General features: G+C 47.4%; 155 protein-coding genes and 1 pseudogene (1 of these 156 cut by a window edge). 124 read left to right on the top strand and 32 right to left on the bottom strand.

The genetic code is table 11. The annotated features are described in order from the left end of the window. The 14 genes from J2Z65_RS10080 to J2Z65_RS10015 all read left to right on the top strand — a co-directional run. Positions 1-361 carry the final stretch of a glycoside hydrolase family 127 protein gene (locus J2Z65_RS10080; protein WP_240159945.1) on the top strand. It extends 1,373 nt beyond the left edge of the window, so only the last 361 of its 1,734 coding nucleotides appear in the window; its start codon lies beyond the left edge, outside the window; it ends in the stop codon at positions 359-361. Positions 362-374: 13 nt separating this feature from the next. After that, on the top strand, positions 375-1,358 hold the full coding sequence (locus J2Z65_RS10075) for an aldose 1-epimerase (RefSeq protein ID WP_167065087.1): 984 nt from the start codon (positions 375-377) through the stop codon (positions 1,356-1,358). A gap of 13 nt (positions 1,359-1,371) precedes the next feature. Then, positions 1,372-2,478, top strand: a complete 1,107-nt coding sequence (locus tag J2Z65_RS10070; RefSeq protein ID WP_167065084.1) for a Gfo/Idh/MocA family protein — start codon at positions 1,372-1,374, stop codon at positions 2,476-2,478. A 26-nt stretch (positions 2,479-2,504) separates the two neighbouring features. Then, positions 2,505-3,407 carry a sugar phosphate isomerase/epimerase family protein gene (locus J2Z65_RS10065; protein WP_167065081.1) on the top strand — a complete coding sequence of 301 codons (903 nt, stop codon included), beginning with the start codon at positions 2,505-2,507 and terminating at the stop codon, positions 3,405-3,407. Positions 3,408-3,440: 33 nt separating this feature from the next. Continuing rightward, positions 3,441-4,535 (top strand): fatty acid desaturase family protein, encoded by a 1,095-nt coding sequence (locus J2Z65_RS10060; RefSeq protein WP_167065078.1) that lies wholly within the window; start codon positions 3,441-3,443, stop codon positions 4,533-4,535. Further along, a complete protein-coding gene (locus J2Z65_RS10055) occupies positions 4,532-4,849 on the top strand; it encodes a MocE family 2Fe-2S type ferredoxin (RefSeq protein ID WP_167065075.1) in 318 nt (105 codons plus the stop codon). Before J2Z65_RS10060 ends, J2Z65_RS10055 begins: the two co-directional genes overlap by 4 nt. 330 nt (positions 4,850-5,179) lie before the next feature. Beyond that, positions 5,180-8,437, top strand: coding sequence for an S-layer homology domain-containing protein (locus J2Z65_RS10050; protein WP_167065072.1), 3,258 nt, complete (start codon positions 5,180-5,182; stop codon positions 8,435-8,437). A gap of 156 nt (positions 8,438-8,593) precedes the next feature. Beyond that, positions 8,594-9,916 (top strand): Gfo/Idh/MocA family oxidoreductase, encoded by a 1,323-nt coding sequence (locus J2Z65_RS10045; RefSeq protein ID WP_167065069.1) that lies wholly within the window; start codon positions 8,594-8,596, stop codon positions 9,914-9,916. Further along, positions 9,909-11,900 (top strand): alpha/beta hydrolase family protein, encoded by a 1,992-nt coding sequence (locus J2Z65_RS10040; RefSeq protein ID WP_167065066.1) that lies wholly within the window; start codon positions 9,909-9,911, stop codon positions 11,898-11,900. The genes J2Z65_RS10045 and J2Z65_RS10040 overlap by 8 nt, the downstream gene beginning before the upstream one ends. 13 nt (positions 11,901-11,913) lie before the next feature. Next, positions 11,914-12,588 (top strand): aspartate/glutamate racemase family protein, encoded by a 675-nt coding sequence (locus J2Z65_RS10035; protein ID WP_167065063.1) that lies wholly within the window; start codon positions 11,914-11,916, stop codon positions 12,586-12,588. Beyond that, a complete protein-coding gene (locus tag J2Z65_RS10030; RefSeq protein ID WP_205301064.1) occupies positions 12,582-13,841 on the top strand; it encodes a ribulose-bisphosphate carboxylase large subunit family protein in 1,260 nt (419 codons plus the stop codon). The genes J2Z65_RS10035 and J2Z65_RS10030 overlap by 7 nt, the downstream gene beginning before the upstream one ends. A gap of 29 nt (positions 13,842-13,870) precedes the next feature. Continuing rightward, complete coding sequence (locus J2Z65_RS10025) at positions 13,871-15,223, top strand: four-carbon acid sugar kinase family protein (RefSeq protein WP_167065060.1); 1,353 nt, start codon at positions 13,871-13,873, stop codon at positions 15,221-15,223. A gap of 25 nt (positions 15,224-15,248) precedes the next feature. Then, positions 15,249-17,192, top strand: coding sequence for an ABC transporter ATP-binding protein (locus J2Z65_RS10020; protein ID WP_240159944.1), 1,944 nt, complete (start codon positions 15,249-15,251; stop codon positions 17,190-17,192). A gap of 49 nt (positions 17,193-17,241) precedes the next feature. Then, positions 17,242-19,401, top strand: coding sequence for a hypothetical protein (locus tag J2Z65_RS10015; protein WP_167065057.1), 2,160 nt, complete (start codon positions 17,242-17,244; stop codon positions 19,399-19,401). Positions 19,402-19,498: 97 nt separating this feature from the next. Here J2Z65_RS10015 and J2Z65_RS10010 read toward each other — a convergent pair whose 3' ends face one another. Genes J2Z65_RS10010 through J2Z65_RS10000 form a run of 3 tightly spaced genes read right to left on the bottom strand, consistent with a single transcriptional unit; the run spans position 19,499 to position 25,050 of the window. Then, positions 19,499-22,111, bottom strand: a complete 2,613-nt coding sequence (locus J2Z65_RS10010) for an Ig-like domain-containing protein (protein WP_167065054.1) — start codon at positions 22,109-22,111, stop codon at positions 19,499-19,501. A 17-nt stretch (positions 22,112-22,128) separates the two neighbouring features. Continuing rightward, the gene (locus J2Z65_RS10005; protein WP_167065051.1) at positions 22,129-24,069 is read right to left on the bottom strand and encodes a hypothetical protein; all 1,941 of its coding nucleotides are present in this window, start codon (positions 24,067-24,069) and stop codon (positions 22,129-22,131) included. 21 nt (positions 24,070-24,090) lie between these two features. Continuing rightward, a complete protein-coding gene (locus J2Z65_RS10000) occupies positions 24,091-25,050 on the bottom strand; it encodes a DUF5011 domain-containing protein (protein WP_167065048.1) in 960 nt (319 codons plus the stop codon). 352 nt (positions 25,051-25,402) lie between these two features. Between J2Z65_RS10000 and J2Z65_RS09995 the strand changes: the two genes are divergently transcribed. Both J2Z65_RS09995 and J2Z65_RS09990 read left to right on the top strand, forming a co-directional pair. Then, on the top strand, positions 25,403-28,090 hold the full coding sequence (locus J2Z65_RS09995) for a family 78 glycoside hydrolase catalytic domain (RefSeq protein ID WP_338111779.1): 2,688 nt from the start codon (positions 25,403-25,405) through the stop codon (positions 28,088-28,090). A gap of 36 nt (positions 28,091-28,126) precedes the next feature. After that, positions 28,127-29,416, top strand: coding sequence for a Gfo/Idh/MocA family protein (locus J2Z65_RS09990; protein ID WP_167065047.1), 1,290 nt, complete (start codon positions 28,127-28,129; stop codon positions 29,414-29,416). Between the two features lie 317 nt (positions 29,417-29,733). On the opposite strand, the gene J2Z65_RS09985 is transcribed toward J2Z65_RS09990, so the two are convergent. Continuing rightward, positions 29,734-29,958, bottom strand: coding sequence for a hypothetical protein (locus tag J2Z65_RS09985; RefSeq protein ID WP_167065045.1), 225 nt, complete (start codon positions 29,956-29,958; stop codon positions 29,734-29,736). A gap of 106 nt (positions 29,959-30,064) precedes the next feature. Continuing rightward, complete coding sequence (locus tag J2Z65_RS09980; RefSeq protein WP_167065042.1) at positions 30,065-30,934, bottom strand: AraC family transcriptional regulator; 870 nt, start codon at positions 30,932-30,934, stop codon at positions 30,065-30,067. Between the two features lie 117 nt (positions 30,935-31,051). On the opposite strand from J2Z65_RS09980, the gene J2Z65_RS09975 reads away from it, so the two are divergent. The 5 genes from J2Z65_RS09975 to J2Z65_RS09955 all read left to right on the top strand — a co-directional run bounded on the left by J2Z65_RS09975 (position 31,052) and on the right by J2Z65_RS09955 (position 35,895). Beyond that, the gene (locus tag J2Z65_RS09975) at positions 31,052-32,158 is read left to right on the top strand and encodes a glycoside hydrolase family 172 protein (protein ID WP_205301062.1); all 1,107 of its coding nucleotides are present in this window, start codon (positions 31,052-31,054) and stop codon (positions 32,156-32,158) included. A 203-nt stretch (positions 32,159-32,361) separates the two neighbouring features. Beyond that, positions 32,362-33,954, top strand: coding sequence for an ATP-binding protein (locus J2Z65_RS09970; protein ID WP_167065039.1), 1,593 nt, complete (start codon positions 32,362-32,364; stop codon positions 33,952-33,954). 186 nt (positions 33,955-34,140) lie between these two features. Continuing rightward, on the top strand, positions 34,141-34,728 hold the full coding sequence (locus tag J2Z65_RS09965; protein WP_167065036.1) for a TetR/AcrR family transcriptional regulator: 588 nt from the start codon (positions 34,141-34,143) through the stop codon (positions 34,726-34,728). Between the two features lie 27 nt (positions 34,729-34,755). Then, positions 34,756-35,367 carry a VC0807 family protein gene (locus J2Z65_RS09960; RefSeq protein WP_167065033.1) on the top strand — a complete coding sequence of 204 codons (612 nt, stop codon included), beginning with the start codon at positions 34,756-34,758 and terminating at the stop codon, positions 35,365-35,367. Positions 35,368-35,385: 18 nt separating this feature from the next. Beyond that, positions 35,386-35,895 (top strand): GNAT family N-acetyltransferase, encoded by a 510-nt coding sequence (locus J2Z65_RS09955; protein ID WP_167065030.1) that lies wholly within the window; start codon positions 35,386-35,388, stop codon positions 35,893-35,895. 413 nt (positions 35,896-36,308) lie between these two features. Here the strand turns inward: J2Z65_RS09955 and J2Z65_RS09950 are convergent, their stop codons facing one another. Beyond that, complete coding sequence (locus J2Z65_RS09950) at positions 36,309-37,247, bottom strand: AraC family transcriptional regulator (RefSeq protein ID WP_167065027.1); 939 nt, start codon at positions 37,245-37,247, stop codon at positions 36,309-36,311. Positions 37,248-37,368: 121 nt separating this feature from the next. On the opposite strand from J2Z65_RS09950, the gene J2Z65_RS09945 reads away from it, so the two are divergent. The 6 genes and pseudogenes from J2Z65_RS09945 (at position 37,369) to J2Z65_RS09920 (ending at position 45,531) form a co-directional block, all read left to right on the top strand. Further along, positions 37,369-39,882, top strand: a complete 2,514-nt coding sequence (locus J2Z65_RS09945; protein ID WP_167065024.1) for a glycoside hydrolase family 2 TIM barrel-domain containing protein — start codon at positions 37,369-37,371, stop codon at positions 39,880-39,882. Positions 39,883-39,907: 25 nt separating this feature from the next. Then, positions 39,908-41,059 (top strand): glycoside hydrolase family 88 protein, encoded by a 1,152-nt coding sequence (locus tag J2Z65_RS09940; protein ID WP_240159943.1) that lies wholly within the window; start codon positions 39,908-39,910, stop codon positions 41,057-41,059. Between the two features lie 138 nt (positions 41,060-41,197). After that, positions 41,198-41,743 carry a GNAT family N-acetyltransferase gene (locus J2Z65_RS09935; RefSeq protein ID WP_167065021.1) on the top strand — a complete coding sequence of 182 codons (546 nt, stop codon included), beginning with the start codon at positions 41,198-41,200 and terminating at the stop codon, positions 41,741-41,743. Between the two features lie 496 nt (positions 41,744-42,239). Next, positions 42,240-42,530, top strand: coding sequence for a hypothetical protein (locus J2Z65_RS09930; RefSeq protein ID WP_167065018.1), 291 nt, complete (start codon positions 42,240-42,242; stop codon positions 42,528-42,530). 49 nt (positions 42,531-42,579) lie between these two features. Continuing rightward, the gene (locus J2Z65_RS09925; protein ID WP_167065015.1) at positions 42,580-44,316 is read left to right on the top strand and encodes an AAA family ATPase; all 1,737 of its coding nucleotides are present in this window, start codon (positions 42,580-42,582) and stop codon (positions 44,314-44,316) included. Positions 44,317-44,608: 292 nt separating this feature from the next. Further along, positions 44,609-45,531, top strand: a pseudogene (locus tag J2Z65_RS09920) (alpha/beta hydrolase). Here J2Z65_RS09920 and J2Z65_RS09915 read toward each other — a convergent pair. Beyond that, positions 45,528-45,899, bottom strand: a complete 372-nt coding sequence (locus J2Z65_RS09915) for a winged helix-turn-helix transcriptional regulator (protein ID WP_167065012.1) — start codon at positions 45,897-45,899, stop codon at positions 45,528-45,530. The pseudogene J2Z65_RS09920 and the gene J2Z65_RS09915 sit on opposite strands and share 4 nt — an antisense overlap. A 77-nt stretch (positions 45,900-45,976) precedes the next feature. Between J2Z65_RS09915 and J2Z65_RS09910 the strand changes: the two genes are divergently transcribed. From J2Z65_RS09910 to J2Z65_RS09900, 3 genes are all read left to right on the top strand, one after another. After that, positions 45,977-46,441: an SRPBCC family protein gene (locus J2Z65_RS09910; protein ID WP_167065009.1), complete on the top strand. Its 465-nt coding sequence runs from the start codon at positions 45,977-45,979 to the stop codon at positions 46,439-46,441. A gap of 183 nt (positions 46,442-46,624) precedes the next feature. Further along, positions 46,625-47,326 (top strand): hypothetical protein, encoded by a 702-nt coding sequence (locus J2Z65_RS09905; RefSeq protein ID WP_167065006.1) that lies wholly within the window; start codon positions 46,625-46,627, stop codon positions 47,324-47,326. A 15-nt stretch (positions 47,327-47,341) separates the two neighbouring features. Next, the gene (locus J2Z65_RS09900) at positions 47,342-48,175 is read left to right on the top strand and encodes a beta propeller repeat protein (RefSeq protein WP_167065003.1); all 834 of its coding nucleotides are present in this window, start codon (positions 47,342-47,344) and stop codon (positions 48,173-48,175) included. Positions 48,176-48,267: 92 nt separating this feature from the next. On the opposite strand, the gene J2Z65_RS09895 is transcribed toward J2Z65_RS09900, so the two are convergent. Together J2Z65_RS09895 and J2Z65_RS09890 are read right to left on the bottom strand one after the other, a co-directional pair. After that, on the bottom strand, positions 48,268-48,723 hold the full coding sequence (locus tag J2Z65_RS09895; protein ID WP_167065000.1) for a helix-turn-helix domain-containing protein: 456 nt from the start codon (positions 48,721-48,723) through the stop codon (positions 48,268-48,270). Beyond that, positions 48,714-49,211: an AraC family ligand binding domain-containing protein gene (locus J2Z65_RS09890; protein WP_167064997.1), complete on the bottom strand. Its 498-nt coding sequence runs from the start codon at positions 49,209-49,211 to the stop codon at positions 48,714-48,716. Before J2Z65_RS09890 ends, J2Z65_RS09895 begins: the two co-directional genes overlap by 10 nt. Before the next feature lie 138 nt (positions 49,212-49,349). Here J2Z65_RS09890 and J2Z65_RS09885 point away from each other — a divergent pair, with 138 nt between their 5' ends. The 40 genes from J2Z65_RS09885 to J2Z65_RS09690 all read left to right on the top strand — a co-directional run bounded on the left by J2Z65_RS09885 (position 49,350) and on the right by J2Z65_RS09690 (position 139,075). Next, the gene (locus J2Z65_RS09885) at positions 49,350-50,495 is read left to right on the top strand and encodes a glycosyltransferase WbsX family protein (protein WP_167064994.1); all 1,146 of its coding nucleotides are present in this window, start codon (positions 49,350-49,352) and stop codon (positions 50,493-50,495) included. Positions 50,496-50,564: 69 nt separating this feature from the next. Beyond that, positions 50,565-51,779, top strand: coding sequence for an MFS transporter (locus J2Z65_RS09880; protein ID WP_420850867.1), 1,215 nt, complete (start codon positions 50,565-50,567; stop codon positions 51,777-51,779). Positions 51,780-52,407: 628 nt separating this feature from the next. Next, positions 52,408-57,723, top strand: a complete 5,316-nt coding sequence (locus J2Z65_RS09875) for a GH116 family glycosyl-hydrolase (protein ID WP_167064988.1) — start codon at positions 52,408-52,410, stop codon at positions 57,721-57,723. 524 nt (positions 57,724-58,247) lie between these two features. Further along, positions 58,248-59,777 (top strand): sugar ABC transporter ATP-binding protein, encoded by a 1,530-nt coding sequence (locus tag J2Z65_RS09870; RefSeq protein ID WP_167064985.1) that lies wholly within the window; start codon positions 58,248-58,250, stop codon positions 59,775-59,777. After that, on the top strand, positions 59,752-60,774 hold the full coding sequence (locus tag J2Z65_RS09865) for an ABC transporter permease (RefSeq protein WP_167064981.1): 1,023 nt from the start codon (positions 59,752-59,754) through the stop codon (positions 60,772-60,774). Before J2Z65_RS09870 ends, J2Z65_RS09865 begins: the two co-directional genes overlap by 26 nt. Positions 60,775-60,806: 32 nt before the next feature. Beyond that, positions 60,807-61,859, top strand: a complete 1,053-nt coding sequence (locus J2Z65_RS09860) for a substrate-binding domain-containing protein (RefSeq protein ID WP_167064977.1) — start codon at positions 60,807-60,809, stop codon at positions 61,857-61,859. Positions 61,860-61,966: 107 nt separating this feature from the next. Then, positions 61,967-63,754 carry a sensor histidine kinase gene (locus J2Z65_RS09855; RefSeq protein ID WP_240159942.1) on the top strand — a complete coding sequence of 596 codons (1,788 nt, stop codon included), beginning with the start codon at positions 61,967-61,969 and terminating at the stop codon, positions 63,752-63,754. Beyond that, positions 63,751-64,974, top strand: a complete 1,224-nt coding sequence (locus J2Z65_RS09850; protein WP_167064971.1) for a response regulator transcription factor — start codon at positions 63,751-63,753, stop codon at positions 64,972-64,974. Before J2Z65_RS09855 ends, J2Z65_RS09850 begins: the two co-directional genes overlap by 4 nt. Then, the gene (locus tag J2Z65_RS09845; protein ID WP_240159941.1) at positions 64,961-65,896 is read left to right on the top strand and encodes a substrate-binding domain-containing protein; all 936 of its coding nucleotides are present in this window, start codon (positions 64,961-64,963) and stop codon (positions 65,894-65,896) included. The genes J2Z65_RS09850 and J2Z65_RS09845 overlap by 14 nt, the downstream gene beginning before the upstream one ends. A 229-nt stretch (positions 65,897-66,125) precedes the next feature. After that, complete coding sequence (locus J2Z65_RS09840; RefSeq protein ID WP_167064968.1) at positions 66,126-67,742, top strand: response regulator; 1,617 nt, start codon at positions 66,126-66,128, stop codon at positions 67,740-67,742. Further along, a complete protein-coding gene (locus J2Z65_RS09835; RefSeq protein WP_244999145.1) occupies positions 67,742-69,541 on the top strand; it encodes a cache domain-containing sensor histidine kinase in 1,800 nt (599 codons plus the stop codon). The genes J2Z65_RS09840 and J2Z65_RS09835 overlap by 1 nt, the downstream gene beginning before the upstream one ends. Further along, positions 69,531-70,520, top strand: a complete 990-nt coding sequence (locus tag J2Z65_RS09830; RefSeq protein ID WP_167064962.1) for a substrate-binding domain-containing protein — start codon at positions 69,531-69,533, stop codon at positions 70,518-70,520. Before J2Z65_RS09835 ends, J2Z65_RS09830 begins: the two co-directional genes overlap by 11 nt. Before the next feature lie 26 nt (positions 70,521-70,546). Beyond that, complete coding sequence (locus J2Z65_RS09825; RefSeq protein WP_167064959.1) at positions 70,547-71,821, top strand: ABC transporter substrate-binding protein; 1,275 nt, start codon at positions 70,547-70,549, stop codon at positions 71,819-71,821. Positions 71,822-72,041: 220 nt separating this feature from the next. Beyond that, the gene (locus tag J2Z65_RS09820; protein WP_338111777.1) at positions 72,042-73,433 is read left to right on the top strand and encodes an ABC transporter substrate-binding protein; all 1,392 of its coding nucleotides are present in this window, start codon (positions 72,042-72,044) and stop codon (positions 73,431-73,433) included. Positions 73,434-73,514: 81 nt separating this feature from the next. Further along, positions 73,515-74,468, top strand: a complete 954-nt coding sequence (locus tag J2Z65_RS09815) for a carbohydrate ABC transporter permease (protein ID WP_167064956.1) — start codon at positions 73,515-73,517, stop codon at positions 74,466-74,468. Positions 74,469-74,481: 13 nt separating this feature from the next. Beyond that, a complete protein-coding gene (locus J2Z65_RS09810) occupies positions 74,482-75,330 on the top strand; it encodes a carbohydrate ABC transporter permease (protein WP_167064953.1) in 849 nt (282 codons plus the stop codon). A 32-nt stretch (positions 75,331-75,362) separates the two neighbouring features. After that, on the top strand, positions 75,363-80,522 hold the full coding sequence (locus J2Z65_RS09805; RefSeq protein WP_167064950.1) for a discoidin domain-containing protein: 5,160 nt from the start codon (positions 75,363-75,365) through the stop codon (positions 80,520-80,522). Between the two features lie 91 nt (positions 80,523-80,613). Further along, positions 80,614-83,766, top strand: coding sequence for a LamG-like jellyroll fold domain-containing protein (locus J2Z65_RS09800; RefSeq protein ID WP_209855839.1), 3,153 nt, complete (start codon positions 80,614-80,616; stop codon positions 83,764-83,766). 19 nt (positions 83,767-83,785) lie between these two features. Continuing rightward, positions 83,786-87,745 (top strand): family 20 glycosylhydrolase, encoded by a 3,960-nt coding sequence (locus tag J2Z65_RS09795; RefSeq protein WP_209855836.1) that lies wholly within the window; start codon positions 83,786-83,788, stop codon positions 87,743-87,745. Between the two features lie 69 nt (positions 87,746-87,814). After that, positions 87,815-92,719, top strand: a complete 4,905-nt coding sequence (locus J2Z65_RS09790; protein WP_209855833.1) for an alpha-N-acetylglucosaminidase TIM-barrel domain-containing protein — start codon at positions 87,815-87,817, stop codon at positions 92,717-92,719. Between the two features lie 93 nt (positions 92,720-92,812). Next, positions 92,813-96,076 (top strand): family 20 glycosylhydrolase, encoded by a 3,264-nt coding sequence (locus J2Z65_RS09785; RefSeq protein WP_167053204.1) that lies wholly within the window; start codon positions 92,813-92,815, stop codon positions 96,074-96,076. A 62-nt stretch (positions 96,077-96,138) separates the two neighbouring features. Next, entirely contained in the window at positions 96,139-99,699 is a 3,561-nt protein-coding gene (locus J2Z65_RS09780; protein WP_167053206.1) for a cohesin domain-containing protein, read from the top strand. A gap of 262 nt (positions 99,700-99,961) precedes the next feature. Then, a complete protein-coding gene (locus tag J2Z65_RS09775; RefSeq protein WP_167053208.1) occupies positions 99,962-104,026 on the top strand; it encodes an alpha-L-fucosidase in 4,065 nt (1,354 codons plus the stop codon). A 115-nt stretch (positions 104,027-104,141) separates the two neighbouring features. Continuing rightward, the gene (locus tag J2Z65_RS09770; RefSeq protein WP_167053210.1) at positions 104,142-107,321 is read left to right on the top strand and encodes a beta-N-acetylglucosaminidase domain-containing protein; all 3,180 of its coding nucleotides are present in this window, start codon (positions 104,142-104,144) and stop codon (positions 107,319-107,321) included. Between the two features lie 623 nt (positions 107,322-107,944). Then, a complete protein-coding gene (locus J2Z65_RS09765) occupies positions 107,945-111,460 on the top strand; it encodes an Ig-like domain-containing protein (protein ID WP_167053212.1) in 3,516 nt (1,171 codons plus the stop codon). Positions 111,461-111,773: 313 nt separating this feature from the next. After that, positions 111,774-116,804 carry an Ig-like domain-containing protein gene (locus J2Z65_RS09760; protein ID WP_167053214.1) on the top strand — a complete coding sequence of 1,677 codons (5,031 nt, stop codon included), beginning with the start codon at positions 111,774-111,776 and terminating at the stop codon, positions 116,802-116,804. 104 nt (positions 116,805-116,908) lie between these two features. Then, positions 116,909-121,042 carry a polysaccharide lyase family 8 super-sandwich domain-containing protein gene (locus J2Z65_RS09755; protein WP_167053216.1) on the top strand — a complete coding sequence of 1,378 codons (4,134 nt, stop codon included), beginning with the start codon at positions 116,909-116,911 and terminating at the stop codon, positions 121,040-121,042. Between the two features lie 20 nt (positions 121,043-121,062). Continuing rightward, positions 121,063-122,085 (top strand): S-layer homology domain-containing protein, encoded by a 1,023-nt coding sequence (locus tag J2Z65_RS09750; RefSeq protein WP_167053217.1) that lies wholly within the window; start codon positions 121,063-121,065, stop codon positions 122,083-122,085. 187 nt (positions 122,086-122,272) lie between these two features. Next, positions 122,273-123,214, top strand: a complete 942-nt coding sequence (locus J2Z65_RS09745; protein ID WP_167054345.1) for an ABC transporter permease subunit — start codon at positions 122,273-122,275, stop codon at positions 123,212-123,214. A 64-nt stretch (positions 123,215-123,278) separates the two neighbouring features. Further along, positions 123,279-124,073, top strand: coding sequence for a carbohydrate ABC transporter permease (locus J2Z65_RS09740; RefSeq protein ID WP_240159534.1), 795 nt, complete (start codon positions 123,279-123,281; stop codon positions 124,071-124,073). Between the two features lie 26 nt (positions 124,074-124,099). Further along, positions 124,100-125,473 (top strand): ABC transporter substrate-binding protein, encoded by a 1,374-nt coding sequence (locus J2Z65_RS09735; protein WP_167053221.1) that lies wholly within the window; start codon positions 124,100-124,102, stop codon positions 125,471-125,473. Between the two features lie 76 nt (positions 125,474-125,549). Then, a complete protein-coding gene (locus J2Z65_RS09730) occupies positions 125,550-127,301 on the top strand; it encodes a sensor histidine kinase (protein WP_167053223.1) in 1,752 nt (583 codons plus the stop codon). Next, on the top strand, positions 127,295-128,860 hold the full coding sequence (locus J2Z65_RS09725; protein WP_167053225.1) for a response regulator transcription factor: 1,566 nt from the start codon (positions 127,295-127,297) through the stop codon (positions 128,858-128,860). Before J2Z65_RS09730 ends, J2Z65_RS09725 begins: the two co-directional genes overlap by 7 nt. 153 nt (positions 128,861-129,013) lie before the next feature. Further along, on the top strand, positions 129,014-131,236 hold the full coding sequence (locus J2Z65_RS09720) for a helix-turn-helix domain-containing protein (RefSeq protein WP_209855830.1): 2,223 nt from the start codon (positions 129,014-129,016) through the stop codon (positions 131,234-131,236). Positions 131,237-131,457: 221 nt separating this feature from the next. Then, positions 131,458-132,384 (top strand): ABC transporter permease, encoded by a 927-nt coding sequence (locus J2Z65_RS09715; protein ID WP_167053227.1) that lies wholly within the window; start codon positions 131,458-131,460, stop codon positions 132,382-132,384. 34 nt (positions 132,385-132,418) lie between these two features. Beyond that, positions 132,419-133,318: a carbohydrate ABC transporter permease gene (locus J2Z65_RS09710; RefSeq protein WP_167053229.1), complete on the top strand. Its 900-nt coding sequence runs from the start codon at positions 132,419-132,421 to the stop codon at positions 133,316-133,318. 34 nt (positions 133,319-133,352) lie between these two features. Continuing rightward, a complete protein-coding gene (locus tag J2Z65_RS09705; RefSeq protein WP_240159507.1) occupies positions 133,353-135,050 on the top strand; it encodes an ABC transporter substrate-binding protein in 1,698 nt (565 codons plus the stop codon). Between the two features lie 61 nt (positions 135,051-135,111). Beyond that, the gene (locus tag J2Z65_RS09700) at positions 135,112-136,887 is read left to right on the top strand and encodes a DUF4091 domain-containing protein (protein ID WP_338111556.1); all 1,776 of its coding nucleotides are present in this window, start codon (positions 135,112-135,114) and stop codon (positions 136,885-136,887) included. Positions 136,888-136,926: 39 nt separating this feature from the next. After that, on the top strand, positions 136,927-138,198 hold the full coding sequence (locus tag J2Z65_RS09695) for an alpha-L-fucosidase (protein ID WP_167053231.1): 1,272 nt from the start codon (positions 136,927-136,929) through the stop codon (positions 138,196-138,198). Positions 138,199-138,202: 4 nt separating this feature from the next. Then, the gene (locus J2Z65_RS09690) at positions 138,203-139,075 is read left to right on the top strand and encodes a sugar phosphate isomerase/epimerase family protein (protein WP_167053233.1); all 873 of its coding nucleotides are present in this window, start codon (positions 138,203-138,205) and stop codon (positions 139,073-139,075) included. A gap of 436 nt (positions 139,076-139,511) precedes the next feature. Here J2Z65_RS09690 and J2Z65_RS09685 read toward each other — a convergent pair whose 3' ends face one another. Next, positions 139,512-141,023: a sulfatase family protein gene (locus J2Z65_RS09685; protein WP_167053235.1), complete on the bottom strand. Its 1,512-nt coding sequence runs from the start codon at positions 141,021-141,023 to the stop codon at positions 139,512-139,514. A 143-nt stretch (positions 141,024-141,166) separates the two neighbouring features. On the opposite strand from J2Z65_RS09685, the gene J2Z65_RS09680 reads away from it, so the two are divergent. Further along, the gene (locus tag J2Z65_RS09680) at positions 141,167-142,027 is read left to right on the top strand and encodes an AraC family transcriptional regulator (RefSeq protein ID WP_167053237.1); all 861 of its coding nucleotides are present in this window, start codon (positions 141,167-141,169) and stop codon (positions 142,025-142,027) included. A gap of 34 nt (positions 142,028-142,061) precedes the next feature. Here J2Z65_RS09680 and J2Z65_RS09675 read toward each other — a convergent pair whose 3' ends face one another. Beyond that, positions 142,062-142,868: an AraC family transcriptional regulator gene (locus J2Z65_RS09675; protein ID WP_167053240.1), complete on the bottom strand. Its 807-nt coding sequence runs from the start codon at positions 142,866-142,868 to the stop codon at positions 142,062-142,064. 175 nt (positions 142,869-143,043) lie between these two features. On the opposite strand from J2Z65_RS09675, the gene J2Z65_RS09670 reads away from it, so the two are divergent. Continuing rightward, the gene (locus J2Z65_RS09670; RefSeq protein ID WP_167053242.1) at positions 143,044-143,868 is read left to right on the top strand and encodes a phytanoyl-CoA dioxygenase family protein; all 825 of its coding nucleotides are present in this window, start codon (positions 143,044-143,046) and stop codon (positions 143,866-143,868) included. 71 nt (positions 143,869-143,939) lie between these two features. On the opposite strand, the gene J2Z65_RS09665 is transcribed toward J2Z65_RS09670, so the two are convergent. Then, positions 143,940-144,782 (bottom strand): GNAT family N-acetyltransferase, encoded by an 843-nt coding sequence (locus tag J2Z65_RS09665; protein WP_167053244.1) that lies wholly within the window; start codon positions 144,780-144,782, stop codon positions 143,940-143,942. A 143-nt stretch (positions 144,783-144,925) separates the two neighbouring features. Between J2Z65_RS09665 and J2Z65_RS09660 the strand changes: the two genes are divergently transcribed. Together J2Z65_RS09660 and J2Z65_RS09655 are read left to right on the top strand one after the other, a co-directional pair. Continuing rightward, a complete protein-coding gene (locus J2Z65_RS09660) occupies positions 144,926-145,147 on the top strand; it encodes a hypothetical protein (protein ID WP_167053246.1) in 222 nt (73 codons plus the stop codon). A gap of 77 nt (positions 145,148-145,224) precedes the next feature. After that, complete coding sequence (locus tag J2Z65_RS09655) at positions 145,225-146,364, top strand: stalk domain-containing protein (RefSeq protein ID WP_205300892.1); 1,140 nt, start codon at positions 145,225-145,227, stop codon at positions 146,362-146,364. Positions 146,365-146,424: 60 nt separating this feature from the next. Here the strand turns inward: J2Z65_RS09655 and J2Z65_RS09650 are convergent, their stop codons facing one another. Then, positions 146,425-146,880 carry a DinB family protein gene (locus J2Z65_RS09650; protein WP_167053248.1) on the bottom strand — a complete coding sequence of 152 codons (456 nt, stop codon included), beginning with the start codon at positions 146,878-146,880 and terminating at the stop codon, positions 146,425-146,427. A gap of 115 nt (positions 146,881-146,995) precedes the next feature. Then, the gene (locus J2Z65_RS09645) at positions 146,996-147,871 is read right to left on the bottom strand and encodes an AraC family transcriptional regulator (RefSeq protein ID WP_167053250.1); all 876 of its coding nucleotides are present in this window, start codon (positions 147,869-147,871) and stop codon (positions 146,996-146,998) included. Between the two features lie 129 nt (positions 147,872-148,000). Between J2Z65_RS09645 and J2Z65_RS09640 the strand changes: the two genes are divergently transcribed. The 12 genes from J2Z65_RS09640 to ppdK all read left to right on the top strand — a co-directional run bounded on the left by J2Z65_RS09640 (position 148,001) and on the right by ppdK (position 178,623). Beyond that, positions 148,001-148,978: a Gfo/Idh/MocA family protein gene (locus J2Z65_RS09640; protein ID WP_167053252.1), complete on the top strand. Its 978-nt coding sequence runs from the start codon at positions 148,001-148,003 to the stop codon at positions 148,976-148,978. 32 nt (positions 148,979-149,010) lie between these two features. Continuing rightward, positions 149,011-149,997, top strand: coding sequence for a Gfo/Idh/MocA family protein (locus J2Z65_RS09635; protein WP_167053254.1), 987 nt, complete (start codon positions 149,011-149,013; stop codon positions 149,995-149,997). 1,040 nt (positions 149,998-151,037) lie between these two features. Then, on the top strand, positions 151,038-152,816 hold the full coding sequence (locus J2Z65_RS09630) for a sensor histidine kinase (RefSeq protein ID WP_167053256.1): 1,779 nt from the start codon (positions 151,038-151,040) through the stop codon (positions 152,814-152,816). 113 nt (positions 152,817-152,929) lie between these two features. Continuing rightward, the gene (locus J2Z65_RS09625) at positions 152,930-154,249 is read left to right on the top strand and encodes an ABC transporter substrate-binding protein (RefSeq protein ID WP_167053258.1); all 1,320 of its coding nucleotides are present in this window, start codon (positions 152,930-152,932) and stop codon (positions 154,247-154,249) included. A gap of 67 nt (positions 154,250-154,316) precedes the next feature. Next, positions 154,317-155,198 carry a carbohydrate ABC transporter permease gene (locus tag J2Z65_RS09620; protein ID WP_167053261.1) on the top strand — a complete coding sequence of 294 codons (882 nt, stop codon included), beginning with the start codon at positions 154,317-154,319 and terminating at the stop codon, positions 155,196-155,198. Between the two features lies 1 nt (position 155,199). Then, a complete protein-coding gene (locus J2Z65_RS09615; RefSeq protein ID WP_240159508.1) occupies positions 155,200-156,096 on the top strand; it encodes a carbohydrate ABC transporter permease in 897 nt (298 codons plus the stop codon). Positions 156,097-156,144: 48 nt separating this feature from the next. Beyond that, the gene (locus J2Z65_RS09610; RefSeq protein ID WP_240159535.1) at positions 156,145-157,809 is read left to right on the top strand and encodes a response regulator transcription factor; all 1,665 of its coding nucleotides are present in this window, start codon (positions 156,145-156,147) and stop codon (positions 157,807-157,809) included. A gap of 463 nt (positions 157,810-158,272) precedes the next feature. Continuing rightward, the gene (locus tag J2Z65_RS09605) at positions 158,273-163,297 is read left to right on the top strand and encodes a DUF4073 domain-containing protein (protein ID WP_167053266.1); all 5,025 of its coding nucleotides are present in this window, start codon (positions 158,273-158,275) and stop codon (positions 163,295-163,297) included. 229 nt (positions 163,298-163,526) lie between these two features. Continuing rightward, positions 163,527-167,978, top strand: coding sequence for an endo-alpha-N-acetylgalactosaminidase family protein (locus J2Z65_RS09600; RefSeq protein ID WP_167053268.1), 4,452 nt, complete (start codon positions 163,527-163,529; stop codon positions 167,976-167,978). 88 nt (positions 167,979-168,066) lie between these two features. Next, positions 168,067-174,270 carry an endo-alpha-N-acetylgalactosaminidase family protein gene (locus tag J2Z65_RS09595; protein ID WP_167053271.1) on the top strand — a complete coding sequence of 2,068 codons (6,204 nt, stop codon included), beginning with the start codon at positions 168,067-168,069 and terminating at the stop codon, positions 174,268-174,270. 452 nt (positions 174,271-174,722) lie between these two features. Then, complete coding sequence (gene gap, locus J2Z65_RS09590; RefSeq protein WP_167053273.1) at positions 174,723-175,772, top strand: type I glyceraldehyde-3-phosphate dehydrogenase; 1,050 nt, start codon at positions 174,723-174,725, stop codon at positions 175,770-175,772. A 157-nt stretch (positions 175,773-175,929) separates the two neighbouring features. Beyond that, positions 175,930-178,623: a pyruvate, phosphate dikinase gene (gene ppdK / locus J2Z65_RS09580; RefSeq protein WP_167053277.1), complete on the top strand. Its 2,694-nt coding sequence runs from the start codon at positions 175,930-175,932 to the stop codon at positions 178,621-178,623. Between the two features lie 77 nt (positions 178,624-178,700). On the opposite strand, the gene J2Z65_RS09575 is transcribed toward ppdK, so the two are convergent. Further along, entirely contained in the window at positions 178,701-179,069 is a 369-nt protein-coding gene (locus tag J2Z65_RS09575; RefSeq protein WP_167053279.1) for a hypothetical protein, read from the bottom strand. Between the two features lie 210 nt (positions 179,070-179,279). Here J2Z65_RS09575 and rfbG point away from each other — a divergent pair, with 210 nt between their 5' ends. From rfbG to J2Z65_RS09550, 5 genes are read left to right on the top strand one after another with little or no spacing between them, the layout of a single operon-like run. Continuing rightward, complete coding sequence (gene rfbG, locus J2Z65_RS09570) at positions 179,280-180,395, top strand: CDP-glucose 4,6-dehydratase (RefSeq protein WP_167053281.1); 1,116 nt, start codon at positions 179,280-179,282, stop codon at positions 180,393-180,395. Then, entirely contained in the window at positions 180,385-180,930 is a 546-nt protein-coding gene (rfbC, locus tag J2Z65_RS09565) for a dTDP-4-dehydrorhamnose 3,5-epimerase (RefSeq protein ID WP_193580777.1), read from the top strand. The genes rfbG and rfbC overlap by 11 nt, the downstream gene beginning before the upstream one ends. A gap of 11 nt (positions 180,931-180,941) precedes the next feature. Then, positions 180,942-181,829, top strand: coding sequence for a glycosyltransferase family 2 protein (locus J2Z65_RS09560; protein WP_167053284.1), 888 nt, complete (start codon positions 180,942-180,944; stop codon positions 181,827-181,829). 3 nt (positions 181,830-181,832) lie between these two features. Further along, positions 181,833-182,537, top strand: a complete 705-nt coding sequence (locus J2Z65_RS09555) for a GNAT family N-acetyltransferase (RefSeq protein ID WP_167053286.1) — start codon at positions 181,833-181,835, stop codon at positions 182,535-182,537. Beyond that, complete coding sequence (locus J2Z65_RS09550) at positions 182,528-183,658, top strand: aminotransferase class I/II-fold pyridoxal phosphate-dependent enzyme (protein WP_167053288.1); 1,131 nt, start codon at positions 182,528-182,530, stop codon at positions 183,656-183,658. Before J2Z65_RS09555 ends, J2Z65_RS09550 begins: the two co-directional genes overlap by 10 nt. A gap of 82 nt (positions 183,659-183,740) precedes the next feature. On the opposite strand, the gene J2Z65_RS09545 is transcribed toward J2Z65_RS09550, so the two are convergent. Continuing rightward, entirely contained in the window at positions 183,741-184,736 is a 996-nt protein-coding gene (locus J2Z65_RS09545) for a glycosyltransferase family 2 protein (protein WP_167053290.1), read from the bottom strand. A 42-nt stretch (positions 184,737-184,778) separates the two neighbouring features. Next, the gene (gene rfbF, locus J2Z65_RS09540; protein WP_167053292.1) at positions 184,779-185,549 is read right to left on the bottom strand and encodes a glucose-1-phosphate cytidylyltransferase; all 771 of its coding nucleotides are present in this window, start codon (positions 185,547-185,549) and stop codon (positions 184,779-184,781) included. A gap of 226 nt (positions 185,550-185,775) precedes the next feature. Here rfbF and J2Z65_RS09535 point away from each other — a divergent pair, with 226 nt between their 5' ends. From J2Z65_RS09535 to J2Z65_RS09495, 9 genes are all read left to right on the top strand, one after another. Continuing rightward, entirely contained in the window at positions 185,776-185,994 is a 219-nt protein-coding gene (locus tag J2Z65_RS09535) for a hypothetical protein (RefSeq protein WP_167053294.1), read from the top strand. Positions 185,995-186,222: 228 nt separating this feature from the next. Continuing rightward, the gene (locus J2Z65_RS09530) at positions 186,223-186,891 is read left to right on the top strand and encodes a GntR family transcriptional regulator (protein WP_167054357.1); all 669 of its coding nucleotides are present in this window, start codon (positions 186,223-186,225) and stop codon (positions 186,889-186,891) included. Positions 186,892-186,914: 23 nt separating this feature from the next. Then, complete coding sequence (gene uxuA / locus J2Z65_RS09525) at positions 186,915-187,997, top strand: mannonate dehydratase (protein ID WP_167053296.1); 1,083 nt, start codon at positions 186,915-186,917, stop codon at positions 187,995-187,997. A gap of 2 nt (positions 187,998-187,999) precedes the next feature. Continuing rightward, positions 188,000-188,854, top strand: a complete 855-nt coding sequence (locus J2Z65_RS09520) for an SDR family oxidoreductase (RefSeq protein WP_167053298.1) — start codon at positions 188,000-188,002, stop codon at positions 188,852-188,854. A 125-nt stretch (positions 188,855-188,979) separates the two neighbouring features. Beyond that, positions 188,980-189,609, top strand: a complete 630-nt coding sequence (locus J2Z65_RS09515) for a YhbD family protein (RefSeq protein WP_167053300.1) — start codon at positions 188,980-188,982, stop codon at positions 189,607-189,609. 14 nt (positions 189,610-189,623) lie between these two features. After that, positions 189,624-190,301: a polymer-forming cytoskeletal protein gene (locus J2Z65_RS09510; protein WP_167053302.1), complete on the top strand. Its 678-nt coding sequence runs from the start codon at positions 189,624-189,626 to the stop codon at positions 190,299-190,301. A gap of 29 nt (positions 190,302-190,330) precedes the next feature. Next, positions 190,331-191,044 carry a hypothetical protein gene (locus J2Z65_RS09505; protein ID WP_167053304.1) on the top strand — a complete coding sequence of 238 codons (714 nt, stop codon included), beginning with the start codon at positions 190,331-190,333 and terminating at the stop codon, positions 191,042-191,044. Between the two features lie 26 nt (positions 191,045-191,070). Then, positions 191,071-191,712 (top strand): pyridoxamine 5'-phosphate oxidase family protein, encoded by a 642-nt coding sequence (locus J2Z65_RS09500; RefSeq protein WP_167053306.1) that lies wholly within the window; start codon positions 191,071-191,073, stop codon positions 191,710-191,712. Positions 191,713-191,828: 116 nt separating this feature from the next. After that, positions 191,829-192,734 carry an S-layer homology domain-containing protein gene (locus J2Z65_RS09495; protein WP_167053308.1) on the top strand — a complete coding sequence of 302 codons (906 nt, stop codon included), beginning with the start codon at positions 191,829-191,831 and terminating at the stop codon, positions 192,732-192,734. A gap of 275 nt (positions 192,735-193,009) precedes the next feature. Here the strand turns inward: J2Z65_RS09495 and J2Z65_RS09490 are convergent, their stop codons facing one another. Further along, a complete protein-coding gene (locus J2Z65_RS09490; protein WP_127449393.1) occupies positions 193,010-193,168 on the bottom strand; it encodes an asparagine synthase in 159 nt (52 codons plus the stop codon). 229 nt (positions 193,169-193,397) lie between these two features. Between J2Z65_RS09490 and J2Z65_RS09485 the strand changes: the two genes are divergently transcribed. Both J2Z65_RS09485 and J2Z65_RS09480 read left to right on the top strand, forming a co-directional pair. Continuing rightward, complete coding sequence (locus J2Z65_RS09485; protein ID WP_167053309.1) at positions 193,398-194,891, top strand: alpha-L-arabinofuranosidase C-terminal domain-containing protein; 1,494 nt, start codon at positions 193,398-193,400, stop codon at positions 194,889-194,891. Between the two features lie 5 nt (positions 194,892-194,896). Continuing rightward, positions 194,897-195,205: a DUF6171 family protein gene (locus J2Z65_RS09480; RefSeq protein ID WP_167053311.1), complete on the top strand. Its 309-nt coding sequence runs from the start codon at positions 194,897-194,899 to the stop codon at positions 195,203-195,205. A 232-nt stretch (positions 195,206-195,437) separates the two neighbouring features. Here the strand turns inward: J2Z65_RS09480 and J2Z65_RS09475 are convergent, their stop codons facing one another. Together J2Z65_RS09475 and J2Z65_RS09470 are read right to left on the bottom strand one after the other, a co-directional pair. Then, on the bottom strand, positions 195,438-195,596 hold the full coding sequence (locus tag J2Z65_RS09475) for a hypothetical protein (RefSeq protein ID WP_167053313.1): 159 nt from the start codon (positions 195,594-195,596) through the stop codon (positions 195,438-195,440). Positions 195,597-195,632: 36 nt separating this feature from the next. Beyond that, positions 195,633-195,944 (bottom strand): winged helix-turn-helix transcriptional regulator, encoded by a 312-nt coding sequence (locus J2Z65_RS09470; RefSeq protein ID WP_167053316.1) that lies wholly within the window; start codon positions 195,942-195,944, stop codon positions 195,633-195,635. 170 nt (positions 195,945-196,114) lie between these two features. Here J2Z65_RS09470 and J2Z65_RS09465 point away from each other — a divergent pair, with 170 nt between their 5' ends. Together J2Z65_RS09465 and J2Z65_RS09460 are read left to right on the top strand one after the other, a co-directional pair. After that, entirely contained in the window at positions 196,115-197,323 is a 1,209-nt protein-coding gene (locus tag J2Z65_RS09465) for an MFS transporter (RefSeq protein WP_167053318.1), read from the top strand. Positions 197,324-197,456: 133 nt separating this feature from the next. Continuing rightward, positions 197,457-197,810 carry a group I truncated hemoglobin gene (locus J2Z65_RS09460; protein ID WP_425326207.1) on the top strand — a complete coding sequence of 118 codons (354 nt, stop codon included), beginning with the start codon at positions 197,457-197,459 and terminating at the stop codon, positions 197,808-197,810. A gap of 80 nt (positions 197,811-197,890) precedes the next feature. Here J2Z65_RS09460 and J2Z65_RS09455 read toward each other — a convergent pair whose 3' ends face one another. Next, positions 197,891-200,269: an immune inhibitor A domain-containing protein gene (locus J2Z65_RS09455; protein WP_167053321.1), complete on the bottom strand. Its 2,379-nt coding sequence runs from the start codon at positions 200,267-200,269 to the stop codon at positions 197,891-197,893. 219 nt (positions 200,270-200,488) lie between these two features. On the opposite strand from J2Z65_RS09455, the gene J2Z65_RS09450 reads away from it, so the two are divergent. The 6 genes from J2Z65_RS09450 to J2Z65_RS09425 all read left to right on the top strand — a co-directional run bounded on the left by J2Z65_RS09450 (position 200,489) and on the right by J2Z65_RS09425 (position 206,699). Continuing rightward, positions 200,489-202,036 carry an FAD-dependent oxidoreductase gene (locus J2Z65_RS09450; protein ID WP_167053323.1) on the top strand — a complete coding sequence of 516 codons (1,548 nt, stop codon included), beginning with the start codon at positions 200,489-200,491 and terminating at the stop codon, positions 202,034-202,036. Positions 202,037-202,110: 74 nt separating this feature from the next. Further along, the gene (locus J2Z65_RS09445) at positions 202,111-203,205 is read left to right on the top strand and encodes a low temperature requirement protein A (RefSeq protein WP_167053325.1); all 1,095 of its coding nucleotides are present in this window, start codon (positions 202,111-202,113) and stop codon (positions 203,203-203,205) included. A 39-nt stretch (positions 203,206-203,244) separates the two neighbouring features. Continuing rightward, positions 203,245-204,162, top strand: a complete 918-nt coding sequence (locus tag J2Z65_RS09440; RefSeq protein WP_167053327.1) for a nucleoside hydrolase — start codon at positions 203,245-203,247, stop codon at positions 204,160-204,162. Positions 204,163-204,337: 175 nt separating this feature from the next. Continuing rightward, entirely contained in the window at positions 204,338-205,069 is a 732-nt protein-coding gene (locus J2Z65_RS09435; protein ID WP_167053329.1) for a phytanoyl-CoA dioxygenase family protein, read from the top strand. A 30-nt stretch (positions 205,070-205,099) separates the two neighbouring features. Further along, positions 205,100-205,948 (top strand): AraC family transcriptional regulator, encoded by an 849-nt coding sequence (locus J2Z65_RS09430; RefSeq protein WP_167053331.1) that lies wholly within the window; start codon positions 205,100-205,102, stop codon positions 205,946-205,948. A 118-nt stretch (positions 205,949-206,066) separates the two neighbouring features. Beyond that, a complete protein-coding gene (locus J2Z65_RS09425) occupies positions 206,067-206,699 on the top strand; it encodes an SGNH/GDSL hydrolase family protein (RefSeq protein WP_167053333.1) in 633 nt (210 codons plus the stop codon). A gap of 8 nt (positions 206,700-206,707) precedes the next feature. On the opposite strand, the gene J2Z65_RS09420 is transcribed toward J2Z65_RS09425, so the two are convergent. Both J2Z65_RS09420 and J2Z65_RS09415 read right to left on the bottom strand, forming a co-directional pair. Continuing rightward, a complete protein-coding gene (locus J2Z65_RS09420; RefSeq protein ID WP_167053335.1) occupies positions 206,708-207,538 on the bottom strand; it encodes a helix-turn-helix domain-containing protein in 831 nt (276 codons plus the stop codon). Between the two features lie 84 nt (positions 207,539-207,622). Continuing rightward, a complete protein-coding gene (locus J2Z65_RS09415) occupies positions 207,623-208,387 on the bottom strand; it encodes a phytanoyl-CoA dioxygenase family protein (RefSeq protein ID WP_167053336.1) in 765 nt (254 codons plus the stop codon). Between the two features lie 169 nt (positions 208,388-208,556). Between J2Z65_RS09415 and J2Z65_RS09410 the strand changes: the two genes are divergently transcribed. The 3 genes from J2Z65_RS09410 (at position 208,557) to J2Z65_RS09400 (ending at position 210,872) form a co-directional block, all read left to right on the top strand. Then, positions 208,557-209,243, top strand: a complete 687-nt coding sequence (locus tag J2Z65_RS09410; RefSeq protein ID WP_167053338.1) for an EAL domain-containing protein — start codon at positions 208,557-208,559, stop codon at positions 209,241-209,243. Between the two features lie 111 nt (positions 209,244-209,354). Continuing rightward, positions 209,355-209,777 carry a VOC family protein gene (locus J2Z65_RS09405; protein WP_338111558.1) on the top strand — a complete coding sequence of 141 codons (423 nt, stop codon included), beginning with the start codon at positions 209,355-209,357 and terminating at the stop codon, positions 209,775-209,777. 126 nt (positions 209,778-209,903) lie between these two features. After that, entirely contained in the window at positions 209,904-210,872 is a 969-nt protein-coding gene (locus J2Z65_RS09400; RefSeq protein ID WP_167053342.1) for a quinone oxidoreductase family protein, read from the top strand. Positions 210,873-210,967: 95 nt separating this feature from the next. Here J2Z65_RS09400 and J2Z65_RS09395 read toward each other — a convergent pair whose 3' ends face one another. Together J2Z65_RS09395 and J2Z65_RS36085 are read right to left on the bottom strand one after the other, a co-directional pair. Further along, a complete protein-coding gene (locus tag J2Z65_RS09395) occupies positions 210,968-211,579 on the bottom strand; it encodes a DeoR/GlpR family DNA-binding transcription regulator (RefSeq protein WP_167053344.1) in 612 nt (203 codons plus the stop codon). Beyond that, positions 211,527-211,736: a DeoR family transcriptional regulator gene (locus J2Z65_RS36085; RefSeq protein ID WP_425326206.1), complete on the bottom strand. Its 210-nt coding sequence runs from the start codon at positions 211,734-211,736 to the stop codon at positions 211,527-211,529. The genes J2Z65_RS09395 and J2Z65_RS36085 overlap by 53 nt, the downstream gene beginning before the upstream one ends. A gap of 206 nt (positions 211,737-211,942) precedes the next feature. Between J2Z65_RS36085 and J2Z65_RS09385 the strand changes: the two genes are divergently transcribed. The 5 genes from J2Z65_RS09385 (at position 211,943) to J2Z65_RS09365 (ending at position 217,659) form a co-directional block, all read left to right on the top strand. After that, entirely contained in the window at positions 211,943-213,163 is a 1,221-nt protein-coding gene (locus J2Z65_RS09385; protein ID WP_167053348.1) for an MFS transporter, read from the top strand. 148 nt (positions 213,164-213,311) lie between these two features. Further along, entirely contained in the window at positions 213,312-214,376 is a 1,065-nt protein-coding gene (locus J2Z65_RS09380; RefSeq protein ID WP_420850765.1) for a Gfo/Idh/MocA family protein, read from the top strand. A 30-nt stretch (positions 214,377-214,406) separates the two neighbouring features. After that, the gene (locus J2Z65_RS09375) at positions 214,407-215,267 is read left to right on the top strand and encodes a sugar phosphate isomerase/epimerase family protein (protein ID WP_167053350.1); all 861 of its coding nucleotides are present in this window, start codon (positions 214,407-214,409) and stop codon (positions 215,265-215,267) included. Between the two features lie 38 nt (positions 215,268-215,305). Beyond that, positions 215,306-216,172, top strand: coding sequence for a sugar phosphate isomerase/epimerase family protein (locus J2Z65_RS09370; RefSeq protein WP_167053352.1), 867 nt, complete (start codon positions 215,306-215,308; stop codon positions 216,170-216,172). A 443-nt stretch (positions 216,173-216,615) separates the two neighbouring features. Then, on the top strand, positions 216,616-217,659 hold the full coding sequence (locus tag J2Z65_RS09365; protein WP_167053354.1) for a glycoside hydrolase family 88/105 protein: 1,044 nt from the start codon (positions 216,616-216,618) through the stop codon (positions 217,657-217,659). 150 nt (positions 217,660-217,809) lie between these two features. Here J2Z65_RS09365 and J2Z65_RS09360 read toward each other — a convergent pair whose 3' ends face one another. Together J2Z65_RS09360 and J2Z65_RS09355 are read right to left on the bottom strand one after the other, a co-directional pair. After that, the gene (locus J2Z65_RS09360) at positions 217,810-218,718 is read right to left on the bottom strand and encodes a helix-turn-helix domain-containing protein (protein ID WP_167053356.1); all 909 of its coding nucleotides are present in this window, start codon (positions 218,716-218,718) and stop codon (positions 217,810-217,812) included. Positions 218,719-218,780: 62 nt separating this feature from the next. Then, positions 218,781-219,215, bottom strand: coding sequence for a DoxX family protein (locus J2Z65_RS09355; protein WP_167053358.1), 435 nt, complete (start codon positions 219,213-219,215; stop codon positions 218,781-218,783). A gap of 224 nt (positions 219,216-219,439) precedes the next feature. On the opposite strand from J2Z65_RS09355, the gene J2Z65_RS09350 reads away from it, so the two are divergent. Then, the gene (locus tag J2Z65_RS09350) at positions 219,440-219,634 is read left to right on the top strand and encodes a hypothetical protein (protein ID WP_167053360.1); all 195 of its coding nucleotides are present in this window, start codon (positions 219,440-219,442) and stop codon (positions 219,632-219,634) included. Positions 219,635-219,803: 169 nt separating this feature from the next. Continuing rightward, a complete protein-coding gene (locus tag J2Z65_RS09345; protein ID WP_167053362.1) occupies positions 219,804-219,998 on the top strand; it encodes a hypothetical protein in 195 nt (64 codons plus the stop codon). A gap of 78 nt (positions 219,999-220,076) precedes the next feature. Here the strand turns inward: J2Z65_RS09345 and J2Z65_RS09340 are convergent, their stop codons facing one another. Next, positions 220,077-220,664, bottom strand: coding sequence for a 50S ribosomal protein L25 (locus J2Z65_RS09340; RefSeq protein WP_167053364.1), 588 nt, complete (start codon positions 220,662-220,664; stop codon positions 220,077-220,079). Between the two features lie 168 nt (positions 220,665-220,832). Between J2Z65_RS09340 and J2Z65_RS09335 the strand changes: the two genes are divergently transcribed. Then, positions 220,833-221,123, top strand: a complete 291-nt coding sequence (locus J2Z65_RS09335; RefSeq protein ID WP_167053366.1) for a hypothetical protein — start codon at positions 220,833-220,835, stop codon at positions 221,121-221,123. A gap of 48 nt (positions 221,124-221,171) precedes the next feature. Here J2Z65_RS09335 and J2Z65_RS09330 read toward each other — a convergent pair whose 3' ends face one another. Beyond that, positions 221,172-222,023 (bottom strand): AraC family transcriptional regulator, encoded by an 852-nt coding sequence (locus J2Z65_RS09330; RefSeq protein ID WP_167053368.1) that lies wholly within the window; start codon positions 222,021-222,023, stop codon positions 221,172-221,174. A 137-nt stretch (positions 222,024-222,160) separates the two neighbouring features. On the opposite strand from J2Z65_RS09330, the gene lacZ reads away from it, so the two are divergent. Beyond that, on the top strand, positions 222,161-225,304 hold the full coding sequence (gene lacZ, locus J2Z65_RS09325) for a beta-galactosidase, LacZ type (protein ID WP_167053370.1): 3,144 nt from the start codon (positions 222,161-222,163) through the stop codon (positions 225,302-225,304). 102 nt (positions 225,305-225,406) lie between these two features. Here lacZ and J2Z65_RS09320 read toward each other — a convergent pair whose 3' ends face one another. Genes J2Z65_RS09320 through J2Z65_RS09310 form a run of 3 tightly spaced genes read right to left on the bottom strand, consistent with a single transcriptional unit; the run spans position 225,407 to position 228,021 of the window. After that, positions 225,407-226,933: an MDR family MFS transporter gene (locus J2Z65_RS09320; RefSeq protein ID WP_167053372.1), complete on the bottom strand. Its 1,527-nt coding sequence runs from the start codon at positions 226,931-226,933 to the stop codon at positions 225,407-225,409. Positions 226,934-226,958: 25 nt separating this feature from the next. Beyond that, the gene (locus J2Z65_RS09315) at positions 226,959-227,675 is read right to left on the bottom strand and encodes a pentapeptide repeat-containing protein (RefSeq protein ID WP_167053374.1); all 717 of its coding nucleotides are present in this window, start codon (positions 227,673-227,675) and stop codon (positions 226,959-226,961) included. A gap of 16 nt (positions 227,676-227,691) precedes the next feature. Next, positions 227,692-228,021 (bottom strand): helix-turn-helix transcriptional regulator, encoded by a 330-nt coding sequence (locus tag J2Z65_RS09310; RefSeq protein WP_167054361.1) that lies wholly within the window; start codon positions 228,019-228,021, stop codon positions 227,692-227,694. 188 nt (positions 228,022-228,209) lie between these two features. Between J2Z65_RS09310 and J2Z65_RS09305 the strand changes: the two genes are divergently transcribed. Beyond that, the gene (locus tag J2Z65_RS09305) at positions 228,210-229,088 is read left to right on the top strand and encodes an NAD(P)-dependent oxidoreductase (RefSeq protein WP_167054364.1); all 879 of its coding nucleotides are present in this window, start codon (positions 228,210-228,212) and stop codon (positions 229,086-229,088) included. 29 nt (positions 229,089-229,117) lie between these two features. After that, positions 229,118-230,257 carry a glycerate kinase gene (locus J2Z65_RS09300; protein ID WP_167054366.1) on the top strand — a complete coding sequence of 380 codons (1,140 nt, stop codon included), beginning with the start codon at positions 229,118-229,120 and terminating at the stop codon, positions 230,255-230,257. Positions 230,258-230,686 lie beyond the last annotated feature (429 nt).

Here is a 230,686-nt window from a genome sequence, read left to right as displayed (position 1 = left end):
ACTGCAAGTACGCATTCCGGATTGGGCTGGCTATGCGAAGGTAGCCGTTCACCGGGAGCTGGGCAATGCGGTGCGAACACAGTCCGGCGGTGATCCGAGCATGTGGGTAAATCAGCGTTTTCTTATGTTGGGTCAAGTTCAAGAGGGAGAGAAGATTACAATCACGTTTCCGCTTAGCGAGCGCCAGACGGTGGAAAAGGCAGTTGGACAGGAATTTATTACGCGTTGGCGCGGTGATGATGTCATTCATTTAAGCCCGGCTGGGACACATCATCCGTTCTATAACAACCGGAAAATTTATGAGACGGCACCTCTGCGTCCTGGGCAGTATCGCAGGCTGGAAGAGGAACTGTATTGGTAAAAGGAGGGCGCATATGAGCAGATATTGGGCGGGCTCTGTGTTCCAAGAGGGATTCTCGGTCATCCAGTTAACCGATACGGAGAGCAGTTCCACGGCGGAACTGATTCCGGCCATCGGCAATAATCTCTTTCGATTCGAATGCGGCGGACATGAGATCATTCTACCGCCGGCTAGCTTAGATTCCTTACGGCGCGAACCGCTCGCCGCATTCCAATATGGCATACCCCTATTATTTCCGCCGAACAGGGTGCGTAACGGACGTTTTTCCTTCAGGGGACGTGAATACAAACTGCCTTTGAACGAGCCTCCTGACCATCACCTGCATGGAGAAATTTGTTCCAAAGCATGGGAGATTGCGGGTTATGGCGCGTCGCAGGAGGAAGGGGCCTGGGTAACAAGCCGCTTTCGGTATGCGGATCATCCGGAGATCATGGCGTATTTCCCCCATCTGTTGACCTTTGCGATGACGTACCGGCTGAAGGAGGGACGTCTTTATCTGGAAGGTATGATCGAAAATGAAGGCGTATATGAAGCGCCGTTTGCATTTGGGCTTCATCCTTACTTTCCACTGCCATTCGCGAGCGGGAAACAGATTGTCCTTCAGATCCCTGCGGCTGCGGAATGGCCCGTTACGAATCAAGCGTTCGTGACCGGGAGGCCGGAGGGATCTGCCTTCAGCCAAAGGCTGCGTGAAGGCGTCCCGATTGAGGACTATCCGGTTGCCGGCTGTTCTCTGCTATCCATGGACCAGGAGATGGATCGTACCTGCCGTATCCAAATGAAGGATCGAGGTTATACGATTGCCTATCAGTTGGATCACATCTTTCCTTTTCTTGTCTTGTTTCGCCCGGAATGGGCATCGGCTTATTCGCTAGAACCTTACACATATGTAACTGATGCATTCAATCTTCCTTACGAGCACGAACTTACAGGAGCCAGGGGGATACGGGCAGGTGAACAGATCCGATTCATGAACGGTTTGTGGATAGAAACATAAGGAGGGATAACGGATGGTTAAGATGGATTTGAACTTGAATATCGCGCCCGAAATGCCGGCACGCAAAGATTTTCGCATCGGCTGCATCGGTTCCGGGTTTATCATGCGGGACTGCCATCTTGTGGCATATCGGGATGCGGGCTTTAATCCGGTAGCCATTGCATCGCGGACTTACGAGAATGCCAAGGCGGTTGCCGAATTGCGAAGCATTCCAAATGTGTACAGGTCGTGGGAAGAGCTGGTCCAGTCTCCGGAAATCGAGATCTTGGACATCGCGTTTCCTCCGGACAGGCAGCTCGAAGTCGTTCGTCTTGCTGTGAAGATGAAGCATATCAAGGGCATTTTGTGCCAGAAGCCGCTTGCTATGAATTCACGCGATGCACGCCAAATTGTGGAGTTGTGCGAGAAAGCGGGGATCAAAATCGCCGTCAATTCCAATATGCGCTACGACCAATCGATGCGCGCTCTGAAGACGATTCTTGACCGCGGATATCTTGGGCGGCCTGTGCTGGCAACGATTGAAATGCGTGCGATTCCCCATTGGCAGGACTTCTTGCATAAGTATGAGCATCTTGAGATTTTGAATATGGGCATACATCATATTGATGTGTTCCGTTATTTGTTTGGCGATCCGGAGAAGATCACGGCTGTCACGAGGAGTGATCCCCGCACGAAATTCGCGCATATCGATGGAATTTCGCAATATACGTTTCAGTATGCGAACGAGTTGATGGCGACCAGTCTGGATGACGTCTGGGCATGGCCAGGAGAAGGGACAGAGAAGGACATTTTTATCAAATGGCGGGTTGAAGGACTGGAAGGCATGGCTCAGGGGACGATCGGTTGGCCGGTTTATCCGGAGAGATCGCCAAGTACGTTGGAATTTACGACTAGGCAAGCACCGAATGAGTGGTTTCGCCCGAAGTGGGATGAAGTCTGGTTTCCGGATGCTTTCCAAGGGACGATGGCGCAGCTGCTGCGCGCAGTAGAGACAGACAGCGAGCCGGAAATTGGCGGCCGGGACAACTTGAAATCTATGGCGGCGGTAGATGCCTGCTACAAGTCCATTGCCGAAGGCAGGACGGTTAAGATCTCCGAAGTAACAAACTCATTTGAATAAACCTATTCTCAAGGAGGAATTCACGTATGATCTCAGTCGGTATTTTTAACGGGTACTATCCTTATTCTCTAGAAGAATCCATTTCCCGCATGAAAAGGGACGGATTTTCCTGCGTTCAACTGGATCTGTCTTTCAAAGGAATGGACCTTGCGTTCGAGTCGCTTACTACGGAGAAATGCCACACCATTCGCGATGCCTTCCGTGAAGCCAATTTGCCGATCGTCTGCATATCCGGCTATACGAATATCATTCATCCGGACCCTAAGAAGCGAGAACAGAATTTATTTGGTTTGCAAACCTTGCTGAAGTTCGCCCGCGATTTGGGAAGCCCGTACGTCATCAGTGAGACGGGGACTTTCAATACGGAAAGCGATTGGGTATGGGATTCGAAGAATGGCACGGAAGAAGCATACGAGATGACATGCAGGCAAATTGAAGAACTTGCCAAATTCGCTTATGACCATGGATCAGTATTCCTGGTGGAAAATTACGTAAATAACGTGATTGGCTCAGTCGACGCGCTGGCCCGCTTATTTTCCGATGTGAATCATCCGGGGCTCGGGCTGTTGATGGATCCGACCAACTACTTCACGGACAGCAACATCGGCCATGTCGACGAAACGCTGAACCGCATTTTCAACACACTCGGCGACAAAATTAAAATTGCGCATGCCAAAGACTGCAAGCCTGCTGAGGATATGTCAGAGAAGCATGCTGAAATCGACGCGGTCGAATCGCACACTTTTCGTGGAGCTGGCGCTGTGGAGCTTCCAGCTCCAGGCCTCGGGATCCTGAACTATGAGTTATATTTGCAAAAGCTGTCCAAGCTGCATCCGAATATCCCGATAATTATCGAGCACCTGGATGAGCAGGATATCCCGCGAGCGAAAAAATTCCTTGACGACAAGCTGAAGAAAATCGGCGTTTAATGGTATAGGTTAATGGACGAGGAGGTGCTTGGCATGACAGCCAAAATGAAGAAAAGGGACTATAGCATTACAGGCGCTGAGAATAAACGGGCAGTTGAGCTCGGGCTGGCGGAAGCCGAGTGGTACACATGCCCAATTCCCCGTCAGCGGATGAAAGAATTGATGAAACGGAAAGACGGTCCAGCCATTCGTGACACGATCATCTGGTTTGGCGGTCTTCTCGTATTGGGGTATCTTGCCTACCTCTCTTGGGGAAGCTGGTGGGCAATTCCTGCCTTTTTGGCGTATGGCATTCTCTACGCGACGCCGGGCGATTCCAGATGGCACGAGTGCGGGCACGGTACGGCTTTCAAAACTCCTTGGATGAACGAGGTCGTCTATCAAATTGCCTCATTCCTAGTCCTGCGGTCCGCTACTCCGTGGCGTTGGAGTCATGCCCGTCATCACACGGATACGATCATTGTAGGGCGAGATCCCGAAATTATCACAGAAAGGCCTCCTATTTGGAAAATCCTCATTATGCAAATTTTTCATTTGTATGGCGGGCCGATTGAAATTAAACGTTTCCTTCTGCATACGTTCGGCAAGCTGGACACCCAGGAGAATGAGTATATTCCCTCATCGCAGCACCGAAAAACGTTTCGGGAAGCGCGGATTTACATGATCATTATCCTTGCAGTTCTTGCGGCTTGCCTATATACAGGAAGCTTATTACCTGCGATGTTCGTGTTCTTACCCTCTTTTTACGGCGGCATCGTTGTGCTCCTGTTCGGTATTACGCAGCATCTGGGTCTCTACGAAGATGTGCTCGACCACCGGTTGAACACTCGAACGGTTTATATGAATCCGATTTTTCGGTTTCTTTATTGGAATATGAACTATCACACGGAGCATCATATGTTTCCGATGGTTCCCTACCACGCGCTGCCAAAGCTGCATGAAGAGATGAAAGCCGATTGTCCGGCAGCGAGACCGAGTTTATGGGCAGCACTGAAAGAGGTCATCGGCGCTCTAAGGAAGCAAAAGCTAGACCCTGCATACGTGGTAGTAAAACCATTGCCTAAAACGGCACGCCCCTATATGTACGGGCCAGCGCACGAATTAAAAGAGAGGAGCGAGTTGGGATGAGTCTCGGAGAATGGATCGAAGCTTGCCGTGCAGATGAGGTGGAAGTCGAAGATGTGATCCGGTTTGATCACGGTGACTGGACTTTTGCGATCTATCGCACGGAGAATGGCGACTACTACGCATCGGACGGATTCTGCACCCATGGGAGGTTTCATTTATCGGGCGGTCTAGTCATGGGCAATCAGATCGAATGCCCTAAGCATAATGGCCGTTTCGACATACCCACTGGTGTTGCGAAGCGTGTGCCTGCCTGTGTGGATTTAAAGACGTATCCGTTAAAAATAGAAGCAGGCAAAGTATTTATTCAGCTTTGAGAGAGGGAGACTCTGTATGAAATACACAACGTTTAGAAAATTGGGGGATACCGTTTCCCGGCTCGGCATCCGTGGGCAGATCAAGACGAAGTGTCCCCGAATTCGCGATGGAAGCCATATGAGCGGTATAGAAGCCCAGCAACGATGAATAAAACAACCTATAAACATGCACAAAAGAGCCTATAAAATGTTTGCTTTTTTGTAATAAAGTTAGTCTATGCAAAAAAATGATTGATGGAGAGCGGGGCTGATCGGGTTGGAGAAATAGAAGCATTCGCTTAAAATGTAAGCGTTTTATCGTAATTGATATCCTTTAGGGAGGTGCATGAAATGAGGAAGGAAATTGCATTAATTTTATCATTTATGCTGTTGTGTTACTGTTTAACCCCATTTGTTTATGCGGAAGAAGACGTTTCACAAACGACGCAAACGACATCGGCGACGCCTTCGACGAAACCAGTTGCGAAGCCTTCAGCGAAACCGGTTGCGAAGCCTGCGGCTTCCTCGACAGTAACTGCTGACACATATTTGGCTGATCAACTCAGCGATTTAAAGGGCCTTTCCAAGGACGATAAGAAGAAAATTAATCAAATGCTAAAAATGGGCGTTATTGAGAATGGGACGGCTGGCACTTTCGGTGTGAACGAAGTCATCACACGCGCTCAATTGGCGAAACCTGCAGTACTAGTGTTGGGATTAACGCTTGCTCCGACAGTAAAGTACTCGACCTTTGTCGATGTCAAACAAGATGATCCTTCCATGCCGTATATTGAAGCGTTAAAGGCAGCCTCACTCGCCTACGACGCCGTTGACAACAAGTATGATCCAGACGGAGGCGTTACCCGCCAAGAACTAGCCATGCTGCTGATTAAAGGGCTTGGTTTGGATGAGAAGGCAAAAGCAACAGCACCCACAAAGGATGAGACGGTAGACGATACATATAAAAGTTACGTGGCTTATGCCCTTCAGCAAAAGCTTATGACCAATCTGACCGGTGGGAAATTTGGCGGTAAAAATGCAGTGACTAGAAAAGTGCTGGCACTGACTGCTTATGAAGCATGGAGGCTGCATACATCAACGGCTAAGCCTGCCAAAGCATCCATCGCTGAACTGAAAGTGATCGGCAAGAACAAATTATCGGTGAGGCTGAATCGCGACGTCGACTCCAATAAAGCTGTTTTGAATATTACAAAAGCAAGTTTCCTCGATTCCGATAACAAGCCTGTTAAATTTGAGCCCATCACGACGTGGTCTGACGATGAGACGACCGCTACGCTCGAAATGGGTGATAATTTTGAGTTTAGTCAATACCAGGTCATCCTAAGTGGTGTGGATGTTGCTGACGGAACGATGGCTTTTATGCCTGAGAATGAACGTGCTGCGAAAATTGAATTCGCTGGCGGTGACAAACTCCCTTGGTCCAAGGCGGTTATCGAATACAAGGCCGTTAACCAATATGGCGAGCCTATGAAATTATCAGCAGGTAATATGAGCATTTATGTAAGCTCGCTAAAACGTGTGACATCGACCATTCTGGCCGACAGTAATGCAATTGTTCTCGATTTAACCGAATTAACACCCGAGAGTACGTTTACAGTCAATTTGCTTGAGAGAAGCGGTTACATCAATGTCAGCAAAACGTTTACAGTTGGCGATTTGCCGCAGGTGAAGAAAGTCGACTTGGGAGATGCGAAAAGCAATATCAAGCTTCCAGTCGGACAGCTGGTGTTCCAAGCTGGAGGAAGAGCATACCTCAGCTTCAAAGCATATGACCAGTATGGTACTCGAATTGTAGATCCTAAAATTTTGAACATGGGCATATTCAAGAACTATACCGGGGCATGGGGGAATGTATTTAAAACAGATGTACCCAACGATTTCGTTGATTTTGACAACGATGGCTATCCGGAATTACAATTGGTGGCTTATCCGGATTTAGACAGCAACAAGGACGTAACCGTGAATTTAATGTTTAACGACGAACAGGTGTCTCAGACAATCACAGTAGCTGCTCCTAAATCGGCCTATACTGTCGTCATCGGGCCGGTAACAATTGCGCTAACTGAAGGTGATCTCAATAAAGAGATTGGTTTGAAAGTTATCGATTCGGCGAATCAGGAATTGACTTCAACGGAGATAGCGGCCCTTGAAACGGCAGGGAAAATTTCCGTATTTGCTACAGGAGGTCTTGTGCTGGAAGCAGATCCTGCGACTCGTAAAGACCCGAAAACCGGTATAGAGCGACCGGTCAAAATCAATCTTAACGGAGCCATTCGCATTAAACAGGTTACTGCCCCAGGGCCAGCGACCATTAATGTGCGAGTGAACGGTCTAAATCAAACAGTGACCTATCCATTAATGGTCGACTCGGCTCGCAAACCAAATTCGATTAAGTTGGATGAGGGTAATTCCGCGAGAAACATATTGCTGATCAACACCCTTGAAAAGGCAAAGACCAGTGGCGTATTCAAAATCTATGATCAATTCGACGAGGCGTATTTTACAAAAAGAAGCGATTACAAGGTTGAGATGAAACTTGAAAAGCTCAGCGGCGTTACAGGAGCTGTCTACACGACAGGTGCCGTGACGCTCAACGATGCGAATCCTGTCTTATTGAGAGAAATTACAGATATCGTTACGAATAAAGGCGAGGGTCAATCGATTACTTTTAAAACGGATCCCACAAAAAAGGGCAGCTACAAATTGACCGCAACGCTAGTTCACTTAGATGCGAACGGACAAATCCAAGAAAGACTGAGCACCGATTCGCTTGTCGTTGACGTTGATGACGTGAATAGTCCGTATCTGACATACTCCTTAAACTTAGGCTCAAGCAGCGACCTCTTAGCTGTCGGAAGAATATTGTACGATGCCGGAAAGATCAACAGTGTTACGAACGCGACTTACTTGTTCAATAACTATTCGCAGTTAGCGAGAGAAGTTACTATTTTAACGAAAGATTCCGGTGGACTTGAAACAGGACTTACCGTTAAGGTCAGAGCGATTACTTCCGATAATCCGAAGGCAATGGCTTACAGTAACGGAAAAATCATCGGTCTCGACAGTGGAAAGTTCAATCTTACCGTCTTCTTCGATACTCCGAACGGAGTGAAGTCGCTCACACAAAGTTTGGGATCCGGTATTGATTCCATGGCTCCAACGGGTCTAAAAGTATCGGGCTCTCCGAAAACGGTTACCGGCGGTTTGAAAATGAATTTAAACGGTCTTTACCTATGGGATGGTACACTAATGGGTCAATTGCAAGCTACGACGAATTACGGTTCTTTCACAAATTTTTGTAAGGACAGTAAAAATAACGTAACATCTTGTGCTAGCGCTACTTCAATCCAGGATCAAATTATGCCTGCCAATGATTTTATCGGGTTGCAGGCGTTTATCGGCGACATTGTTTATACAGAGCTCGATGCTTCCAAACAAGACTCGATCTCTGTCAATCCGAATTTTACGTTAGCCTATACACGCAATCCAAAGAGCAGCGATCCTACACAGAATAATATTCAACAATTCAACATTTATGTTGTCGGAGGAACTTCGTTGGCGAAGTACACAATTATTCTGAATCCTTAGAAAACATTTCCTCATCCCTGTCGGTTATCCGGCAGGGTGTTTTTTTTGCCCATCCATGCCCAGACAGGATTGACCTATAATGACAGTCGTTTTCACTAATGGTTTGCGATGCGCTACTTTGTATACTTATCAGTAGAAGCGAGGAGGGAGAACAACGTGGCGAAAAAAAGATACGTCATTTGCGGCGTCAGCACTAGGGCGAACGGCATGTTTATTCGTCCTATGCTGGAAACTTTCCAGCAGCATTGCGAAATTGTCGGATTGCTTGATGCGGACCCTGGCCGCTTTACGAATTGTTTTAAGAAATTCCCGGCGCTGACCGGAACTCCTGTGTATGCTCCGGCTCAATTCGAGCAGATGATTCAGGAAACGAAACCGGACGCTGTCATCGTCGCAGGCGTAGATTATACCCATGCCGACTATATAGTAGGGGGCTTACAGCATCATCTTGACGTCATCTCGGAGAAACCGATGGTGACAAGCGGGGCGGATTGCAAACGCGTTCTGGATGCGCAGAGCAACAGCAGAGGCAAGCTGCATGTCACCTTCAATTACCGGTATTCACCGATTCATACCAAAATTAAGGAACTGATTCTGGAAGGCAGGATTGGCCGGGTAACTTCCGTTGATTTGAATTGGTACCTCGATACTTATCATGGAGCAAGCTATTTTAAAAGGTGGAACCGCAAACGCAACAACTCCGGCGGACTATCTGTGCACAAAAGCACACATCACTTTGATCTTGTGAATTGGTGGATCGGACAAAAACCGTTGGAAGCGTTCGCATACGGTGCGCTTCACTATTTTGGTCCTGACGGAGAGTTTAATCCCGTGAGGGAGGATGGCAGACATTGCGGCACATGCCAAGTCAAACCATCTTGCACGTATTTTATGCGATGGTCATCAAGGAGCAAAGAGATTGTGCCGCCTGACGATCACGTTACAGCGCTGGAGATGAAGCCGGCCAGTTTCACGGGATATCGTCCTGATGGGTGCATTTTCGATTCCGAAATCGATATCGAGGATACGTATGCAGCGGTTGTAAAGTATGACAAAGGTGCGATGCTAAGCTACTCCGTCAATTTCTCGCTGCCATACGAAGGCTACCGGCTAGCCATTAACGGAACAAAAGGCAGGATTGAAACGAAGGAGATTATGTCCGGGCGAGCTTCTTTCCATGTTCCTGAGCAAACGATCGATTACTTCCCGTTGTTTGGCGGCAAAGAAACGATCCATGTCGTACCTCGTTCCGGAGGGCATGGAGGGGGCGATCCGCTCATTTTGGAAGACTTGTTTCTAGGTCCTGATCCGCTTCGTCCTTACGAAATCATGGCTGGTGCTGAAGCCGGCGCTTTGGCGGTGCTTACTGGGGAAGCCGTATGGAAATCGGCGCATGCGAATCTACCTATACGTTTATCTGATCTGCTGGTCGAGCCTGACCTTGCAGAAGTGTTGAAAGGGGGACCTCATCATGTTTGATAAATTCGAAAATGTGCAAATTGCCCATTTTGATGTAAAAAGCCAGCTGCCAAGATGGATCTACGAATCCGCCATGCGTGCGGCTGAGAAGGGTGAACAGGCAAGAGCTTCTATTGAAAATAAAGATGATCTTGTGCGGAGGCAGAAGAAGATCCGTGAGGAAATCAGCAACTGCCTCGGCGGTATGCCGGATTTGGATACTCCGCTGAATCCGCAAATAACCGGCAAAGTTTCGGGCCATGGTTTTCAGGTAGAAAAAGTAATTTTTGAATCCAGACCGCTCGTGTATGCCACGGCGAACCTTTATCTGCCTGATGGGTTAACGGAACCCCGTGGCGCTGTACTGCTGCTGTGCGGACACCGCGAGCAGGCGAAGCATTGCGACGAATATCAGACTGTTTGCCACTATCTGGTACATGCCGGTCTCATTGTTATGTCGCTTGATCCGTTAGGTCAAGGAGAGCGGTTTGGCTTCTACGACCCGCAAACAGGGCAAGCTCCGATGACGAGTGTGACGGAGCATGAGAATGTCGGCCGGCAATGTTTGCCGCTTGGCGACAGTTTCGCGCGTTATATGCTGCACGATACCGTTCGAGCCATCGATTATTTATGCACGAGGCCGGAAGTTGATCCCAAACGGATCGGGGTTACAGGCCATTCCGGCGGCGGCACGCAAACATCACTGCTTATGATGTATGACGAGCGTATCGCTGCTGCCGCACCAGGCGGATTCATCATGAACAGGCCGTACTTCCTTTTAACCGGCAAAGCGCAGGATGCCGAACAAAAATGGCCAGGTTTCTCAGCGTTAGGCTTCGATCATGAAGACATTGTACTCGCGATGGCGCCTCGACCGGTACGAGTGCTCGCTACAACCTATGATTCCGTGCCGATCGAGGCGCCACGCCATACCGTAGCCGTTAACCGTAGATTTTGGGAGATGTACGGCAAAGGGGATCTGCTGGATATTTTCGAGGATGAAAATGCCCACCGCTTTTCGATTCCGCTAGCCCGTGCGGCAGCCGAGTTCTTCTCTGAACATCTGCTGGGCCGTAAGGTTACCCCGCCTGATGAAATCATTCAACTGCTGCCTGCGGAGCAGCTTCGGTGCACGCAGAGCGGACAGGTGATTGGCGAATGTCCGAATGCTCGAAGCATACACACGGAAACGGTGGAACGTCTTGCTGAGTTTGAAAAAGCTCGCTTAGCGCTGCCGGAGGATAAGCGCAAACGTCAAGCGCTGTCGTGGCTGCGTAATGCCGTATACTTCAACCGCAAGCCATGCGATCTGAACCCGCGTCTTTCCGGAGGCGGAGAGGTGGAGAATCTGTGGGCGCTGAGGACTGTATGGTGGAGCCAGAAAGGCTTGCTCAATAACGCGCTGCAATTTTTTCCAGCGGAACTGGTGGGCCGCAGGCTACCAGTAACGATTGCGATCTGGGACGGAGGCACGAAACAAATCGGCGCGCATGCCAAATGGATTGAAGAAACCTGCGCTTCCGGACGGATAGCCATGGTTCTGAACCCGCTGGGCATCGGTTCGCTTTTGCCATACTTGAATTCTCCTGAGGAAAGGCCTTTTAAACGCTTCGGCATGATGGATCGTTATACCGATGAGTTAATGTGGCTTGGCGACAGTATGGCAGCCGTACGAACATACGATGTATTGCGTGCGGTAGAATTGGCAACAACGTTGAGAAATATCGATTCGGAAAATATCGAGCTTTACGGCAGCGGCAAGTATGCATTATACGCAGAGTTAGCGGCGCTGCTCGATCCCCGCATCCTGAGCGTTCGTCTGGATAACCGCATGAACAGTCTGGCTGAGTGGATTAGGGCACCATTTTATGATGAGAATGATTCATTAAGTTATATATTGCCAGGAATGCTCCGCTATTTCGATATTCCTGATGCGGACAATTGGCTCGCGCAAGACGGCCGATTAGGCAATGCTTTACCGCTTATGAATCATTCTGCAAGTTAAAGGGGGAGAAGACATGGTTACAGTTGTTGCTGTTTACACCGGACAGGGTCTCTCGGAACGGATCGGACCGCTGTTTCGGGAGGAACTGCCTGGCTGCCGTCTCGTCAATATTATCGACGACAGTTTAATTGCCGATGTGATTCAAGCGGGTGAAGTGACGACAGCGGTCATTCGCCGCTTGGTACAGTATTATAGACACGCGGAAGATATCGGGGCCGATCTCATTCTCAATACTTGCTCATCCGTAGGTGAAGTTGCAGACCGTGTGCGGCCTTTATTCAATATTCCGATTGTTAAAATCGACGATGATATGGCTCGTCAGGCCACGATGAATTTTAATCATATCGGCGTGCTGGCAACGCTGCCGACTACGCTCGAGCCGACGAGGCAGCTGCTGCAAAGAGAGGCTGTGCTTCAAAACAGGAAAGTGCATGTGGTTGACGCCTTGGCGGAAGGGGCCTATCAAGCTTTAGTCTCTGGCCAACCAGAAGAGCACGACCGGCTTATATTTGAAGCGGCAAAGTCTGTAGCGAGCAAGGCGGATGTACTCGTATTGGCGCAAGGCTCAATGGCGAGAATGGAGAAAGCATTAAGCCAGGAGACGGGACTTCCTGTGTATGCCAGCCCGCGACTTGGTCTAATGGCTGTCCGTGCCGAATTGGAAAGACAGGGGAAATATCCATGTTAATGAATGACACTATTATTGCCACGTATTGGCTGGAAACCGCTTTGCCGCTCGAGCAGGCTTGTGAAATTATCGTGAGCGAGCAATCCACCGGGACGTTTCTCCCGCTGCCAAACGAATCCGACAGCTTGAAAGAGCGGCATCGCGCCCGGATTTTATCGCTGAAAGAGTTGGATATATCGCCATTCCCTTCGCTCCCGGGGGCTAAGGTGCCTTCGGGCAGCAAGGGCGAATTCCGACGAGGCATTGTGAAGATTGCATTCCCGTATACCAACATCGGACCTTCGATTCCGAATGTGCTGGCGACAGTTGCGGGCAATCTCTATGAGCTAGAAGAGTTATCGGGACTTCGGCTACTTGATCTCGAACTGCCCCAGCAGTTCCAGGAGCGTTATGAGGGTCCGCGGTACGGCATCTCCGGCACACGAGAGCTGACCGGCGTTCATGGCCGGCCCATCATCGGCACGATTATCAAGCCAAACATCGGATTGACGACTGAACAGCTGCGGCTAATCGTACGCGAACTCGCTTTATCCGGCATTGATTTTATTAAAGACGACGAGGTACACGCGAACCCACCGTATGCTCCGATTGCCGAACGCGTAAAGGTTGTCATGGAAGAAATTGAAAGAGCAGCGGACCAAACGGGCAAAAAAACCATGTACGCCTTTAATATTACCGATGATATCGATCCGATGATGCGCCATCTCGAAACGGTTGTGAAATCCGGTGGTAACTGCGTTATGGTCAGTATGAACAGCATCGGGTTTGCGGGTCTCGCGCACCTGAGAAAGCATGCCCCCGTTTGTATTCACGGTCACCGGAACCAATGGGGCATGTTGTCGCGCTACCCGTATCTCGGCATGTCCTTTGCCGCTTACCAGAAATTGTGCCGTCTGGCTGGAGTAGATCATCTGCATGTCAACGGGCTCAACAACAAGTTCTATGAAGGCAATGCATCCGTCATTGATAGCGTGCGCGATTGTTTAACGCCAATGTTCGATCCATCCGATACGGTTCTTCCCGTATTGTCATCGAAACAGTGGGCGGGAGCGGCGCCCGAAACGTTCAGAACGCTTGGTTCTGTCGATCTGATGAATATCGCCGGCGGCGGCATACACGGACATCCGGGCGGAGCGGGCGCAGGGTTTCGCAGTCTTGTGCAGGGTTGGGAAGCGGCGCTTGCCGGAATTCCTTTGGCCGATTACGCCGAGCAACATCCTGAATTAAAGATGGCTTTAGCCGCTTTCGGCTAAAGCGAGTGGAAGGCGGGGGACGATAGCGAATGCGGATCTGTTATTACGGGGATGATTTCACGGGTTCCACGGACGTGTTAGAGGCGCTAACGATCGGCGGTCTTCGCGTCATTTTGTTTATGGATATCCCGAGTTTGGCATTATGGGAAGAGCAATTTAGCCATTATGACGGCTTCGGGGTGGCTGGAGTTAGCCGGACGATGAATCCGGAGGAAATGGAGCAGACGCTTCGTCCGGCACTTACTGCTTTAAAGGCATTTCAGGCGCCAATCATACACTACAAAATTTGTTCCACATTCGATTCATCTCCCGTAACGGGCAGTATCGGAAAAGTTATCGATCTTGGACGTGAGGTGTTTCCGGAACAAAGGTTTACTCCCCTGTTGGCAGGCTCGCCTGTATTAAATCGGTATACAATTTTTGGTAACCATTTTACAAGTCAGGGTACACATATTTTGCGTCTGGATCGGCATCCGAATATGATACAGCACCCGGTTACGCCGATGAATGAAGCGGATCTTCGGGTTCATTTGGCTGAGCAGACGTCCTGTTCGATCGCTCTTTTGAATGTACTCGACTTGGAATTGAAGGGATCGATGTTGAAAGATCGCTTAAATGAAAGGCTTCATGCTGCCCCTGATATCTTGTTATTTGATGTACTGACGGAAGAACACCTTGCCAAAATCGGTGGCTTGCTTGCGGAGGAAAACGATAAATCGCCGTTTTTCGTGGTTGGTTCCTCAGGGGTGGAGTACGCGTTAGTCTCCTACTTGCGACAGCACGGTATGCTGCCAATGTCGTCCGAATCCATGGTGGCAAATGCCACAGATCGGCTCCTGGTCGTGTCAGGCAGTTGTTCCCCTGCGACTTGTGCACAAATCGAATGGGCATTGGCGCACGGATATGCGGGTATTCGAGTGCCAGCGCCTCTTTTTTTCGAGGAAGATGCGGCAAAGAAGATGTCTAATCTGTTGAGTGAGGCTGAGAGGTTCTTACGGGATGGCAAGAACGTTATTCTGTACACCGCGCTAGGACCGAATGACAGCTCTATTGAAGAAACGCAAAATCTGTTGAGAATGAGCGGTAAGAGCTTGGCTGCAAGCGGAGAGCGAATTGGCGGGCTATTGGGTGATATGGCGAGAGAACTTGTTCAGTCTCTAGGACTCAAAAGAGTTGTCTTTGCCGGAGGGGATACTTCAGGCTTTGCGGTAAAGCGGATGAACATGTATGCCCTAGAAATGATTGCACCTATTGTTTCCGGAGGACCGTTATGTCGGGCCTATTCGCATGATGAACGGATAGACGGCTTGGAAGTTGTATTAAAAGGCGGGCAAGTTGGACCGCCGGACTTTTTCGGACGGGTGCAAAGGGGTCAATCGTGACATCTGGACAGTTGGATGACATCCAATGATGGAAAGAAGGTTTGATATGCAGAAGGATATAAGATCGAATCTTATACGGCGTTATTTTAAATTTTTAAAGCCGTACCGGTACATGATCGTCACCATTGTTGGGCTTGGCATTTTGCAATTTGCCGTTCCCATGACAGTACCTTGGATGACCAAAGTATTGATTGACGAAGTACTTCCTCTAAAAACCAGTTCGTGGACGTTGTCTAAGGTGATTGGCGTTCTGGGAGGGGTATACGTTTTCGGAACTGCGGTAAATTATGTGCGTCAATGGGTTATGGCCAAAATGGGAAATTCGATGGTGATTGATATCCGATTTCAGCTGTATGAACATATGCAAAAGCTGTCTCAACGGTTTTATGACAGCCGTCAGGTCGGGAGCATCGTTTCGAGAATTTTGAACGATGTGAATGGCGCGCAAAATTTGGTCGGGGCCGGAGTCATTAATCTGGCGATTGATTTCTTTCTTGTGCTGTTCGCCGGGTTTATGCTGTTTCATATGGAATGGGAGCTGGCATTGTTGTCTTTATGGCTGCTTCCCGTCTATTATTTAACGTTTACGAACATAAACGTGCATATTCGCTATGCTTGGCGTTCTGTTCATCGGCAGATGGAGCGCATGACCGGTGTGCTTGTCGAGCGTATTGCCGGTATGAAAGTGGTGCAGGCATTTAATCGGGAGCGCATGGAGTTGAACCGGTTCAAGAAGCAAGCTTCAGCTCATTATACGTATGCGATGACTGCGCAATTTCTATCGAACACGCTGGGCCGAATCAGTCAAACGTTTCAAGATTTTGGCGGACTGATCATTTGGTTCGTTGGAGGTACGATGGTCATCCGGGGCAGGATGTCGGTAGGCGAGTTGATTGCATTCCAAGCGTATTTAGGCCAAATGTACGGCCCTATTCAGCGTTTTTCCGATGTCAACGTTACAATTCAAAACTCGCTAGCTAACGTGGAAAGAATTTTTGAAGTGTTCGATATCGAACCTGAAATCCAGAATAAAGACAATCCCATACCGCTCAAAACGTGTAAAGGTGACATACAATTCGACCAAGTCGGGTTCGATTATGTCATTGAAAGACCAGAAAAGCAGCAGGTTGAAGCGGATCAGAAGGATAAAGATCTGGTCGAACGCCAAAAACCTGCCAAACGATTTTATTGGATTCCACCGAAAATGAGACCGGAACCACCTCCTATGATCTTGGAGACTAGGGCAGCTCTTAAAGGAATCAGCTTCAAAGCCAACAGCGGTGATGTTATAGCGCTTGTCGGTCCTAGTGGCGCAGGAAAGTCCACGATTATTAATTTGCTGCTTCGTTTCTATGATCCGGATGAAGGAGCCGTTATGTTAGACGGGGTTGATTTGCGAAATTATGATTTACATGACCTGCGAAGCCACATGGCGCTTGTACTGCAGGATAATATTCTGTTCTCAGGAACCGTGTTTGAGAATATCGCTTACGGCAATCCCCAAGCTACACGGGAACAAATCCTTGCTGCAGCCCAAGCGGCGAATGCTCATGATTTCATAGAAGAGTGGGATCTTGGTTATGAGACTATGATCGGTGAACGCGGTGTACGGCTTTCGGGAGGACAAAAACAACGGATTGCTATTGCGCGAGCACTGCTCAAAAGTCCGCGCATATTAATTCTAGATGAAGCTACATCAGCCTTAGATGCAGAATCCGAACACTTGGTGACAGAAGCGCTGGAGCGGTTGATGCAAGGACGTACGACGTTCGTTATTGCGCATCGACTGGCTACGGTTGTCCGAGCCGATCAGATTCTTGTCATCGATCGAGGTCGAATTGCGGAGCGCGGCAAACATCAAGTGTTGCTCGCACAAAACGGGTTATATCGTGAATTGTACGAAAAGCAGCTAAAGGCCATGCGGCCGGAAGAGCTGGTCGGTTTAGAACCGTTAAGACACCAAGCTTAATGTGGTTTTGGTTTTAACATAACGACTTCTGTCGGAAAGGAAACTACCAATGGCTAAAATTTGCAAACGTTTCCCAATCCTTATGTCCGTTGCTATCGTTATCCTAATCAGCTCGCTCATGCCCATTTCTGTTTTCGCAGACGGGAGCAAGGTCGAGACAGCCACGGCGTTCGAGCGTATCCAGCTTGGCGACAACAGCTATGCTGAGATTAAGCGGTTAGGATTTCTTTCAGATCTTAATGGCAATATCGTTACGTTCAGCTTGAACATCTCCAACAATGGTACAGAGAGCTTATCCCTCTTTGATTACTGGGTACGTTTGCTTGGCAAGAACGGTGACCCGCACACGGCCAAAATGATGCCGCAGGACAAAGAAAGAACGAAAATTGCTGCGGGTTCCTCGCAAGAATTTTCCTATTACGCCATACTGGATGAAGCAACGTCCTTGCACGACTTAAAGTTTAGTTTTGGGAAGTGGGATTTCTCTGTCGATCCGTTTGAGCGTAAGCTCGGCGAAATTCCAGTTCCTGATGATTTTACACAAGTGACACCAGCAGGGCATTCACAAGAGGTTAAAATGTCAGGAACAGTCATGGACCTGGCGCTCTCCTCTTTTAGACTCGGCCATAATGAAAAAAACAGCTTGCCTAACGTCACATTACAATTGAGAAATTCGGGGAAAAACAGCATAACCGTACCGGATTACCAGTTCACTGTTCGCACCCCGGAAGGTTACAGGTATCCTCTTCTGGCAAAAGAGTTAACAGACACTGTCATCCATTCTCAGGAGACAAAGGAGGTTAATCTTACGGGAACCGTTCCCGCATCGGTCTCAACCGAAGACTGGCAGCTCGTTATTACACAGTACTTGCCAGATTTGAAGTTGAACGTGCCGATTGCCGACTTGGAGATACCGAAGGAAACGGAGTCAGGTGTGAAGGGCACCGGCGAGGAAGTGGCTTTTACGGACGAGAATGGCATGTATACGGCTAGGATGAGCGGCATGTATCGGCTGCCATGGGAAGACGAAGACATTTTGACCGCTGACTTATCGCTGATGAATAAAGGCTCTGATTCACTGCCAATTCCAGATATGACCGGATACTTCATGTTAGACGGAAAGGTGAAGGTAAAGGCGAAGGTCATCATCCCGGCCAAAGTGCTGGGACTTCCGGAAGGCAGTTCTGTCGGTTTGCAAATGGCGGCTAAAGTTCCGTATACGTACCAATTCACGAATCTAAAGCTTGTACTCCAGGAAGTAACGTCCGATGGTAAAACAGAAGATGTGTTGGACTTCGAGTCTCAGGCTGATATGTTGAATGTGCCCGTGGACTCTTCTTCATCTTCGCTCGAGCTGACGGATCCTGGGTATCATACCAAATTCTCGATTCAAGACGTCAAGACCTATCAAGGTCAAACGTCTAAGCAGTTTACGGTGCAGGTGCTCGCCCAGAATATGGAGAAGCGATTTATGAACCAGGCGAAACTGGTTGCCAACCTTCGCTCTGCAAACGGTACCGTGTACCCGGCAAACGTGTTGGATGTCAAGGAGAAGGTGGGTCCTGAAGGTAAAGCCTTAATTATTGTCTCCAGCATGCTGCCCAAAGGTGTCGATACAAGTGGTATGAATATACTGCTCGGTGAGGCTGTTGCAAAAGAGGGCAAGATTATTTCAGCGGAAGCTTCGGACGAAGAGGACGATTCGGAGGATACCTCTACTGATGCAGACCTGTATGTGAAGCCATTCGCATTCTGGCTGCCGGAAGAAAAGAACGAGGTGAAGACACCTCTGAAGGGCATATCGCTTGCGCCGTATACAATATCCATCGACCATTTCGGTACCGCACTGGATAATAAGGAACTATCGCTGAAGTTTAACTATGAGATTGTTAAAGATATGAGCACGAGTGTAAACACCGAAGGACGTAAAATTGTTTTTCAGATCAATGACTCGAATGGTTTGAGGACATTTGAATGGTCAGCTGATTTGAGCAGTTTCGAACCCCAATCGAATGAAACGCCAGAGACGCCGCAATCGAAGCTGAAAGTCGGAATGCATAAGGATTTCAAAATTAGCTTGGATAATGGGGATTTACTCTACAAGCTGTCATTTCTTAAATCGTATGATTTCAACATTTATGAGGAGTTTCAAGGTCATCGGCGCTTGGTAGGGACGATGAAGAATGACTGGTTTGCGAATTCAGATTAGTGTGGGATAAAGGCCGCCCGAGCACTCCCGCCGAGCCTGCATCCCGGCAAAATCAAACAAAACCCCTGAGGCGCCGCCTCAGGGGTTACTTGCTGCCTCAAGGCAGCTCAACAACATTGGAGATCACATTCTTGCTGTCAAGCTGATCCCAAACAAATGCTTTCAGCTTATAGGAAGCTGAGTCTTGGGGCAGCTGGAAGTTGGCGGTCAGCTCACGCGTCCCTTGACCTTCAACCAGATCGCTGGAATACGAGTAGTTCACGATATGATTGCTCGCATCATACAGCGCGATGACCAGTATCCCGTTTTTATCAAGCTGGGATTGATTCGTAAATTGCACGCTGACCGAAGTGTCGCCCTCATCATCGTTTACTTTCAAATCTCCGACAGAGAAGACATTGCCGGTGATGTTATTTGTTCGCAGCTTCGTGTTCTCAAATACGGAAGAGTTGTAGTAATCAAAATTGTTTGTACTCTTCGTTGCATCTACGGCCATCCCAATGTAAGCGTGACTCGGCAAATCGAGTGCGGTTGCTCCGACCAGCTCCCAGTTGGAACCGCCGTCAATGGAAATTAATCCTTTCACTTCATTCCCATACCTGGTGATTTTCAGCAATGCCGGCAATTCAACATTTGGCTTTGCAGTGGATACAACCAAATCTCCCCGGGCAGATCTGCTCATGAAATGGATGCGCACCCCATAGTATTCTTCCTTCTTCACGGTAATCATAGCAAAAGGTGAATCCGTAGTAAGATCCTGGCGAATCATGAGGCCAGATTTTACGCCATTATCGTACTCGGAAGGATTCTGGAAATTGATCGTTGAGATCAGCTCCATATCTCCCGCAACATCCTGGTACGTGTATTGAAATGCATCCGCAGATTTGATGCCGTCATCGGTTGCACCAATTTCACCGGATCCTTTTACGGTAAATGAGCTCCCTGTCCCGGACGCGCTTGCCGTTCCAGGTAGTTTCACGGTTCCGATATCTTTCGATGACCATGGATCGATAGGGGTTGTTCCGTTTACATGGATAACAACCATGCTCGAGAGCGTTTGAGTACCTGTGTTGTCAGTTGCTTTTGCATACAAATAATGAGTTCCTTCGGGAGCATTTGTCCATGTGTACGTATAGGGTGCAGATGTAATCGTTCCTAATGGGTTCAACTTCATCGCTTTCGTATCATAGTAGGAGAATTCAACCTTAGAGACAGCGCCGTCACTGTCAGCTGCCTGTGCCTCGATGATAATATCATGATTCGCTTGCAGCATCGCATTGGCAGAGGGGCTCGTGATCGCCACAGATGGATTGATAGATCCGATGCCGACAAGCGAGTTCATATATTTCTCGAGCTGCGTATATCCGTCACCGCTGTCCGCCTTACCATCGGAGGCGTTATTGGCATCAAGACCATGCGTCTCCTCCCAACTGTTAGGAAGTCCATCGTGGTCGCTGTCATAATCGGCCGGGAAAGTCGACTCAGCCAACACGGGAAAACCACCGTCTCCATCCGGCGTATTCGCGAATTTGCCCAATCCGTTTCTTACATCGTTTACGATACGAGCATCAAGAGAGTCTCTTTTTGGTAAAATGGCTCCGGCATGATCAAGAACTTTGCCGTATGCGTCAGTAGCTGAGTCTGTCGTAACGGAAGTATCGACAATGGTGCCATCGGTATTTTTGTAAGTAATGGGAACGGGATTCTCCAGCCGGTTGACGGTTCCTAAGCCATATTCCGGCTGAACGCCGCCGGCCCAGTTGTTCGCGCTGATATCCGGGTACCCGTCCACGTAGTTGCCTTGCACATAGTAGTTGCCTGGCTGCTCGGACCAAGGATTGAAAATTCTGTTCTTCACGTCGTCAAAAGTAGCAGGTCCCGATTTATAGTAGTTATTTACGACATTGACGCCTGTGGCATTTTCACCGCCATATCCGCTGTTGGCTCCCCAGTTGTATAAGACGTTGTTTCTCAAGTCGAACAGCAGGGGGGAGTCTTTTTCAAGTCTAAAATCACGGTCTAAACGGGGATTCCTGCTGTTGTTGCTCGCAATCAAATTGTGGTGGAACGTCATATTGGTGCCGCCCCAAATGCCGCCGTACCCATGCGCACCTTTATCATGGATCGACATATTTAATGAATCGCTGATGATTGACCATTGAACCGTGATGCTGCTCTTATCTTTGGTTGAGAGAACTTCATCGGTGCTCCAGCTGAAAGAGCAGTGATCGATCATCATTTTCGGAGCATTGGGCGAAAAGGTATCGTCCAGCTCGGCGAAGCCTCCGCGGAAGCGAATGTAACGGATGATAATATTGGATCCGCCTAAAGAGACCGAATAATTTCCGATCGCAATGCCGTCGCCAGGCGCAGTTTGCCCGGCAATCGTCAGATTGTAAACGTTCGTTTTAATTTTCTCCTTCAAATGAATCGTCCCGGAAACGCGAAAAACGATAACCGTCGATTTCGAATTGCTATTTGCGACTTTGGCTAGCCCATAACGCAGCGTTCCGGGAATAGGCGTTTCTGAGGCGGCGTAATCTTCAAGACTCGTTACCTCGTAAACCTCTCCACCCCGTCCCCCTGTAATATACATGGCGGCGCCTTCCGCACCCGGAAAGGCAGGAGTGAGTTCAGTCGCTGCAGCAAGCGAAGGGACTAAACCTGCCACAATAAACAGGAATAAAAACAGTGATATTGTTTTTTTCATTGTTGCCTCCTCGGTTGCTATTGAATCGATATACTATTCGATAATGGCTTCATGTTTTTAAAACTGTCCCATATAAAAGCCTTTGCTTGATATCCGGATATCGTTTGGGGAACCTTGAATCCGGTGTTTAGCGTTCTCTGTTCCCCAGAGCGGGTCTTAACGGATGCGGAAGTATAAGTAATCAAGTGGTTGCTAGTATCGTACAAAGCACAAATGACAACAAATGACTGATCTTCAGCAGTGTTATTCGTAACCTCAACCTTGGCTGTTGCGTTGATCCCAGGAGTTAAAGTAGAAAGTTTATGACCACTATCGTCCACAAACTCAAAAGAATTCAACTGTATGGAGCGGCTTCTTACGAGCACAAAATAGCCGTTGCAATCCGATTGTCCGATCTTGCTTAACGTAACCTGTGAATTCGCTGCAAAGCTTCTCTTATAAAGATGGAATACGGCTGTGCCGCCATCCAGTTCGATCGTATCTCCTGTTTTGGTCCATGATGACAGCCAAGAAATATTATCTTCCATGGCTTCACGGCTTACTGCAACAATAACGTCCGTATCATCCGTAACGGTAAAAGTGGTGAGCACGTCACTAGCCGTATAGGCGCCCGATGCATTCGACGTCCGTAACCAATCGGCTCCCAAATAGCTTGCAGGCATTTTGGTAATGGTGCTCTGCGAGTCGCCATAGGGCACACTGCCTTCCGAGAGACCGCTTTGCACCGACCAACCGGTCATGTTTTTGGTATCGTTCACGTAAACATTCTGAATGACGCTGGTTGGGGTGGAATCCAACGTTTTCCTTGGGCTGGGCGTAACGGCAACCGCTTGAGATAAGGAAAGAGGACTCTCAATTTCCGTGTCAGTGCCTTTAGACAGGAGTCTGGTATTTTGCGTGATTTTCACATAATACGTTTTCCCGTTCTCAAGCGGAGGACTGCCGGATGCAGTTCCAAGCTTTGTAATGGAAACGTAATCGCTCGGCACAAACTTTTTATTATATTTATCGATGACTTTTACATACTCCGAGTCTGCAGCGTCCGGTTTGGTAGCCACGTAGACGTTATTCGATCTAGCGCTTGCCGAAGGTGCCCATTCGACATAGATTTCCTTATCACGCGGATAAGCTGAAAGTCCTACAGGAGCTTCAGGAGATACGGCCGGGGGTTTGGCCGATACCTTGATATGCGAAATATAGAAGGCGTTGACCGGATTTGGCGATCCGCCTGCCGTAAGCATTTCCAGCTTCGCGACGTTTTGCTTGATTTTCTCGCTTGTTGTGGTGCCTGCGCTCCGAACTTCGACAGTCGGCTGCTTGGAGAAACTAAGGTTGCCGTCCACATAAACCATGACTTGATCATTGACGATGTCGACGACAAGTTTGATGTTATACCATCGATTCGGTTCGTACGGATACATATTGTCAGGACCTGTTTTGGCATCGAATACGAACTTTCCTTGTCCGGGATCAGCTGTTATTCTGGCGATGTAGTCGCCGCTGCTGCTTAACAGGTTCAAAACTTTCGTTCTTTCGCGCTGGGGCCCGGGCTGCATGAAAGAAACTTCAGCTACGACAACACCCTCTTGCTTCTCAAAAGTTTTGACTATTCGCGTATTATTGCGGTATGCGACGTTGCTGACTGAATTAAAGTCATCGTATACATATAGACTGTTGCCTGATTTACCGGGAGCTTTGGCCACATAAGCGTCACCTTTTAGGTTCCCGGCGTTCCCTTCCTCAAGCATGGGCTTGTCTACAACATAGCCATGATCTTCGGCATGTGTGCCGAGCGGATCATTCTCGAAATTGTCGTCAACGAGCACATTCCATCCGTCGCTAGCCGGCGGTTCAGCAGCCAATGCCCTTGTCTCAAAAGAATTACCTGCATAAACCGCACCGATCAACATAAAAACGAAAACGATCCGAATTATGCGCTGTATAGACTTCTTATCCAAAATAACACCTCCGAAGGATCATTACTTATTTTTACCGGATTGATCGTGAGGAACTTCCACCGTTGCAGTCGCCGCCCAGCGGTTTCCTGCTTTATCGGTTGCCGTGTAGGTGATGGTATATACCCGGTCGGAATGCTCTTTTGCTTTTTCTGCACGAAGAGCAAAGGTAGTATCGAACGTGCCGAACTGCGCACCTTGAATGTCATCCGGCTGAATCGGTTCATTGCAGGTAATGGAAGTAAGAATAATGGAGTCGATTTGTGAAATGGCATCGGATGCATAAACATCAGCTGTTACCGAAACCATTTTTTTATTTGGCGGCCATATAGTGCTCTTATCTAAAGCGACTCTTATGGAAGGCGCTTCTTTATCCAGTCGCAGTGTCAGCGATTTGACAGCTTCTTCGTTTCCGGCTTGATCGATACTTTTGTACTCCATTACATAAATGCCGCTGTATTCGGGTATAGTTACAGGCTGCGTGTAGGTACTCCAAGCGCCGCCGTTTAACCGGTAGGTTGTTTGGGTCACCGAAACGTTGTCTGAGGCGGAGAGTGTCACTGTCGGTGCGGAAACATACCATCCGTTGCTGCCGTTAATAGGACTTGCCAATGCAGTAGTAACAGGCGCCGTCGTATCCAATGGATTTACTGCAAACTCAGTCTTGGAGACAGAGACAGCGTCTTCACCGCCTACAGAAACGGAATACGTGCCGGATATGCTTAGGTTTACTGCAAAATTAAACAAATAGTCTCCATTGGCATTGCTTTTACCCTGATCCAAAAAGGCAAGGCGATTGTGCGGATCACGGATCTGCACGGTTATGAGATGCTCCCCCGTCAGGCCAGAGCTGCCGGATACGGTGACGATACCGGTCGCAGCATCTAAAGATGCCTTCACCTCGGCGGGGGATGCTAATGCAATCTTCCCCGTCAAACTGAAGTACATCAAGATCGACAGCATGAATAGTGTCCATTTTTTCAAGTTATTTCCTCCTTTGGTTCGTTAAAAGAGCGGGTTAAACGGAAATCCTCTTCCTCCTTTCAAACGTTTCGCAAAAAAAGTGAAATCGTTTTCAATAAACTAGTTGAACATATAGCTTGAGTAAAGCTATGTTTTCATAACTTTAATACATAATCACCTCAGGTTATTAGGGGATTAAGTTCATTTTTATAGGTTATTTATTTCATCTATTTATTAATGAAGCAAACGGTATTTCGACTTATGTAAGATTAATGTTTTTGCCCTATAAACTGTTATCGAACCCCCCATAACTGTGTAGGTATCTCCTTTTATAATACAAACTAGTAAGATCTAAATTTGTGGGGGGATAACTGTGAGCCTAACCATTGTTGAATGTTTAACGGAATATGCGAATAACCCGCTTGGAATCGATGTTAGGCGGCCGCGTTTGTTTTGGAAATTGGAGTCGAGCTTGCGGTCGGCTGTACAAGCTTTTTATCAAGTGATGGTCGCTTCGTCTCAGGAAAGGCTTGACCAAGATGAGGCCGATATGTGGGACAGCGGCCAGGTGGCGTCCGATCAATCCATCCATATTGAGTACGACGGAGTGACGTTGGACTCTGGGGAAACCTATTATTGGAAAGTCCGAGTCTGGGACGTTCATGGAGAAGCATCGCCCTGGAGTGAGACCGCTTACTGGTCCATGGGACTGCTGTCACGCGCGGATTGGAAAGCCCAATGGATCGGCCGCAAGCCGGAAATGGGGGCTGAGCTTCAACCTCCTCCATATTTGCGCAAAAGCTTCCAGCTTACGAAGAGCGTGAAGCGAGCCTTTGTTTACGCTACTGCGCTTGGTTTGTATGATCTTCGGCTTAACGGTAGCAGAATTGGGGCGCTTTTTGCTCCGGGATGGACGGATTATGAAACACGCGTACAAGTGCAAGCTTACGATATCACCAGCGAATTGAAAGCAGGCGAAAATGTCTTTGGCGTTATTCTGGGCGACGGCTGGTACGCGGGTACTGTCGGTTTTCTCGGTAAGCATGTATATGGGGAAAGACCCTTTTTGCTGCTCCAGGCACGGATTGAATACTTCGACGGTACGAGCGAGTTCGTCGTTTCTGATGCGTCTTGGCAGGCTGCCAAGGGAGCGATCCTTTATTCCGATCTTATTAAAGGTGAAGCCTACGATGCCCGTCTGGAACTGGCGGGGTGGGATGAAGCTAATTATAAGGCTGCAGCCCCTTGGGAAACGCCGGACGTTCGAACGGGTTACAATGGTTTACTCGTAGGAACTGTAGAACCGCCGGTTCGCATTATGCAAGTACGCAAGCCTGTCTCTTTCCGACGCACAGAAGAAGGGACATTCATTTATGATATGGGACAAAATATGGTGGGCTGGACAGAATTGAAGGTTAGCGGGATGAAGGGGCACAAAGTGACCGTCAGCCATGCCGAAATGCTGAATCCAGACGGCAGCTTATATTTGGATAACTTACGGGTAGCTGTGCAGCAGGACCATTATATTTTAAACGGAACTGGGGAGGAACGGTACGAACCGCATTTTACCTTCCATGGTTTCCGCTACGTTGAACTGATTGGTTACCCTGGGGAACCAGACTTAGAGTCTATTATAGGCAAAGTCGTGCATTCCGAGATGGCAGAGACGGGACGCATAGAAACGAATAATGCGTTGGTTAATCGCCTGCATGCCAACATTACCTGGGGACAGAGGGGGAACTTCCTCTCTGTGCCGACGGACTGTCCGCAGCGCGATGAGCGGCTGGGTTGGACCGGGGATGCGCAAATTTTCGCCCGCACAGCAGCTTACAACATGAATGTATCGCGCTTCTTCTCAAAATACATGCAGGATATCATCGACTGCCAACAGCCGTCGGGCGCTTTCACCGATGTGGCGCCTGACGCAGGATGGATCCGGCACAAAATGTGGAATTCGAGCCTGAACTGGTTCGCCCCTGACAATGCCGGATGGGGAGATGCGGGCGTCATCATACCATGGACCTTGTATGTGATGTATGGGGATATTCGCATATTGGAAACTAATTATGAGGCGATGGCAAGTTGGGTGGCCTATCTCCGGGACAACAGTGATGATTATGTGCGCCCGGATTATGCCAACTACGGCGATTGGCTCTCGATCGATGCGGATACGCCGAAGGAAGTGCTAGCCACAGCGTATTTTGCTTACAGCACACAGTTATTGGCCAAGATTGCCGGCGTACTGGGACGCGGGCACGACCAGAACCAATATGAAGCCTTGTTTGCGGCGATTGCCAAAGCATTTCAGGATACGTTTGTGAGCGGCGACGGACGTATTCGCGGCGAAACGCAGGCTGTGTATGTTCTAGCACTGCAATTCAAGCTGTTGACGGAAGAGCAGAACAAGCTGGCGGCCAAGCATCTGACCGCAGATATCCGTGCACGGGGCGACCGTTTATCGACGGGATTTCTTGGAGTCGGATATTTACTGCCTGCTCTGACGGATCAACGTCAGCTAGATGTCGCCTATTCCCTGCTTACACAGGAGGAATTCCCCTCATGGATGTATTCCATTAAGCATGGAGCCACTACGATTTGGGAGAGATGGGACGGCTGGACAGATCATAACGGGTTCCAGACGCCGTCTATGAATTCATTTAATCACTATTCCCTTGGTTCAGTGGGAGAATGGATGTTCCGTTACATGGCCGGCATCGAGGCCGATCCTGCTGCGCCAGGTTTTAAACATACGATTATTCGGCCAAGGCCGGGAGGAAGCTTAGACAGAGTCAATGCAAGCTATGATTCGATGTATGGAACAATTGAAGTGGCGTGGAACCTGTCAACGTCAAAGAAATTCCGGATTGAGGTGGCGATTCCCGTTAATTCGACAGCTACAATTTATGTTCCTGGCCGCGTCTACGCTATTGATGGCGCCAGAAATCTGGAGGTAGAGGGTTGTCTGCCGCAAGAAAACACGGTTGAGGAGAGCTGTTTCAAACTTGGATCGGGTCGCTACATCTTTGAAAGCGATTTGATGGCTATCGAGGCTTCCGTTTAAGGTTACTTTTATAATTCTCATAAAAGGGTGAATGGCATGACGAACAAGAAAAAGTACGTATTAGTTGGAGCCGGCGGGCGAGCAAGGTTCTTTTATTCAGCCATTGCGACAGACTTTCGGGAAACGACAGAATTGTTAGCGTTATGTGACGTCAACCAGACTCGCATGGATTATGCGAAGCAGCAATTGGAACAAAAATACAATTACCCGGAAGTGCGCACGTATAAACCAGATGCATTCGACACTATGATCGCCATTGAGAAACCGGATGCTGTCATCGTCACGAGTATTGACCGCACACACCATACGTATATTATTCGTGCGATGGAGTTAGGCTGCGATGTGATTACTGAGAAGCCGATGACAATTGACGAGGAAAAATGCCGTCAAATTCTTGATGCGGTAGAAAAGACGGGACGCAACGTGCGCGTTACTTTCAACTACCGGTATGCACCTCACCATACGAAAGTCCGTGAGTTGATCGAAGGAGGCGCCATTGGCAAGGTGAACTCCGTACACTTCGAATGGCTATTGAATACGAAACACGGTGCTGATTACTTCCGGCGATGGCATCGTGATAAGAGAAACAGCGGAGGCCTGCTCGTACACAAATCGACGCATCATTTCGATCTCGTCAGCTTCTGGATCGGATCGGAACCGGAAACGGTGTTTGCACTTGGTGATTTACTCTTCTATGGACGGGAGAATGCGGAACAACGAGGCGTCACCCAATTCTACGACAGGGCGACGGGGAATCCGCTTGCGGAAGATGACCCGTTTGCACTGCATTTAGACCGAAATGGACGGTTGAAGGCTATGTATTTGGACGCTGAGCACGAAGACGGTTATCTTCGCGATCAACATGTTTTTGGCGACGGTATCAGCATTGAAGATACGATGGGGGTGCTTGTCCGCTATAAAAACAAAGCCATACTGACTTATTCATTGAATGCCTATTCGCCCTGGGAAGGTTACCGGATTTCTTTTAATGGGACGAAAGGTCGATTAGAAATGTCGATCATGGAGCAATCGTACGTCAATTCAGGTGGAGACAAAGCACTTGAAGGAGCGATAAAAAATAAAGAGATTCGGATGTTTCCAATGTTTGATAAGCCATATGAAGTTGAAGTGGTAAGCGGTGTTGGCGGTCACGGCGGCGGAGATCCAGTATTGCTCAGCGATATATTCGGGGAGCCGGCGGAGGACAAATTTAAGAGAGCGGCCAATCATTTGGATGGGGCCCGTTCCATTCTAGTTGGAATTGCAGCTAACCGTGCGATTCGTACGGGGCAGCCCGTTAAAATTGCTGATTTATTAAAAGGTTAGGCGAAAACCGATGTAAGCCCTGTTTGCAGAAAAGGTATCCACTTGGCGTCTTAATGGCCTAAGTGGATGCCTTTTTTTGTTCACATTAAAGAATTTCTATGTTTATAGGGGAACTACAGGGCGTTATTTTGTTAAAAAGAGCCCTTTGTGTGAGGGGGAGGGAACGAGGGTCCGCTATTTTGCCATGTTTGACACATATTTGGACGATGAGATTGAATAAGGGCCTGTAGTTCCCCTCCAACCCATGAAAATCCGCTATTTGCATAAATAGGGGAATGGAGTTCCCTTATTTATGGCGGCAGCTGCTTATCGCAGGGCTAGGCTTCGGATTTAATTAATTCTTTCTTCCAAAACTCAATCACGGTATGATCTGGCAGCTGCATAGAAGCCCAAGAATTTTTACCCTTAAAGCCAAGTCCATCCATCGTTTTTACAATTTTATCTACGTTGGAATTTTCTACTCTAAGTTCCATCGTGAGCGCATTTTCAATAAGGTATGCGTAGTCGTTCATGTTGTCTTCTTTTGTTTCTGAGTGAGCCAAGTTATTTCCTCCTGTGAATTCGAATGTCACTATAATTCCAAATTGATAAAGGTAATATAACAAATAAATGATTTAATCACAAAATCACGTCATCATCTTTTAGATGTTAACTTTTGCTGCGAAACTGTGAAGGGCTTTGGCCCAGCACTGTTTTAAACGCCCGACTGAACGTATGAATATTCGTAAATCCCAGTTGATCAGCGATCTGGCTTATGGGTGTGTTGGAAAATTGGATCATGTTTTTGGCTCTTTCCATGCGAATGTGCTGGTGGTACTGGATCGGCGTCATTTGAAACATGTTTTTGAATAAATGGATGAGATGAAATTTACTTACATGAAATTTGTTCGTTAACTCTTCAAGCGTTACAGGCTGGTTGACACGAATATCGATATAGGTTCGGATCTCAGAAAGAAACTCAAACTGCCCGTCCTTGTTAGTACGGCTGCCGTAATATTGTTCTCGCAACAGATGAGCTAATAGATCAAGCATACCGCTTTTGACACGGAACTCATAATAAGGAGGTTTTGTTTCATATTCGGTTATGACGTCGAAAAGCAGCTGTTCAAAGCGAGCGGGGTCCCGGGGACGAAAGTGATGGGGGATGACATACGGGTGCGAGGATAGCAGATCATCTCGAAACCATCCTTGTTCTTTCTCGCTCATCTGGTCGCGGGACTTAAAAGAGACCGTTACCTCTTGGCTATCGGGCTGCATATTTATATCGAAATGGATGTGAGGCTGCCGAATCGTTTGTGAACCTTTTGAACAGATGGTGTGCCGCTCGTTGGGCTTGAAAAAGAAAACATCTCCCGGACTGCCTTCGTAAGTTTGTCCTTCTACCGTTACCTCTAAATTTCCTTCCATCAAAAACAATAGTTCATAATCCCAAATGACCCGTTCCGTAATCGTCCAAGGCGTTTCGATAATACTATCCATCGCGACGCGAATAAAAGGCGATATTTGTTCCAAATTCATACTAACACCTCAGCAATATATGGTAAGTGAAAAAGCAATACATGCTAAAGAAATGCTCATTTAATATTTTATAATAAGAGTAAGTGACAACAATAAATGATACATGAGGTGATGGACATGCTGCAACAGTTTGGCTTAGGGAACGGCTTATTTACGGCTCCTCTTGTGACAAAAGGACGGACGCGTTCGATTACTGCGGAAAATCCGACGGGCGAGAAAGGGATAGGGGGCAAGGAAGCAAGCAACCTAGGCGTTGCCAGAAAAGGCCGTCCTTGCATTCATTTAAATAAAGGAGAGACGGTTACGCTGGCGGAAATTCAGGGAACGGGCATTCTTCAGCATTTTTGGATGACTGTTACCGATAAAACGGGTGCCAAAGGGCATGATGCACAGTTTGTACTTCGAGATCTCGTGCTTAGGATGTATTGGGACGGTGAAGAAACTCCTTCTGTTGAAGTTCCTCTAGGGGACTTCTTCTGCAACGGCTTCGCAAGGCGCAACAACGTCAATTCGCTTCCCATTACGGTTAATCCGACTGGCGGGATGAATTGTTATTTTCCAATGCCTTTTCGAACGTCTGCCAAAATCACCATTGAGAATCAGCACGCTCATGATATTGGCGGATTTTTCTATACTTTTAACTACACGCTTGTTGATGATCTTCCGGAAAATGCAGCTTACTTTCATGCTCAGTGGCGTAGAGAGCGCATGACAGAAATAGGGAAGGATTACACGATTCTAGACAATGTCAAAGGTGCCGGACAATATGTGGGAACATACCTGGCTTGGGCGGCGCTTGAACGGAATTGGTGGGGAGAGGGAGAGATCAAGTTCTTTATGGACGGTGATGTTGAATGGCCGACGATTTGCGGAACGGGGACAGAGGATTATGTGGGTGGTGCCTGGTGTTTCTCTAATTTGAACACCAATGAGCCGGAGTCCTATTCCACGCCATACTTAGGATATACCTACTACAAGGATGCTGCAGGTATTGACGCGTGGTATGGTCATCAAGTGCCTATGCATGGCATGTACCGCTGGCATCTGCCTGATCCGATTCGGTTTGAGCACGATTTGAAGGTGACAATTCAGCAAATTGGCCATGATCATTCTCACTTATTTGAACGATCCGATGATGTCTCATCTGTCGCATACTGGTATCAGAGGGAGCCGCATGCGGATTTCCCGATTTTGCTTTCGGTGAAACAAAGATGGCCTAGATAATGATCTAACTTCATAATGGGGTTGTCTCCATGGGCTGAACGGCCCTAAGAGACAGCCCCTTTGAATATTTCTTAAGAGGCGAATATTAGTACATTCGTGTCATATGTATTGGTTGAGTCCTATGGTATAATTTACTAAAATAGGGATGGATTCAAGAGCCTATGCCATTCCAAATGCTGAGCCAATAAATTGAGGAGAATCACATGGAGATATGGATTGAAGAATCCCGCCAAAGGTGTTTTCAACAAGGGCTGGATCCCAACAAGCTGCCTATGCCGGAACTTAAGCTGACAGCCAAACAACTTCAAGATGAGAAGCACAAATATACGAACATCCTAGTTGTAACGAATTATTTTGCAGAAAAAATACTGGCTTTCTTGTCCGGGACGCCTCATCTCATCGTCGTAACGAATGATACCGGTTATATTTTAGATAATTACGGTGATGAGACGATGAAGCACACCATAAGCAAACTGGGTATTCACGAAGGCATTAAGTGTGATGAAGAGTTTATGGGGACGAATGTGGTGGCGCTTGCACTGCGCGAACAAAAACCTATACAGATTATAGGTAAGGAACACTATCATACAATGCTGGCGGAAAGCGCTTGTTATTGCGTCCCCTTCCATTTCGCCAATTTTCACAACCTATCGGGTGCTATTTCAATCATGACTTCTGTGGAGCATCATCATCCTGCATATTTAGCGCTGCTTGCGAATATGGTTGACTCCATCGAGCGGGAATTGTCATTGCACATTACTAATCATAATCAAAATCTTGTCCAGCAGCTTGTTGTCAATAATATGCGCAATGGCATCATTATGACGGATGAACGAGGAATTATAACGGAATTTAATGCGTTTGCGGAAAAAATAACGGGAAGAAATCGGACGAGCGTGACGGGCACACCGGTATTTCCGTTTGAACATTTTGGCAGCTATTTTTACCAAGCGCTGAAATATCGCAAGCAGAGTGAAAACATCGAGCTCACGCTCCGTACGTCCCTTGATCAAGAAAATGTGTGTCTCTTTGATGTGCTGCCTATTTTAAATGAACAAGGTGAGCTGCTCGGCGCCTTTGCTCAGTTTCGTGACATCACTGATCGCGTAGTATTGGAGAGACAAGTGATTAACTCGGAAAAATTTTCGGCCATTGGGAAATTAGCCGCGGGTTTAGCACATGAGATCCGTAATCCGCTTACAGCCATCATCGGTTTTTTTCAGCTTAGCAGTCAGTCTAACGAGCCGCAAAAATTATGGAGCTACAAAGATTTGATTGATACAGAACTTCAGAGCATGAAGCAGCTTGTATCCGACTTTGTGTTAATGGCCAAGCCGAGCTCACCGGATCGAAAAGCCATTCACATTCAGGAATTTCTGAGAGACACCATTCGATTTATGGATAGTCAAGCTATCTTAAAAAATACAGCCATTCGAGCAAACATTGATAACACATTAACGGTTGCGATGATTGACCCTACACAAATTAAGCAGGTCCTCGTTAACCTCCTACAAAATGCAATCGAATCCATAGAAAAAAATGGGGTCATTCAGCTAAGCGCAGAATTAGATCTGGCCAATGACCGATTTAAGATCATGATCGAAGATAATGGGGGAGGCATGACCAAGGAAGAATTGGATCAGATCGTGAACCCATTTTTTACAACGAAAGAAAACGGCGTTGGGCTTGGTTTATCGATTTGTTACCGAATCATTGATAATCATCAGGGGACGATGACAGCGACCTCAACGAAAGGCTATGGGACGCGGTTTGAGGTTACACTGCCATTAGGATGACGGATTGTGGAAACTGCACGAGTTAATCGTGCGGTTTTTTTTGCGCGAAAAAGGCCGTCTCACGAAGCCAACGGAAGCTGGTTTTTTATCGATGCAGCAAAAACCCCTTTACAAACCGCTGGTCGGTATTGTAAGATAATCCCATAACAGACCGTCGGTCGGTACGCGCCAGGAGGAATGAGCAGGATGTCATCAGGATCAGCAAATGGAAGTTTTCAATCGATTATGGACGCCACGGAGGCGCTTATCCAGGAAAAGGGATGCAGGCAAACGACGTTGCAAGATATTATCCAACGTACTGGATTGTCCAAAGGGGCTATTTACCACTATGTAACAGGCAAAGATGAGCTGCTTGGCTTGCTTCTGAAATCCCGCGTGGAGCAAATCAACGCACGCTTCACAGAGGTGGTGAACAGCCCGCAAACCTCAGGGCTGGACAATCCGCTGCAGCTCATTGCGGAAGGGATGCTTCGCTCAGCAAGCCATAGCAATGTAACGAACAAAATTTTCATCTATCTGCTCAGTCAGATGGACAACGCGAAAGTTGCGCAGATTGTGCAAGAGGTGTATGGGTTCACGCTGCAGACATGTACCAAGTGGATTGAAGTCGGTAAACAGCACGGCGTCATTCCCGCAGAAGTGGACGAAACGAAGACGTCCGAGGGGCTGGTTACTTTTTTATATGGCATGCGGGTTCAAAATACAATTAATCAAGAGTTCAGCCGAATGACCGTAGAGGAATTAGTTGCTTTCATGACTCGCGCATTGCGCTAATTAATCCTATTGAAGGAGTGATATAACGTGTCAAAGCGAAATTATGTCATTTTTACACTGCTGGTTAATGGCCTTGTACCTTGGGGGTTATATGTTTGGTTAACCCACTACATGAGCAGCATCGCCGCTCTGTCGATAGCTACGATGGTACCGCTGCTTGATAATCTGGTTCATCTGGTCAAACACCGCAAACTGGATGCTTTCGGAGGATTGATGCTGTTTACATTCCTATTGACGTTAGTTCTCGTAGGCATGGGTGGCAGCGAAAAAATTCTGCTCGTCAGAGAATCGCTAATCACAGCTTCAGTCGGAGTGGTTTTCTTAGTCTCGTTGTTTTTTCGCCGTCCGATCATGTACTATTTGGCGCTTCGGTTCATTACTCAACCTAACTTTGCAGCGAACTGGGACTATGCTTACTTTCGTTTTGTCATGAGATTAATGACATTCGTATGGGGAATGATGCTGACGATGGAGGCTGCGGTTCGAGTGGTGATGGTCTATGAGCTTTCGACGGGAAGCTATTTGGCGCTTTCGAACTTTGTGCTGTATGGCTTCATCGGTGCCGCCGTGTTATGGACGGTTGTTTATCGCCGGCATTCTGCAGCTAAATTGAATCAGCTCAAGACGAACCGCGTATAGGTGGAGGGAGATGGCAATATGGAGATCACTCGGCTAACCAAAACGGATACGAAAAGTTTATTATCGCTGTACAGAACGGTTTCGGCAGATTTGAAGCAGCGGGGTGTACATCAGTGGGATTGGCTGTATCCCAATCGGTTCGTGATTCAAGGCGATTTGAAAAGAGGCACAGCCTTCGGTCTTCGAGACGGCGATGCCATGATTGGAGCCGTCGTGGTGGACTCCCGGCAAAGCTCGCGCTATGAAGGCTTGCCATGGATCGATCAAGAGGCAGGGCAGGCTCGCTGCATTCATCGGTTGGCGGTCGATCCCGCTTATCAAGGGCAAGGCTTAGGCAAGAAGCTGCTGCAATTCGCCGAGGAGCAAGCACGAATGGCAGGTGGCGTGAGCATACGGCTCGACGTTTTTTCGGGGAACCCGGGAGCGGCTCAGCTGTATGTGCGATCCGGGTATCAGAAGATTGGCACGATTCGGTTTCCGATACGGCGAGAGCCGTACTACTGCTTCGAGAAGCTGCTTGTCAGATAATCGATCGATTTAGCGGGAAGGGGCTGTCTGAAAAGGTCAGGTATGACCTAAGAGACAGTCACTTTTTATTCGATTGTTAGACGATTCCAATGTTAGTGGGAACAATAGTCCGTTATTTGCTCTTCAAGCAGCCATTTGGATATTTAGCTAGAGGGAACAATGGTCCGTTATTTTCTGATTTTCAGCTGAATGAAGGCTTCATGTGGAAAAATAAAAGCCTGTAGTTCCGCTAAGAATTTGAAAGCAGTCCATTTCGCACAAATAGCGCCCTGTAGTTCCCCATCCTATATGACAATTTGGAGGCTTGCCGGCTTCGGCGCAAGCAAGATCATCGAGCTGCGTTGTGAGCAGATCCCATAGATCCCACCCACATGCGCAATATTAGCATAGCCGTAAGGGGGCTATCCATCAGGTCATTCGCGGCCTTCTGGAACAGCCCCTTTGGCGTCGCTAGACGTGTAATCCCCATACGTATGCATGCTCTTAAATGTGTAAGGCGTATACCCGACATGCTTCTTGAATAGTTGGCAAAAGTATGAGAAATTGCCCAGTCCAACCGCCTCGCCGATGTCTTGAACGGACATATCGGTTGTTTTGAGCAGCCAGCACGCTTGACGGATCCGCCTGGCAGTTAAGTACTCTGTGATCGTACTGCCAATCGATTGCCGGAAGGTGGCAGACACATGATTCGGGGTGAGGTGCACCGCTTGCGCCAGCTCCTCCAGCTTAAAGGGATTGCTGTAGTTTTCCTCGATCCAAGAGAGCATCCGCTCCGCTGTTGTTGAGCTTTTTCGCGGATGGATGTGCGTCGGGTCCGTCTGCGAAGCGGGTGCCGTCTCTGCATCTGTGCGCAGTTGGTGCATGAACGCGGTCAGAAACAGCAGCTGCTCTTCAAGCAGCCTTTCTGCGCCCCGCTCGACAGCCGCCTCAATTCTGGGCGCATAGAGGCGAAATACATGTTCAAGTTCAGATAGATTTGAACTTTGGAACGATTGAGGCGATAAAGGGTCTTTCCACAGCTTCCGCAGAAATTCTTGGAGTGACGGAAATACGGCTAAAGCTGTCTCAAGGACAGCAGGTTCCAAAACGAAAAGCGAACGGACATAGCGCTCTTGCGGAAGGTTATATAGGCGAAGTCGATGCAGCTGAAAAGGGCGAAAGCAAAAAATCGCCCCTGGGGCCATTTCGACGATTTGTTGTTCAATTACGGCAATACCGTTGCCTTCATGCACAACGAGCAGCTCCATGCCCTGATGGGCGTGGAATATTTCTTCGAACTCATGCGTTCTATTTTTGAAAAACGAAAACTGCACGGGATGAACGTTTAAATTCATGTAATTCATCAGCTTCATGACGAAAACTCCTCATCGTAATCTAACAACATTTTATCATAAGAGGGCTAAACTTTATTAGCGTTTTTTTTGGTACGATGGTGGTAGGATATTTAGCAGCTAGAGGAGGAACAACTCGTTCATGATGAAATTTAGGTTAAACGAAAATTGGGAGCACTATCGCGGATCCTTGGGCGGTGCTTGGGAGGTTTGGCGTTCAGACAAGCTGCAAAATCATTACAACGTGCCGTGGGAGACGGTCACGCTCCCGCACACCTACAATGGGTACGATGTGATGGACCCGGACAGCAAATACTACCAAGGGCAAGGTTGGTACCGGAGTAAGCTGAAGGTCAATAATCCTTTTCCGAAGGGAAGGACCCTGCTGCATTTTGAAGGCGCAGGACAGCGAACGGATGTGTATGTGTACACGGAGAAAGTGGATTCGCATCTTGGCGGATACGATGAATTTACCGTTGATATCACGGAGGCGGCCGAGCGGGCAAAAGGGATCGAGCGCTATGGCGGGCAGATTCCGGTGGCAATTGCGTGCGACAACAGCAGGGAGCTTGAAACGATTCCATCAGATGCAAGCGATTTCAATCTTTATGGCGGGGTGTACCGCTATGTAAACCTTGTTTATGTGCCGCAAATCTCTTTATCGAGCGTGCATGTGCAAACTGATTTGGATGAAATTGCTGGAGGAAAAGCGGAGAGCGGGAACGTCAAAGTGCGTGCAAAGCTGTACAATCCGGATAATATCGCCGGGAACGTTACATTGACGATTGCGTTAAAGCAGCATGACGGGACGGTTATCGGGCAGTCGGAGATCTCGTTACCGGCATGGCAGGGTGAGACGGAGCTCGCCGCTTTCGAGGTGGCGCATCCGCAGCTATGGTCGGTTGCAGAGCCGAATTTATATCATTGTTCGGTGACGCTGGTTTGTGAAGACGGCGAAATGAAGCTTACCGAAAGATTTGGATTTCGGAGCTTCGAATTCGTCAAGCAAGGACCGTTTAAGTTAAACGGGGAACGTCTTCTGCTGCGCGGTACGCATCGTCATGAGGATCATGCCGGCGTAGGGGCGGCCATGAGCGAGGACTTGATTCGCGAAGAGATGCAGTTGATCAAAGACATGGGGGCTAATTTTATCCGTTTAGGCCATTACCAGCAATCACGTATCGTCCTTGACTTATGCGATGAGCTGGGGCTGCTGGTCTGGGAAGAGATTCCATGGTGCCGTGGCGGACTCGGCGGTCCGGAATACCGTCAGCAATGCATCGACATGCTGACGTCAATGATCGAACAGCATTACAATCATCCTTCCGTTATTCTATGGGGACTAGGCAATGAGAACGATTGGGAATGCGATTTTGATTACTTCGATCAGCAGGAAATTCGCACATTCATGAAACAACTTCATGAGCTGTCGCATCAGTTGGACCCGAGCCGATTGACTTCGATACGCCGCTGTGAGTTTTGCAAAGATATTGTAGATGTGTATTCGCCTTCGATCTGGGCTGGCTGGTATCGCGGCGTTTACACGGATTATGAGTCAAGCTGTCAAGCAGCGTTTGAAAATGTCGATTCCTTCTTCCACATGGAATGGGGAGCGGACAATTTGCCGACGCGGCATGTGGAGGAAACATACACAGGCTTCACGTTTATGAAAAAGTCCGAAAGTGCAACGGACGAGCGGGATGGCGATTATTTGTTGACCGGTGGCGAGCCTCGTGTGTCTCGCGATGGTGATTGGTCTGAGACATACTTCTGTGAAATGATCGACTGGTATTTAAAGTCACAGGAAAATATGAGCTGGCTGACCGGTGCGGCGCAGTGGTCGTTCAAGGATTTCTCAACGCCTGTGCGTCCGGATTCACCGATTCCTTATTTGAATATGAAAGGGATCGTCGAGCGTGATCTGACACCGAAAGAAGCTTTTTATGTTTTCCAATCGTATTGGTCGGACAAACCGATGGTGCGCATATATGGTCATACCATGCCTGTGCGCTGGGGAGCTGAGGGCGAGCGGAAAATAATCAAAGTGTATTCGAATGCCGAGGAAGTCGAATTGTTCCTCAATGGGGAGAGCCTCGGCGTGAAGCGCCGTGACTCGCAAGATTTCCCATGTGCCGGATTACGCTGGGAGACTGAGCTGTGTGCCGGAGAGAACCTGCTGCGCGCGGAAGCTGTTCGTAACGGCGTTGTCGTGAATGATGAGCTGAGCTTCCTTTATCAAACCGAGTCATGGGGAGAGCCGGCGCAGCTTAGGCTGACGACCAAATCTATGGAGGATGGCCGTGTTTATGCGGAAGTGCTCGCGTATGATGCTGATGGTGTTTTTTGCCCGGACGCGGCGGCTTTTGTCCGGTTTGGGTTAGCAGGCGACGGGAAACTGTTGGATAATTTGGGGACGATCCGCGGTTCAAGACTAACTCAGCTTGCTTCAGGCCGTGCGGGGATTTATTTAGATCCGTTTGGCGGCTTGCCGGCCGGAATTACGGTCAAAGACTTCGTGAGTGCGGGTGGTCCGGCATCTTCGCTAATTTCGAAGTCGGATGGCTCTATGGATGGACAGCGGAGCTACACATCCGTTGTTAGTGCAGCTTGTCAAGGCATGGCTACTATAACAGAGGTAGTCGTAGTAAAGGGTTGAAACGACAAATAGGAGGTTCAAAACGATGAGTGTTAATCAAATGGCGACGTGGAGCGGTGCTCAAAAGTTTGATGAAATTATGCCCCAAGTGTGGGAAGCTTTGCAGGTGAAGGTTGACCGTATGATCGCGCAGCTTGGAGATAAATCTCCTCATGTAGCGAAAGAGGACGGCGTGTACGACGACATGCGGATTGACTGGTGGACATCAGGCTTTTGGCCGGGGATTCTTTGGATTCTTTATGACATGACAGGTAAAGAGCACTACAAGGAGGCCGCTTGGCGCTGGGATGAAAAGCTGGAGCAGGCCAGTGTACGGAACAACAATTTTCATCATGATGTTGGCTTTCAATATTTGCCGACGGCTGTCATCAAGCATAAATTGACAGGGGACAGCGATGGACTGCGCCGCGGATTGCAGGCTGCTAATTTCTTGGCAGGCCGTTTTAATCTGGCAGGCAGCTTTCTTCGTGCATGGAATCAAGATAAAATCGGCTGGTCGATCGTCGACTCCACGATGAATCTGTCGATCCTGTTCTGGGCAGCGGAAATGACCGGCGATCCGCGTTTTGAACAAATCGGCAGGGCGCATGCGGATACGGTTGTTGACAAATTCATCCGTGAAGACGGATCGGTGAACCATATCCTGAGCTTCGATCCGAAGTCGGGCGAGCTCATTGAATCGCTGGGCGGTCAGGGTGCCGGACCGCTGTCTGCCTGGAGCCGCGGAGCTTCCTGGGCGCTGCATGGTTTGGCGAACGTCTACCGCTACACGGGAGAAGTGCGCTACTTGCGTGCGGCCCAGCGCGTGGCGAATTATTTCTTGGCGTGCCTGCCGGAGGATCACGTAGCGCACTGGGATTTCCGGGCGGCTGAATCGCTGGACGATGAGCCAAGAGACACTTCGGCAGCGACTTGCGCCGCATCCGGGTTGATTGAACTGGCGGAGTTCCTGCCAGCCGTTGAAGGCAACGTGTATCGCCGTGCGGCGGAGCGGATGCTGCTGTCTCTCACGCAGAAGTACGGCACGTGGGATCAACCGGAGCACCAAGCTATTTTGCTGGAAGGCACAGGAAATAAGCCGGCTGGGCAAAACGTGAACGTATCGCTCATCTACGGCGATTACTATTATGTGGAGTCTATTGCCAAACTGCTGGGTTGGAAGCAGCGAATTTTCTAGAAAGCTTTTGGGGAACGGAACGGACCGTGGTGAATTTGCAGTTTATTTCAACTGCTGCGCCTCGGTCTTTTTTTCGTATGACTCCTATTTGCTATAATGAAATGGCTGTTCGACCAATTGAGGAAAGGAAGTTGGAATATGCTTCTGCAAATCGATGATGAGCTTGTTTTAAAAGTGCTTGATGGTGACGATGCCGAGCGTTTGTATGCATTAACCGACGCTTCAAGGCATTATCTTCGGGAGTGGCTTCCATGGGTAGATGGAACGATCGATGTGGAGAATACGAAAGCTTTTATTGAATTTTGTCAAAATCAATCGGCTTCCAATAACGGATTTAATGCAGGAATATGGTTCAAGGGAGAAATCGCGGGCTGTATCGGGTATCATTCGATTGACTGGGCGAATAAGAAAACAAGTATAGGTTACTGGTTAGGTGAACCGTTTCAAGGCAATGGCATCATGACAAGGTCCTGCCATAAACTCGTTGATTACGCATTGGGCGAGTTAGGACTTAACCGAGTCGAGATCCGTTGCGGCTCAGGCAACTTAAGGAGCAGAGCCATTCCTGAAAAGTTAGGTTTTTTGAATGAAGGGCTCATCCGGCAAAACGAATGGATCTACGACCGTTTTATCGATCATTATGTCTATGGGATGCTAAAGGAAGATTGGAGCAGATCCTCTTAATCATGTGAGAGAGGGAACTACAGGGCGCTATTTGAGCGATTTGGGAGTTTTTCGGCTTTATATGGAACTACAAGCTCCTATTTCCCCAAAATGCTTTCATTTGATGATAATTTGGCGGAAATAGAGGAGCTTAGTTCCCACTCCGGTGAAAATACGCTGATTCCTTACAATATAGAGGACCATAGTTCCCATTGAACGGACGAAAAACACGTTCTTCAAAATGGAGATCCAAAACTCATATCGAACGCGAGTAATCACAGGAAAAAGGGTCCGACAGACGGTTATGAGATGTATTCTCATGGCCATATTTCCAACTTTTTGATCTATTTATCCATAAGTGGAGGCCTCTTAACATTATGCTTGATTTTAAACCGCACTCGGTCTTAATATGAAATAAATAGAATATATTGGTGTTAATCTAGTGTTGAACTGAATCTCACATCATCCTCACCTGTTAGTATTCCTAGCATACTATGTAGGAAGGTGGTGGTGAAAAGTGATATTAACAGTTACGGGCTGGATGATTTACACATTATGGGCTATTTTCGGATTAATGATTATTCATTTTCTAATTTCCTTTTTCAAAACATTCTGGGAAGGATCTTTCGATGTTACATTCGTATTAAATTATTTAAAAGATGTCCTCTATTATGTTCTGCCATTAAACGTAATTATTAACTTAGTTTCAATCGATCCTACAGGATGGATTCTTGTGATCTTTTATTTCATCTGCGGGATTGCTGTCATTCTCAAATATTTATTGGATATCAAAAAAATTTTCCAATAAATAACTAGTGGGCCTTCTTTAAGTTGGTCCCAGGAAAGGAAGTGAAGCCATGAGGAGATATCAATGGATTAAGTGGCGTACATTCATCCTCTGGCTAGCAGCCCTCGTTTTTGTCGGTGTGGTGTTGTGGGTAGGAGGGCCGACCTATTGGAATGCCGCGTTGACCATTGCCAGCTTGTTATTCCAGTTGTTATTCGCAGTATTGTTCATGATCATCCAATTCGTAGCCCTCTTCTGGTTTCTGGCCAGGGGGCGCACCTACTGGATATTGCCTGGTGAGACCGGCGCGACCTGGGACGATTATCGGGGGAACCCCGAAATTGTTGAGAATGCAAAGCGAATTGTGACCCTCCTCAAAGGGGTCAAGGAGTTTAAGGAGATGGGTGGTGAGGCGATCCGTGGATTGCTGCTATGCGGCCCGCCCGGCACCGGGAAATCTTACTTGGCTCAGGTTATTGCCAACGAAGCGCAAGTGCCTTTCGCTTACGCTTCGGCCCCAAGCTTTCAGAATATGTTCTTCGGCGTAGGTAATCTGAAGGTGATGGGCATATTCAAGAAGGCGCGGAAGCTCGCTAGAGTGTATGGCGCCTGCATTATCTTCATAGACGAGATCGATGCAATCGGCATGAGTCGTCAAGGCGGAGCAGGCGCAGGCATGATGGGAATGATGGGCATGGGCGGAGGCTCCGGTCTGCTCAACGAGCTGCTCTTGCAGATGGACCCGCCGAACATTGACAATTCCAAAATTGCCAAGATGCTCCGTTCCTTGGGGCTGCGGCGCAAAAAGGCGGAACGGCCGGCGGTATTGACCGTAGCGGCAACGAACTTGCCCGACGTCCTTGACTCAGCACTTCTGCGGCCAGGTCGATTTGACAGGCAGCTTTGGGTGGATGTCCCCGATTATGACGGGCGGGTAGACATCTTCCAGTATTACTTGAAAAAAGTGAAGCGGGACACTTCGCTGACGCCGGAGGCTGCCGGTCTCGATACCATCGGATACAGCCCCGCGCAAATCAAGCATATCGTCAACGAGGCTGTTGTGATCGCGCACCAGCGCGGAGCTCAGCTGGCAAGTTACGAAGACTTCCGAGCCGCAATGGAGACCTATGAATGGGGGCTCAAACAGCCGCTTCGCTCGATGAGAGACGATGAGAAGCGGAATGTGGCCTACCACGAAGCGGGCCATGCGGTTGCTCAGTTCTTGTTAAAGCCGCATGAACGCGTCTGGAAGGTGACGATTATTCGCCGGGGCGGCGCGCTCGGTCTCGCTGCGACCAAGCCGACGCACGAGCGGTACAACCGGAGCGACAGCGAGATTTTGGCGGAAATCCAAGTTTGTCTGGCAGCTCGCGCTGTGGAAGAGGAATTCCTGAACAAGAAATTAAATGGTGTAACCTCCGACCTCCAGCAGGCAACGATGTTGGCAGGAGCTTACTTGGGCATGGTCGGTATGGGGGATGAACTGTTCAGTTTTCTCGCTATCGGCTCCCAAGCAGAGGGTCTGAAGGCGCTCCGGCCTAAGATTAACGAGCTGTTGAATGTTCAGATGCTCGAAGTGAAGAAACTCGTCAAGGAATACGACGGTTTCGTTCACGCCATTGCGGAAGAACTTCTGCAGCGCGGTGATCTGACTGGAGATGAGATTGAAGAGATCTTCGTGAAATTGTATGGTCAGAGCCGGCCGGTGCTGCCTGAGGTGAAACCGCCCGTACTTAGTCAGCCGGCCAAAGAGACTTCGGCTCAACGGCTCGAAGGAATTGAGGAGGAATCTAAGGATTCCGAATAATAGGCATAAAGAGCTGTCCCAGTGGAGGATTGATACCGCTGGGGCTGTTTTTTATTCTTCTAATCGTGAAGGATGTCTCGTACACGAATATTAGTGAGAAACGCAAAAGAGAACTGGAGCAATACTTGTCGGCACGCCAATTCAAGCTTGGTTTCTCGCTTGTTGAACAAAGGCACTTTAGAGTGGTTAGACCACTTTAAAGTGCCTTCTTACATAAATTGGCAGTCTGTTTTATTCTTTAGTTACAGAGCAAAACAACTTCTGATAACAAAGAGGAAAGCTGGTGGCACTTATGAGTATGCCAATTCAAACAAAGAAATTTCTGGAAGATATTGCGGGATTCCCGGCGCTTCACCAATTGTCTCCGGAGGAAATTCGGAAGGTTGTGGTAGCCAATGCCATTTCGGACCACTATGATCACATTCGTACGGAAGATTATCAACTGGGCGGGCCGCATGGCGACTTTGCCGTGAGAATTTACAGACCGTCGCAAGAGAAGGAACTGCCGGTGATCGTCTTCTACCATGGCGGGGGCTTCGTTTTCAATCGCATGGCGCATTATGATCCCATGTGCAGCAAGTTGGCGGCAGCAACCGGCCACGCTGTTGTATCTGTGGACTATCATTTAGCTCCGGAGTACAAATTTCCAGTTCCGGTGGATGAAGCGATCTATGCCGTGCAGTGGGTATATGAACACGGAGCTTCGCTCGGCTTGGACCCGAATCGCATGGCTGTTGCCGGCGAGAGCGTCGGAGGGAACTTGGCTGCTGTGGTGGCGCAGCAAGCGAACAAGCAAGGTTCGCCTGCGATCTCTTTTCAAATCCTGCTGTGCCCACTGACAGATTGGTCCGGCGAGTATGCTTCCAAGTTGGCTTACGGTTCAGGATATTTCCTGGAAACCGCACTCCTTGACTACTGCGCCGATCATTATTTGAACCATGCAGCGGACAAAATAAATCCGCTCGCTTCGCCTCTGTTCGGGGATGCGGCCGGACTTCCTCCGGCCCTCATCGTGCCGCCGAGTACGACCCTTTGCGTGACGAAGGGGAACGTTACGGTCAAAAGCTGATCGAGAGCGGCGTCAAAGTAACGATGAAACGTTATAACGGCATGATTCACTTGTTTTATGCGATGACGGATATGTTTGAGGATGGGCATGAGGTGTATGAGTTGATTAATAGTGAGCTTCGGGCGTTGGAGCAGCGCACGGTTTAAGGGTTATCGCGGTCAAAAGCTTTACGTGCGAGCAGAACTTGATCATAATGAGCCTCTGTCCATCTATGCAGCGTTCTCATTGGCTCAATCAGCGACTCGCCTAGCGGGGTTAGCGAATACTCGACGGTTGGCGGCACTGTTGGGTAAACATGGCGCAGCACTAAGCCGTCTCTCTCCAGCTGGCGTAAAGTCTGGGTCAGCATTTTTTGTGTCACGCCTTCGACCCGCCTTTTCAGGTCGCTGTAGCGTTTTTTACCATCCTCCAATTCATAGAATACGAGGACTGTCCATTTGCTTGAAACCACTTCGAGTGCGCGCCGATAGTGGCAGGGGGACTCATTTTCATAGGGAAAGTCATGAATATCCATGGTCGTCATACTCCTTCCTTGATTTGTTATATGATAGTATGGAGAATACGATGAGAAGAAAAGGGTGTTGACTTCATATGCCGGTTATTCGGATTGAACTGCTAATTAACGCACCTGTTGAGATTGTTTTTGATTTGGCTAGAAGCATCGAGATCCATGCTAAGTCCACCGCACATACGAAGGAAAAACCAGTCGCGGGCGTGACAAGCGGTCTCATCGAATTGGGGCAAACCGTGACTTGGGAAGCGATCCATTTTGGCATCAAACAGAGGCTTACTGCGAAAATAACGATCATGGAACGTCCTTATCGATTTGTCGATGAACAAGTTCGCGGAGCTTTCAAACACTTCAAGCACACACATGAGTTTTCTGCTGTCCCGAACGGAACAAAGATGGTAGATATCTTTGAGTATACATCACCATTGGGCGTGTTGGGGAGATTAGCGGATAAATGGTTTCTGGAAGCATATATGCACGACTTTTTGCTGCAACGGAACCTTTATATCAAGGCTGCGGCAGAAGATGCGTTGAGAAATGGATAAACCTAAGAAGCAGACAGCCAACAAAAAGGGGATCCGAAAGCCATGTTAAGGGCTGGGGGATACCCTTTTTTCACAGATAACTTGACAGTTTAAATGAGAAACATTATCATTTGAATTAACAAATGAAATTGAAAATCATTATCAATTGTCTTGATGTCTACTTCTCGGGGGTGTCCCATACATATGATGAACGAAGATGAGATTGGCGTGGGCATGGGAACTATGCATGTCCTGACAGATTATCAACTTGAGCGTTGGATTCGGAGCAATTCTCAAAATGGCAGCAAAAGCAGCCCGGTTGAACCGGATTGGAGACAGCTTACACAATATGCGGCTTATCACGCGATCAACGATTGGTATTCGCTTCCGCCCAAATCCCGAACGCGACTTACTTTAACGAATCTTTTCGAGAGACGTTGGACGAATAAATTTCGCAAGTTTGAATCACTTGAATCTTATATGGAAGTTAAGCGAAATGTGCTTACGCATCTTTATTGGTCGCTTACCGGCAAGAATGCCATGGAATGTCCGCTTATGCTTTTTGAGAGCAGCCATGTTTGGGTTGAGGGGCTTAATCTAGGTTTGTCTCAAATCATGCAAGTCATGGAGCCAACGAACGATTCATTCATTATCCATAAATATATGATGGAAGAAAACGAGGCAGCGGTGCAGTTGTTTTTTCATATGAGCGTTGTCTTTTGTTATAAAGCATTTGGACAAATGCCGGTACGCTTGCAGCTGTGGAATATGATGAACGGGAAGCAATATCGGATTAACAGGGAGGAAATGGATGTAAACAAATCCATGGACTATTTGAAACTTGTGAAAGAAGTGTATTTGGAAAATGATGACTGTCCGTGTTGTTCCGGTCGAATAGTCATGTAAAAGTGGGGGAGCTTCATGGAAACAAATCGATTTTGGCAATCCAGCAATGACTTGCTGCCGCTGCGCTTTACAACGTTGACCGCTTCGAGTGAAGGCGTCCTGTACGCCGGAACACAAGGAAAGGGTGTATTTCAATTCACCCCGCTTCGTTCCTGGGAGGAAGCTTCCCAAGGGTTACCTGATCATTTGCATATTCACCGCTTGGATTGGGTGGATGCTCAATTATATGCCTCTACCAATTGTGGGTTATACGTGATGGAAGATGATGTGTGGCTGAAAACAACGGTCAGTGATCCGTGCTATCGGGTGATCGGTTGGGGAGATCGGTTCTTGCTGACCTCCAAGGGACTGCTTTGCGGCAGCGAAGGAGAGTGGCAGCCTCTTGCCTATCAGGGTAAAAAAACGTTTGATATGCTTGTCACTCCTCATTTCTTATTTCTTGGCTATGAAGACGGCGTCGCCTTCTATGATTTGTTGACAGGGGATTGGTCCAACCTTCCCCTCAATCAGGCGGTGACAAGCATGGCGGTATTCAACCAAATGCTGATAGGAACGACCTCACGCGGAGGACTGGTGATTGGCAATAAAATGGGAGGTTTTCATCAAATTCATTTTGAAGGGATGCATTTGAACCGGTTAATCTCGCATCACGGAGATGTGTATGTGTGCGCCAATACAGGGGTTTATAAGCTATTTGATTTGAACGGGCGAATGCTTCTCCATTCCTACAATGTGCAAGCTGAGGTGACCGATCTGCTGATTTGGAGAGATTTAATGCTGATCTCCACGCTGCAAGCAGGCATAAAATATAAGAACGAACACAAAACGGCATTTCAGACCATATTATAATTACGGTATCGTCATCTGGCGGCTGCGGCAGCAGCACAGCGAATACTTACCTAAAGTCCCCCTCTCAACGTTTCAGTTGGCAGGGGGATTCTTCATTGCTTGTTGATGAGGAGTTTGCGGTAGGCGCTTGGTGTCAGGCCTGTATGCCTTTTGAACAGCCGGTTAAAATAATCCGCACTTTGAAAGCCTGAAGCTTGCATCACTTCATAAATTTTTAATTGCGAGGAGGCGAGAAGGCGGCAGCTATGCGTAATTCTCTGTTTTTGTACGAAGCGCATATAGCTCGTGCCAAGGTGGCGGTGGCATAGGCGCAGAATTTGGCGCTCGCTAAGCTGGAACTTCTCTGATAGCGCAGTTAACGTAAAATCATCCGGCAGCGTATGTGTAAGATAGTCCAGAAGCTGTTCAACATTACTGCCAGAACTTCTTGTTGGAGGAATAGGCGGCAAGTCTCTGTCAATTTCGCTGGCATGCTCGAATGCCGGGACCGGTGATTCGGTGGATGGATTGAATAATTGGTTGAATAAAACGAGCAGTTCTAAGACCAAACCATGGCTTGCGTGAGATATGAAGCGTCCCTTTTTGCAAGAATGTTATGCATGCTTTCGCTGATTCTACGGATTGCGCCTAGGTGATCAGCTGCTTTGGACCAACGGCGCTGCGGGTCATCCCCCTTGCCCATCAACCAATCAGCAAATTGCTTCATGGCAAAGTCAGGAAGACAATGCTTTATCTGTTCCAGCCATTCCGCACGAATCATCAGATTGCGGACGATCAGAGGAGCAGCACTTTTGGCCGTCGAGGGACGGAAGACATGGGAAACACCGACGGGCAGGACGTACACATCTCCCTCTTGGACGCGCATGGGTGTCCCATCGATATATTGAAGCCCTTTGCCGTCAAGCACAAGGACAATTTCAATAAAATCATGGACATGTTCGAGCAGCCATTGCGTTTCTTTTACTTTATTTACATAAAGAAAATCGTTATCGTGCATGTATTCAGCGGCAGAGTAAAACCCTAGCTTTCTTAGCATGTCGCTAACTCTCCTCTTGGGATTATGTCCGAAATGGGGGGATTCATGTCTGTTTTGTAAGTGGTTACAAGGCTGTTCCAATTATACAATATAAGCAGGGTATGAAACTGTCGAACTGTATAAGAGGTGAAAAATGAGATGGCATTTTATGAAGCAGCAGCCTACTATTTCCCAAATTATCATCGAGATAAGCGAAATGATGCGTGGCATGGAGAAGGGTGGACGGAATGGGAGCTCGTGAGGCGTGCGGAACCTAAATTTCCTGGTCATCAGCAGCCAAAAGTTCCCTTATGGGGCTACGAAGACGAAGCCGATCCGGCAGTCATGGCCCGCAAAATTGCCGCCGCCGCCGATCATGGCTTAACTGCTTTCATATTTGACTGGTATTGGTACGAGGATGGTCCATTCTTGCAGCGCGCGCTGGAGGAGGGATTCCTGCAAGCCCCCAATCATGATCGGCTGAAATTTGCAATTATGTGGGCCAATCACGATTGGATCGACATTCATCCTGCTCAGCGCAGCAGACCTTATCATGTTCTGTCCGAGGGCAAGATCAGCGAGAAAGGCTTTATAGATGCAACTGAACATATGATCCGCAACTATTTCACACACGATTCCTATTGGCGCGTAAATGGAGGGCTATATGTCTCGTTTTACGAGATTCACAGCCTGATTCGCGGATTAGGCGGAATTGAAGAAACGGCACGTATCTTACAAGCATTCCGAGAGAGAGTGCGGGCCGCCGGACTAGGTGAGCTGCATTTAAATATTGTTGTATGGGGGCTGCAAATTCTCCCTACCGAGCAGAAGATTACAAATATCAATGAGGTGTTGGAGCAGCTTGGTCTGGACAGCATATCGTCGTATGTGTGGATTCATCACCAGCCTCTGGAGCAATTTCCGGAAACGGATTATGCGGCAATTCGGGAGCGCTCGCTGCTTGATTATGAGAAATTCACAGCCGAATATAAGCTGCCCTATTACCCGAATGTGACGATGGGATGGGATTCCTCACCGCGAACGGTGCAGTCGGAAACTTTCGAGGATTTGGGGTATCCCTACATAGCCACCCTTGCCGGAAATACACCGAAGGAGTTTAAACTTGCCTTGGAAGGGGTCAAAGAGTTTCTGGACCGCGGCATGACGAATCCTCCCATTTTTACAATCAATGCATGGAACGAGTGGACGGAGGGCAGCTATCTGGAGCCTGATACATGCAGCGGAACAGCCTATTTGGATGCGATTCGGGATGTGTTCGGCAGGAAGCCATCAGAGGAAGATTGAACATGTACGAAAAAAATGCTTGAACGCTAACGGTACTTGTCGTACATTTTTAATAACCTAAAGTCGGAGCTGGTCCTTCATCATGGGGACTGGCTTTTATCATTTCAAGAAGGAAAGAAGGGGCTGACAACGAGACTCTACGCATTTATGTTATTTTATGCCGTCATTTATATGGGGAATGCGGTGTATGGCACATTTTTACCGGTATACCTGTATAATATCAAGTTTTCCCAAGAGCAAATAGGAATGCTTCTAAGTCTTGGACCGCTCATTGCCATGCTGGGTCAACCGATCTGGGGAGCATTTGGCGATCGTGCAAAGACGAAAAATAGCGTGCTAAGCTTGCTTTTAATAGGCAGCGGAGTTTCGATTATGTTCTTCCCGGTATCGCATCAGTTCATTTACTTACTTGTGTTGATCTGTGTGTTTATGTTTTTTCAAACGTCCATATTTGCGCTCAGCGATGCGATAACATTGGAAGAGCTGGACAGGCGTCCCAAATGGAACTTTGGTTGGATTCGTCTTGGAGGCACGATAGGTTTCGCCACTATGTCGCTTGTTTTCGGCATCGTCGCCAAATCGCATATTAATTCTATGTTCCCCGTCTACGCAGGAACGATGGTTGCGGCACTGCTGCTCCTTTGGTGCTTTCCGCAAGCGGCTAGCCGGCCGTCTAACGTCACAGGGAAAAAATTCCGCGAGCTGTTCCGTAATGGGAAGCTGATGTTTTATCTGGGTATTAATTTTATTGTCCAAGTCACGTTAGGTTATTATTATGCTTTTTTCCCAATATTCTTCAAGGAAATGGGTGCCGACAGTTTGATGCTTGGCTGGTCCATGGTCATATCCTCGATGAGCGAGCTGCCGTTCCTGCTGTTTTCCGGCTGGATTTTCAAGCGCATTTCGATTTCGATGCTATTGATTATTGCAGCGCTCGGCTCTTCTATCCGTTGGTTCTTGTTTTCCGTCATTGACCAGCCTCATTGGATATTACCGGCACAGCTGCTGCACGGTGTCATTTTCATCGTATTATCCGTCACGCTGGCAACCTTCATCAATCGTGAAGTGCCTCCGGAATGGAAAGCGAGCGGGCAAACGCTGAATGGCTTGCTCAGTCTGGGAGCCGCCCGCATTATCGGCAGTTTCTTAGGTGGAATTATGAGTGCGGCTTACGGCATGAGACAAGTTTTTCTGTACAGCTCCTGGTTGTCGATGGCGACTGTCGTCGTGTTCGGACTCGTTGTTTGGCTCCGCAGGAAGCAGAATGAACCAAGCACATCGTAAATGAGAATAGGGATGAAAGCCGTTAGATGGCGTAATAGGGCTGCTGAACAGCAGCCTTATTTGGCATTTGTGAATGGAAATTCGTATCCCACGAGTTTGCGCGATAAAATATTTCAAATTTAACGTTTACAGAATTTAGGGCATTTGTTAAGATGATTACGTTCACGTGAACGTTGACGTTATTGGAGATCCGTGAACATGTGCCTGGTAGATGCAGGAACTGTGACAAGGGGGATGCCCGTAACCAAAAGTGGAGGCTGATTGATTTTTTTTGTTAAATTCGTGCACGTGAACGTAGGTGGTCTATCGACTTGTAAGTCAACCGTTTATTTTCTTTCGTATTTCCTATAACGAGTGTAGAAAATTGAAAGACAGTACGTGTTTTTGTAAATACATTGACAACGGATCTTACTACAATAGATACATAGTCCTTATCAAGGAGGGAGGCGGAAAACGCGCTATTTTTGCAGTTGAAGATTCAAGATGGCCCAAAGTAACAGATTGACCTCATCATTGGCTTTTAGCAGAGTGAACGGCATTGGAATAGGTTCTCAACCGAGATTGTACAGAACGTAATGCAACCGCTTACTTTTTATCTTTTGTCATTAAATCTGTAGGAGGAATTCCTTTGAGGCTCAGAAAGAAGTTTGTTAGTTTATGTTTATCTTGTTCCGTTATATTATCTACGATGAGTGCTGTTGTCCTTCCCCAAGGGTTGGTGCAAGCTGCTGCTGCAGCCGATTCGCCAAGTGCAATTTTTAGCGATGACTTTAACGCAGGTACGTTGACGAATTGGAGTACGGTCAAAGGAACATGGACGAATGCGGGAACGGCGGCACAAGGTGTTTCTACAGGAGATGGATTGACCCTGAGACAGGGGATTACAGGAACCGACTTCACCTATGAAGCGGATCTCAGGCTTGTTACAGCTAAATCGGCAGGACATTTGTATTTTAGAAGCAACAGCACGGGAACGAATACGTATGCGGTAACACTTGATTCAACGGGCACTACGAGCGTAGTTAAATTATTAAAATTCACGAATTCTGTGTATGCGCCTATACAGAGTGTCAATCAATCCTTGACCATGGGGCAGACCTATCATTTAAAAGTTGTAACTTCCGGCAGTAATATCAAAATATACTTCAACAATGCAGCAACACCAATCATTGATGTCAACGATACATCGTTCACATCCGGTCAGTTCGGACTTGGTACATTCGGGGGCACGGTTCAATTCGATAATGTAGCTGCTTATGATAATACCCCTCCTTCAACGAGAGTGAATTTCAGCTTGAATGGCAATGACACTGCCGTGCGAAGCGTTTCGACAGTTGCAACAGTGATCGGTGCGGATACATCGACCTTGAAATATCAATGGTCGAAGAACAGCACGACGCCTGATGGGGCGACTTGGACCTCTTTTGTTAACGGCGAACTGATCTCACAAAGCGGTGTTGACGGTGACTGGTACCTTTACATTAGGTTTAAGGATACAACAGGCGCAGAACAAACGATGAAATCCAACGTGTTTCATTTGGACAATTCGATCGTTACTGCCGGGGCCCAAGTCGGGCAAAATGGCACCCACTGGGGCTTCGAAAGCGGAACACTTGAAGGTTGGAATGCGGTATCCAACCCGTCGAATATCCCTATTCTTGCAAGCAATGTGTTTTTTCATAACGCCAAAGACACTCCGTATAATAAAGAAGGCAAGTTTTTCCTTTCTACTCTTGAAGGAAATGGTACGTACGGCGACTCCTATAATACGGTAGTCGTATCCCCACAGGTTACGCTCACGCGTCCGCAGGTTTCGATGCTTGTCGGGGGCGGGAACGGGGCTAACACTTACGTTGCGGCTTGCACCGTCGATACGTCGCAGTCCAACAGTTGCCGTGAAGTTGGCAAGTTGGCCGGCAGTAACGCTGAGACTATGCAACTGCGTACACTTGATTTGTCGGCGTTTATCGGTCAAAAGATTTTCTTCAAAATGGTTGATAGCGCCAATTCGAGCTGGGGTCATATTACGCTAGACGATGTATTCGTAAATGTACCAGCTGCGCCAAAAGATCTGAAATTTACACGGAACAGCAGTTCAGACTATGCTTTGGCTTGGCAGCCGGTTACGGAATCCCAAGTAACGGGTTACAACATCTACCGATCTACTGATTCCGATAAAAATTTCACCAAGCTGAATAATGCCGTGTTAACGGAAACTTCCTTCCACGATACGACAGTGCCAGCTGATGCGACTTATTACTATCGTGTTACAACCGTAGGAGCCGATGGGTCGGAGTCAAGTCCTGCCTCTGTTATCGCCTTTTACCGTCCTGCCCAAGATATTTACGCACGAGGAAATACAGTAACCTATTCGGGGACACAGCTTACGGCTATTGAATTCCCGGTTGGGCCGATCGGTGCGGGCGGTATCCGGCACTTCGGTACGGGCGAGCGCAGCGAAGCATGGATATTCAATAGTGACGATACGTTCCGTAGTCGCACAACAGGTATCGTACCGAACAGTTTCTTTGCTGTACGCGCCCAGTCGCAGGGAGGCCAGCCGATCGTGCGCGCTCTACAAACGACGGCAGTAGGAGCATTTAATGCGATGAAATCGCTTACGTTCCAAGGCGAATATCCGATGGGACGCTATAACTTTCAAGATGATCAGATGCCAATTGAAATCACGCAAGACGTGTTCAATCCAATGATTCCGGGGAACATGAAGGATTCGGCCATTCCAACAGCGATTTATACAATGACATTTAAGAATCCATCTTCAAGTGAAGTGAATGTATCGCTTCTGGCATCGCAGCAAAATGCCGTCGGTTTCGATGGCATAGGTTCGATCACGGGGACGAACAAACGTGACTTCAGCGGCTATGGCAGCAACAGCAATACGCTGCAAATCGGCAGCGAGGCGTCGCATCTGCAAATGACTGGCAGTAAAGGCAGTATGACATTGTCTGTCCTTGGGCCGCAAACCGGCGGCACGGCTTCCTGGAATACGCTTGACGCGCTGCAAACCGCGTTTGCAAGCGGCAGTGTAACAGGTGCTACCAGTGCCTCCAGTCCACAAGCTGGAACGACTGTCGATGGTGCTTTGACGTCCAGTTTAACGCTTGCACCGGGCGAAACCAAACAGGTGAAGGTCGTTCTAAGCTGGTACTTCCCTCAGAACCCAACGCGCGGTTTCGGTGGGGAAGGCATGCAGTATACGAATTGGTGGAGTAACGCGTCTGACGTCGATCAGTACGTAGCTGCCAATCTGACGAGTCTGCAATCACAGACAGAGCTTTACCACGATACGATGTACAGCTCGAACCTCCCGCAATACGTACTTGACCGCCTTACTTCCGCTACGGCTTTGCTTCACACGCCGACGGTGTTCTGGGCTAAAAACGGCTTCTTCGGCGGATGGGAAGGCTACGGCTGCTGCAGCAATATGCCAAATCACGTATGGCACTATGCACAGGCGCATGCCAGACTCTGGCCTCAGCTTGGACAAATGTTCGACCAACAATGGTTAGATGCGGAAAAACAGGATGGCTTGCTACCTTATCGCTACAATAACGATACGTTCGCTTTCGATGGCCAAACTGGCGTTATTCTTTCAGCTTACCGTGACTATCTGCAATCTCCGGATACAAGCTGGTTAAGCACTTATTGGCCAAAAATTAAGGGAGCTATGGATTATGTCATTACCCACCATGATCCTAACGGGAACGGAATCCTGAAAGGCGGAGCTTTGACTACGCTTGATGCGGGTTCGCCTACAATGAACTCTTGGCTTGGCTCGATGTACCTTGCTGCTGTGAATGCGTCGGCGCATTTGGCAAAAGCCGCAGGTGATACAGCTGCAGCAGACAAATACGACGCTATCTATAGCCAAGGAAAGACGAACCAAGAAAATATGCTGTGGAACGGTCAGTATTATGCTGAAAAAGCGCAAAGCGGAGGAGGAGCCACCAATTTTATCGGTAATGGCTCTGAAATCGACATGCTGCTGGGCCAATGGTGGTCCACGCAATTGGGGCTTGGCGACATTTATGATTCGGAGCATATGACACTAGCGCTCAAAAACCTCTTCAAGAATAATTACTATGATAATTTCATTAATTTTACCCACCAGTATCGCACTTACGTCGAGCCAACCGACGCTGGACTGGTGATGTCAACATGGCCTGGTAATGATAGACCGTCGAACAGCATCATGTACTTCGATGAGGTCATGTCTGGATTTGAGTACTCAGCAGCTGCAGCTATGATTCAGCGCGGACTGCTTAACGAGGGTCTTACTGTCGTAAACGCTGCTTCCAATCGTTACGATGGCCGACTCAGAAATCAGCCGTATATGAGTTTCGGCGGCTGCGGAATCGGCGACGGCAGCGGCAATCCATTCGGCGATGACGAATGCGGTCAATGGTACGGGCGTACATTGTCTTCATGGTCCTTGCTGCTCGCCCTGCAAGGTTTCAACTATGATGCTCCGCATCAAGCTATCGGCTTTGCTCCAACCTGGCAGCCGAACGATCACAAATCGTTCTTCACAGCTGCAAACGGATACGGCACATTTAGCCAGAAGAAGGATAATGGCGGACAGATTGATACCATCAATATCGCGTCCGGAACATTGGATTTGAAGACATTCTCGGTTTCTGTGCCTGCCGATACATCTACATCTGGTTGGTCAGTTATCGTTAACGGTCAACAAGTTGCAGATGCTGCTGTAACCTTGAGTGGGACTACGGCTACTGCGACCCTGCCTCAAACCGTGACCTTATCCGCAGGTGACCAGATCACGCTGCAGTCCGGCGCTGGAGTAACAGGAGTTACGGTCACTGGGGAAAATGGCGCAACAACGATTACAGCAGATGGTGGCACTTTGCAAATGCATGCTGCGGTCGAACCTGCTGATGCGGCTGACAAGTCCGTTACTTGGGCTGTTTACGGTATCGATAACGCGCCGACTGATTTGGCTGTCATTCGTGCTGACGGTGTATTGACGGCACAAAAGAACGGCTCTGTTAAAGTCGTGGCAACCGCAAATGGCGGCTCCGGGGTACATGGAGATGCTACGATTACGATTAGCGGACAAACAGAGGTACCTGCGGGTCCAGGGGCAACTCTGACTGGCACGAGTTCTGTGTTGGCTGGGCAATCTTTTACAGAGACTTATGGATTGAGAGGCTTGACGCAAAATGTGTTTGCTCAAGACCTTACGATAACCTATGATCCGGAAAAGCTGGAATTTGTTTCTGCTGAATCTTTGAAAGACGGATTCATGATTGTGAACAAAGCGGATAAGCCGGGTCAAGTTCGAATCGTTGCGGCAAGTGTAGGGCAAACCGCTGCAAATGCGAACGGTGAATTAATGGTCATTCACTGGAAAGCTAAACCGATGCTGCAGTCAACAACAGCGACTTTAACGTTGTCGAATGTAACCGTTGCTGACGGGCAGGGTACTGAAACACAATTGTCAGGTGACACCCGCAATATTCAAATTCAATTGGCAGTTTCTGTAGACAAAACAGCACTGAGCACCTTGATTGCAGATGCGCAAACGAAACATGATGCGGCTGTTGAAGGCACGAATGCCGGTCAATATCCAGTTGGATCCAAAGCAACGCTGCAGGCTGCAATCGACAAAGCCAAGGCCGTAGTTAACGACTCTGATGCTACACAACTGCAAGTAGATCAGGCAGCAGCAGATTTAGACGCAGCGATACAAGCATTCAACGCTTCGGCTGTTCTGCCAATGCAGGGAGACCTGAATGGCGACAACAAAGTAAGTATCGGCGATTTGGCAATGGTAGCTGCTAACTACGGTAAATCGAAGGATAGCAGTGCGGATTGGGATCAAATTAAAGCCGCAGACGTGAATGGCGATGGCAAAATTGATCTAACCGACCTCGCAGCAATTGCTTTGAGAATTTTAGAGTAAGGTATTCATTGGTAAACAGGACACGAGCTTAAATGAACTTTGTTTAAGTTCGTGTCTCTTTAAGTAGATAAGAAAGTATAAGTTTTTTACTTTTGTTCTGCTCTACCTTGACAAACGCGCTCGTACTAAAAGGACGACGAGGTCGTTTATCCTTGGTTGCTATATGGGGATGACGAGGCCGTTTATTTTTGACGGTGCTGCGCACGATGGAATAAAGGAACAAGAGGGCGCTATTTCAGCGAAAGGGGTCCCTTGTGCGAGTAATGGGGAACTAAGGGACGCTATTTCGTAAATTAAACGGGAAACTAGCCCATTTTGCTTAAATAAGGCCCTGTAGTTCCTCTCAATGAAGCGAATCGCCGTTTTTTGCCTAAATAGCGCCCTGACGTTCCCTCATAATAATTGTGTGTAAAATTGTAAACTATTACATTTTATTCTAAATACTTCATACCTCCCTGCATGGTATTTTTTTAATAGAACATGAGCGAGGGGGGAGTAACATACGAAGAGCAACCATTTTACAGATGAATCAAATTTCAAAAACGTTTGGCATGGTCAAAGCGCTTAAAGAGGTAGACTTGGAGCTTCACCATGGAGAAGTTATGGCCTTATTAGGCGAAAATGGTGCGGGGAAATCTACATTAATGAACATCTTATGCGGAGCAACATCCAACTACGAAGGTGAGATCCGGATAAACGGCCAACCCGTTCAAATCAGTTCGCCGACGGTTGCAAGCAAACACGGCGTTGTGAAAATTCACCAGGAACTACAGCTAGTGCCGGAATTAACCGTAGCTGAGAACATCTTCTTGGGCAGGGAAGAGCGAAATCACTTCGGCTTCATTGACTACAAGATGATGAATGCAAAAGCGCAAACCTACATGAAAATTCTAGATCTCACTGTCCCGCCGCAGCAGCAGGTCAAACGACTTCGAATTGGCGAGCAGCAGCTTGTGGAAATTGCTAAAGCTTTATCGCTTGATGCAAAAATTTTAATCATGGACGAACCGACAACAGCGCTTAGCAAGCATGAAACTGAGAAACTGTTTCAGGTTGTGAAGCAGCTGTCTGCCAAAGGGGTATCCATCATTTACATCACTCACCGAATGGAAGAAATTTTTGAGCTTTCTGATCGAGTGGTTGTGTTAAGAGACGGGAGTTTCGTAGGCGCGGTTGCTACGGTCGAAACGAATCACAATGAACTAGTGCGCATGATGGTAGGCAGATCGTTCGCTGAGCTTTTCCCGCACAGAGATTTTCGTAAGGGGAAAGAAGTACTCCGCGTAGAGAACCTATCTTTCCATCCACCTATTACAAATGGCAAAAGGAAGCTGAAAGAGGTATCCCTCACTTTACATCAAGGTGAAATATTAGGCATTTCCGGGTTGTTGGGAGCGGGTCGATCCGAACTGTTTGAATGCTTGTTCGGCCTGCATGTAAGGAGATGCACTGGCAATGTGTATATCCATCAACAACAAGTGATGATTAAAAATCCAAGGGATGCTATTGATAAAGGCCTGGCTTTCTTAACGGAAGATCGTAAAGGGCAGGGGCTGGTGCTAGGACGCTCGATTGGGGAAAATATGTCGCTACCTTTACTCGATAAATTTAGCCGGTTGACTTTTATGATGACGAAGCAAGAAAAAGTCGTCTGGGACGAGCAAATTCGTTCGTTAAGCATTAAAGCGCCCAGCTATGCGACACAGGCTAAACAGCTAAGCGGAGGAAATCAACAAAAAGTCATTATCGGTAAATGGCTGCTTTCGAAGCCGATGATACTGCTCCTGGATGAACCTACACGGGGAATAGATGTCAATGCAAAGGCAGAAATTTACGAAGTCATTCACCAATTGGCTCGCAGTGGGATGGGGATTCTGCTCATTTCCTCGGATATGCCGGAGATACTCGGATTATCGGATCGTATTCTCACGATTTGCGAAGGTAGAATCACTGGCGAATTCATGCGGGCGGAGGCAACGGAAGAGAAGTTGCTGAAAGCGGCAACGGAAAGGGAGGTAACGTCTTCACATGACAGCGCCCAAAACATTATTTAAATCACAGGCATTCAGGCAATCGGAATACTTGCAGAAAAATCAAATATTTAGCTTTCTCATTCGATTTCAAAGCTTATTCGGACTCCTATTAGTTCTTGGTGTAGCGTCAATCATCTGTACGAGAGATGGAGAGAATTTATTCCTTGCGCCAACGAATCTGGCTAATGTCGTTCGCTCGATTTCAGAGAATGGCATTATGGCTATCGGTATGACGCTGGTCATTCTGATAGGCGGTATTGATCTATCCGTTGGCGCGATTCTTGGTTTAACCGCAACAGCCGCCGCCGATCTGATGATGCATCGCTCTATGGGCATGCTGGAGACGATCGTCATTGTATTGGTGCTAGGCGCAGCTTTTGGAGCTTTTAACGGTATGGTGTCTACGAAGCTAGGTATCCAAGCGTTCATTGTTACGCTAGCTTCAATGAGTATCGCCCGCGGACTTGCACGATTCTGGTCAGGAGGTATCGGGATTCCAATTGCTTATGGCGATGGCGCAGAGTCAGCCCCCAGTACTTTCAGCGTCCTTGGAGAACGAATTGGAGGCATTCCGGTCCCTGCCGTTTGCTTCCTTCTCTTGGGCATCATTTTCATCATCATGCTGAAATTTACGAAATTCGGAAGGCATGTATACGCGATTGGCGGCAACGAAACGGCGGCACATCTTTCCGGGATTAAAATAAACCGTATCAAAATCCTGATTTATGTTCTAGCAGGCGTGCTGTCTGCAGTTGCTGGAACGATTCATGCAGCACAAGTCAGTCAAGGCAGCCCAAATGACGGGATTGGTTATGAACTCAATGCGATCGCTGCTGTTGCTATTGGCGGCACGAGTTTGGCCGGAGGGAAAGGAACCATCATTGGAACGATTATAGGCGCTTTGATCCTTGGTGTTCTCGATAACATGCTGGGACTTAAGAATGTGAACACGAATCTCCAACTCGTCGTGAAAGGACTTATTATCATTATTGCTGTGGTCCTACAGAAACAGAAATAATCTAAATACTATAAGAGGGAAGGTTATGTAAAATGAAAAAATTAGTTTTAGCTTCCGTTCTAACAATCATGATGACTTCGCTTTTCACGGCATGCGGCAGCAGCACGACGACTACGAGTACATCTAGTCCTATGGCTAAGGAAACAGCAGCAGCGTCTACAGCAGCTCCTAGCGCAGCGCCCGCAGCATCAGAAGCGTCTAAACCGAAGAAATCCAGCTACTTAATCGGGATGTCTCAAGCGAACCTGGGTGAACCATGGCGTGTAACGATGAACGCTCAAATAGCCGATGCGGCTAAGAAATACCCTGATTTCAAGGTTGTTTATGCCGATGCGGCGCAAGACAATTCCAAACAAATTGCCGACGTCGAAAATTTCATCCAACAAAAGGTTGATCTCTTGATCATCTCACCGAATGAGGCCAAGCCTTTAACGGCCGTTGTGAAAAAAGCCTACGATGCCGGCATTCCGGTTATCACACTCGACCGCCGTGTAGAAGGAGATTCCTTCACACAGCATATCGGAGCTGATAACGTTATCATCGGCAAAGGAATCGGCGAATGGGTAGCCAAAACGTTAGGCGATAAAGGCGGTAACGTCGTTGAAATCAAAGGTCTTGAAGGCACGTCAGGGCAAAAGGAAAGACATGATGGCTTCATGGAGGGCATCAAGAGCAATCCCAATATTAAAATTATCGCCGCTCAAAATGCGGATTGGCTAAGAGATAAAGCGATAAGTGTCATGGAAGGCATTCTGCAAGCGAACAAGAAGATCGATGTTGTTTTTGGACATAACGATCCGATGGCTGAAGGCGCTTACACCGCTGCGAAGAATGCAGGACGCGAGAAAGAAATGCTGTTCGTTGGAGCAGATGGATTACCGACACCGGACGGCAGTATCAAAAGTATTCTCGCTGGCCGCTTAAACGCTACTTACGTATATCCGACAGGCGGGCAGGAAGCGATCGATAACGCGCACAAGCTGCTGACAGAAGGAGCCAAACTTGAAAAGCAAGTTATTCTGGGCACGCAAGAAATTAATAAAGATAACGCGGCAGAAATGCTCAAAAAGTATGGCGGCCAATAAATAATTGCATAGCCTTTAGCCAGATCCTAACAGCTTCCTGCTGTTAGGATACTGTGTTTTCATTCAAACACGAATCTACTTAGAAAAAGAAGGTGGCTGGATTGGGATTGTGGCGCAGAGCTTTTCAACAGAAAGGAATACGCTTCAAATTATTAGTTTACTTCCTTTCTCTCATTTTGCTGCCTATTCTTACGATCGGCTTGATCAGCGACATTATTTATACCAGCTCCATCGAACGGGAAACGAATCTGCATGCGCAAGAAATTATCGAACAGATTCAGAAAAATGTAGAGTTTTATATTCAAGATATGGACCATATTGAGCACTATATTTCGCAAGATCCAAGTATGATGGCTTTTCTTCAAACCAGCAACACGCTCGAACCAAATCGAGTGAGTATTGAAACGGATGTGCGCAGGCTCCTAAGGACATATGCGGAGGTTCATCCGGAAATTGCCGGAATAGTCGTAGTGAATGACAGTGACCTGTATATAAGCAATGAGCAATACCGGATCTCGCGTGATCCGTTAACCCGGGAGGATTGGTATCAAAGAGCCATAGCATCCAAAGGTGAGCTGCTGCTGATCTCCAGGCCGATTGGCAGAAATTTGACATCGGGTAATCAAGTAAACGCGGAGGAAGTCCTATCCGTCGTCAAAGCCATTCAAAATCCAATGACGCAGAAGTTCGTAGGGGTAATCTCCATCGATTTCAAGCTCGATACGATTGAGAAAATGATTCAGAAAATCACGTTAGGCAAAACCGGCTTTGTTTATATGATGGATGCCGCAGGTGATGTCGTCTACTCGCCGGATAATCCGGTTGTCTATCGAATTAATGCAGAGTGGCTGGGAGACAGTTCAAACCGGCAATTTACGCAAACCATTAATCATAATCAGTACCAAATCATTTATACGAAATCGGATTTTACAAAGTGGAAAATAATTGGGGTGTTCTCTTTCAAAGAAACATTTAAAGAAGCATCGAGAATTCGGTTGTATACCCTTATTATTGCAATCCTGACCGTCATCCTCGCGGTGATACTAGCTTTTTTTTATACGTCATCCATCGCCAACCCGCTAAATAAATTGAAGAATTTGATGCGAAAAGTTCAAAATGGCGACTTGAATGTGCGCTTTGACAATCAATACCATGACGAAATTGGGCAGGTAGGCAACGGTTTCAATAGTATGCTGGAAGAGATTCGGAACTTAATCGAACTGGTGTATAAGGAGCAGCAAGGAAAACGGGAAGCGGAAATCAAGATTTTGCAAGCGCAGATTAAGCCGCATTTTCTGTACAACACCTTAGATGCTATTCAATGGATGGCGCATGAACGGGGGGCGACGGATTTGGTCGAGATGATCGACGCATTGACCCATTTCTTCCGTATCGGACTCAGCAAAGGAAAAGAAACGCTGACGGTGAGCGATGAAATTGCCCACGTGAGAAGCTACTTAATTATCCAGAAGATCAGATATGAGGAAAAGCTGGAGTTTGAAATTGAATGTGAAGAGGGGCTCGAACATTTACTCGTTTTGAAACTAACACTACAGCCTTTAGTAGAAAATGCCATTTATCACGGAATTAAAGCAAGGAGAGGCGTAGGCAAGGTGTCCGTGCAAGCCAAAGTTATAAAGGGAATGCTTTATTGCAGTGTCTCAGACAATGGCATTGGCATCCAGCCAGAGAAGCTTCAAGAGATTCGTCATATGCTTGAGAAATCGGGAAAAGATACGAGCGCACTGCAAGGCTTCGGCATCTATAACGTAAGCGAACGCATCAAGCTTAATTATGGAAATGAATATGGTCTGACGTTTCATAGTGAATATGGCGTAGGGACAACGGTTGAAGTGTGGCATCCACTTTTGGAAAAGTTGGTGGTTCTGAAATGATAAACGTATTCATTGTTGATGATGAGCCGAAAATCAGACGGAAAATACGTCAATTGCTCGATTGGGAATCACTTGGCATGGAGATTGTCGGGGAAGCCGAGGATGGCGAGATGGCGCTGGAATTAGCTCAAACGCTTCGCCCTGATCTTTTATTGGTCGATATCTGCATTCCGATAATGAATGGATTAGAGCTTGTAGAGAAAGTGAACCATATATTACCTCATAGTGTGGTGATATTAATTACCGGACATGATGAATTTACTTTTGCCCATCAAGCGGTGAAATTGAGCGTCTTTGATTATTTATTAAAGCCGGTCAGGCAGGAGGAGCTGGAGGAGGTCGTTCTGCGAGCTAAAAAGCAGCTGGAGCAGTTCAGCTTCCAGAATAAATACATGAATTGGGCGAATAACCATTTAACCAAAAATTTCACCTCGATTCGCGATCGCTTTCTGAATGAATGGGTGAATGGACAGCTTTCTGAGATTGAAGTGAGGGAACAGCTTGATTTCTTCAACATAAGAGTACCGGCTCAATTGGGCATGATGCTCATTAAAGTAACGGATCGCCTAATGATTGGTCAAGGATTCAAAGAATGGGATCGTCAATTGCTCTTGTTTGCCGTCCAGAATGTAGCGGAAGAGATTGTGTCAAGCAGAGGACAGTCCCTCTTATTTCGAGATGCGAAAGATCATGTTGTCGTCCTCATGCATGTAAATGATCAAACGAATTTTGAAACTTTAGCGGAGCAGGTGACGATGAGTATAGAGCAGTTCTTGAAGTGCAATGTTCATATTATTGCTCAGCAAAGAGAACAATGGTGCGGTATTCCGAACCTTTATGGGCAGCTTGTTCAGGAAATGATGGTCGAGGAGCATTGGTCTCCCATTGTGCTGTTAAGCAAGAAATATATCGATACCCACTATCACCTGGAGACCTTTTCTTTGCAGGATGTTGCGAAGCAGTTCCAGATTAGTCCAGCGTACATAAGCCGCCTGCTTCGCCAGGAGCTTGGTGCTACTTTTATTGATTACTTGACGAAAATAAGGATCAAGCGGGCAATTCAACTGATGAATGACCCTTCCTGCAAAATGTATGAAGTTGCTGAGAAGGTAGGGTATTCATCGCAGCACTATTTCAGCACGGCATTTAAGAAAATCGTCGGGATATCACCAACGGAATATCGGAGAAGCGGGGCGAATCCTATAGATGTTCTTATCTAATTGGAAAAGCCGGATCGTGTCCATTGTTTTTATTCTAGTTTGCACGTACAGTTTGACGGGTTGCCTAAGGCCGGCTGCACAAACACCGAAGTCAACCCAATTTTTGATTGGCATGTCACAAGCCAATTTAGTAGAGCCGTGGCGGATTGAAATGAATAAGGAAATTAAAGCCGAGATTCAGAATTATAGCGATGTGAAGGTTATTTTTGCGGATGCTGCCCAAAGCAGTGAAAAGCAAGTAAGCGATGTTGAGCGATTGGTGCGGCTTGGCATCGATTTATTAATCATTTCACCTAATGAGGTCACATTACTTGCGCCGATCGTAAACAAAGTGTACAAAACAATTCCCGTCATTGTACTGGACCGGGATGATCCGGATTTTAACCATACGCTCTATATTGGACCGGATAATGAGTTGATTGGCAGGCAAGCCGGACAATTCGTTGTCGATTTGCTAGCTGGCAAAGAAGGGAATGTCGTGCAAGTCGAAGGGCTTTCCGAATCTCCGCCTGTTATTGGCCGCAGCAGAGGCTTTCTCCAGGTTATTTCACAACATCCGAATATCCATGTCGTAGATACGATTGTCGCAGATTGGCTGCGGGATAAAGCAGAGGATCAACTCAAACAGCGATTCGTAACTTATCCGCAAATTGACGTCATCTTTGCTCATAATGATGACATGGCACTCGGAGCTTATCTGGCAGCTTCCAAATTGAGAATTAAAAATATTAAATTTATAGGGATTGATGGGCTCCCAGGCTCTGAGGGAGGGGTTCAATTGGTGAACAACGGAGTTTTGGCTGGTACCTTCACATATCCGACAGGAGGAAAAGATGCGATTCAATATGCAATGAAAATTTTGAATAAGGAAGACAAAATCCCGAAAAAGGTCACTCTCCAAAGCCGTATTATTACGAGGTAAAAATCGTATACAAATAAGTAAAATTAATGCTTGATTTTGTGCATTCTCTTGCTTCCGCTTGGAAATTCAGTGATTAAACGGGGTTTTTCGACAAAACCATACAAAATAGACTCCTTCCCGATGTTAATAAAGACTTGTATAATATTAGGAAATGAAACATCCAAGTTGTAACCGGATTCCTGAAATTATTGGAAATCCGTTTTTTTATGTAGAGACAGGGGTGTACACCATGTATAGAATCGTGATCGTTGATGATGAAATCGAAGTGAGAGAAGGCATCATAGAGAGCATCGAGTGGGAACGGCACGGATTTGAATGTATTGGAGATTACAGAAATGGCAGCGAAGCATTGGAAGCAATTTCAGAACTTAGGCCGGATCTTGTTTTGTCTGATATTTGCATGCCGTTTATGGACGGGATTGAATTGACCAGACAAATTCATTTGAACTATCCGTACATTAAGGTCATTATCCTGACCGGTCATGATGAGTTTGATTATGCCCAGAAAGCACTGCGCTTGAAAGTGCACGATTTTATTGTAAAACCGATTACGGCGAACGAACTTCGCAATCTGCTGGATAAAGTGAAATTAGAAATGGACAAGGAAGCTGAAAATCGCGAGAATCTCTCGCTTCTGAAGATGCAGCTTCATCAAAGCTTGCCGCTATTAAGAGAACGGTTTCTAGAACAATTAGTAGGCGGAACTTTAAGAGACGTCAGGGTTCAAGAAAGGTTCCAATATTTCAGTCTGCCGCAGATTGTCCCACCTTATCTTGTTGTAGCGATTGACATTGACGACTTCGACGATATTAAAAAAGAAAAATGGCAAAATGATCCGGAGCTATTCCGATCCGCAGCCTTTAATATTGTTCAAGAAGTGATGGAAGGAAAAGAGGCGATCGTTTTTCGAACGAGGGAGGAACGCATGATTGTCATCTTTTCCGGGGAAGCGGAAGAAGGGACCTATGAGGCTGCGCTCAACTTATCTGAGGTGATCCGCTTTTGCATGGAGAAATATTTGAAATTCACCGTTACCGTGGGGGTTGGTGTGCTCTGCCGTACGTTAAACGAGCTCCCTCTATCTTACAAAGGGGCAATTTCCGCACTGGATTACAGGTTTTTGCTTGGTAAAAATAAGGTCATTAGCATCAATGATATGGAAGGCACCAATAAACCCGTTCAGCAGTTGGACATTGAGTGGAATCGCAGGTTTTCTACCCTTATCAAAACGGGAACACAAGGTGAAGCGCAAGTTCTAATCAATCAACTGATAAGCAACTTAAAAGCCTCGCTCATGCCAATGGGGGCTTGTTATTTACAAATTCAGTCGATTATTATTGCCATCATGAATACGATTCACGAATTCGCAGGCAATGATGCTGTTCATTTCAAGGGACATGAAATCGTTCTCAAAGATATCAACCGCTTCAAAACGTTGGATGAAATTGAATTATGGCTCATAACGATTTGTAAAGAAGCGATTTTTTATATTTCAGAGCAAAGAAGCGACCAAACGAAAATGCAGGTTCTGAGTGTAATTGATTACATCGAAAAGCATTATTCGAACGAGAACCTTACGGTTGATGAACTTTGCCGCCATGTACATTTGAGTAAAAGCTATTTCAGTACCGTATTCAAGCAAAATAAAGAACAAACCATCATGGAATATGTTACACGAGTGCGGATTGATAAAGCAAAGGATTTACTGCAGCAGACTCCTTTGAAATCTTATGAAGTAGCGGCAAAAGTTGGTTATAGCGACCCTCAATACTTTAGTGTGTTATTTAAAAAACATACAGGGACAACCCCTACGGAATACCGAGAAAAGTTATTGAGGGAGAAATAATGATGAGAAAAGAATGGGATGTTGGGTCATTTCTTTTCAAATTTAGAAGCATTCAATCAAGTATTTCTGTCGTCTTCTCGTGCTTGATTTTATTTCTGATCGTGATCACAAGCTACATCTCTTATCATCTGTCGGCTCAAGCAGTGGAAATGAATTCAAAGCACTATATATCAGAAATTGTCCAACAGGTTAATATCAATATTCAATCGTACATAACCAATATGGAAGACATCTCCATGCTTGCATCGACGAACAAGGACGTGAAATACTACATTACAGAGACGAGCTTTATCAGTGATGAAGAACGTAGACCGTATGAGAAAAGAATATCCGATTTATTTCAGTCCATCTTGATTACCCGTAAAGACATTGCTTCAATTATGGTTTTTGGATACAATAACCGATTTGTCTCAGACCGTCGAATTACAAGTTTGAATATGAACGCCAACGTCCAGGAACAGCCTTGGTACAAAAATGCAAAGGCAGAAGGAGGGAAATCCGTTATTTCTGCTCCGCATGTCCAAAACATTATCCAGAATGAGTACCGTTGGGTCGTGTCCTTGAGCAGGGAACTGAAAAGTGCAGACGGCATTACGGGAGAAGGTATTTTCCTGGTCGATTTGAATTTAAATGTCCTTGGCGAAATCTGCAATCATATTAATCTGGGGAAAAGAGGGTATGTATTCATCCTCGACAAAGATGGAAGCATCGTTTATCACCCGCAGCAAAAGCTGATTAACAGCAATTTAAAGGAAGAGATGATCGATGAGGTCAAACAGTCCGGGAGCGGAAGCTTTATTACAGGGGATGGGAACAAGAAACGGATCTATACGATCCAAGAGACGCACTTTGGTTGGAAAATCGTCGGGGTTGCCTATGCCAATGAGCTCATTGCTAACCAGTATCAAATTAACATCTCGTATTTTTTATGGACGATTCTAGCTTTAGTCATCGCGTTGTACCTCTCATTTTTTATTTCCCGCCACCTATCAAGACCAATTAAACAACTGCAGAGCAATATGAAGCAAGTGGAAAAAGGAGACTTCAGCATTCGTTCGGACTTTCGCAGCGAGAATGAAATTGGACAATTGGGTCAAACCTTCAATATCATGGTCGGCCGAATCAAAGATTTAATGAATCAAATTATCCAGAACGAGGAAAGCAAGCGAAAGAGTGAAATGAAGCTGCTTCAAGCGCAAATTAATCCTCATTTTTTGTATAATACGTTGGATTCCATCATATGGATGGCGGAGCGTAAAAAGCATGATGAGGTGGTCCAGATGACTTCTTCGCTCGCCAAGCTGTTTCGCGCGATTATTAATAAAAATAATGAAACCGTTCCCGTTCGGGTGGAGATCGAGCATATCACCAACTATTTGCTCATTCAATCGATGAGATATAAGGATAAGCTTGATTTTCGAATTGACGTTGATCCTGGGATTCTAGAGTTCCATATTCCGAAAATTATTTTGCAGCCCATTGTTGAGAATGCGATTTATCATGGTATCAAAAATAGTCTGGAGCCCGGTGTAGTAAAAATAACGGGAAAAGAAGACGGAGATAACATTGTGTTTGTTGTCGCGGATAACGGAGTCGGCATGGAACCGGAGAAGCTGGATCAAATTTTGAAACTGAAAGATGGCATCATAAAGGGGATTGGGGTCAGCAATGTGAACGAACGCATCAAACTGTTCGGAAATGAATTTGGTCTTACTTTTAAAAGTGAAAAGTGGGAAGGAACGGAGGTTCGGATTGTACTCCCCAAAAGTGCCCAGAAAGGAGTCATCGATGGCCATTAAAAAGCCGGTTTTCTTGGCTGTACTGTTCGTGATTATAATTGGTTTTGTCGTAGTAACCAGCATGGAGATGCTGCGTATTACGAATCCAAGAAAGCTTGAAATCGCTGTTGTCTTAAAAACGAACAATATTCGCTCGGATTATTGGCAAATGGTTAGTACAGGCATAAAAGCGGCAGCAAAAGAGTTCGCTGTAAATATCGATATTACGGGACCCGTATCGGAGACGGATACCGCAGGACAAATTCGGAATGTGGATGAAGCGCTTGTGAAGAAGCCTGACGCTATCATTCTAGCAGCCACAGATTACGAGAAGCTTGGGCCTGCTGCCCTAAAAATAACGGAGTCCGGAACGAAACTCATTTTGATCGATTCGCCGATTCATACCCGTGCAGAAGCAAGTCTTATTGCAACCGACAATACCGAAGCGGGGAGAAAAGCCGGAATTATTTTGGCAGGCGGACAGAACGGCAAATTATTTCGTGTGATGACACTTAGCGGCAATAAACAGACGATCGCCGAGAAGGAGCGTGAGAGCGGGTTTAAGGAGGCCATAGCTAATTTTCCCGGTGTTGAATTCGCGGGGAGTTATGGGTTTGACGGTACAGAGGATGCGGCTTACGAACAGGTAAGACATCTGCTGGCTATGTATCCGAACATCCAGGGTATTGCAACATTGAATGAAACGGCTACGTTAGGGGCGGCGAGGGCAATCAAAGAGAAAAAATGGGAAGATCAAATTAAAATTGTCGGTTTTGATAGTTCCATTTATGAGATTAAGCTTCTGGAAGAAGGGGTTATTAAGGCCACAATCGTACAAAAGCCCTTCAATATGGGCTATTTATCCGTTGAAACAGCGGTGCAGGCTTTATCCGGTATTAAGGTGAACCCCAAAGTGAATATAGACGCCCATGTCATAACCAAAGAAAACATGTACACCCAAGAAAATCAGGAGCTTCTCTTCCCTTTGGTGGAAAAGTAGTGATATGACGGAAGGGGGATCAAAAAATGAGCAGAACAAGTAAAAGAAAAATAGGTTCGTCGCTTATGCTCCTGCAACTTACGGGCATTTTACTCACCGGATGCATCAACGAGGAAGTTCACCATCCGGCTTCTGCCGATCCTGATGCGAAAGCGACGATTACGTTTGTGGCTGCTGAGTACAGCACATCTACGAAGCCATATTTTGAAAATCTAGTGAAAGAATTCGAAACGAAGTATCCGAATATCAAGGTGGAACTGCAGGTCATTAACTGGGACATTCTGGATAGTGCATCCAATACCATGATCAGCCGCAATCAACCTCCGGACTTGCTGCTCACGAACATTTACGCGCATTTCGCAAAGGACGGACTGCTCAACAGCATGGAGGATCTTCTTTCCCCAGAACTGAAGGAAAAGTTTTACCCATATCTTCTGGAAAGCAGTAAAATGCATGACACGCAGTATACGATACCTTATGTAACGACCATCCGCGAATTGTATTATAACAAAGATATTTTCAATGAGGTTGGCCTTACAGAACCGCCAAAAACGTGGGAGGATCTAGAGGAGGATGCGCGCAAAATAAAAAATACCAAACAAGTGGACGGTTTCGGCGTCGATTTGACGGATAATGAGATTTGGGCGTATCTTTCGTATTTTTTCTATGGTGCCGGCGGTGGCTGGATGAAAGATGGCGAGTGGGCGATTAATTCACCTGAGAATGTGGAAGGCATCACCTTTCTAAAAAATCTGTATGAAGAAGGTTTAACGGATCCAGAACCAGCGGTGACAACACGCGATGAAAAACAGCGAATTCTAGGAAACGGCAAGTTAGGGATGCTGATCTCAGGCAACTATTTTGAGGCCGTCGTCCCACATGAGTACCCAGGGCTGAAATGGGGGAAAGGCCCAATCCCGGTTAAGGAGGGGCAGACGCCTTTGGTGCTGGGTGTGCAGGACGTTTGGATGTCTTTCAAAACGGACCATACCAACAAGGATGCGTTGTCCAAGTTTCTTGATTTTATCTATGAGGATGGACGTTACGAAGAATTCGTTCTTCGGGAAGGTTTTCTTCCAACCATTCGTACAGTAGGCAATAAATTGGCGGCTAATGATCCATCCATGAAGCAAAATTTGGACTCTATTAAAAATGCAAAGTTTTACCCCATCAATAATCCCGCATGGTCTGCCGTTCTGAACGCGACCAGAAATATGGGGCAAACTGTTTTGCTCGGCCAGATGACGCCTAAACAAGCGCTTGACCGGCTGCAGCAAATCGCTATCGACAAAAGTTACTAACCCCAATTTAGGCAAAGGTCAGGAATTAATTCCTGGCCTTGTTTCTTTTTACAACAACGTACAAAAAGACAATACTTTTTTAACTATTTACAGTTATTTTATCAATGGTTGAAAGCGGTGAAAATTACTATGATAAAGATGTACAAAGGAATTGGAAATTAGTAGAAGCGGATGCTTTCAAATCACGTTTGCTCCGCATAACTCTAGGGAGGTCTTTACGATGATGAAGCCAAGAAATGCAATGGCATGGGGTATGTTGGTATCGACTGTTGTACTTACGTTAACGGGCTGTGGAAGTAACAATGCGAATACGACCAGTGCGTCGGTAAAGCCGGCTGACAGTGTAAAACCGGTGGAGAGCGCCAAACCGGCTGCGAGCGCAAGTCCTGCGGGAACAAAGCTTACGGGTGACTTTGAGATTCAATACTTTGTCGGCGGATACGGCGACGCATGGTGGAAACAGGCAATCGCTGATTTCCAAAAGCAGAATCCGGATTTGAAGATCAAGGAATCCGCTGGAGCAAAAATTAATGATCAAATGAAACCACGTTGGATTCAAGGGAATCCGCCTGATTTTGTATACATCGACGGGGCTGGCTCCAATACACGACAGATGGTAACAGATGACCAACTGATGGATATTACGGACTGGCTGAAGGATGCCAAAAACGTAGATGGGAAGAAGATTCTCGATCTTCTGATCGCTCAGCCTGAGGAGTATAAACCCGGCAAAGAATTCGCTGTTCCGCTCGTTTTCGGCTCCTGGGGAACGTTCTACGATAAAGCATTATTCAAAAGCAAAGGTTGGGAAGCGCCTGTAGACTTCCAAAGTTTCATGGATTTAGGCGAGAAAATTAAAGCCGATGGTAAAATGAGCGATTATATCCATACAGGGGTTTATCCGTACTACATCAACGGCGGATTGTTAGACCCAACGATTATTGCAATGAACAACTATGATACATCTATTTTCAAGAAGATTAATTCCCTCGAAAAGGGTGTTTGGAAGAGCGAGCCTGTTATGAAATCTCTCGACAGAATTGTGCAGATGAGAGACAAAGGGCTCATCGACAAAGGATCACCGGCTCTGAATCACACGGATTCCCAAACACAATGGCTGCAGCACAAAGCGGCTTTCATACCGACAGGCATTTGGGTTGAAAGTGAAATGGCGAAAGATATTCCAGCTGGATTTGAATTTGGATTCTTGCCTTCCATCGGTCAAGACAAAGGCGGCAAATTCGTAGCGAATCCTTACACGTCCACAGTTGCCATCGCGAAGAAAGCGAAAAATCCTGAGGCAGCCAAAGCTTTCATGCAATTCATTTTCACAGAAAAAGAGAGTAAATTATGGGCTGAGCTTTCCAAAGCCCCTGCTAACATCAAGGCAGATCTTGAAGGAACAAATGCTCCAGCGCTTACGAAAGAAGCAGCTAAATTCTATAACTCACCAAACACGGTTGTTGCGCCTGAGATTGTTATCCCTGAGGAACTTGTAACAGCAAGAAACAACGCAACGCTAGCTCTTACGAAAGGTGAAATTACACCGCAGCAGTGGTCAGACCGTATGGAAGAGGCTACTGATAAAATTCGCGCTAAAGAAAAAAAATAAGCAATAGTAAGTTTGGAATGATAATAAGGGAATGCTTCGGATTCCCTTATTGTCATTCAGCAGCTTAGATTGGAGGAAAGTATGAAAGTGAGCAAGACAACCGCAACGGCCAAAATAGAGCGGAAAGCAAGTGAGAGAATCGGTACCGCAAAGATGAAGCGGAATATGTTCATTCTTTCCTTTATCCTTCCAACTTTGCTTCTATATCTCGTGTTTACCGTTTATCCGATGTTTAAAGGTATTTATCTTAGCTTATTTGATTGGTCGGGCGGATCCGAAACCTATAACTTTATCGGTCTTGGAAATTTCAAGGATATGATGGATGACAGTGTGATCCTAAAGACAATTCGAAACGATTATATTCTGGTCGTAGGTAAAGTCATTGGTTTTATGGTTTTGTCCATGTTATTCGCGCTAGCGCTAACTCGTTTCAACATCAGAGGCTCAGGTTTTTATCGTATCATTTTCTTTTTGCCTAACGTGCTTTCCGTTGTTGTCGTCGGGGTTCTCTGGCGCTATGTGTATAATCCGAACCTTGGATTTTTGAATTCTTTCATCTCCTTATTTACAGATAAGAAGTTTGATTTCGCCTGGTTAGGCGATAAATGGTCGATATTCGCGCTGCTGCCGCCTTCGATCTGGGCAGGTATTGGCTTCACGATTATTTTACTGGTCGCCGGTATTCTCAGCATTCCATCGTCATTATTTGAATCAGCTGACATTGACGGAGCGTCACAATGGGATCAATTTTGGTTGATTACGCTTCCCCTTTCGTGGGAGCAAATCAAGACTTCCGTGGTATGGATTGTTATGACGACACTCAACGGATCGTTCGTCATCGTAACGATTATGACCTTCGAAGGCGGAGTGGATAATGCCACACAGGTCATGGGCTCCTATTTGTATTTGAATGCATTCAAATTCGGCAAGTTCAGTTATGCGTCTGCGATTGGCGTCCTCATTTTGGTTCTCTCTTTAATAACGACAGCAACCCTTCAGAGGCTGATGAAGAGAGAAACAATTGAATTAACGTAGAGGAGTTTTTCATATGAGTCAAGGTATAGTCAATCCTGTATTCCGGCTGTTTTTCAAATTCATTCTCATAGCTTGGGCGATATGTGTCCTTTATCCACTCATCTGGACGATCCTTAGCGCCTTGAAAGATAATCAGCAGTTTTTCTTGGGAAGACCGTGGGATCTGCCGAAGTTACCTCTGCTCTGGTCCAATTTTTCGTACGTGTGGGGAAAGTATAACTTTGGTCATAATTTTATGAATTCACTGGTAGTAACTCTAGTAAGCACGATATTTGGAGTGTTCTTATCGGCTACAACGGCCTATGTGATTGCGCGTTTTACGTTCAGAGGAAACGGCTTATTGTACTATTCGTATCTTTCCTACATGATGATCCCAACATTTCTTGGCATCATCCCCCTATTTTTTTTACTGAATGATCTTCATCTAACGAACAATTTAATTGGCCTTATTTTAGTCTACATGGTCACAGCAGTGCCGTTTGCCGTATTCGTCTTGGTCAGCTTTTTCAAATCGCTGCCAAGCGAACTGGAAGAGGCCGCCTCCATGGATGGCGCTTCTCACTATGGCATCTTTTTTCGGATTATGCTTCCACTTGCCAAGCCGGGAATGATGTCTGTGGCAATCATTACCGTGCTGAATATTTGGAATGAATATGTGTTTGCGCTTGTGCTGATTAATGATCCATCCAAATATACGATACCGGTAGCCATTGCGGTTATGCAGGGTGAAATGCAGTACAGAACGGAATGGGGACCACTCTTCGCTGCCCTGATTATATCTATGGGTCCGACGATTGTGTTTTATAGTATTTTCCAAAAACAAATTACAGGAGGGATAACGGCTGGCGCATTAAAAGGGTAAAATGGTTGATTTTGAAGAGGAGAGTGTAAGAGGTGAAGACGCTTAAACATGCTTTTGGTTTTGTTTTTTGCCTGATGTTCGTAGTAGCGATCATATGTTTAGGTGGGACAACGACACATGCAGCAGCGGTTGGCGACATCACGAATTTCGAGAAAACAGATGCGAAGACGTTTACGATTACATCCGGCACCGATAAGGTAAAAGTTATTTTTAACCGCGATGATATGGTGCGGATCTGGCTTGGCGTAGGCGGTAATTTTCAAACGCTGGCTGGCAAAAGCTCGCAAACGCCTAAAGAGCCGATTGTCGTGAAGGACGATTTCGGTCCGGTAGCTGTGGATTGGTCAGATGAAGGCAGCTACTACAAAATGGTAACGGGCAAGTTCGTTTTACGAGCATACAAAAGCCCGTTCAAATTCGCGATGTACAAGAGCGACAATGCAACTGTCGTATGGCAAGAGGAGTCACCATTAAACTATAGCTCTTCCTCGACAACTCAGAAGCTTGTCAGAGGAGCCGATGAATATTACTACGGCGGAGGGATGCAAAATGGATTTTTCTCTCACCGTGACAAAACGATTAAGATCTCCAAAAACTTTGGCGACTGGGGCAGCGGCACGGTCTCCAATCCGTCTCCTTTTTATCTGAGCACGGCTGGTTATGGCGTTCTGCGGAACACGTTCCAAGACGGTACATACGATTTCGGCAGTCCTGCACAATTGACCCACAATGAGAACCGTTTTGACGCGTATTACTTTTACGGCGATACGATGAAGGATATTTTAAACGGCTATACAGATTTGACAGGCAAGCCTTCACTGATTCCCAGATGGGGGATGAGCATGGGGGATGCGGATTGTTATAACACAAGCAACACAGGCGCTAACAAGCCGAATAAGCTGACGACGCCGGATGTGTTGAAAGTGGCTCAAGGCTTCCGTGACAATGACATGCCGGGCGGATGGTTGCTGCCGAACGATGGATACGGCTGCGGGTATGTGCAGCTGCCAAACACGGTGCAGAAGCTTCATGATTTGGGCTTTTACACCGGCTTGTGGACTCAAAACGGACTTGCGAATATCGCAACGGAAGTTGGTGTAGCCGGTACTCGTCTGAATAAGCTGGATGTCGCTTGGGTAGGACCAGGCTATGATTTCGCTCTTGATGCAACAAGACAGGCTCATGATGGCGTTGAAAACAACTCGAACGATCGTGGTTTCGTATGGTCTGTCGGCGGATGGGCAGGTACGCAGCGTTACTCGACAGTTTGGTCGGGAGACCAATCCGGGAACTGGGAATATATCCGTTTCCATATCCCTTCGATGATTGGCGCCGGTCTGTCAGGTATGACATACGCTACCGGTGACGTAGATGGGATCTTCGGCGGCAGCGCCCAGACGTATGTTCGTGACCTACAATGGAAAGCGTTTACACCGATTCTTATGAGTATGTCCGGTTGGGCATCCGTAGATAAGCAGCCATGGCGCTATGGTGAGCCTTATACAAGTTACAACCGTGATATTTTGAAGCTGAGACAGCGTTTGACACCTTATTTCTATACCTATTTAAATGAAGCTTATGAGTCGGGAGCACCGTTTACCAGAGGCATGGTTTACGAATTCCCGAACGATCCGAATACGAAGAACACATTGACACAGTACCAATTCATGTCCGGGCAGTCATTGCTCGTTGCACCGGTTTACAAGGATACGTCGGTAAGAAACGGCATTTACTTGCCGAAAGGCAAATGGATTGACTACTGGACGGGTACAGAGCATTACGGCTCCAAAATGCTGGACGAATACAGCGCTCCGCTTAGCCGTTTGCCGCTTCTCGTCAAAGCAGGCGCGATTATTCCAATGTATCCGGAAACGCTTTACGACGGTCAAGTACCGCCGAATCCGATTACGTATGATATCTATCCTTACAAAACTTCCTCATTCACGATGTACGAGGATGATGGGGTATCTAGAGAGCACCGCAGCGGCAAATTCGCGAAAACGTTAATTACTTCGATTGCTCCGGAAACCGGAACAGGTGACTTGAAGGTTCAAGTAGGAGCAAGCGTTGGCGACTACAATGGCAAGCTGGCAGCGCGTACGAACCAATTCCAAATTCATATGCATGCGAAACCGGCAAGCGTTGCGGTTGGCGGCTCCGCTTATACGGAGTATGCAAGCAAAACGGAACTGGCGGCAGCGGCAAGCGGCTGGTACTTTGATAGCGCGGATAAAGGCGGAATTGTTTACATCAAAACGCCGGATATGCCGACTAACCAAGGCTTCGAAGTGAAAGTAGCCGGTTTTGCAGCAGATACGACTCCATTGACTGACGCAACCGTCATTTCATTGCCGGAACCGGATAACGATCCAACGAAAATCGTGCAAGGGGACATCGTGGCAACGGCGACAAGTACGGATGCAACCTCTCCTTTAGCTAATGCACTGGATGGCAGCACGGAGACCGTCTGGAGCACCAAGCTGGATGGCAGCACTCCGCTACCGCAGGCGATTACGCTAAATTTGGGCACGAAGTTTTCCGTGAACAAATTGAAATATTTGCCAAGACAATATTTAGGCACGGACGGCATTATTACAGCTTATAACGTGTACGTGAGCACGGATGGAACCAACTTTACCAAAGTTGCCACCGGAACGTGGAATGCGGATAAGTCGGAGAAAACAGTGACGTTCCCTACCGCAGAAGCGCAGTATGTGAAATTGGAAGCAACAGCAGGGGTAAATGGCTTTGCGGCTGCGGCTGAACTAAACGTGTACCGTGACGGTTCGGTGCCAACGCCTCTGGCGATTCCGAAAAATCAAATGACGGCAACGGCATTCAGCGCACAACCAGGCAGTGAAGCTTCAAAAGCGATCGACGGGGATTCGAACTCTGTCTGGCACACGAAATGGGACGGTTCTGACAAATTGCCGCAATCGATTATTATCAATCTCGGCAAAGTTCGCAATATTAGCCAATTCCGTTATGCACCGCGTACAGACGCCGGGAATGGTACGATACAGACTTATAATTTGTATGTAAGTACCGACGGTACGAACTATACGCAAATCAGCACAGGTACTTGGACCCGCAACAATATTAAAAAGTATGTCCAATTTACACCTGTTGACGCTCGCTATGTGAAGCTGGAGGCGGTAGTTGCCGTAGGCGGATTCGCCTCAGCATCCGAAATCGACGTATATGAAACGCCTCAAGCGCCTCCTGTCTTGGGCGATATTTTGAAAGGCAAACCAGCGTCGGCAGACAGCTCAGATCCGGCATACCCGGCAAGCAATGCCAACGACGGCAAACTGGATACCCTTTGGTCGGCAAATGATGCTAGCCCAGGCCATGTATGGTCCGCTGATTTGGGTAAAATGCACTCAATTCAAGGGTTAGAAATTTCATTTGGACAGAGCGATAAAGTGTACAAATACAAGCTGGAAGTCCGGGAAGCGGGCAGCAGCAACTGGATTCAAGTGTTAAACCGCATGAACAATACCGAAGCAAGCCAAGTGCTTAAAGATACTTTTGGCAGCCAAGGGCGCTACGTGAGAATTACGATTACCGGACTGCCTGATGCAAGCACGAAAGCTAGCATTGCGGATGTGAAGCTGATCGGTTTGCCGATTATCGGAACGGCTCCTGTAACGGGTGTAACGTTGGATCGTTCGGCGCTCACGATGAACGTGCTCGATGCGCCGGTTGCTTTGGAAGCAACTGTAATGCCGCTGAATGCAGCGAACACATCAGTTACTTGGAGCTCAAGCAATCCTGCTATTGCGATGGTAGATGAGAGAGGCGTCGTATCTCCGAAAGGCGCAGGAACGGCTACCATTACTGCAACTACGGCGGATGGCGGCTTTAAAGCTACGGTCGATGTCACGGTAACCGGGCAAACCGGTTTGGTGAAAATCCCGCAAACGCAAATGACAGCGACGGCTGCAAGCTTCCAGGCCGGTAACGAGCCGGGCTTGGCTCTTGACGGGGATCTAAGCACTTGGTGGCACATCAAATGGTTCAATGTTGATCCACTGCCCCAATCAATCATTTTGAATTTGGGTGGAACTTACAAAATCAGCAAGCTGGAATACACACCTCGTCAGGATGCCGGCAACGGTACCATCACCGCCTATAACGTATACGTCAGTCAGGACGGCGAACAGTATACGAAAGTAGCGAGCGGAGCGTGGCTGCAAAACAACGTGATGAAAGAAGTCAATTTTGCTCCGGTGAATGCCGCTTATATTAAGCTAGAAGCAACAGCAGGTGCAGGCAACTTTGCCTCTGCCTCCGAGCTGAACGTGTATAAGCTGGTTGAAGCACCTTCGCTGCAAACTATAGCGTTTGACGCAGCAAGCTATGAAGTAAATCAAGGGCAATCCGCAGCAGTAAAGGTGACGGCCCGATATTCGGATGGAACGAATCAAGATGTGACAGCTTCATCCGCGTTTGAAAGCGCAAATCCGTTGTTTGCTACGGTGGCGAACGGTACGATCACGGGTGTTTCCCAAGGCGAAACCGTTGTTACGGCAACGTACGGAGGAAAGCAAACGACTGCAGCGGTAGTGGTGAAAGTGGTTGCTCCACAAAGTCCGTCTACAACGTTAACGGGAAGCTCCAGTGTTCAAAGCGGACAGCCGATAACGCTTACTTATGGATTGAACAACGTACCGCAGCAGGTATATGCAGAAGACATAACGCTAAACTATGATCCGAACGTAATGGAATTTGTGTCGGCGGATTCATTGCTTCCGAACCTCACTATTGTGACGAAGGTGAACGAAGTACCAGGTAAACTTCGCCTGATTGCCGCTAGCCAAGGTGCAGGTCACGCAGTGACAGGAAATGCGCAGCTGTTCAAGCTTACATTTAACTCAAAAGCGCTGACTGTGGCTACTACGTCCACGATTGATGTAACGGATACGACGCTTGGGAATGAGCAAGGAAACGAGTTCAAAGCGTTAAATTCCTCCCTAAGCGTTCAAGTAACACCAGTTCCTGTCGGCATTCCTGGCGATTTGAATCAAGACGGAAAAGTGTCAATCGGCGATTTGGGCATGATGGCCGCAAATTACGGCAAAAACTCCACAAGCGCTGATTGGGCGAGCGTTAAGCATTTAGATATAAACAATGACGGACAAATTGATATCACAGACCTGGCCTTCATTGCATCGAAAATTATGGAATAGTACCTAAGCTGAAAGGAGGGACTCTTGAACTGTCGGTTCGAGAGATTCCTCCTATTCCACTTAATTGACAATGAAAGGGAGCAAAATCCAGATGCATGCCAAGACGTTTGCAAAAATCCGGAAATCAGCCGCAAGTTTACTCGTAATCGGTGCTCTGACACTGAACAGTTTGCCGGGTAAAACAATTGAATCCGGTGTAGCAAGAGCCGAAAGCATCGATTTGTCGGCGATAAGCGAAACGGTGCATGGTTCGACGCAATCAGCCGCCGTGACAGAAGACGTCTACACACCCCGCAAGCGTTCCGACGGGAACTATCTCGTTTTTCCCGTTATCAGCGATTTACAGATGGGGAACCGCGCGACAGACGCTCCCAAGTTCGAGCAGGCGATGGATCAGCTTCGAACTTTGGTTCCTGACTATGACGCCATCGCCATTGCAGGTGACCTGACGGAGCACGGATCCAATTCGGAATATGATTCGGTCATGAGCATCTTTAATCGAAAGAAAGTGCCGTCAGCCGCCAATTTGTTCGTCATCGGCAATCACGAGTATATCAATGGTCTGACGCCTCAGCTTGCGCAAGACCGCTTCGAACAAAAGACGGGCACAGAAAACTATTTTTACGATAAATGGATTAACGGTTTTCATTTTATTATGTTAGGAACGGAAGATTCTACGAGAGACGGCAAAATGTCAGATTCCCAGATCGCCTGGCTGGAGCAAAAGCTTGCCGAGAATGCAGATCCGAACAAACCGATTTTCGTCTTTCATCATCAGCACATCAAGGACACCGTTTACGGCAGCGATCTTTGGGGTTATTTCAATACCAAGCTGTATAACGCATTAAGCAAATATCCGCAGGTCGTGACGTTTACGGGACATTCCCATTATCCGATCGACGATCCACGATCGATTCACCAGCAGGACTTCACCTCACTCGGTACGTCGGCCATCAGCTACCCGGAACTTGAACCAGGCAAAATACAAGGTAATTTCCCAGACGACCATATCATGCAGGGGTTGATTGTTGAGGTGCAGGATGGGCAGGTCGTCATCAAACGCAGAGATTTTCATGCCAATAAGTGGACGGGTGAAGATTATATAGTACGTTACCCAGCAGACAAATCGATGTTCACTTATACGAACAATCGCGATCAGGTGAAGCCGGTATTCCCTGCAAGCGCACAAGCAAGTGTAGATCCTTCTTCGGTTCAAGCGCAGAAAGTCAAGTTGAAATTCGATCAGGCTACAGACAATTTAATGGTGCATTCGTATGAAATCAATATGATCAAAGCGGATTCGAATGTCCAGTCCATGTCGCAGAAAGCTTTTTCCGAATGGTACTACGATCCTGTTCCGAGCTCGCTGTCGCTGGACATTGCCGGACTTCGTCCAAACACGCCTTACAGAGCTGAAATATGGGCGCTTGATTCATTCAATAACCGCAGCAACACGGCGCTAACGACGGAGTTTAGAACGGCGCCGGCAGCTTCGATCGATGAAATGGCGGTTATCGACATCGACTTTGCCGACGGCACAGGCAAGGATCGGTCTTCAGCGCATAATGATGCCGTAGCGAATGGCAGTGGTGCGACGATTGTGTACAGCAACGTGTTCAAAAAATATGTGGGCAGAATGAACGGCAGCAACGATCAATTTTTCCGGATCGCGCCAAGAAATTCCATTAAACAGGTCGTCGGCGAATTTACGCTGGAAGCAGACTTCATCTTGAACTCCGTACGCAATCAGGCGATTTTCGGCAATACGGAGAGCGGAGGTCTCTCGTTTGAATCGACGAGCGGCGGCAATGTAGAGTTGTGGGCGTATATCGAAGGGGCCTATAAGCGTATAGGGGTCACGCTGGCGGCAGGAATACCTTATCATTTGGCGGCTACCTATGACGGTACGCAAATCGCGCTTTACTTGAACGGTCAAAAAGTGAAGTCGTTGAATGCCACAGGCCAACTCAAGCAGCCGAATATGAATTTCGCCATAGGGGCCGACCCTTCCAGTGGCAATAAGGGCGGTATCGTGTTAAATGGTGACGTAAGCGTAGCTAGACTATTCAGTACTGCTCTTACCGCGGATGAAGTTCAAAAGTCGTATCAGGAGCAGGCGAACCGCATGGCCATTGCCGAATTTGACCAGCTATACGCTGATTTAAATCAAGCGCGGGCGCTTGCTGACAACCCGAATGTTATAGGCAGCAGCCCAGGACTGTATCCGCAGGCAGCGATGGATGATTACCGCTCTGAAATCGTCCGGGCAACGGGGACGTTCCAGTCATGGTCGACGACAAAAGAGCAGGCGGTAACAGCGATCTCTGCCCTTCAAGCGGCAAAAACGCTGCTAGATAGCAGGAAAAATCAAGTAGCTCCTACGCTGCAAACCATCGCGTTTGATGCAGCAAGCTACGAAGTAAATCAAGGTCAATCCACAGCAGTGAAAGTGATGGCCCGTTATTCAGATGGAACCAATCAAGATGTGACAGCTGCATCCACATTCGAACTTGGCAATCCGCTGCTTGCGACGGTGGCGATCGGATCAATCACGGGTGTTTCCCAAGGTGAAACCGTCGTTACGGCAACGTACGGAGGGAAGCAAACGAGTGCAGCAGTAGTGGTGAAAATGGTCGCTCCACAAAGCCCGTATACAACATTAACGGGAAGCTCCAACGTTCAAAGCGGACAGCCGGTAACCGTTACTTATGTCTTGAACAGCTTGACGCAGCAGGTGTATGCGGAAGACATTACGCTAACCTATGATCCGAACGTGATGGAATTTGTGTCGGCGGAGCCGCTGCTTCCGAACCATACCATTGTGAGAACGGTGAACGATGTACCAGGTAAGCTTCGCCTGATTGCGGCCAGCCAAGGTTCCGGTCATGCGATTACAGGAAATACGCAATTGTTCAAGGTTACATTTAACTCAAAAGTGCTTCCTGCGGCCAATACGACGATCATCGAAGTAACGGGTACGACGCTTGGAAATGAGCAAGGAAACGAGTTCAAAGCGTTAAATTCCTCCCTAAGCGTTCAAGTAACTCCTGTTCCTGCCGGCATCCCTGGCGATTTGAACCATGATGGAAAAGTGTCAATCGGCGATTTGGGCATGATGGCTGCTAATTACGGCAAATCATCCGCAAGTCCTGATTGGGAGAGCATTAAGTATGCAGATACGAACAATGACGGACATATTGATATCACAGATCTGGCCTTCATTGCAATGAAAATTATGGAATAAAATTCGAAGAGGTGTAAAGATGAGAAAGACGGTAAGTACGGTTTGTCTGCTTGCTTTACTTGTATTTTCACTGCCAATCCAACCCGCTCAAGCTGCCGGTGCGGGACCTAACCCGAAGCCAACCGTAATTCCCAGCCTGCAGGAGTGGACGGGGAATACGGGTACTTTTACAATGGACGATCATTCACGGATTGTCATTCCGCCATCCAGCTCTTTGCAAAACACAGCCGCTGTATTTCAAGAAGACTTGAAGGAAATCACGGGTCGTAATGTTCCCATAGTGCAATCGAATTCACCAGCCACGGGGGATTTCTTCCTAACTTTGAACGAGCAAACCGATGATGCGATTGGAACGGAAGGTTACTATTTTGAAGTCGGCGATATGGTTAACATACACGCCAATACGACTACCGGCGTATTCTACGGCACAAGATCGGCACTTCAAATCTTACAGCAGGATACGGCTAAGTCGAGCATTGTTAAAGGCATCGCGAAAGATTATCCCAAGTACAAAGAGCGCGGTTTTATGCTCGATGTAGGCCGCAAGTTTTTTACGATGGATTTTTTGAAGGACTACGTGAAGTTTATGTCCTGGTACAAAATGAACGACTTTCAAATTCATTTGAATGATAATGAAATTTTTAAAGACAACAGCAGAACGCATTGGGATAAATATTCGGCTTTCCGTTTGGAAAGCACCAAATATCCTGAACTTACAGCCAAAGACGGACATTACACGAAACAGGAATTCCGTGAGCTGCAGGATTTAGCCAAAGACAGAGGGATGACGATCACTCCCGAGCTTGATACGCCCAGTCATGCGCTGTCCTTCACAAAAGTGAGACCTGACTTGGTAAAAGACAGCCTTCCTGTTGACCATCTGGACATTACGCGTCCGGAGGCGATTGAGTTTGTCAAAGACGTATGGAGCGAATACTTGGACGGTAATTGGTTTGATGCCAAAGAAATTCACTTTGGAGGAGATGAATTTGACCGGAACGATAAAACAACTGTGGAGGCGTACCGCCGGTATTTAAACGAGATCAATGCTTTTTTCAAAAGCAAAGGCAAGACGGCAAGAATGTGGGGCAGTTTGACATTCTTCCCGGGCACAACACCGGTGGACAGCGATATTACATTGAATGGCTGGAACAACGGCTGGCAAAATCCGATCGATGCGATCAATGAAGGCCGTAAAATCATTAACACGACGGACGGCTTGCTATATATCGTACCTAAAGCGGGTTATTACTATGACTATTTGAACACGAAGTGGCTGTATGAAAACTGGGAGCCAACGTATTTCAGCGGTTCCATGCAATTAAATGCCAACAATCCAAACTTGCTTGGCGGCATGTTCGCGGTATGGAACGATATGCTTGGCAAAAAAGTGAGCGCAATGGATGTGCATGATCGCGTAAAAGACGCGCTGCCTACAATGGCCGAGAAAATGTGGAGAGGTCAGTCTAACGATGCGACCTATGACCAATTTCGTCAGTCTAGCGGTGTGATCGGGGATGCGCCGAATACGAACTTGTTGCATAAAGTCAAAACGCAGACCGAAACGGTGCTCAGCTATCCGTTTGACGAAGGTAGCGGTCAATCGGTCGGTGATCTTTCCGGCAACGGCTATAACGGTACTTTAAGTGGCGTTCAGTGGACGAACGGAAAGACAGGCAAGGCGGCTGTGTTCAGCAATCCTAGTGATCGCATCACGACTGGGTTGACGACGAAGGGGTTTCCGTGGACGGTTTCGGCCTGGGTAAATATGACCGACAGCACGCAGCCGGAAGCGGTTCTACTCGAATCCGCAGACGCTTCGATTAAATTAAAGCAGAAGGAAACGGGCAAAGCCGGCTTCTCCCGTGAGGGCTTTGATTTCAGCTTCAATACGGCAATTCCGACGGGACGTTGGGTACATGTCGCTATGAAAGGAGATTTAAGCGGGACATCGCTGTTTATTGACGGAGAACTGAAGGATAAATTGACGGAGACGACGCTGCTTCCAGCGGCTGTCGTAGGTAGCGCAACACAAGCCTTCCAAGGAGCACTGGATGATTTGAAAATCGTAGATCGCGCTTTGACAGGGAAAGAAATCGCGGTTGCTGCTGGCTCGCCGCCGTGGACGATTAACATTGCCGCACGCCAGCCGGCAGTGGCTTCTTCAGAGGAAGTGAATTATTTAACGGCAAACCTGGCTTTTGATGAGGATGAGTCGAAAAATTCCCGCTGGGCGTCCAAATATACCGACAACGAGTGGATTTACGTGGATCTCGGCAAAAACTACGACCTTAACAAGGTGATCCTGAAATGGGAACCCGCATACGCCAAAGGGTATAAAATTCAAGTTTCGAACGACGCGCAGACTTGGAAAGATGCCTATACCACGAACGCAGGCGTCGGCGGCACGGAAGTCATTAAATTCCCTACAGAAAATGCCCGTTATGTGAAAATGCAGGGTATAAAACGGGCTGGAACGTATGGCTATTCCTTGTACGAGTTCGAAGTTTATCAGCCGAATCCGAATGATACTCCGGTACCTGAGCCGGTTCCAATTCGCTACGAGCAAACATTTGAGACTAATCAATTGGGCGGATGGCAGCACGTGATCGGGACAGGAACAGGCAGCATGGCGGTTGTTAGTGACTCGTCTCAAGCTAGCCAGTATGCGCTGCAGTTGACAGCTAACAATACGAGCAATGTCTTTATTGATCAGAATTCACCGGACATCAAAGACGGTGAAATTGAATTTAAAGTAACGCCGACAAACACCGGAAATATTCGCTCAGGTGTCATATTCCGCTACACGAACAAAGATTCTTGGGCATCGGTCGGTTACGATAACGGCAGTTGGTACTGGGTGAACGCACAAGACAGCTACGGGCTGCTGACGAACAATACGGCAGCTAAGCTAAGTAAAGGCGTCACTTCAACGGTCAAAGTCAAATTCGAAGGATCGCTAGTGACCTTGTTTGTGAACGGTACACAGTATTACGAAGGCAGCTTAGCCTCAATTCCGAACGTGGAAGGGAAGATGGGAGCTAGAGTGTTTGGTCCTACAGTTGCTCAGTACGACAACTTTAAATATCGCAATAATGTGCCGGATTCGGTTGTAACCGGTATTCAGCTGGATAAGCCGGTTCTTACGTTGAAAGAAGGGGAGACAGCTGAACTTGTGGCTACGGTACAGCCGAATAATGCGACCAATAAGCTTGTAACTTGGTCGAGCAGCGATGAAACCGTTGCGACGGTGGCTGATAGCGGAAACGGTAAAGCTATTGTGACGGCACACAAAGCTGGTAAGGCGGATGTCACTGTGACTACGGCAGACGGTAGTTTTACGGCGGTGAGCAAAGTAACCGTAGATACGGTTGTTCCGGCAGCTCCTGAAACTACGCTTAGCGGTACGAACTCCGTTGTCGCAGGCAGCGAATTCACGGTCCGTTTCGGGCTGAAGGATGTCACGCAAAGCGTGTACGGTCAGGACATCAACCTGATCTATGATACGAACGTCATGGAATTTGTTTCGGCCAAGTCAATGAAAAATGGCATTAGCATCGTTCAATCGAAGGATCGCGCAGGGGCGCTTCGCCTTATCATCGCAAGCCAAGGAGCCGGCAATGCAGTTACAGGTACGGCTGAAATTGCCGAAATCGTCTTCAAGGCAAAGAACTTGGAGCAAGCAGCATCGGGTACGATCTCGGTAACAGAAGCTACACTCGGCGATGACAAGGGCATTGAAACGAAAGCGTCCGCTTCGTTGATCAGCATCGATGTAACGGCAGTGCCGGTAGGCATTCCTGGCGATGTGAATAACGACGGCAAAGTGAGCATCGGCGATCTGGGCTTTGCAGCGGCGAACTATGGCAAGAATGCACAAAGTTCAGATTGGAATCAAGTCAAACGCGCAGACATCAACAATGACAACAAGATTGACATAAGCGACCTAGCAGCCATAGCGAGCAAAATTATTCAATAAAAAGTAAATAGGGGGGATGTAAGCGGGCATCCTCCCTGATTTTTCAATGTTGAAATGAGGTGTGCTTTGATGAGGAAAGTATTTTCCAGCATGTTATTGCTTCTCATGTTAACAATGGGGATTCCACTCGGGATTCGATGGACAGAAGCAGTGTCCGCTGCGGCGGCAGAGTCCCCGCCGTTCGATACCGCAGCAGCTGTCGAGACGCTGAAAAGGCTTGTGCCGAATCACTACGGGCAGGTACGTCTGGTGGCCGTAAACCGGGACGCAAGTGGCGACAATTTCCACATCTTAAGCAAGGATGGGCTTGTCGAGATACAGGGCACAAGTCCAGCTGTTCTGTTGACTGGGTTTAACTGGTATCTCAAATATGTGGCGAAGGCGAATATCAACTGGAACGGCGAACAGTTAAATTTACCGCAGCAGCTGCCTTTACCGGTGCAAGAAATTGTGCAGCAAGCGAACGTTCCGCACAGATTTGCGCTCAACGACACCGACGATGGCTATACCGGCGCCTATCGGAATTGGCAGGACTGGGAGCATATGATCGATGTCCTCGCCTTGAACGGAGTTAACGAAGTGCTGGTAACAGTGGGACAGGAGGCCGTTTACTATGATACGTTTCAAGAATTCGGTTACAGTGCCCAGGAGATGAGTAATTGGATCACATTACCTGCCCACCAGCCTTGGTGGCTGTTGCAGAATATGTGCTGCTTCGCGGGTCCCAATTCTGAAAATCTAGTAAATGAACGAGCTATTATCGGTAAGAAAATAGCTGATCGTCTTCGAGAACTGGGGATGACTCCTGTGTTTCCGGGTTACTTCGGCACAGTACCGACGAAGTTTGTGGAGAAGAATCCGACAGGGCGCGTAATTTCTCAGGGAACTTGGGTTGGCTTCAATCGCCCGGACTGGCTTGATCCACGAAATGCGTTATTCCCGAAAATTGCCGAAGCCTTTTACCGAAATCAAACAAAGCGTTTCGGCGATACAACGATGTTTAAGATGGACCTGCTGCATGAAGGAGGCAACGCAGGCGACGTTCCAGTCGGTACGGCGTCGAAGGCAGTGGAAACGGCACTTCAAGCAGCTCACCCAGGCGCGATCTGGACGATCCTTGGCTGGCAGTCCAACCCGTCTTCGACGTTGCTGGCACCGCTGGATAAAACCAAATTGCTCATTCTCGATGGCTTATCGGATCGTTACTCCAATCTCAACCGAGAGCAGTCATGGCCAGGTGTTCCGTACGCGTTTGGCTCGATTTGGAACTTCGGCGGACATACCACGATGGGGGCAAATCTCTCGGATTGGAATACAAAGTACTGGCAATGGAAGGCTAAGTCAGGAAGCAAACTTAACGGTATCGCGCTGATGCCGGAGGGAAGCGAGAACAATCCGGTCGCCTTCGATTTCTTTACCGAAATAGCATGGCAGCAGGGCCCGGTTGACCTGCCAAATTGGTTTGGAACATGGGCGGAAAGACGCTACGGCGGTGGAGACGAGAACGCGAAGGCTGCGTGGGAGACACTTCGCCAAACGGCTTACAATATGCCAGCCGGTGAGTGGAGTGAAGCGCAAGACGGGTTGTTCGGCGCACAGCCCAGCTTAACTGCAAGCAATGCAGCAACATGGTCGCCTGCGAGCATGCGCTATGACGGAGTGGCATTCGATCTTGCGTTGCCCGCCATCCTTAATGTTAAACCGGAATTGCGCAGCAGCAGTGCTTACAGGTATGACCTGATGGACATCACACGTCAAGTGCTGTCCAATCACAGCCGTGTTTTGCTACCGCAAATTAAACAAGCCTATGATGCTAAGGATAAAATGCAATTTACTGCACTTACGGATAAGTGGTTGAAATGGATGGAGCTGATCGAAGAGGTTACAGCGACGAACAAACAGACGATGCTCGGTCCGTGGCTGGATAAAGCAAAATCGTTTGCGTCTAATGATGCAGAACGCGCGAGACTGGAGTTTGATGCCAGGTCGCTGCTTACCGTGTGGGGAGACCGCTCAGGATCCACATCCGGCGGACTGCATGATTACGCCAACCGTGAATGGAGCGGCTTGGTGGGTGACTACTACTACACGCGGTGGAAAACTTATTTTGACGAGTTAAAGGGAGCGCTTGCCGAAGGCAGACAACCGGCTCAGATTGACTGGTTCGCTATAGGTGATGCTTGGTCGAAGCAGCAGAATGTTTTCCCTACGGAACCGCAGGGCGATATTCATCAGGTGGCCCAAAAGGTATTAGACGAAATCAGCAATTCGTCGTCTTTGGGAATAACGGTGACTGCTGACAATACCGCCATCGCGCCAGGCGCAACAGTTACGATTACGGCAACGTTGAAGAACGAGAACAGCTTCTTGCCAGCGAAGGAAGTCAACGTTTCCATTGCGCCTAATCCAGCGTTCAATGTGAAGGCGCTGACGGCTACGAGAGCTGAGCAAGTGAACCCGGGAAAAACGTTCACAGTAAAGTTTGAGGTAACTGCTGCAGACGAATTTTCGGTCAGCAGCCTAATCCATACACTATCGGTTGAGTCCGCTTATAGGTATGAAACAGCAGGGCAAACCGCTAAAGGTACGATTAACCTGCTTGCCTCCAAGGGCATCACTGCACCTTATAAGACAGTTTCTTTTAATAATTCACAGTTCGCTCAGGCTGGAAACTCGTTCGGAATTTATGGAGGCGGTTCCGACTTGTGGGGCGCTACACAAGGTTTCGGAACAATTTTCCTGGATGATGCGTTGAGTACGGATACGACGGTTACGACCAGAGTCGTCCATCAGGACAATACGTGGGGATGGGCGCGAGCGGGTATTATAGCCCGTAACGACTTAACAACGAACGGATCTGCGGGTTATGTCAACATTGCAGTAACGCCTGGCAACGGCTGCGCATTTTCATGGGACCAGAATGGAGACGGCCAGTTGGAGTCGGTGTCATCCAAAGCGGGATTCACTGCGCCAGTTTACGTCAAGCTTGCTCGGACGGGGTCAACAATCACGGGAGCGTGCAGCTCGGATGGAACTGCCTGGACGACCATCGGTACGGCAAACCTGGGATCAGCAGCAGTGAAACAGGATGTTGGTCTGTTCATGAGCGCAGTAAATGTGACTTCGCAGCTGAATGGATTTGTTGAGTTCGAAGGGTTCGAAGTAAATTCACAAGGCGTGTCTGTAACCGGCCTTACACTGGATAAACCGCAAGTAACGCTTAATTTGGACACTAACAAATCTACGAAGTTAAACGCAATCATTGCACCACTGAATGCGAGCAACAAAAATGTCGTCTGGTCGACGAGTAAAGAAGAAGTAGCTAAAGTTGATAGCAATGGAACGGTTACAGCAGCAGCGGTTGGGACAACGACGATAACTGCGAGAACGGCAGAGGGCGGATTCATCGCTACTGCGGAGGTTAAAGTTGTGGAGGCAGGTCCATTCGTAACCGAGATTCAACTTGACAAGACAGCACTCTCGCTGACAGAAGGCCAAACTTCGGAGCTTACCGTGGCTGTGCTGCCGAGCAACGCATTAAATCCAAATGTAACATGGTCCACGAGTGACTCGGCTGTAGCACAAGTTCAAAAGACTAATGGCGGCAAAGCGGTTGTAACCGGTCTGCAAGCGGGGAAGGCGACCATCACCGTAACGAGCATCGACGGCGGCTATAAGGCAACAAGTCAAGTTACCATTCTGCCTCGGCCTGCTAATCTTGCTTTGAACAAACCGGCGACCGCTAAAAGCACGGAAAGACCAGCAGTCAATGGCAATGATGGCAATTTGACGACCATGTGGGTTGCGAATGGCGGAAGCGCCGGCAACTGGTGGGCTGTCGATTTGGGCGACATCTATGAATTGACAGGCAGTGAAATTCATTTCGAGAAGCAAGTCGTATGGAAATATAAAATTGAAGTTTCCAACGATAACGCCACATGGGTAACTGCTGTGAATAAAATGAGCAATACCGATACGAGCCAAATGCAATCGCACTCATACAGTACGCAAGGAAGATATGTGCGAATTACTTTTGATCAAGCTCCTGGGCAGAATTGGACTGCATTTCAAGAATTTCTTGTATTCGGATATCCAATGAAAGTAGGTGTAACCGGTGTTCAACTCGACAAGCCGGCACTTGCCTTGAAAGAGGGCGAGACGGCGGAGCTTACCTCATCTGTATGGCCGAATGATGCCGCTAATAAGAACGTAACTTGGTCGAGCAGCGATGAAACCGTTGCGACGGTGGCTGATAGCGGAAACGGTAAAGCTATTGTGACGGCACACAAAGCTGGTAAGGCGGATGTCACTGTGACTACGGCAGACGGTAGTTTTACGGCGGTGAGCAAAGTAACCGTAGATACGGTTGTTCCGGCAGCTCCTGAAACTACGCTTAGCGGTACGAACTCCGTTGTCGCAGGCAGCGAATTCACGGTCCGTTTCGGGCTGAAGGATGTCACGCAAAGCGTGTACGGTCAGGACATCAACCTGATCTATGATACGAACGTCATGGAATTTGTTTCGGCCAAGTCAATGAAAAATGGCATTAGCATCGTTCAATCGAAGGATCGCGCAGGGGCGCTTCGCCTTATCATCGCAAGCCAAGGAGCCGGCAATGCAGTTACAGGTACGGCTGAAATTGCCGAAATCGTCTTCAAGGCAAAGAACTTGGAGCAAGCAGCATCGGGTACGATCTCGGTAACAGAAGCTACACTCGGCGATGACAAGGGCATTGAAACGAAAGCGTCCGCTTCGTTGATCAGCATCGATGTAACGGCAGTGCCGGTAGGCATTCCTGGCGATGTGAATAACGACGGCAAAGTGAGCATCGGCGATCTGGGCTTTGCAGCGGCGAACTATGGCAAGAATGCACAAAGTTCAGATTGGAATCAAGTCAAACGCGCAGACATCAACAATGACAACAAGATTGACATAAGCGATCTTGCAGCCATAGCGAGCAAAATTATTCAATAAAAAGTAAATAGGGGGGATGTAAGCGGGCATCCTCCCTGATTTTTCAATGTTGAGAACGATGAAACGGGGGGAATTCGATTGAGGTATTCTTTTTTGAAAAGAAAATCAGTTTTAGCGCTAATAATTGTCTCTCTATTATTTTCACTGTTTCAAATGCCTTCTGTATCTTACGCAGCGAACGCGGCTCCTAATGTGGTGCCGAGCTTGCGGGAATGGACGGGGGGAACAGGCGCATTTCAATTAAAAGATACATCACGAATCGTTGTAGATGCCTCATACAGCGCAGAATTAGCGAATACGGCGGCAGCTTTTAAAGAAGACTTGACGATAGTTACCGGAAAAGCATTGGCAATTGTAAACGCGAATACCGCAAATGCAGGCGACTTTTTCTTGTCGTTGAACACGGACGACACAGGGATCGGCAATGAAGGGTATGTGCTGGAAGCGGCAGCTTTCGTTTCTATTAAAGCGCATACGTCAGGCGGCGTATTTTACGGAACTCGGACTGTGCTGCAAATCTTACAGCAGGACGCTGCGCGATCCTATATGCCTCAAGGGATAGCCCGCGATTATCCGCAGTATGCGCAGCGTGGCATTATGCTTGATGTCGGCCGCAGATATTATTCGATGACCTATCTGGAGGATACGATCAAACGGCTGGCTTGGAATAAGATGAATACGTTTCAAATTCATTTTAGCGAATGGAACGGATTCCGCTTGCAAAGTGAAACGTATCCGGGTTTAGCTTCGCCAAAATCCTATAGCAGAGCAGACATCCAAAGGCTGACTGAAATCGCTGACCGTTATCACGTTCTGATCATACCGGAATTAGAAATGCCCGGTCATGCGGCGATCCTTAACAAATTCAACCCGGCGATGAAATTCAGCTGCTCTTCCATGGATAAAGATACGACGGGCTGGAGCATTCCTCAGTTTACGGTCGATTATACGAAAAGCGAAACACGCGCATGGATCAAATCGTTGCTCGATGAGTTTGTTCCTTTGTTTAAAGGACCGTATTTCCATATCGGCTCGGATGAAATTCAAACCGAAGCAAAAATGAATGCTTGTCCCGAGCTTGTTACTTACAAAACGAATAACGGCTTGCCGAAAATCGGAGATAGCTTTATTGAGTTTATTAATGAAATGAGCCAACATGTGAAGCAGCTCGGGAAAACACCGATGAACTGGAACGGATTTGAAGACTATCATCCTAGCATCGGCTTAAATACGGATAACGTCATTACCGTTTGGAGTGATGAGGGCAGCTCCTCGAAGCAAGCGATTGATTTCGCCAGAGAGGGATATAAAGTGTACGCTTCTCCGGGGAACGTACTGTATGTAACCGCAGGACGCTCTCTTTTGCCGAATACAACATCGATGTATGAAACTTGGAATCCTGCTTCACATCCGAATATTATGGGTTATTTTATTTCGATCTGGTCTGACTACTGGGATCAAGTAAAGACACCGGATGGCAGGATTGGGTATGAAAGCGGGAGCTCGTTTAAAGGCGTAGAAGTTGGAGAAGGGGAATACGTCATTCCGGAATCTAATTTTGAAGATGCCTCCAGAAAACCGCGCCAAGTGCTCTCCGAAAGAATGTGGGGAGGCCCTCGTTCCGCCAAGGTTGCCGATTTCTTCAACCGGGTAACTCTAATTGGAGATGAGCCGTCGGTCAGCAATCCTGCTCCAACGGATCCACTGGGAGTTACTTCGATTAAAAACGATGTGAAGGGGAATGATGTCAATCAGATTTTTTATTCAAAAATAGGCACGAAAAGCAATGGAAGCGACGGGTGGATCGTTGGATCGGATAGTTACACCAGTTTGACCGACGAATATTTTCAGATCAAATTTGTTGGCACGCAAATCAAGTTAATAGGAGCGAAAGCTCCGGCACATGGCATTGCGGCTGTGTCCTTGGATGGCGGCAGTGAGGTCGACTCGGATCTCTATGTATCTGCTCGGCAAAATACGGTTGCTTGGTATACCTCGCCGGTCTTACCGCTTGGCGAACATACAATCAAAGTCAGAGTAGCTGGCAGGAAGAACAGTGCTTCAACCGGATTTTCTCTTTCTCTCGAACGTGCCGAAGTCATGAACCGCGCTGTAGTTGAAAATAATACCGTCGGTTCGGGCAACAATCAATTCAATTATTCAGGTGCTTGGACGATTGCAAATGAAAGCATTAGCGGAACGGCGAATGATGAGTTTCAGATGAAATTCACCGGAAAGCAAATTATTTTGATCGGAACGAAAGGGCCTGGCCAAGGTATTGCAGCGATTTCCATCGATGGCGGTGCCGAGCGAATGATTGATTTGTACGCTGCAGCAAGTCAAAGCGGAGCCGATCTATTCGTTTCTCCGATGCTGAGTTCCGGTCCACATACGATAAAGGTCAGGACAACGGGAACTAAAAATATCCAGTCCACAGGTGCGCTGCTTACTATTGACCGTGCGGAAATCGTCCCTGTCGATCAAATTGCCGTCACCGGCGTGCAGATGAACATGACACAATTGCAACTAAGTGCAGGAAATTCAGGCGAGATTGAAGCGGTCGTATCGCCGGTCAATGCAACGAACAAGAACTTGACGTGGAAGAGCAGCGACGAAACCATAGCGACTGTCGCAGACGGCGGAAACGGCAAAGCTGTCGTGACGGGACTTAAGGCGGGAAGTGCGGAGATCACGGCGACTACGGCCGAGGGCAATTTCACGGCTGTTAGTCAAGTTACGGTTGAAGCAGTTGTTCCGGCAGCACCTGGAACGACCCTTAGCGGCGCAGACTCCACTGTCGCAGGCAGCGAATTCACGGTCCGTTTCGGACTGAAGAACGTGACGCAAAGCGTCTACGCGCAGGACATCCAGCTGAACTATGATGCCAATGTCATGGAGTTTGTTTCGGCGAAGTCAACGCAAGACGGGATTAGCATCGTTCAGTCCAAGGATCAAGCAGGAACGCTCCGCGTTATCCTAGCAAGTCAAGGGGCTGGCCATGCCGTTACCGGTACAGCTGAATTTGCCGACATCGTCTTCAAGGCGAAGAATGTGCAGGAAACGGCAAATGGACGCATTGCGGTTGCAGACGCAACGTTAGGGGATGACCAAGGGAACGAAACGAAAGCGGACGCATCTTCGATCACCGTCCAAGTTACGCCGGTACCTGTTGGCATTCCGGGAGATGTGAACGGGGACAGCAAAGTGAGTGTAGGCGATCTTGGCTTTGCCGCCGCTAACTATGGCAAAAACGCCTCGAGTCCGGACTGGAACCGAGTCAAACTCGCAGATATTAACCATGATAACGTGATTGATATTCTCGATCTTGCGGCAATCGCGAGCAAGATTATTCAATAAGTTAAGCTCGATGTGAGCTTAGGGAGCTTCTCTCTAGGCTCACCCTTTCAGAGGAGGAAATCATGATTAAATGTTTATCACGCAGCCTTATGATTTGCCTGATGGTCACAGCGTTTACGCCTGGTATCCCGGTCGTTCAAGCGGATATGGCGGTAACAGCTACGAAGGAATTGTCCAAAGCAATCTATCAAGAGCCAGGAGCAAACAATACCGTAAAGTTAACATTCGACATGGTTGACAGTGAGAATTTGATCGTGAACGGCGATTTTGAGCAAGGGAACACACTCTGGACCAGCTATAGCGGCACGCAGTTCTCCATCCTCAACGATTCCGTCAACGGTGGGACCAAAGCTTTAAAGGTAACTGCGCCGAATGGCGGTGCCAAACATGATTATTTTACAAATGGCGTTACCCCGAATGCGTTATATACGTTTGAAGCTTGGGGCAAGACCGAAGGAGGTACAAGTCCAGCGTGGATTTCGGTCGAATTCAATTCAGGCGGGACGAAGGACCTCGCGTATACCGAAACGGAGTACACGAAGAAATCCATGTCATTCAGAGCACCTTCGAATATTGTGAGTATGAGACCGTTCTTTTGGAAAAATGCAACACCTACCGCTATTTATGGCGACGCGCTGAAGTTAACAAAGAAAGTCGTAACGGCAACCGGCAACGATTATTACTATTCGGACGATCATACCCGAGTATCAGGGGACAAAGCGCCTGCTGAAGGCCAGAACAAGCCGGCCGGTTACAATCATCTTCTTGTAGCAGGCGATGAAATTGCAAGAAACAACGGGGAATACGTAAATGTAGTTGAAGTCGATAAAGCGAATAAAATCGTGGCTTTCCAGTCTGTCAAAGTGGCCGCATCCTCTTCTGCGACGACATTTGCGGATATTCAGTCACTGAGCTTGACGAACGGACTCGCGACAATCTCGCTGGACGCCGAGCCTACGGCAGACCCCGTCGCATCCGATTTTGCAGCTGCTTATTTTACCGATATTGACCCAACAGCCCATTCATTGACGATTACTGATTTTGGGTATGACCGAAGCGGTAAAAGGGTGTCATTCCATTTTGCACCTATAGAGCAATTGCCGGTTCAACAAACGATCACGTTCAATGTTCTATATCGGGGATCCACGGCTACCGGCTCGTTTCTAGTTGAAGCATCGGGCGCGCCCGAGGTGACTGCAAACGTGCAGAGCATAACGGCATCCAATGGCAAAGTGTATGTGCTGCTAGATAAACAACCGACGGCTGCTCCCAAAATTCAAGATTTTAAGGTTGAATATACGTCCAATATGACTGCGCAGCCTATGCATTTGAACATCGTCGGTTTCGAGTATGCTCCCGAATTAAGACGGGTGACGCTCCTTACGAACCCGATTGCCAAAACAGATCAACCGCAATCCGTCACCGTCTCTGTAACTTACAAGGGCAATCCAACCGTTGCAGAACCGTTTATCATCAAATCATCAGCAATAGACACCAGCTATTACATAGATAGTGAATTCGGAAATGATACGAATGATGGGGAAAGCCCCGATTCTGCCTGGAAAACGCTGGGTAAAATTAACGGCGTTACATTTTTGCCGGGCGATCAAATTTTATTTAAAGCGGGCGGCATTTGGAACGGACAGCTTCATCCGTTAGGATCCGGAGTGGAAGACCGAGTGATCGCGATCGGAATGTATGGCGAGGGCAAGAAGCCGCTCATTCAAGGTGGAGGCATAGAAAGCACCGTTTACTTATACAACCAGCAATATTGGGATATCGGCGATCTAGAGATAACCAATTACTCGCCAGTTCCAGCAACGGCAGCCCGTCGAGGCGTTCTGATATCTGCAGAGGATTTTGGAGCAGGAGAGACGAACGATTTGAACCTTGTGTCTACTCTTCGCCATATCCATCTGCACGATTTATATGTTCATGATGTTAACGGTCAGGACAATAAAGATGCAAACGGCAGTGCAGGTATCCAGGTAAGTGTCAAAATATCCGGTATGGATGGCAATGCCATTCCAGCGCCAGGTTCTGTACACCGTAGAACGACCTTCGATGATGTTGTGATCGAGAATAATAGCATTGAGAATGTATCGCGTACCGGCATTATTACTTGGACCGATTGGAAAAGCCGAACGATGTTAGGCGACAATATCGGATACGGGAATAGCGCTTCGACCCCTTGGACACCGATAACCGGGGTGGTGATTCGGGGGAATAAGCTAACGAATATCGGCGGTGACGGTATCGCTCCGCATATGACGGACGAGGCTCTTGTTGAACATAACACTTTGCATGGTTACAACAAAACATCTGCAGGCTATAACGCAGGCATGTGGACATGGGATGGTGATCGTACCCTCTATCAATACAATGAAGTAAGCGGCGGGTTTTCCACAAGAGACGGCATGCCCTTTGATTTCGATCATGGGTCCAAAGGGGTTATCTACCAGTATAACTACAGCCACGATAACGACGGAGGCACACTGCTATTGTGCTCGGACGGCAGGGCGGGTGGCGTCTATGACGGCATTTTCCGTTATAACATCAGCCAAAATGATAAATATCAGATTTTTACGGTCTGTGGTGCGGGCAATGTGTATAACGTGAAGATTTACAATAATGTTTTTTATGTAGGAGAAGGCCTGAATACCAATCTGTTGGTCTCGCAAGGCGGAGCGACACAGGCGGCGTTAAGCAATAATATTTTCTATAACAAAGGAACTGGCAAATATACCAAAAAAGCAAGCTGGACCTACGATCACAACTTGTTCTTCGGCAACAATGCACCTGCTGCTAATGTTATTCCGGATGCTGCTATGCTGATAGCGGATCCTTTATTTGTGAACCCAGGAAGCGGCTCAGCGATAAACTCGCTAGACGGCTATAAGCTGCAGCCGGACTCGCCGGCCATCGGCAGCGGGGCACTAATGGACAATAATGGCGGTAAAGATTTCTGGGGCAATCCCATCTCAGCGGTTACCCACAATCGCGGGGCGGACAGTGCTGTTCCAGCCGTTTCAGGAACTACGCTCAGCGGTGCCAACTCCGTTGTTGCTGGCAGTGAATTCACGGTCCGTTTTGGGTTAAAGAACGTGACGCAAAGCGTCTATGGGCAGGACATCAAGCTGAAATATGATGCCAATGCCATGGCATATGTCACGATGAAATCAACGAAAAACGGGATAAGTATCGTTCAATCCAAGGATCAAGCAGGTGATCTCCGCGTTATCATAGCAAGCCAAGGGGGAGGAAATGCTGTTACCGGCACCTCAGAATTCGCTGAAATCGTCTTTAAAGCGAAAAATGTGCTCCAAGCGGCAGCGGGTCTGATTACAGTCGCGGAAGCTACGCTGGCTGATGACAAAGGAGTTGAATGGAACGCGGATACTTCTTCGATCACGGTCCAGGTCACGCCTGTACCTGTTGGAATTCCGGGAGATGTGAACGGAGACAACAAAGTAAGCATTGGTGATTTAGGGTATGCAGCAGCACATTATGGCGAAACATCGGTTAGTCCGAACTGGCAGCAGGTGAAGGCGGCGGATATCAACAATGACGGAATCATCGACATCAGCGACTTGGCGGCGATTGCCAGTAAAATAATAGACTAATGATTACTTTTTTTTAAAAGATATTAGAATAATCGACTTTTAACGTAAAAAATTCAATTATTATCTAGTTGAATACCCTATACAATTTAATTATCAAGATGCGCGGGGGGGAGTGTCCAGGCAAAGTGACTCTATATGTCGGTTGGGATACATAATGTATCGAATATCGTCGAAGATTGGAAGAGCAATCATAGGAGCAACAATAAGAGAGTTAGGGGAGCTGCGCTCCTCTATCCTCATTACAACTCAAGGAGGAAGCCCATTGAGGAACAGAAGTAAGAAGTTCGTTCAAGTATTTTTATCTTGTTCGCTATTCGTTTCGATGATACATGCCATCGTTCTTCCAGAAGGATCGGTGCAAGCTGCTTCGACGACTGGTCAAGAGCTGCTCGACGTTGGTTTTGGAGGCTCGTTCACAAGCGCGAAGGGTTATACGGCTTCCACAGGGGAAGTGATAGACGGTGCGCTTGCCAGGCGTACGGGCACGGAGTCCATCACAGCAGGGCAAGGCGTGATTCTAAATGGAGGAACTGACGGTATTGACTACACGCCAACCGTCTCCTTCGGCACAGTGACCAATGATAAACCGCTTCTCATCGAAGCAAAATTCAAGCCGAAGGCGGCAACTTCACAAACTGCGCTGAGTCCCATTATCGCAATCGGCGGGAACATGTGGGTGCGATATCAATCCGCATCAACGCTTGAATACGGATTTTATGCTAGTAACGGCGCTGCTTCGGAAACGGTGAAGGGGACCGTTCCAGCGCCTGCTGCTGATCAGGACCATGTGATTGCCCTCGCATACGAGCCTGCTGGAAATGGAGCGGTGCTGCAGGCTTTTCTTGACGGCAAAGCGCTTCCGACCGTCACGTCTACACTCGGAAAGGCAGCCCGCGCAAGCGCGCCAAAAGGAGAGATCGGATTCGGCAACGATGTTCACCCGTCCGCGCTCAGCAGGGGCTTTAAAGGATCGATTTCTCGCGCGGTGATTACCGGCTATTCTGGAACCTTTGACCCGTCGCTGCTGAAGCTAATGAGCTTATCCAGCGTGAAGAGAAGCTTATCTCTGCAAGGGTTGGGCAGCCTATCGAATACAACGTATACCCCTGCGCAAGATGAGCTTCTTCAAGGGCAACTGGAAGTAAACGGCGCTCAGATTGCAGGACTTGGCCGACTAAACATGAGCGGTGCCGGATCTCGCATCCAGTTTACTCCTACAGTCTCACTTGTAAGCGGAGGTAAACTCGCAGCGGATTTGGTAACGGAAATTCTCGCTGCCCCTTCCGCGATTCGGCCGGGCTCGGTCATCATGGATGTGGCAGGAGCTGTAACATTGAAGCGTTCAGCAACCGGGGAGTCTCTTGAAGTATTGGTGAATGGCCAGTCCAAAGCGACAGTCGATATGTCCGGTAAATTTATCGGCGAATATGTGCATCTTGGCTTGTATTACGATGATCGGAGTGATGGAACTGCAGCCGTCAGCCTTTGGTCAGGCCAGCAGCAGCTTGGCCAAACCATTGCGTTAACGGCTAAGCCGAACGCAGACCGCACGAATGTCATTTTTGCCGGAGATGCTGGAGGCACAGCAGCGGCAAGCATGACCGGCGAAGTCTATGGTGCGGCTGTGGGTACAGTCGAGGGGGCTTTTAAGGCCGACTTGATGGGGCTGCTTGGCGGTCCGTGCACGCTGCCGGAAGGTTTGCAGCCAGGTGTGCGTATTCCAATTAAAGCCAACGAGTGTGCCGCAGTTCTGGCCGAGAAAGCGTCGCTTGTTCGTCCAGACCAGCGGCAGGTGGATTGGCAGCGGTACGAGCAGACTGCTTTTCTGCATTTTGGCGTGAATACGTTCACAGGTCAGGAGTGGGGGACAGGCGACGAGAATCCGAACGTGTTCCAGCCGACAGGACTGGACACAGACCAATGGGCGCGATCGCTGAAAGCCGGAGGCTTCAAAATGGCTATACTGACCGTTAAGCATCATGACGGCTTCCTGCTCTATCCGTCGCGGTATACGGATCATGATGTGGCAAGCAGTTCATGGCGCAATGGTACAGGAGATGTACTGCGCGAATTCGTAACCTCTATGCACAAATATGGCATTAAAGCCGGTGTATACTTATCGCCTGCCGATGAAAACGCCTATGCCAAAGGCATTTATGCCAATGGCAGCTCACGCAGCGAGCGGACCATTCCTACGTTAGTCCCTGGAGACGACCGGACAGGGAAAACGGATATGCCTAGCTTTCATTTGCAAGCAACAGACTACGGGGCGATATTTTTAAACCAGTTGTACGAGGTGCTAACCGAGTATGGCGCCATCGACGAAGTGTGGTTTGACGGTTCACAAGGCCGTATTCCTGCTGGGAAAGTAGAAAATTATGACTGGGACAGCTATTACTCGCTAATCCGTTCGCTTGCGCCGCATGCCGTAACAGCGGTGTCGGGAACGGATGTCCGCTGGGTAGGCAATGAGTCGGGCTCCGCCCGTACGAACGAGTGGAGTGTTCTCGCAGCGAAAACGACTCCGAATGGAAGCTTGACCTACAGCCCAAGCTATTCGTCCCCAGATCTTGGGAGCCGTGCGGCACTGGCAAGCGGAGCTGCAAACGGGATGGAGTATCTAACCTGGTTTCCAGCTGAATCTGATGTGAGCATCCGGTCGGGCTGGTTCTTCCATGCCGATCAGCATCCGAAATCGGTTAGTCAACTGCGCGATCTGTATATAAATAACGTTGGTCGCAACGCTGTGCTCTTACTGAACATCCCGCCAGATAAAAGCGGGAAGCTGCCTGATGAAGATGTCGTCAGATTGGCGGACTGGCAAAAGCAATTGAAACGCGAGTTCTCCATGAATCTCGCAGCGGGTGCTGAGGTGTCGGCAGACAATGGTGCTTCCGATTCAGATCCCAAGCAAGCGAACGATGGCTCTTATGATACTTCCTGGACTTCGGCTTCAAAGCAGCCTAGCAGCGTAACTTTTAAACTAGGTCAGCCAACGACAATCGATAAAGTCGTCCTGCAGGAGGACATCAACTATGGACAGCAAGTAGAATCTTATACGGTTGATGTCCGCAGTTCCGATGGCACTTGGAGCCCTATTGTCACGGCATCCGTCATCGGGTACAAGCAGATTTTCAAAATGCCAACCCCTGTCACCGGTCAGGAGTTCCGCGTGCGAATTCTTGGTTCGCGAGGACCTGTACATTTGGCGGAGTTCGGTCTTTATCGCTCTGTACCGGCCAACCAACCGTTTGCCGATCTTAGCGGTGACGACTCCGTAGATCAAGGTAAGCCGTTTGTTTTGAATTACGGATTAAACGGTGTGTCGGGGAACATGACGCAAGGCGTTTATGCGCAGGATTTCACGATTGATTATGACGCAAGGGCATTTGAATTTGTTTCGGCCGTTTCACTGAAGCCGAGTGATGTCGAAGTGATACAAACGAGCAACCCTTCACCTGGCAAAGTGCGCATCATTCTAGCAAGTTTGGGCGGTGATCATTCGGTTAAGCAAGACGGCGATCTTGTGCAATTGAACTGGAAAGCGAAGTCGAGTGCGCCGTCAGCTGAAAGCAAGTTGACTGTATCGGGTGTCATCCTTGCAGATGCAGCTGGTCAAGAAATTGCTGCAGTCGGAGCGGAACAAGGCGTAACCGTTCGTGCTGTAGTGGATACAGCAGCTCTGAATACTTTGATTCAGGAGGTGCAAGCGGCTCACGATGGAGCTGTGGAAGGCAATTTGGCCGGTCAATATCCGGTCGGATCCAAGCAGGCCCTTCAGTCGGCTATCCACGCTGCTCGTTTGGTTGCGGGCAATGAGGCTGCGACGCAAGCTGAAGTGATTTCCGCTGCTGCTGTATTGCAAGCCGCGTTCGATGCATTCAAAGCATTGATCATCATTGGAAATGTGGATTTAACGCAGCTGAATACGTTGATTAATGAATCGCAAACCATTCACGATGGAGCTGTCGAGGGCACTTTGGCCGGTCAATATCCAGCTGGATCGAAAGAGGCGCTTCAGGCGGCTATCGATGCTGCCCGGTCCGTAGTGAACAATGCTTCCGTAACGCAAGAGCAAGTGAATGCGGCTGTGGCCGTATTGCAATCGGCGCTCAATACGTTTAAATCCTTGGTCATTCAAGGTACCGTAGGCGATGTGAACGGGGATGGCAAAGTGAGTATCGGGGATCTAGGCTTTGCTGCGGCTAACTATGGCAAAAACGCCTCAAGTCCTGACTGGAATGAAGTCAAACAGGCAGATGTAACCCACGATAACGTAATTGACATTAACGATCTTGCGGCTATCGCGAATCAAATTATGCAATAAGCTGCTGCATGGCGTGAGCTTAGGGAGTTTTTCTCTAAGCTCGCTCCAATGATTGGTTTTGACTGTAGGAGGAACAACGCAAGGAATACCAATTTCATTGAAAAGGTGGTTGCATATGAATTTAATAAAAACGACTTTCAATGATGGCCTATGGAGAAAGACAACAACTTTGTTCCTTGCAGCTGCCATTGCCGTTCCTGTGTTCAGTGTACCGCTTTCGCAAGCGGCGGAGACTGAACCTGTTAGCAGTATTCCTGCCATTTCCCCTATCCCGCAATCAGTTACAGCGAGGGGGCAAGGTTTCGCCATCCCTGCGGAAGTAGGTCTCATAACAGGCAGCGGCACCGATTTGGCAGCCGTTCAAGCCGTAGAAATCATTTTGCGGAATGCGGGGGTTCAGAACATCAAGCGCGCAAATGATAACAGCGCCGTTCCTGATGCTCAAGTAAACGTCTGGGTTGGCGGGCCTTCAGAGAATATGGCTTCGGGCTCCGTCCTGCAAAGTTTGGGTACGACAGGACCGGAAGATTTGCAAGACGATGGATACGTGCTGGCGTCAGGGATTGATCAAACGGGTCACAAAAACATCGTTCTCGCAGGTAAAAATCAAACCGGCACTTTCTATGCGGCCCAAACACTGCGTCAGGTCATTACTTCTAAAGATTCCAGCTATTCGATCCCAGGACTTGCGGTCAGAGATTGGCCGAAGATGAGTTGGCGCGGATCCATTGAAGGTTTCTACGGCGATCCATGGTCGCATGAAGACCGTCTCAGTCAGCTGGCATTTTACGGGGAGCAGAAAATGAATATGTACATCTATGCTCCGAAGGATGATCCGTATCACCGGGATAAGTGGCGTGATCCTTATCCGGCCGATAAAGTGGCCCAGATTGCTGAGTTAATCGACAAAGCGAAGCAGGAGCATGTGGAGTTCGTATTCGCCATTTCTCCGGGTAACACTGTGTGCTTTTCGGACAATGCGGATTTCCAAGCTTTGACGGCAAAAGCGCAAGTGATGTGGGATAAAGGCGTACGTTCTTATGCGTTATTCCTCGACGATATTAATAAAACATTGACTTGCAATGCTGACAGAACCAAGTTTAACAGCGATGCCAACCCGCCGGCGGCTGCGCAAGCTTTTCTGCTCAATCGGTTCAAAACAGAATTTATCGACACTCATCCGGGAGCTCACCGCTTGATCACAGTTCCGACGGATTACGCCAACATTACGACAACGACGTATATCAACCGTTTTTCCGCGCTTGTTGATCCGAGCATTATCGTACAATGGACGGGGCCGGCAGTCGTGCCTGCAGGCATTTCCGTATCGGACGCCGATAAAGCCAAAGCAATTTATAAACACGATCTGTTGATCTGGGATAATTACCCGGTTAATGATTACGCACGGGATAAAATCTACTTAGGTCCGCTGTATAACCGGGATGCCGGATTAGCCGACCATGGCATTATCGGCCTAACAGCGAATCCGATGAATGAAGCGGAAGCCTCAAAAATTGCACTGTTCTCCATTGCGGATTATTTGTGGAACCCACAAGCATATGATCCTGATAGCGCTTGGCAGCTTAGCATAAAGAGACTAGGCGGTTCGGCTGCAGAAGCGTTAAAAACATTTGCCGAGAATCACTATTCGTCGCCTTTAAATGCCAAGGAATCGCTAACTTTGCGTCCGCTAATCGATAACCTTTGGACGGTATTTACGGGCAGTGGAAATATAACAGATACAGTGAACCAATTAGTTTCCGAATTCACGAAGCTGCAGCAAACTCCTGGCATTTTGCGCAGCACATTAGGGAATGCGAACTTTATCTCCGAGACTAACCTTTATTTGAATAAGGACGAATTGTATGGAAAAGCAGGCGTAGAAGCCGCTCAAATGCTGCTTTCCCAGAAGCGCAACAATAAGCAGCAGGCGGCAGCGCACAGAACGGCGCTGGATACTCTAATAAAGCAGATCAGTGTCATTACCCAAGTCAAGGGGAATCAAGTCTTTGAAGACTTCTTCACACGCGCTATCCGGGAAAATGACAATTGGCTAGGCGTTGTTCCCGCAACTCCTTTCCCGATTACGACAATGGGGACGTACCAAACGAATACGCCTAACAAAATGCTTGACGGTAATCTCAATACCTATTTCTGGAGCAATAGTAATCCGGCTGTAGGCGACGTGTTAGGTGTGGACTTAAATGAAGTGCGTAAAGTAACCAACGTACAGGTATCCATGGGCAAGTCCGGAAGTCTGTCCGATTATATTCATCACGGCATACTTGAATATTCCGTAGACGGAGCGAATTGGACGCCGCTTGCCACTTTGGAAGAGCAATCCGAGATCAATGTTGCGGTTGACAGCCAAAAGGCACGATTCGTTCGCATCAGGGTAACAGACACGCAAAATTTCTGGGTCATTGTCAGAGAATTCAAAGTAACATCCGAGGCGATACCCAAGGACCCTGCTGTCGTATTGGGGGGAGAAGATACCGTTCAGACAGGAGAACCTTTTACGCTTCAACTCGGGCTGGATCATGTGACGCAAAGCGTATATGCGCAGGACATCTCACTAGAATACGATACGAACGCAATGGAATTCGTCTCAGCGGATACCATTCAGGACGGAATTCATTTGCTGGGAACTGTGAAAAATCCAACCGGTAAAGTTCGTCTGATTACGGCAAGCGAAGGCGCCGCACATGGCGTTACGGGCAGCGCGCAGCTGCTGAAACTCACTTTCAAAGCGAAACATGTGACGCAAGCGATGGAAGGGCTGATCACTGTTTCCGATATGACTTTGGGCGATAGTCAGGGAATGGAAACAAAACTGGCATCATCTGCAATAGGCATACAAATCACGCTTCCTCCTGTTGATAAGTCGGATTTGAATAATCTTGTTCGTGAAGCTCAAACGGCACACGATGCGGCCATAGAAGGCACGGAAATCGGCCAGTATCCGGGTGGAGCGAAACAGCTGCTACAAGCAGCAATCGATGCGGCTAAACTCGTGGCGAACAATGGCAATGCTACACAAGAACAAGTGGCTGCTGCAGTCGCTGCCTTGCAACATGCGTTCGATACCTTTAAAGCTTCAGTCATCACGCGAGATTTGGGTGATATAAACAGCGATGGGAAAGTGAGCATTGGGGATCTTGCGATCGTGGCATCCTTCTACGGCGCAACCTCAAGCAGTCCGAATTGGGAACAAGCGAAGAAAGCCGACGTCAATGGTGACAACGTCATCGACATCTTCGATTTGGCTGCGATTGCGACGAAAATCATCGAGTAATGGCAGATTAGAACGCTTCTATTAATGGCACGGACTTACATGCTTTTTGTTAAGTTCGTGCCTTTTTTTGGTTGATAAGAAAGTATAAGTTTTATACTTTTGCTTCGCATCTACCTTGGCAAACGCGCTCGTCCTAAAAGGATGACGAAGTATAGGGGAACTACAGGCCGCTATTTTGCCCAAAAGATCCCTTTGCGTGAGGGAGAGGGAACGAGGGTCCGCTATTTCGTCATTTTTACTCATAGTTGGACGATGGAGGTGAAATAAGGCCCTGTAGTTCCACTCCAACCTACGAAATTCCGCTATTTGCTTAAATAAGGGAATGGAGTTCTCTTATTTACGGCGGGGCATCCATATTTGGGATCAGTGTATATCTGAAAATCGCTAGGAGATAGCCTTCTTTTTACAAAAAAAATATAAAAAATGATTCCATAGTCTTACTGATTCGAGAATAAAAAGCCGAAAAAATACATATTGTAGGAACCTTTGTCGAATGTATTGTCAATTATCATTCTCTCGAATAAGATCACAGAGTAACTGGTTGTTATTGTGTGTGTTTATATTGTTTTGGTTTTGTAAAGGGCTATGGCAAGGAATTAATTTTATCTCGGGAGGATGTCCAAGTGAAAGTTACGTTTAAGCAAGTTTTCATTTCTACGCTAACAGCTACACTCTTAGCAACTTCAGGTTTATCGGTTACGCTGCCGTTTATGGCGCAAACCGCCTATGCCGCAGTCGCTGCTTCGGATTACGCGCTTCAGATGAAGTATGAAGACAATGCTGTCGACAGCTCCGCAAATGCAACCAGTGTTACGGCCGTAGGGAATCCGACTTATGTGCCGGGAAGAGATGGGAAGGCGCTCAACCTCAACTCAACGAGTGCGAACAGGCAATATTTGAATTTGGGTAAACCAGCGAATCTTCAGTTTGGCACGAACACTAACTTTACGTTGGCATTTTGGGTGAAGTCGCCTGGTGTAGCGAGCGATCCGCCGGTTATTTCGAACAAAAACTGGGCAAACGGTGCCAATGTTGGCTATGTATTAGCGCTACAGTCGAATAATAGCTTGAAATGGAATTATAACACACAGGGCAGCTCCCGGGCGGATGCCGAAATTCCGAACGTAGCTGATGGAAAATGGCATCACATTGTTGTTTCTCATGATCGAACAACCGGACGGGCAGATTTCTATAAAGATGGAGCTCCCGTCGTGGTTTCCGTGAAAAACGGCAGCTTGTACCAAGGCATAACGAATAGTATGAATATTGCCGGTAGAACGGGAACGATTGATTCCGGACTAGCCACGATGATCGGCAATGATGGTACGGGAGCATACGCAGTGAATACGTTTGATATGCAAGTGGATGAGATGCAGATCATCAAACGGGCTGTAACTGCACAGGAAGTCGGGGACATGTTTAATAGTGCGCCTCCGGTGCAGCAAAATGATAATTTCAAAGGTTCTTTGAATTTAATCGGTGCTGAGCATGCGGTGCAGGGGAGTACATTCCGAGTCAACTTAGATCTTCGTACGCCGACCATGAGTACGGCGGTGGATAAATCCGTTATCGAACTCGCCTATGACAGCAGCTTGTTCGAATTCGTAAGTGCAACGAAAGCGGTATCTGCGGATACGTCGACACCTGGCATCGTGAAATTAGAAATTCCGGGAGGCATCGTATACGGCCAAACAAATCCGCTAGAATACAGCAAATCGAGAATTTCCGAAGTGTTTTTTAAAGCGAAAGCAGCTTCCGGACAAGGACAAATTCAAGTGAGCAAGGCAGAATTCTATACAGGCACAACCAAATTAGTAAATGAAGCGTTTAATTCGCAGCCTGAAACGGTTCAAATCCATCCGAAAGCGGCAGAGGATTTGAATAAGGACGGCGTTGTCACGGTAGGCGACCTGGCGCTTGCGCAGGGCAATTCGACCGATCTGCTGAACCGTATTGCTGCAAATGCGCAGTATGTTCCCTATAAAAGGGTTGTCGTTATCGGGATGGACGGCGGAGGCTTGTCCGTGATGCCCAATGCGCCGTACTGGGAGACGCCAAGTTCTTTGAAGGAGCAAGTCGGGAGCCGGCAAATTGCGCCTAACCTGCGAAGTCTGATTGAAAAAGGTGCGGCAAGCTATACGGCCAAAACAACGCTGCCTTCAAGCTCGTCGCCAAACTGGGGGGCGATGCTAAACGGCGTAGACTTTAGCAAGCATCAGATCGATAATCCCGACAGCGGAATGTATTATTATTCGGAAACCTCACCATATCCTTCTGTCTTTAAGAAGGTGAGAGAAGCACTGCCAAACAAGAAGCTGATGGCTTTTGCCACATGGAAAAATATTGTGGATGGTCATATTGAACCGTCAGTCGGTGTTGAGATCGGGACGGGAGGCGACGAAGTCGATGCTGCTGCCTTTGCTCAATATGTGGCTAGCGGAAAAGCACTGGATACGTCGATGATGTTCATCCAATTAGACGATATGGACCATGCGGGTCACACTTACGGCTTCTATACGAAGAAGTATTACGAGCAGTTGACGAAGACGGATCTAAATGTAGGCACAATCGTAAACTCGCTTCGTGATAAAAACCTGTTGGACGATACGCTCATTCTCATGCTTCCAGATCACGGCGGAGGGACGGAGAATGCGAATACAACGCTGGGCAGCGCTACTTCGCACGGTCAAGACTCTCCGCTAGCGACAACGATTTTCTTTGCGGCTAACGGCAGAACGGTTGCTACGGATACGGGCAAAGAGAAGATTTTACAGGGAGGAACGACGAAAGATTTGTCTGCCACGATATTAAAGGCGTTAGGCATCAACGGAACAATCGGCGATTCTCAAGTGATTAACGGGATGTTCGTCGCGCAAAAAGATCAGAATAAAGCGGACGCGCCAAATTTACAGCTGACCAAAGTGGTAGCTCCAGCAACGCAGCAGCTCAAGCATTATGAGTTAGCCCTTAGCAGTTTGCCATCGGCTGCGAAAGCAATGGACGTCGTGGTTGCGACGGACGGTTTGAATGTAACAGCGGTAGAACCTGTTCAAGAGGGTGTCACGGTGCTTCGAAGTGAATCGGCGAACGGACGCACGAGAATCGTGCTGAACGCAGAGAACGGCATAACGCCGGATGCTGCTTTGCTGAAGCTTCAAGTGACACAGCAAGGAGAGAATGCGTCAGCAGCGCTGGAAACAGCCGTAGTTGCCAACGCTCAGGGCGGAGAAACGCTGCCGAATCTGAAGAGTGCAATGCGCGAAGATACAGCTGTGCAGATTCCTGTGACGGGTTTGGAGCTCGACAAATCTGCTGTAAGGGTCAAACAGGGGCAGACGACTGCGTTGACAGCTACTGTACTGCCAGCGAATGCGAGTAACAAGAACGTGACTTGGAGCAGCAGCGATTCTACGGTAGCAAGCGTAGAGAGCGTAGGAGGTAAGGGAATTGTAACCGGACTGAAGGCAGGGACGGCCACGATTACAGCCACGAGTGTCGACGGCGCCATTCAGGCGACTAGCCAAGTGACTGTGGAAGCAGCGGTGCCTTCAAGTGCGGAGACAACACTTAGCAGTGTCTCTTCTGTCCATGCAGGCAGTGACTTCGTTGTACGCTTAGGACTAGGCAATGTAACGAGTCAGGTATATGCACAGGATCTTGTGTTGAGTTACGATGCGAACCTAGTGGACTTCGTGTCGGTCAAGTCCGTCAAGGATAAAGTAAGCCTTGTAGAGACGAAGAATACGGCAGGCCAATTGCGGTTTATTCTGGCCAGCCAAGGCTCTGGGAACGCCGTTACAGGCGATGCACAAATGCTTGAGGTAACTTTCAGAGCAAAGTCTATCTCGCAATCGGCAAACGCAGTGATCAATGTGTCAAGCGCAACGCTGGCTGACGGGACAGGTGTGGAGACGACAGCAGCTTTATCGACTGTAGGGGTAAATATTACCGTAGGTGTCCAAGGTGATATTAACCATGACGGTAAAATAAGTATCGGTGACCTTGCTTTTGCAGCTGCTCATTACGGTAAAACGACATCCAGCGCAGATTGGCAGGAAGTGAAGGCGGCGGATGTAACCGGTGATGGCAGCATTGACATCAGTGATCTCGCAGCAATTGCAGCGAAAATCTTAGAGTAACAGAAGATGAGGAGATCGGAGAAGGGTGCTTCTCCGATCTCCTTCTACATCAACAGCTTCAACTTGTGCGGTGCGGTGTAAGATGGATGATACAAAATGTGTCGAATTTCTACGGAAAACTACCTGAACGAATATTTTGTCGAAATGAAGATTAGAGGTTTATTTCGTAGATCGTAAACCACCCGCTATCTAGTAGTAATGAAGTAAAGAATTTAAACGAAAAAGTAAAGATTATGCACATGAATTGGCTAATACGTATTGTATCATATTGGTAGGCTATAGCTTCTCATACGATACAAAGGAGCCGTGTACAATGCAATTTATTAAAACGTTTAAACGCACTGTGTCTTTCGGTGTGGTTTCGCTCTTGGTTGTGAATGTGGTTAATTTGCCCATCGGAAGCAGCCACACAGCCTATGCGGCAGTCATTCCATCGCCATCGGCCATACCCACTGTAGTCAGTACCTATGTGGTTGCTGATAAATCGCAGATCGCGCTGCTGGGCGAGCAAGTGCAGTTAAAAGTAATGGCACATCTAAGCGACGGATCTGATATCGAGTTGAAGAAAACGACGGCTTCCAACTCAACGGATCCTCTGCTGAGCAGCGTTCATTATTCATCGACGGTTCAGGGCGTAACGATCAATGACGCAACAGGCATTTTGACTTACGATGGTTCTGCGGGTAATGTTCCTCTGGATGTTAAAGCTGATGTGAAGTATCTGGATGTGAAGTACTTTGAAGGCTTTGAAAACGGGAATCTAGGCAGTTTTAGTTATGATCCTGCCGCAAACACGACAAATACATCCGTAGTTGCAAGCAAAGGGGCGGGTGTTCCAACACACAGCGGAACATATAGCGCTAATCGCACGGGTACCGCAAATAATACTGAAAGAGTAGATATGGGAGCAGCGTTGAATGGTACGGTAACAGCGTGGTTTTATAATGGATCTCCTGCCGGCCAATCACGAAATAATATTTGGGTGGGAAGCAAAGTTACGACAAGTTCCCCTGTTGGGGCAGTAGATGTAACCAATGGGTTAATCCTTGGGGAACACTGGGATGGCGCAACGGGATCGAGTACGAATTTCGTATCGAGGCTTATGAACTCATCTTTTTCGGCTACACCGGTATCTAGAGGAACAGCGCCGGCTTGGCATGAGTTTAAATGGGACCTAACATCGGGTACAGATGCCAAAATGTATGTTGACGGGACGCTGGTTGGAACGACAACGAAGGAAACCAAATACCAGTATGTCGCTTTGCTTGGGAATTGGGCGCCTAATAATACCTTAACTTATTATGATGATATTAAAACCACACAGCTTGGAACGAGTCTTTCGACCACATTATCCATACCCGTAACGACGGCAGATTTACAAGGATTAACGGTATCGGGTCAGGGCGGAGCAGCGGACATTACAACAGATGCAGGAACATTGCAAATGACATCAACTGTAAATCCTGCCGGCGCACCTACGATGGTTACATGGAAAGTGGAAAATACAGATGGTACGCCAACGGACAAAGCCGAGATTTCGGCAACGGGTTTATTGTCGGCAAAAGGAAATGGGACTGTTAAAGTAACAGCCACCTCGACTGTTAAGCCGGAAATTTCCAATAGCGCTTTAGTCACGATCACAGGACAAACCGTAAAAGCAACAGGCATAACGATACAAGCACCATCGGGAGCAACAAGCTTTACGACACTTGATCCTGTTACGCTCAGCGCTTCGGTCATACCTGTTAACACGGCAGATCCGACCGTCACATGGGCTATTGTGCAAGGGGCAGACGTCGCCACGATTTCGAACACAGGTGTTCTTACCCCGGTGAAAGCCGGTACGGTTCAAATTCAAGCAACATCCAATGACTCTAGCGGTGTGAAAAGTAATATTCTGCAGCTCACGTTCGATGTCAAGATGACATCTCTGACAGTGACAGGAGCAGGCGGAGCAGCAGCGATAACTTCCAGGGGAGGACAGCTTCAAATGGGAGCGACCGCTCAACCTGGAGGAGCGGCAACCAATAACGTGGCCTGGACAGTAGAAAATGGGACGGGTAGTACATCGATCAGCAGCACTGGCCTATTGACTGCCGTTTCAAACGGTACAGTGACCGTAAAAGCAACGGCTCAAGACGGCAGCGGTGTCGTCGGTCAAACGAACATCCTAATTTCGGGGCAGGGAAGCCATACCTTCTATGTCAGCTCGACTTCAGGAGATGACGCGAATGATGGACTGAGTGAAGCCTCACCATGGAAAACACTGAATAAAGTGAGCAGCACGACGTTTATCCCTGGCGACAAGATTTTGTTGAAAGCGGGCGATTCATGGGACGGTCAATTATGGCCGAAAGGTTCGGGAGCAGATGGCAGCCCGATCATCATCGACCAATATGGCACAGGCAGCAAGCCCCTCATCAACGGGAAGGGGAATAATTTCGATAATACGATCTACAATTCAACAACGACATACAATACGGGAGCTGTTTTTCTAAAAAATCAGGAATATTGGGAACTCAACAATCTAGAAGTAACGAACGATGACAATTTTCTGATCGAGAACAACGATTCTGCTGCGCTTAGAGCGGGTATCTTTTTTACCATCGATGCTAATGAAAGCGATCGGGTGTATAACCACATTTATATCCGAAACTGCTATGTGCATGATATTGACGGGAATAACAACGCTGGCCCTAAAGAAAACGGCGGAATTATCGGTGTCGTGAAAGGAACGGCTTCCTTAAGTCAAGCTACAGCGGCCAGATTCAATGATGTAAAGGTTGAAAACAATACGATTCGTAAAGTTGATCGCGTGGCTATTCGCGTTGCGGCTCATACGAACTATGTAGGCGACGATTCATTCTCTACAACGGCTACATTTAAATATGGCAATTGGAACACAGGCTTCTATATTGCTCACAACACCATGGAAGATGTGGGCGGAGACGGCATTATTTTACGCGATACTGATGGTGCCGTACTGGAATACAACTACCTGAACAAATTCGGAACTCGAGTGGCGAGCAGCAACGCCATTGCAGGGATTTGGCTGGCGGTCGCCAAGAACACTCTTATTCAATATAACGAGGTTACGGGAGGACCTGCGAATAATCAAGACGGCTGCGCTTTTGACTTTGACGAATTCCTGATCAATACCGTGTATCAGTACAATTACAGCCATGATAATCCGATGGGCTTTATGCTCCTCATGGGCACGAATGAAAACGATGTCTTGCGATACAACGTCAGCCAGAACGACGGTATTATTTTCCGTCACTTTGCTTTTGACGAGAAGACGACAGGTTCCATTTATAATAACGTGTTCTATTATGACGGCAGTAAAAACCAGATCATGGGTTCCGGCAACACGGTGAAGAGCGGGTATAGCTTCTATAATAATATTTTCTATAATACAAACCCGGCGACACCTACGAATTGGTTGAACAACAGCTGGAGCAATGCTTTATTCAGCAACAATGTGTTCTATGAGGCGGGAGGCGTTCATCCAGCGAATGAACCTAGCGATGCTAACAAAGTTACGGCTGATCCGAAGTTTGTAAGTCCAGGCGGAGCGGGATCAGGGCTGCTGAGCGCAAATGCTTATGAACTTCAATCAGACTCGCCTGCAATTGATGCAGGGAAATCGATAAGCAATAATGGCGGGAAAGATTATAAAGGTAATCCGTTGTATAAAGGATTTGCGGACGTTGGAGCTTTCGAATACCAGGGCGATACAACAGGAGTAAATCACCGTCCATTGATCACGAATGCGAAATATAGCGTGAAAATTGACCGCCCGGTAACAGGCAGACTGTCTGCAAGCGACCCCGATGGCGATCAGATTCATTTTTCAATCGTGAGTAATGGGGCACTGGGTACTGTTCAGCTTATAGACAGCAATACGGGTGAGTTCGTCTACACGCCTAATCCTGGTGCGACCGGGAACGATAGCTTTACGTTCAAAGCGTCGGACGGCTTGTTGGATTCTAATGTTGGCACAGTAACTATAGCCATTGCACAGTCCAATCTGCTGCAAAACGGTGGTTTCGAAGCGGGTACAACCACGCCTCCTCCCGGTTGGACTTCATTCTATGGGACTGGCGCTACAATCGTCAGCGAACCGGCCAATGTACACTCCGGCAGCAATGCCGTAAAGTTTGTAAGCAATAATTCAGGTGCTGAACAAGTGGTGAGCGGATTGACACCGAATACGAATTATGTCGCTAGAGGTTGGATCAAAGTTATGGATGCCGGAAATACCCAAAGTATCGGCGTCAAAAATTATGGCGGTACACAGATTTCTAAATCGATAAGCACATTGAATTATTCAGAGGGTAAAATCATTTTCAAAACAGGTGCCACGAATACATCAGCTAATATCTACTCATGGAAAAATACAAATGCAAGCAATGACGGCAAAGTGGCTTATATTGATGATTTTTCACTTTCGTTATATGAGAACCCTACAGCTGTAAGTGCAATTGTGAACACAGTTCAAGGTGCTGTATATAGCGGCAATCTGGCGGTTAGCCGTTTTGATGGGGATGCTCTTACGTATTCCATTGCACAAGCCGGTACGAAAGGGACAGTCGTCATTACAGATCCGGCAACAGGAGCGTTTACGTATACGCCGAATGCAGGCGCAACAGGCACAGACACGTTTACCTTCAAGGCAAACGACGGGATTGCTGATTCCGATGCGACTGTAATTACGGTCAACATTGCGGCTTCACCGACCAAGGAGCTGTCAACAGAGCTTACAGGCAGCAACTCAGTAGGGACCGGAGAAACATTCAAGGTTACTTTCGGTTTGAAGAACTTGTCACAAGCGGCACTGGCGCAGGATATCACCATTGACTATGTCGCGAATACGTTGGAATTCGTTTCTGCAAAATCGGTGATTGACGGTGTCTCCATTCTGGAGCCGATTACGCAATCAACAGGTAAGCTAAGACTGATCATTGTCAGTCAAGGAACAGCCCATGCGGTTAACAGCAACGCGCAAGTTGTAGAGTTGACTTTTAAAGCCAAAGTTTTCGCGCAAAATACGACGGGAACCATCACCGTGTCCAAAGCGGTTCTTGGGGATGCTCAAGGTGGGGAAGCAGAAGCGGCAGCTTCCAGTTTCAGCGTAGCGATTATTGCTCCAACTCCTGGCATTCCTGGCGACCTTACAAACGATATGAAAGTAACAATCGGCGATTTGGCTATCGTCGCGGCTAATTACGGCAAAGATGCGAGCAGTCCGGATTGGCAGCAGGCGAAGAAAGCGGATGTTACTGGCGACAATGTGATTGACATTAATGACCTTGCTTTTGTAGCGGCTAAAATTATTGAGTAAAGCAAAAGGGGGGAGTGCAGGCGGCTCCCCCCTCTTTTTTAAACGTTTAGCCGATGTGATGACTAGTTGAATGAACGGACAGAATCAGCCTTAAGGAGGTATTCATGAGACAAGATAAAGGTACATCGAAGCAGCTTCCGTCTATAAAAAGAATTTCCTTTCACCTACTTCTAACTCTGCTCGTTATGATCTATGTAATTCCATGTTCGCCTGTTGCATCAGCGGCATCAGGGTCTGTAGATGAATACGATGTGCTTCGAGGTAAAATGTTCACTTATTTAACAGGAGGAGACACCTACGATCCGAATGATCCGGATATCTCAGCGAACATCAAATTTAAGAGCGATAACGTGAGCAATGCCAATCTAACCGGGTACTGGGATACGATGAACAAAGCGGCAAACAGAACTTTTTTATGGGCAGATTTGCAAAGTACGACGAAGTCCGCCGAGGTTTCATCGCATTTTACCCGTTTGAACCAAATGGCGATTGCCTATTCTACGATAGGCTCTCCCTTATATCACAATGAAAATCTCAAAAATGATCTCATCAGCGGTTTGGACTGGGCCTATGCCAACCGCTACAAAGAATCAAAAAGTGAATATGACAATTGGTGGGACTGGGAAATTGGAACGCCTCAGCTCGTCAATAGTACGCTAGTGCTTATGTACGATGATTTGACTCAGGCTCAAATTGATAATTACATGCGGGCTATTGACCGTTTTGTTCCTAATCCCGCTATACGAACGGTTAGTTCGGTAGTGGAAACAGGAGCGAATTTACTTGATAAAGCTTATGTAGTTGCTCTTCGCGGCGTTATCGGCAAATCGAGCGCCAAAATTACACTAGGCAGGGACTCGATGAGCCCAGCGTTTCTATATGTGAAAAGCGGAGATGGTTTTTACGAGGATGGCTCTTTTATTCAGCATACTTATGTTGCCTACACAGGTGGTTACGGAGATGTGCTGCTCGGAAGAATGGCGGATCTGCTTTACTTGTTGAGCGGATCTACATGGCGTATTACGGACCCGAATGTAGCCAATGTGTACAGATGGGTAGAGGAGTCTTACAAGCCGCTTATTTATATGGGGGCGAGCATGGACAACTTGAAAGGACGGGGAATATCGCGGCAAAGCGGCAATGATCATACAACGGGACGGTCCATCATCCTTAGTATGCTTCGTCTGGCAGAAGGAGCACCGCCTGAACAATCGACAAAGATCAAGCGGATGGTGAAGGAATGGATCTCAACCGATACAACCTTCGCCAACTATTATACCGGAGCGGGCATGTTCGAAATGATCCTCGGCAAAAGGCTGATGAGTGACCGGGCGATCACTCCCCAAGGCAAGCTGGTGGGTCACTATCAATTTCCGGGAATGGACCGCGTTTCCCAGCTTCGGGAACATTTTGGACTTGGGATCAGTATGTTTTCGCCTCGTGTTTCTGCTTTTGAATATGGCAATGGCGAAAATATCAAAGGGTGGTTTACGGGAGCCGGCATGACGACTCTGTACAATAATGACTTGAAGCAGTACAGCGGTAATTACTGGGCTACTGTCAATATGTATCGTCTGCCTGGCACAACAACGGATGGTTCCGGCAGTGGAACGCCTGTTGACTGGAAAAATTATTCGAACCCGAACACATGGGTTGGCGGCTCGTCTGTCGATCAAGTATATGGTTCCGCAGGAATGCAGTTTTCGCTTTCTCAACTTACAGGAAGTGCCTTGCAAGGTAAAAAGTCATGGTTCATGTTCGGTGATCAAATCGTCGCCCTCGGTTCCGGTATTGGAAGTACAGATGCCGCACGCACGGTTGAGACCATTGTTGAAAACCGTAAATTAAATGAAAACGGCGACAACGCGTTAACCGTAGACGGCGTGACCAAGCCAAACGGGCTCGGATGGTCGGAACAAATGACAAATGTGCATTGGGCGTATCTGGCCGGAAGCGTTCCAGGTTCCGATATCGGCTATTATTTCCCTGGTACTGCATCCATTAGCGGACTAAGGGAGTCCAGAACAGGCACGTGGAAGCAGGTGAACACGGGGGGAAGTACGGATCAAGTGATGAATCCATTTCTGAGCCTCGCGTTCAATCATGGCAAGTCTCCTGCGAATGCTTCCTATGCTTACGTCGTGCTGCCGGGCAAAGATGCGGCGGCAACAGCGAGCTATGCGGCTAACCCGGATATTCAAATTCTCGAGAATTCAACCGATGCCCATGCGGTGATGGATACTGCTCTGCATGCGGCAGGAGTTAACTTCTGGAATGATGTAACCAAATCTGTGTATGCAAACAATGAACCATTCATCACAAGCGATAAAAAAGCGTCAGTCACAACGCTTGAAACGAACGGGCAAATCCATATTGGGATTTCTGATCCTACAAAAGCGAACACAGGAACGATTCAGGTTGAAATAAACCGCAGCGCAACCGGCGTCGTTTCTCTCGATCCCGGAATTACGGTCACCCAGTTCAGCCCGACGATCAAGATGGTCGTGCATACAAATGGAGCATTTGGTAAGTCGTTTGCGGCCAACTTCAATTTGGTGACGACTTCCAAGCCGGATGCACCTGTATTGTCAAGCGCAGAAGGCGGTGCTTCGCAAGTCATGTTATCTTGGACGGGAGTTCAAGGGGCAACCGGATACCGTGTGAAGTATGGCACGTCTCCGGGAACCTATACGCATACGGTTGATATTAGCAGTGTGAGCGTCGCCAATCAATTTGCCGTTACGGGATTGAGCATTGGGAAAAAATATTATTTTGCTGTATCGGCAACCAATGCAGCAGGTATGAGCGACAGTTCCAATGAATTATTCTCTATACCGATTCCAATCGTTACGCTTTTGCCAGAAGCAGATGTGTATGTCCGGGACGGCACATATGCCAGCACGAACTATGGGACAGCAGACACTTTGGTGACAAAGCAGGATGCTGCAGGTTACGCCCGGCAATCTTTCTTGAGATTCAATCTTGACTCTGTTTCAGGAACGATTGAGAGTGCTAAAGTTACACTCGTTCCGGTTGGAGTAAGTATGGCCGGCACAACGAATCAGGCTCAGCTTGTGAATGATAACAGCTGGGGAGAGACAGCTGTTAATTGGAATAATAAGCCTGCCGGAGGTGCGGCATTTGCGACTTGGGCCGTTACAACAGCCTATGCTCCTGTAACGTTTGATGTAACGAATCAAGTGAATGGAGCGCTTGCCGCAGATAAGAAAATGTCACTGTTGATTGCTTCCACCTCGAATCAAGGAGCAAAGGGCGACGTATCTTACGCATCCAAAGAGCATGCAACGGCATCTTATCGACCTGTTCTTGAGGTTACTCTAAGAAGTTCTGATAACCATGCACCGGTAGCAATGGGAATGCAGGTAACGACTACGGAGAATGCACCGGTCACGGGTACACTCAGCGCTAGCGATGAGGATGAAGATGAGCTTACGTACGCCATTGCAGAAGGTGGTGCGAAAGGAACGGCAGTGGTGACGAATTCTGCAACAGGAGCATTCACATATACCCCTGCTCTGGGAGTGACAGGCACTGACACCTTCACCTTCCGCGTAAGCGACGGTATAACGGAATCCAATACAGCAACGGTAACCATCAACATTGCGGCTTCACCAACCGTGCTCTCCACGGAGCTTACAGGCAGCAGCACGGTAGCGACCGGAGAGTCGTTCAAGGTTGCTTTCGGTTTGAAAAACTTGACACAAGCGGCATTGGCGCAGGATATCACCATTGATTATGACGCGAATACGATGGACTTCGTTTCTGCAAAGTCGATGATTGACGGTGTCTCCATCCTAGATCCGATTAAGCAATCGCCAGGTAAGCTGAGATTGATCATTGTCAGCCAAGGCACAGCCCATGCGGTTAACAGCAGCGCGCAAGTGGTGGAGTTGACCTTTAAAGCCAAAGTTTTCGAGCAAAATATGACCGGAACCATCGCGGTGTCTCAGGCGGTTCTAGGCGATGCGCAAGGGGGAGAAGTTCAAGCAGCAGCTTCTAACTTCAGCGTAGCGATTCTAGCACCGATTCCCGGCATTCCTGGCGACCTAACGAACGACATGAAAGTAACGATCGGCGATTTGGCCATCGTAGCAGCCAATTACGGGAAAGATGCGAGCAGTCCGGATTGGCAGCAAGCGAAGAAGGCGGACATGAATGGCGACGACAAAATTGACATTAGCGATCTTGCTTTTGTTGCGGCGAAAATGATTCAGTAAAGACGAGAAGGTGGAGAAGGATGAAACGAAAAATCATACTTGGTGCATTAGTGTGCAATCTATGCTGTTCTTTAGCCTTAATAGCTCCTGCTTATGCGGAGGACGCTTCCCAATTTGTGATGAAGACTTCGGATACCGAATCAACGGGTGAATTTACCGTTACTTTGCAAGGGGAAAATATCCAGGATTTATATGCTTATGAAGCGAAATTCTCCTTCGATGCCAGCAAGTTTGACGTCGTTAAAGCAGAAACGAAGATAGAAGGCTTCTCGGTTTCTCCCATAGTGAAGAATAATGAAGTCATATTTGCGCATACCAAGATTGGCAAAGTGGATGGCGAGAACGGGAATGTGGACATAGGGACGATTACTTTTAAGGCAAAAAAAGTAGGGACTTCCAATATTACATGGACTTCGATGAAAATCGTGGATCATAATTTGAAAAGTCAGTCCATTGCGCTCACTAATTCCGCTGAATTCACCAAAATCTTCAGTGATCTTGCCGGCCACTGGGCCAAATCGGATGTTATGCTGATGGTCAGCAAAAACATTGTGGAAGGGATGGACGACGATCACTTCGCGCCGGATTCGAATGTAACAAGAGCACAGTTTGCAACCTTGCTTTCCAAAGCATTGAACCTTAAGGACGGCGCTGGACAAAATCCGTTTGCTGACGTTGCTGCCGGCTCCTGGTATGAGGACACCGTGAAGAAAGCATTCGCAGCAGGACTGATCAACGGAGTTTCCGATGATGCGTTTGCCCCGGAAACGAACATTACCCGTGAAGAAATGACAGCGATGCTCATGAGAGCGAAGGCACAGGCTACGGGAACGAAAGTGGAAGACATGACGGCAAGCACGTCAATCCAGTTCAGTGATGAAGGTGCAGTCAGCGATTGGGCGAAAAAGGTTGTCGGACTCGCCGTCGGTTCCGGGTTAATGAATGGCCGGACAGAGCAAGAATTTGCTCCGCAGGAACACGCGACAAGGGCTGAAGCGGTCGTTGTGCTCAAGCGTTTATTGTCTGGAATAGATGCTAAATAGTCTGTAGTTTTAAAAGATTGCCTCTGCTTGGCCCACTGGCCAGGTGGTTGGCAATCTTTTTCATTTATTGGGTGACAAATGTAAAAATAGTACACAAATCAGTAAATATCAGATTCATATGTGAAATTGAAAAAGCTATATAGTAGATCTATACAAACAACTCGATAGAGAGGTGATCGGCACATTGATCGATCAAACAGAAAGAGTCGCGTTAACTTCATCCTCGTCAAAGCGAAGAGCTTTTTGGAACCAGACGAGAAAAGAAGCGTTCGCGGGATGGTTATTTCTTTCGCCCGTATACCTTTGTATACTGGTGCTTGGCGTATTTCCGGTCTTATTCTCCTTGTTTTTAAGCTTTTGCCAATGGAATTTAGTTGGAGGGCTAGCTAGTATAAAGGTAGTGGGACTCGATAACTTTAAGCTGCTCTTTGAGGATGATAAGTTTTATACGGCCTTGAAGAACAACTTAACTTATACGGCAATTACAGTGCCTATCGGACTTTCTCTAGCTTTGATTTTGTCGTTTCTTATACATGCCAGAGTGTTTGGCCAAAGTTACTTTAAAATTGCTTTTTTTATTCCGTATATTTCTTCAATAACGGCGCTGGGTGCGATATGGAGCGCTTTGTATCATCCATCTTTAGGTCCGATTAATCAGTTCTTGGTCCGTATGGGGATCACGACTCCTCCCAAATGGCTGGCAGATACGCACTTCTCGCTAACATCCATCATGATTATCGCCATCTGGGCTGCGCTTGGCTATCAAATCATTATCTTTATTGCCGGATTGACGACTATCCCGGATGAGCTGTATGAGGCTGCGAATATGGACGGCGCTTCGTCCTTTCAGCAATTTTTCCGAATTACATTCCCGTTGCTTGCGCCAACCACATCCTTCTTGTTTATTACGACACTGATGTCATCCTTTAAGGTATTTGATTTAATCGCTTTTCTAACGGGCGGAGGGCCGAACGATTCATCAACCGTGCTTGTGTACCGGATCTATGAGGAAGGCTTCCAGAACTTCAGGATGGGCTACGCATCAGCAATTTCTTGGGCGCTATTCTTGATTATTGGAGGCGTCACTTTGATTACTTACAGACTACAGAAGCACTCCGCTTACGAGTAGCAGAAGGGAGAGGACCTGTTTGTTGCAGAAAAAATCAGATGTTTCAAAGTGGATAACCACGTTGATGATGGGATTGTTTTCGTTGATATTCCTCTTACCGCTGCTTTGGATGCTCTCGGCAGCCGCTAAGTACGAGAAGGATGTCATGGTATTCCCTATTCAGTGGATTCCAACCAAGTGGAACCTTGTCAACAACTTTAGGGAAGTTTGGTTTGGCAGCGTGCCGTTCACTTTGTTTTATTATAATTCATTAAAGCTGGCACTTATGATTACGCTGGCGACGTTAATTTTCTCATCTATGGCAGCTTTTGCGTTTACGAAATTACAATTCCGTGGCCGGAATATGGCATTTGCCATTTTACTTTCCTTGATGATTATTCCTTCGGAATCTACGCTTGTGCCTCGTTACTTGCTGCTCAAGTGGTTGCACTTGTACAATACCCATGCCGGATTAATGCTGATGGGGATGTTTTCGACCATTTATTTTACATTCCTGCTTAGACAATTCATGGCTTCCATTCATAGTGAATATCTTGAAGCGGCCAAAATAGACGGAGCGGGATATGTTAGAATGTATTTGCAAATCATCATGCCTCTATCCAAACCCATTCTGGCGACAGTGGCCATTATCAAATTTATTTGGGTCTGGAACGATTACCAGAATCCGCTGATTTTTCTAATTTCCAAACAGTTATATCCGATTCCGCTGGGCTTGCAGCTTTTTAAAAATGAGTTCGCCGACAATTATGCGGTATTGATGATGGCCTCTGTTGCTGCCATTTTCCCTTTATTTCTGATTTTCATTATTTTGCAAAAGCAAGTGATCAAAGGAATTTCGCTAGGCGGAGTAAAAGGCTAATAATTCGACCAATTGGGGGATGTCACATGAATAAAAGAAGTGCAGTTTTACTTGGCGGCGCATTATTGACGATGTCGATTTTAAGCGCATGCAGCTCAGGTTCGGATAAAGGAAGCGCAAGATCTGAGGCTGCAGCAACAGGCGCGGCCCCAGCTGCGGCACAAACGGCTGCAAAGCCTGTAACACTTAAATTTTACACATGGGATAATGAATCCAATCAAATCGCACGTCAAAAGATGATCGATGCTTTTCATGCCAAATATCCGAACGTTACGGTACAGAATGTATCCCTAGTGCCTGGGAATTCCGTTGAAAGCATGAAAAAAATGGATGTCTTGATGTCTTCCGGAGAAGAGGTCGATGTCCTTGAGTATGGGAATATCGATGAAACGTTAGCAAGAGCTTCAGCCGGTGTCCTTGCTCCGCTAGATGAGTTTTATGCCAATGGGAATGTAAACCCGGAAGAGGACTATTACATCAATCCTAAAGCGAATGGGAAATATTACGCAACGATGCTAACTTCAAGCCCTTATTTTGTTTTGATCAATGAGGATGCGCTGAAAGAAGCCAATCTCTCGCTGCCATCCTTCGATTGGACATGGGATGATTTCCGGGAGTACGCGAAAAAACTATCGAAAGGCGATGGGAACGATAAACGATACGGCGCATACTTTCACACATGGGGCGAGTATACGAACCTGATTGCGTATTCGGATCTCAAGAGCCCTTACTTGACCACCGATCTGAAGCCTGGCTTTAATGATCCTTCCTTTGCTTATTTCTTTAATCTGCGTCGCGCTATGGAGAAAGACGATAAGTCCGCTAAACCTCTGGCTGATGTTGTTGGAGCTAAGCTAAGCTACATAACGGAATATTTGAACGGGAAAGCAGCTATGCTGGCTACGGCGCCATTCATGTTGGATAATGTGATGAACAAAGAGAAGTATCCGCACACGTTTAAATCCGTCATTGCACCGCTGCCTCGCTCATCCAAAAATGGAGAACTAGGCATAACGAATATCGGGGGATCTTACGTTGCTGTTGCTTCCAACTCCAAGCATAAGCAAGAAGCATACGATTTCATTCGTTATATGACGACAGAGCAAGAGGCAAGACTCGAACTGTCCGGATATAAAAAGGCTGACCCGAAAGCGATTGTAGAGCGCTTGTATGGCAAAGCGGCGGATATTATCGATGTCACGACATTGCAAGCAACGATCTTTGATAAAAAAGTAAAAACGAACTTTGATCCTGCTGTTTCCGTTCCTTATGGCAACCAATTGAAGGGAGTGCTGGAAAAGGGCTTCAGCAAATTTATGCTCGACAACACAACGGCTGAGGAAGCTCAGAAGTGGATGATGGATGAATCGGACAAAATTGCCAAACAAAATTCGAAATAACGGGTTTAACAGCGATTATGCTAAGATAGAAATAAACTAGAATCAAGCTTCCAGAAGGCAATAAAAAGGAGTTCCTATGAGAATAAACTCACTACTTCGATTTTCCTTTTATCGACGCATTCAAATCTCATTTCTCTGCTTTATTTTGCTGCCGACTGTCGTAGCCTCTTTTCTCAATTATTCGATTACGCATAAAAATGTGAAAGAGAAAATTTTTCTCAGTAATCAAACTGTGCTTACAGTCATCGCGAAGGATATTTCCAAAACAGTTGACGATATGACGTATGCTTCTAACTTTTTTGTTCAGGATGAAAGTGTGAGAAAGCAGCTGCGCAGCTTTGCGAAAATGAAGCGCATTGAAAGCTTCAGTGATTTTGAAACGTATTCGCAAATTAAAGATTTTTTCGGTCTATTTGATTTGAAAACAATGAATCCGGATATTCTGATGTACGTGTCGAATCAAGCGGGATTTATCGTTCAGTCAAGTGAGATTCAAGGGTCTGATCCGGAAAACATTAGGCAGCAATACGAAACCGTCAAAACGCGCGTGAATATGTCAAAGGCCAATATTATGCAATGGCTTGGGACCGTTCCAACGCAGGGGGCAACCTCAATAACGAATAGCTCCTATCTGCTGGCAAGGGTGATCAAATCTCCGAACGATATTGAGCCTTTAGGAACTTTGTTTATTTCCATACCTGACCGCTATTTTATGAAAGCGTTCGCTCAGCTGGGTACTTCGAAGTTGGCTCTTTTTGATGCGGAAGGTCAATTTATTGCAGGGAACCGGGATGTCTCTTATGCCAGCAACGCTGCCGTAAAAAATAATATAAGGAACGAGAGCCCCATTCAATATTCAGGCTGGAGGCTCATAAGTGAAACGCCCGATTCACAAGTTACCGGTGAAATTACGAAGACCTTTTTTATTACCTTGCTGCTGATGGTTCCTTTTTTCCTCATCTTCTTCTTCATTTCGGTGTATGTTGCAAAGCGGCTCCACCGGCCTATTCGGAAGCTGCAAGCAGGGGTTAAGCAATTTGGTAACGGCAATCGCCGGATTCGTTTTGAAGAAACCGGAAAAGATGAAATTTCAGAACTAGGCAGAACTCTGAACATCATGCTGGAGCAAATCAACCAGCTTATCGTGGAAAACGAGCAGGAGCAAGAGCAGAAGCGCGAATTGGAGCTTCAGGCGCTCTATTCACAAATTCGTCCCCATTTCCTGATGAATACGCTTAACTCGATTAAGTGCAATTTAGCATTAGATAATGAGATGATTCATAGCCAAAAAATCAATTCTTTGATGAGCTTGTTAAGGGCCTATATGAAGTTTAATGAACCAACCAGTCTGGAAAATGAATGCAAATTGCTTTTTCACTATGTGGACATTATGCAAATGCGCACTGATATTGTAGTTAAGTTGGACGTTGATCTTCCGCCAGTTCTCGCTAATTTGGAGTTTCCGAAGCTGCTGCTTCAGCCTTTAGTGGAAAATGTGTTTGTGCATGGCTTTAAGAAAGCCGTTGATCAGCCTAAGATACACATCCACGCAGAAAAACAAGAAGACTGGGTGGAAATTCATATTTCCGATAACGGTTTAGGAATGAGTGCTGAGCAAATCGACCAACTCAATGCCGATCTGCAAAGCTCGCCGGATGCAGAAGCATGGCAATCTTATAAGCGAGTAGGGTTGTGGAATGTTCTTCAGCGTCTCAAGATGACCTATGGCAGCAGCTCGTCAATGAGATGCGCAAAGAGCGAGCTGGGAGGCTTGACCATTATACTAGGCTTCACAGAGAAAATAGACACGGGGGGATCTGCATGTTGAATGTCATGTTGGTAGATGATGATGTCCCGATGATCAAATATTTAACGAAACTCATTTCATGGGAGTCGTTAGGGCTGCGGCTAGCTGCAACTGCGCATTCAGGGGAAAGTGCCATACAGATTTTCCATGAAACGCCTCTTGATCTGGTTATTACGGATATTGGCATGCCGCAAATGGATGGGTTGGAGCTTGTAGCTCAGATGAAAGCGCTCAAACCGGAGCTGCAGGTCGTGTTTTTAACTTGTCATGAAGAATTTCATTATGCCAGAAAAGCTGTGCAATTGGATGCAGTTGATTATTTGATAAAGGATGAATTAACACTTGAGCAGCTTGACGTGAGTCTGCGTAAAGCGATTCAATTGTTAACTGAGGCTAAAAATCAAGTAGAGGACATTGTGTACAAACAAGATTTGATTAAAAATAAAGATTTGCTCAAACAGATGTACTTTCAACAGCTTCTCAAATCCTCCTCGGCCATGGAGATGCTCAGCTACGGGAAGCGATTAGGCATAAACTGGGAGCATTCGCATTTTATTATGGCGATTGGCTCCTTTCACAGGGCTTCCGTCCATAAGCAGTACAAATTTGAAGATATGAATTTACTGTTATATGCTGCCGGGAACATAGCCGATGAATTGTCCTTGCAATCGCAGCAGCAGGTGACGTTATTTTCAGATCAAGAAGGCCAAATGATTTGTATATACAATTTTCAGCCGAACCTTAGCTTGAATACGACAACTTTGTTTACGGACTATTTATTGTCTTTACGGGAATTGATCAGGCAGTATTTGAAGATGGATGTGTTCCTTCATTATGGGGTTCCTTTTAAAGGAGTGGAGGGCATAAGAGCAAATTACAAGACAATGAAGCAGTGGCAGAAGTCGTCTTTCTATGAGGATGATACCTTTGGTCTGATGAAATCATTAGAAGTACCGTTATGGAATGTCACTCATTCCCTAGAAGAACAATGGGATCGGATCGCGGTGGCCGTTCGAGAGTCTAATCCATGTGACATTACTCAATCGCTTCTTGCGTTAGAAGCTTTTGCTCGTAAAGAACGGTTGGAGTCAGGCATGTTTCTTGCCGCATGCTCGAACCGAATTCGCCTCATCGAACTGGAAGCTAAGCAGAACAGTGAAGAAGCATTTCATAGTTGCTTGCTGAGATGTAAGCGGCTGAAAGAGAGTCTTGAATTGCTGAATAATAAATTGATGGAGCTCCATGCCTCTAAAATCAATACGAATATAGACAAAAAGCCCAAATTGCAGCAAATCGACCGTTATATTAACGATCATTTATCAGAAAATATATCCATGGTGGATATCGCCGATTACTTATTTTTGAATCCAAGTTATTTCTCACGGTATTTCAAGCAAGAAACAGGCGTGAATTTCGTTGATTACTATCATCGTTTCAAAATGAAAATTGCCTGCAGCTTGTTAAAAGAGAAGCAGCACAATATTGAAATGATAGCTCTGAAGCTGGGCTATATGGAACGCACGTATTTTTCAAGAATATTTAAAAAGTATGTGGGGGTTAGTCCGAAGCATTACAAATAAGTTGTTCATTGAAAAATGCGGCAGCTTCCTCATTAAATATGGACGATGTCAGATGTAAGCGTGTACACTGCTAGATAGACGCAAAAAAGGCAGAGGCATCCATACTCCGCTTTTCTCACCGTCGTCATTCCGTTTGAAAAATGGAGGCTGAACATGAGGAAAACGCTATTTAATCGGCTGCTGCTTTCCTATATGCCGATTTTTATTATCGTGGTCACGTTTACGTTTTTCGTGTTTTTTCAGGTTCTGAGTGAACAAAGCCGCAAAGAGGCGCTAAATGCCAACAAAATGCTGTCTTTACAGGCGATGCGTTTGATCGATACCTCACTGAAGGCGATCGACAATATGGTGATGATGGAAACGATTAACAATAAGGAATTGTTCGATTTCTTCAATAATGAGTCAAAAAGTAATGTTTTCACCAATATTAGCGCGGTAAAAAAAATGCGGGATATGATCGCCTCGTACCCCATGATTGATTCGATCTATTTGGTGCGGTTTGAAGACAATTTCGTGCTCAGTAATGCGACAAGCGATCAGCTTAGCAATTACATGGACGAGCCGTTTATTCAACGGGCGAAGGACCCGCTAGTATCCAAACAATGGTCAGGCGTAAGAAATTTTGAGCAGTTTTCAGTAAAAGGGAGCAAGCCTGTGGTTAGTCTTGTGCGTGGAGCGCCATTCATCACAGGCGAGAAAGGGATGATCGTCGTCAATGTGGCGACGGATTCTTTGCGGAGCAGTATCGCCGACCTGTACGATCCCAAAACAAGCTTTATCGGCCTACGGGACGCAGTGGGCAACGATTTGTTTAGTGATTTCAAAACAAACGAACAAACAAAGATTTTCTCGAATTATGTATCCAGCTATACCGGATGGTCGTATCAAAGCGGACTTGTAAACGGCAAGGTTTTTCATGTTATCTCCTCGCTGTATAACGTTTGGTTTATTATCGGAATCGCGATGATTGTGGTTGGATTTGTATGGCTGCTTTATGTGACCAGGCGCAATTCGAAGCCGCTGGAGCAAATCGTAGCGCGTATTCGCGGTTACCGTCTCCCGCTGTCCAAGGAGGGGGGCGATGAATTTTCGTTCATCGAATCGGCACTGTCCAATATTATTGAACAATCGAATCAGTATCAACAAAAGCATGAAGAAGACAGGCATCTCCGAACGAGGTACTTGTTCCATCAGCTCATTGAAGGCGACACAGGGTTAACGCACGATGAATGGGTGGAAGAAACAAGCAGCTTGCAGCTTCCATATGCTTCCGATCGACAAGTGGTGCTTGTGATCGAAATAGATAAATACAGTGATTTTTGCTGCCAATTTTCACGCAGAGATCAGAATCTTCTCAAATTTGCGCTGCGCAGCGTCATTCAGGAGCTCGCTCCGAAATATGAGCTTGAGCTATGGGCGGAGTGGACTTCAGCCTTTCAACTCAGCGTTATGGTGTTCACGGGTAGCGAGGAGGAAGCCAGCGCTCCCCAGATCCTTCAACTTTTTGATAATGTCCGTGCGTGGGCTCAGGATAATCTGAAGTTTACGGTAACGGTTGGTATCGGTGAGCAGGTTGCACAACTTTCCAGCGTCGCAGACTCGTATAAAGAAGCGCTAAGGGCGCTTAAATACAAAATTGTGTTGGGAGAAAACAGGCTGATCACAAGTGAGCACATCGCCAATCACGGTCAGGCCGAAGTGTTTTCACATTTAAATGCAATCCGTTCCATCATTCAGTCGTTCAGACTGCTCGAAGAAGAATGGAAGACGAAGTATGATGAACTTTTCAGTGAAATGAAGCTAGGTTTATTAACCAAAGATGAAATTATGAATCTGATGAATTATTTAATTTATTATTTGGGTCGGGAAATGGCGGGTATGACCAAAGAGTTTCAAGAAATATGGGTGCTGGACGGTTTGCCGAGGCTCAGTAAAGTGATAGATGACTGCCATTCCCTAGAACAAATGCGGGAACAATCTTTGAGCGTGCTGAACAGTTTATACACAGGTTTGCTGGAAGCGCAGGACAGGCGCCTGCACGCTGGTACGATTCGTGATATGCGGAAGTTCATCGAAGAAGAGTACGCCAATCCGAATATGTCGCTTGATTATCTCAGTTCAACTTTTAACATTAACAGCAAATATGTGAGCAAGTTGTTTAAAGAAGAGACGGGACAGAAATTCGTTGATTTCCTGATTGATATCCGGATACAGGTTGCACAGCGGCTGCTCGCGGAATCACAAGCTCCGATGCAGGAGGTGGCTGAGCAGATCGGTTATACAAGCGCAATCTCTTTCAGTCGTGTGTTTAAGAAAATAGTAGGCTGCTCACCCGGTGAATTCCGCGAGGAAGCGGTGCGCAAACAGATTGGGTGAATTTGGTTAATCAGTTGAAAATAGTTTGCTGAGCTTGTTTACATAGCCATATCAACCTGTTTTTCAATTAGCAGCTCCGGAGAATCTCCGGGGCTGCGCGCTTTTTCTGGCGATGCGAAAACGGTTAAGGTTGCGATTCTTGTTTCTTGCAGCAGCCTGCTTTCGCCTTTACGATGAAAGTGTGAAAGCGCAATCCATACAGACGAAAGGAGAAGGAGCCTATGTTAAGCATGCAAAAGGAATTAGGAACGTCCATGAAAAAGATGAAGCGTCACTGGCAGTTATATTTGGTTGTATGTTTGCCGCTGCTGTACTTAGTCATTTTCAAGTATATTCCTATGGCTGGTGTCGTTATTGCTTTCAAAGACTACAACGTCATCAAAGGCATTTGGGGCAGCCCCTGGGTTGGACTGAAATACTTCGAACAGTTTTTCGAATCCCCGAATTTTTGGCTATATTTGAAGAACACGCTGGGCATCAGTATGTACGGTTTGCTTGTGGGCTTTCCAGCTCCGATCCTATTGGCGCTCGCTTTGAATGAGATCCGTAACGGTTTTTTCAAAAGCAGTGTGCAAATGATTACCTACGCGCCTTACTTTATTTCGACGGTCATCATGGTGTCTATCCTCATTGTCACCTTGTCGCCAAACGTTGGCATTATCAGCAAGTTCCTGCATGCGTTCGGTGTGGACAATACCAATTTCATGGGAATTCCGAGTTTGTTCAAATCGATCTACGTTTGGTCGGATGTTTGGCAGCATACGGGGTATGGCGCCATCATTTATATTGCGGCTTTGTCAGGTGTTAACCCTGAGTTATATGAATCGGCCAAAGTAGATGGTGCGTCCCGCATGCAGAAAATTTTAAATATCGATATTCCGAGTCTGATCCCGGTTTCCGTCATCCTGCTTATTCTCAATTTAGGCAACATCATGAAGCTTGGCTTCGAAAAAATATATTTGATGCAAAATCCGCTCAACGTTAGCACGTCGGAGGTCATTTCGACCTATGTGTACAAGGTGGGGCTCCTCAGTTCCAGCTTCAGCTTTTCGGCAGCGATTGGTTTCTTCAACTCGGTTGTCAATCTGATTCTTCTAGTAGGGGTCAATTACATTGCCAAAAAGTTGTCCAGTTCAAGCTTGTGGTAACAGCCTGCGCAGTCTGCAGTAAGGAGGATCCTATATGATAAAAGCGTCAAGAATTCGCGAATCGCAGGGTGACCGATTGTTTCTGCTCGGTATTTATATCTTTCTGATCGCGGTGCTAATTGTCGTCCTGTTTCCGCTCATTTTCATCATCAGTTCATCGTTTAGCTCACCGCAAGCCGTCGTCTCCGGCAAAGTGTGGCTGCTCCCTGTTGATGTTACGCTGGAGGGCTACAAAGCGGTGTTCCGCAATCCGCAAATCGTAACCGGTTACATGAATTCGTTCTTTTATGCAGTGGTCGGCACCATCGTCAATGTCGCATTAACCGTCATGCTGGCTTATCCCATCGCCAAAAAAACGTTCTACGGCCGCAATGTCATCATGGTGCTTCTCGTGATCACGATGATGTTCGAGGGAGGGCTTATCCCATTCTATCTCGTGGTCAAAAACCTGCATCTACTCGACACGCGTTGGGCGATGATTTTGCCGGGAGCCATGGCGGTGTTTCAAGTGATTATCGCCCGCACCTTTTTTCAAACATCGATACCTGATGAAATTGCAGAGGCGGCGGAACTCGACGGTTGCAGCGATATCCGATTCATTACAAGTATCGTACTCCCGCTCTCCAAGCCGATACTGGCTGTGCTGACGTTGATGTATGCGGTTGGCCATTGGAACGCCTACTTCGATGCCTTGATTTTCCTGAAGTCACCAAATTTGTTCCCGCTGCAGATCGTTCTGCGCAACATTCTTATTCTTAATACGATAGATCCAACCATGGTGTCCAAGGTCGATCAGATGCTGGCACAGCAAGGCTTGAAGGACCTGCTTAAGTATTCGCTTATCGTTGTGGCTAGCGCACCGGTCCTCATTATTTATCCGTTTGTGCAAAAGCATTTTGTTAAAGGTGTCATGATTGGTTCATTAAAAGGTTGAAATTACATGGATCGATAAAATGGGAGGAGTCGTCATGATGAAAAAATGGAATAAATCATACACGGGTTTGGTGGGAGCTGCGCTTTGTTTCTCCCTCGTCTTGAGCGCTTGCAGCACAGATCCAGGCACATCTGCAGAAAACGCACCTTCAGGCAGCGCACCAGCAGCAAGCGATGATTTCACACCGGTTGGACAATATCCGATTGTTAAGAAGCCGATGACGATTAAAATGTTCGCTCCGCAGCTGGCCAGTATCGAGAATATGGAGACCAACTCCTTCACCAAATATCTTCAGGACAAAACGAACATTCAAATTAAATGGGATCTCGTACCTGACAAAGCGCTTAACGACCGCAAACAGCTGATGCTCGCAAGCGGCGATTACCCTGAAGTGATTTTGCAAGGGGCTTTAACGAAAGACGAGCAGATGAAGTACGGCAAGCAAGGCGTGTTTATTCCGCTGAATGATTTGATTGATAAATATGCGCCTAACTTCAAGAAGGCAATGGCTGACCTGCCCTACTTGAAAAGCTCCATCACATCGCCGGACGGCAACATCTATGCCCTTCCGCAAGTGAACGAGTGCTTCCATTGCAACTATGCCCAAAAGCTGTGGATTAATCAGGCTTGGCTGGATAAACTCGGACTAAAAATGCCGACGACAACAGATGAGTTTTACGAAGTGTTGAAAGCTTTTAAGGATAAAGACCCGAATGGCAATGGTAAAAAAGATGAAATTCCGTTGACGGGTTCGGACGACATGTGGGCAGGCAACATCGCCTCCTTCTTGATGAACTCCTTCATCATTGACGATCAGGTAGATAAAGATAGCGGCACTTTTCTCCAGTTAAAGGACGGCAAGGTGGATATGACCGCCAATAAGCCGGAATGGAAGCAAGGATTGTTGTACCTGAACAAGTTGTACAAGGAAGGTCTGATCGATCCCGCGTCTTTTACGCAAAATTCCGATGCGATTCAGCAGTTGGGTAACCGCCAGGACGCCAATGTGATGGGCGGCATAACGACCGCTTTGATCAGTTACGCACACTCCCCGGACGAGAAGCACCCGCGTCACAAGGAGTATACGACTGTACCTCCGCTCAAAGGACCGAACGGTGTGCAGCAAGCAGGGTATTTTGCGGGAGTAGGCAGCTCGCAAATGGCGATTACCAACAAAGCGACCAAAGAACAGCAAATTGCCGCGATCCGATTGGCGGACTATTTGTACACAGAAGAAGCGATCGTACTGGAAGAGCGCGGCACAGAAAATGTAGGATGGCGCAAAGCCAAAGACGGCGAGCTTGATATGAACGGTAAGCCGGCCAAATATGCCGTTATTCCTAAGGTTGACAACAAACCTACGCACAATGATGGTTGGGAACAAATCGGGCCGTCGCTCCGTACGTTCCAATATCGCGATTCATGGGCAGCTCTGCAGGATCCGCTTGCAGAAGGGGCATACGAAGTTCGCCTGAAGCGGGAATCAGCGAAATATGAACCATTCCAATCGAAAGTCATGTATCCGCCCAGCGTATTCATCGCACTGGAAGATGCGGAAGTTGCAGCGCAGCTGAAAACGACAATCCGCGATTACATCAAGTCCAATATGGCGCAGTTCATTACGGGCAGCAAAGACATAGACAAAGAATGGGATAGTTATGTAAAAGGCTTTGATGGATTGCAGCTTGGTAAATATATTGAAATTTATCAAAAGGCTATTGCCAAAAAGTAATTGGGAAAGCTGTCGCATGTTCCGCCATCTGATCTGATCTTTGATCTGGAGGCGGAATGCTGTGACTTCAGAATGCTCTGATGCGAAAGAGGTGACGGATGAAATGAACTGCGGTTTGCAGAACATTTTCTACAAATATGTATGGTCAGCGAATTGGTGGAATCAGGGGCGTGAAGACACACAGGTGAAGCATTTAGAACTTTCCTGCTGTAAAAATGACAGCGCTGCCTTCCAAGCATTGATCAGCTCGGATCAAGAGGATATGCTCGTTACACGTGGTAGGGATGCGCTCTTATGGAAGGGAGGACCGGTTCAAATTGTACGCTGCGAGGTGGAAACGGATGCGCCTTGCAAGGTTGATTTTCTGCTTATCGGGTTGATTGAGGACGATAATCGTGCGATGACATCCGATGTACTGCTGGATGAACCCGTTCAATTTATTCGGAAGCGTCAGATTCAGCCAATCTGGGTAGAGCTCCATGCCGATGAATCGGCTGCAGCCGGTCAGTATGAAGGAAAGTTGAAATTCTACACACATACGATGTTCGAAGATGAGGTTCTGGAGAGCGAATTGACGTTTCGTTTGACGATCCGTGAGCAAGCGCTGCCGAAGCCTCAAGACTATTCTTTTTATTTGGATTTATGGCAGCATAACTGCAATATTGCAAGAAAATATGATGTTTCCTATTGGTCTGATGAGCATTTCATGCTCCTTGATTCGTATCTATACAGCTTGGCGCAGCTCGGACAAAAGGCGTTGACGCTTGTCGTTTCAGAAGAACCGTGGAGCGGCCAGCGCTCCTTTATCGATGCCGAGCCATCCGATTTGAATGAATACAGTATCATTCCTATTGTTAGGAGGAAAGATGGCCAATTTGACTATGACTTTTCCCCGTTGGATCGCTATGTAGAGCTGGGGGAGAGGCATGGCATAGACAGAGAGCTGGAAGTGTTCGGTTTAATCAATATTTGGAAACACGATGATGAGGGCTACGGCGGGGTTGTGGAGGATTACCCTGATGCCATCCGCGTCCGCTTTTTTGATGAAGCATCGGGTTCTTATAAATTTATACGGGATATATGTGATCTTCAAGCTTATGTCGTGGTGTTAGAGCAGCATTTTATCGCAAAAGGGTGGATCGACCGTGTTCGTGTTGTTGCTGATGAACCGGCTGATCTCGCCATTTTCGAGGAAAGCTTAGCCTGCTTACGCGAAATGGCGCCATCACTGTGGTATAAAGCAGCCATCAATCATACCGAGTTTATTCGTAAAAACATCGAAGGCATCGTTGATTATGTACCTGCTCTTGACTGTGCGGCTGAGGAGTTTGAACAGCTTGCGCAGCTTAGAGAGGATGTGAAGGGGACATTCGCGTACTACGTATGCTGCTCACCTGAGAAACCGAATACGTTTCTTAGTTCGCCCTCGATTGAGTCGCGGGTCATCCCTTGGCTCGCGGAAAAGCTGAAGTTAGACGGCTTCCTGCGCTGGAATTATACCGTGTGGCCTGACAAACCGCTGGAGAAGTTATCCTATCGCCCTTTGATTTGGAAGGCAGGCGATACGAATTTCGTTTATCCGGGAAAAAACGGCAAACCACTGCTTTCGCTGCGTTACAAATGGCTGCAACGGGGCATTCGTGATTACGAATATATGCAGTTGCTTAAACGGAATGGACAGGAAGATCAGGTTGAAGAAATTCTTCAACATGTATTTCGATTCGAGCATCCGAGAGAGCTCGCGCCCTCCTCTGGCAAAACCGCTAAACAGCTGTACAGTTTTAAAGTAGATGACTATGACCGATTATATCAAATTGATATCGAACCGAATGAATGAAGCATTATTGAACAAATCGCATGAGAAAGGTCGGATGATATGAATCTTGTACAAAAGTTAACGCCCACAGCCAGACAGCTAGCCTATCAAAATTGGGAATTTGGGTTGTTTCTTCATTTTGGGCTGCGCACTTTCTATGAAGGTTATGTTGATTTCGATGAAAGGCGGATGGATCCGGCAGCCTTTCATCCCGCTCATTTGGATTGTGAACAGTGGATTCGAACAGCCAAAGAGGCCGGAATGAACTACGCGGTTCTAACGGCGAAGCACCATGATGGGTTTTCCAATTGGCCTTCCCGCTACAGTCAATTTAGTGTGGCCGCCTCCCCATGGAAGGAAGGGAAAGGGGATGTCATTCGCGAATTTGTTGATGCATGCCGAAAATATGATGTGAAACCGGGGCTGTACTATTCACCGTATGATGGTTCTGCGGATTTCTACACCCAGGATGCGAAAGCCTACGATGATTATTTCGTCAATCAAATAACAGAGCTGCTCAGTGAATATGGTGATATTGACATCCTTTGGTTTGACGGTTGCGGCTCTGAAGGGCATTCGTATGATTGGAATCGGATTATTGGTGAAATCCGCCGCATGCAGCCTCAAATTTTAATTTTTAATATGGGAGATCCCGATTTTCGGTGGGTAGGAAACGAGGATGGCATTGCGCCTGTGCCCTGTTGGAATGTCGTTGACGCTACGGAGTTTTCCATTTTGACGGAGAAGAAAGAGCAATTAGGTGATCGATTGTGGCTGCCTGCGGAATGCGACGTCCAGATGCGGGGGAATTGGTTTTATAGCGACAGCGATGTACATACCCTGAAAAGTGTGGAAGAACTGATGGGCATTTATTTGCATTCTGTTGGCAGGGGAGCAAACTTGCTTCTCAATATCGGGCCGGATAGAAACGGCTTGCTTCCTGAGAAAGACGTGGAAAGGCTGCTTGATTTCGGTTCGGAAATTCGCAGACATGTAGGAAGTCCTTTTGCAACGCTGGCGCAATGCGATAAACGGGGCCATACGTGGGTTTACGAGACGGAGAAAGCTCAGATGCTTGATCTTGTTGTCATTGAAGAGGATTTGACTGACGGCGAGCATGTAAGAAGTTTCAGGATAAGCATCATCACGCAAAAGTCGAGACGACCTGTAACCATTTATGAGGGACAACATATCGGCCACAAAGCCATCATTCGTGTCCCGGCCATAAAAGTCCGTGGCGTTATTGTGGAGATCACGGAAAGTGACCAAGAAGCAGATCTTCAAGGACTAAGCTTTCATCATGTTGGTAATGGAAATGAATACGGGAGGTAAGAAGATGAAAATCGGGCTAAGTTCTTATAGTTTGCTGCAGGCGTTGAAATCAGGCAAAATGACAATTTTGGATGCTGTTGACTGGGTGAAGGAGAATGGCGGCGAACATCTGGAGCTTGTTCCTTACGGCTACACGCTGGTTGACAATCTGGAACTCGCAGATCAGCTTAGGGATAAGGCGAAGACGGTTGGTATCGACCTCTCTAACTATTCCATTCCGGCCAATTTCGTACAGGAAACTGAGGCGGAATTCGAAGCGGAAATGGATCGCGTCAAGCAGCATGTTGATCTTGTGCATCGGTTAGGCATTCGGCATATGCGCCATGATGTTACCGCATTCACACTTCCACCTGAGAAAATGACCATTAAATACTTTGAAGATAGCCTGCCGCTCATTGTTCGCGGCAGCCAAATCATTGCCGACTATGCGGCCGAATACGGCATTACGACAACGATTGAAAATCACGGCTTTTCCGTGCAAGCAAGCGATCGCGTACAGCGTGTGCTGTTTGAAGTCAACCGTCCTAATTTTAAAACAACTTTGGATGTAGGCAATTTTATGTGCGTGGATGAAGCCCCGTTGGTTGGCGTGCGCAAAAACCTGCCTTACGCATCTTTGATTCACTTTAAAGATTTTTATTTCAGACCGTACTTTCAAGACCCGGGAGAAGGCAATTGGTTCCGAACGTCCAATGGGAATTATTTAAGAGGCGCGATCGTCGGTCAAGGGGATATCGAGATCCGGGAAGTCGTCAAGCTGATCAAAAGCTCAGGTTATGACGGCTATGTAACCGTAGAGTTCGAAGGGATGGAAGATTGCGAATTGGGCTCACGGCTCGGTATGAACAACTTAAAAAAATTGTGGCTTGAAAATTAATATGAAACCTAAGGCTGCCTCCGCTTAATACAAGCGGTTAGGCAGCCTTTTTAGGATAAGATGACACCAACTTCAGCATGCTGCACGAATCGTTAACCCTATAAACCCAGCCAATCCAGCCAATCCAGCCAACGTTGTCAATCTCGCCAGAAAAGTATCCACGTTAACGCTGAAAAACAACGTCTCAGCCTCCAACCATCTAGAGCTGCTCCCCCAAATGGGAACTACAGGGCGTTATTTCACCGGGAAACGGCTTATGAGCCGGCGAAGGGGAACTGTGGTCCGTTATTTTGCCATTTGGGTAGAAATGGTTCCCATTTAGCTGAGATAAGACCCACTAGTTCCCCAGCTGCACCCGAACCTCCTATTTTCGCCAAAATAGCGTCCTGTAGTACCCATAAATAAGGTTCCACACAAATCCTCTTTGCTCCGCTTGTTATGCGCCCCAGATGCGCGGCATCGGCATCGATTCCTTGCCCAGCTCTGCCCAAATATACCGCAGTAGCAGCTCGGACTTGAGCGCAGTGTATTCAGGATCGTTCCACAGGTTCCGAATTTCACCCGGATCTTCTTGCAGATCAAAGATTTCACCGTAGGATTGATTATAATATACGGTGATTTTGTATCGCTCGCCGACATACGTTTTCTGATGAATGGTCGTTGGCTCATGACGGAATTCACATATGGCGTGATCGCGGGCCATGCTGGCTTTGCCGGTCCATACCCGGCTTTGATCAACTCCCGTCATATGGTGAGGAATAGGAATCCCTGCCATGGATAGAAAGGTGGGAGCCAAATCGACGAGCGATTGAATGGCCGGGGATGTTCGACCCGCAGGCACATGTCCCGGATATCGAACGATAAACGGAAGCTTGATAAGATCCTCGTAATGAAAGCCGCCTTTATACTGCAGGCCGTGCTGACCGAAAAAGTGCCCATGATCGGTGGTAAACACCACGATGGTGTTGTCGGCAAGACCGAGCTCATCGAGCCGATCTAAGATGCGGCCAATGTATTTATCCATACAGCTGATCATGCCGTAGTAGGTTGCAACTAGCTGCTTGCGCTCACTTTCAGGCAGCTTCGTATGAGAATGATACCCATGTATGCCAAATCCGCTTTCACGCAAATGGGAAAAATCAGGCTCCACCTCTTGTGTTAATCCGAAATGCGGCGGATTCTGGTCATGCTCGCCAGGGGTAACGGCAGGTATCGTCAGCTGATTCGGGTCATACATCGTATCCCAAGGAGCTGGAACGAGGTAATCCGGATGAGGGTCAAAAAAGCTGGACCACAAAAAGAAATTTTCCTCTGAATCTTTGTACTGCTCCAGCAACGCGTTCGTTCTTTCAGCGATCCAAGTGTTGTAATGGTACTCCTCCGGGATATCCCAGCGATGCAGCTTGGAAGAATCCATCGTACCTGTTGGAGCGAGGAAATAATCTCTCCAGTTCGTACATCCTTTTTCCTCCATCCAAAGCGCATAATGTTGACCGACAAGGAATTCATTCGTATGATTGCGCGCCAGCTCTACATGGTCAAATCCATAGAAATCCTGATCGAATGTTTTCCAGAATTCAAGATCCTGCAACAGCGGGACAGACTCTAGAGAAGAGTAGGCTTCGGTTTCCCGCAGCGGCTGGAAATGTGCCTTGCCGACTAAAGCGGTGCGGTAAGAGGCTTCCTTGAAATCTTCGCCGACTGTATGGCGGTCTTCGAAGAGCTTAGTGCCAAGTGTCCAAGCCCCATGCTGACTTGGGTGCATGCCGGTGATGATGGAAGCGCGGGTAGGCGTGCAAGTGGGATTCGGGCAGTACGCACGTGTAAAAGTTGTACCCTCCTGTACCAGACGATCCAGATTGGGGGTGGAGAGTTCAGAATTAAAGGCACCCAGGGTGTCCCAGTGTTGTTGATCGCTTGTGATCAAAAGAATATTGGGTCTTTTCAAAGTGTCTTCTCCTTTCTAATATGTAGATAGGAATGCTTTATTTAAGTATAAGGCTGATAAGGTTATATCAAAATAACAATATGTTTTGTATTTGTCATTATGTTGGATTCATTATGTTGGATATATTGGGGGGATGAGAAGCGATGCAAGAATATGCGCTAGAATATGCTGATTATTGGTTTTCTCTGCCACACCCTTTACAAACGGCGGGGGGCTGCTGGATTGTGAGGGCGGGACAGAATGAGGCAAAGCCCAATTATATGGTAGGTCCCAAAGTCATTAACCAGACTAGCATCCATTGGATTCTGCAGGGGAAGGTGAGGGTTTCCAGCAACAATCGGACGATTGGGCTTTCAAAAGGCGATTTGTTCTGTTTGTTTCCTAAACAAACCTATACGTATGAAACGATTCATGAGTCGGACGAGAAACCGCTAAAAATGGTGTGGCTGGCCATGGAAGGGAATCAGCTTCCTTACCTTACAGCGCAATTAGGGCTCACAACAGATATATTTTGGTTGCAAGAGATCGTCAACTCGGAAGTAGCAAATGCCTTGCGGAGCATTCTCGAAGCGGTCAGCCAACCGGAAAAAGATGCTCTTCAAGAGCAAAGTTTACTGTACGATTTGTTTTGGAAAATGAACAAAGCCTCCACACGTTTAGCACCCACAAGAAAGGCAAACTGGCTTGATGATGTGAAGGATTATTTGGACTTGCATGCGACAGAACATATCCGAATTGAAGATGCTGCGCGTTTAGTTGGCGTTCATCGCTCGCATCTATTTGCATCCTTTCGCAAAAAATACGGCGTCTCACCCCAGCAGTATTTACAGAAGATAAGGCTCACGAAAGGGGCAAGCTTGCTGAGGGAGACAGTTTTATCCGTGACGGAAATTGCTTTATCGCTCGGATATCCGGAGCTTTATTCGTTTACCCGCTCGTTTACCAAATACTTTGGCGTTTCACCTAGCTCATACAGAGAGAAGATGAATGGTTTGAATTGGTAAATACAGCCGTTATCCGCGTAATGCAATCACACGATTAGTCCGTTAGGCGGCGGAAAGCAGTGGGGGACAAGCCGTACTTCCTTTTAAACAGCTTGGAAAAGTGAAATTCATCATAAAATTGTAAATGGGCGGCAATTTCCTTGACCGAGACGTTCGTCGTCTCCAGTGATACTTTGGCTGATTCGAGCTTAAGATTCAGCATGTAATCGCTGGGGGATAGGCCTGTTATGGAACGGAAGCGAGAGAAAAAAGTTGTCCTCGACAAGCCGCTTTGTTCGATGAGCTCTTCGACGCGAATGACCTTGTCCATATTTCGATGAATAAAGATCAATATTTTGTTGAGCTCAGTATGGCGGGAGGTCGGAGCTGCTGAATGCTCTCGAGCGAAGAGGAGCAGCAATTCCTGCAGAATGATATTGGCTGAATAGGCGTAGCCAAATGGTTCAGCAATCAACGTATCAATCATTCGTTCACACAAGTGAATGGCCTCCGCCACTTTACCCGTTGACACAACTCTGCTGACGGGCAGCTGCAGAACGTGCATGACATCCAGGGAGCTGAAGTCAAGAAAATAAAACTTCCAATCATTATCTTGGCATCTGTAAGTGGAAGAAATAGCATCCTGTACGAAAAAATAGGTGCCTGCATGCAATTCGTGGTGCTGCTCCCCTTGAGAAAGAAGACCTTTCCCTTCGTACGTGATAAAAAGGCCGGGAACATCGAATCCTTTTCCCTTGTTGATGTTGTAGGCGTCGTTTGCCTGTACTTTCCAAATGGAAATAAATTGAGAAAGAGGGATAGGATTTCTACCTAATCCGTAAGGGATATTCATATAGGACATGCTCTGGATCTCCTCGATAATCGTTCTGTAGTACATTGAATTTGAAGTATAAGGCTTTAAAAATGATTGATTCATGTACAATTATACATGTAATAGAAACTTGAATCCATGGATGTAAGCGCGAATTTCCCCTACACTTAAATCAGATGCCACACATAAAGGAGTGTATGTACACATGATGGTGAAAGTAGGAAATCGCGAACTAGAGATGGATGGCAAACAGTTGACGGAGTTAAGAAGCTCCAATGATATTATGCATGATAAGCAGGCACTGCGGGAGCGGATGGAGGAAGACGGATATTTGCTGATCCGCGGGTTTCATGATCGAGATAAAGTGCTCCAGGCTCGAACCAGCATTTTAGAAAAAATGGACCGAATGGGCAAGCTGGACAGGGACACACAGCTGGAAGAAGGCGTAATGGCTGACGGCAGTAAAACCATTTTTATGGGGGGAACGAACGAAGATCTGCCTGCGCTGTTGAATGTATTAAATGGCGAGCATATCATGAGCTTTTTCGATGGGTTCCTTGGCGAGCAGTCGCTTACTTATCATTACAAATGGCTTCGCGCCGTAGGCAAGGGAGATTTTACCGGAGCGCATTACGATATTGTTTATATGGGGAGAGGAACCCAGAACGTATACACCGTATGGTCGCCTCTGGGAGACGTGTCGTATGAGATGGGTGGACTGGCTATTTGCCTAGGTTCGCACCGTTTCGAATCGTTGAAACAATCGTATGGCTCCAAAGATTCGGATCGCGATGGAATTGGACACTATACGGATGATCCACTCGTCATTACAGAGAAATTTGGCGGCCAATGGGCGACAACCGAATTTCAAGCTGGGGATGTGCTTATATTCGGCATGTTTCTAATGCATTGTTCGCTTGAGAATACGACTAATCAGTACAGGCTCAGTGTAGATGCGAGATACCAGTCAGCAAACGAAAAGGTCGATGAGAGATGGAGCGGCAAAAAGCCGAAGGGGCATTTTAAATAAGATGAAAAAAGGCAGAGCTGCCTAGGACTTATTAATAAGTTCTAGAGGGCTTCTGCCTTTTTGGTTTGGGATCATTGAAATTGGATATCAATGGAATCCAAGATTGCTTCATAACCGATTTGAATATACACTTTATTGGATGTTGGATTGCTGAGATCCGCATATAAGCTTGTTGTTTTAAAACCACGATCTAGCAAATGTTGAGTAAAAGCTGAAACGCAATCAGAGGCGTATCCTTTTTTTCTTTCGCTAATAGGAGTATATACGTAGGTGACTGTAACATTAGTTTGAGTAGGGCGAGTGGCATATGCCATTGAAACCAATTTTCCGTTTACTTCCCACGCAACGAAGTTTCCTTTATTTATCATGAATGTTGTCTTGATTTCTGCGTCCTCGATACGAATGGGTTGGTTCGTCTCCTTGCAAAATTGATATACCCATTCTTTTATGAGGTGATGATCATTTTCGGTAATTTGTCGGAGCTCTCCATTCGTTTGCGGCGGCTTCTTAATCTTTTCTAGCTGATAAATTTTTTGCTCCTTGAGGACATGGAATGGTATCCCTTTTTCGTTGGATATGTACTGGGCAAGTTCGGTGGTTACTTTCTTTTCACCTAGTAAGCCATGTATCGTTTGAATGGTATCCGTTAACTTTACTCCAATATCGTGTATGTCCTGAGTTGAAAATGAAACCGGCTTTGATAAAATAATTTGCTTAGGAAGTGTTTGAAGGAAGACCAGGCCTATAGCGTTGTCTTTTCGCACAGCAGCCATATAAAAGGGGTTATCCTCTTTCTCGCTTAGGGATTGCAAGACGCCTAAAAGCAAATTGTTTGCAGCTTCGTTTTGTTCTAAGAATGAGGTTACATCCTTTTTAAATGCGGAAAGATCATCATACTTTATAAGCTGTATCAAACATACCATCCCCCTTGGTCATCCTAATAATGACGATTTCTAATAATAAAATGTTAATACATGATAAGTTATTACATATAATCAAGTAATATTTTGTAAAAAGCGGGTCTCTTCTGACTTAGCCGAAGGTGAGGTCGACGCTCATGCATAAGATGTTAGAGTCTGATGCGGATCTTTTTACCGCTGCGTTATCACAAACACCGGTTTCCGTGCTGCAAACGGACGCTGACGGCGTATACTGCGAGGTAGACCGCGGAATTATCGAGAAATTCACGAACAAATCCGTCCGATTAAGCACGATAACAGATGAAATTGCGTATTACTACCGGGATGATGGGACTCTCTTTCGCGTTGAAACGGCCTAAACAAGCGAAGATCCTGCGAATTATCTAACGATAGGCAAAAGGGATGGCAACTAAAGAATTTGGAGAGTGAATATTCGTTGGGTAAATGGAAAGCGGGAACGGTCGGATTCGTTTGTGGCGCCTTGTTTTTCTCAGGGCTTACTTACGCGGCGACCGATTCGGTGGGCATAGATGTTTATTTTCGTAAATTACAGTACTATTTTGACGGTGAGAACAAGCAGCCCCCGAAGGATTTACAGGGTTTTATTTACAAGGATACGACATACGTACCGCTGCGATTTTTGTCAGAATCGCTGGGGAAAAAGGTAAGCTGGGATGATGCGACAAGCTCCATTTTTGTAGGGGACAAGCCGATACAGAGCCCTTCGCCAGGATCAGCGGCCTTGCAAGTATTTCCTAAGGATAATCCATGGAATACAGACATTTCTAATTATCCTGTACATCAGAAATCTAAGCAATATATTGCTTCTATTGGTCTGAATACCAGTCTGCACGCTGATTTCGGCACCACATGGCAAGGTGCTCCAATCGGGATTCCATACACGATGGTAAGCGGTGATCAGCCGAAAGTGAACGTTACGTTTACCGACTACGCCGATGAGAGTGATCCGGGCCCATACCCGATACCGGCAAATGCGCCAATTGAGGGCGGCTCTGACAGCGACGGCGACAGGCATGTCATCGTAGTCGATAAAGACAGTCAATTTCTGTATGAATTGTACAACGCACGCCTCACACCGGACGGTTGGAAAGCATCGAACGGAGCCAAGTGGGATTTACAATCAAACGCGCTGCGGCCCAAGTATTGGACATCGGCTGACGCAGCCGGTCTGCCCGTCTTCCCGGGACTCGTTCGTTATGATGAAGCATCTGCCGGGGAAATCAACCACGCGCTGCGTTTCACGGTGTCAAAAACGCAGAAGGGATTTATATACCCAGCCACCCACTATGCTTCGAACAACAGCGATGCCAATCTTCCGCCGATGGGACTGCGACTGCGGCTGCGGGGCGATTTTGATATAACCGGCTACTCGCCTACGAATCAGGCCATCCTTCGTGCGATGAAGAAATACGGGATGATCGTCGCGGACAACGGCAGCAATCTCTATGTCAGCGGAGCGCCGGACCCGAAATGGGATGACGATGATTTGCATAATCTCGGTAAGCTAAAAGGCAGTGATTTTGAGGTCGTGGATACGGGGCCAATTGAAAAATAGAGCCGTATAAAAACAGCCGCCCAAAGTATTCTTTGATCGGCTGTTTTTGTTTGGCTTGCTTTATTTCAGCACTTTCAGCATAGCGGAAATCGTGCCGTAATGATTGGCTTCATGCATCACACTGGATGTGATCAGTTCTTCAATGGTCTCGGCGTTCAGAAAGTTTTCTTTCACTGGCACCTCCAGCTTTTCCCGCAAGGACTCCCGGATATGGGAGGGTTGTTCCTTCAGTTGTGCGATGATGACATCCCACGCTGGCGGCTCCTCTTGCCATTCCGCTGGTTTTGTACCGTTACCGAAAAAAGATAAATAGCTTGTTGGAAGAGCTGAGGTTTGCTCGGATAGATTAAACACGATGCCATTCGTCACCGAAAGAACATGTCCGATCTGCCAATGAATGCTGTTGTTAAAGCCTTGCGGCACAACATTTCGTTTGTTTTCCGGACATCCCTCAACCAACTGAAGCAGCCGGTTACGGTATTTGTCCAATGCTCCAAATAAAAAGGTATCTCTCATTCTTATCAAGCCTCCTGAATTTTTGAGATTAAACGTGATCCATCTCCATTGTAGCATTCAGCCCCGTGCTCTACATCTATTTCAGACAAAGGAAAGTTTTCTTTTTTTGAAAATATCAGCCCTCCCGCAGCAGTTTCCTGACATATTCTTTGGGCGTGCAGTTGTTGTAACGCTTAAAGAGTTCATAGAAATGAGCCATATTCTCGATGCCCACCGCAATCGCGATCTCGGTGACAATGTCCGTTTTGGTGATAAGCAGCTGTTCGGCTTTCCGGATTCGCTGCCGGTTCACATAATCGGTGAAGGAGAGGCCGACGCATTTTTTGAAAAATTTGGAGAAGTACGTATAACTCATACCAGCGATGCGGCTAACTTCTTCCATTTCGATTTTTTTCCCTAAATGAGCCTCGACGTAGTCCAGGATAGGTTTCATGACGGCTGCATCCACAAAACCAAACGGCTGAAGCAGTTCTCTCCGGTCGTGGCGCAGCAGCGTTAGCAGCAAATGCTTAATATGCATGCTCATGGCGATTTCATAGCCTTTTGTTTTATCCATCATTTCAGCATGAATATCGACGATGATCCGGCCGATTTCTCGTCTGGCGTGCTCATTTTCGAGGAACATATAGTTCAGATCTTCGAGAGGCCGCACCATTTCCGAAAAGTGGCGGTAATACATCATCATCGCAGGATCGAAATAAGGCTGAAGATCCACGTGGAGCACGATGTAGACGAGCGCTTCGTCCTCAGGCTTGTAGCTGAGATGGAGCTGGGAAGAGCCGATCAGGACGACATCACCGGGGGAGAGGCGGTACAGGTTGTCCGGGGTGCGAATGTCAAGCTTACCCTCCTGCACAATAATTAACTCGACCTCTTTATGATAATGCCATTGCTGACCAAGCGGTCTTTTCGGATTTGTATTGGTGAACTGCCAGACTTTCATACATAGATGTTCATTTTGATAGTGAATCGGTTCTTTAAAAGTTTCCATGCGTAAGATCACCTTGTCCATCACGACAAATTTGGATATAAACAAGACAAAACGTGTCATTTTTGATTCGCTGTCGAATCGGTATGATTGCATTAATTAGTATACAACAATTGAAAGGGCGAGTGAGAGATGAAAGTGGCAGTAGTCGGCTGTGGCGGAATGGGACAGTGGCATGCGCAGAGTTATGCGAAGATGCCCGGTGTAGAGCTGGTTGGCGTATGCGATCAAGTGATGGAGTATGCGGAAGATACCGCTGTAAAAGTGGGGGCGCCTGCATTTGGGGCGTTTGAGGAGATGCTTGCGGCAGTCGCGTTTGACGTGGTTAGCGTCGCAGTTCCTACCTTTGTACATAAAGAGGTTGTGCTCCAAGCGGCAAGAGCGGGGAAGCATGTTATATGTGAGAAGCCGGTTGCGCTTCATCTGGAAGATGCGCAAGAAATGATTTCCTGCTGCGAGGAAAATGAGGTCAGACTATTCATCGGACATGTCGTACGCTTCTTCCCGGAATATGCGCAGATGAAGCAGCAGATCGATGACGGACACATCGGCAAGGTCGGAGTGGCGAACGCCCGGCGTGTAGGCGGTCATCCGGGAGAGGCTAGACCGTGGTTCATGGACGCAGACAAAAGCGGAGGCGTCATCGTCGATCTGATGGTGCATGACATCGATTTTATGCGCTGGACGCTAGGCGAGGTCAAGTCCGTATACGGGATGAACAAATGTGAAGGATCGCTGGATTATGCACTCGTTACACTTGTTTTTGAAGGCGGTGCAGTTGCCAATTTAGAGGCGTTCTGGGGGTATCCGGGCTCTTTCCGCTATGCGGCAGAGTTTGCCGGCTCCGAAGGACTTGTTCGCACAGACAGCATGAGCGCAAAGTCTTTGCAAATACGCAAGACGATCCCTATGGAGAGCGGGGGGAAAGTGGTTGAAATCCCGCAAAGTCCAAACTTTTATGATCCATATTACATCGAGCTTGAACATTTTCTGACTTGCATCCGTGAAGGCAGCGATCCGATCGTAACGGTACACGATGCATGCAAAGCTTTGGAAATCGCCAAAGCCGCGCTTGAATCGATTCGTACTGGCAAAGTCGTTTTGCTGTAAACGAGCGATATCCATTCCGGGAGGGACATATCATGGGATCTTTGAAAATAGGCATGATTAGCTTTGCACACGGTCATGCATTCAGTTATTTTAATAGCTTAAGAGGGCTGCCTGAGGTCAAAATCGTCGGGATTGCCGATGAAGTGAAGAGTCGTGTAGAAGGCATCGTCAATCGCCATGAAGTGCCGTATTACGCAGATTATCGCGAGCTGCTCAAGCAGGATGTGGACGCAGTAGTCATTTGCTCGGAAAACGCTCATCACGCTAAGCTTGTGATCGATGCGGCCAATGCCAAAAAGCATGTGCTTTGCGAGAAGCCGCTTGGCACCACAATGGAAGAAATGGAGCAAATGATTGCAGCCTGCAAGCATAACGGGGTACAGCTAATGACGGCGTTTCCATGCCGCTACTTGGCGGCTGTGGTACGGGCGAAGGAAGCCATCGAGCGTGGCGACATTGGCGACATCGTCGCGATTAAAGGGACGAATCATGGGGGCAACCCTGGCGGGTGGTTCATCGATAAAAGCTTATCGGGAGGCGGTGCTCTCCTGGACCATACCGTGCATGTAATGGACTTAATGAATTGGTTTTTGAAGTCAAAGGTGAAAGAAGTATACGCCTATGCTGCCACGTTGTTCCGGGAAGAGCTTGAAGTGGAGGATGCCGGTATGCTGCACGTTAAGTTCGAAAATGGCGTATTTGCAGTCCTGGACACAAGCTGGTCACGTCCCAAATCGTTCCCGACTTGGGGCGATGTAACGATGGAGATTGTCGGTACGCAGGGCGTTATCACAGTAGACGGGTTCGCTCAGAAAAACGATCTGTTCAGCAATGCTGCGGGCAAAGGACAATACACCTTCTGGGGCGACGATATGGACGCGTTTATGATTCGCGACTTCGTCAAAGCGCTGCTGCAAGGTGAACAAGTACCCGTTACGGGAGAAGACGGTTTAAAGGCCGCCGAGGTTGCACTTGCCGCTTATGAATCTGTTAAGCTTGGTCAGCCTGTGGCGATGTAGGTTAAGAGCTTGTTTCATTTAGTTCCTTGGACTAGATGAAACGGGCTTTTTTTTGCTGATCTTCCTCCTTATTCTGGGGTCTTATCTCACGAGATACCTCGAAATTAGCAGAAATAAGCACAACTAGCTTGCCTATGTATCTCCGAGTACGAATGTTAGGGACTCCATCTTACCTCTTACTTCATGCAGAGACGGCCAGTCTCCATGCCTTGCAGGAAGATGGGGGAACTACAAGACGTTATTTTGCTAATAGTTGCCCTTTAGGCAAGGGGAAGGGAACTAGGGTCTGCTATTTCACCAACTGATCAAATAGTTCCCTGATTTCTATTTGAGGTGAGATAAGACCCTGTAGTTCCCCCTCCAACGCCGAAATTCCGCTTTTCGCCGAAATAAGGGAACGGAGTTCACTCAATCAGGCGGCTTTCAAGATGAACCGGTTCCAAGCCTGCTTGCTAATTTCAAGTAAGGGCTAAGTGAAGCTAGTCAGAAATGGAGACTGGTCAAGTTGCAATGACGATGAATGTGTTCGGAAACCGAAGAAATACCGTCCGTGGTCACGAATACAAGACCGATATACGTCAATATTAAAATTACCGTCAGGATTTTCCTGACGGTTTTTATTATGAGAGGTGGGTGTAGAGGTGGGAGAGCCAACCTGTCACAGTTCAAAAATAATCATGTAAAGGACAAAATACATCATGAGACTGCCTATCATAAATCGATATAATTTACATGTGCACCTCATTTGTTTGATATAGTCTTCTATGCTCGATCTCGTCAGCTTTTGATGCCATTCTATTGGATCTTGTCCAATGGGATCCCATCCAGTGCAGAGGTCTGTTCTTGAATCTAATTTTGTAAGCGTTTGCACAACAAGTCGAATAATACGAGGGGATGATCCAAGTTGAAACGAAGCATCATGATGGGGCGGTCGTTTGATCGAAATATCGGAATTTTATCCGAATTTAAAAGAAAGAAAAGGACATCTCCCCAATATGACCGAATGTATGGTGAGAAAGTCAGATTGAGGGGTGCCCAGGATGAAGTTGTTAGCTAAACCGTGGACGTTTTCGGCGACGCTCCATGTCTTATTAATCGTGATGGTTGTATTTCCTATCGTAATTATTTCCACGATGATTCTGCAGGTATATAAACGCGATTTGCTGCAGCAAACGACAGAACGTTCGCTGCAGACGCTGCATGCGGTCACGTATTCCGCCCAGCAGGAAATCAGCAAGATTGAGTATGTGACGGCCGCAGTCGGCGTGGATCGGGATATATTGTCGATCGCCACGGATTTGCATCACGCGGATGAGGGCAGCCGCTATGCCTATATTAATGCGCTGGGACTTGCACTTAGCCGGTATACCTACTCCATGTCGAGCCAGCTCCTGGCCATCCATTTCTTTTATAAGGATGGCGGCGTGTACTCCTTTCAACAAAATTTGTCTACGGATGAGAAAGATGTTCGCGCGATGGACTGGTACCGGAGGACACTACAGCAAACGGATAATGTCCAGTTTCTCGGTCTGCAGCGTACGATGCTGTTTGGTCAGACCATTCCGTTCGCCATGTCGGCGGCGATTGCTCCGAGCGCTTACCATACGTTAAGCGACGTGGAGATGGTCTGTTTTACGCTTAATCAGGAAGCGTTTGACAAAATTTTTCGGCAGCAGCCCTATGACAAGTCTGCTTTTGTCATTGTCACCGCCGAAGGCCAGGTTGTTGCCGCCAGCAGCAACTGGGAGGCAGCCAGTGTGAATCCCGCAAGGCTTGCACAAATCAATTCTGCTCGTGAAGGGTATTTTGTCGACAAGGCAAGCGCACATGACATGCTGGTGACTTATGCGCCAGTTGGCAATACAGGCTGGAATATCGTTCATGAAATTCCGTATAGCGAACTTACGGCCAATTATAACCGCATTTATAAGATCGTCCTGCTTGCTACCTCATCAGTTATCGCGGTTTTCTTGATCATTTCCTTCTATTTGGTAAAAGGTTTGACCAGACCGATTCATGTGTTGGTACGCAAAATGTCCCTCGTTATGGAGGGAGATCTGAACGCCAAAATCGGCACATCAGGAATTGCAGAGATGGCTACGCTTGGCAGGACGTTCAACCATATGCTGGATCAGATCAAGCTGTTGATCCGGCAGCGTGAGGAAGAGGAGCAGATGAAGCGGAAGGCGGAGTTTGCCGCCTTGCAGTCGCAAATCAATCCGCATTTTCTGATTAATACGCTGAATGCGATTAAGTTGATGGCGCTCATCAGCAAAGTGGACAATATTCGAAACATGACGAACGCTTTGATGCGACTCGTTTCTTCATCTTTTAACCGTGGCGGCATTCTCACACGCTTTTCCGATGAAATCGAAAATTTAAAGCACTATTTATACATTATGGAAATCCGATACGGCCATAAATTCGAAGTCGAATGGCGGATTGATCCGCAGGCAGAGTCGAAGTATTTGTTAAAGCTGCTGCTGCAGCCGGTTCTGGAGAATAGTATTGTACACGGAATGGCAGGCAGGGAATCGCAAGGTAAAATCGTCATTGAAGCCCGCATACAAGAAGGCAGCCTGTACATCGTAATTGCCGATAACGGCGAGGGGATGACCGAGGAACAGCATACGAAATTCCGGACGAAAAGCAGCCCGCATACGTTCTCAGGGATGGGGTTTGCCAATGTGCATCACCGCATACAGCTGCATCACGGAGAGGATTACGGCTTAACCTTAGCTGCTAATGAACCGGAAGGAACGAAGGTCACGATGAAAATTCCTCTTATTTATAAAGACAAAGATGAGGAGTTGCTGTAGTTCAAAAAAGATCAACTCTATAGCCGAAAAGATCATTTGGATGCGTTTACATCACGGGTATGATAAGAGTAGAACAAATGATTAAAGAATCAATCATTGGAGGGGTAACGAAGATGGGAAAAAGAAGATTAGTGAGCACCGCATTAGTTAGTGGGATCGTGATGTTGAGTGCCTTAACAGGCTGCGGCAAAGATACGGCTACACAGCCTGCAGCGTCAACCAAGCCGGTAGAAACCCAAGCGGCTGCAGCGCCAACACCGAAACCGGCTGATCCGGTTAAGCTGAAGCTGGCGATGTGGGATGCAAAGGGAGACATTACGTTTTGGCAGGAGAAAGTGAAAGATTATACCAAATTGAAGCCGAATGTCACGGTTGAAGTAGAAAAAGTGCCGGACAACGGCGGCCAATATTTAAAGGTTCGCTTAGCTGCCAATGACTTGCCGGATCTGTTCTACCTAAAACCGGCACATATGCAAATTTACAAACAGTCGCTCCTTCCGCTCGATGACCTGAATGGGGCCAAAAATAACAAATTCCCAGCAAAAATCGATGGGAAAATATTGGGAGCACCGCTCGTGTCCTTCTCCGAATTCGTTTACTTCCACCCGAGCGTGTTCAAGGAATTGAACCTGGAAGTGCCAAAAACACTGCCTGAGTTGATGTCAACGATGGAGAAAATTAAAACAAACGGCAAATACACGCCGATCGCCATTGGGGGCAAGGAAGATTGGACATTCTATCCGTTTATGGAATTCGGTCCGCACATTTTGTCCGGCGATGAGAACTATTTGGCGACCTTGGCGAAAACGCCTGAGCCATTTGGAGATGGCAGCACGTTTGATAAAGTTGGAAAAATCGTGAAAGAAATGTCGAGCAAAAAATTAGCTGGACCGGATGCACTCTCGATCTCCTTCGATCAATCCACGCAATTGTTCGAATCGAAAAAGGCGGCAATGATTGCTGCTGGTCAATGGTACTATGGCGATTATGCCAATCGTGTAAAAACGGACGAGGACTTGGGCGTATTCCCGCTTCCTTTCAGAAGCACAGAGAGCGAGCCGTTAACTGCTATGACGTTGTCTGACATGAATATCGGCATTAACAAGAACAGCAAAAACGTAGCAGAAACTAAAGCTTTCTTCGAGTGGATGTTCAGCAAAGACGTTTATCAAAGTTATATCAATAACGCCCAACAGTTCTCCACGATCAACGGCGTGAACTCGGAAATTCCTTTCTTCAATAAGTGGACGGAAAAGTATCCGTTTAAACCGTTCATTTACAACGCGACGGATGAGGCTTTTGCGAAAGTAAGCGGTGCAGCCCAATTCGATTTCAAAAAAGCGGCACAAGAAATTTACTCCGGCAAACCGATCGAAACAGTGGAAAAAGACTTAAACAACAAGTGGAAAAAAGCGGTTGAATCGAACAAATAAGTTTGGAAGAGAGGGCACTACCTAGGCGACTGGCATAGTGTCTTCTCTTATATACAGGAGTGATCATATGAATTATCGCATGCAGCAAAAAGTCGTAATTTTCTCGTTTCTATTCGTTCCGGTTTCTCTCTTGCTGTTGTTTCTTATCTATCCGACGCTGCAGCTTTTCCGCTACAGCTTCACAAGCTGGGATGGCTACAGCCCAAGCTTCAAGTACATCGGCTTCGAGAATTATGTCCGGATGCTGTTTGATTTCCCTGAAGCCTGGCAAGCGATTAGGAATAACGGCGTGTATTTTTTGCTCCATACAGTCGCAATCCCACTCGAACTGATGACAGCAGTATTACTGAACAAAGTGCTGAGGGGAAGTGCATTCTTTCGATTTTCCGTGCTAATGCCTTACATTATTAACGGAATTGCTGTGGCGTATATGTTTAGCTATATTTACAACCCTATTAACGGTCCGCTGAATGAGTTGTTGAAGGCAGTCGGCTTAGAGTCATGGATTCAAAGTTGGCTGAGCGACTCCAATGTCGTTAATTATTCCTTAGTGGTTGTCTCGCTTTGGCGTTACAGTGGTGTGCATGTTGTTTTGTTTCTTGCCGGGCTGCAATCGATTCCGAAGGATCTGTATGAAGCGGCTGAAATCGATGGAGCGAGCTTTTGGCAGCAGCAGCGATTTGTTACACTGCCGGGCATCCGGCGAGTTGTGGAAATCATTTTGTTTATGAATGTATCCGGGGCTTTGCTGCAATATGATATCCCGCTTGTCATGACAAATGGCGGTCCAGGCAGCGCAAGTTCTACATTCGGTTTATATTCGCTTCAAACGGCGTTTACGTACAACAATTACGGTTTGGCCTCATCTATGGCCGTTATGCTTTTGTTATTAATTATTATTTTTTCAGCGCTGCAGGCTTGGATTGTGAAAGACAGGAGTGAAGCTTGACATGGAACGTACACAGCTATTGAAACAAACCTACAAACCGGAAGTGCCGAGCCGGACTCGTTCGATGAGCGCACAGCGGTTCGTGGGTCATATCGTTTATTATGTTCTATTTACTTTAATGGCGGCGATCGTCTTCGTGCCCATTTTGCTGGTCGTGTTCGGTTCGTTTAAAACGAATTTGGAGCTGGCCGAAACGTCGCCTTTTTCTCTGCCCCAAAGCTTTCTCCATATCGACAACTATGTCAGCGCCTTGAAAGAGGGCAATATGGTACGCGGGCTAGGCAATTCTGTGCTGCTCGTTGTGTTGAGTATGCTCGGCAATATGCTGCTCGGTACGATGACGGCTTATGTGCTTAATCGCTTTCAGTTCCGGATGAAAAAAGTGATTCTCATTATGTTTATGGCTGCGATGATCATTCCGGCCTATACGACGGAAATTGCCCGCTTTCAGCTCATTCATGCTCTCGGTGTCTACAACACACTGGGTGCGCCGCTGCTTATTTATATCGGAACAGACATTATGCAAATCTACATTTACATGCAGTTTCTTGAAAAGATTTCGGTACAGCTCGACGAGAGCGCAATGCTGGACGGGGCATCTTACTTCCGTATTTTTCGCTCGATTATTTTCCCCTTATTGCTGCCAGCTACAGCTACACTAGCGATACTAAAAAGTGTTACAATTATGAACGATATCTTTGTACAGCAGTTATATATGCCAAGCACGAAGCTTGCGACGCTTGCTACTTCCCTGACGGCTTTCGTCAGCACACGCAGTTCCGATTTATCACAGCTATGCGCAGGGATTATTATCGTGCTGCTGCCGAGTGCCATTTTTTATATCGTGTTCCAGCGTTATATATTCAAAGGTCTCATGGATGGAGCGGTTAAAGGTTAACAAAGAGACAGTCAACTTGGCCAGTGGAGGATGAATGGGTTGCTTAAAATGATGATTGTTGACGATGAACCGCTTGTTCGCCTTGCGCTTCAACATATGATCGATTGGCCGAGTATGGGGATTTCGGTCGAAGTCGAAGCTGCCGATGGAGCAGAAGCGCTTGATATTCTGGAGCAGCGTGACGATATCGATCTGATGCTGCTTGATATCGAGATGCCAAGGCTCAGCGGGATCGAGCTGCTGCGCGCTTTTCCAGCCATTGTGGAAAAGCGAAGACCTGTCACGATTATGCTAAGCGCCTATAGCGATTACAGCTACGTGCGGGAAGCCTTTTTGCTCGGCGCTATTGATTTCATCGTGAAGTCGGATATGGATGAGGAGCATCTTGTGCCTGTCATTCTGAAGGCGATCAGCGAGCTTCGTAAGCAGGATTCCCCCTCAACTCCTCTGCCGTCAAGCGAGGTCGAAGACGACGTTGACGCCAAAAGCGAAATCCTCCGTCAGCTTATCACGTTTGATCCGAATCAGCAGGAAGATGCGGTTGCCGTGGTAACAACAGATATTCACGAATGGCTCGGCGAAGCGAACCAGTTGGTTGCCGTTATGACGATTTCACAAGGTTCGCTGGGCAGCAGGCAGGAACGAAGCTTGCACGATGCGAAAACGCAGCGTTTTATTACCCAATCGGTGCAAACCGTGTTGGACGCCATGTCGATCCGGCACTTCATCTATCGTAAAAGCCAAACGGAGTATGTGCTCTTCTGTACCTTGGCCCAATATCGAAGCGAAAGTGTGATTCGTGAAAAGGTGCAATCCGCATTTGCCATGATGCAAACCCGGCTTATCCAGTATGTGAACGTGTCGATCGCCATCGGCGTCAGCGAGTTGGCCAGCGGAACGAAGCATTGGTACCGTTTGCACCAACAGGCAGCGCATTTGGTGGCGATGAGTTTTTTTGCCGGATGGAACAAAGTGTTTTACCCAGAAAGCTGCATGGATCAAGGACGGCAAGGAGCGAGTGCCGTACAGGACCATGTCCGCAAGCTGCAAATGACACTGAAAGCAACGGGCGCCAGTATCGCCCAACTGCTGGAACAAGAAAACGCGGAGCTGTGGAACAGGGAGTTTGAGCAAATGCAGCTGCTGCTCGGGCAAACGTGGGGGTGGAGACCACAGGATGTCCAAGCCGCGTTGGAAGATCTGCTCTGGGAGCTGGGAGGCTTGCTGTATCGCAAAGGCATACGGTGGGATGACCTGGAGCAAGAGCTTCAGCATCCTTTTGAATACCTGAAAAGCCTGGAAACGTTGGAAGAGACGAAGAACTGGCTGAATCGCATTTGCAGCAATTTGCATGGGCAGCTTCACGGGATGGCCAAAGCGGATGTCAGCTACAGCAGCGTTGTGGCGACAGCCAAACAGTTCCTTGATCTTCATTACATGGAAGACGTGAACCTGGCGTTAATCAGCGAGATGGTTGGTGTCAGCGAAAGCTATTTAAGCAAGCAGTTTACGAAGGAAGTCGGCAGCAATTTCATTCAGTATTTAACGAATTTGCGCATTGAGGAATCCAAACGCTTAATGAAGAAGAAAGGCTTTAAAATTACCGACATTGCGGAGAGCGTGGGCTATTTAAATGTCGAACACTTTAGCCGGATGTTCAAAAAGACGACAGGTTGCAGCCCCAAGCTGTATCGGGAAAGTCTGCTGAAGTGAGGCGGAGTGCCACAGGGATCTGAGGTCCGGGCGCAAAGCGCAAATAAGGGAACGCTAGAGCGCTATTTCAGCGATATTAGCCGTTTGAGCGTGCCAAAGTGAACTGAGGTCCGCTATTTCGGCATTATCGCTGGAAGGGGCCTCGTTTTGCGGCGGGAATAAGACCCTGTAGTTCCTCTTCAGCGCCCGAACCTCCGCTTTTCGGCAATATAACGCCCCATAGTTCCCCTAGGGAGGGAATGCTCGAAGAATAACGCTCGTCCTACGACGCAGACGTTTATTCCTGCATGCCCATGACGATACAAGTCGTATCATGCGATATTGTGTCGCATTTTGCGGAAATGCAAAATAGGAAATAAATCAACTTTTTGCGTAAAATTTTCAATAGTTGGAAGGAAAGAATGCTGTTACGATTTGTAGTGTTCGCTGACAAGGCAGCACAAAAACAGAAAGGGTGATAGATTTGCGCAAGTTATTGAAGACGCCTCTCAGAAAGAAAGCTTTATTAAGTGTCATGATGGCAGCTTGTATTTCTTCCAGCTTTACAGGCATTACAACGCTATTCCCGCTGAGTACGGCTCATGCGGCAGCAGCAGTTACTTACATAGGCTCTGCTCAGGCCCCGGCTCATAACCTAGCCTTATGGTACCGGCAGCCGGCGACGGATTGGGAAACACAAGCGCTTCCGATTGGAAACGGTTTCATGGGTGGCATGGTTTTTGGCGGTGTGGATCAGGAACATCTTCAATTTAACGAAAAGACGTTATGGACCGGGGGACCTCGTTCCAAGGCCGGAGGCGGAAGGGATGGCAATCGAGATGGCGCTGCGGATCATTTAGAAGACGTTCGTCAGAAATTAGCGAGCGGGGATGTAGCCGGAGCCTCGTCCGTTGCCGAGCAATATTTGACAGGGACTTTGAATGATTATCCGCAATTCGGCAACTATCAAAATTTCGGCGATATTTATTTTGATTTTGCGCTGCCTGCTTCTGTGACTGTGTCCGACTATCGGCGTGAGCTTGATTTGGAAGATGGGATCGCCCGAGTCTCCTACACGCAAAATGGGATTAATTATACGCGTGAGTATTTTATGAGCTACCCGGATAACGTGATGGCGATGCGGCTTACGAGCAGTCAACCGAATCAACTGAATTTTGATGTAAGGGTTACAAGCCCGCAGACGTCACCTTCGATCGTGGCTAATGGCAATACGCTGACCCTTAGCGGTAAGCTGGCCGATAATGAAATGGCGTACGAATCCCAGTTCCGTGTTCAATCGGATGACGGGACAGTTACGGCAGGCAGCGGAAAATTGACGGTTGCAGGGGCAAGTTCTGTGACCATTCTCATGTCGGCAGCAACGGATTATGCCAATCATTATCCCGATTATGTCGGAACGGATCCTCACCTAACCGTAAACAATACTCTGGCAGCTGCTTCAGCCAAATCGTATGAATCGCTGCGGACGCGGCATCTGGCTGATTATCAGTCGCTTTTTAAGCGGGTATCCCTTAATCTGAATGATAAGATAGCAACGATACCGACGGATCAGCTGCTGGCCGATTACAGGAGCACTCGCAACAGTGCGCTGGAGTCACTCTTTTTCCAATATGGTAGATATCTGCTTATCGCTTCCTCCCGGGAGGGGTCACTTCCCGCCAATCTGCAAGGTGTCTGGAATAATTCCAAAACACCGCCATGGGGAGCGGATTATCACACTAATATTAATCTTGAAATGAATTATTGGCCTTCGGAAGTAACCAACTTAAGCGAAACAGCCATACCGTATGTTGAGTTTATCGATTCATTACGAGCGCCAGGGCGTGTAACGGCCCAGAAGCATCACGGAGTAACCGGTTCCGGTTGGACGATCCATACATTTACAAGCGTCTTTGGCTATACAGCGCCAGGCTGGGATATCAGCACTTGGGGATGGCAGCCGGCGGCGGGGGCGTTCCTTTCCCAACAGCTGTGGGAGAAATACTTGTACACTGGCGATAAGACATACTTACGGAATAAGCTGTACCCGATTATGAAAGAAGCGGCTGAATTTTGGACAAAAACGCTTGTTACGGATAAGGATGGCACATTGGTATCTACGCCAGGGGTTTCGCCTGAGCATGGGACTTTAAGCATCGGGGATTCCTATGATCAAGAGCTTGTTTGGCAATTATTTACGAATTGCATCGAGGCGAGCAATGTACTTGGGATCGATGCGGATTTCCGAAATGAGCTCATTGATAAACGAAGCAAGCTCTCTATGCCGAAAATTGGGAAATACGGCCAAGTGCAGGAGTGGAAAGAGGATATCGATGATCCAAACGATCAGCATCGCCATATCTCTCATCTTGTTGGCTTATATCCCGGCAATCTGATCAATAAAGTGACAACGCCCGATCTATTCAATGCAGCGAAAGTGACATTGACGCAGCGCGGAGATGAAGCAACGGGGTGGAGCCGGGCGAACAAACTGAATTTGTGGGCGCGCATGCTGGATGGCGATCATGCTGAGAAGATTTTGCAAGGACAACTGGATGTTAGCACGAATGCGAATCTGTTTGACGAGCATCCGCCTTTCCAAATTGACGGCAACTTCGGCGGGACATCAGGCATTGCCGAAATGCTATTGCAAAGTCATACCGGCAGTATAGACTTGCTCCCGGCACTTCCTTCGGCATGGCCAAAGGGTGATGTGAAGGGTTTGAAGGCAAGAGGGAACTTTGAAGTGGATATGAACTGGAATGGCACAATACTGAAGAGTGCGACGATCACTTCCTTGCAAGGAAATGACGCTAAAGTGAAGGATAAAACTTTTACTCATGCAGGACAATTTCAAGTGCTGAAAGCGGCAGACAATACACCGGTAAGCTACACGGTCAGTGGAGATTCCATTGCGTTCCATACAGAAGCAGGACAACAGTATATGATCACTTCCACAGTTTCACCTCCGCCACTGCCACCGTCTAGTGTGGAATCACCTGCCCATACAGATACGAGTGTGGATTTGAAGTGGACGGCTCCGAACAGCGGAGCAAACGTTGCGGGCTACGTCGTTGAAGTTTATCAAGGTACGAATAAAATAAACAGCATCGATGTCCCGGAGGGAGGCACTAGCCTCAAGGTTACTGGATTAAGCGCGAAGCAGCTGTATCGTTTTGTGGTTTGGTCCAAAGATGCGAATGGGACTCTCTCTTCAAAAAGCGCGGAAACGACGGCATATACATTTATAGGCGATGTTTATCTGCAAAATTTTGATAACGGCGAGGTAGGAGGATGGAAGAAGACGTCAACGACCGGAAGCGCCACATTCAGTGTAGAAAGTAAAGCTTTGAAAGTCTCAGCTGCTCCAGTAGCTATCATGGTGGACGATAATTCCCCCGTTTATAAAGACGCTGATTTGGCTATAAAGCTGAAGATTCAGACGGGAACAGGCAGAGTCGGGATGCTCTTCCGATACAACGATGTGAACAACTATGCCGGTGTCATCTATGACTTTGGCAAATGGCTGTGGTATTACGTAAAGGATGGGACCGAGCATTACGGCGATCTAGCTTCCGTTTCGGTTACAAATGGGCAAACGTATGACGTCAATGCGAGCTTTGTTGATACTGATATAAAGTTATGGATCGATGGTCAACTGGTCGGTTCAGCGACAGTCGGAGATATCCTGAATGTTCCTGGAAAAATAGGTCTGAGAACGTGGTTCGATAGTAAAGTACTGTACATTGATGATGTTACGTATACGAACACTAGACCGTCGATCGTGAATCCAGTAACAGGAGTTCTGCTGGATAAAACTTCCGTAAGCCTAAAAGAGAATGAAACGGCAGAGCTGACGGCTGCGATTCAACCGGCAAATGCGACGAATCCAAACGTCAGCTGGGCAAGCAGCAATCCGTTGGTAGCTAAAGTAGAGGTTATCGGAGGCAAAGCAGTCGTAACAGGACTGAAAGAGGGGGCAACCGAAATTACGGCAACAACAACGGATGGAGGCTATCGGGCAACGGCTCAAGTGACCGTTACGAAGGCTAGTGCTGTCATGCCTTCGATAAAGGTCGACGATCGAAGTTCGGCCGTTGTGTATACGGGTTCGTGGAGTAATTACAACGATGGCGGGGATTACAGCGGTACAGAGAAATATAGCAACACAGCCGGCGACTCAGCTTCATTTACGTTTACCGGCACCTCCATTCAGTTGATCAGTATGAAACAGAGGAATATGGGCAATATCGATGTGTATTTGGACGGCGTGCTGGCTCAAGCGGATATTGATTGTTATGCGCCTAGTACGATCAAACAAGTAGTCTTATACAGTAAGACAGGGCTGCCAGCCGGACAGCATACGATTAAAGTCGTTGTCAAAGGAACAAAAAGTGCGCAAGCAGTGGATAAAATAGGCGCAATCGACGCCTTCGAGTACACTCCTGCTATAGCAGCTCCAAGTGTAACGGCCGATGATACGAACAATGTCATTGTGGGCGCGGACGCTAACATGGAATATTCCGTGGATAGTGGAATGAATTACACCAAGTATGGCGCAGCGCAAATCCCTGTGTTCAGCGGAGATCAAACCGTGCTGGTACGCGTTGCGGCAAATGGTGCAAACGCTGCGGGATTGACGAAGACACTGACGTTTACGGCGAATCCGATTCAATCCATCCAACTAACGAACATTCCGGCAGCGTTGAAGGTCGGAGATACGGTTAGCTCCATCGTTTATGCAGCTTACAGTGAGAACGAGATCTCGCCGGTTACTGAAGGGGTAACCTATGAGAGCGACCATCCGGAAGTAGTTTCTGTTGATGCTACGGGCATTGTCCGAGCCATAAGTGCGGGTCATGCAACAATAACTGCTGTTTATCGTGGTAAACAGGCATCGGTTGATGTGACGGTCACCGTAGACGAACCGGCAGCGACGTTAACCGGACCAAGCTCAACAGCAGCGGGCACTCCATTTGCCACTGCATATGGGCTAAATCATGTGCGGGATGTGTATGCACAAGATTTAACCTTAACGTATAACCCTGAACTTGTGACATTCATTTCGGCAGAATCACTCAAAGATGGCTTAGTCCTCGTAAATAAAGCGGAAAAACCGGGCCAAATTCGGCTTATTGCGGCAAGTACAGGCGTGAATGCAGCGAATGCAAACGGAGATTTGTTGTTATTGCACTGGAAAGCCCAATCGATCTTACATTCTCAGGTCGCAACGATTAAGTTAGCTGCTGTGAATGTGGCGAACGGCGAAGGGGTGGAAACTTCATTGCCAGGCAGCACCATTAACGTTCAAGTTACGGTTGATTCCATCATCGGAGACATAAACGGAGATAGAAAAGTGTCTATCGGGGATGTGGCTATGGTAGCTGCGGCCTATGGTAAAACAGCTGGAGATCCAGATTGGAATCAATATAAAGCAGCCGATATCAACAATGACCAAAAGGTAGACATTCTTGATCTAGCAGCGGTTGCAGCAAAAATTTTAGAATAACATCCAGGGCTGCTTCTTCTTTATGAAGGGGCAGCCTGGTTCAAAAAACATCAAAACTAAAGCAAAAAAGATCATTTGTATGCGCTTGCAATAAAAGTATGATTAAGACATGACAAAGAAGCAGTCAAGCCATACATCGCGTATATAATGATACATGTCGTATCATGTCGAAAACTCGCGAACGAGGGCAGGTAACAGGGGAACCTAATCAGAGAGGGTGAATGGTTGCATGAAATCTAGTAGTCGCAAATTGAAAAAGAGCGTAACGGTATCGTTAGCCTTGCTAACGGCACTGCAAATGTACGCGGTTGTCCCAGGGGGTACAGCGCTCGCCGCAGATGGAGATGCCTATTTCCAGGATTACAACAACGGACAGGTTGGCGGTTGGAAGAAAGCTTCCGGCAGCGCCACTTTCAGCGTAGTGAACAACATGCTCAAAGTCGTTACTTCCGGGGTGACTTTGATGGTTGATGACAATTCGCCATCCTATCAGAACGCCGAACTGGAAACAAAGCTAAAGGTCGAGAGCGGGCAAGGCAGATATGGATTCCTGTTCCGGTATGTGGATGTGAACAACTTTGCCGGCGTGGTTTATGACAACGGCAATTGGCTCTATTATTACTATAAAAACGGTAAGGAATCCTACGGCACAATTGCCTCCAAAGCAATGTCTACGAACCAAACCTATGAGATTAAAATCAGATACGTGGACTCGGATATTATTCTATGGATCGACGGGGAGAAAGTAGCTGCTGCAACCGTCGGAGATATGCCATCAGCGCCGGGTAAAATCGGCATGAGAACGTGGTTCGACAGTAAAACGATGTACCTTGATGATACCAAGGTTACCCCCTATACGAAGCCGACACCTCCTAAGCCGGACCCGAATGCCGTTAACTTTGTGTCTGAATCGGGCACTCTAAAAGCTGAATTAGACAGTACGTTCCCGCGTGTAGACAACTACGTGTGGAAAGCAACCGGCGCTGTCATGAACGGGCAGAAGAATTATTTATACGCTGTCAAAATCAATGGGGAAGAGTATTGGCCGAAAACGACGGCGGAAAAAGTGGGCAACAGCGTCATCTACACAATGAATATTGAAGAGCTGGCCGTTCAAATGAAGGTGAAAATGGAAGTGGTGGACAATACGCTCGACATGAAGTTCACCGAAATTCAAGAAAACGGATCGGCCAAAGTGAAAACCATTGAATTCCCGAACCATAGTCTGGTCTCCGTATCTTCGACACAGCCGAAAGCGCAGGAGACGGCAGCGTGGTTCACCGGTGAGTGGAATAAAGTATTTGAGGAATATAACGACCTGAAAAACGGGGCGCAAAACTTGAATCCTAGCGGCCGCACATTCGGATTCGTCAATTCCGATAAATTGGCGGCGACGATTGTCAATAACGTCATCAATGGCAACGATAAAGTGCGCACTAGCGTATCGGATGCCGCGCCAGGCGAGAAAGTTGCGGCGCTGGCAAACGGCGCTTGGACGTACCGTGAAAGCATGGCCGTCCCAACTCCAGAGGCGCTGCCATGGTCGAAGGTCATTATTACGCCGGATGCGAATAATGACGGTATTCTTGACTGGCAGGACGGAGCCATCGTGTACCGCAGCCATTCCGATATGCCTTACGGAAGCGACATGATTAAAGATAATATTTCGTGGATCAGCATGAACATCGCAACGACAGGAATGCCGTTTCTGCGTTCCCTTGACCACGCCAAGAAAATTGCCCATTTGACCGACGAATTCGGCCAAATTGTTCTGCAGAAGGGTTATCAAGCGGAAGGTCACGATGATTCTCATCCGGATTATGGCGGTCACATCGGCATTCGCCAAGGCGGAAAGGATGATTTCAACTACTTCCTGACGGAAGGTAAGAAGTACAACATCAAAGGCGGCGTGCATATCAATGCCACAGAATATCACTTGGACGCTTTCCAAACGAAAATGGCCAACCTGATTGCGCCGTTAAGCAAAGGCTGGGGTTGGCTTGATCAAGCCTATTACGTCGATCAGCGTAAAGACATCGAGTCGGGCGAATTGAAACGGCGCTTGGACATGCTGAAGGCAGATACAGGAAACAATTTAGACTTCGTTTATGTCGATGTGTATACAGGAGCAGGCTGGAATGCGAAGAAGCTGGCCGATTACATCAACGGTAACGGGTGGATGCTGGGGACAGAATTTGCCGGTCCACTGCAGGAACAAGCCTCCTGGGTCCACTGGGGAACAGATCCTGGGTACCCTAACCAAGGGGATGACAGCAAAATTGTCCGCTTCATTCGCAACACGAATGTGGATGGCTTCATGAGCGATCCGCTTTTGAAAGGCAACAAGCAATCCGGTGTCGGCTACTGGCAGCCTAACTCCCAATTCTACAGCTACCAGGAAGTGACGAAGACGTTCTTTAACCAGAACTTACCGACGAAGTACATGCAGCATTTCCCGATTATTAAAATGACGAATGATCGCGTCGATTTTGAAGGCAATGTATCGGTCGCACGCTCTGGAGACGGAAAAATTCATTTGACTAAAGACGGCAATGATATTGCGATTATGACAGATAGCAGCAATGTGAGTAACAGTACGGTATTTATCCCTTGGGATCCGGTGAAAGAAGATAAGATTTACCACTGGAATCCGGCGGGCGGCAGTACGACTTGGAAGCTGCCGGCTTCTTGGGGGCAAGTGCAGACCGCGAAGTTGTATAAGCTTACTGACGTAGACCGTCAGTTTGTAGGCGATGTGAACGTATCAAACGGACAAGTGACACTGTCGGCTGATGCTAATGTTGGTTATGTGTTGTACAAAACAGAAGCTCCGCAGGAACCTGAAACGGTCTGGGGCGACGGCAGTCCGGTCAAAGATCCGGGCTTTGACAGCCAGAAGTGGGCAACTTGGAGCAAATCGTCTTCCGGTGGAACAACGGATCACATCAGCCTTAAGAAAAACAGCAATGCTGACGATTATCTGGAGGTAAAAGGGCCAGGGGATGCGAAAGTAGAGCAAGTGATTACAGGACTTGAACCGGGTAAAACCTACAGCGCATCCGTTTGGGTGAATGTAAACGGAACAGACCGTAAGTCCTCCATTAGCGTGAAACAGGGAGACAAGGAAGTATCCAATTACTTGGAAGATACGAAGCTGAAATATTTCGCTCCGCAGCACAAATATTACAACACGAACTTCCAACGCGTGAAAGTGAATTTTGATGCGGTTAGCGATACGGCAACACTTGCGCTGAACGTAGCGCCAGGCACTGCAACGGTTTCTTTCGATGATGTAAGGATATGGAAAAATCCGGGGAAAACGGATGCAGCAGGCACTGTTCTCAACGAAGACTTCGAGAATGTCGATGAAGCTTGGGGACCTTTCGTTTATGCGAAGGCAGGCAATGTGCAGACACACATGGTGGAAAAAGGCGAAAATCAAGTGAAATCGTACGTGTTGGACGGCAACTTCTCGCTGAAAACGAATGAAGGCGGAGCGGGCGAATGGCTGCGCACACTGCCTCAAACGCTGCGTCTGGACACAAATAGAAACTATCATTTGACAATGCAGGCTAAAGCCGATGTGGCAAATCAATACACGGTTGCCGTTCGCGTAAATGATAATGGCACGGTGCGTGACCTTGCGACCAAAACGCTGCCAGCGGGAGCAAGCTCCATTGACTTGACATTCGCGACAGACAATGCGAAGAATGCTTATCTCGCCATCGTAAAAGGCGCAGACAATAGCAGTGCCGAGCTCGGAGGTCAGCTCGTTGTAGACAACATCCGCGTCACAGATGAGACGGTTGCTCCTGTAACCGGTGTTGTGCTCGACAAAACGGCCGTTTCCATCGGAGAAGGCCAAACAGTTGAGCTGAAAGCAACGGTGCAGCCAGAGAATGCAACGAACAAGAACGTGACTTGGGCCAGCAGCGACGAAACGATCGCTAAGGTTGAAGTTGTTGACGGTAAAACAATTGTCACAGGTCTAAAAGCAGGCAGTGCCGCCATTACAGCGACAACGGCAGACGGCAGCTTCCGGGCAACAGCGCAAGTCACGGTAACGAAAGTGATAACAGTACCTGCGACAACGTTGATCGCGTCGCCGGCTACCGTTCAAACGGGTCAAACCTTCACAGTGCGCTTAGGTTTAACAGATGTTACACAAGCTGTTTATGCACAAGATCTGACGATTGCCTACGATCCTACGCTGGTGGAATATGTCTCGGCTCAGTCTGCTCAAACAGGCATCAGCATTGTGTCCAAATCGGAGGCAACACCTGGCAGCGTTCGATTCATCGTTGCGAGCCAAGGTGCTGGTCATGCCATCAGCGGCAGCGGCGATGTGCTTGAACTGACCTTTAAAGCGAAAGACATCCTGCAGCCTGCCGAAGGCCGGATTGCAGTGACGCAAGCTTTGCTCGGGGATGCTGCTGGAGCGGAAACGAGCGCAACGCTTGGATCCGCAAACGTCTCCATCACGACTCCGCCTCCTGGTACGCCTGGCGATGTCAACGGCGACAACAAAGTGTCGATCGGCGACCTTGCGATGATCGCAGCGAACTATGGTAAAGATTCGTCCAGCACGGATTGGTTGCTTGTGAAGAAAGCCGATGTCACCGGCGACAACAAAATCGATATTGACGATTTAGTGAAAGTGGCAAGGCTGATTATCGAATAACGCTGTACATGAACCGTTGACCCGAGAGAAGAAGCTTGAACAAAGTGTTCACTTTCGGGTCTTTTCATGATTAATGGGAGGTTAAGATGTGAGGAAGCTCAAGCATACAATAAGCTCTGTTCTCGCAAGTACACTTATCGTTTCAGGTCTCATTCCAATTTCTACGGCAGCGGCGTCAACGGATCCCAATGTGACGTACACGAATAATTTTGAGAGCGGTTCAGAAATCAATCTGGCAGACAAAGGTTCTGTTACCTCTGACACGGCAATTAGCGCAAAGGCCGCATACTCCGAAATGAATGGCCAATTCCTGGCAGCTAAAAATCCGAATGGCGGAAACGAGATTTTTTATTTTGACGATATGCCCAATGTCGCAAATGGTACGTTTGAAGCAAAGCTCAACATTGACGGCGGGATTTCGGAACAATTCGGCCTTATTGTCAGGTATCAAGATCCTACGCATTATGCGATGGTATCCCGCGATCCGAACGGCTGGTTATGGGACGGGTATAACGGGGACAGCGAAAAATGGGGCACTTACCTAAACAAGACGTTAAAGCTGGATCCCGGCAAAACTTACGCATTGAAAATGACATTCCAAGGAGATACCTATGAAGTTTTCCTCGACGGAGTTAAAGTTTACAGCTCGACGTCAGGCGGCGCCCTGCCCCTTGCAGCAGGTAAAGTCGGTTTTCGGTCCTATTATTCTACGAAGACTTTAAACATTGACGATGTGAAAGTGACGGATAGCGATAAGGGCAACGCTGTTGTATACACAAGGGATTTCTCAAGCGATTCAGCGCCAGGCTTACATATGAGTGCGGCAAATGCCAATCTTCCCCAATATGCATTAAAAACACCGCTGCCCGGTTTTGATGGCAAAATTGCGCAAGTGGTTACGACAAACGGTTCAAGTCAAGTGGTTGACAGTAAATCACCCTTAGCATTGAACGGCACGTATAGCGCTAAACTCCAGCTTAGCGGCGTTTACCAAGAGGCAGGGCTATTATTCCGTTATGTGGACGAAAGCAACTGGAGTTCGATCAGAACCGATAGCGCCGGGAATTGGAAGTTGATCGGTAAAAAAGACGGAAACGATGTTTCCTTTAACTTAACAACGACTCCGCAGCCTTTGAGCTTGGGTACTGCTCATCAGGTAACACTTACTTACACAGGTGATCAGTACGCTCTTTCCGTAGACGGAAATGCCATTTACTCTGGCACACAAATAGGAATGGCCGTGGTCCATGGCAGCGAGGGTTATTTTGCAAGCTCCTCTGGGACATTAACGGCTTATTTGGATGATATGCAAGTGACGTATAACAAAGATGATGTATACACTCCCCCTAAACCAACAACCTATGTACGAAATTATGGTGACGGCATAACGGGAACATGGAACAAAATCGATGGTACAGCTTACTCGCCTGTCCCTGCCATTGCAAATAATAAGCTGAACATCAACAATTTGTTTGGCGAAATTTACGATAACGACTCCCAGCCAATACAAGACGGTACGTATACGATTAAATTCAGAACGAATATCGATACGGGACGTATCGGCTTTATTTTCAGGTATATCTCTCCAGATCAGCCTTACGCCATGATTTATTATAATGTGAATGGCAATTGGGGCTGGCAGACAGATGCTTCGCATTATGGCGATCTGACAACCAGTGGTCCGAATATTGAAGCCAATAAGGACTATACCTTGAAAATAAAATACATTGGTAAAAACATTAAAGTATGGTTGAACGATACCTTAGTGTGTACGGGAAGCGCGGATTTCCCGGTCGCGGAAGGCAAGGTAGGCTTGAGAAGCTGGTTTACATCCAAAAATATAACCGTCTCCCAAATTTCTCAAGAGGCCTATACACCGCCTACGCCTCCTCAACCGACTGCCCTGCAGCCGATTACGATTGCTTCCAATCAATTAAGTGTGAGTATGGATAATCGCTTCCCAACGGTACGCAGCTATACCTGGCTTGGGAATGAAGCTCCAAATGCAACCCTGCAAGGTCAAAACGATTTCCTGTACAACGTAAAAATTAACGGCAACGATGGATTTGCAACCGTACGAAGCGCAACCAAAACAGCGGAGGATTCGATTGTTTATCAGCTGGATGTTCCCGTTGTTGACGACAATACAGAAGAAGCAGCCGGCAGCGTGAATATGTCGGTCACCTATAAAGTAACTGGCAGCATTGTAAACATGCAGACACACATCAACAGTGAGCCTGCTGGCTACAAAGTACGCACTGTCGAATTTCCAAACCATAAGTTAGTTACCGTCTCCAGCAGTAATCCGAATGCGCAAGGGGCTGCCTCATGGGTTACGGGGGAATGGAATAAGATGAATGATGAATTTTATACGAATGATGCGACGGTTGGGACAAAACTCAAAGATCAAGATGCAGGCTCCAGGCTTAGGACTTATGGATTCGTGAGCGATGGTCAATTAGCGGCAGCGATCATGAATGACGTTGTGGAGACACCTTCAAAGGTGATCATGAACATCGAGGCTGAAAGCGATGGTACGAACAAGCAGCTATCGATGTGGAATGGGGCTTGGACCTCTAGAGGCGATCTAATCGATGACAGCAAATTCCCGCCGAAATTTGATTTCTCCTCAAAAATTATGATTACGCCGGACAAAAATGGGGATCACACAGCGGATTGGAAAGACGCCGCCATCGATTTCAGAAGCCTTTGGTCGCAAAATCTTCATCCAGGCGCCAATGAAATCAATAACTATGTCTCCTACATCGCGATGAATTTCAATAGTATCGCGCAAAATCCATATTTGCGCACGCTGGACAATGCGAAAAAGCTCTACAATCTTTACGACGGATTCGGCCAGCTTATTTTGGAAAAAGGGTATCAGGCCGAGGGGCATGATGACAGCCATCCGGACGTTGCCGGGCATTTTGGCATCAGAGAAGGTGGTCTCAAGGATTTCAACACGCTGGTGGATGAAGGGTTAAAATACAATGTAAAAGTTGGCGTCCATACGAATATTGATGGTCAAGATCCGGATGCCTATTATGCCAAACCAGAAAATTGGGGAAGCATGAGCTCGAACTATGACTGGGTTGATCCCACGTATCCGACGGATCGCGCCAAAGATTTAGCAGGTGGTGATCTAGAAAGAAGATATACGCAGTTGAAACAAGAAGTCCCGAACCTGGCTATGATCTACGATGACGTCTATAGCGGCGCGGGCTGGCATGCCAACCAATTTTCTAATCTTATTCAGAATAAATTAGGATTTTGGTTCGCGACAGAATTTTCCGGACCTTTGGAGGAAAACGTTATTTGGACCCACTGGGGGACGGATCCATATTACCCAAGCAAAACGCCGGGAAGTCAAATTATTAGATTCATCAAAAACCAATATCAAGATACTTTCCAGGCACCGAGTCCCTATACCAGTATTCTCTTGAAAGGGATGCTGCAGGCAGGCGTAGGAACTTGGCAGGGCAGAACGGACATCCAGAACGGCATCGATTTATTTTACAATAACAATTTAGTTACGAAATATATGCAGCACTTCCCGATCCTCAATTATACGCATGATGAAACGGGTATGGATAAAACAGTCGTTTTCTCGGGCGGGGTCGTAGCTTCCTTGGACGAATACCATGCCGATCCGGCGGATCCGAACTTTATGATCGGTACGGCTTCACTTAAAAAAGACGGCAAAACCATTGCCAAATATGACGTACTGAATCATAAGGACTGGGGAGACACCGGTGTTGGACAGCTGGATGTAAGCAAACAACAGAGCCAGTTATTCCTGCCATGGGATCCGCAAACGGAATCGAAAATTTATTACTGGAATCCTAAAGGCGGTGCAACAACTTGGGAGCTGCCGAATAGCTGGAGCGGTTTAACCTCAATTGAAATGTACAAACTTACTGATACTGGACGTGTGTGGGATCGAACGCTGCCTGTTTCGAACGGTGCTGTTACGATCAGCAATACGACCATCGGTATTCCTTACGTCATCTATAAGTCCAAGTCTGAGGAACAGAATGCGTCAACGCAGAAAGCAAGCGATTGGGGCTTTGGGGGTCCATTGAAGGATCCTGGCTTCGACAGCGGCGCTTTTGAGTCTTGGCAAAAGACATCCTCAGCCGGCGCAGCTGCAAGCAACGTCACGGTAGAGCATGATGCGATGAAGAACAGCTTCCTAAAAGTGACGGGCAAAGATGATGCCACAGTCACACAGACCGTATATGGACTTAAGCCGGGCAAAACATACACGGCTTCCGTTTGGTCTGACATTAACAACGCTTCAAGCACGAACGGTAACGAGTATAAGTCGCCTAGCACTTCAGACAGAAAAGTAACGATAGGTGTAAAAGACTATGGCGGCCCGGAAATAACGAATTTTATCAGCTCCTCTAAGATCAGGAATTTAGAAGAGCCTAGCAAATTTAAAAATACGTATTATCAAAGGATGAAAGTTGATTTTGTGGCAGACCCTTCAGGCAAAGCGACTATTTTCTTGAAAGCGGACGCCGTGGCGAGCGGTCCTTCCAATGTTTGGTTCGATGATGTGAAGCTTTGGGAGAACCCGGGCAAAACAGAGAATGGAACGCATTACTTCTATGAAGACTTTGAGAATGTATCCGAAGGTTATGGTCCGTTTATGTTCCAAGCTGCTGGAAGCGGCGGTCAGACGCATTTGGCTGAGAAAGCAAGCGATGCGCTAAAGGCTGCGGACCCGAACATTTCACAACCGATGCATTACGTGATTGACGGGAATTTCTCATTGAAGTCAAATGAACAAGATTTTATCACGAATGCCGGCACGCCTCTTGTTTCAGAGATTTTGGCAACCGTGCCGTCGACGCTAAAATTATTGCCTAATAAGCATTACAAGATCGGCCTTAAATATGAGGCGAATAAAGGCGGATTATACCGATTATCTGCGAAGTCGAGATCAAACGGTCCTGCTTTTAACGTATCTTTATCGGAAGCGACAGGGACAGGTAAATCCAACATTTCAGGCTTTACGCTGCCAATTATTAAATCTACAGGAACGGCAAACGCCGTATTAGAGTTTGACACAGGGAATTACAGCGATTATTACATTGCTATCGAATCGGTGAAGCAAACAGCTCAGCCTCAGCTCTCCGCCATCGATGTTGTTTTGGTAGTCGATGATTTGTATGTGGACGATTTGTCTGCTCCGCAGGCAGAAGTGACAGGAGTCGCAGTGGATCACTCGACGCTTAGTTTTGAGGTTGGCGGAGCCGCGCAGCAGCTTACAGCTAATGTCGCACCGGTAACGGCAGCGAACAAAGCAGTGACGTGGAGCTCAAGCAACACGGCGGTAGCAACAGTAGATGCGGGCGGACTAGTTACGCCAGTTGGCGCAGGAACGGCTACGATCACAGCGAAGACCGTGGATGGCGGATTTACGGCATCAGCTACGGTTGTCGTTACGGCTCCGGTCGAGCAACCCGTTAATGCGACATTAAACGGAACTGCTGCCGTTATTGCAGGTGGATCGTTTGAGCTGACTTACAGCCTGACGAACACGCATGGCAATTTCTTAGCTCAGGATATGACGTTTACCTATGATCCGGCGAAAGTCGAATTTGCCGGAGCACAGCCTGTCCTGGATGGATTTAAGATTCTGGAAACAAAGGAAACGCCAGGTCAAGTGCGAATTGTTGCTGCCCGTGTCGGAGCCGATCCGGCAGCGCCGTCGGACGGCGATTTGTTGAAGCTGCAATGGAAAGCCAAATCGCTTAGCGAAGCGGCAACGGCTACCATCGCGATAACCAAACTGGTGATTGCGAATGCGCTGGGAGAGGAAACCTCAGTGAAGGCCGCTTCCCACGACGTAGCCATCGCATATGTAGACAAAGCGGCGCTTAACGCTCTCATTGCAGAGGCGCAGCAAACGCATGACGCAGCAGTGGAAGGCACGCATGCCGGAGAGTATCCGACAGGGGCGAAGGCAGCGCTGCTTGCAGCCATTAGCAACGCTAACGCAGTAGCTGGCAATGCGGCAGCTACTCAGCAGCAAGTGCAGCAAGCTGCGGCTGAATTAAGCGCGGCGCTTCAAACATTCCGGTCTTTGATTATTACCGGAACTCCGGGAGATCTGAATAATGACGCCAGAGTTAGTATCGGAGATTTGGCGCTTGTTGCGAAGTACTACGGAAGCTCTTCTGCTGATGCGGATTGGAATTCCCACAAGTTTGCAGATCTCAATCAAGATGGCGTTATCGATATTGCCGATCTTGCCTTTATCGCTAGATTGATCTTGAACTAGCGACAGGTTTTCCTAAAATACCGTCAGGATGGAACGTCATCCTGGCGGTATTTTAGTTTGGTTTGGGAGCTGGACTTCTCCCGAGCGCAGCGAAAGGAACGACAGGACGCTATTCTAGCGGAATTAGCTATTTGAGCCAGCGAGAGGGAACTGTGTTCCTCTATTCTGGCATTTTGGGCAGCGAAGGTGTCCATTTCGCTGAGATAAAGCCCTCTCGTTACCCTTAACCTGCGGAACCTCATCTTTTTGCCTATATAGCGGCCTGGAGTTCCGCTATATGCTTTATTCCACTGCTGATGTCTTCAATTTTTATATATGACGTCATATATAACCGAGCCATTCGCTTAAATGGATTAAAAGCCTGTTTTTCAACTTCTAAGCAAATATATATTGTGTAATATATTTATGTGTGATACATTTATGTCATACTAAATCAGACAAGGGGGATACAGATGAGAGTTGGACTAAGCGGTACAGGAAGAATTGGAAGGCTCGTCTTGAGGAAAGCATTAACCGATAAGCAGCAGGATTTCGAGTTGACAGTAGTAAACTCAACTTGTCCCATTCATGTGTTAGCCCATTTGCTGAAATATGATTCGGTTCATGGTACTTGGGACGCGAAAATTGAAGTGATCAATGATAACGTGCTGAAAATTAACGGACAACTAATTACTGTCATTTGTGAAAGAGAGCCGGATTTGCTGCCTTGGGGGGACTTTGGCGTCCAACTGGTGATCGATGCCACCGGGAAGTTTAACCATCGGCATGGGGCTGAGCGCCACCTGTTTGCTGGTGCCCGTAAGGTACTGATTACGGCGCCGGGAACGAACATGGACCTGACGATGGTCATGGGGGTCAATGAAAGCATGTACGACGCCCAGCAGCATCATTTGATCTCCACAGCCTCCTGTACAACGAACTGTATCGCTCCTATTTTGCATCTGTTGGATCAGGCTTTTCAGATCAAGATGGGTTGGATGACAACCGTCCATGCGTTCACGAATGATCAAAATCATTTGGACAATCCGCATAAGGATCTGCGCCGAGCCCGAGCTTGCACGAATTCGATTATTCCGACTTCAACCGGAGTGGGAAAAGCGCTAATAGATGTCCTGCCTCATCTCGCCAGCCATATTCAAGGAGTATCCGTTCGTGTACCTACCCAGGATGTCTCCCTGCTCGATCTTCAAGTGGTAGTGGGTCGCAATGTACAAGTCGATGAAGTAAAGCATGCCATGAAACAGGCGATTGCCGGTCCATTGGGAGCTTTTGTTGACTACAATGAATTGCCTCTTGTCTCTGCGGATTATATCGGAAACGGGAAATCCGCTATCATAGACGGTCTTTCGATGATGACGAAGGACAATCAAATCAAGCTTTTGGCTTGGTATGACAATGAATGGGGCTACGCGAGCCGAGTCGTTGACGCAGTCGCCTATATATCTCGTGCGGAGCGCACGCAAGAAAGGGAGGGAGCGGCATGTCTAACTCAATCAGTTTGATATTGGAATCAGGGGTAATCGCTCAAAAGAATGAACTGGGCCTTATTATTTGTAAATCGTGTAATGAAGTCATTGGAACACTGCCAACGGATGGGTTTAAAAAGTTTTACGTGGTGTGCCAGAAATGCGCATGCAATGATAATAAGGAGGCAAATAAATGACGACGAAGAAACAAGCGGTCCAAGTGGTTCCTTTTCAACAGGGGGACGCTTCAATGAAAGCTTTGCTTGGCGGAAAGGGGGCCAATCTTGCAGAAATGACGCGCGCTGGCCTTCCTGTTCCTCCAGGTTTCACCATCACGACGGAGGCCTGTTTAGCCTTTTTTGAAACGGGCAATCGGCTTTCAGATGCACTTCTTGAACAAATCGAAGAATCGCTTAATGATCTGGAGAAACAGAAAGATCAGACATTTGGGGATGCATGCAATCCGCTGCTTGTTTCTGTGCGTTCCGGTTCGGTAAGCTCGATGCCTGGTATGATGGATACCATATTGAATCTCGGTCTTAACGACAAGACCGTCTGTGGATTGGCGACGCTTACAAACAACGAAAAGTTTGCCTATGATTGTTACCGGCGCTTGCTGCAAATGTTTGGCAACGTCGTGCTTGGTGTGGAATCCCGTCATTTTGAAGAGATGCTTCATCGCTTGAAAGAGAAGGAGGGCGCTCACCAAGATCAGGATGTGACGGCGGCCGGGTGGAAGGCGCTGATTGAGGAGTATAAGGCTTGCATTTTGTCCCAAACGGGCAAAGCTTTCCCGCAAAACGTATACGAGCAGCTGCGTATGGCGATCGAGGCCGTATTCAAATCATGGCATAATCCGAGAGCCCGTATTTACCGTAAAATGAACCGGATTCCGGACGATCAGGGGACCGCGGTCAATGTTCAGAGCATGGTTTTTGGCAATATGGGCGGCAATTGCGGTACAGGCGTTGTCTTCACGAGAAATCCGTCCACTGGAGAGAACACGTTTTTTGGTGAATACTTAATCAATGCACAAGGGGAAGATGTGGTTGCAGGGATCCGTACACCGCTGCCGATTGCCGCTCTTCAGGAGGAGATGCCCGCAATTTATGAGCAGTTGTTAGGTGCTTCCAAGCAGCTGGAGAAACATTATAAAGATATGCAGGATATCGAATTTACGGTCGAAAATAATAGGTTGTATCTGCTGCAAACGCGCAGCGGTAAACGTAATGCGCAAGCTGCGCTGAAGATTGCCGTTGATTTGGTCCAAGAAGGCGTATTAACGAAGCAAGACGCCGTCAGCCGCATTGAAGTGCTGCATCTGGATCAGCTTCTCCATCGGGGGATTGACGAAGCTGCTGTAGTTGATGTTTTGGCACAGGGGCTCCCGGCATCACCAGGAGCAGCGGTTGGACAGCTCGTATTCGATGCCGATACGGCGGAAGAATGGGTGCGTGCCGGCAAGACGGTCATTCTGGCCAGAACCGAGACGACGCCGGAGGATATACATGGCGTTATCGCTTCGGAAGGCGTGCTTACGAGCCGGGGCGGGATGACGAGCCATGCCGCGGTTGTAGCCAGAGGGATGGGTAAGCCTTGCGTGTGCGGCTGCGAAGAGATTCGAATCGTACCGGAGGAGAAGCGCTTGTTCGCCCAAAACAAGATCGTAGAAGAAGGGGATTGGCTTACACTAGACGGCGCTACTGGACGTGTCATCATCGGGGCTATGCCTTTGCAGGAAGCACGAATGACGGATGAGCTTCTCGTTATGCTGAAGTGGGCGGATGAGATTCGTACGCTGAACGTTTTTGCGAATGCAGATAACCCGCACGATGCCGGTATCGCAAGACAGCTTGGCGCAGAGGGAATCGGGCTATGCCGAACAGAGCATATGTTTTTCTCCCCGGCTCGTCTGCCTGTTGTCCAACGCATGATTCTTGCGGAAGATAAGGAAGAGCGCATGAAAGCACTCTCTCAATTGCTTCCTATGCAGCAGTCGGATTTTGAAGGGATTTTCGAACAGATGGATGGTCTCCCAGTGACGATCCGCCTGCTCGATCCGCCACTGCATGAGTTTCTTCCTAACCTTGAGGATTTGCAAAAAAGACATGCCCAGCTGACGTACGACCGTGATGGTTCCGTTAAGGAAAGAGAAGAAATCGCCCACTTACTTCGCAAGGTGCAAGCGCTGCATGAAGCGAATCCCATGCTGGGGCAGCGGGGCTGCCGGCTAGGTATCGTGTATCCTGAAATCTATGATATGCAGATTGAGGCTATTTTCCGCGCAGCTTCCCAGTGTATTGACAGAGGCGTCCGGGTGCTCCCGGAAATCATGATCCCGCTTGTCGGCCATGCCAACGAACTGAAAATTTTACGAGAGCTTGTCGACTTCGTGGCCCTGCAAGTGCTGGGGACTGACAAGCTGCGCGAATGTCCATACAAAGTCGGGACGATGATTGAGGTTCCGCGCGCCGCGCTAACTGCGCGTCAAATTGCAGCGCATGCCGATTTCTTCTCTTTCGGCACTAACGACTTAACGCAAATGACGTTTGGCTATAGCCGTGATGATGCGGAAGGGAAATTTCTAACGCACTATGTCAATGAGAAACTGCTTCCGAATAACCCTTTTCAGGTACTCGACACCGAAGGGGTCGGGCAATTGATTGAATTAGGCGTGAATGTGGGACGTCTAGTGAAGCCGTCATTAAAAACAGGCATTTGCGGTGAGCATGGCGGTGACAGAGAATCCATCTTTTTCTGCCATAGGATCGGATTGGACTATGTGAGCTGTTCCCCTTACCGGATTCCTTTGGCACGGATAGCCGCAGCGCAGGCTTTTCTCCTTTATGGCGAACCCGGAACATATATGGCGGCACAAGCGATGTGAATTAGTGAATATAAATCGGTTAGAAAAAGGGCTCTCCTCAAGTAGTAAAACTACTTGCAGGACAGCCCTTTTTCTGATTACTTTATGACTTTCAATTGTTTCAATATGCTTGCGAGTGTGTCTTGGTTGAAGTTGACGGCTTTCATTTGTCCGAGCACGAAAGATTCGGCTTGGCCGATTAGTCCGCGAAGTGCTGTCAGGTTTGCAGCAAGGCTTTCGGGACTTGGATTCGTTACGTTGATTTGTGAAGCCAATTGACGCAAGGCATCCATAAGCCCGGAAACGCCACTTTCAGTCATAAAGTTTGGACCAACCAAACTTCTAACTTGGTTAAGAACGCTTTGTAATTCTGCCCACGTACTTTCTCCTAAATTTAACTTGCCAATCTCGGCTTGAAGCTGATTGAGAAACTGAGAACTTGTTGGGTCTTCCATGTTTGCGTCCATAGTGGCTTGGATTTCTCCAAGTTTCGTCAGAACATTGCCAATAGTCTGTTCTTTTAAATTTGATTGGGATCAAAGCTATTAATTTTATTTCAATAGAATAGATTTCTGCCGCATTCGGGTTTGCTCTAGTGTACATACGATATTTTGATATGAAAAACATTGATAGAAACTGTTTCTCATGACTATCGATATGGGAGGGGGGGACAATCAATGCCAGATAACCGGATTCGGATAAACTCTGACTTCTGGAAAGGCAAGCATGTATTCGTTACTGGCCACACGGGCTTTAAGGGGACTTGGTTGAGCTTATGGTTGCATGGCATGGGAGCCAACGTTACGGGTTATTCCTTACAACCGCCGACTGAACCGAGTCTATTTGAGCTATGCCGAATGGATGAGATCGTGACGTCTTACACGGCTGATATCCGAAATATGGCGGCTTTATCGGCGGCACTGAAAGAAGCAGCTCCGGATATTATTTTTCACTTGGCGGCGCAACCATTAGTTCGAGCATCGTACCTGAATCCCATAGAAACCTATGAGATGAATACGATGGGGACGGTTAATTTGCTTGAGGCAGTGCGCCAAGCCGTAAAAGGCGGATCCCCGGTCAAGGCCGTCATCCATGTTTCAACAGATAAGGTTTATTCGCAATTGGATGAGTCGAGAGGATACCGTGAAACTGACCGTTTAGGAGGCGGTGATCCCTACTCGAACAGTAAAGCTTGCACCGAGCTGATCATCTCCAGCTATCGCCAAGTTTTTCAAAATGACGCTGACCAATCGAACGGGCAGGTAGCCATCGCATCCGTGAGAGCCGCCAATGTGATTGGCGGTGGAGATTGGGCAGCAGATCGCCTGATTCCTGATTGCTTCAGGGCCATCCTTCAAGGGCAGCCCATTAAGCTCAGATATCCGCAGGCTGTTCGCCCATGGCAGCATGTGCTTGAGCCGCTGCACGGATATTTACTGCTAGTGGAGCAGCTATATGAAAACAAGCAATTTGCGCAAGCCTGGAATTTCGGTCCCAAGGACGAAGATACAATTTCGGTAGAGCAAGTTGTAAGCGAACTGTGCAAGAAATGGGGAGATCAGGCGTCCTATCAAGTTGATCAGGCGGAGCATCCGCATGAGGTACATGTTTTACGATTAGATTGCACCAAGTCCCGCACTCTGCTTGGTTGGTATCCGCGGTGGGATTTGGATACAGCCATTGCCAAAACCATAGACTGGGTCAAAGCATCCTTGAACCAGGAAAATGGCAGGGAAATTTGCTGTAAACAAATTCAGGAATATGTTCTGGGAAGTGAGACTCATGATCATTAAACCAGGCAGTCTCCAAGGAATTTATGACATCACGTTAGCTCCCAACCTTGATCATCGTGGTTATTTTACCCGTATGTATGACGTAAACATCATGACCGCGCATGGCCTTCACCGCAATTGGGTGCAAGAAAACCGTTCCTTTTCCAAACAAAAAGGGACGATTCGGGGGCTGCATTTTCAATGCGAGCCTCAAGCAGAGACTAAACTCGTTTGGGTCAGCAGAGGAGCTATTTTAGATGTCTTTGTCGACATACGAAGAGACTCGCCTACATTCGGCTGTTATGAGAGCAGGCTGTTGACCGAGGAAAACTTTGCAATGGTTTATATATCGCCTGGTTTTGCCCATGGCTTCTGTACGCTATCCGACAATTGTGAAGTTATGTACAAGGTAGACAACGCCTATTCACCGGCACATGAGGGCGGGATTTTGTGGAAGGATCCTTGCCTGCAGATACCATGGCCCGTTCAGCAACCGATTATATCGGAAAAGGATCAACGACTTCCAACACTAGATAAATTGAAAAGGAGAGATTGAAATGAATCCGCTTGTTAGCATTCTTATTCCCACGTACAACCGGCCACATTATTTCGAACAAGCAGCTGAAGAGTGCATTTAACCAAACGTATGACAATATTGAAATCGTCGTTAGTGATAATAGTGACAATAATGCTACTGAACTTGTGGTCCAAAAATATCAGGCACTGCCGGGAGGCTCGAAGATCAGATATATCAGAAATTCTGAGAACAATGGGCCAATTGCGAATCAACAACAAAGCTTAAATCTAGCAAAAGGTGAATTTATTAATTATTTAATGGACGATGATTTATTTCACCCGCAAAAAATACAAAAGATGATGGTTTACATGCTGCAGTATCCGGATGTGACCTTAGTCACGTCGCAACGAAGAGTAATTAATTCCGCAGGGCGTCAATTCTATGTTCCTCCATTTGGAACATTCAAGCAGCTTTACCCGAGAGACACCATTGTAGACGGACGAGTGCTTACAAGGAGGCTGGAAGATCAAACGAATTATTTGGGCGAGCCGACCACGGTTCTGTTTCGAAGAAAAGATCTGTTGGAGCCTTTTGGCATGCTGCTAGGCAAACAGGTTTATTTTGCTGTCGATTTGGCGAGCTGGCTCCATCTTCTAAGTAGAGGAAAAGGCGTCTACATGGTCCAACCGCTTAGCTATTTGCGCTATCACTCCCAGCAGCTGTCCCAGCATGAAATGGCCAAAGAAGTTGCCAAAATGGATATCGAAACATTTAAAAACTTTGCGAAGCAGCAAGGCTATGCGTCAGATAAAATGATCAAAGATTTTGAGAATAAACAACAGCAAAAGAGCCAGCAAAGCAGTCAGAAAAAGACGGATACATCGATCGAAAAAATGATTATGAAAATGATCGCGAATAAGAAAAAGAAAGGGTGGTAATGCTTGAAAGCGATTCTTAGGGAATACAAACAAGCACGGGGCGAGCAAATCTCATCGTATTGTCTACCCATTATTGTAGATGGCAAAGTACTAGGCAGACTCAAGCCCCTAACCATAGAATCTATTGAAAATGAAATGGAAATGAAAGCTTTGACGGAGTGGAGGGCAGCGGCTAGCATGTGGTTTGCAACGCAATTCCCTGCAACGGAGGAAGGGACGAAAGCATGGGTTCAGCATCAGATCATTGAGGTGGATGACCGGATTTTATTCATTCTTGAAGATGAGGAGCAGACACCGATCGGTCAAATCGGTTTAAAGCACTATGATGAAACTAACAAAACGTGTGAATACGATAATTTGTTAAGAGGCCGCAAAGGGCGATATGGCAACATTGTCTTGTATGCGCTCCTTACCTTGGGAGCCTGGAGTTTGCGCGAGTTAGGCATTCAGAAGGGGTATTTGAATGTGCTTTCGGATAATGCCCGTGCGATTCAAATTTATAAGACTTTAGGAGCTGTGGAAGTGGAAAGAAGACCGCTGCGTAAAGAGGCGGACGGTGAAGTCATTCGATGGATTCCCGCAGTGGGACAGTTAGAAGGGGAGCCTGAACGGGAAATGGTAACAATGGTGGTGACAAGAGAAGCTTTTATCCGCAGATTTGGCGATGCTGTTGGCCTGGATCAGGAGGAGGGGGAAACGTGGACATAAGACTGTTCAAGCCATCCGTTGGCGATGAAGAACTGGAGAGCATTAGACAAGTATTTAACAAAGCATGGCTTGGACTTGGTCCCAAAGTAGGCGAATTTGAGAAAAAATGGAGTGAGTATATCGGCTGCGCAGAATCGGTGGGAGTCAACTCCTGTACAGCCGCACTACATTTGGCTTTATCCGCTTTTAAATTCACCAAAGGGAAAAAAGTGTTGGTCCCCGTCGTCACATTTGCAGCAACAGCTATGGCGGTTTTGTATAACGGGCTGATTCCGGTGTTTGTGGATGTGGATGAGACGACCTTTGGCATCAGCATGGAAGATTTGGAACGGAAATATGATCAGGATTGCGTTGCTGTCATTCCCGTTCACTTTATGGGCCATCCCATACCTATGGATCAGTTGATATCTTGGGCCAAATTGCGAGGCTTGAAAGTTATTGAAGATACAGCCCACTCGGCTGGAGGTCAATATAAAGGCAAGTCGCTCGGGACTTGGGGAGATATTGGCTGTTTTAGTTTCGAAGAAAAAAAATGCATGACAACCGGCGACGGCGGGATGATTTCATCCCAAGATCCTGAGCTGCTGCGGCCATTGCGGCATTCGCGATGGGTTGGAATCAACAAGGATACGTGGGAGCGATATGAGGAAAACGCTTCATATCATGCCGATGCCAACAGCTGGTATTATGAAATATCCGATGTCGGCTATAAATATAATATGAACGATCTCATGGCCTCCATCGGACTCATTCAGTTAACGAAGTTGGATGCGATGAACCGAAGAAGAGAAGCGATTATCGGGAAGTATGTTGCCGGGCTGTCAGGCGGCATATATGTTCGACCCGCTATCCCTTATCACTTGCAGGATTCTTCCTATTGGGCATTTGTCGTACGTGTTAAGGAGAGGGAGCAATTCATTCTGCATATGAAGAAAAAAGGGGTGGCGACCGGCGTGCATTATATGCCACTGACGATGCATCCTCTTTTCGCGCCGTATGCGGCAGAAACGCCGAACGCTGACACACTTTGGCGAGAACTTGTTACACTCCCGTTGTTCCCTGATTTAAAGGATGAAGAGATCGCGTATGTGCTGGAAAGTGTGCATACTTATGCGCCTTAAAGGGGCAGTGGCAACGTCAGCCTAGACACTATGCATAGGAAAGGAGTTAAGCGTCTTAAGATGCTTAACTCCTTTTCAGGTGTTACTTATTTCTGCTTCTTCTCTTTTCGAGCCGTTCAGCGAGTTTCTTCAAATCTTTCGCCATAGAGGACAGCTGTTTGGTATTTTCGCTGACGCTTGCAAGCTGACGCACTCTTGGCAGAAGTTCATCCAAATACTGATCGTTCGTGGCTTCGCTCCATTTTGAGAAATTGTCCAGTACACTTTTGTCCAATCTGCTTAAAACCCCGGTAAAAGCGGAAGAGTCCTCGAATATGCCTTGTTGTCTTGTCAGAAGGCTAGCGTCTATCCAATCGCATTTGCGCCCTATTCGTGACAATAACGTGTGTGTTAATTGGGTGGGATGGTTGCGAAATGAACTTAATGTATCTTTGAGAAATACTGCATGCTTCGTGGTCAACAAAGCGAGCCAGGAGGCGACGTCGACATTGCTAAAGGCTTGTTTTCCGCAAAATGTCCCAAATGGCTCTCGCAGATCGGACTTTCTAAAAAGCACGGCAGTCGGCTCGCCAATCTGGTTTTTCATATCGGTAATCATACTCTTCATGATCGTTCGCCCGTTGATAAGTACGGTTTCTTTTTTATTAGACATTTTAAAAGGCGGATCCTTGGAGATGCTAATCGGCTCACCCGAGTCGTTAATGATTTGCCTCCGGGAGGTCACGAGCCCTACATTCCGGTTCGTGATGAAGTAGGGAACCATAAGCTCGATTTTTCTTGGATGAAACAAGTCGTCATCCATTAAATAGTTAACATATTCCCCCGCGGCCAGTTGGAAACATTTATGTTGGTTGGCAATAGGCCCAATGTTCGTTTCGTTCCTTACATACTTGATTCTTGAGCCGTTCGGCGAGGTCAAATACGAATTCACTACTTGCTCTGTTGCATTATCCCGGCTATTATCGCAAATAATAATTTCAATATGGGGATAAGTTTGGCTAAGTGCGCTTATCAATGCTTGTTTCAAATAAAGCGGACGCTCAAAAGTTGGCAGCAATATACTTACAAGTGGCGTCATCCTATTACTCCTTTCAACACCGGTTGGAGCTTAGTCGGCGAATTACCATATTTTCCATGGAGCTTGTCCCGATTCCCAAATCCATTGCAGATGCTGCTGATCCCGCAGTGTCTCCATTGCAAGCCAGAAGTCATCATGCTTATACGCATGCAGCTGCCCCGATGCGGCGAGCTGCTCCAAGGGCTCCTTCTCAAAATGGGTTAAATCGCCCTCGATATAATCAAAAACCTGCGGCTGCAGAACAAAGAAACCGCCGTTCACCCATCCGCCTTCACCTTTCGGTTTTTCTTGGAATTTGGCGATTTCATTGCCGCTGCCGAAAAAGAGCGAACCGAATCTAGCTGTGGGCTGTACGGCTGTGAGTGTTGCTAATTTGCCGTGTTCCTGATGGAATTTCACCACTTGGGGGATGTTTACGTTCGTTAGTCCGTCCCCATACGTTAGGAGGAAGGGCTCATCGCCGATATATTTCTGAATCCGCTTGATGCGTCCGCCCGTCATTGTTTCCTCACCGGTATGCACAAGCGTAATTAGCCATGGCTCTGCGCGCGGCGTAAGATAGTGAGTGGAGTTCGTCTGCAAATTAATGATCACATCAGATTCGTGTATCGGGTAGGTGACAAAAAAGTCTTTTATGACGTGCCCCTTATATCCCAGGCATATAATAAACTCGTTAAAACCATAAGTTGAGTAAATTTTCATAATATGCCATAGAATAGGTTTTTCACCAATGAGAATCATAGGTTTAGGCTTGGAATCGGTTTCTTCACGAAATCGGGTGCCAAGTCCGCCAGCTAGAATTACGACTTTCATCCTCATTCCTCCTTTCTATGGTTCTAAAAACTACCTTGCTATATCATATGTAAATCTCTTGAAATTGACAGAGACAACTATAAATAGATAGATGTAAATGGGGGGACGACTAGAGGAGTTAAATTGGATGGTTGAAATAGCACCAAAGTGGAGGATGAAAGTCAGACCACTTTTCGCTATAATGAGACCAACAGATCATCAAATAAACCAAAATGGGGTAATCACTATGAACATGTATATCTATTACGCGATATTCTCGCTTATCTTGTTATTTGGATTAGTTACTACGTTTATGATTGGCTTTTCTCGTAAGAATCGGGAAGGGGATACCACTTACTTCCAGAAAACAGGAGTAAAATGGGTTCGTCTCACTTCCTTCTACGTTGTTGCGATCGCAGCAGGTTTGTTAGCATTGATCGCTTATATCAGGTATCTGATTCAATGAGAAAGACCGCCTCTTTGCAGCTCCATAGCAAAGAGGCGGTCTTTTTCATTTCTTGTGAATTGTAAGCTTCGTATAGCTGGAGAAACATTTTATCAGGTGAGAATTGCGCCTGGATATCAGGACATGTTCCAAAATGATCAACATGAGGAAAGCTCTTCCCCGCTACCATACTTGTATGGTAGTATGGTAATAACGATTGAAATTGGGAGGTGAAGCCAAACATTGTTTATGAAACCCATCATTAGTACGACGCGCGATGCCGTTTATCATGCGCTTAAAGAGCAAATTCTTATGCTGGATTTGCTGCCGGGTACTGGGATTTCGGAGAAGGAAATATCCGTGCAATTTGGTGTGAGCCGAACGCCGGTGCGCGAGAGCTTCGTTCAATTATCCCAAGAAGGCCTGCTCGATATTTATCCGCAGCGAGGTACGGTCGTGTCGCTTATCGACTTGGAACGTGTGGAAGAGGCACGCTTTATCCGGGAGCAGTTGGAGCGGGCTGTGATTGCCTTGGCGTGTGAAAGCTTTCCGCAAGAGTCGTTGCAGCAGCTTCGATCCAATTTGGCTTATCAGCAAGTCTCGATGCGGGAGAAGGATTTTAAGAAGATGTTCGAGTTGGATGAAGCCTTCCACCGAACCATCTTTGAAGGGTGCAGAAAGCTGAATACCTGGGCTGTCATCCAGCAAGTGAATGTTCATCTCAACCGAACCCGCATGCTTAGGCTAGCGGCGGACCACAGGTGGGATGAGCTCTATGAACAGCATCAACAAATGGTGGATGCGATTGAGCATCACGAAGGCGGCAAAGCTGAGCACTTGATGAACACGCATCTTCATCTCACCATTGCAGATCAAACCGTACTGAAAGAGAAATTTCCGACGTATTTCAAAGAATAACTGTCAGGGAGGCGGCAAATAAGATGAAAATGGTTTTTCGCTGGTTTGGCGAAGGCAACGATACCGTGACGCTTACGCAAATCAAGCAAATTCCCGGCGTAGAGGGCATTGTTTGGGCTTTGCACGATGTTCCGGCAGGTGAAGAGTGGCCGATGGATAAAATATGGCAGGTGAAGGAAGCTGCTGATAAGGCTGGCCTGCATATGAAAGTAGTCGAAAGCGTCAATATACATGAGGATATCAAGCTGGGTCTGCCGAGCCGTGATCTCTACATAGACAATTATAAGAAAACGATTGTGAAGCTGGCTGAGGTCGGCGTGAAGGTGATCTGCTATAATTTCATGCCCGTTTTTGATTGGGTACGGACAGATCTGCATAAGGAATTAGAGGATGGCTCCACTGCACTTTTCTATGAAAAGGAGAAGGTCGCCCATCTCAACTTAGATGAACAAGTGCAGAGGATTAACGCTAATCCGAACTTTACGATGCCTGGCTGGGAGCCGGAGCGGCTCGCGCGTCTGACCGAATTGTTCGATGCTTACAAGGATGTAACGGAAGAGCAGCTGTTTGAGAACGCCAAATATTTTCTGGAAGAAATCATTCCCTTCGCAGCTAAGCATGACATCCGCATGGCGATTCATCCGGATGATCCGCCGTGGCCGATTTTTGGGCTGCCGCGTATCATTACCGGTCAAGACAATATCCGCCGTTTCTTAAATCTTGTTGATAGTCCCTACAACGGATTGACAATGTGCAGCGGATCGCTGGGAGCGAACCCGGCGAATGATATTGTCGCCATCGTGAACGAGTTCGCTGATCGCATTCCGTTTGCGCATATCCGCAATGTTCGGGTGTATGAAAACGGTGATTTCATTGAAACGTCGCATCGTACAACAGATGGAACGGTAGATATCGCCGGTATTGTCAATGCACTGCATGATAACGATTATGAAGGGTATTGCCGCCCGGACCACGGCCGGCATATTTGGGACGAGCAGTGCAGACCGGGTTACGGTCTCTATGACCGTGCGCTCGGCATTATGTATTTATGGGGATTATGGGACGCTAACCGCAGAAAATTACAAGGAGAAAGGATTGGCGACTAGATATGAAAGGAATTACGCAGTTTCCGGCATTGCAAGGAAAAGTTGTTGTTATTACAGGAGGGGCTGGCGTGCTGTGCCGGGTTATGGCGCTTGAACTGGCTCGTCAAGGCGGGCGCATCGCGATTTTGAACCGGTCTGTGGAAAAAGGGCAGGAAGTTGCGGCTGAGATTGCTGCAGCTGGGGGCGAAGCGATCGCGTTGTCATGCGACGTGACGGATGCAGAAAGTGTGTCCCGGGCAGCGGAAGCGATTATGGAGCAGCTTGGACCTTGTGATATCTTGATCAACGGGGCTGGCGGCAATCATGCGAGCGCGAATACGACGAACGAAATCTTCAAGCTGGAAGATCTGACCAATCCGGACATTCAAACTTTCTATGATTTAAGCGTGACGGGGTTTCGCAATGTGCTAGACTTGAACTTTGTCGGAACGTTGATTCCTACGCAAATTTTTACGAAACAGATGATCGGCAGACAAGACGCGACCGTTATCAATATTTCATCGATGAGCGCACCTTCGCCGATGACGAAAGTTCCGGCGTACAGTGCCGCGAAAGCCGCAATCGATAATTTCACCCAGTGGCTGGCTGTGCATATGGCGGAAAGCGGGATTCGCGTCAACGCGATAGCGCCGGGTTTCTTCTTGACGAAGCAGAACGAGAAGCTGCTGCTGAAGGAAGACGGCACGCTCACCGAGCGTTCGCACAAGATCATTTCCCATACGCCGATGCGCCGTTTCGGCAAGCCTGAGGATCTGCTCGGCACGCTGCTTTGGCTGACAGACCCTAACTTGTCCGGTTTCGTAACGGGCGCGACGATTCCTGTGGACGGCGGTTTTATGGCGTATTCGGGCGTATAAGTGCAAGGAAGTCAAACCTGTTCAACTCAAAAAAGAGTTAAGCGCAGATCGGCTGCTTAACTCTTTTTTCTGCATTTACAACGTAACAATGTTATGTTACATTGTTTTTGGAGGAGGTATGCAATTTGGATGAGGAATTAATTTCAAAGAAAGACTTATTGGAATTAACAGGCATATCTTATGGTCAGCTTTACCGCTGGAAGCGCAAGAACTTGCTGCCGGAAGAATGGTTTATCCGGAAGTCGGCGTTTACGGGGCAGGAGACGTTTTTCCCGAAGCAGATGATGTTGGCGCGAATCGATAAAATTAAAAACATGAAAGATGATTTGTCGTTGGACGAATTGGCAGAAGTATTTTCGCCGGTTCCGACAGATCTGCGTATAGATAGAAATGAGCTTATGAAACGAAACATTGTTTCGTTGATAACTGCGGAGTATGCAGAGCCTATCATGGGACCAACGCAGGTGTACACCTTCGAACAGGCTTTATATTTGTATGTGTTTGATTTCTGCTTACAATCAGGCGAGATGAATTTGGATGAAGGCAAGCACTTGCTTCAGACACTTAGTGAGAATTACCCCAAGTTCGACGGAAAGCCATCCGAATTGATTTTTATGCGAAAAATGGGGATGTCTGTGTTCCTGCTCCTATCCTCAGGCAGTGAGCTGTATACGGAGAATAGTGTGAAACTTGTGTTACGGGTCCACATGGCCAAGAAGGTGGAAGAGTTGAAGATGAAAATCACAGCGGTATGAGGGAGGGGAAAGCGATGAGTTCAGATGGCAGCCGCAACCTGATCATCTCCAGTATAGGCTCTTCCAACGGCGGAACCGTTCGGAACGCCAAAATTGATGGAGTAGGCAAAGTAGACGGTGACATCGCGTGTACCGACTTTATTTTGAATGGCAGAGTAGAGGTACTGGGCAGTCTGAAGGCAACGAGTGCGGATATGAATGGATCAGCAGTGATTGAAGGCAATCTGCATGCAGCACATACCCGCATCCAGGGGAGAGTCCGGATCGAGGGTGATTTTGTCGGGGAAAGCATGGAAATGAACGGAACGGTCGTTGTAAAAGGGGGCTGTGAGGCGGAAACGTTCAACGCAATCGGCAAGCTGCAATTGGGCGCGCTGAACGCGGATAACATCCGCATCACTGTTCACGGGAACTCTTCGATTGGTGAAATCGGCGGGGAATCGATTCGCATTCGCAAACAGCCGGGCAATGATTTTGCCAAGTGGCTGAGGGTGCTGCCATTACCTCTTGGCAATAAGCTTACGGCTCAAATTATTGAAGGGGATGACATTGATCTCGCCTACACGACCGCTGAAGTGGTGCGAGGGGCCAATGTCACAATTGGACCTGGCTGTGAGATCGGTCTGGTTGAATATTCGCTCAGATTTGATCAAGACAAAAGTGCTGCCGTGAAACGGTTTAAGAAAGTATAAAATCCGCGTTCGGAAAGGAGGAAAGCAGGATGAAAGGAAATCTTACCATTACAGGCAGTTCAACGGCTATAGGCGGCCAATACGATAAAGTGAAAATTGTCGGCGAAGGCAATATTGAAGGGGACGTTCAGTGCAATCAGCTGAGATGCGTAGGCACAATGGATATGGATGGCAGCTTGCATGCAGAGCATATGAGCGTCGTAGGGACTTGTTCATGGACGGGTGGCGTTCAAGGAAATGCCCTCAAAATATCCGGTACTGTGAGCGTTTCCGGCGATGCGAAAATTGGCAAGATTAGCGGCGCAGGAACGTTGGAAGCGCGTGGCGACCTATACAGTGACCGGCTGGAGCTGAAGGGTCAGCTTGTGACGGCGGGGGACTGCGAAGCGGAGGAATTCAAGATCAGGGGCATGTTTGAAGTCGGCGGCTTGCTCAATGCCGGAGAAATGGACATCAAGCTGTACCGGATTTCGAGCGCCAAGGAGATTGGCGGCGAAAAAATAAGGATTCGTAGAGCGAGTGTGCTGAGTCCGTATAGCTTCTTTTTCATGCCGGCGTCGGATGCGCAGTTAACGGTTGATGTCATAGAAGGGGATGACATTGATCTGGAGTATACAAAGGCCAGAGTCGTTCGCGGAAATCGAGTGACCATCGGAGCGGGCTGCGAAATCGAACTGGTGGAGTACAAGGAAAGTTTGCAGCGGAAGAAGGATGCTGTCATCCACGCTAATAGCAAAAAATAATCTGCTTGGAGAAGGGACGGTAAAGGATGAGTTCTGGATTTCGTGAAGTCATTTCGACGGAGGCGCAATTTGAAGAATTGCGTTCTCTTAGCGGCCAGCCGAGTCAGCGTGCGGCCGATAAGGTCATTTCCAAATTGGATCAGCATTGCCGGGCGTTTATTGCTAAATCGCCTTTTTTAGCTTTGGCTACTTCCAATCGCATGGGGCAGTGCGATGTTTCACCGCGGGGGGATGCTCCGGGGTTCGTACGTGTTCTTGACGAACAACGGCTTTTTATTCCCGAACGTCCGGGCAACCGGAGAATGGATTCGGTCCAAAATATTTTAACGAACCCGCATATCGGACTTATATTTTTAATCCCGGGCTTAGGAGAGACGCTAAGGGTTAATGGCAAAGCTTATATAACCCGTGATCACGAACTGCTTGAACAATGCGCAGTTAACGGACGCAGTCCTCTATTTGGCATAGGCGTTGAGGTGGAAGAGTGTTATATGCACTGTGCCAAAGCATTTATTCGTTCGGGGCTATGGTCTCCGGAGTCCTGGAGCTCCCAAACGGACCTGCCTTCCATTCCGCAAATGTTGATGGATCACGCGAAAATATCCAACACGACAGCTGAACAAGTAGCCAAAGAATTGAATGAAAGTTATACAAAGAGGCTTTATTGATAGATAGATTACAAAAACAATATTTCAATGCATGCAACTTTTGCTGAAACATCTCCGTTTAGTAGTTAACACACGAAGGTTATATAAAATAACCTATTAAAAGGAGAGAAGTTACTGTGAAAAAATTAGCTACTGCAGCATTGTCGTCTGTTTTGTTGGGAGCACTGACTTTTAATACCGCATTTGCCTTTTCAGATGTCGAAAGCGGACAAGCCGAGGCTATCAACGCACTATATGATCGTGGAGTTGTAAGTGGCGTGGATCATGAACATTTTGCTCCTAAAGGTAAAATCAGCTATGCGCAAACCGTACAAATCATTGTGAAAGGTTTGGATCTGAATATGGATCTGCTGAGATTCATTAAGAAGCCGGTAGCATCAGATCTATATACAAATATCCCGAATGACGCGTGGTATGCTGAAGCGTTCATCATCGCTCATTACAATGGCGTAGAAATTCCGAAAGATGTGAATCCGAATGCAACCATTACGCGCGAGCAATTCGGCGAATTGTTGATTCGTGCCCTTGAGAAAAAGGGTAACTTCCCAATGATCAAAATCGCGCCAGCCGACATCAAGGATGCTGACCAAATTACACCGGAGTATCAAGGTGCTCTGCAGCGAATGCTGGTGTATAAAATTGCCTCGCTCGACAAAGATGGAAAACTGAATCCGAAGGCGGAAATTACACGCGGCGAAGCGGCAACTTGGGTTTACAACGCAAGTAAAGTGCTTGCTGCACATACGCAAAAGCCGGCTGAGACAGAGAATGTCACAGTGAATGTTGAAAAAGTTACGGATGACGTCAACAAGGTGACCTTGACTCGTGAATCTAAACCTACTAGTGGCTACGGGATTGAAATTACCGGTATCCAATTCGGACTGGATGGTAATGCAGTCATTACGTATACATTGACGGATCCACAACCAGACTCCATGAACGCTGAAGTTATTACTGAACCAAAAGCGGTAACTTATGTATCTTCCAAATACAAAGCGGTAGCTGAACCAGCCGTAAAATAAGAACAAAAAGTGCTTCCTCATGATGAGTGAAGCACTTTTTTTGTAAGGCGCGTCCTTTACTTCCTATGCCTTAGATGGAATTATCTGCGCACTTGGATTATCCGGCTCATCCACTGTCCCCTTTTGCAAGAATGAATAGGTTTGCAGCAGCTCTAAGAATCGATTGTTCCTTAGGAATAGCTTAGCATGTATCGTCACGTTATATTTTGGATATATAAGCACTCAACATAGAGGACCTGGCGGATACCGCCAGGTCTTTTAAGCCTTCCCAAGTACTACCGATGTTCGATGAGGTCAATAGCCCCCAAAACGACATGAGCCAGTCCAAATCCCAGCACACCAGTTGCAGCAAGTTTATACTTGCTTCCTAGCAGCGAAGCAGCAGAAGCTGTTACGACAGTCCCAAGCACAGCTGGGATTAAACCTTCACGCATGTGTATCACTCCCATTGGTTTTTTTGGAAAGACAAAGCTTAGTGTAGAACAATCCCTTATAAATTATCCGTCAAAGCAAAAGGAATACGCGGAACAGATGGTAAGGAAATGGAAGTTGCACTCCTTAAAAAAACGGTTGCAAAAGCTCATAGATCAACTTATGATAGAAATTGAATTCACTAAATTACTTATTAATTAATGAAAATATTAATCTAAGGAGCGAATTTCTGTGACTAACCGAATTACCATTAACGCCGATAGGGCGAAAGGCACCATTAACCGCAATATTTACGGGCATTTCTCAGAGCACTTGGGACGCTGCATTTATGAGGGCTTATGGGTCGGCGAGGATTCAGAGATTCCCAACACGAACGGGATACGAAACGATGTCGCAGCCGCTTTGAAACAGATGAAAATCCCCGTATTAAGATGGCCTGGCGGATGTTTTGCGGACGAATATCATTGGAAAGACGGCATTGGTCCCAAAGAAAACCGGAAACGGATGATTAATACGCATTGGGGCGGCGTGGTGGAAAATAATCATTTCGGGACGCATGAGTTTATGATGCTTTGCGAGATGTTGGAGTGCGAGCCGTATATTAACGGCAATGTCGGAAGCGGGACCGTTCAGGAAATGTCGGAGTGGGTGGAATATTTGACCTTTGAGGGTGTGTCCCCTATGGCCGAAATGCGATCAGCCAACGGCAGAACGGAACCGTGGAAGGTGAAATACTTCGGCGTGGGCAATGAGAATTGGGGCTGCGGCGGAAACATGCGACCGGAATATTATGCGGATCTGTATCGCCAATTCCAAACGTATGTCCGTAATTACGGCAGCAATCGTATACATAAAGTTGCTTGCGGCCCTAACACAGACGACTATCATTGGATGGAAACGCTGATGAAGCAGGCGCATCGTTATATGGATTCGATCACACTGCACTATTACACGGTTCCGGGTGATTCTTGGCAGGAAAAAGGTGCGGCGACCGGCTTTCCCGAGGAGATGTGGCGTGTCACGCTGAAGAAAGCTCTGTTCATGGAGGAGCTGATTCGTAAACATTCCGCCATCATGGATCAGTACGATCCGGAGAAAAGAATCGGGCTGCTCGTCGACGAGTGGGGCACATGGCACGATGTGGAACCGGGAACGAATCCAGGCTTCCTGTATCAGCAGAACACGATCCGCGATGCCCTTGTCGCTGGTATTTCGCTGAACATCTTCAATGCGCACTGCGATCGCGTGCAGATGGCGAATATCGCACAATTAGTGAATGTGCTGCAGGCTGTTATTCTGACTGAAGGGGAGAAAATGGTGCTTACGCCAACCTACCATGTTTTCGACATGTATAAGGTTCACCAGGATGCAGAGCTGCTGGATATCCACCAGTCCATCAAGGAGATGGGAGAGGGGAAAGAGGGAATTCCGCAAATATCTGTTTCTGCATCTAAGGATGACACGGGGCGGGTCCACATCAGTTTGTGCAATCTGGATCATCAAGGCGGCGCGAAAGTCGAATTGGAGCTGCGCGGCTTGGTTGGCAAGCACGTCTTCGTCAAAGGCACGACATTGACTTCAGATGCGATCGACGGTCATAACACATTCGAAGAAGCGAATAAAGTAGCGCCGACGGAGTTCACAGCGTTCAGCTTGGACGGACACATGCTACATGCGGAACTTCCTCCGATGTCCGTTACCGTCTTGGAAGTAATCGCGGAGTAAGTTGGATGTTTGATAATCGAGCGTGCAAAGGGTGCCGCGAGGATTTCAAGATCACGGATGCGCAAATCGACAGGATGCTTCAAGCACCGATGTTTCAGTCAGATGAAGTGTGCGTACCTGAATCGGTATACCGCGAGCGGCTAAGCATGTGCAGCCAGTGTCCCAAGTTGTTAAGCGGGAATACATGCTCGCTATGCGGATGCATTGTGCGAGTGGCCGCTAAGCTGAAGGACAAAAGCTGTCCGTATCCGGGAGCTGTCGGGTGGCAGCGTTATACGGAGAAGCCAAAGGTGACGGGAGCAGCCCCGACCTGATGGTTTTAGTGGGAACGATAGTCCGTTATTTGCCGCAAAAGCGGCCATATTGCAATTAAGCCCGAATAGCGCCCTATAGTTCCCACTTATTGCTTAGGAGATATCAATAAAGGAAATGAGGCTCTCTCAAAAGGTCTGAAAAGACCTAAGAGAGAGCCTCATGTATTATTATATCTCATCATTGTTACCTTTGAGAAATGCCCCAGAACCGCAAAATGTCATCTTTTCTGCTCTATTTCTTAATGAGTTTCAATTGTAAGGCCTGTTCTTCCGTTAAGATGAATTCCTCTTTGGGCCAAATTTCCTCATTCTTGTCTCTGCCGAAAAGACGAAGAATTTCATTCCACACGCCTTTTTCAATAGCTTCCGCGGCTGAAATCATAATTTTCAATCAAACCGCCTCCTTTTGTTGTTTCTATATGTGTAGTCACTCCGATTGTTTAATATGCTGTTCTCCCCACGCGCACATCGCGTCCAAAATGGGTTTGAACGACCAACCATACGGTGTTAACGAATAAACGACTTTGGGCGGCACTTGCTCATAGCTCGTTCTTTTCACCATGCCATCCTGCTCAAGCTCGCGCAATTGCTGGGTAAGCATTTTCTGGGTAATCTCAGGCATTAATCGTTTTAATTCGCTTGTTCGTTTATCTCCTTTGTCCAAATGACAGAGTATGACGACTTTCCACTTTCCGCCGATCACATCAAGAGTAGCTTCAACGGGAACATTATAAGGCATAGATTGACCTCCGCAAAATTTGATAGGAACTTTTTTGTACCTATAGTACCTTGGAGTGTCTATATAACTTCAAAGTGCGTACTTATCAAAAAGTTCGTGTGAACCTATAATAACACTCAGACAACAAATGTAAAGTGTTGCTGCAGGTCACATTCATTCAGGAGGATATTATGAGTCAAACAATTACACCATCTGCTTCTATACAAAAAGAAAAGCTGCTTACAGGAAAATGGGCACTCCTTGCTCTTGCCATCAGCGCTTTCGGTATTGGAACAACAGAATTTGTCCCGGTTGGTCTACTTGCTTCCATCTCAGATGATTTACAGATCGGGATTACGCTTTCCGGGCTGCTTATTTCAGGCTATGCCATCGGTGTCGCGCTTGGCGCGCCAATTTTAACCGCACTGACCAATCGGATGAACCGCAAGTCACTGCTGATGCTTTTAATGGTTATTTTCATTATTGGCAATGTCGCAGCCGCGCTTTCCACATCGTTCGCACTTTTGTTAGTCGCACGTTTTATTACGGCATTCTCGCACGGCGTCTTTTTCTCGATTGGCGCGACAATCGCCGTCCAACTCGTTCCACCGCACAAAAAGGCCAGCGCCATTGCTTTGATGTTTACAGGGCTAACGGTTGCTACAGTCACCGGCGTACCGCTCGGAACGTTCATCGGGCAATCGTTCGGTTGGAGAGCAACGTTCTGGGGAGTCGCGTTATTGGGAGTTATTGCGATCATCGCGAGTGCAGCACTCATTCCTAAAAATTTGAAACAATCGCCTCCCGCGAAATTTTCAGATATGCTTCGTCTGGTTACGAATTCCCGTCTGATTCTGGGATACGCCATCACAGCACTCGGATATGGAGGCACATTTGTTGCTTTCACTTATTTAACCCCAATTTTACAGGATGTAACAGGGTTTAATCAGCACGTCATATCTATCATTCTACTTGTATATGGTGTCGCGGTAGCTATCGGCAATTCGGTCGGTGGAAAATGGGCTAATCAGAATCCGCTTCGCGCCTTGTTCTGGATGTTTACGGTTCACGCGGCTATATTGATCGTGCTCACCTTTATGCTGCCATTCAAAGCGGCTGGGTTGATCGGCGTGTTTCTGATGGGGCTTCTCGCGTTCATGAATGTGCCGGGACTTCAATTAAATATCGTACAGCTTGCCGAAAAGTATGTTCCTTCCGCAGTCGACGTTGCTTCTGCCCTAAACATTGCGGCGTTTAATATTGGGATTGCCGCGGGCTCTTTGGTTGGTGGTGTGGTTGTAGATACCATCGGACTTAAGCACACACCGTGGATCGGTGGATTGATGGTGTTGGTTGCCGTGATCCTTACGCGTGTATCCTCCAAGCTGGAGAAGAGATAAGCTAGTTGTTTAATACTTCAAACCGTCATGAACGTTATGGCGGTTTTTTTGTTTTTCGGAGAATTCTTAAGTGTATTTCAGGGAAAAGTATCCATAGAAATAATCGAAAAGGATGAAACTTGTGGATCAAACAATGTCGTTGTATGAGAAAATCGGCGGAGAGCCGGCTGTCGCCAAAGTGGTTGATTATTTTTATGAACTCATTTTAGCCGATGATACGGTGAATGCGTATTTTAAGAACACAGATATGGACAAACAACGCAAGCATCAAACGAAGTTCATCTCGTTTGCCTTAGGCGGACCGAACCAATATTCCGGGCTATCGATGGCCAAAGCGCATAAGGGCATGAATTTGCAGCCTGTGCATTTCAATGCCGTCGCAACGCATCTTACGAATGCACTTGCACATTTTAATGTGCCGAAAGCCGATATTGACCAAGTGATCACACATGTTGCATCGCTCAAAGACGATATTCTTTACAAGTAATCTGGCTTGAGGCAAAAGAGAAAGGGGACTTTCCATGTAAATGGACAGTCCCCTGTTCCTTTTAAGTTGTTCCGCTCGACTTACTTATGAATCCAGATTAAGCCGGCAGAATTATCTTTGGCCTCGCCGATCACTTGGAATTTCAAACCAAGGTTTGGCAGCAGGCGCCCTGCGTCCGGAATGAGCTCGTTCATATAGGTTTTGGCATCAGAGAATTCATCGACACCAGGTAAGGAATTGTACATATACTCGCCTCTAGTGGCATTATTGATATACCAAGATGGCGTTTTGTCCAGCGAGAATGCGGCATCCGCGACTTGATAGCGGGTTGTTTGCGAAACCGAATCTTGTCCGTCTTTTTTGAACACCATGGCATCGGAGTGAGCATCTACAACACCGAGGAAGCCTTGACCCGGATGGACGCCCACCCAGTTATCCAGATAACTGTCATCTGCATACCAAACGACAAGTCCCGTGTTATATTTGACACCGCGGCTGTAAGCCAGAGCCTTATCGGCTCCTTCATAGTTTCTCCACTCGAGGTAGTAGTAGTGTTTTTTGAAATCTATCCCGTTCGACTGGACGAAGCCGTCCAACTTGAACTTCGAAGCGCCTTCGGCATCATCTGAGAAGGCTACTTGCCCATCTACCGTTAATTTGGCGTTATCCATGGCAAAACCATTCAAGGCGAGTCCGCCATCTGTCACATAGTTGAAGTTCAGTGTTACTTTTTTACCGACGAATGGCGTTAAATTGTAGGACTTGTCGACCCAAGCTCCGTTTGAGGTTTCTGCGCGAGCATCACCGTTCGTGTCATTGTCTCCAATGACATCAAGTGTCACTTCTTGTCCATCATAGGTTGCTGCCGTTACCGTCAGATAGTCGTATTCGAATTCCACCTCATACAAGGATTTGAAATCAAACGAGGCGGTTTTCGCCTGGGTTAAATCAAATTCAGGTGTTGATAGCGTCGTATTCAAGTTATCGCCTTTTGTACTGTAATAGTAGCGGGAACCAAACGCCGGTTTAATGCCTTGCACGGCTTTATCCGGTAAATTCACTTTGACGATACCCGGGTTTTTCGATTTTGTTACGCTTTGATCTATAATTGCCGCTGTGCCTAGTTGATTAATGCTGGAGGAATCGATCTCTGTGACGTTAGCCCAGTTGCCGCCCATCGTTTTCTGGAAGAAATCTTTATTTTGCGGGGAAAAAGAGGTTGGCGTCGTGCCCGCTATGTTCCCGTTCCAACTGCCGCCGCTCATGATCGACCAAGAAGCAATGGGCTCACCTTGCCCTGAGTATTGAGTATCATACTCATCAGGCAGCCCTAAGTCATGCCCGAATTCATGAGCAAACACGCCGACAGCGCCATCTTCAGGCTGAATTGTATAATCGTAAGCGGCCATTTTACCGCCCCAATAATCGACTCCGGATGCTGTTCCGGGAACCGGATACACCCCGTTCAGCGTCCAACGATGGGACCAAATGGCATTATCGCCCAAGGCACCGCCGCCGGCTTCTTGCCCTGTACCGGCATGAATGATCATCAAGTGATCGACCAGACCGTCGGGTTCATTTTGATTGCCGTCGCCGTCTAAATCATATTGATCGAATTTATCATAGTCGGCTAAGTTAACACCTTTGGCGACAGCGGCATTTAGCGCATCTTTCACGAGATCGCGAGGCCCGAGAGGGGCTAAATTATCATGCCCGCCTGCCGGGTTATCATCACCGTATTGCGCAGCTGTGCCGGGAACCGTCAACCAATCGGAAACATAACCGTCAACTGTGTAGCTGCCGCCAGACTGTTCCTCGTAGTACTGCTTAAACGTTTGAATTTTGGAACCATCGAATAACTTGAAATCTTTATCGCCAAACATGAGCTTCCGATAATGCTCAGGGCTGAAGTCATTGGCGTACATAAAACCCGGCTCTTGTTTCACATTGTTATGTTTGAGGTCCGCAAATTCCGTCAAAAGAACGAGCACTTTATCCTCGCGAACGGGTCCGTTATAGCGATCTTGTTTTGCGGACGGAATAGGGATGCCGCTGCCGTTTCCTTTTTTAAGATTCTCCGAGCCTTTGTTCAATTGCGAAGATAGCTTAACTTTTTGCTTGGCAATAAAGTCTTTCGACTTTTTGTCCATTTCGTCGTTCAGTTTGCTCTTCTGTTCGCCTTTGGGATTTGCGAGTTTTGTATTTTTTACGGATAAATAGCTTTTAACTGCTTTCGATATTTGTTCAGGTGTTGCATTTTTGTTCAAAATCCCTCGGTCCATCAACCCTTTTGCTAGACGCTCGTCGTTCACAATCATGGCATCGATCGGCGGTGCGTCGAGGGCCTCTAACGCATCTGAGTAGTTGGTTTCTGCGGCTGAAGCCGTGGAAGCGAGAAGTCCTACCGTCAAACTTGTTGCGAAAAATACGTTCGTCAGTTTTGAGAAGTGTTTATTCAAATAATCAAACCTCCTACGAGAAAATTTAATTGACCGTTGTACAGTTAAATTAAATACTAGATTCCCTGATCTAGTAAGTGCTGCTAGTCCTGCACATTTTGACCTACCATTTATTTCCTGTTTCGACGTTATCTGCGTGTTAAAGGGAGGAATATGTAGAATAAAAAGCGAGGAAGAAGGTTAATTTATCCAAAAAGGGTATTGCAGGAGGTTATTGTCATGTCATTCGAACCAATTTCGACTCCATTTTCACGGTTTCCAAAATCAGTTTGGCTGAGTTCGACGGAAATGCCTAGTTATCCGAAACTAGCAAAAGATATACAAGTTGATGCGGCTGTGGTAGGAGGGGGCATAACAGGAATGACAACGGCCTATCTACTGGCAAGCAAAGGGCTGAAAGTTGCCCTTGTCGATGCAGGCAAAATCGCGAATGGTACAACAGGCCATACAACGGCCAAAATCACCGCACAGCATGATCTTGTTTATGACGAATTTATCTCTCATTTCGGTGAGGAGAAGGCGCGGCTCTATTACGAAGCGAATCGTGAGGCTTTGCATTTTATAAAGAATCTGGTCACTGACCATGCGATCCCCTGCCAGTTCAAGGAGGAAGATGCGTATATCTATACAACTTCGGAAGCGAATATAGAGAAAATAACTGCTGAGAGCAAGGCTTACGAAAAGCTTGGAATCCAGGGCGGCTTCTTGGAGCAAGCACCGCTGCCTTTCCGGACTCGGGCGGCAATCGTGATGAAAAACCAGGCACAATTCGATCCAATCCCCTTCATCAAACATCTAGCTCATGCATTCATTCAGCTCGGCGGGCAAATATTTGAACAAACAACCGTTGTAGGAGTGGAGAAAGGAATTCCAGCAACGATAAAAACAAATGACGGTCATGAGATTACGAGTCGCTATGTCGTTTCATCCTCACATTTTCCTTTCAATGATCGAAATGGTTTTTACTTTGCGAAACTGCATGCGGAGAAATCCTATGCGCTGGCAGCGAGAACAGAGATCGGTTTGGCAGGCGGCATGTTCATTAATGCGGATACTCCTTCTCGCTCACTCCGCACAGTGATGGCGGGTAACGAAGAGCTGCTGCTAATCGGAGGGGAAAGTCACAAAACGGGGCAAGGGATGTGCACGTATCAGTATTACGAGGCGCTGCATCAGTTTGGTGTCGAACAATTCAAATTAAAGGAAGTCTGGTATCATTGGTCGGCGCAAGACTTGTTTACACTTGACAAGCTGCCTTATATCGGGCAAGAGCTTTCAGATTCTCCTAATATTTTGATTGCAACAGGTTTTAAAAAATGGGGAATGACCACAAGTGTCACGGCCGCCATCTTGAATTCGGCAATCATTACCTGTGAAAAAAGTCCATATGAAGAGCTGTTTTCGCCGTCTAGATTCCATGCAGATCCTATGGTCAAAACGTTCATCCTCCAAAATGCAAATGTCGCCAAACACATTATCGCTGGGAAATTTGATATCGTATATCGTCAAGCAGAGGAACTGCATAATGACGAAGGTGCTGTTGTTCGCGTGAATGGGAAAAGAGCGGGTGCTTACAGAGACTCAGACGGAGAGCTGCATGTCGTGGATACGACTTGTACGCATATGGGCTGTGAAGTTGAGTGGAACGAGGCTGAAAGATCGTGGGATTGTCCGTGCCACGGATCGCGGTTTTCTTATTCAGGGAATGTTATCGAAGGGCCCGCCAAACAAGCGCTTGCTAAGGTAGATCTATTCGTCAAAAAATAAATAGCAAGACTCCTCCATTTGTTCGGTATAATAGGGTCAGAAAGCTGTAATCATCCAATAAATGGGGGGCTGATATGAACATTGCAAAAAAAGTAACGTGGTTGGAGCTTTTTTATGATCTGCTGTTTGTCGCGGCAGTTTCTAAGGCTACGCATGTGCTGCTGCATGCTGACCACGGTACGATTTCACCTGAGTACATCATCAAATTTGTGTTGATTTTTATTCCCATCTGGTGGGCCTGGGTTGGACAAACCCTGTTTAACAACCGTTATGGTCAAGATGTGTTCACTCATCGCATCTTCATGATCCTGCAATTGTTTTTTGTCCTCATCATGACATTTAGCTTATCTACGGATTTTAATCGATACTACGTTCCTTTTTTCATAGGATACATAGGCTCAAGGGCGTTAACGGCTATTCAATATTTGGCTATACAAAAAGGGGAAGTTTCCCACCGGGCTGCAACAGCGCGTTATCTGGGAACACGGTTTTGGATCGGAATCCTCATTTCGAGCGCCTCTTTATTTTTCGATTCCTGGGTAAGGTATTTGATTCTATATGCGGGCATAGCCATTGATGTTCTCCTGCCGGTCATCGGTAGACGCTTCTTGGTGCACACGCCTATCAATACGCATCATTTATTGGAGCGCTTTGCTTTGTTTACTCTGATTCTCCTAGGTGAATTAGTAGTAAGCACGTTAGCTGTTTTACAGTCTAGCAACGGTAACTGGGCATCGGTTTTGTTTGCTGCATTGGCTTTTATTCTAGTTATTGCGATTTGGTGGCAATATTTTGAGAATATCGAGAGAAAAGTGGATAAGGCGTTAAATACGGCCGGACAAACGATCATTTATGTTCATTTATTCATTTATTTGTCTCTGAGTGCAATCGCGGCATCAATTCAGCTATTATATTTGGGGCAGCTGGACTACCTCTTTATAATCAGCATGGTGTTTCTATCGGTACTGCTCTATTTTGTATCGACGACGGTTATTTTTCATCGGTACAGGCATAAACATCTTCAGTTGAGGCCGTTTCATTTGGCTTTATTTTTAGGGATACTTGGTGGATTTTTTGTAATCAATTTGTTTGTAGTCGTACCCAACTACGTAATCATTGGCGAAATGGCTGTGTTCTTTCTGGTGTACGCGAGACTAGGGACCCGTTAGATAACCAAGAATGTAAGGATTCAAGGGAGGATCGGTTCGATGATTTCATATCCTAAAATGACGCAAGAAAAGCTGCTGCAGCGATTGACCCATCCAGGCAAAAAAGTCCGCATGGTGCTGGATACAGATACGTTTAACGAAATCGACGATCAATTCGCAGTCGTCTATGCATTGAAATCATCAGCGCAGCTGCAAGTAGAGGCATTCTATGCTGCTCCATTCCATAATGAACTGTCAGACGGGCCGGCGGATGGCATGGAGAAAAGCTATCGGGAGCTGCAGAAAATTTCTGCGCTGCTGCCGGAAATGTCGAATATCCCCATTTACCGGGGATCGACCGGATATTTATCCGGAGCAGAGTCACCGCAAGAAAGCGAAGCGGCGAGAAATTTGGTGGAGCGGGCTATGGCCTCTCCTGAAGATGACCCGCTCTATGTGGTGGCGATTGGCGCTATCACGAACGTCGCTTCTGCGATTTTGCTGGAGCCGCGCATCCTGGAGAGAATCGTCGTCGTTTGGTTAGGCGGGCACTCGCTTCCATGGCCTGACACTAGGGAATTCAACCTTGCCCAAGATTTGCACGCTTCTCGCACAGTGCTGAACTGCGGTGTTCCGCTTGTCTTAATTCCCTGCATGGGGGTTACTTCGCACCTGCTGACAACTCTTCCTGAAGTGCGGGAATATGTGAAGGATAAGGGAGAGATCGGGAAGTATCTATATGAAACATACGAGAACTGTGCGAAAGACCATTTTGCCTATTCGCGTGTGATTTGGGATATCGCCACTATCGCTTATCTGATCGACGAAAGCTGGCTGCCCAATGAACTGGTGCACAGCCCCGTCCTATCGGAGGATTTCCGCTATAGCTTTGATGCTTCCCGGCATTTTATCCGCTATGTTCATTTCGTCCGGCGTGATCGTGTATTTAATGATTTCTTCCGCAAGTTGGAAGGATGAGAGAAGAAGATCCCCCCATTCTTTGGATGTGGGGGATTTTTTTGTGCCGTCTAGTGCTGAACTTCAACTCCAACCTTATCAAACGCTAACTTCTAAGTAAGAAAAGATAAGTTCTTGTTCGGCTTCAGAAGTATAGTAAACATAGAAGCAAAATCTTTTTGGGGGGGCTTTTGAGATGAGTGGATTAACGAACGAAGAGGTAGCATTTTATAAAAAGAATGGATATTTGCTGAACCACAAGCAGCTGTTTTCTGCGGAGAAACTGGCCGAGCTAACCGGCATTTTTGAGGATCAACTGGCACAGAAAGGAAGCAAGCTATCCGATGAACTGGATACGCCGCATTTTCGCGATGAGAGGCTTCTGAAATTTCTGCTTTCAGATGAAGCGCTTGATCTGGTTGAGCCGCTGCTAGGGCCTAATATCGGACTATGGTCCAGCCATTTTATATGCAAAGATCCTTTTGTGGGGAGAGCTACGCCTTGGCACGAAGATTCCGCTTATTGGAAGGGCCGGGTGGATCGGCTGGACAAGATCGTGACCATTTGGCTGGCTATCGACCCCAGCAGCAGAGAGAACGGTTGCATGCAGGTCATTCCAAGCACCCATGATCATGGATTCTCTGAGTATGAGGCGGTCGACAGCACGAAGAATCTTTTTAGCACGCAAATTAAAAATTTGGATACCTCCCAATCGGTTCATTTTGAGCTGGGAAGAGGCGAATGCTCGCTGCATGATGCGCGGATCGCTCACGGAGCCGACGCGAATAGGAGCCCTTACCGACGCTGCGGATATACGATGCGTTATTTTGCAACGGATACGAAAGTGTTCCCTGAGAAAAACAAAAATTTCAAGGTTTGGCTGGCTAGGGGAAAAGATTTGGCAGGAAATCACTACGCCAATGTGTAATAGAGCTTAAAACGAGAGGAGTGAGCGCGGATGCGTAGAAAAAATCAGCCAGAGCGATTAACAAGCGAGAGGTTTATTCATCCGTCCGCATCCTTTCACATATATGTCCAGCATGTAGATCGCCTTTGTGAGCTTCACTGGCATGAATTTTATGAGCTCTGCTTTGTCCTTTCGGGAAATGGGCTGAATGTCGTCAACGGCATCACGTATGAGCTGCGTCCCGGCAGCTTATTTCTGCTGACCCCGGCTGATTTTCATGAAATCGGTCCTCTTGCTCATGAATCGTTACATTTGTTCAACCTCGTGTTCTCTGACGATTTGTTTAGCGAGGAATTGAAAACGTTGTTTTTTCAAGAAGCGGGAGACTATCAGAATGCGGATATGGCTGATCGTTTTACGGCAATTGAAGCTGAGTTTCGACTGATTTGGGAAGAGTCACAGCATCTGAAGCTGGGGCACAAGATCATCGTTAAAGGCTCGCTGGAGCGTATACTGCTGTATATTGCAAGAGCAACATCCGCTGCTAAGAGGCAAGAAGACACGATCGCCCATCCTAAGCATCCTGATGTACAAAGAGCGCTGCTCTATATCCATCATCATTTCCGAGAAGGGTTTTCGCTGGAAGATGCTGCTAAGCAGGCGGGTCTTGCGCCAAACTACTTCTCTCTCGTTTTCCGGAAAACAACAGGCATTCCGTTTCAAACCTATGTACAAAATCTACGTTTGAAATTCGCTAAATCCTTACTCATATCCTCGAATTATCCGATTACGGAAATATGTTACGCATCCGGCTTTCATACATTAACGCATTTTGAGCGGGTATTTAAGCAGCGCTTCGGACAAACGCCGAGGATGGTCCAGAAAATGAGGGATTCCTAAATTTGACTAGATTATTTAGTCAGATGTCACAATTGATAGCCCTAAGTGGCTGTGCTATACTCTAGGCAACTTTTGGAAATCCAAAGGGATCAAGGGATGAAGAGGAGGAAGAATTGACATGTCAGCATGGATTGGACAAGGGGATGTCGTTTTATTTCAAGGGGACAGCATTACGGATGCAGGACGCCTGCGTGACAATGGCCAGGATTTAGGCAAAGGCTATGCGCTGATGGCGGCAGCCCAATTTTCGGCGAAGTACCCGGAGAAACAGGTGCAATTCCTTAATCGGGGAATTTCAGGCAATCGTGTCGTGGATTTGCAGCAACGTTGGGATCAGGACTGTTTGAATTTGAAGCCTAACTTAGTATCCATATACATCGGGATTAACGATACATGGAGACGTTATGACCGCAACGATCCGACTTCGACAGAAAAATTTGAAACCGGTTACCGTGATCTCCTCACGCAAACGGCAGAGTCAGGCGCGAAGATCGTATTAATCGAACCTTTTGTGCTGCCGGTACCGGAAGACCGCAAGCTATGGAGAGAAGACCTGGATCCGAAAATTACAGTGGTCCGTGAATTGGCCAGAGAGTTCGATGCACGACTTGTGTGCTTGGACGGCTTGTTTGCTCAAGCATCTACTCGTGCCGAAAGCACGTTCTGGGCGCCGGATGGCGTACATCCATCTCCTGCCGGACATGCGCTAATCGCAAAGGCTTGGCTGCAGGCAGTCGGAGCCCTTGAGTAAACGAGACCTTAGTCATTCAGCCATAAGCTGTACTGCTGGCGATATTGCAGCGGGGTTAGACCGGATTTGGCTTTAAACATCCGCGTAAAATAGTTGGCATTCTCCACGCCAAGCTCATAGGAGATTTGAGAGATAGGCTTCACGCTTGTTGCGAGGAGCCTTTTTGCTTGCTCTATTTTTAAGCTGTGTACAAAATGGAGCGGGGCTTGGCCTGTTTGTTTAATAAATAATTTGCGCAAATGCGAATCACTAAGCTGCACAAGCTCAGCAAGCTCCCTAATCTCAGGCATTCGACTCGGATGGGAGAGCAGGTAATGGATGATTGTATGAATTCGGTTATCCATGTGCGAATAAGGAGATATCGGTTGATCCGACATCTCGCGATTCAACAACTCGTAGAGAATGCGCAGGAGAGAAGATTGCATAAGTAGGGAAACCACCGGAGAGGTGTCCTCCAAATGGTTCACCATATCACGGATGGGGGATTGCACATCGTGCATGGCCTGGTCGAACACGACAGGTAAATTGAGCACATGCCCCCAGTTTCGATTGCTGAGTAGCGAGATTTCCGCATCAAAATTAATGCTTGTCAGCGAAAGGTCGCTGGAAATCGCTCGATAACTAATATCCGTATGAGCGGGGAGGATACAGAGTTGACCTTCCTTGCACGTATAACGGATATGATCGACTTCAAGCAGGAAGCTGCCATTCTGCACAATCCACATGACCGAATGATGAAGCGTGCGGTGGCTGGCTTGCCATTTGTAGTCAAGTTCATAGTGTTTAATATGCAGAAATCGAATGTCCAATGCGTCAATAATTAATTGATAAGAGTTCAAAGGACCAGCCACCTCGCTTTGCGTTCCGCTTTTAGCCCATTGTAGCATGTCGGTTTCGATGAAAAAAGAGATCCCATTACACGCTTACTTCTGCGGTACGATGCCTCGAATCGCTTCATTCCGGTTAGGCTTGTCTTCCCCGTGAACAAGGTAGGTGCGGATGCGCGTTGTATCGCCGCCCCACTTCTCCATCAGGAATTTCACCTCAGGTGTTGTGTAGCGGACAGAGAAAGCTACGCGTGGAATGTTCGAGTTGTTCTTCTCAGATCCGTGAAAGGTTGCTTCATTAAAAAAGGCGATTTGGCCGGGAGACATTTCGAGATCAACCGCTTTGGACTCGTCGATCACTTCCGCTGGCAAGCCCTCCGAGAAGGCACTTTGATCTGTCCCTGTGGAGACATGCTCGACATGAGACTTGTGAGTGCCGGGAATGACGCGCAAACAGCCGTTTTCACGAATGGACCAGCCCAGGCTCACCCACGCCGTTGCATTAATCGCCGGCTCCATCGGCCAATAATTGATGTCTTGATGCCAAGGAATGAATTTATCGTTATTCGGTTCTTTGTACCAGAAGTGCATCGCCCACAGGACTAGGTTTTCGCCAAGTATTTGCTTCATCGCTGTGAGTATGCTTGGATGAGTAGCCAACTCATAAGCCCATAGATGGTTTTGGTGCCATGCGGATAAGTTCATATTGGTCGGACCCGGTTCGTATTTGGACTGACCGATAACTTCAAAGAAACGATTATAGGACAGATCGGTTTCCTGCAGCGATAGTCCTTGCAAAGGACCGCTGAAGCCTTCCTCGCGGAATTGTTGGATAGAGAAGGGACTTCCTTTGGTAATCATTCGCATAACCTCCAGTAGGTATGGTTTGGAATCTCTTATATCCTTATTGTAAGGTGATCACAAACGAAACATAAGTGACTAAAACGATTATGAATAGCACAAAACGATTATTTGCTGACGTGCTAGAATGAATCATGGCATCCGCGAAAAGAGAGGAATTCGACAGGATTTGGCGAATACTACGCGGCAAACAGTCATCGGAGCGGAAGCGCTTTTGAGATGGAATTGCGCCAACAAGGGGATCGTCCAGCCTAACAGCTTTATTCCAGTCGCTGAGGAAACAGGATTAATTGTTGATATCGGATATTGGGTTATCCGGCAGGCCTGTAAGGATTGGCACTTTCTAGAAGCGGACTATGGTTCCGAATTTAGAATATCGGTCAACATTTCCAGAGTGCAGTTGAATGAACAGGATTTCGTTAATCGGATTTTGCAAATTTTAAAGGAGGAGAATGTCGCTCCGCATGCTATGGAATTGGAAATTACTGAGAGCGCAACCGTACATTCCATACAGGATGTCCAGCAAACGCTGAGTCAACTGCGTGACAACGGCTTTACGATTGCACTGGATGATTTTGGAACAGGCTACTCGTCATTAAGTATGCTTACCTTGCTGCCGATAGACAAACTGAAAATCGACAGATCCTTCATTGCAGATGGGAATGCACCGCTAATTTCTGCGATGCTGGCTATGGCGAATGCCCTTCACTTGCAGGTGATCGCCGAAGGCATTGAGACATATGAGCAGTACATGATGCTCAAGGAAATGGCGTGCTGGGGAATACAGGGCTATTATATAAATAAGCCAGCTGAACTTGCTTTACTGCCGAAGCATGTGGTGATAGAGGCCAACTAGTTATTACGTCAGGTTAACTTAGTTACTTCGAAGTAACTCATTTTCTAACACCTGGCAATGGGTTATACTCGTGGAGATAGAAATGCTAGGATTACGAAGGAGGCATATCAAGTGAGTACCAATGAGAAAATTGGCGGCGGAGGCTTTCACCACGTCGCGTTAAGAGCGAATGACTTTGAAGCGACAGTTAAGTTTTATACGGAAGGTTTAGGGTTCACTGAAAAGAACAGCTGGGGCGAAGGCGATAAACGAATTGTTTTGCTGGACACCGGTGACGGTAATTATATGGAGGTTTTCGCCGGCGGCTCCGGTGAACCGAAACCGGAAGGTACTTACTTTCATGTAGCTTTTCGCAGCAATGATGTCGATAAAGCCGTTGCAGCGGCTGTTGCTGCAGGCGCGACAGTAACAGTTGAGCCTAAAGATGTTGTTTTGGGCAACCATCCACCGACACCCGTTAGGATCGCATTTGTCAAAGGGTTGAACGGTGAAATCCTTGAATTTTTCCAAAGCACAGGAGAGAACCAACTGTAACAAGGACAACCCTCCATTTCACGAAACTTGAAATGGAGGGTTTTTTGCGCCTTAAATCGCGTTTTTTGCAATCGAGAAGGGGTATGGTACAATTTTTGGGAATGATACGCAAGTTGGAGGTAATCCATGAAAGCTTTGATATTTGAGCAATTTGGCGGGCCCGAAGTACTGCAGTATGCAGATATACCTGAGCCTAACTTAGAACCTGGACATATTCTGGTGAGAACCAAAGCAATCGGGCTCAACTTTGCCGATGTTTACCGGAGACGTGGGAATTATCACTTGGCGGGAAAGCCGCCATTCATCCTGGGCTATGAGGCTGCTGGCGTCGTAGAGCGGGTCGCATCTGATGTGACGCATCTTCAAGCCGGCGACCGTATCGCCTTTTGCGATGTTCCTTTTGCCAATAGCGAATTGATCGCTGTGCCAATCGACCGGGCTATACCGGTGCCAGCCGATATTGCTTTTGAACAGGCAGCGGGCATACTGCTTCAGGGAATGACGGCGCATTATTTAGTCAACGACAGCTATCTGATTCAAGCAGGCGACGATATCGTCGTTCATGCCGCAGCAGGAGGCGTGGGTCAACTATTGATTCAGCTTGCCAAAAGCAAAGGGGCCAGAGTCATCGGTTTGACTTCATCGGACGCCAAAAAAGCCGTCGCACTGAAAGCAGGAGCCGATGTTGCTTTCGGCTACGACAAAGAGTGGGTGCAAGAGGTGATCCGCTTCACTGAGGCGAAACAAGGCGCAGATGCCGTTTACGATTCCGTGGGATCGACGTTAATGGACAGCTTTGCGGCTGCCCGAACGAAGGGGACGGTCGTTTTCTATGGCATGGCGGGTGGAGATCCGCCGCATGTTGACCCGAGAATGCTTATGGACACCTCGAAGACGCTGACCGGCGGTGATTTGTGGAACCATGTGACCTCGTTAGCCAATCGAATCGAGCGGGCGGAAGCGCTGTTCCAGGCGCTGCGGGATGGCATTATTCAGATGGAAGGGATAACAAGCTTCCCCCTGAAGGATGGCGCTGAGGCTCACCGACTAATAGAGAGCAGACAGAGTACGGGGAAAATCCTGCTTATCCCATAGCCAATCAAATAGGACCATCCCTGAAGTAGAATGTTCTACTTCGGGATAGTCCTATTTGTTCTTGGCAGCATCGCGGCACGCTTGATTTTACTCTTTTATACAGAATACCCTCTGCTTATCTCCAGACCTCGCTCGGAGTATCTCGCAATCAGCCCATCATCGGCCCCGGCATCTGTGATCAGAAGATCTATTTCCATCAGAGAAGCAAAGGAAATGAGGGCAGTTTGGTCAAACTTCGTATGATCGGTTAAAAGAATCGTTTTCTTGGATGCTTTGATCATTCTCTTCTTGAGCTCTGCCTCATCCCGGTGAAAAACGGATATGCCTCGATGCAAGTCGATGCCCGTACAGCCGAGGAAAGCAATATCCACATTCAGCTCATCAACCATTTGAATGGCACTGGGACCAATGATCGTATAAGTGCCTTTGCGGCGGTATCCGCCTAACATGCACAGTTCAATGTGAGCGCTCTCTACTAAGGTAGCGGCAATTTTCGTATCATTGGTGATCACGGTTAGAGTGCGATGCTGGATTAGCCTCGCAAGCTCAAGTGTCGTTGAACCGCCGTCGAGCAGAATTATTTGGCCATCCTCAATCCATGGATAAGCTTCTGCGGCGATCTGTTCTTTCTCTGCTTGCTGGCGTACTCTTCGTTTATGAATCGGCAGCATCGCATTGGAGCTTTCGACGAGTACGGACTCCCCCATGAACTCTTTTCAATATCCCGGAAGCCTCTAATTTCTCTAGATCCTCACGAATCGTTTTCTCCGTAACCTGATAAGTTTTGCTTAGTTCTGATACTTTTATGGAACCTGCTTGATTCAGCAGTTCGATGATTTTGGAGTGTCTAACCTCGGATAACATCATTCACCGGCTTTCTATTATTTTCGCGAAATGGAGAGTAACGTGCATTTATGTTTGATATTGTTTGTTTGATGGATACGTGTTTTGAGTATATCAAAAAGAGCATCAATAATATACCCAAGTAGATACAAAGAAAGTCCCTATGCAATCCTCTTAGAATCAGGTATCTTGTTGAGATTCACACATCGAAGAGCGGAGACGAGGAAATGATGATGATGCAATTACGGAAAAAGCTTACGGAAATCAAGCTGCCCTTCTGGGTGATGTTTATGAATACGTTCAGCATGGCGGTCGGCTTCTATATGATGATTCCGCTGCTTGCTTCCTACTTGATGCACGATTTACTACTGAGCGTGACGATCGTTGGCGTCATTTCAGCGATTCGCAGCTTAAGCCAGCAGGGCCTGTCTGCTTTATGCGGCACCCTAGCCGATCGGCTTGGCTATAAGCGGACCATTCTGATCGGGTTGTTTATACGTACCTTTGGTTTCGGAATGTTTGGCTTCGTCGATCATGTTCCGGGATTGATTATCGCATGCTTTTTCTCGGGTTTAGGAGCGGCGCTTTTTCAGCCGGCGAGTTATGCGTATTACGCAGCGCTCTCGACACCGCATAACCGGATCACGGTATATGCGATTCGTGAAATGCTAAGCAACATGGGATTTGTCGTGGGACCCGTTCTTGGCGCTCTTTTAATGGGGTTTCATTTCAAATATGTCAGTATGACGGCAACGCTGATTTTTGTCTTTTCTTTTTTATTAAGTCTGTTCTTATTGCCGCAAATTAAAAGTGAACAGATGCAATCTCAGGACGCCCGAATGTGGCCCCAGATGAAAAAAGTTATTCAAAACCGGGCCTTCCGACGCTTTATGGTGTTCACCATGATCTCGTGGTCGCTCGTCGCGCAGCTCTATATTGCGGTTCCGTTTCGCGTGAATCAGATAGCGGCGGGAGCCAATATCGGCTTGATCTACTCCTGCGGCGCCATCGTGATGGTGCTCCTGCAGGTACCGTTTGCCAAGCTGGGTCAAGCGAAAATGCAGCCCTTCGGCGTGCTGTCGCTTGCTACTCTGCTTCTGGCGTCGGGGTTGTTTACGATCGGAATGACAGGGTCGATGATCGGGATCTATGCGGGAGTCATCGCGTTTATGATCGGGCAAGTCTTTTTGCAGCCGATGATGAATACGATGGTTTCCGAGTTTGCCGGGAGCGGGAGTATCGCCAGCTATTTTGGCTTTAACAGCTTTGCGCTGTCGATCGGAGCTATGCTTGGTAATGTTGGCGGCGGTTATTTGTATGATCTTGGAACCTTGCTTGGCTGGAACGCACTTCCTTGGATCTGCTTCCTGTTGTTTGGTCTTCTCAATATTTTCTTTATGCTCAAAGAGCAAGGGCGCCGTACAGACTCGAAGGCGGTGCAGATGTGATTTCTTCATGGACCTGGTCATGCTTTTTATGCCAGGTTTTTTTAATTTGAACAAATAGTCCATGCACTTGCTCATTCTATACATTCTACCTCAGCTAAAAGCATGCTATCCTGAGTTTATAAGACAACCAAGGAGGCAAGAATTTGCTATGACATTGAACAAGTTGAACATTGGTGTAATCGGGGCAGGTTCGATTTCCGAAATGCACTTCGAGTCTTACGCTAAACAGGCAAACGCTAATTTGTACGCCGTATGCGATCTTAATCGCCAAAGAGCAGAGGAAAAAGCAGCAAAATATAACCTGGAGCACGTATACACCGATTATCGCGAGCTGCTCGCAAATCCGGAGATCGATGCTGTAAGTATTTGCACATGGAATAATACGCATGCTGAAATTAGTATCGCAGCGCTCTACGCAGGTAAACATGTACTTGTGGAGAAGCCGCTCTGTAAAACCGTGGAGGAAGCACTGCGCATTCAAGATGCCGTGCGCGAAACGGGGAAAACGCTGCAAGTAGGTTTTGTCCGCAGATATGACGCCAATGCTCAGCTCGTCAAATCATTTATAGATAAAGATAATTTGGGTGAAATTTATTATGCGAAAGCTTCTTGTCTTCGCCGTTTAGGCAACCCGGGCGGCTGGTTTGCGGATTCGGAGCGCTCCGGCGGCGGACCTTTGATCGATATCGGCGTGCATGTCATCGACCTGTGCTGGTACATGATGGGCAGACCGAAGCCGGTCTCCGTTAGCGGGAATACGTATAATAAGCTTGGGAATCGTGCGAATGTGCGCAATCTTTCCTTCTATAAAGCAGCTGATTACGATGTTGCTCACAATACCGTTGAAGATATGGCTAATGCGTTAATCCGATTTGAAAATGGGGCTTCCCTCCTTGTTGATGTCAGCTTTACGCTGCATGCCAAAAAGGATGAGATCGCTGTCAAGCTATATGGGGACAAGGGTGGCGTGGAAATTGAGCCAGAGCTCGTTTTCGTGACGGAAATGAACGATACCATTTTGAATGTATCCCCGCAAACGGATGCGAAGTCGATTAATGTACCGCAAGCTTTTCAGAATGAAATCAATCACTTCGTCGAAAGCTGCCAGACCGGAAAAACGCCGATTAGTCCTGTTGAAGACGGGGTTAACATGATGAAAATCTTGTGCGGCATCTATGAATCCGCAGCCAAAGGCCAAGAAATTAAATTATAGTCCGTTGGGAACTAGCATGGAGGTACTTACATGAAATTAGGCGTTAGTACGTATAGTTTATTTCAAGCTCTGAAGTCCGGTGAAATGGATATCATGGCCGTCATTGATTGGATCGCGGATCAAGGCGGCGAGCATGTTGAAATTGTGCCGCTCGGTTATGATTTGCCGGGCAATTTTGAATTGGCCGATCAGATTCGTCAAAAGGCGGAGTCGCGCGGCATCGAAATCTCCAATTACGCGATCGGCGCTAATTTTTTAACGGATTCCGAAGAGGCTTACCTCAAGGAGATTGAGCGGGTCAAAAGTGAAGTTGATCTTGCAGCGAGACTTGGCGTCAAAAAGATGCGGCATGACGTTGCGCAGAGTGCGGACCGTTCCATAGCGAATTTCAACAAACAGCTAGAGCGTATGGCTGAAGCCTGCCGTCAAATCGCGGACTATGCGTCAAACTATGGCATTACGACAAGTGTCGAAAATCATGGCTATTTTGTCCAGCACAGTGACCGGGTTCAAGCTCTGATCCAAGCTGTAGACCGCCCCAATTTCCGGACAACTTTGGATGTGGGCAATTTCATGTGCGCCGACGAGAACTCGGTTGCTGCCGTGAAAAATAACATTTCCTACGCTTCAATGGTGCACATTAAAGATTTTTATCTGCGTCCGTCACACCAAAATCCAGGTCAAGGCTGGTTCCAAACCTTGCAAGGCAATTATTTGCGCGGAGCTATTGTGGGACACGGCGATATTGATATGAGAGAAGTACTGCGCGTTATCAAAAGTTCTGGCTACGACGGCTACATTTCCTTGGAATTTGAAGGCATGGAAGAGTGTAAAACCGGTACGTTAATCGGATTACAAAATATTAAGAGATTATGGGAAGAAATGGCTTAAGCGGCAGAATGCCATGCGAAAGGTGTTGACGAAATAGGATGAATCCAATCGGTATCATGGTGGACAGTCTCCGCCTTGGCGTGCGGGACGGTTTGAAGAAAGCGAAGGAACTTGGGGCAGACGGGGTGCAGATTTATGCCGTGTCTGGCGAGATGGACCCAGCGAATTTATCGTCTGGCGCCCGCAAAGATCTGAAAGATTTCATCGCTTCCCTTGGGCTTGAAATTTCCGCTTTGTGCGGAGACTTAGGCGGTCATGGCTTCCAGGATGCCTCTGTGAATGCGGCCAAGATTGAGAAATCTAAGCGTATTCTTGACCTTGCGGTCGAGCTGGGCACGAAGGTTGTCACGACCCATATCGGTGTCGTTCCTGAGCAAGAGAATGATCCAATTTACGAAACGATGCACCGTGCTTGTGAGGAATTGGGCGTATACGCCAAAAGTTTGGACGCCTATTTTGCCATCGAAACGGGTCCGGAAACAGCCGTTCATTTGAAAGGCTTTCTGGATACTTTGTCAACCAACGGCGTTTCGGTTAACTTTGATCCGGCCAATATGGTCATGGTTACAGGCGATGATCCGGTGCAAGGCATCATTACTTTGAAGGACTATATTGTCCATACGCACGTGAAAGACGGTATCCGCCTGCGTCAGGCTGATCCGCGCGAAGTTTACGGCTCACTAGGCTATAAGCCAATGAGTCATGAGCAAATCGCCGAAGCCGCGACATCCGGCCCTTATTACCGCGAACTTGCGCTAGGCGAAGGGCATGTAGATTTTACGCGTTACTTCCAAGCGCTGCGAGACATTGGCTATAAAGGCTACCTGACGATTGAGCGAGAAGTCGGAGAACAGCCGGAGAAGGATATTGCCAGCGCCATCGCATTTATACGAAAATATCAATAATGAACAATAGGACTGAGGAGATGTTTGTCTCCTCGGTCCTTTTATTTACTTATAAGAATTTCTATGTTTATAGGGGGAACTACAGGGCGCTATTTTGCCAAAGAGATCACTTTGCGTGAGGGAGAGGGAACTAGGGTCCGCTTTTTCGCCATTTTGACATATATTTGGACGATTGAGGTTGAATAAGAGCCTGTAGTTCCCCTCCAACCCGCGAAATTCGGCTATTTGCTTGAATAAGGGACTTGGAGTTCCCTCCCTTCGTAAGGTTGGGCATCCCTGTTTGGGATAAGCGTATTTAGCATGACGATTTATCCAAGCTGATCTTCAGGACTTTCCCCCACTTTTTTAAGACAGAATCCCAAGAGGTAGTGATTCATTTGCTGTAGACTGGTCCTAACGGCAATCAATTTTATGGGTTTTGTTATAAAAGGAGCTGAATGTTCTTGACGCTGGAAAGCGCTGCGCAGAAGGTATGGACGGCAATGACAAAGGATCACAGCGGTAATTGGGGCATGGATATTCATCAATGGGATTGGGTGCCGGGTGTAGGATTAATCGCGCTGCTGGATTATTACGAAGCCACGCGCAAACCGGAAGTGTTGTCCTATTTGGTGGATTGGACCCAGCGGAATAAGGAAAAGGCGAAAGGGAGCAAGGTCATTAATTCAATTGCCCCATTTGCTATATTTCCGGCTTTGAACCAGCTGCTGGATGAAGCATGGTACCGGGAGGAAGCGATCCGGATTGCCGAATGGATGATTGCGGAGGCGCCGCGGACGAGAGAGAGGGCTTTCGAACATACCGTGACGGAGAATGTGGAATTCTCAGAGCAGGTGTGGGCGGACACTGTGTTCATGGCGGTCTTGTTTCTGGCCCGCACAGCGTCGCTTGTTGGAAGCAAGAAATATGCAGAGGAGGCGCTGCAGCAGGTGCTCGTTCATCTCAGTCTGCTTCAAGACGAGAAGAGCGGCGTGTTGTTTCATGGTTGGAATTGCAATTCCGCGGACCATATGTCGGCTGCACGGTGGACAAGAGCGAATGCGTGGGTTGCGGCAGGTGTTCCGCTTATCGTGAAGAAGATCGAGCCCCTTGTTACGATCCCTGATGAACTCAGAATGAGATATGGCCAATTGATTTCAGGACTTGCCGCTTATCAGCAAGCGGATGGTTTATGGGCCACCGTGATGGATCATCCTGAGTTTTACCGAGAGGTTTCAGGGAGCGCTGGTATAGGCTACGGCATTAGGAAGGCTATGGACATTGGTCTCATTGAGCGTAACGATCGGTATGATGCCGCCGTTGAACGGGCTTTGGCCGCCGTGCTCGCTACTATTTCGGAGGATGGCGTTGTATCGGGCGTATCCGGAGGAACTCCGGTGATGAAGAGCATCTTCGCCTATCAAGAGATTCCACAGTATCCGACTTTGTACGGCCAGGGACTAGTTCTCATGCTGCTGGCTGAATCGATGCATAAGCAGGGAGGATGACGTGAGGTGTTACGCATTGCAAGAATGGGAATCCACGTACGTCCCAACAGCTGCGCGGCTTCCCAAACCTTTGTTTTGCACACTAACGTGAGAAAGACAAACTAGAGGGTCTGAGCAGACTTTCTGGTTTGTCTGTATGTCTCTCCAAACTCAATCTCGCTGCCTTCTGACAGCTTCTTTGCGGTACTGCTTCGGCGTGTGAGATGTGCCCTTTTTGAATACGTGGAAAAAATGGGAAATATCACCAAACCCCACGTCCGCCGCGACTTCCGTTACAGGCAGATCGGTTTCCACCAGAAGACGTTTCGCCTTATTTAAGCGGTAGTCGCTCAGGAACTGCTTGATCGTGCTGCCAGTTGTTTCTTTAAACAAATTAAACAAGCGGGAGCGCGAGACGGGAAAATGCTCAAGCAGGTCGTCGACATGCAGCTCGTCTTGATAGTGCGCAATCAAGTAGGAAAGTACGTCCCCGATCAGCTGCTCATCCTCGGACCTAGGGGATCCCGAATTTGCTGCCCCGCCTTCTAAACCAAGAAGCAGAAGAAAAAATTCCGTCATGCATCTCAGGACGTTTAATTCGAAGTACGGCTTCTTTTCCTGGAGCGTTTGCTCCAAATCAGCGAGCAGTTTTTGGAGTTGATCCAGCTGTGGAACGGTTAAAAAGTAGTGGCAAGATTCAGGATGCATCGCCTTTAATAATCTGGAGATCGATAAATCGGTCGTTCGGCAAATGTCATGGAGCCCCTCCATATAAGTCTCATTAATGGAAAGGACGTACCTGTGGAAATCTTTGTCGCGGATGTGGAACGGCCGATGGATCACACCTGGCTGGATGACCGTCAACGTCCCGGCATGCAGGGGATACAACTGATTGCCAACCATATATGAACCTGTGCCTTGACGTACAAAATAAAATTCATATCCATTATGGGAGTGCAGCAGATGCTGATGAAGCGGCGTCGTTCGAAGCTCGCAATGTATAGGATATTCCGCCAGAAAATGATTCGTAAAGTCGTCGATGGCGTAATTGCCGACTAACTCATGAACCGATTGATCCACGAATTTCGCCCCCTAGTGAGAAACTTCTATTTCCCGAGAAATAATTTGTCATAGAGGGGAGTTCACCCCGCCAAATATATTGCCGCGAGGAAGATTAGCTGCAGCACCGTTCGAACTAGTAAAGCGGGCGTAGACTTACCGCCAATCGTTAGTTTACTGCGGGCAGCGTGCACATTAGCGGGGAACATAGCGACCAACAAAACCATCAAGCAAATGGAGGCAACGCGAGAGGTTGCTGGAAAAAGGATGCCGATTGCACCTGCAATTTCCAGGCAGCCCGTGACAGTGACAATCAAATCCGGTCTTGGGAAAAATTGCGGAACCATGCGTATGAGGTCAGGCCGTCTTTTCCCCCAGTGGGCGGAGGCGGCTAGAAGCAGCATGACGGCGACGGCTCCTTGCAGCGGCGTATGCCATCCATGGAAATGGGAAATACCAAGAATGCCTAGCACCCCAAATATCAAATAAGAGACCAGTAGCGCATAAAACGGAATCATTATTCGTCCTCCTTCTTACTCTACAGTAACTCAATCATGAAACGTGTGAATTCTTCAATTTGAAAAGAATTATATAGACCGACCATCGGTTTGTAAATAGATTTAATTCCACAAATTGGATTGCATTTTACGCGGCTTGGACGGTCAGAAATGTTATGTTAACTCCGAAGTGTATACGGTGTCAGGTCCAAACAACATACTGCAGCATATAGGGGTCGTACATCTTGCAAAGGCGAAGAGCAATTCGTGGTAAATTGGAAAAAATGCTGTGGTTAACTCCTGCACTTATTTTCGGAATTGGAATTCTTCCAAACATTGCGGGCAGTTTATGGTGGGATGCCTTCGGAGTGCTTCTATTTGTGGCCATCGTGATCATTTGCGGCGTGGGTTTGTATCAGGGGGATAATATCATAGAGTAGAGTAGAGTAGAGTAGAGTAGAGTAGAGTAGAGTAGAGTAGAGTATAAAACTGTCGAATGCTGCACCAGCGTCTGGCGGTTTTTGTCTTATTTGTTTAAAAAAAATTAATCTAATTCTAATAAAAAATTAATCATTTTGCTCTATCATGGATTTAAGGGAGTTGATAGATTTGACATCTTCTTACTTCGATCAATGGCTGGATGAGTATAATGATTATTTGAGGTTATACGAGATTTTTGGCGATACGGAATACTTGAATGAAGCTTTAGAAATACGCAATAGTTTGCAAGTGATTGTAGCTAGGGCCGAACAACATAAATTAATCGTTTCGAAAGTCATGAGCAGTCAGATCCACGCATTTTGAATAGCATGATAGAAACGCGATAATGAATAAACAGACTCTGCGCATCCAGGTGCGTAGAGTCTGTTTTCATATATTCAGCTATTCCATCGCTGCTTCCGATTGTGTACCGGGCTCGGCAGTTACGTCCTGCTTCTGTACGCCGAGGATCGTAACAAGCACCGTCTCAGGGTCGGAGAGCACCTCAACTTGCTTAGGAACCTTGAGATCGGCAACGGTGAGATGTTCGCCAATGCGCAGCTCGCTAAGATCCAGCGTCAGGGATTCCGGCAGCTTGTTAGGCATGCAGCGAATCATGACTTCATGCGTTTCTACTTGTAGAATGCCGCCTTCCTTAGTACCTTTGGCTTCGCCCGTAAAGTGAACGGCGACGTTCGTATCGAGTTTTTCTTTCATATCAATTTGCAAAAAATCAATATGCAGCAATTGACCTGTCAGAGAATCCTTTTGTACATGATGAATGATGACGGATTCTTTCGTTTTAGAAGGTAAAGCTACTTTCAAAATGGCATGCGGATTGCGTTTCAGTGATGCGCGGATCTCTTTTTCCGGGACGGTAACATGCTCGGAATCCATACGAGAGCTGTAAACAACAGCCGGAATATGACCTTGTTCTCGCAGTTTTTTCACAGGACCTGTTCGTTCAGATAGTAAAATCGTTGTACTCATGTTCTGCACCTCCGTAGCGTTGTATAAAGCGGCGTTCAGCCCTACAGTCATTTACCCGCTTATACAAGCTCTGAAACAGGAAATAAATAGGAAGTTTTTTTTCGTTTTGGGCTTCTTTATCTCTTCATTTGAGAGTAAAATAGAGGACAAGAGGAGGATTGATAAAGGATGAGTACACTGAAAAGTTTCACTGATTCCGATCAACAGATTTCGTTGGAGTTGAGAGATGATCATCTGACTGTGCTGCGTTTGTACGGTGAAACGTCCATTTACCCTTTCAAAAATATTACTCTTGCCTCTGAGCCGATCCCAGAATATCCACAGAACCAAGTGGCGCTTACAGTTATTGATTTCAACACTGGTGTAACCGATTTCAAATTTTCTTCTAGTAAAAATGATTTTGAGATTTTCGTCCGAAAGCTGATTGAAGTTCATAGTGAGTTTGTACCCAATTATTAAATCTCAGATAAGTGAAGTATACGGTGAGGATAGGCGAGGCGACTCGTTCTATCCTTTTTCTATATGATGGTTATACTGATTCCGGAACACCTCAGGAGTTAATCCGACGGATTTCCGGAAGGTCGAAATGAAATGCGAAGCATCAAGAAAGCCGGTTGATTCCGCAATTTGTTTAATGGTCTGGGCATGCTGGGTAATCAAGAGCTCCTTTGACTTCTGGAGCCGCAACTGCAGCAGGTACTGATAGGGAGATAGGCCAAAGGCTTTGCGAAATAGCGTATTGACGTGCTGCGGGCTGACACCCAGCTCTTCTGACATCCACGTTAGGCCGACGTTAGCTGAAGCAAAGTTTTGCTCCAATTGAAACAGCAGCGGGAGTAACCGATCGTGGCTTTGGGAGAAGGATGCGCTTTTGTTGACGTTTCCATGCTTTTTGAGCAGGGTGAGGAATTGATAAACTTCGAGTGAGCCGTTCATTCCGGTGAAGTCATAACTATAGCGGTATTTTTCATAAAAGTATTCGTGAATATTGGCAAGCGGAGTATCAAATCCCCAACTGACCTGTGTGGACATCGGGATCTCCAAGGCATAGACGATGGAGGCAGCGAGTGCGCCGTCGAAGGTTACATACCAGGTTGACCATTGGGGTGAAAGTACTTTGTATTCATGCGGAACGCCCGCGGCTAGCAGCATGCCTTGATTTTCGCCGAGTTTGACGGACCCGTTATCGAGGATAATTTCTCCGGCGCCTTCAATCGTTTGCAACCAGTGAAAGCAGGGATATCCTTCTTCCCGCTTGTAATATTGCTGCTGATTCTCGTATCCGACCGTTTCCAGGATCAGCGGAAGCTTCCGGTCCGTTTCTGTAATGACGAAAAATTTTCTGTAATCTATAGTCATCTGGAGGAAATCCATCTCTTTCATTTTTTAATATGCCATGCGTAGTATCTTATATTTTAAAAGAAATTATTGTCCTGTACAATAAATACATCCTTGATGAAATTTATACAACCCTAATGAAGCGAGGTTTTTAACCGATGGCTAACAAATTCGTGTATACCCCACCTGCAAACGGGTTCCCGGAATGGAATAATAATCCTCAGATTTATCAATTGAATCGTTTGGAAGCGCATGCAACGTTAATGCCATACCGCGCGGAGACTGAAGCGCTTGCCGGTGTTCGTGAAGCATCCGATTTGTATCAGTCCTTGAATGGCACCTGGAAGTTTCATTTTGCCGAGAATGCACAGGGACGTCCTCATGAATTTTATAAGAATGACTATGACTGCAGCGGCTGGTCCGATATTGCTGTGCCATCCCATTGGCAGCTGCAGGGCTTTGATTTTCCGCAATATACGAATATCATCTATCCATGGGTCGGCCACGAAGAGGTGAAGCCTCCCTTTGCACCTGTGAAGTATAATCCTGTCGGCTCGTACTCCCGCAGCTTTACGATTCCGGCATCTTGGGCGGAGCAGCCTGTCTACTTGAGCTTTCAAGGCGTTGAGTCGGCCTTTTATGTGTGGGTGAACGGCGATTTGGCGGGTTTCAGTCAAGATTCCTTTACCCCTGCGGAGTTTGATATTACGCCATATTTGGTCGAGGGTGAGAATAAGCTCGCTGTCGAAGTGTACCGCTGGAGCGATGCCAGTTGGCTGGAGGATCAGGATTTCTGGCGTTTGAGCGGTATTTTCCGCGATGTCTACCTGTATTCCACACCTGTCACGCATATGGCGGATTTCAAAGTGTTGACGGAGTTGGATGATGCCTGCGAAAATGCGGAGCTGCGTATTCAAGCGAAGGTTACGAACTATGGTGCCCTTGGCACAGGGGCGCGCCGCGTAGAGGCTGTGTTATATGATAGTGAGCAGAAACCGGTATGGGCTCCGCCTTGCTCCGCAGTAGTTGAAGTGAGCGGCACTCCTATGCAGGAAGTGGAGCTGTCCGTCAAGGTGGAACGACCGGCGCTCTGGAGCGCAGAGAAGCCCAATCTTTATACGCTTGTGTTGAGCTTGAAGGATGAGAGTGGATCACTGCTGGAAACGGAGAGCTGCAAGGTAGGCTTCCGTAAGTTCGAAATTCACGACGGTTTGATGAAAATTAACGGCGAGCGAATTGTTTTTAAAGGCGTTAACCGCCATGAGTTTGATACGGATCGCGGCCGCAGCGTTGATAATGCCAGCATGCTTGAAGATATTTTGCTTATGAAACGATTTAACATCAATGCGGTGCGTACTTCCCACTATCCGAATAATCCCCGTTGGTATGAATTGTGTGACGAATATGGGTTGTATGTGATTGATGAAACGAATCTTGAAACGCACGGATCTTGGAGCTATGCCCAGGAGGAAGAAGGCGAGACGGTGCCGGGAAGCAAGCCTGAATGGACGGGAGCTGTTCTGGACCGGGCGAATTCCATGCTGCAAAGAGATAAGAACCATCCTTCGATCGTCATTTGGTCGCTGGGGAATGAGTCATGGGGCGGGGATAATTTTATTAAAATGCATGACTTCCTCCGTGAGGCCGATCCATCCAGAGTGGTCCATTATGAAGGTGTTTTCCATTGCCGAGCCTCAGATGCGGCCTCTGATATCGAGAGTCAAATGTACTCCAAGATTGACAAAATTGAAGAATACGCCAGAAATAAACCGAAGAAACCGTTTATTTTATGTGAATACAGCCATGCGATGGGAAATTCCTGCGGTAATTTATTTAAATATTGGGAGCTGTTTGATCAGTATCCGATTCTCCAAGGCGGCTTTATTTGGGATTGGATCGACCAATCGATCCGTACGACAACGCCTGAAGGCGTGACCTATCAGGCTTATGGCGGGGATTTCGGGGATACGCCGAATGATGGCAATTTCTGCGGCAATGGATTGATTTTCGCAGATCGCACGCCATCGCCAAAAATTTATGAAGTAAAGAAATGCTATCAAAATGTGAAAATTGCAGCGCTTGATCTGGCGAAAGGCCAAGTGTCGGTGACGAACCAATACTTGTTCACAGATCTCAGCGAATTCGATTGGACGTGGACGATCGCACACAACGGTGTCATTGTAGGGGAAGCGAAGCATGGACAATATGCCGTGAAGCCAGGGGACACTGCGACGATTGAATTAGCATTGGAACAGCACGAGGCCGTTCTGCCCGATGATGAGTTCGTTTTAACGCTCAGCCTCCAATTGAAAGAAGACACCTTGTGGGCTTCCAAAGGCCATGAGATCGCATGGGAGCAGTTCTTGCTTCCGGTTCGTAAAGCGTGGGCTCATGCAGATTTGGTTGCGCAAGCGGAATCAGCCGCTGCGGTAACTGAGGTAGAAGCAGTGAAAATTACTTCGACTGCTGAGGCGATTACTCTGAAAGGTGGCAATTTCTCGCTTCAATTCCATGCAGCTACCGGTGATATTATTTCTTATCAGTACGAAGGAAGCGAGTTGTTCCTGATGGGTCCAGCGCCTAATTTCTGGCGTGCTTACACGGATAACGATCGCGGCAACCAGCATCATATCCGATGTGCCCCTTGGCAAGGAGCAGGCAGCGGAAGAACGCTGCAACGTTTGCAAGCAAAGTCCGCTGTGGATGGCCGAGTAGAAGTGCAAGTTGATTATGAACTAGCCACGGTGCCTGTTTCTAAGGTGAAATTGGTTTACACAGTATCGCCGAATGGGGAAGTGGAAGTACGTATGGAACTTGTTCCAGGCGTTAACCTGCCGGAAATCCCGGAAATCGGCGTGATGCTGGAGTTGGACCGCTCCTTCCAGCAATTAAGCTGGTACGGCCGCGGGCCGCACGAAAACCATTGGGATCGCGCCGTCGGAGCTAAGCTGGCAGTGCACAGCGGAACCGTAGAGGAGCAGTTCGTTCCATATTTACGCCCGCAGGAATGCGGAAATAAGACGGATGTACGTTGGGCGACCTTAACGAATGATGCAGGACGTGGGCTTCGTATTAAGGGGCTGCCAACGGTCGAATTGAATGCTCTGCCGTATTCGCCTTCGGAATTAGAAGCCCATGACCACACGTATAAGCTGCCTGTCAGCGATAAAGTGGTGCTGCGCGTGAATTACAAGCAAATGGGCGTTGGCGGTGATGACAGCTGGGGGGCAAGAACACATCCCGAGTTCACGCTGTTTGCCAATCGCACATATGCGTATTCGTTCACTTTCAAAGGAATTTAAGCTTAAAAAGCAACAGGCGTATACACACAAAAAGCCGCTCCGATACCATGTATCGAAGCGGCTTTTTCTTTGCGCTAAATGCCGTGCGTGCTTCACGAAAATTTAGTGAGACATAGCGCCTTGTTCCTGCGTCGGATCGAGCTTTTCTTTGCTCATCGCTATTGCGCATAAGAAGGCGATAACAGCGGGAACGATCGTCCATGCGAAGGTGAGAACGATGGAAGAAGATAGTGCGCTTGAGATTTTTTCAAGGATAGGTGCAGGAATGTCCAAGCGCTTGGTCGGATCCAGCAAGGTATGCGGATCGCTCGTTGCCATGCCGGCCGGCATTTCACCTTGACCCGCAAAGGCGTCCGTCAGCTTCCTCGTAAATGCGTGGCTTTGAATAATACCGAAAACGGTAATTCCGAGCGTCATCCCCAAGGAACGCAGGAAGTTCAGCGTCGACGAGGCTGAGCCGCGCTGTCTTGCATCAAAAAGATGGATCGCAGCGTTGCTCAAAACGGAAAAGGAAGCACCGATGCCGAGTCCCACGATTACCATGTAAATGGTTACGAGCCAGCGTGGTGATGCAGGCGATAAAGTTGTCAATAAAGCTACCCCGCCAACCAGAATGAGCGTGGTAGGAATCATAATGGTACGGTAACTCACTTTGGTCATTAAGAAACCGCCGCCTGTTGCCGTTACAACGGAACCCAGCATCATGGGCAGTAAAACTAAGCCGGAATTGGTCGCAGTCCCGCCTAGAACTCCTTGAATGAAGATCGGGATATAGACTGACGCTGTGATGAACGCTGCGCCGCTAAAAATAGCAACCGCATTGCTGGATGCGTACAAACGGCTTTTGAACATGGCAAAAGAAATAATCGGTTCGGCTGCTCGGCGCTCCACGAGGATGAAGATAATCGCCAGTACGGCAAACAGTGCGAACAAACCGAGGATCACAGATGAATCCCACGCATATTTTTTGCCGCCTAATTCAAGAGCGAACATGATGGAGACAATGGCGCCCACGAGGGTAATCGCACCCCACCAATCGATTTTTTGCTTGGAATGCTCCACCGATTCGCGATAAAAGAAAGCGATAAAGATAAAGGCGATCAGACCAAGCGGCAGGTTAATGTAGAAAACCCATTTCCAGTTCACATAATCGGTAATATAAGCGCCAAGCAGAGGACCGAAAATACTCGACATGCCGAATACCGCTCCGAACAATCCGCCCAGCTTGCCACGGCTCTCCAACGGAACGGCATCGAACATGATCGTGAAAGCGATCGGTACCAGCGCGCCGCCGCCGATTCCTTGAATTGCGCGATAAATACTGAGCTCAATGATGGAATTTGCTGTTCCGCATAAAATGGATCCAAGCATAAAAACGAGAATACCAAAAATGAAAAACTTTTTGCGCCCGTACATATCGGACAATTTACCGAAAATCGGCATGCCGGCCATTTCAGCCACCATATAAGCGGAAGTGACCCATACGAATTTATCCAATCCGCCTAATTCCCCGACGATGGTACCCATAGCTGTAGCTACAATGGTGTTATCCATAGCGGCCATCAGAATGCCTAGCAAAAGCCCGGCAAGTACAATGCCTATTCCTTTATTTTTGTTCTGAGCAGACATAAAGTGGAGTTTCCCCGCTTTCTTTTTAAATAATCGTAACGTGAGTGAGATTTGCTTTTAAGCCTTTTAACAACGCATATGTCCCTTTATCCATTTTGGCCCCGTCAAAAATCGTTTTTTTGACATCGGTTTTGAACGAACAGCTTTGAAAGACGGCGTTGCGGAAAGAAGTTCCTTTTAAACCTGTATAATGAAACGTAGTTCCGGTAAAAGTTAGGTTATCCAAACATGCGCCAGATAACTCTGAAGAACTGAAGTCCGTCTGGTCCAAAATGCAGTTCCGCAAAGACGCTCCCTTAAGGCTGGACTTCTGAATCTTGGCTTTGGTTAAATTGGCGCCGTCAAAATGAACGTGGTCTAAATTACTGCATTTAAAAGAAGCATTCGTTAAGTCTGACAGGCTAAAATCTGAGCCCTGCAGGTTGCTGTAATTAAACTTCCCGTCATGGACCTGAATAGCTTTCAAATCGGACTTTTGTAAATTCTGTTTGGAAAAATCAATGCCAATGATTTGCTGCAGTTTAGTCGTGTTGGCATGAATGCTTTGGATCAGCTCAGAAATTTCGCCAATGGATGCGATCGTTCGTTCGAAAGCAGCTTCTTCATTAAGGCCATCCTTTTGCAAATCGATAAGTCTTTCCTGCAAATCATGTGAAAGCTCTTCTTTTAGTTCCCTAATGGGTTTCAAGTCTTCATAATCTGAAAAAATATCATCCAAATAAGCAGATAGCCTTGAATTCATGTTGATTCCGCCTTTCTTATATGAGTAAATTGAGAATGCTCTTGGCATGCTCCCAATTCCGCTTGTTCATATGATAAGTTTCTAAGCCTTTATCGGTGATTCGATAGTATTTCCTTCTGCCGCCTTGCGTTTCATCCCCCCAGTAGGATGTAATGCTGTCTTCTTGTTCCAGCCGCTTAAGACTGGAGTACATGGTGGCTTCCTTCAGTTCGTATTCTCCGCCAGAGGTCACTTGCACGAGCTTTGAAATTTCATAGCCATACTTATCACCTGACATCAGCATCTTAAGAATAATGCTGTCGGTATGTCCTCGAATAAGATCGGACGTTATTTTCAAGTCGACGATAACCCTCACCTCCTGGATTACAATATAAATTATATTACTTCGTCTGTCAAGGTAGTTCGGTCCGTGTTACACAACTTTCATTGACCTCCCCCATAGAGGATGTTAAGTTAGGTATATGGTTAGCCATAATACAGCAATTTCAATCGATAGGAATGTTTCTATTTAGAAAGGTGGTTTTGATCGTGGCAATGAATCCAGCGCAAACCGTTGTAGGACTTGTAGGTACGGGTGTCATGGGTAAAAGTATGGCAGGTCATTTTATGCAGGCAGGATATCAGGTTCACCTTTATAATCGGACAAAATCCAAAGCGCAGGAGCTCATTGATCAAGGTGCTCATTGGCAGGAATCGCCTGGGACGTTAGCTCAGAATTGTGATGTAATTATTACGATGGTAGGTTTCCCAAGTGATGTGGAAGAAGTCTATTTAGGCGAAAATGGGATACTGCATAACGCCAAGCCGGGCAGCTATGTCATCGATATGACAACGTCCTCTCCAAAGCTTGCCCAGAAGATTGAAGATGCGGCGCGCACCCGCGGGTTATATGCACTTGATGCGCCAGTTTCCGGTGGAGATGTAGGGGCAAAAGAAGCAAGACTCTCGATCATGGTTGGGGGCTCGCGTGAAGTTTTCGAAACCATGCTGCCACTTTTTCAAAAGATTGGTACGAACATCGTTTATCAAGGGGAAGCAGGCGCAGGCCAGCACACCAAAATGTGCAATCAAATCGCGATTGCCAGCAATATGATGGGCGTAGTTGAAGCCCTTGTTTATGCCGAAAAGTCAGGGTTAGATCCTACTACGGTGTTGAAAAGTATAGAATCAGGCGCCGCGGGCAGCTGGTCCTTAAGCAACCTGGCCCCTCGAATGATTGCCGGTAATTTCGCGCCTGGCTTTTATGTCAAACACTTTATTAAAGATATGAAAATAGCACTTCAGTCGGCGGAAGAAATGAATGCGAAATTGCCAGGACTTGCGTTAGCCAAATCACTGTATGAGCAGTTGGCTGCCGGCGGTGATGAAGACAGCGGGACGCATGCGTTATATAAATTAGTAAGCAAACTCTAATCGAATGTGTCGGGGGAGAGGGGATGTCCGTGAAAATTGTCATCGCGCCTGATTCATTTAAGGGCAGTTTAAGTGCAAAAGAGGCCGCTCTTGCGATCGAGAGAGGCATTCGCAAAGCAGCTCCCGATGCGGAAACCGTACTCGTTCCGATGGCTGACGGCGGGGAAGGAACGGTAGATAGTTTGGTCAGCGCGACGCAGGGGACCACAGTCCAAGTGACTGTTCGCGGACCCTTGCTGGGCGATGTGCAAGCCGAATATGGCATTCTTGGTGACGGAGAAACTTGTGTCATCGAAATGGCTACGGCTTCGGGGCTCATCTTAATCCCTGAGGAGCAGAGAAATCCTTGGCTTGCAACAACTTATGGAACCGGGCAGCTCATTAAGCATGCGTTGGATAGCGGGTATCGCAAGTTTATTCTGGCGATTGGCGGCAGCGCAACCAACGATGGGGGCAGCGGCATGCTCCAAGCGCTCGGGTTAGGACTTTTGGATGCTTCTGGGCATCCTGTCCCATATGGCGCACAAGGTCTTTCGCAAATCAGGCGCATTGATGCTGCTGATAGGGATGTGCGCATTGAACAATCGAGCTTTACGATTGCTTCAGATGTGGTCAACCCGTTTATTGGCCCGCAAGGTGCTTCCTATGTGTTCGGCCCGCAAAAGGGCGCGACCCCTGAGATGGTGGAAGAGCTGGACAAGGCGCTCCATCATTGGGCGGATATCATCGAGGCACAGACGGGCATCGCCGTTCACAATCTGCCTAGCGCAGGGGCGGCGGGTGGTTTAGGAGGCGCGTTCCAAGCTTTTTTTCCCACCAGCGTGCGGCGCGGCGTTGAGATTGTGATGGAAACATGCAGCCTGCATCAGCATTTGCAGGGGGCCGCTCTTGTATTTACGGGAGAAGGCCGGACAGATGCGCAAACGGCTTCTGGTAAAGCACCCATGGGCATCGCCCAGGCTGCGCAGAAGAAAGGCGTTCCTGTTTTTGTGCTGAGCGGTTCAATTGGGCAAGGCGTGGAAGCCTTGTTTGAGCATGGTATCACGAGCATCCATAGTATCGTGAACGGACCGATGTCGCTGCAAGAGGCAATGGGCAGGACCGATGAGCTGCTGACGCAGAAAGCGGAGCATGTGATGCGGACTTATCTCGCTGCTTTGCGCGGCTAGGGATTCAAAAGGGACATACTCAGAGAAGTCAACTTTTCCTAGTATACAAGCGTGAAACTATTGAAAAAAAGTCTGCTTAACTTCCGACGGATGTTCCGGAAGTTGGGCAGACTTTTTTCAACACGCCAGAATTTATATGTTTTTGGGGGAAGCGAAGCTTACCCCTTATTTAGCATGCAGCGATGTTTTACATCGCTACAGGTGCTGCGCCGCGGCGCACACGTGCAGTAACGATGTTTCTCATCGTTACAGGAGAGAAAAGGCCAGACTGCCTGGCCTTTTTCGGCATGCAGCGATGTTTTACATCGCTACAGGTGCACCGCCGCGGCGCTCGCGTGCAGTAACGATGTTTCTCATCGTTACAGGAGAGAAAAGGCCAGACTGCCTGGCCTTTTTCGGCATGCAGCGATGTTTTACATCGCTACAGGT

The sequence above is a fragment of the Paenibacillus aceris genome (genome assembly GCF_017874035.1).
GTDB lineage: Bacteria > Bacillota > Bacilli > Paenibacillales > NBRC-103111 > Paenibacillus_E > Paenibacillus_E aceris.
Note: the sequence above shows the minus strand (reverse complement) of the source record. Positions and strands in the feature narration are given on the sequence as shown.

What these genes read in the sequence shown, in the direction of transcription:
- J2Z65_RS09400 (WP_167053342.1), top strand. Translation starts at nt 209,904, where the DNA reads ATGAAAGCTTTGATATTTGAGCAATTTGGCGGGCCCGAAGTACTGCAG.
- J2Z65_RS09670 (WP_167053242.1), top strand. Translation starts at nt 143,044, where the DNA reads ATGATGGTGAAAGTAGGAAATCGCGAACTAGAGATGGATGGCAAACAG.
- J2Z65_RS09780 (WP_167053206.1), top strand. Translation starts at nt 96,139, where the DNA reads ATGATTAAATGTTTATCACGCAGCCTTATGATTTGCCTGATGGTCACA.
- J2Z65_RS09965 (WP_167065036.1), top strand. Translation starts at nt 34,141, where the DNA reads ATGTCATCAGGATCAGCAAATGGAAGTTTTCAATCGATTATGGACGCC.
- J2Z65_RS09385 (WP_167053348.1), top strand. Translation starts at nt 211,943, where the DNA reads ATGATGATGATGCAATTACGGAAAAAGCTTACGGAAATCAAGCTGCCC.
- J2Z65_RS09950 (WP_167065027.1), bottom strand. Translation starts at nt 37,247, where the DNA reads ATGAAGCTGATGAATTACATGAATTTAAACGTTCATCCCGTGCAGTTT.
- J2Z65_RS09935 (WP_167065021.1), top strand. Translation starts at nt 41,198, where the DNA reads ATGCTTCTGCAAATCGATGATGAGCTTGTTTTAAAAGTGCTTGATGGT.
- J2Z65_RS09820 (WP_338111777.1), top strand. Translation starts at nt 72,042, where the DNA reads ATGATGAAGCCAAGAAATGCAATGGCATGGGGTATGTTGGTATCGACT.
- J2Z65_RS09840 (WP_167064968.1), top strand. Translation starts at nt 66,126, where the DNA reads ATGTATAGAATCGTGATCGTTGATGATGAAATCGAAGTGAGAGAAGGC.
- J2Z65_RS09830 (WP_167064962.1), top strand. Translation starts at nt 69,531, where the DNA reads ATGGCCATTAAAAAGCCGGTTTTCTTGGCTGTACTGTTCGTGATTATA.
- J2Z65_RS09425 (WP_167053333.1), top strand. Translation starts at nt 206,067, where the DNA reads ATGTCAGCATGGATTGGACAAGGGGATGTCGTTTTATTTCAAGGGGAC.
- J2Z65_RS09615 (WP_240159508.1), top strand. Translation starts at nt 155,200, where the DNA reads ATGGAACGTACACAGCTATTGAAACAAACCTACAAACCGGAAGTGCCG.
- J2Z65_RS09845 (WP_240159941.1), top strand. Translation starts at nt 64,961, where the DNA reads ATGTTCTTATCTAATTGGAAAAGCCGGATCGTGTCCATTGTTTTTATT.
- J2Z65_RS09940 (WP_240159943.1), top strand. Translation starts at nt 39,908, where the DNA reads ATGAGTGTTAATCAAATGGCGACGTGGAGCGGTGCTCAAAAGTTTGAT.
- J2Z65_RS09975 (WP_205301062.1), top strand. Translation starts at nt 31,052, where the DNA reads ATGCTGCAACAGTTTGGCTTAGGGAACGGCTTATTTACGGCTCCTCTT.
- J2Z65_RS36085 (WP_425326206.1), bottom strand. Translation starts at nt 211,736, where the DNA reads ATGTTATCCGAGGTTAGACACTCCAAAATCATCGAACTGCTGAATCAA.
- J2Z65_RS09810 (WP_167064953.1), top strand. Translation starts at nt 74,482, where the DNA reads ATGAGTCAAGGTATAGTCAATCCTGTATTCCGGCTGTTTTTCAAATTC.
- J2Z65_RS09990 (WP_167065047.1), top strand. Translation starts at nt 28,127, where the DNA reads ATGACGAACAAGAAAAAGTACGTATTAGTTGGAGCCGGCGGGCGAGCA.
- J2Z65_RS09490 (WP_127449393.1), bottom strand. Translation starts at nt 193,168, where the DNA reads ATGCGTGAAGGTTTAATCCCAGCTGTGCTTGGGACTGTCGTAACAGCT.
- J2Z65_RS09320 (WP_167053372.1), bottom strand. Translation starts at nt 226,933, where the DNA reads ATGTCTGCTCAGAACAAAAATAAAGGAATAGGCATTGTACTTGCCGGG.
- J2Z65_RS09340 (WP_167053364.1), bottom strand. Translation starts at nt 220,664, where the DNA reads ATGAGTACAACGATTTTACTATCTGAACGAACAGGTCCTGTGAAAAAA.
- rfbF (WP_167053292.1), bottom strand. Translation starts at nt 185,549, where the DNA reads ATGAAAGTCGTAATTCTAGCTGGCGGACTTGGCACCCGATTTCGTGAA.
- J2Z65_RS09440 (WP_167053327.1), top strand. Translation starts at nt 203,245, where the DNA reads ATGATTTCATATCCTAAAATGACGCAAGAAAAGCTGCTGCAGCGATTG.
- J2Z65_RS09865 (WP_167064981.1), top strand. Translation starts at nt 59,752, where the DNA reads ATGACAGCGCCCAAAACATTATTTAAATCACAGGCATTCAGGCAATCG.
- J2Z65_RS09710 (WP_167053229.1), top strand. Translation starts at nt 132,419, where the DNA reads ATGATAAAAGCGTCAAGAATTCGCGAATCGCAGGGTGACCGATTGTTT.
- J2Z65_RS10015 (WP_167065057.1), top strand. Translation starts at nt 17,242, where the DNA reads ATGGCTAAAATTTGCAAACGTTTCCCAATCCTTATGTCCGTTGCTATC.
- J2Z65_RS09795 (WP_209855836.1), top strand. Translation starts at nt 83,786, where the DNA reads ATGAGAAAGACGGTAAGTACGGTTTGTCTGCTTGCTTTACTTGTATTT.
- rfbG (WP_167053281.1), top strand. Translation starts at nt 179,280, where the DNA reads ATGCCAGATAACCGGATTCGGATAAACTCTGACTTCTGGAAAGGCAAG.
- J2Z65_RS09870 (WP_167064985.1), top strand. Translation starts at nt 58,248, where the DNA reads ATGAATCAAATTTCAAAAACGTTTGGCATGGTCAAAGCGCTTAAAGAG.
- J2Z65_RS09635 (WP_167053254.1), top strand. Translation starts at nt 149,011, where the DNA reads ATGGGATCTTTGAAAATAGGCATGATTAGCTTTGCACACGGTCATGCA.
- J2Z65_RS10040 (WP_167065066.1), top strand. Translation starts at nt 9,909, where the DNA reads ATGTTTGATAAATTCGAAAATGTGCAAATTGCCCATTTTGATGTAAAA.
- J2Z65_RS09705 (WP_240159507.1), top strand. Translation starts at nt 133,353, where the DNA reads ATGATGAAAAAATGGAATAAATCATACACGGGTTTGGTGGGAGCTGCG.
- uxuA (WP_167053296.1), top strand. Translation starts at nt 186,915, where the DNA reads ATGAAAATGGTTTTTCGCTGGTTTGGCGAAGGCAACGATACCGTGACG.
- J2Z65_RS09770 (WP_167053210.1), top strand. Translation starts at nt 104,142, where the DNA reads ATGAATTTAATAAAAACGACTTTCAATGATGGCCTATGGAGAAAGACA.
- J2Z65_RS09620 (WP_167053261.1), top strand. Translation starts at nt 154,317, where the DNA reads ATGAATTATCGCATGCAGCAAAAAGTCGTAATTTTCTCGTTTCTATTC.
- J2Z65_RS10050 (WP_167065072.1), top strand. Translation starts at nt 5,180, where the DNA reads ATGAGGAAGGAAATTGCATTAATTTTATCATTTATGCTGTTGTGTTAC.
- J2Z65_RS09850 (WP_167064971.1), top strand. Translation starts at nt 63,751, where the DNA reads ATGATAAACGTATTCATTGTTGATGATGAGCCGAAAATCAGACGGAAA.
- J2Z65_RS09715 (WP_167053227.1), top strand. Translation starts at nt 131,458, where the DNA reads ATGTTAAGCATGCAAAAGGAATTAGGAACGTCCATGAAAAAGATGAAG.
- J2Z65_RS09460 (WP_425326207.1), top strand. Translation starts at nt 197,457, where the DNA reads ATGTCGTTGTATGAGAAAATCGGCGGAGAGCCGGCTGTCGCCAAAGTG.
- J2Z65_RS09660 (WP_167053246.1), top strand. Translation starts at nt 144,926, where the DNA reads ATGCATAAGATGTTAGAGTCTGATGCGGATCTTTTTACCGCTGCGTTA.
- J2Z65_RS09380 (WP_420850765.1), top strand. Translation starts at nt 213,312, where the DNA reads ATGACATTGAACAAGTTGAACATTGGTGTAATCGGGGCAGGTTCGATT.
- J2Z65_RS09395 (WP_167053344.1), bottom strand. Translation starts at nt 211,579, where the DNA reads ATGGGGGAGTCCGTACTCGTCGAAAGCTCCAATGCGATGCTGCCGATT.
- J2Z65_RS09500 (WP_167053306.1), top strand. Translation starts at nt 191,071, where the DNA reads ATGAGTTCTGGATTTCGTGAAGTCATTTCGACGGAGGCGCAATTTGAA.
- J2Z65_RS10030 (WP_205301064.1), top strand. Translation starts at nt 12,582, where the DNA reads ATGTTAATGAATGACACTATTATTGCCACGTATTGGCTGGAAACCGCT.
- J2Z65_RS09955 (WP_167065030.1), top strand. Translation starts at nt 35,386, where the DNA reads ATGGAGATCACTCGGCTAACCAAAACGGATACGAAAAGTTTATTATCG.
- J2Z65_RS09730 (WP_167053223.1), top strand. Translation starts at nt 125,550, where the DNA reads ATGAGAATAAACTCACTACTTCGATTTTCCTTTTATCGACGCATTCAA.
- J2Z65_RS09630 (WP_167053256.1), top strand. Translation starts at nt 151,038, where the DNA reads ATGAAGTTGTTAGCTAAACCGTGGACGTTTTCGGCGACGCTCCATGTC.
- J2Z65_RS09980 (WP_167065042.1), bottom strand. Translation starts at nt 30,934, where the DNA reads ATGAATTTGGAACAAATATCGCCTTTTATTCGCGTCGCGATGGATAGT.
- J2Z65_RS09790 (WP_209855833.1), top strand. Translation starts at nt 87,815, where the DNA reads ATGAGGAAAGTATTTTCCAGCATGTTATTGCTTCTCATGTTAACAATG.
- J2Z65_RS09925 (WP_167065015.1), top strand. Translation starts at nt 42,580, where the DNA reads ATGAGGAGATATCAATGGATTAAGTGGCGTACATTCATCCTCTGGCTA.
- J2Z65_RS09835 (WP_244999145.1), top strand. Translation starts at nt 67,742, where the DNA reads ATGATGAGAAAAGAATGGGATGTTGGGTCATTTCTTTTCAAATTTAGA.
- J2Z65_RS10055 (WP_167065075.1), top strand. Translation starts at nt 4,532, where the DNA reads ATGAGTCTCGGAGAATGGATCGAAGCTTGCCGTGCAGATGAGGTGGAA.
- J2Z65_RS10020 (WP_240159944.1), top strand. Translation starts at nt 15,249, where the DNA reads ATGATGGAAAGAAGGTTTGATATGCAGAAGGATATAAGATCGAATCTT.
- J2Z65_RS09480 (WP_167053311.1), top strand. Translation starts at nt 194,897, where the DNA reads ATGTTTGATAATCGAGCGTGCAAAGGGTGCCGCGAGGATTTCAAGATC.
- gap (WP_167053273.1), top strand. Translation starts at nt 174,723, where the DNA reads ATGAGAGTTGGACTAAGCGGTACAGGAAGAATTGGAAGGCTCGTCTTG.
- J2Z65_RS10035 (WP_167065063.1), top strand. Translation starts at nt 11,914, where the DNA reads ATGGTTACAGTTGTTGCTGTTTACACCGGACAGGGTCTCTCGGAACGG.
- J2Z65_RS09450 (WP_167053323.1), top strand. Translation starts at nt 200,489, where the DNA reads ATGTCATTCGAACCAATTTCGACTCCATTTTCACGGTTTCCAAAATCA.
- J2Z65_RS09315 (WP_167053374.1), bottom strand. Translation starts at nt 227,675, where the DNA reads ATGAATTCAAGGCTATCTGCTTATTTGGATGATATTTTTTCAGATTAT.
- J2Z65_RS09905 (WP_167065006.1), top strand. Translation starts at nt 46,625, where the DNA reads ATGATGAACGAAGATGAGATTGGCGTGGGCATGGGAACTATGCATGTC.
- J2Z65_RS09970 (WP_167065039.1), top strand. Translation starts at nt 32,362, where the DNA reads ATGGAGATATGGATTGAAGAATCCCGCCAAAGGTGTTTTCAACAAGGG.
- J2Z65_RS09470 (WP_167053316.1), bottom strand. Translation starts at nt 195,944, where the DNA reads ATGCCTTATAATGTTCCCGTTGAAGCTACTCTTGATGTGATCGGCGGA.
- J2Z65_RS09625 (WP_167053258.1), top strand. Translation starts at nt 152,930, where the DNA reads ATGGGAAAAAGAAGATTAGTGAGCACCGCATTAGTTAGTGGGATCGTG.
- J2Z65_RS09915 (WP_167065012.1), bottom strand. Translation starts at nt 45,899, where the DNA reads ATGGATATTCATGACTTTCCCTATGAAAATGAGTCCCCCTGCCACTAT.
- J2Z65_RS09520 (WP_167053298.1), top strand. Translation starts at nt 188,000, where the DNA reads ATGAAAGGAATTACGCAGTTTCCGGCATTGCAAGGAAAAGTTGTTGTT.
- J2Z65_RS09600 (WP_167053268.1), top strand. Translation starts at nt 163,527, where the DNA reads ATGAAATCTAGTAGTCGCAAATTGAAAAAGAGCGTAACGGTATCGTTA.
- J2Z65_RS09815 (WP_167064956.1), top strand. Translation starts at nt 73,515, where the DNA reads ATGAAAGTGAGCAAGACAACCGCAACGGCCAAAATAGAGCGGAAAGCA.
- J2Z65_RS09305 (WP_167054364.1), top strand. Translation starts at nt 228,210, where the DNA reads ATGAATCCAGCGCAAACCGTTGTAGGACTTGTAGGTACGGGTGTCATG.
- J2Z65_RS09505 (WP_167053304.1), top strand. Translation starts at nt 190,331, where the DNA reads ATGAAAGGAAATCTTACCATTACAGGCAGTTCAACGGCTATAGGCGGC.
- J2Z65_RS09435 (WP_167053329.1), top strand. Translation starts at nt 204,338, where the DNA reads ATGAGTGGATTAACGAACGAAGAGGTAGCATTTTATAAAAAGAATGGA.
- J2Z65_RS09675 (WP_167053240.1), bottom strand. Translation starts at nt 142,868, where the DNA reads ATGTCCTATATGAATATCCCTTACGGATTAGGTAGAAATCCTATCCCT.
- J2Z65_RS09355 (WP_167053358.1), bottom strand. Translation starts at nt 219,215, where the DNA reads ATGATTCCGTTTTATGCGCTACTGGTCTCTTATTTGATATTTGGGGTG.
- J2Z65_RS09800 (WP_209855839.1), top strand. Translation starts at nt 80,614, where the DNA reads ATGCATGCCAAGACGTTTGCAAAAATCCGGAAATCAGCCGCAAGTTTA.
- J2Z65_RS09370 (WP_167053352.1), top strand. Translation starts at nt 215,306, where the DNA reads ATGAATCCAATCGGTATCATGGTGGACAGTCTCCGCCTTGGCGTGCGG.
- J2Z65_RS09335 (WP_167053366.1), top strand. Translation starts at nt 220,833, where the DNA reads ATGAGTACACTGAAAAGTTTCACTGATTCCGATCAACAGATTTCGTTG.
- J2Z65_RS09530 (WP_167054357.1), top strand. Translation starts at nt 186,223, where the DNA reads ATGAAACCCATCATTAGTACGACGCGCGATGCCGTTTATCATGCGCTT.
- J2Z65_RS09375 (WP_167053350.1), top strand. Translation starts at nt 214,407, where the DNA reads ATGAAATTAGGCGTTAGTACGTATAGTTTATTTCAAGCTCTGAAGTCC.
- J2Z65_RS09545 (WP_167053290.1), bottom strand. Translation starts at nt 184,736, where the DNA reads ATGACGCCACTTGTAAGTATATTGCTGCCAACTTTTGAGCGTCCGCTT.
- J2Z65_RS09465 (WP_167053318.1), top strand. Translation starts at nt 196,115, where the DNA reads ATGAGTCAAACAATTACACCATCTGCTTCTATACAAAAAGAAAAGCTG.
- J2Z65_RS09945 (WP_167065024.1), top strand. Translation starts at nt 37,369, where the DNA reads ATGATGAAATTTAGGTTAAACGAAAATTGGGAGCACTATCGCGGATCC.
- rfbC (WP_193580777.1), top strand. Translation starts at nt 180,385, where the DNA reads ATGATCATTAAACCAGGCAGTCTCCAAGGAATTTATGACATCACGTTA.
- ppdK (WP_167053277.1), top strand. Translation starts at nt 175,930, where the DNA reads ATGACGACGAAGAAACAAGCGGTCCAAGTGGTTCCTTTTCAACAGGGG.
- J2Z65_RS09885 (WP_167064994.1), top strand. Translation starts at nt 49,350, where the DNA reads ATGGCATTTTATGAAGCAGCAGCCTACTATTTCCCAAATTATCATCGA.
- J2Z65_RS10075 (WP_167065087.1), top strand. Translation starts at nt 375, where the DNA reads ATGAGCAGATATTGGGCGGGCTCTGTGTTCCAAGAGGGATTCTCGGTC.
- J2Z65_RS09910 (WP_167065009.1), top strand. Translation starts at nt 45,977, where the DNA reads ATGCCGGTTATTCGGATTGAACTGCTAATTAACGCACCTGTTGAGATT.
- J2Z65_RS10065 (WP_167065081.1), top strand. Translation starts at nt 2,505, where the DNA reads ATGATCTCAGTCGGTATTTTTAACGGGTACTATCCTTATTCTCTAGAA.
- J2Z65_RS09740 (WP_240159534.1), top strand. Translation starts at nt 123,279, where the DNA reads ATGATGGGATTGTTTTCGTTGATATTCCTCTTACCGCTGCTTTGGATG.
- J2Z65_RS09890 (WP_167064997.1), bottom strand. Translation starts at nt 49,211, where the DNA reads ATGCTAAGAAAGCTAGGGTTTTACTCTGCCGCTGAATACATGCACGAT.
- lacZ (WP_167053370.1), top strand. Translation starts at nt 222,161, where the DNA reads ATGGCTAACAAATTCGTGTATACCCCACCTGCAAACGGGTTCCCGGAA.
- J2Z65_RS09680 (WP_167053237.1), top strand. Translation starts at nt 141,167, where the DNA reads ATGCAAGAATATGCGCTAGAATATGCTGATTATTGGTTTTCTCTGCCA.
- J2Z65_RS09695 (WP_167053231.1), top strand. Translation starts at nt 136,927, where the DNA reads ATGAATCTTGTACAAAAGTTAACGCCCACAGCCAGACAGCTAGCCTAT.
- J2Z65_RS09645 (WP_167053250.1), bottom strand. Translation starts at nt 147,871, where the DNA reads ATGGAAACTTTTAAAGAACCGATTCACTATCAAAATGAACATCTATGT.
- J2Z65_RS09640 (WP_167053252.1), top strand. Translation starts at nt 148,001, where the DNA reads ATGAAAGTGGCAGTAGTCGGCTGTGGCGGAATGGGACAGTGGCATGCG.
- J2Z65_RS09825 (WP_167064959.1), top strand. Translation starts at nt 70,547, where the DNA reads ATGAGCAGAACAAGTAAAAGAAAAATAGGTTCGTCGCTTATGCTCCTG.
- J2Z65_RS09330 (WP_167053368.1), bottom strand. Translation starts at nt 222,023, where the DNA reads ATGACTATAGATTACAGAAAATTTTTCGTCATTACAGAAACGGACCGG.
- J2Z65_RS09760 (WP_167053214.1), top strand. Translation starts at nt 111,774, where the DNA reads ATGCAATTTATTAAAACGTTTAAACGCACTGTGTCTTTCGGTGTGGTT.
- J2Z65_RS09860 (WP_167064977.1), top strand. Translation starts at nt 60,807, where the DNA reads ATGAAAAAATTAGTTTTAGCTTCCGTTCTAACAATCATGATGACTTCG.
- J2Z65_RS09445 (WP_167053325.1), top strand. Translation starts at nt 202,111, where the DNA reads ATGAACATTGCAAAAAAAGTAACGTGGTTGGAGCTTTTTTATGATCTG.
- J2Z65_RS09750 (WP_167053217.1), top strand. Translation starts at nt 121,063, where the DNA reads ATGAAACGAAAAATCATACTTGGTGCATTAGTGTGCAATCTATGCTGT.
- J2Z65_RS10070 (WP_167065084.1), top strand. Translation starts at nt 1,372, where the DNA reads ATGGTTAAGATGGATTTGAACTTGAATATCGCGCCCGAAATGCCGGCA.
- J2Z65_RS09900 (WP_167065003.1), top strand. Translation starts at nt 47,342, where the DNA reads ATGGAAACAAATCGATTTTGGCAATCCAGCAATGACTTGCTGCCGCTG.
- J2Z65_RS10060 (WP_167065078.1), top strand. Translation starts at nt 3,441, where the DNA reads ATGACAGCCAAAATGAAGAAAAGGGACTATAGCATTACAGGCGCTGAG.
- J2Z65_RS10010 (WP_167065054.1), bottom strand. Translation starts at nt 22,111, where the DNA reads ATGAAAAAAACAATATCACTGTTTTTATTCCTGTTTATTGTGGCAGGT.
- J2Z65_RS09415 (WP_167053336.1), bottom strand. Translation starts at nt 208,387, where the DNA reads ATGATTACCAAAGGAAGTCCCTTCTCTATCCAACAATTCCGCGAGGAA.
- J2Z65_RS09610 (WP_240159535.1), top strand. Translation starts at nt 156,145, where the DNA reads ATGATGATTGTTGACGATGAACCGCTTGTTCGCCTTGCGCTTCAACAT.
- J2Z65_RS09650 (WP_167053248.1), bottom strand. Translation starts at nt 146,880, where the DNA reads ATGAGAGATACCTTTTTATTTGGAGCATTGGACAAATACCGTAACCGG.
- J2Z65_RS09690 (WP_167053233.1), top strand. Translation starts at nt 138,203, where the DNA reads ATGAAAATCGGGCTAAGTTCTTATAGTTTGCTGCAGGCGTTGAAATCA.
- J2Z65_RS09535 (WP_167053294.1), top strand. Translation starts at nt 185,776, where the DNA reads ATGAACATGTATATCTATTACGCGATATTCTCGCTTATCTTGTTATTT.
- J2Z65_RS09430 (WP_167053331.1), top strand. Translation starts at nt 205,100, where the DNA reads ATGCGTAGAAAAAATCAGCCAGAGCGATTAACAAGCGAGAGGTTTATT.
- J2Z65_RS09510 (WP_167053302.1), top strand. Translation starts at nt 189,624, where the DNA reads ATGAGTTCAGATGGCAGCCGCAACCTGATCATCTCCAGTATAGGCTCT.
- J2Z65_RS09725 (WP_167053225.1), top strand. Translation starts at nt 127,295, where the DNA reads ATGTTGAATGTCATGTTGGTAGATGATGATGTCCCGATGATCAAATAT.
- J2Z65_RS09575 (WP_167053279.1), bottom strand. Translation starts at nt 179,069, where the DNA reads ATGGACGCAAACATGGAAGACCCAACAAGTTCTCAGTTTCTCAATCAG.
- J2Z65_RS09735 (WP_167053221.1), top strand. Translation starts at nt 124,100, where the DNA reads ATGAATAAAAGAAGTGCAGTTTTACTTGGCGGCGCATTATTGACGATG.
- J2Z65_RS09720 (WP_209855830.1), top strand. Translation starts at nt 129,014, where the DNA reads ATGAGGAAAACGCTATTTAATCGGCTGCTGCTTTCCTATATGCCGATT.
- J2Z65_RS09755 (WP_167053216.1), top strand. Translation starts at nt 116,909, where the DNA reads ATGAGACAAGATAAAGGTACATCGAAGCAGCTTCCGTCTATAAAAAGA.
- J2Z65_RS10025 (WP_167065060.1), top strand. Translation starts at nt 13,871, where the DNA reads ATGCGGATCTGTTATTACGGGGATGATTTCACGGGTTCCACGGACGTG.